This is a genomic window from Pedobacter kyonggii, assembly GCF_004310665.1.
Taxonomy (GTDB): domain Bacteria; phylum Bacteroidota; class Bacteroidia; order Sphingobacteriales; family Sphingobacteriaceae; genus Pedobacter; species Pedobacter kyonggii.
Window position 1 is genome coordinate 1 of sequence record NZ_SIXF01000010.1, and the last position, 182,058, is coordinate 182,058.

At 38.0% G+C, this 182,058-nt stretch carries 141 protein-coding genes and 2 pseudogenes; 50 read left to right on the forward strand and 93 right to left on the reverse strand.

The features are described from left to right. From EYS08_RS12080 to EYS08_RS12110, 7 genes and pseudogenes are all read right to left on the reverse strand, one after another. A pseudogene (locus EYS08_RS12080) lies at positions 1–190 on the reverse strand (IS5/IS1182 family transposase); the annotation flags it as partial. A 150-nt stretch (positions 191–340) separates the two neighbouring features. Next, positions 341–1,210, reverse strand: a complete 870-nt coding sequence (locus tag EYS08_RS12085) for an FKBP-type peptidyl-prolyl cis-trans isomerase (RefSeq protein WP_131030283.1) — start codon at positions 1,208–1,210, stop codon at positions 341–343. A gap of 161 nt (positions 1,211–1,371) precedes the next feature. Beyond that, the gene (locus tag EYS08_RS12090; protein WP_131030284.1) at positions 1,372–1,818 is read right to left on the reverse strand and encodes an FKBP-type peptidyl-prolyl cis-trans isomerase; all 447 of its coding nucleotides are present in this window, start codon (positions 1,816–1,818) and stop codon (positions 1,372–1,374) included. A 291-nt stretch (positions 1,819–2,109) separates the two neighbouring features. Beyond that, positions 2,110–3,903 carry an acyl-CoA dehydrogenase family protein gene (locus tag EYS08_RS12095; protein ID WP_131030285.1) on the reverse strand — a complete coding sequence of 598 codons (1,794 nt, stop codon included), beginning with the start codon at positions 3,901–3,903 and terminating at the stop codon, positions 2,110–2,112. A 206-nt stretch (positions 3,904–4,109) separates the two neighbouring features. Beyond that, positions 4,110–5,285, reverse strand: coding sequence for an acetyl-CoA C-acyltransferase (locus EYS08_RS12100; RefSeq protein ID WP_086547852.1), 1,176 nt, complete (start codon positions 5,283–5,285; stop codon positions 4,110–4,112). A 137-nt stretch (positions 5,286–5,422) separates the two neighbouring features. Further along, a complete protein-coding gene (locus EYS08_RS12105) occupies positions 5,423–7,828 on the reverse strand; it encodes a 3-hydroxyacyl-CoA dehydrogenase/enoyl-CoA hydratase family protein (RefSeq protein WP_208745849.1) in 2,406 nt (801 codons plus the stop codon). 76 nt (positions 7,829–7,904) lie between these two features. After that, on the reverse strand, positions 7,905–8,339 hold the full coding sequence (locus EYS08_RS12110) for a MarR family winged helix-turn-helix transcriptional regulator (protein WP_055903221.1): 435 nt from the start codon (positions 8,337–8,339) through the stop codon (positions 7,905–7,907). 110 nt (positions 8,340–8,449) lie between these two features. On the opposite strand from EYS08_RS12110, the gene EYS08_RS12115 reads away from it, so the two are divergent. Further along, on the forward strand, positions 8,450–9,427 hold the full coding sequence (locus EYS08_RS12115) for a hypothetical protein (protein ID WP_131030287.1): 978 nt from the start codon (positions 8,450–8,452) through the stop codon (positions 9,425–9,427). A gap of 380 nt (positions 9,428–9,807) precedes the next feature. On the opposite strand, the gene EYS08_RS12120 is transcribed toward EYS08_RS12115, so the two are convergent. From EYS08_RS12120 to EYS08_RS12145, 6 genes are all read right to left on the reverse strand, one after another. Further along, the gene (locus EYS08_RS12120; RefSeq protein WP_131030288.1) at positions 9,808–11,130 is read right to left on the reverse strand and encodes an OmpA family protein; all 1,323 of its coding nucleotides are present in this window, start codon (positions 11,128–11,130) and stop codon (positions 9,808–9,810) included. A 402-nt stretch (positions 11,131–11,532) separates the two neighbouring features. Next, a complete protein-coding gene (locus EYS08_RS12125; protein ID WP_131030289.1) occupies positions 11,533–13,242 on the reverse strand; it encodes a DUF885 family protein in 1,710 nt (569 codons plus the stop codon). Between the two features lie 115 nt (positions 13,243–13,357). Beyond that, a complete protein-coding gene (locus EYS08_RS12130) occupies positions 13,358–15,694 on the reverse strand; it encodes a GAF domain-containing protein (RefSeq protein ID WP_131030290.1) in 2,337 nt (778 codons plus the stop codon). Between the two features lie 83 nt (positions 15,695–15,777). After that, on the reverse strand, positions 15,778–17,499 hold the full coding sequence (gene ggt, locus EYS08_RS12135; RefSeq protein WP_131030291.1) for a gamma-glutamyltransferase: 1,722 nt from the start codon (positions 17,497–17,499) through the stop codon (positions 15,778–15,780). A 93-nt stretch (positions 17,500–17,592) separates the two neighbouring features. Further along, positions 17,593–19,014, reverse strand: coding sequence for a TlpA family protein disulfide reductase (locus EYS08_RS12140; RefSeq protein WP_131030292.1), 1,422 nt, complete (start codon positions 19,012–19,014; stop codon positions 17,593–17,595). Positions 19,015–19,067: 53 nt separating this feature from the next. Continuing rightward, complete coding sequence (locus tag EYS08_RS12145; RefSeq protein ID WP_131030293.1) at positions 19,068–20,837, reverse strand: AMP-dependent synthetase/ligase; 1,770 nt, start codon at positions 20,835–20,837, stop codon at positions 19,068–19,070. Positions 20,838–21,090: 253 nt separating this feature from the next. Between EYS08_RS12145 and EYS08_RS12150 the strand changes: the two genes are divergently transcribed. Beyond that, complete coding sequence (locus EYS08_RS12150) at positions 21,091–21,555, forward strand: hypothetical protein (protein ID WP_131030294.1); 465 nt, start codon at positions 21,091–21,093, stop codon at positions 21,553–21,555. Between the two features lie 136 nt (positions 21,556–21,691). On the opposite strand, the gene EYS08_RS12155 is transcribed toward EYS08_RS12150, so the two are convergent. Next, complete coding sequence (locus tag EYS08_RS12155; RefSeq protein ID WP_244215939.1) at positions 21,692–23,470, reverse strand: M61 family metallopeptidase; 1,779 nt, start codon at positions 23,468–23,470, stop codon at positions 21,692–21,694. Positions 23,471–23,886: 416 nt separating this feature from the next. Between EYS08_RS12155 and EYS08_RS12160 the strand changes: the two genes are divergently transcribed. The 8 genes from EYS08_RS12160 (at position 23,887) to htpG (ending at position 34,776) form a co-directional block, all read left to right on the forward strand. Further along, complete coding sequence (locus EYS08_RS12160; RefSeq protein WP_131030296.1) at positions 23,887–24,984, forward strand: efflux RND transporter periplasmic adaptor subunit; 1,098 nt, start codon at positions 23,887–23,889, stop codon at positions 24,982–24,984. Positions 24,985–24,986: 2 nt separating this feature from the next. Then, entirely contained in the window at positions 24,987–25,676 is a 690-nt protein-coding gene (locus EYS08_RS12165; protein ID WP_131030297.1) for an efflux RND transporter permease subunit, read from the forward strand. 3 nt (positions 25,677–25,679) lie between these two features. Further along, a complete protein-coding gene (locus EYS08_RS12170) occupies positions 25,680–28,790 on the forward strand; it encodes an efflux RND transporter permease subunit (RefSeq protein ID WP_131030298.1) in 3,111 nt (1,036 codons plus the stop codon). A gap of 1 nt (position 28,791) precedes the next feature. Further along, positions 28,792–30,102 (forward strand): TolC family protein, encoded by a 1,311-nt coding sequence (locus EYS08_RS12175; protein ID WP_131030299.1) that lies wholly within the window; start codon positions 28,792–28,794, stop codon positions 30,100–30,102. A gap of 17 nt (positions 30,103–30,119) precedes the next feature. Next, the gene (locus EYS08_RS12180; protein ID WP_244215940.1) at positions 30,120–30,983 is read left to right on the forward strand and encodes an N-acetylglucosamine kinase; all 864 of its coding nucleotides are present in this window, start codon (positions 30,120–30,122) and stop codon (positions 30,981–30,983) included. Between the two features lie 115 nt (positions 30,984–31,098). Continuing rightward, a complete protein-coding gene (locus EYS08_RS12185; protein WP_051691826.1) occupies positions 31,099–31,491 on the forward strand; it encodes a response regulator in 393 nt (130 codons plus the stop codon). Between the two features lie 104 nt (positions 31,492–31,595). After that, a complete protein-coding gene (locus EYS08_RS12190) occupies positions 31,596–32,333 on the forward strand; it encodes a DUF4241 domain-containing protein (protein ID WP_131030300.1) in 738 nt (245 codons plus the stop codon). A gap of 556 nt (positions 32,334–32,889) precedes the next feature. After that, entirely contained in the window at positions 32,890–34,776 is a 1,887-nt protein-coding gene (gene htpG / locus EYS08_RS12195; RefSeq protein ID WP_208745850.1) for a molecular chaperone HtpG, read from the forward strand. Between the two features lie 163 nt (positions 34,777–34,939). On the opposite strand, the gene EYS08_RS12200 is transcribed toward htpG, so the two are convergent. After that, a complete protein-coding gene (locus tag EYS08_RS12200; RefSeq protein ID WP_131030301.1) occupies positions 34,940–35,428 on the reverse strand; it encodes a type I restriction enzyme HsdR N-terminal domain-containing protein in 489 nt (162 codons plus the stop codon). A 21-nt stretch (positions 35,429–35,449) separates the two neighbouring features. Then, positions 35,450–35,824, reverse strand: a complete 375-nt coding sequence (locus EYS08_RS12205) for a hypothetical protein (RefSeq protein WP_131030302.1) — start codon at positions 35,822–35,824, stop codon at positions 35,450–35,452. Between the two features lie 373 nt (positions 35,825–36,197). Between EYS08_RS12205 and EYS08_RS12210 the strand changes: the two genes are divergently transcribed. Continuing rightward, positions 36,198–36,941, forward strand: coding sequence for a LytR/AlgR family response regulator transcription factor (locus tag EYS08_RS12210; protein ID WP_131030303.1), 744 nt, complete (start codon positions 36,198–36,200; stop codon positions 36,939–36,941). Positions 36,942–36,945: 4 nt separating this feature from the next. Here the strand turns inward: EYS08_RS12210 and EYS08_RS26460 are convergent, their stop codons facing one another. Both EYS08_RS26460 and EYS08_RS25730 read right to left on the reverse strand, forming a co-directional pair. After that, complete coding sequence (locus tag EYS08_RS26460) at positions 36,946–37,077, reverse strand: hypothetical protein (RefSeq protein WP_262711730.1); 132 nt, start codon at positions 37,075–37,077, stop codon at positions 36,946–36,948. Positions 37,078–37,111: 34 nt separating this feature from the next. Further along, entirely contained in the window at positions 37,112–37,261 is a 150-nt protein-coding gene (locus EYS08_RS25730; protein ID WP_165456445.1) for a hypothetical protein, read from the reverse strand. A gap of 393 nt (positions 37,262–37,654) precedes the next feature. Between EYS08_RS25730 and EYS08_RS12215 the strand changes: the two genes are divergently transcribed. Next, on the forward strand, positions 37,655–38,518 hold the full coding sequence (locus EYS08_RS12215) for a sensor histidine kinase (RefSeq protein WP_165456446.1): 864 nt from the start codon (positions 37,655–37,657) through the stop codon (positions 38,516–38,518). On the opposite strand, the gene EYS08_RS12220 is transcribed toward EYS08_RS12215, so the two are convergent. The 4 genes from EYS08_RS12220 to EYS08_RS12235 form a co-directional block, all read right to left on the reverse strand. Further along, a complete protein-coding gene (locus EYS08_RS12220) occupies positions 38,515–41,313 on the reverse strand; it encodes a lantibiotic dehydratase (protein WP_131030305.1) in 2,799 nt (932 codons plus the stop codon). The two genes, EYS08_RS12215 and EYS08_RS12220, sit on opposite strands and share 4 nt — an antisense overlap. Positions 41,314–41,567: 254 nt before the next feature. After that, the gene (locus EYS08_RS12225) at positions 41,568–43,568 is read right to left on the reverse strand and encodes an OmpA family protein (protein WP_131030306.1); all 2,001 of its coding nucleotides are present in this window, start codon (positions 43,566–43,568) and stop codon (positions 41,568–41,570) included. 8 nt (positions 43,569–43,576) lie between these two features. Beyond that, complete coding sequence (locus EYS08_RS12230) at positions 43,577–44,578, reverse strand: PorP/SprF family type IX secretion system membrane protein (protein ID WP_131030307.1); 1,002 nt, start codon at positions 44,576–44,578, stop codon at positions 43,577–43,579. 37 nt (positions 44,579–44,615) lie between these two features. Next, complete coding sequence (locus EYS08_RS12235) at positions 44,616–58,082, reverse strand: Ig-like domain-containing protein (RefSeq protein ID WP_131030308.1); 13,467 nt, start codon at positions 58,080–58,082, stop codon at positions 44,616–44,618. A gap of 240 nt (positions 58,083–58,322) precedes the next feature. Between EYS08_RS12235 and EYS08_RS12240 the strand changes: the two genes are divergently transcribed. Continuing rightward, positions 58,323–60,914: a hypothetical protein gene (locus tag EYS08_RS12240; protein ID WP_131030309.1), complete on the forward strand. Its 2,592-nt coding sequence runs from the start codon at positions 58,323–58,325 to the stop codon at positions 60,912–60,914. A 223-nt stretch (positions 60,915–61,137) separates the two neighbouring features. Then, on the forward strand, positions 61,138–61,326 hold the full coding sequence (locus EYS08_RS12245; protein WP_131030310.1) for a hypothetical protein: 189 nt from the start codon (positions 61,138–61,140) through the stop codon (positions 61,324–61,326). Here the strand turns inward: EYS08_RS12245 and EYS08_RS12250 are convergent. From EYS08_RS12250 to EYS08_RS12375, 26 genes are all read right to left on the reverse strand, one after another. After that, the gene (locus tag EYS08_RS12250) at positions 61,319–62,158 is read right to left on the reverse strand and encodes an OmpA/MotB family protein (RefSeq protein WP_131030311.1); all 840 of its coding nucleotides are present in this window, start codon (positions 62,156–62,158) and stop codon (positions 61,319–61,321) included. The two genes, EYS08_RS12245 and EYS08_RS12250, sit on opposite strands and share 8 nt — an antisense overlap. Before the next feature lie 69 nt (positions 62,159–62,227). Then, positions 62,228–62,887 carry a DUF2461 domain-containing protein gene (locus EYS08_RS12255; protein WP_131030312.1) on the reverse strand — a complete coding sequence of 220 codons (660 nt, stop codon included), beginning with the start codon at positions 62,885–62,887 and terminating at the stop codon, positions 62,228–62,230. 75 nt (positions 62,888–62,962) lie between these two features. Further along, a complete protein-coding gene (locus EYS08_RS12260) occupies positions 62,963–63,358 on the reverse strand; it encodes a DUF983 domain-containing protein (RefSeq protein ID WP_131030313.1) in 396 nt (131 codons plus the stop codon). A 3-nt stretch (positions 63,359–63,361) separates the two neighbouring features. Continuing rightward, entirely contained in the window at positions 63,362–63,637 is a 276-nt protein-coding gene (locus EYS08_RS12265; protein WP_244215941.1) for a hypothetical protein, read from the reverse strand. Positions 63,638–63,731: 94 nt separating this feature from the next. Next, positions 63,732–65,087, reverse strand: a complete 1,356-nt coding sequence (locus EYS08_RS12270) for a DUF4302 domain-containing protein (RefSeq protein ID WP_131030314.1) — start codon at positions 65,085–65,087, stop codon at positions 63,732–63,734. A 2-nt stretch (positions 65,088–65,089) separates the two neighbouring features. Continuing rightward, positions 65,090–66,469, reverse strand: coding sequence for a substrate import-associated zinc metallohydrolase lipoprotein (locus EYS08_RS12275; protein WP_131030315.1), 1,380 nt, complete (start codon positions 66,467–66,469; stop codon positions 65,090–65,092). 9 nt (positions 66,470–66,478) lie between these two features. Next, positions 66,479–67,951, reverse strand: a complete 1,473-nt coding sequence (locus tag EYS08_RS12280; protein ID WP_131030316.1) for a RagB/SusD family nutrient uptake outer membrane protein — start codon at positions 67,949–67,951, stop codon at positions 66,479–66,481. Between the two features lie 13 nt (positions 67,952–67,964). Further along, the gene (locus EYS08_RS12285) at positions 67,965–71,594 is read right to left on the reverse strand and encodes a SusC/RagA family TonB-linked outer membrane protein (RefSeq protein WP_244215942.1); all 3,630 of its coding nucleotides are present in this window, start codon (positions 71,592–71,594) and stop codon (positions 67,965–67,967) included. A 348-nt stretch (positions 71,595–71,942) separates the two neighbouring features. Further along, on the reverse strand, positions 71,943–73,103 hold the full coding sequence (locus EYS08_RS12290; RefSeq protein ID WP_131030317.1) for a FecR family protein: 1,161 nt from the start codon (positions 73,101–73,103) through the stop codon (positions 71,943–71,945). A gap of 61 nt (positions 73,104–73,164) precedes the next feature. Next, positions 73,165–73,764, reverse strand: a complete 600-nt coding sequence (locus EYS08_RS12295) for an RNA polymerase sigma-70 factor (RefSeq protein ID WP_131030318.1) — start codon at positions 73,762–73,764, stop codon at positions 73,165–73,167. A 224-nt stretch (positions 73,765–73,988) separates the two neighbouring features. Beyond that, positions 73,989–74,531: a DUF420 domain-containing protein gene (locus tag EYS08_RS12300; protein WP_131030319.1), complete on the reverse strand. Its 543-nt coding sequence runs from the start codon at positions 74,529–74,531 to the stop codon at positions 73,989–73,991. 98 nt (positions 74,532–74,629) lie between these two features. Next, positions 74,630–75,325 carry an SCO family protein gene (locus EYS08_RS12305; RefSeq protein ID WP_131030320.1) on the reverse strand — a complete coding sequence of 232 codons (696 nt, stop codon included), beginning with the start codon at positions 75,323–75,325 and terminating at the stop codon, positions 74,630–74,632. Then, a complete protein-coding gene (locus EYS08_RS12310) occupies positions 75,325–75,678 on the reverse strand; it encodes a cytochrome C oxidase subunit IV family protein (protein ID WP_131030321.1) in 354 nt (117 codons plus the stop codon). Before EYS08_RS12310 ends, EYS08_RS12305 begins: the two co-directional genes overlap by 1 nt. A gap of 25 nt (positions 75,679–75,703) precedes the next feature. After that, positions 75,704–76,417 (reverse strand): cytochrome c oxidase subunit 3, encoded by a 714-nt coding sequence (locus EYS08_RS12315; RefSeq protein ID WP_131030322.1) that lies wholly within the window; start codon positions 76,415–76,417, stop codon positions 75,704–75,706. A 31-nt stretch (positions 76,418–76,448) separates the two neighbouring features. Beyond that, complete coding sequence (locus tag EYS08_RS12320) at positions 76,449–77,015, reverse strand: cytochrome c oxidase subunit 3 (protein WP_131030323.1); 567 nt, start codon at positions 77,013–77,015, stop codon at positions 76,449–76,451. 15 nt (positions 77,016–77,030) lie between these two features. Beyond that, positions 77,031–77,939: a heme o synthase gene (gene cyoE / locus EYS08_RS12325; RefSeq protein WP_029275893.1), complete on the reverse strand. Its 909-nt coding sequence runs from the start codon at positions 77,937–77,939 to the stop codon at positions 77,031–77,033. Between the two features lie 12 nt (positions 77,940–77,951). Beyond that, positions 77,952–79,010 (reverse strand): COX15/CtaA family protein, encoded by a 1,059-nt coding sequence (locus tag EYS08_RS12330; protein ID WP_131030324.1) that lies wholly within the window; start codon positions 79,008–79,010, stop codon positions 77,952–77,954. Positions 79,011–79,091: 81 nt separating this feature from the next. Continuing rightward, positions 79,092–80,972, reverse strand: a complete 1,881-nt coding sequence (locus EYS08_RS12335) for a cytochrome c oxidase subunit I (protein WP_208745851.1) — start codon at positions 80,970–80,972, stop codon at positions 79,092–79,094. Positions 80,973–80,995: 23 nt separating this feature from the next. After that, entirely contained in the window at positions 80,996–82,222 is a 1,227-nt protein-coding gene (locus tag EYS08_RS12340; protein ID WP_131030325.1) for a cytochrome c oxidase subunit II, read from the reverse strand. Between the two features lie 69 nt (positions 82,223–82,291). Next, on the reverse strand, positions 82,292–83,515 hold the full coding sequence (locus EYS08_RS12345; protein WP_131030326.1) for a quinol:cytochrome C oxidoreductase: 1,224 nt from the start codon (positions 83,513–83,515) through the stop codon (positions 82,292–82,294). A 14-nt stretch (positions 83,516–83,529) separates the two neighbouring features. Continuing rightward, positions 83,530–84,135, reverse strand: a complete 606-nt coding sequence (locus EYS08_RS12350; RefSeq protein WP_131030327.1) for a c-type cytochrome — start codon at positions 84,133–84,135, stop codon at positions 83,530–83,532. Further along, on the reverse strand, positions 84,107–84,643 hold the full coding sequence (locus EYS08_RS12355; protein WP_131030328.1) for a DUF3341 domain-containing protein: 537 nt from the start codon (positions 84,641–84,643) through the stop codon (positions 84,107–84,109). Before EYS08_RS12355 ends, EYS08_RS12350 begins: the two co-directional genes overlap by 29 nt. A 2-nt stretch (positions 84,644–84,645) precedes the next feature. Next, a complete protein-coding gene (gene nrfD / locus EYS08_RS12360; RefSeq protein WP_057931705.1) occupies positions 84,646–86,118 on the reverse strand; it encodes an NrfD/PsrC family molybdoenzyme membrane anchor subunit in 1,473 nt (490 codons plus the stop codon). Between the two features lie 26 nt (positions 86,119–86,144). Further along, positions 86,145–89,177: a TAT-variant-translocated molybdopterin oxidoreductase gene (locus EYS08_RS12365; RefSeq protein ID WP_131030329.1), complete on the reverse strand. Its 3,033-nt coding sequence runs from the start codon at positions 89,175–89,177 to the stop codon at positions 86,145–86,147. 48 nt (positions 89,178–89,225) lie between these two features. Next, on the reverse strand, positions 89,226–90,521 hold the full coding sequence (locus EYS08_RS12370; RefSeq protein ID WP_131030330.1) for a c-type cytochrome: 1,296 nt from the start codon (positions 90,519–90,521) through the stop codon (positions 89,226–89,228). 255 nt (positions 90,522–90,776) lie between these two features. Further along, positions 90,777–91,757: a deoxyhypusine synthase family protein gene (locus tag EYS08_RS12375; RefSeq protein WP_057931708.1), complete on the reverse strand. Its 981-nt coding sequence runs from the start codon at positions 91,755–91,757 to the stop codon at positions 90,777–90,779. A gap of 347 nt (positions 91,758–92,104) precedes the next feature. On the opposite strand from EYS08_RS12375, the gene EYS08_RS12380 reads away from it, so the two are divergent. Next, entirely contained in the window at positions 92,105–93,235 is a 1,131-nt protein-coding gene (locus tag EYS08_RS12380) for a BamA/TamA family outer membrane protein (RefSeq protein ID WP_131030331.1), read from the forward strand. A 509-nt stretch (positions 93,236–93,744) separates the two neighbouring features. Here EYS08_RS12380 and EYS08_RS12385 read toward each other — a convergent pair. The 4 genes from EYS08_RS12385 to EYS08_RS12400 all read right to left on the reverse strand — a co-directional run bounded on the left by EYS08_RS12385 (position 93,745) and on the right by EYS08_RS12400 (position 97,646). Continuing rightward, positions 93,745–95,298: an N-acetylmuramoyl-L-alanine amidase gene (locus tag EYS08_RS12385; protein ID WP_131030332.1), complete on the reverse strand. Its 1,554-nt coding sequence runs from the start codon at positions 95,296–95,298 to the stop codon at positions 93,745–93,747. Beyond that, positions 95,295–95,663 (reverse strand): BlaI/MecI/CopY family transcriptional regulator, encoded by a 369-nt coding sequence (locus EYS08_RS12390; protein ID WP_131030333.1) that lies wholly within the window; start codon positions 95,661–95,663, stop codon positions 95,295–95,297. Before EYS08_RS12390 ends, EYS08_RS12385 begins: the two co-directional genes overlap by 4 nt. Before the next feature lie 524 nt (positions 95,664–96,187). Next, positions 96,188–96,859 carry a DUF1345 domain-containing protein gene (locus EYS08_RS12395; protein WP_131030334.1) on the reverse strand — a complete coding sequence of 224 codons (672 nt, stop codon included), beginning with the start codon at positions 96,857–96,859 and terminating at the stop codon, positions 96,188–96,190. 4 nt (positions 96,860–96,863) lie between these two features. Beyond that, positions 96,864–97,646: an O-methyltransferase gene (locus EYS08_RS12400; RefSeq protein WP_131030335.1), complete on the reverse strand. Its 783-nt coding sequence runs from the start codon at positions 97,644–97,646 to the stop codon at positions 96,864–96,866. Positions 97,647–97,690: 44 nt separating this feature from the next. Here EYS08_RS12400 and EYS08_RS12405 point away from each other — a divergent pair, with 44 nt between their 5' ends. Together EYS08_RS12405 and EYS08_RS12410 are read left to right on the forward strand one after the other, a co-directional pair. Beyond that, positions 97,691–98,554 (forward strand): transglutaminase-like domain-containing protein, encoded by an 864-nt coding sequence (locus EYS08_RS12405; RefSeq protein WP_131030336.1) that lies wholly within the window; start codon positions 97,691–97,693, stop codon positions 98,552–98,554. 14 nt (positions 98,555–98,568) lie between these two features. After that, positions 98,569–99,690, forward strand: coding sequence for a glycoside hydrolase family 18 protein (locus EYS08_RS12410; protein WP_131030337.1), 1,122 nt, complete (start codon positions 98,569–98,571; stop codon positions 99,688–99,690). Here EYS08_RS12410 and EYS08_RS12415 read toward each other — a convergent pair. From EYS08_RS12415 to prfB, 5 genes are all read right to left on the reverse strand, one after another. Beyond that, positions 99,685–100,149 (reverse strand): CAP domain-containing protein, encoded by a 465-nt coding sequence (locus EYS08_RS12415; RefSeq protein ID WP_131030338.1) that lies wholly within the window; start codon positions 100,147–100,149, stop codon positions 99,685–99,687. The genes EYS08_RS12410 and EYS08_RS12415 overlap by 6 nt on opposite strands. Before the next feature lie 92 nt (positions 100,150–100,241). Continuing rightward, complete coding sequence (locus tag EYS08_RS12420; protein WP_131030339.1) at positions 100,242–101,069, reverse strand: LamG domain-containing protein; 828 nt, start codon at positions 101,067–101,069, stop codon at positions 100,242–100,244. Positions 101,070–101,469: 400 nt separating this feature from the next. After that, the gene (locus EYS08_RS12425; RefSeq protein ID WP_131030340.1) at positions 101,470–102,117 is read right to left on the reverse strand and encodes a DUF4595 domain-containing protein; all 648 of its coding nucleotides are present in this window, start codon (positions 102,115–102,117) and stop codon (positions 101,470–101,472) included. Between the two features lie 231 nt (positions 102,118–102,348). Beyond that, positions 102,349–103,263 (reverse strand): alpha/beta hydrolase, encoded by a 915-nt coding sequence (locus EYS08_RS12430; RefSeq protein ID WP_131030341.1) that lies wholly within the window; start codon positions 103,261–103,263, stop codon positions 102,349–102,351. A gap of 10 nt (positions 103,264–103,273) precedes the next feature. Beyond that, positions 103,274–104,348 (reverse strand): peptide chain release factor 2 gene (prfB, locus tag EYS08_RS12435; RefSeq protein WP_131030342.1). Its coding sequence is split into 2 segments (ribosomal slippage): positions 103,274–104,287 and positions 104,289–104,348, totalling 1,074 coding nucleotides; the frame shifts between segments, so codons are not numbered across the junction. Positions 104,349–104,886: 538 nt separating this feature from the next. On the opposite strand from prfB, the gene EYS08_RS12440 reads away from it, so the two are divergent. Together EYS08_RS12440 and EYS08_RS12445 are read left to right on the forward strand one after the other, a co-directional pair. Then, a complete protein-coding gene (locus EYS08_RS12440; protein WP_131030343.1) occupies positions 104,887–106,143 on the forward strand; it encodes a 6-bladed beta-propeller in 1,257 nt (418 codons plus the stop codon). 13 nt (positions 106,144–106,156) lie between these two features. Further along, a complete protein-coding gene (locus EYS08_RS12445) occupies positions 106,157–108,982 on the forward strand; it encodes an outer membrane beta-barrel protein (RefSeq protein WP_131030344.1) in 2,826 nt (941 codons plus the stop codon). A gap of 18 nt (positions 108,983–109,000) precedes the next feature. On the opposite strand, the gene EYS08_RS12450 is transcribed toward EYS08_RS12445, so the two are convergent. The 3 genes from EYS08_RS12450 to EYS08_RS12460 form a co-directional block, all read right to left on the reverse strand. Beyond that, positions 109,001–110,305: an amidohydrolase gene (locus EYS08_RS12450; protein ID WP_131030345.1), complete on the reverse strand. Its 1,305-nt coding sequence runs from the start codon at positions 110,303–110,305 to the stop codon at positions 109,001–109,003. A 109-nt stretch (positions 110,306–110,414) separates the two neighbouring features. Beyond that, positions 110,415–111,017 (reverse strand): DUF5034 domain-containing protein, encoded by a 603-nt coding sequence (locus EYS08_RS12455; protein ID WP_131030346.1) that lies wholly within the window; start codon positions 111,015–111,017, stop codon positions 110,415–110,417. Positions 111,018–111,090: 73 nt separating this feature from the next. Further along, the gene (locus EYS08_RS12460; protein ID WP_131030347.1) at positions 111,091–111,600 is read right to left on the reverse strand and encodes a hypothetical protein; all 510 of its coding nucleotides are present in this window, start codon (positions 111,598–111,600) and stop codon (positions 111,091–111,093) included. Positions 111,601–111,756: 156 nt separating this feature from the next. Between EYS08_RS12460 and pgi the strand changes: the two genes are divergently transcribed. The 7 genes from pgi (at position 111,757) to EYS08_RS12495 (ending at position 119,892) form a co-directional block, all read left to right on the forward strand. Then, positions 111,757–113,403: a glucose-6-phosphate isomerase gene (gene pgi, locus EYS08_RS12465; protein WP_131030348.1), complete on the forward strand. Its 1,647-nt coding sequence runs from the start codon at positions 111,757–111,759 to the stop codon at positions 113,401–113,403. A 255-nt stretch (positions 113,404–113,658) separates the two neighbouring features. Next, positions 113,659–114,972 (forward strand): M16 family metallopeptidase, encoded by a 1,314-nt coding sequence (locus EYS08_RS12470; RefSeq protein ID WP_131030349.1) that lies wholly within the window; start codon positions 113,659–113,661, stop codon positions 114,970–114,972. A 32-nt stretch (positions 114,973–115,004) separates the two neighbouring features. Next, positions 115,005–117,083, forward strand: coding sequence for a M16 family metallopeptidase (locus tag EYS08_RS12475; protein WP_131030350.1), 2,079 nt, complete (start codon positions 115,005–115,007; stop codon positions 117,081–117,083). Between the two features lie 389 nt (positions 117,084–117,472). Beyond that, a complete protein-coding gene (locus EYS08_RS12480) occupies positions 117,473–117,841 on the forward strand; it encodes a cytochrome c family protein (RefSeq protein ID WP_131030351.1) in 369 nt (122 codons plus the stop codon). Positions 117,842–117,907: 66 nt separating this feature from the next. Further along, the gene (locus tag EYS08_RS12485; RefSeq protein WP_131030352.1) at positions 117,908–118,450 is read left to right on the forward strand and encodes a YceI family protein; all 543 of its coding nucleotides are present in this window, start codon (positions 117,908–117,910) and stop codon (positions 118,448–118,450) included. A gap of 6 nt (positions 118,451–118,456) precedes the next feature. Next, positions 118,457–119,404, forward strand: a complete 948-nt coding sequence (locus tag EYS08_RS12490) for a DUF5777 family beta-barrel protein (RefSeq protein WP_131030353.1) — start codon at positions 118,457–118,459, stop codon at positions 119,402–119,404. Between the two features lie 35 nt (positions 119,405–119,439). Next, positions 119,440–119,892: a QcrA and Rieske domain-containing protein gene (locus EYS08_RS12495; protein WP_131030354.1), complete on the forward strand. Its 453-nt coding sequence runs from the start codon at positions 119,440–119,442 to the stop codon at positions 119,890–119,892. 59 nt (positions 119,893–119,951) lie between these two features. Here EYS08_RS12495 and EYS08_RS12500 read toward each other — a convergent pair whose 3' ends face one another. From EYS08_RS12500 to EYS08_RS12510, 3 genes are read right to left on the reverse strand one after another with little or no spacing between them, the layout of a single operon-like run. Continuing rightward, complete coding sequence (locus EYS08_RS12500) at positions 119,952–121,094, reverse strand: ABC transporter permease (RefSeq protein ID WP_131030355.1); 1,143 nt, start codon at positions 121,092–121,094, stop codon at positions 119,952–119,954. Continuing rightward, complete coding sequence (locus EYS08_RS12505; RefSeq protein ID WP_131030356.1) at positions 121,094–122,230, reverse strand: glycosyltransferase family 2 protein; 1,137 nt, start codon at positions 122,228–122,230, stop codon at positions 121,094–121,096. Before EYS08_RS12505 ends, EYS08_RS12500 begins: the two co-directional genes overlap by 1 nt. Continuing rightward, positions 122,208–123,185, reverse strand: coding sequence for a lysylphosphatidylglycerol synthase domain-containing protein (locus EYS08_RS12510; protein WP_131030357.1), 978 nt, complete (start codon positions 123,183–123,185; stop codon positions 122,208–122,210). The genes EYS08_RS12505 and EYS08_RS12510 overlap by 23 nt, the downstream gene beginning before the upstream one ends. Before the next feature lie 41 nt (positions 123,186–123,226). Here EYS08_RS12510 and ruvC point away from each other — a divergent pair, with 41 nt between their 5' ends. Beyond that, positions 123,227–123,814, forward strand: coding sequence for a crossover junction endodeoxyribonuclease RuvC (gene ruvC / locus EYS08_RS12515; RefSeq protein ID WP_131030358.1), 588 nt, complete (start codon positions 123,227–123,229; stop codon positions 123,812–123,814). A gap of 151 nt (positions 123,815–123,965) precedes the next feature. Here ruvC and EYS08_RS12520 read toward each other — a convergent pair whose 3' ends face one another. The 3 genes from EYS08_RS12520 to EYS08_RS12530 form a co-directional block, all read right to left on the reverse strand. Then, on the reverse strand, positions 123,966–124,856 hold the full coding sequence (locus EYS08_RS12520; RefSeq protein ID WP_131030359.1) for a DUF4349 domain-containing protein: 891 nt from the start codon (positions 124,854–124,856) through the stop codon (positions 123,966–123,968). Positions 124,857–125,413: 557 nt separating this feature from the next. Further along, positions 125,414–125,632: a hypothetical protein gene (locus EYS08_RS12525; RefSeq protein WP_029278686.1), complete on the reverse strand. Its 219-nt coding sequence runs from the start codon at positions 125,630–125,632 to the stop codon at positions 125,414–125,416. 57 nt (positions 125,633–125,689) lie between these two features. Then, entirely contained in the window at positions 125,690–126,454 is a 765-nt protein-coding gene (locus tag EYS08_RS12530) for a 5'-nucleotidase, lipoprotein e(P4) family (RefSeq protein WP_131030360.1), read from the reverse strand. A gap of 225 nt (positions 126,455–126,679) precedes the next feature. Here EYS08_RS12530 and EYS08_RS12535 point away from each other — a divergent pair, with 225 nt between their 5' ends. Next, a complete protein-coding gene (locus tag EYS08_RS12535; protein ID WP_131030361.1) occupies positions 126,680–127,387 on the forward strand; it encodes a hypothetical protein in 708 nt (235 codons plus the stop codon). Between the two features lie 58 nt (positions 127,388–127,445). On the opposite strand, the gene EYS08_RS12540 is transcribed toward EYS08_RS12535, so the two are convergent. From EYS08_RS12540 to EYS08_RS12580, 9 genes are all read right to left on the reverse strand, one after another. Beyond that, the gene (locus tag EYS08_RS12540) at positions 127,446–128,573 is read right to left on the reverse strand and encodes an ATP-binding protein (protein WP_131030362.1); all 1,128 of its coding nucleotides are present in this window, start codon (positions 128,571–128,573) and stop codon (positions 127,446–127,448) included. A 202-nt stretch (positions 128,574–128,775) separates the two neighbouring features. Beyond that, complete coding sequence (gene atpG / locus EYS08_RS12545; RefSeq protein ID WP_131030363.1) at positions 128,776–129,660, reverse strand: ATP synthase F1 subunit gamma; 885 nt, start codon at positions 129,658–129,660, stop codon at positions 128,776–128,778. Positions 129,661–129,747: 87 nt separating this feature from the next. Beyond that, positions 129,748–131,322 carry a F0F1 ATP synthase subunit alpha gene (atpA, locus tag EYS08_RS12550; protein WP_131030364.1) on the reverse strand — a complete coding sequence of 525 codons (1,575 nt, stop codon included), beginning with the start codon at positions 131,320–131,322 and terminating at the stop codon, positions 129,748–129,750. 201 nt (positions 131,323–131,523) lie between these two features. Continuing rightward, on the reverse strand, positions 131,524–132,063 hold the full coding sequence (gene atpH / locus EYS08_RS12555) for an ATP synthase F1 subunit delta (protein ID WP_131030365.1): 540 nt from the start codon (positions 132,061–132,063) through the stop codon (positions 131,524–131,526). A 61-nt stretch (positions 132,064–132,124) separates the two neighbouring features. Next, on the reverse strand, positions 132,125–132,619 hold the full coding sequence (locus EYS08_RS12560; protein ID WP_131030366.1) for a F0F1 ATP synthase subunit B: 495 nt from the start codon (positions 132,617–132,619) through the stop codon (positions 132,125–132,127). 87 nt (positions 132,620–132,706) lie between these two features. Beyond that, positions 132,707–132,919 carry an ATP synthase F0 subunit C gene (gene atpE, locus EYS08_RS12565; RefSeq protein ID WP_025144011.1) on the reverse strand — a complete coding sequence of 71 codons (213 nt, stop codon included), beginning with the start codon at positions 132,917–132,919 and terminating at the stop codon, positions 132,707–132,709. 42 nt (positions 132,920–132,961) lie between these two features. Then, positions 132,962–134,092 (reverse strand): F0F1 ATP synthase subunit A, encoded by a 1,131-nt coding sequence (gene atpB, locus EYS08_RS12570; RefSeq protein ID WP_131030367.1) that lies wholly within the window; start codon positions 134,090–134,092, stop codon positions 132,962–132,964. A 14-nt stretch (positions 134,093–134,106) separates the two neighbouring features. Beyond that, on the reverse strand, positions 134,107–134,496 hold the full coding sequence (locus EYS08_RS12575; RefSeq protein ID WP_244215943.1) for a hypothetical protein: 390 nt from the start codon (positions 134,494–134,496) through the stop codon (positions 134,107–134,109). A gap of 188 nt (positions 134,497–134,684) precedes the next feature. After that, positions 134,685–134,909 (reverse strand): AtpZ/AtpI family protein, encoded by a 225-nt coding sequence (locus EYS08_RS12580; RefSeq protein ID WP_131030368.1) that lies wholly within the window; start codon positions 134,907–134,909, stop codon positions 134,685–134,687. Positions 134,910–135,019: 110 nt separating this feature from the next. Between EYS08_RS12580 and porW the strand changes: the two genes are divergently transcribed. The 3 genes from porW to uvrC all read left to right on the forward strand — a co-directional run bounded on the left by porW (position 135,020) and on the right by uvrC (position 142,108). Further along, on the forward strand, positions 135,020–137,785 hold the full coding sequence (gene porW / locus EYS08_RS12585; protein WP_131030369.1) for a type IX secretion system periplasmic lipoprotein PorW/SprE: 2,766 nt from the start codon (positions 135,020–135,022) through the stop codon (positions 137,783–137,785). A gap of 105 nt (positions 137,786–137,890) precedes the next feature. Further along, positions 137,891–140,110 carry a transglycosylase domain-containing protein gene (locus EYS08_RS12590; protein WP_131030370.1) on the forward strand — a complete coding sequence of 740 codons (2,220 nt, stop codon included), beginning with the start codon at positions 137,891–137,893 and terminating at the stop codon, positions 140,108–140,110. A gap of 195 nt (positions 140,111–140,305) precedes the next feature. Next, entirely contained in the window at positions 140,306–142,108 is a 1,803-nt protein-coding gene (gene uvrC, locus EYS08_RS12595) for an excinuclease ABC subunit UvrC (RefSeq protein WP_131030371.1), read from the forward strand. Between the two features lie 103 nt (positions 142,109–142,211). Here the strand turns inward: uvrC and porN are convergent, their stop codons facing one another. The 6 genes from porN to EYS08_RS12625 form a co-directional block, all read right to left on the reverse strand. Continuing rightward, positions 142,212–143,126, reverse strand: coding sequence for a type IX secretion system ring subunit PorN/GldN (gene porN / locus EYS08_RS12600; protein ID WP_131030372.1), 915 nt, complete (start codon positions 143,124–143,126; stop codon positions 142,212–142,214). 7 nt (positions 143,127–143,133) lie between these two features. Continuing rightward, complete coding sequence (gene porM, locus EYS08_RS12605; RefSeq protein ID WP_131030373.1) at positions 143,134–144,666, reverse strand: type IX secretion system motor protein PorM/GldM; 1,533 nt, start codon at positions 144,664–144,666, stop codon at positions 143,134–143,136. Positions 144,667–144,708: 42 nt separating this feature from the next. Then, positions 144,709–145,512: a type IX secretion system motor protein PorL/GldL gene (porL, locus tag EYS08_RS12610; protein ID WP_131030374.1), complete on the reverse strand. Its 804-nt coding sequence runs from the start codon at positions 145,510–145,512 to the stop codon at positions 144,709–144,711. A gap of 39 nt (positions 145,513–145,551) precedes the next feature. Continuing rightward, positions 145,552–146,877, reverse strand: coding sequence for a T9SS ring complex lipoprotein PorK/GldK (gene porK, locus EYS08_RS12615; RefSeq protein ID WP_131030375.1), 1,326 nt, complete (start codon positions 146,875–146,877; stop codon positions 145,552–145,554). A 225-nt stretch (positions 146,878–147,102) separates the two neighbouring features. Then, a complete protein-coding gene (locus EYS08_RS12620) occupies positions 147,103–147,873 on the reverse strand; it encodes a uroporphyrinogen-III synthase (RefSeq protein ID WP_131030376.1) in 771 nt (256 codons plus the stop codon). A gap of 14 nt (positions 147,874–147,887) precedes the next feature. After that, a complete protein-coding gene (locus EYS08_RS12625) occupies positions 147,888–148,865 on the reverse strand; it encodes a DUF4271 domain-containing protein (protein ID WP_131030377.1) in 978 nt (325 codons plus the stop codon). 513 nt (positions 148,866–149,378) lie between these two features. Here EYS08_RS12625 and hemW point away from each other — a divergent pair. The 7 genes from hemW (at position 149,379) to EYS08_RS12665 (ending at position 156,064) form a co-directional block, all read left to right on the forward strand. Next, entirely contained in the window at positions 149,379–150,512 is a 1,134-nt protein-coding gene (gene hemW / locus EYS08_RS12635) for a radical SAM family heme chaperone HemW (RefSeq protein WP_131030379.1), read from the forward strand. A gap of 95 nt (positions 150,513–150,607) precedes the next feature. After that, the gene (locus EYS08_RS12640) at positions 150,608–151,390 is read left to right on the forward strand and encodes an SDR family oxidoreductase (RefSeq protein ID WP_131030380.1); all 783 of its coding nucleotides are present in this window, start codon (positions 150,608–150,610) and stop codon (positions 151,388–151,390) included. Between the two features lie 325 nt (positions 151,391–151,715). Then, the gene (locus EYS08_RS12645) at positions 151,716–152,267 is read left to right on the forward strand and encodes a fasciclin domain-containing protein (protein ID WP_131030381.1); all 552 of its coding nucleotides are present in this window, start codon (positions 151,716–151,718) and stop codon (positions 152,265–152,267) included. Between the two features lie 321 nt (positions 152,268–152,588). Then, positions 152,589–153,470, forward strand: coding sequence for a cupin-like domain-containing protein (locus EYS08_RS12650; RefSeq protein ID WP_131030382.1), 882 nt, complete (start codon positions 152,589–152,591; stop codon positions 153,468–153,470). Between the two features lie 81 nt (positions 153,471–153,551). Beyond that, positions 153,552–154,337 carry a DUF3050 domain-containing protein gene (locus EYS08_RS12655; protein ID WP_131030383.1) on the forward strand — a complete coding sequence of 262 codons (786 nt, stop codon included), beginning with the start codon at positions 153,552–153,554 and terminating at the stop codon, positions 154,335–154,337. A gap of 128 nt (positions 154,338–154,465) precedes the next feature. Continuing rightward, positions 154,466–155,344 carry a cupin-like domain-containing protein gene (locus EYS08_RS12660; RefSeq protein ID WP_029274179.1) on the forward strand — a complete coding sequence of 293 codons (879 nt, stop codon included), beginning with the start codon at positions 154,466–154,468 and terminating at the stop codon, positions 155,342–155,344. Between the two features lie 105 nt (positions 155,345–155,449). Then, positions 155,450–156,064 (forward strand): sugar O-acetyltransferase, encoded by a 615-nt coding sequence (locus EYS08_RS12665; protein ID WP_244215944.1) that lies wholly within the window; start codon positions 155,450–155,452, stop codon positions 156,062–156,064. A gap of 243 nt (positions 156,065–156,307) precedes the next feature. Here the strand turns inward: EYS08_RS12665 and EYS08_RS12670 are convergent, their stop codons facing one another. Beyond that, positions 156,308–156,733, reverse strand: a complete 426-nt coding sequence (locus tag EYS08_RS12670) for a YybH family protein (protein ID WP_131030384.1) — start codon at positions 156,731–156,733, stop codon at positions 156,308–156,310. 93 nt (positions 156,734–156,826) lie between these two features. Between EYS08_RS12670 and EYS08_RS12675 the strand changes: the two genes are divergently transcribed. The 5 genes from EYS08_RS12675 to EYS08_RS12695 all read left to right on the forward strand — a co-directional run bounded on the left by EYS08_RS12675 (position 156,827) and on the right by EYS08_RS12695 (position 162,833). Beyond that, entirely contained in the window at positions 156,827–157,708 is an 882-nt protein-coding gene (locus EYS08_RS12675) for a carbohydrate kinase family protein (RefSeq protein WP_131030385.1), read from the forward strand. Between the two features lie 315 nt (positions 157,709–158,023). Next, positions 158,024–159,121, forward strand: coding sequence for a vWA domain-containing protein (locus EYS08_RS12680; RefSeq protein WP_131030386.1), 1,098 nt, complete (start codon positions 158,024–158,026; stop codon positions 159,119–159,121). 159 nt (positions 159,122–159,280) lie between these two features. Next, positions 159,281–160,768, forward strand: a complete 1,488-nt coding sequence (locus EYS08_RS12685) for a sigma 54-interacting transcriptional regulator (RefSeq protein ID WP_131030387.1) — start codon at positions 159,281–159,283, stop codon at positions 160,766–160,768. Between the two features lie 5 nt (positions 160,769–160,773). Beyond that, positions 160,774–161,523 (forward strand): AAA family ATPase, encoded by a 750-nt coding sequence (locus tag EYS08_RS12690; protein ID WP_131030388.1) that lies wholly within the window; start codon positions 160,774–160,776, stop codon positions 161,521–161,523. Between the two features lie 59 nt (positions 161,524–161,582). Continuing rightward, the gene (locus EYS08_RS12695; protein ID WP_131030389.1) at positions 161,583–162,833 is read left to right on the forward strand and encodes a metallophosphoesterase; all 1,251 of its coding nucleotides are present in this window, start codon (positions 161,583–161,585) and stop codon (positions 162,831–162,833) included. Positions 162,834–163,020: 187 nt separating this feature from the next. On the opposite strand, the gene EYS08_RS12700 is transcribed toward EYS08_RS12695, so the two are convergent. The 3 genes from EYS08_RS12700 to EYS08_RS12710 all read right to left on the reverse strand — a co-directional run bounded on the left by EYS08_RS12700 (position 163,021) and on the right by EYS08_RS12710 (position 167,378). Further along, a complete protein-coding gene (locus EYS08_RS12700) occupies positions 163,021–163,710 on the reverse strand; it encodes a response regulator transcription factor (protein ID WP_029274172.1) in 690 nt (229 codons plus the stop codon). Between the two features lie 107 nt (positions 163,711–163,817). Next, positions 163,818–165,491, reverse strand: coding sequence for a sensor histidine kinase (locus EYS08_RS12705; protein WP_131030390.1), 1,674 nt, complete (start codon positions 165,489–165,491; stop codon positions 163,818–163,820). A gap of 3 nt (positions 165,492–165,494) precedes the next feature. Continuing rightward, positions 165,495–167,378 carry a S9 family peptidase gene (locus tag EYS08_RS12710; protein ID WP_131030391.1) on the reverse strand — a complete coding sequence of 628 codons (1,884 nt, stop codon included), beginning with the start codon at positions 167,376–167,378 and terminating at the stop codon, positions 165,495–165,497. Positions 167,379–167,606: 228 nt separating this feature from the next. Between EYS08_RS12710 and EYS08_RS12715 the strand changes: the two genes are divergently transcribed. Beyond that, positions 167,607–169,430 carry a tetratricopeptide repeat protein gene (locus EYS08_RS12715; RefSeq protein WP_131030392.1) on the forward strand — a complete coding sequence of 608 codons (1,824 nt, stop codon included), beginning with the start codon at positions 167,607–167,609 and terminating at the stop codon, positions 169,428–169,430. Positions 169,431–169,513: 83 nt separating this feature from the next. Here the strand turns inward: EYS08_RS12715 and EYS08_RS12720 are convergent, their stop codons facing one another. Together EYS08_RS12720 and EYS08_RS12725 are read right to left on the reverse strand one after the other, a co-directional pair. Beyond that, positions 169,514–170,086 carry a GNAT family N-acetyltransferase gene (locus tag EYS08_RS12720; RefSeq protein WP_131030393.1) on the reverse strand — a complete coding sequence of 191 codons (573 nt, stop codon included), beginning with the start codon at positions 170,084–170,086 and terminating at the stop codon, positions 169,514–169,516. A gap of 18 nt (positions 170,087–170,104) precedes the next feature. Further along, the gene (locus tag EYS08_RS12725; RefSeq protein ID WP_131030394.1) at positions 170,105–170,368 is read right to left on the reverse strand and encodes a hypothetical protein; all 264 of its coding nucleotides are present in this window, start codon (positions 170,366–170,368) and stop codon (positions 170,105–170,107) included. A gap of 108 nt (positions 170,369–170,476) precedes the next feature. Here EYS08_RS12725 and EYS08_RS12730 point away from each other — a divergent pair, with 108 nt between their 5' ends. Beyond that, the gene (locus EYS08_RS12730) at positions 170,477–170,779 is read left to right on the forward strand and encodes a DUF4286 family protein (protein WP_131030395.1); all 303 of its coding nucleotides are present in this window, start codon (positions 170,477–170,479) and stop codon (positions 170,777–170,779) included. Positions 170,780–170,802: 23 nt separating this feature from the next. Here EYS08_RS12730 and EYS08_RS12735 read toward each other — a convergent pair whose 3' ends face one another. The 3 genes from EYS08_RS12735 to dtd form a co-directional block, all read right to left on the reverse strand. Beyond that, complete coding sequence (locus tag EYS08_RS12735; protein WP_131030396.1) at positions 170,803–171,129, reverse strand: nucleotide pyrophosphohydrolase; 327 nt, start codon at positions 171,127–171,129, stop codon at positions 170,803–170,805. Next, on the reverse strand, positions 171,119–172,660 hold the full coding sequence (locus EYS08_RS12740) for a glycosyltransferase family 39 protein (protein WP_131030397.1): 1,542 nt from the start codon (positions 172,658–172,660) through the stop codon (positions 171,119–171,121). Before EYS08_RS12740 ends, EYS08_RS12735 begins: the two co-directional genes overlap by 11 nt. A 91-nt stretch (positions 172,661–172,751) precedes the next feature. After that, positions 172,752–173,204: a D-aminoacyl-tRNA deacylase gene (dtd, locus tag EYS08_RS12745; RefSeq protein ID WP_029274163.1), complete on the reverse strand. Its 453-nt coding sequence runs from the start codon at positions 173,202–173,204 to the stop codon at positions 172,752–172,754. Between the two features lie 30 nt (positions 173,205–173,234). On the opposite strand from dtd, the gene EYS08_RS12750 reads away from it, so the two are divergent. Beyond that, complete coding sequence (locus EYS08_RS12750) at positions 173,235–174,260, forward strand: hypothetical protein (protein WP_244215945.1); 1,026 nt, start codon at positions 173,235–173,237, stop codon at positions 174,258–174,260. Further along, positions 174,226–176,679 (forward strand): hypothetical protein, encoded by a 2,454-nt coding sequence (locus EYS08_RS12755; protein WP_131030399.1) that lies wholly within the window; start codon positions 174,226–174,228, stop codon positions 176,677–176,679. Before EYS08_RS12750 ends, EYS08_RS12755 begins: the two co-directional genes overlap by 35 nt. A 260-nt stretch (positions 176,680–176,939) precedes the next feature. On the opposite strand, the gene EYS08_RS12760 is transcribed toward EYS08_RS12755, so the two are convergent. Continuing rightward, positions 176,940–177,986, reverse strand: coding sequence for a 3-oxoacyl-ACP synthase III family protein (locus EYS08_RS12760; RefSeq protein WP_131030400.1), 1,047 nt, complete (start codon positions 177,984–177,986; stop codon positions 176,940–176,942). Positions 177,987–178,110: 124 nt separating this feature from the next. Here EYS08_RS12760 and EYS08_RS12765 point away from each other — a divergent pair, with 124 nt between their 5' ends. Then, positions 178,111–178,392: an ATP-dependent Clp protease adaptor ClpS gene (locus EYS08_RS12765; protein WP_029274160.1), complete on the forward strand. Its 282-nt coding sequence runs from the start codon at positions 178,111–178,113 to the stop codon at positions 178,390–178,392. Positions 178,393–178,505: 113 nt separating this feature from the next. Here EYS08_RS12765 and EYS08_RS12770 read toward each other — a convergent pair whose 3' ends face one another. After that, positions 178,506–179,105, reverse strand: a complete 600-nt coding sequence (locus EYS08_RS12770; RefSeq protein ID WP_131030401.1) for a thioredoxin family protein — start codon at positions 179,103–179,105, stop codon at positions 178,506–178,508. A gap of 402 nt (positions 179,106–179,507) precedes the next feature. Then, entirely contained in the window at positions 179,508–180,293 is a 786-nt protein-coding gene (rsmA, locus tag EYS08_RS12775) for a 16S rRNA (adenine(1518)-N(6)/adenine(1519)-N(6))-dimethyltransferase RsmA (RefSeq protein WP_131030402.1), read from the reverse strand. Positions 180,294–180,449: 156 nt separating this feature from the next. Between rsmA and pdxA the strand changes: the two genes are divergently transcribed. Further along, positions 180,450–181,529, forward strand: a complete 1,080-nt coding sequence (pdxA, locus tag EYS08_RS12780; protein ID WP_131030403.1) for a 4-hydroxythreonine-4-phosphate dehydrogenase PdxA — start codon at positions 180,450–180,452, stop codon at positions 181,527–181,529. 323 nt (positions 181,530–181,852) lie between these two features. Beyond that, positions 181,853–182,058, forward strand: a pseudogene (locus EYS08_RS26040) (IS110 family transposase); the annotation flags it as partial.

A 182,058-nucleotide genomic window follows, 5' to 3' on the forward strand; every position in this document is an offset into this window, starting at 1 on the left:
ATTTGAACATACGCACAGGGCTCTCTGCCGCACGCCCATTGTCCTGACAGTATTTATCCAAAAGCTCGTTATATATAAAACTAAAATCTATAAGCTCGTTAATCTTGCGCAGCAGATTCTCCTTAGGGACAATCAGATCGTAGAGCCTGGAAAATTCGCTAAACTGGATTTTTTGTTGTTGAAGAAGCATTTTAAAGGCCGTTCTGGTACACCTTTAAAATACAAAAAAAGGAGCAGAAATTATTAATTTCTACTCCTTTTTTCTGACCCAATCTTGAAGGGACTTTTTCAGTGCCCTCCTGATTGTTGAGCATTTTTTGAAAGAATCAAATATGATTGTCTAGTTTGTAACTTTTACTATTTCTATATCGAAATCGAGAGGAGAAGAACCATACCCTAAATCTGACGGGAGAATTAAACGTATTTTACCTCCAGCTGTTATTTTCCCAGGCAAAATCAACTGCCATCCCTTAACCAGATCACCTAAAACGCCAGTAAAATTTCCATCAGTGCTTGTTTGAGCCACTACTCCATCCAAGGTTCTTAACGTATAATTTGCAACTATTGTAGAATTTAAATTAATAGCATCAGTTCCCGTACCAGGTGTAATAATACTATAACGTGCCCGTGATGGATCCTTAATCATTGTTAAATTATTATTGGCAATTAATTTATTGATTTCAAATTCATCTATTTCATGTCTCTTAGATTCGGCATAAATTCCTAGATCAACTATAATGTTTTCATTAGAAGCAATATTAAGAGTACTTAAACCATTTTTGCCAAAAACCATATTAGATGGCATAATTAACGTTGCTTTGCCGCCTCTTTTTAATTTTGTTAAAACTTCTCTAATTGGGGTGAGAAGATACTGCCGTTGTTCAAATTCAAACCGATCCGTATAACCTAAAAAATTACCTGGGATCATTAAATCAGTTGATTGAAAAAAAACTTGTCCTGGTAAAGTTTTAAAACTATAAGAATAATAAACCGAATCCTGATTTGCGACAGCTGCACCAGAACCTAGGTCGGTGAGTTTATAATAATAGCCTTTTGTATCTTTGGTGAAGGTAAGATTGTTCTTTTTAAGATAAGCCTGGATAGCGGCATCATCTACACTTTCAATAGACTCATATTCTTTTTTACATGAGCTGAAGATTGTAGTAGCCAGTAAAAGTGCGAATAGGCTAAGTTTAGTAAATTTGTTCATTTATTATTGTACGTCTGTAAGTGTTATAGTTAAATATAGCATATCAATAGAATAATACGTTTAAACTTAACCATCAATCGCAAAAATAAGCTTTTAATACTGATGCTACAATTTTTAACCTATTTTAACAAATAAGCCTATTGTTAACACTGAATGATAACCTATTGTGTGTTCGAAAGCTGAATTGTAAAATCCAATACCGAATTACCTGGAATAGAACCTACAGCTCCACTTCCATACCCTAAACTTGGAGGAACGATTAATCTAATTTCGCCGCCTTTTTGAATTTTAGGAATGCCTATTCTCCAGCCCTGTATTAATTCTGCCAGATTAAAGGTCTGCTCTTTGCCACCACCATTATCAAACACATTACCATTTAACAACCTGCCCTCATATTTGATGGTGATTTTAGTATTGCTGGGATAAGCAAAAGAACCCGAACCTGGTTTAATGATCTGATAATATAAGCCAGAGTTATCTCTAACTGCATTAATATTATTTTGTTTGATGAAATCGGTAATCTGTTTTTCAGGGTCTTCATCCTTTTTACAAGATGAAACTGCAGCTACACATAAAAAGAGTATGGTAAGGAATCTAAATTTAATCATACGCGAAAATAGGATTTTAATAGTACAACTCTAAAAACTAAGCTAATTTTTCAAATGTGATGAAGCACATAGCCGTGCTTTCATCGGTTTCAGATGCTTCGTGCCTCAGCATGACAGCATATTGTGAATTCTGCAAGAAAAAGGATAACGTTTCAATCGGGCTAATTATTCAGGTTTTGCGGTCCTGTTAACCCGAATCTCCGAACCTTAATTTCACAAACCAAAAAAGGTTTAGCGCCTGAGTTAATACACCCAGACCCTAAACCTTAAGCCCTACACCCTAAACCTACCTTAAAAGATATATTTATTTGCTTCGATCAATTGTTGCGCAACTCTTTGACGGGCATCTTTAACATTAAATGGCTCCACCTTTGTAAAGCGGCGTAAACCAACCAACATCATACGTTGCTCATCACCTTCGGCGAACGCCCAAAGTGCTTCTTTACCTGCTTTGGCAATACCGTCAACCGCTTCTACTAAATAAATTCTTAATAGATCTAATTGACCTGCAATGGCTTCTTCGCCGCGGGTACTTGCTAATTTTTCTGTTCTCAACAGAGCAGATTCGAGCACATAAACATAACTGGCCATGTCGGCAATGTTCATTAGAATTTCCTGCTCTTTGCTTAAGGTCATCATCAACTTTTGTACCGCAGCACCAGCTACCATTAAAGTTGCTTTTTTCAAATTCGAGAGTACCTTTTTCTCTGCAGCAAATAAGGTGGTATCTTCTTCACCAAAATCAGGAATGCTCATCAATTCGGCTGCAACTGCTGTAGCTGGTGTCATTAAATCCAATTCACCTTTCATGGCGCGTTTCAGCATCATATCAACGGTTAACAAACGGTTAATTTCATTTGTACCTTCGAAAATCCGGTTAATACGTGCATCACGGTAGGCCCTATCCATTGGTGCATCGGCACTAAAGCCCATACCACCGTAAATCTGCACACCTTCATCCACAGTATAATCTAAAGCTTCAGAACCCCATACTTTTAAAATGGCACACTCTACCGCAAATTGCTCAACAGATTTTAACCTCGCTTTACCAGATTCCATTCCACCTGCAACCAGTTGATCGTAAGTATCATCAATATTCTGACCTGCACGGTAGTTCGCCGCATCAACAGCGTAAAGTTTGGCGGCAATTTCTGCAATTTTAAAACGGATAGCGCCATATTTAGAAATCGGGCGACCAAACTGGATCCGTTCGTTCGAATAATTAATCGCTGTATTTAAAGTAGCTTTTGAAGCCCCAATAGCTGCCGCCGATAATTTGATACGGCCAATATTTAAAATGTTAACCGCGATTTTGAACCCGTTTTCTCTATCGCTCAACATATTCTCAACAGGTACCTGGCAATCGTTAAAGAAAACCTGACGGGTTGAAGAACCTTTAATACCCATTTTGTGCTCTTCGGGATTCATAGTGATGCCACCAAAATCTTTCTCCACAATAAATGCAGTTAAGTTTTTATCATCATCAATTTTAGCGAAAACAATAAAAATATCGGCAAAACCACCATTGGTGATCCACATTTTCTGTCCTGTGATGATGTAGTGTTTACCATCATTGCTCAGCGTGGCTTTGGTTTTTCCAGAGTTTGCATCCGAACCTGAGTTTGGCTCGGTTAAGCAATAAGCAGCCTTCCATTCGCCCGAACCGAGTTTAGGAATATACTTTGCTTTTTGTGCTTCATTACCATAATATAAAATTGGTAAGGTACCAATTCCTGTATGAGCAGAAAGTGCAACCGCGAAAGAGTGGCCTGCACCTACCACGTCTGCAACCAGCATGGAAGTATTAAAGTTTTTACCGAAACCTCCATACTCTTCTGGTACCGAAACGCCTAAAATACCCAATTCGCCAGCTTTGGTTAAAAGTGTCGGCATGAGTTCAGGATCTTCCTGTTTATCAATTTTATCTAAATTGGGATAAACCTCCGCGGCCAAAAAATCGCGACAGGTTTGCGCAATCATCTGCTGCTCTTCATCAAATTCTTCAGGAATAAATATTTCCTGATATGTGGTATCCTTAATTAAGAATTCACCGCCTTTAATTGTCTTTTTTTCAGTTGTTTCCATTGTTATGAGATTTGAGAAATGAGATTTGAGATTTGAGACCTGCCCAAATCCAAACCCAAATCATTAATGTTATTTTTTAAAATCCGTCATGCTGAACTTGTTTCAGCATCTATCTTGCTTAAAGACCCTGAAATGAATTCAGGGTGACGATCGCCTTAAATATGGACTTTAAACATCTGTATCTATTGTACTTGCAAATTAGCCCATTACAAAAGTTCAAAAATACCTGCGGCACCCTGCCCTGTTCCTACACACATGGTTACCATTCCGTATTTCTTGTTCTGTCTTTTTAATTCGTTCATAATCTGTACGGTCAATTTTGCTCCGGTACAACCCAGTGGATGACCAAGGGCAATCGCACCTCCGTTTACGTTAATTACATCAGGATTTAAATCCAGTGTTCTGATTACGGCTAAAGATTGAGAAGCAAAAGCTTCGTTCAGTTCGATTAAATCGATATCTTCTTTTTTCAAACCGGCTTGTTTCAACGCTTTTGGAATCGCCTCGATTGGGCCAATCCCCATAATGCGTGGCGGAACTCCTGCGATACCGTAACTTACCAACCTGGCAATCGGTTCTGCATTTAATTCTTTCATTTTCTTTTCAGAAACCACCAAAACAAAAGCTGCTCCATCAGATGTTTGCGATGAATTACCCGCAGTTACACTTCCAACCGCATCGAATACGGGTTTCAATTTCGCCAACTTATCTAATGTGGTATCTGCACGTGGACCTTCATCGGTATCAACCACGTAAGAACGGGTTTTCTTTTTAAGGTTTGCATCAAGGTAATTTTCGTTTACGGTGATTGGCAGAATACCATCTTTTAAATGACCGTTTTTTATAGCATGAATAGCTTTCTCATGAGATTTTAACGAAAAAGCATCCTGATCTTCACGGCTCACATTATATTCTTTAGCTACTGCCTCGGCGGTTAAACCCATCCCCCAATACCAGTCTGGATTGTTTTTTGCAACTTCTGCATTTGGTACAAGCTTCCACCCACCAAAAGGCATTCCGCTCATAACCTCTACCCCACCGGCAATAATACAATCTGCCATGCCAGCCTTAATTTTGGCAACTGCCGTAGCAATGGTATCTAAACCCGATGCACAGTAGCGGTTCACCGTAACACCAGGAACTTTATCGGTATCCAAACCCATTAGCGAAATCATACGGCCAATATTTAAGCCTTGCTCTGCTTCCGGCGTAGCGTTACCTACTATTACATCATCAATCTGTTCGTTATCTAAATTCGGAACTGAGGCCACTAAAGCCCTGATTACTTCTGCGGCTAAATCATCAGCTCTTGTAAAACGGAATACGCCACGGGGTGCTTTGCCCACTGCTGTACGATATCCGGCTATAATATATGCTTCCATTGTTTAAGTATCTAGTAGCTAGAATCAAGTATCAAGACTTAATCCTCGCAATATTTTATTTGTTAATTAATGTAAGTAAAGCTTTATTCGACAATCGCATCTTGATACTTGATACTCATATCTCAATATTTAACTCACTAATTCCTCAACGGTTTCCCCTTCGTAATAATTGATTGGATCCGCTCTAGCGATTTCCTTTCGCCAGCAAGTGATAAAAATGCTTCTCTTTCCAGATCCAATAAATATTGCTCGGTTACTTCTGTTGGAGCAGATAAATCGCCGCCACACATTACATAACCTAATTTTTCAGAGATTTTTTTATCGTGTTCGGAAATGAAATGCCCGGCATACATACTATTTGCACCAGCATAAACAATTCCTAAACCTTGCTTTCCTAATACTTTAATATCGTTCCGTTGCACGGGCTTCGTATAACCGGCATCAGCAAGTTCTATTGCTTTAGCTTTTGCATCGGCCAATAAGCGGTTCCGGTTCATCGAGATCGAGAATTTATCTTTTTGCAGATAACCCAATTCGTAAGCCTCGTAACCTGAAGTAGAAACTTTCGCCATTCCGATGGTTAAGAAACGGTCTTTCAAAGCATTTTGCACAATCTGATCGTCTTTATATTCATCAGAAGCACGTAAAGCAAATTCTTTTGTGCCGCCTCCACCAGGGATAACGCCTACACCAAACTCAACCAAGCCCATATAGGTTTCGGCCGAAAGCTGAACATGATCGGCATGTAAACTGAATTCGCAGCCACCGCCCAAGGTTAAATTATGCGGAGCAACCACCACCGGAATAGAAGAATAACGAATACGCATCGAAGTGTTTTGGAACATGCGGATTGCCATGTTCAATTCGTCCCACTCCTGCTCTACCGCCATCATAAAAATCATACCCACATTTGCTCCGGCAGAAAAATTTGCACCATCATTACCGATTACCAAACCGCGGTAATCTTTCTCGGCCATATCAATCGCTTTGTTTATTCCAGAAATCACATCACCGCCAATGGTATTCATCTTGGTGTGGAATTCTACATTCAGAATGCCATCGCCCAGATCGATAATCGAAACACCTGAGTTTTTCCACAGCGTTTTATTTTCGCGGAGGTTATCCAAGATGATAAACTCATCGGTTCCCGGTAAAATTTTATAACTTTTAGAAGGGATATCGTAATATTTTTTAACGCCATTTTCTACTTTATAGAATGAAGTATTACCGGCACCGAGCATTTCGTGTACCCAAGCCGCAGCTTTATTGCCATATTGCTCCATTCCTTCGATGGCTTCTTTTACACCAACTGCATCCCATAGCTCAAAAGGGCCCAACTCCCATCCAAAACCTGCACGCATGGCATCATCGATACGGTACAGTTCATCAGAAATTTCAGGGATTCTGTCAGATACATATTCGAATAAACCAAAAGAAGAATGGCGGAACAACTCGCCTGCTTTATCTTTTCCTTTTGCAAAAATCTTCATACGCTCACGAAGGTTTTCAACCGGCTTGGTCATTTCTAAGGTAGCTGATTTTACTTTTTGCTGTGGTTTGTATTCTAAAGTTTTTAAATCAAGCGCAAGGATTTCGGTTTTACCATCAGCAGTTTTTATCTTTTTATAGAAACCCTGTTTGGTTTTATCACCAAGCCATTTGTTCTCTTCCATTTTTTGCACGTATGCTGGAAGTTTAAACAAATCGTGTGCTTTATCATCCGGACAATTATCATAAAGTCCTTTTGCCACTTTAATCATGGTATCTAGACCTACCACATCCGAAGTGCGGAAAGTAGCCGATTTTGGTCGACCCAAGGCTGGTCCGGTAAATTTATCAACCTCTTCCACTGTCAGATCCAGTTTTTCAACCAAATGCAAAAGTGCCATGATGGAATAAACACCTACACGATTGGCGATAAAAGCTGGTGTATCTTTACATAAAACAGTTGTTTTTCCTAAAAATTTATCGCCATAATGCATCAGAAAATCAACAATTTCAGGCTGTGTGTGTAGCGTAGGGATAACTTCCAGCAATTTTAAATAGCGGGGCGGATTAAAAAAGTGTGTGCCGCAGAAATGCGATTTAAAATCATCGCTCCTTCCTTCAGCCATTAAGTGGATTGGAATACCAGAAGTATTCGAAGTAATTAATGTGCCGGGTTTACGGAACTGCTCTACCTGCTCAAAAACTTTTTTCTTGATATCAAGATTTTCGACCACGACTTCAATTACCCAATCGTAGCCGGCAATTTTCGACATATCATCGTCGAAATTCCCAGTTTTGATCTTATTTAATGCTTTTTTGGTATAAACTGGCGATGGATTTGTTTTTACAGCCGTTTGCAAAGCTGTATTAACAATCCTGTTTTTTACGGCTGGATTATCCAGTGTTAATCCTTTTGCCTGCTCTTCGGGACTTAGCTCTTTGGGGGCAATATCTAACAGCAAAACCTCTACGCCAATATTGGCGAAGTGGCATGCAATACGCGACCCCATAATACCCGAACCTAAAACTGCAACTTTATTAATGCTTCGTTTCATTATCTATTTGCTTTTCATAAGTCTGGTAGAGCCATTTATGTAGCAACCTACCAAACAGGTTTGATTGTTATATTTATTAATCAACAGTATAGGCTACCGTGATATCATTTAGTTTTATCAATAAATTAATAAAAGTCTCTTTCTCCTTTTTAGAGAAATGCTCATCGAGATATTCATTAAATTTCCGGACAACACCTTTGGCCAATTGTTTTTTCTCTTTGCCGAAATCAGTTAGAAAAACCTTAACGGATCGTTTATCGCCTGCAGATGTTTCACGGTAAATGAGGTTGGCCTCTTCCATATTATTTAACATACGGGATAAACTGGTAGCTTTAACCCCAAGCAAGCCAGCTAAATTTGAAACCGCAGTTCCCTCGGCATCATCTATATTAATAAGCATGTAACCAATGGCTTGGGTAATCCCAAAACTAGATGCCATTTGATTGTACTTATTAAACATATTTTGCCAGGCAAACTTAACGTGGTAATCTATGGTTTGTTGTTGTTTCATTTTTGCTAATTTATTATGCTTGCATAACAAAGCTAATGAATGTATTTTGTTAATGCAATAGAAAAATTCAAAATATTTGTCAAATTTTTCTTATTATAGTCAAACACAAAATGAAAACACTTAATATGTTAAAAGCTAGAGGAATTCTCCTATTTAGCCTGTTTATTTTATGGGCTACAATTTGTAAAAGTCAGGTATCTTATTTTGGAGCTGCTCTTTTAAACAGTCAAAAATTAGAGACATTTAAAAAAACAACAACCCTGTTTACTTTACAGTATGCTGATTATACCGAACTGGAAAAATTTGATCGGGCCATAAAAAAAAACTGGACCATCACACCTTATAAAATTATTAAACCCGAAGAGCTTGCCCGTTACGATACGCTTTCAAATTATTCATTCTTTTATTTCGATGGTTATGCCAATAAGCTGGATAGCACCAAAAATGTAAACGTAGTTTATGCATTAAAGCTGGTTAGTCCATCCAAAAAACCTAAAAAAAAGGAAGAAAGTATACTTGCAACGATTACGCTTTTTGCTGATCGGAACACCAATCTTCAAATAGAAATTCAGGACGTCACTACTGGCTCAAAAAGAGCGATAAGAAATAACCTTATATCAACCCTTTACAACAAGTCGAATTTTCTCAATTGGTCGCCAGGATTTTTAACGGGTTATTTAAAACAGATCAATGATGGATTGCTCGCAAACGAGAATTGTAATTTAGATTACCAATTTTACAATAAGGTACGTTTACCAGAATTAGCAAGGGAAACCTTGTACGTGCCTGAGTATATCAAGGAGGTATTCTCATCCAAACTGGCACTTTTGCCTCAATCGGGGGTAGTTTTAGAACCTTATAACTACAAACTCAAATTTGTATCGTACAAGGGATTAGATAGTTTAATTTTTAATACCGGAACGAATATTAAGTATGTAGTTTACACTCAACGTTCTAATGATAAAATAATCAGTGTTTATGATAGCAAAGATGATAAAATCATTTATCAACGGTTTTATCCACAATCTCCGAATTTTGAAATGAATGATTTGAGCGAAATCAAAAAGGTAATTGTTTCGCTTAAATAAAATGTCTTTGACGATCCGCATAGATGTATTAATGTCTCACCAAGACATTAGAAATGCGAAACTTAACATTACAGAATTACCTTATGTCGTAGAAGACGCAACGACTAGAGTCATGCAATGACGCCCTATTAACCTGTCATTCTGAACGCAGTGAAGAATCCTTAACAGAAGAACCATTGGCCTTGCAATCTCACAAAGCCATTTCACCAAAGTATGCATAAAAGATCCTTCACTGCGTTCAGGAGGGCAAATTTGCTTTTATAACCATAACCAGAAAGCAGCTAGTTAAAATTAATTAGATTTTAGAAAAAAGGTGATTTTGGTATATAAAAAAAGCGCCCCAATAAATCGAGGCGCTCTAATATGTGTGTTAAAACAGACTAGTAAAGGGTAAACTCTACACGACGGTTTTGTTGACGACCAGCCGCTGTTTTGTTAGTAGCAATTGGTTGGCCCATACCATAACCTGTAGCCTCAATACGTGATGCATTTGCACCTTGAGAAACTAAATAAGCTTTTACAGATTCTGCTCTATCTTTCGATAAACGTAGGTTTAATTCTTTTGAACCTGTATTATCTGTGTGACCAGCTAATTTTAAACTGAAGTTTTTCTGAATTAACAGTGCTGCAACTCTATTTAATGAAGTATAAGATTTAGAACGAATGGTTGCTTTACCTAAATCGAACTCTAAATTTTTAATCGCTTCATTAACAACTTTACGATCTTCTTCTGTTACGATTACTTTCTCTACAACTTTTTCTGGTGTTTTTAACGGACAACCAGAACCATCAACAACAGTACCTGCTGGTGTATCCGGACATTTATCCAATTTATCTGCAACACCATCACCATCTGTATCTTTCAAGATGTCATTCATTTCCGAACGTAGTTTTGCATTTTCAGCTTTTTGAGCATTTAAATCAGATTTTAAACCTTCTGCAGTTTGTTTTGCTTTTAAAGCTTCATCATAAGTTAAAGCTACCGGGTTGTGGAAAGCCAATTGTTTTCCGCTACCTAAAGCAAATTCTAAACCAGCATAAGCATAGTTATATTTATCGTTTCCGCCTCTGTAGTAACCATCTAGGTTATCACCATCAACAAAGTTGATTGTCCAACCTAAATCTAAGTTAACTGCATCAGAAATTTTAAATTTAGCACCTAAACCCACTGGAATAATTAATTCGTTAATGTTATCTCCACCACCAAATTCTGAAGTTCCAGCTGCGGTAGTAATTGTAGGTTTGTAAGCTGCAATACCAGCACCAGCTGAAGCATAAAGTTGTAAAGTGTTCTCTTTTTTAAACATATCGATATTGAACATGTTTACTACAGCATTTAAACTTCCAGAGTATGATAACTGGGTGTCAAAAGCCCTAACTGGAGAGTTATTTACCACTCCGCTTTCATAAGGCTCGGTATTATTGCCTTTTAATTTACCACGAACTCCATCTAAACGAAGAGAGAAATATGGCGTAAATTGTTTTTTAATGTAAAGGCCATAACCTAAACTTGATTTGTTGTTACTGAAATCATTTTTTCCACCTAATGGTGATAATGGCGTAAGTACACCAGCGTTTACACCGATAGACCATGTTCTGAATGTTGTTGTGGAAGTTGCAGGGCTTTCCTGAGCTGAAGCAACCGACCCGATTAATAAACCAGCGAGGGCAACCGGTAGTGTTTTAAATAGTTGTAGTTTCATAAATTTTCTTTTAACGTTGAATAAGCGTTGGCACAACTATTACAATAGCCATACCAAAAATACAAGCATGTAAAAATACTTATCAACTTTTCAACACTAATCGACGATGCGATACACAAGCAAAACTAAAAAATAAGTTATAAATAGTAAACGCATGGCTTTTAATCCGCTTAAACCTTATTGGTCTTCCAAAATCAAAATCTTCATTTTCGTTCTTAACATCCCATATTTCTTGTAGTTATTTTACGGATAGGGAATCGGCAGTATCCTCCTGTTAAAATAGATCAATGCCAATTTATCAGGTTGGCAAGTCACTCCTGAGAATTATGGGTTAATATTTTCACTCCTTTTTTTGATCATACATTGCCTCATGCTGTAAGCACATCGCCAAAATATTGTACACTATTTGATATCGCCGGCAAATTTCCATCGGGTACTGAAATTTTCAGGTAATTGCTGGTTGATCAATAAGGCTCTTACCATTTCTACAGGCATATTATTTTCGCAGAGTATGCGATTATGAAACTCGATATTGGTCATTTTACCACTTTGCACCAGTTCTTTATGCAATGCCCTAAACTGTAATCCACCTAACATATACCCTATTTGGTATAACGGTCCGTAGCCCCCAGTAAATGATCTACGCACCTCGGCTTCGGCATTGGCACGCTCAAAACCCACACGATCTACCAAAAAGTCGATACACTGCTGAGGTGTCCATTTGCCTAAATGGTAGTTCATTGAAAAAATGATACGCGCACAACGGTGCATGCGCCAAAAAAGCATCCCAATTTTATCTTCCGGAGATTTTGCAAAGTTCTGGTCCCACAGCAACATCTCCCAGTACAGCGACCAGCCTTCCGTCCAGAAAGGCGTGCCAAATACTTTGCGATAAGGTTTGTAGCGGCTCTGCATATAATACTGAAGGTTATGCCCAGGAATAAGCTCATGAAAAACTACAGCTCTGGAAAAATGCCTGTTATTGCCTCGCAAGGTCATCATTTTGGCATCCTCGCTCATGTCTTCTGTTGGATAAGCAATTAATACGGATTCGCCACCTAGAAAAAACGGTGCAAACAATTGTTCCTTCGGACTTAACATGCGCATGCGCCAGCCTTCTTTGGCCAGGGCCGGAATGGCGATGAGTTTATTTTTCTCTACAAAGTCTATGGCTTCATTGGCCAGTTCATAAACCAGTTCGGGCTGTTTTCCCAATTCAGGATAATCTGTTTTTACTTTTTCAAGTGCTTTTTTCCAGTCGTTACCAAAGCCCATTTGTTGCGAGGCTTTAAGCATTTCGGCATCACACCAGGCAAATTCCCTCATGGCAACGGCCTCAATCTCCTCAGGTGTATAAGCAATCATCTCATCTTTTAAGCTGCTTAATAAAGCTGTTCTTCCTATCGGATTGCCAATAATGCCACTTCCATCGTCTTTGGCATTTGACGGTTTAGCTATTTTACCCAGTGCAGCAGCATAATCCTTTGCGGCATCTACTACTTCAGGATAAACTGCTTTGGTAGCTTTGGTAAATTGCGGATCGTAACCATCATAAAATTTATAGGCTTCGGTAAATACAGCCAGGTATTGGTTAACGGTTTCCTGCGCCCAAGAAGCCTGTACTGGCGTAACTGCCAAGTCTTTGCTTTCTACAGCTTTTGTGGTTTTCTGAATAGCCTCTTTCAGTTCTTCGAATTGTTCTTTGGTAATTTTGCCATCTTGCTGCTGACCAATTCTTCGCTTTGCTTCAAAAGCTAATAGTATTTTGGCAAAAGGCAAAGCAAAAATGCTGCTTTTAAATTCGGCGTAGTGCTGTTGTAAACTTGCCGAATCTGATCGGATATCGCGTTTAAGCAAAATATAATCTACCCTTTCATTTACCGTTAGCTTATTAAAAGGCAATGCCCTTAATTGTTTTTGCCATTCAGCATAAAAGCGTTCCATCCGCTTAAAGTATTCTTCCGATCGCTTGAGCGTATATTTACGGTTTAGCATGGTCTTGTCTGATTGGTATTGATTAATCAGTGGACTTACCAGGCTGGCTTCATTAGTTTGAGCGTGTATTTGTACTGTAACGGTTAGAAATAAAAACAGTGGAAATAGTTTGCGCATAGTGATTGGGGGTATTTTTGATTAGCTGGCGCAATATAGCTAAACTGCGAAGTATTTGCCACAGGGTGCCTGTGTAACTTATTGAATATTAGATAAAGGCAGCTCAATTAAATGTTTAAAAAATAGTTAAGCGCAATGCCTTTAATCCGCTTAGTCCCTGTAAATCTTCCAAATCAAGATCTTCGGTTTCAGATTTCAGTACGCCAGTTTCCTGCAGGTATTTTACAAACGGCAGGTAATCTTCAATATCTCTTTTATTGAAATAGATCAGTGCCAGTTTATCGGGCTGGGTAAGGCGCTCCTGCGAATTGCGAATGAGTATTTTATCAATCCTTTTTTTGATCATCTGATACCTGATGTTGTAAGCGCCTTCTACATCGAACTTTCGCTCATCTATCCTAAAACTAATATCTATTGGATGGTTGTGAATAAAGATAAGTTGCGTAATGGCCAGCTTAACGGCCAAATCGGGCTGGAGCTGCTGCACCATTTTGGCAATCTCAGCCATTGATGACAGTTGCCATAACCGTAGATTTTTAAGGTGGAAGTGATTAAAAATCCGATCAGGTGCAATAGACTGCCCGATATAGATGTCGTATTCAACACCATCTGTTCTGAATTTTTCGAAATAACAGGGATAAGAATCTTGAAGTTTTTCGCGTTCACTTTCAAAATAATTGTTAATAGCCGTATTGATCAGCTGCATGGATGTTTCCAAAGCCTGACGGTGTTTATGCACTTCGCCATGAGGCATCGAAATGCGGTCAAGGTATTTACCGATTACCTTTTGAGTATTAGGATGCGATTGGGAAATGAGCTTTAGGTAATCGCTTGTTTCTTCTTTAAGGAAAATATTGAGGCTGTTTTCATCAGTTGTATTCAACTCATCACCCTGTAAAATATCACTCCACTTGTTGCAGTTAAAAATGATCTCCACCAGCAAAGCATCGCTATAAGTTTTGCTCAGCTCTTCCAGCGTTTCACGAAACAGACTCAGGTGCAGGCTCAGATCGGCCTTACTGGCTACATTACGTTCTGTGGTAGAATTTCTAATATCTATTGCGCCATAAAAAGGGTAAACGTCTGCAAAACTAATGTCGTCATAACGCTGTGGCAAATTCCTTTTCTTATTGTAAAGATGATGCCAGGCAGCTTCATTAAACTTCCACTGTACAGCAGGTTGGATAGAGGTATATTTTTCTTTGATGATGTTTTCAATCTCGAGGTTAAATTCGTCGATATAGACCTGTAAGAGCTGAGCAATAGGTGCTAAGACGGGCTCCAATAAAGTAATTTTCTTTTCATCGAAAGTTTCACCAACCCAGGTATGCATCCCCAGTACACCTACCAAAATCTGGTTGTGAAATACAGGTATGAGCGCCATCGATTTTACATTCAATTCCCTAAACCTGTCTAACCAGGGAAACATCTCTTTGCTTTCGGCCCAGATATCGGGCGAGTAAAACGAATTCGGGTTTGCAGCATAACCTTCGGCAATCTGCCGAAAAGCTTCAGGACTTAAAGTTTCTTCACCCCAGACCGAAAACAACAGACCACTTCCTCCTTTTACATACCCGTAAACCATTTTGTTGTTTACCCTTACGAAAGGGAAAAGATCGAATTGGATATTGGCATTTTGCACCATCACTTTAAGCGATTGTATCACTTCTCCATAAGCGACACCCTCACCGCCAGGCACGCGGCTCAACCTAACGCTTTTAATATTTTCTACAGCCTGTTTGGCGGTAACATCGGTAATGGTAAGTACCGAAATACCTCTAAGCTCAAAAAGCGTTAGTGGCAGCACCTGCTGTAGCTTATCCAATCCAGATTCTTCACTCAAATATTGCTGCAGCTCGCGATAACTTAGCTTGGGCAATGCTTGTTTAGCCCTTACTTCGATAAAACTGGCATTAATACCAATATGAAAATAACCTGGCAAACCAGTATCAGCATTGATGCCCGAATGGTATTTTTCTTTTAAAGGTGCGTGGAATGCGTATAATTCGTTAAGAATGAAGGAGTAGATAAAGTGCAGGCGATCATGCTCATGTTGCTCAAGCGTTTTTGAACCGACAAAACTGTTTTGATCTTTCTCTTCATGTTCGAGTAATTCGTACATCAGTTCTGTTCCATAAAAAGTAATGGGCTGCATTGGCGCACAAAGCCCCCAAGCCTGATGATCTTCTGTTAAAAGTGCTGGCGAAAGACAGGCATACATATGCTCTAACAGTAATTCGTGCTGATAAATATCGTCGATAGCAATAACCTGATTGTCAATCCCCTGTTTTTTAAATTCTTTTAAGGCATTGCTATAAAGGGTAGATTTTACGGTCCGTTCTTCTTTAATTTTTCGTTGCAGGTATTTGATAAAAGGGCCAAAAGAGATGGCCGAATCTACCTGGGGTAAATCTGGGTAATTTCGGGCATGATTAAATATGCGCTTTTTCATCTCTTTTAACTTTAAATCAGAACAACTAATTGAATTGCAAAAAATTGACTAATGCTAAGATAAAAAATAGATGTGAGAAATTGCTACCAGCCAATAGCCTTATCATCTCCCCTCGGGTCGGCGCCCCCTTGATAATTGCCCCATTTAGTTTTTAAGATGGCATCTACCCTGCCAATCGCACCTCTTGGTACAATTTTATAGCCTTTTGCTTTTAATTTTTCTATTGATAGGCTATCGATAGCATCTTTTTCTATATACACCTCATCTGGTAACCATTGGTGGTGAAACTTTTTAGCAGCTACAGCCGACTGCATCGACATGTCGAAATCGATTACATTTATAATGGTTTGAAATACAGATGTTATAATGGTTGAACCACCTGGAGTACCCACTACCATAAATAATTTTCCATCTTTCTCTACAATACTCGGTGTCATAGAGCTTAACATTCGTTTATTGGGTGCAATTGCATTGGCTTCGCCACCAACTAAACCATACATATTAGGTGCGCCAGGTTTAACAGAAAAGTCGTCCATTTCATTATTCAACAGAAATCCTGCTCCTTTTACGGCAACTAACGATCCGTAAGAACCATTTAAGGTGGTGGTAATCGAAACGGCATTTCCCTCGCGATCTACAATAGAGAAATGAGTGGTCTCTTCGTGTTCTGCCCCTTTTATTTCGCCTGCCAAAACAGCGCTGCTTGGGGTTGCTGCCGCCCAGTTAAAGTTTGCCATGCGTTTTTTATTATAATCGGCACTCAACATTTGCTGTTGTGGAACAGCATAAAAATCGGGGTCGCCTAAATGTGTTGCCCGATCGGCATATACTCTTCTTTCTGCTTCTACAATTACCTGAACTGTAGAGTCTGCATTATGCCCCCACTTTTTTAATGGAAAATTTTCTACACTTTGCAGCAATTGGATCAGGGCAATACCTCCGCTCGAAGTTGGCGGCATGGTAATAATTTTATAGCCTCTATAGTTGCCCGTTATGGGTTTACGCCAGGTAGCGTGATAATTTCTTAAATCTTCTTTTGTAATAAGTCCATGGCCTCGTTGCATTTCTGCCACAAGCGAATCGGCCACAGCGCCTTCATAAAAACCTGCCCTACCTTTTTCCTGGATCAGTTTTAGCGTATTGCCAAGCTCTTTTTGAACCAGAAGATCATTTTCCTGCCAGGTACTTTCTAAATTTACTAAGGCCGTTCCATCGGGATTAAAATCCATAAACTTTCTATGCAAACCATTCAATTCACTCGCTTGCCGCTTAGTAATTTTAAAACCATTTTGCGCCAAATTTATTGCCGGTTGCAATACCTGTGTCCAAGAAAGCTTTCCATATTTTTTGTGTGCCTCTACCATGCCGTCTACTGATCCTGGTACGCCAGCGGCTAAATGTCCATATAAACTTTTATCTACAATTGGATTACCGGCCGAATCGAGATACATATCTCTGCTGGCTGCAACAGCTGCTTTTTCTCTAAAATCTAAGGCATTTATTTCGCCGTTGGCACCGCGGTACACCATAAAACCACCTCCACCAATATTCCCCGCATTTGGATAAACCACAGCAAGTGCAAACTGAACAGCAACAGCTGCATCAACCGCATTCCCACCCTTTTTTAAAATATCTATACCAACCTGCGATGCTTCCGGATGGGCAGAAACCACCATCCCATTTTTATATTCACCACTGTTGTTTTTACCCAATTGGCCGGTTACACAACCAGCCAATAACAGTACAACACTTAGGTATATTAACGATTTTTTAAAGTTATTGAGGGGCTTTATAGTATTCAGCATCTTTATATATTTTCCGATTACCTCTTTATTTTTTCTCAGTAATCACTTTTTTTAATCTTAATTTTCAGACAGACAAACACGTCTTTCTAGCGGCTATAAATAATTACTAATTTGTGCATATAATTTTTCTTTATCACTTGGTCTTAAAGCATTGTCAACTACTAATTTCCCATTTTTAATAATTAAGTAACGAGGTATTCCGTAGCTCCCGTTTTTTCCTAATTTATCGCTCAAATCTTTTCTCAGGGCTTGATTAGTTCGAACATGATTACCAGAAAGTTTAAAATATTTTATCATCTCTTTCCATTGCTGCGCCGCATCATCTTTATCTATAGAGATAAAAAGCATGTCAACCTGCTTTGCTTTGAGAAATTTCGTCAGATCCTTACTGTATTCAAATTCTTCTTTACATGGCCCACACCAGGTTGCCCAAATATCAACAAATACAGTTTTGCCTTTAAATTGGCCGATTAAACTATCCAAGCTATTAACTTTATCGTAGTTGGACAATATTTTTTGCTCAGGTTCAAAATCCTTTTTTACTTCGTTATGGTAGGTTATAATTTTACTGGCCATTGGTTGCAAATATGGCGTAAAATTACTTTTAGGATAACTGGCGTTATACGAATCGAACAAATCGACCAATACTTTCTGATATCTATTTTGTAACATCTCATCATATAGAAAAGTTGCCAGCAAAAACTCTTTCATTTTGCCTGTAAAATTATTTTCGAAGGTTTTATATATAACTTTTAAGCCAGTATTCTCATCTTTTTTGGACAATTCAGTTCCTTTTTTTAGCGGAATGTAGTAATTGAGATAAGTATTTACGTAATATCTGGTATGGTAATAAAAATCTGGATAAAAAGCGTCATGAAGATTGTTCATTGAATGCTTTTCATAGGCATCTGCCCACATTTTATCCAAATCGTTATTTATTTTTTGCTTTGTACTTAAAACTATCATTGGGATAGCAGCTTGCAAAATTATCTGTTCGGTTGAAAAATACCTTTTTATTTCGTTATAAAAGTTTGCCGAAATCTTTTGTTTCGAAAATAGCTCAACGTAAGGCTTTAATGCTTCATTCTTATCATTTTCGAGCAATTGATACAAACCAGCTATAGTGCTATCTTTCTTATAATAATCTTGGGCTCTATATTGATAAAACTCGGCATTCCTCTTGCTAAAAAGCAACATTCCTTCCTTATTTTTATCGCTCTGTACCAAAATACCTTTATCGAAAACTAAATGTGTAGTACCTGGCTCTATTAACACTGTATTATCGTTAATTCTTAACCAAGCAAGTTTATTAATCTTTAAAGAATAGTTTACTGTACTATCATCGCCAAATTTAATCTCTTTTTGGGCCGGATAAAACCATGTATCATCTACAGGAATTTGGATAATTACCTTATTATTTTTAGCATTTAAACTTTTGATATTAAGTTTTGCTTCCTGCGCAAAAGAGTTTATTGCACCCGTAATTAGTAAAATAAATAAAATTATCCTTTTCATAATTTTGGCTGTATTAAGGCTATTTTTTCACCAATCCTTATTTGGAAATCTTTTTATGGTTTATAACCTTCCGCATCTTTATATATTTTTTCGATTACCTCGTTGTTTTTCTCGGTAATTACTTTTCTTTTCAAACTTAATTTTGGGGTAAGCTCTCCTCCATCTATGCTCCACTCTTTAGGCAACAGCGCAAACCTTTTTACTTGTTCCCATTTACCAAAACCTACATTTGCCGCTTCGATAACCTCGTTATACTTAGTGAGCACCTGTTCGTTTTTAATTATCTCTTCGTTCGAGTTAAAAGTAATGCCTTTTCTTCCTGCCCATGTTTTTAAGGTTTCGAAATTTGGAACAATCAATGCAGAAGGGAATTTTCTATTTTCGCCTAAAACCATAATTTGCCCGATAAAAATCGATTCTTTATATTTATTCTCCAGCATTTGTGGGGCAACGTATTTACCGCCTGCTGTTTTAAACATTTCTTTTTTACGGTCGGTAATTTTTAAAAAGCGGTCATCAACCAGTTCTCCAATATCTCCGGTATGGAACCATCCCTCTTTATCTACCGCCTCATCGGTTAAATCAGGTCGGTTATAATAACCTTTCATTACCTGGTGCCCTCTGGTTAAAACTTCGCCATCTGATGCAATTTTAACTTCCACACCTTTAATTACCTCACCAACAGTACCGAACATGGTTCCACCGAAATGGTTAACGGTAATTACAGGCGAGGTTTCGGTTAATCCATATCCTTCAAAAACAGGCATACCAGCAGCCCAGAAAATCCTGGACAAACGCGGATTTAACGCTGCTCCACCCGATACAATCACTACGATTTCACCGCCCAGCGCTTCCTGCCATTTTTTGAAAACCAGTTTACGGGCAATCCCTAGTTTAAATTTATACCAGGCACCTGCATCAAGGGTATATTTTTCGGCCAAAGCTACCGACCAGAAGAAAATTCCTTTTTTAACCCCCGTTAATGCTTTCCCTTTCTCCATTATCTTATCATAAACTTTTTCGAGAAGCCTTGGAACGGTAGAGAACACATTGGGTTTTACATGCTGAATATCGGCAACAATGGTTTCCATACTTTCGGCGTAATAAACCGAGGTATAGTTAAACAGGTATAAATAGATAATCATTCGCTCAAAGATGTGCGATAAAGGCAGAAAACTTAAGCCTTTTTTAACCCCTTCGGGTATCACCACAGCCGAGTTAACAAAATTTGCCACCAAGTTATTATGCGTTAGCATTACACCTTTTGGCGTACCCGTAGTTCCAGATGTATAAATTAGGGTTAAAATATCTTCTGGTGCAACTTTAGCGCGGTACTCATCTAAATCAATGTCTGTGCTTGCCTTGCCCAATTCAATTAGTGTATTCCAGCTTTCGACTGCTGCAATTTCATTAAAACTATAAATCTTAATGGCTGGGTTTATTGCATCGGCACAAGGTTTAATTTTCTTATATAAATCTTCATCAGCTACAAAAACAATGGCAATATCTGCATCCTTTAAGATAAACTGGATATCGTGCTCGGCCAGGGTTGGATATAATGGAATCTGATAGGCGCCGATCTGGTTGGCTGCAAAATCGGCGATATTCCATTCAGGCCGATTATGCGACATTACAGCAACCCTTCCTCCTTTGTTTATACCTTGTTTAATCAATCCGCGACTTAGATTATCTACAGCAGTACAAAAATCGGCTGTACTATAATTTATCCATTTCCCATTAATTTTTCCGCTGATGAATTCTTGCTGAGGTTTTTCGAGGCTATATTTCAAAAGATCAAAAACCCGTTTAATTTCTGCCGCCATATGAATTGTATATTATTTGGTTAAGTTAAAAAATCAAACATAAAGATTAACATCTATATGCCTTTTTAATGAAAATAATACCTCGCCGTTAATAAAACGCTGTATTTACATTTTCGTAAAAAATTTTAAATAAACTTAGTGATTACAAAATTACTATGCAAGCATTGTTTTTTATCCTTGTCGATTTTTACGATAAAAACAGAAACGGCATTAAAGTTGTTAGGCTGATAATTATTTACAAAACATTTAAATTATGAAAAAGTTATTTACAATTTTAGGATGCATTGCATTGTTTGCCCTTACTACAACAAACGTTAAAGCCCAAAACTATAAAACCGGACTAGGTTTGGGTATTGACTTTGGAGATGGCGCTACTTTGGTTGGTCCATCAATCAGGCATCATTTTAGCCCTAAAGCTGCTCTTCAAGGTGAAGTTTTATTTGGTGGGAACTCTACTATTATCCAGGGATTTCTTCAATACAACTCATCTATCCCTGGAGCTAAAGGCTTAGATTGGTATTTAGGTGGTGGTCCGTCTATTCAATTGTATGATGGTGGTTCTAACTTCTTTTTAGTTCCTATGGTTGGTTTAGATTACAAATTTAGCGGTGCACCATTGGCATTGGCTTTAGATTGGAGACCAAGAATTTACCTGGGTGATAACGATAGCGACTTTAATGCTGGAAGATTCGGCTTAGGTTTTAGATATACTTTCTAAGCGGAAGGCGTTTGGCGCTGAGCGCGAAGTGTAAACTTAAAAACATGAAAAATCCCGTAGGAACTTAATCTTACGGGATTTTTTTATGGTATTTTGAGAGTTAACTGTAAATTGAAAACTTAAAACTGCAAACTAACTAAACGCCTGTCCATTTTTTTAACACTGCTTTTTGAGCTGGCGTTGCATTTTCGTTTACGGTTGCTTTTAAGCGCACACTTGGATTTTCTTTCAAGCTTAAAGAAATTTCTTTTTCAAGCCCATCGCGAATTACTTTAACCGTTAGCTGATCGTCAATTTTTTTATCCGTAATGGCAGGTAAAATATCTAGTGAAAATTTTGGTTCTTTTAATTTCACATTTTTCAGTGCATCACTTAATGATAAGCCATCAATCAGTACAATTACATCGTTAACATTTAAGCCACTAACCCAAGCTGCTGAATTTCTGGTAACCGAAGTTACTTCTAAACCTTTAGTAGCCAATTGAACTGCTGCACCACTAACAGGTTTACCAGGGGTTGCATTTTCAGTAGATACATCAACACCCGCATATGCGAAATATTTTACATAGTCTACATCATCTACACCATTAACGTATTTTGCCCAAAAGTTAGTAAAGCTAATTCCTGATATCTTTTCAACCATTGCTTTAAATTCTGCATCGGTATAACCACGTTTTAAGGTTTTGCACTGCAAATACATGGCTTTCATTACATCATCTAAACTTTTTGCACCTTTTGTGGCATTGATGATTTCGAGATCCATCAAAATACCGATCACTTCTCCTTTATTGTAGTAAGAGATGGAATTATTTTTTGAATTTTCATTCGGGCGGTAGCCGATAATCCATGCATCATAGCTAGATGAAGCTGCTGACTGATATTTAGCTCCAGGGGTATTTAACACTGTACCAACACCGCTAGCCAGATCTTTCAAAAATTCGTTTACATCAGTAAAACCTGCTCGGTGTAAGTATTTATTTTCGTAATACGATGTAAATCCTTCAGCTACCCAAAGGTTGGTCGTGTAGTTTTCGTTGTCATAATCAAAAGGGCCTAATGCTATCGGGCGTAGACGCTTAACATTCCAAAGGTGGTGATATTCGTGAGCAACCAGGCCTAAAAAACCTTTATAACCTTCTGCAGTATTGTAAGCGTTTCTTGTAGCGCCTAAAGTTGTAGAGTTTAAGTGCTCCAAACCACCGCCACCTTTTAAGAAATTATGAACAATAAAGAGGTAATATTTATTAGGGTTTTCGCCGTAAACTGCAGTTTCTTTTTCTACAATTTTAGCCATATCTATTTTTAGTTTTTCTTTATCGTAATTGCCACCGCCATACATGGCTACTTCGTGGCGAACGCCTGCAGCTGTAAATTCGAAAATATCCTGATTACCAACTTCAATAGGGCTATCGTAAAGAATATCAAAATCGGTAGCCTTATAGGTAAACTGCTCACCGGCAACAGGTGTTAAACCAGTAGAAACTTTACTCCAGGCATTGAAAGGAATAATTTTCACAGTGCTTGGTGATTTGATCATGCCATCAGGATGCATAAAAATCCCTGTTGGAGACAAGAATGCATGAGATTCGTCGATAAAAGGCGTACGCACCGAAATTTCGAATGCATAAACACGGTAATTAATCTGGATATTTGCAGCTTTTGCCGAGAAAATTCTCCAGGTGTTTTTTCTTACTTTTTCAACTTTTACGGCTTTACCTGCTGCAGTAGCCTTAAATTCTTCTACACTTTTTTCAAACTCGCGAACCAAATAAGAACCTGGTGTCCAAACAGGCATTTTTACATCTACATAATCTTTTGCCAAGCCAGAAATATTCATCTGAACTTCAGCATAGTGTGCCTGTGGTTCTTTAAAAGAAACCTCAAAGCCTATTTTTACCTGCGCTTTCGCTGCCATAATACACGTTAGTAGTAAAACTAAACTTAAAATTGATTTTTTGTTAAACATATTGATATTGACTGTGTTTTGTTGCAAATTTAGATTTATTGGCGAGGTTTTGAAAGAAAAAGCCTGTTGCGATGTAAAATAGTTGTTTCGCTTCGCCTGGCGTATAGCGTTTGGCGATTTGCGGAATGCAAAGAAAACTTTGGCACTGAAAGCCTATTAGGCACCAATTTCTTGGTTACTGCATTGTGATAGACATATTATTTTACGCCAAAACTGTGGACTTCGGACTTCTGACTTCAAACTAAAATCAGTAACATCCTTAATACAACAAATTTAGGACTAAACTATTTGAATATTTTTACGCTCTAATTCTGGAATATTAATCTTATTTTAATATTCGGAATACGCACGACACAAAAAGAAACATGAAGAAAAGGTATATTATCTATGCTGTTTTAGCTATAGGCTTGGCTTATTTGGTCTATTACAGAATTAACGCAAATAAAAAACTCGAAGGGAAAGGCGGAGCATCTGCCGGGGCAAGAAAAGGCAAAACTGGTGGTAAAGGCGGCACTTCTGCACCATTGGTAGTTGACGGAATCATAGTAAAACCGGTATCGTTTGATAATGATTTAGAGGTAACTGGCGCTATTGATGCAAACGAATCGGTTGTATTGAAAAGTGAAGTATCGGGCTTGGTTACCGGAATTTATTTTCAAGAAGGTACAACAGTATCGAAAGGAAGTGTATTGGTTAAAGTAAACGACAGAGACATACAGGCACAATTGCAGGATGCCCTAACCAAACAAAAGCTTTCCGGAACAAACGAAAACCGGGCAAAACAGCTTTTGGCCAAAGGTGCAATCAGTCAGGAAGAATATGATACAGCGCTAGCCGATTTAAAATCGTTACAGGCGCAGGCGCAATTAATCAGGGCACAACTGGCAAAAACCACTATCCGCGCACCTTTTACTGGCAGAGTGGGCTTACGTAGTATTTCTGCAGGAACCTATTTAACCCCCGCAACTGTAATTGCCAACCTAGTAAGTACCAATCCGGTTAAAGTTACTTTTTCTGTTCCAGAGAAATATGCAGGACAGATTAAAATGAATTCAGAAATCATATTCACTACTGATGGCTCTTCTAAAGAAAACAAAGGAAAAGTTTATGCTATAGAGCCGGGAATTAATGCCGCTACCCGAACATTACAGATCAGGGCTCTGGCTCCAAATGCCGATAATCTTTTATTGCCTGGCTCGTTCGCCAAAATTAAACTGGCTTTAAACACCCTTCAAAATGCTATTCTTATCCCTAATGAAGCAGTTATTCCTGTTTTAAAAGGTAAGATTGTTTATATCCAAAAAGATGGAAAAGTGCAAGAGGTTAAAGTAGAGGCTGGTACACGTACCGATGAAAATATTGTAATTACCTCAGGATTAAAAGTTGGCGATACAGTTTTGACAACCGGATCGATGGCACTGAAGAAAGATGCCCCGGTAAAAGTTCATTTGGTTAAACAATAATTATGACGGTTTTAAAAATAAAACTATCAAAACCAAGCCTCATAATAACTGGCTTATTAATAATAATTATAGGTTTGAGCTGTAAGCAAAAAACTCAAGCGCAATACGCTGTAGAAATAACAATTAATTCAAAAACTACAGATTCTGATTTGATGAAATCGGAAGTAATTGCTCCACTAGAAAAAGAAATATTAAAAATTGAGCATGTTAGTAAAATTGCATCATTAAGTAAAAAGAGTTATGGATTAATTAAAGTTGACTTTAAGCCTAATATTAACATAGATGAAACCATACTTAATTTACAAAATAGGATTCAAATGGTTACAATGAACTTGCCTAAAGATGCAGAGGTAATTATTTCGAAAATAGTAGAAAATCCAAAGGTTGTCGAATTAAAAATTTCTTTAAATAATGCCGATTCAAGTAGTATAGATTCAACTACCATGAAAACAAATATTATTAACCCTTTAGTAAAACAAACACTTGAAATCAAAGGTGTTCATCAGGCTTTAACATTCAGTAAAAATGGCGTTGGAATCGTTAGACTTAAATTCTACCCCGAGATAAGTGAATATGAAATTAGTTCTCGCGTCCAACAAAAATTATCAGAAATTAAGACATATCTACCAAAAAAATTTAAAATAGAAGCCTCTAAGGTTTGGGATGAATCTAAAAAAAATAAAAACAATTAAGCAATGAGCATCTCAACCACGAGCATAAAAAGGCCGGTTCTGGCCATTGTGATGAACTTATTGATTGTCCTTTTCGGGATAATCGGTTATACCTTTTTGGGTGTTCGCGAATACCCATCGATTGACCCTACTGTAGTTTCAGTAAGAACCTCCTATCCTGGGGCCAACTCAGATATTATTGAGTCGCAGATTACCGAACCTTTAGAAAAATCGATCAATTCGATTGATGGCATCCGAAATATTTCTTCATCAAGTAACCAGGGAGCGAGTAATATTACCATAGAGTTTAACCTCGATAAAAATATCGAAGAGGCCGCAAACGATGTGCGTGATAAAGTATCGCAAGCCTCCAGAAACTTACCTAAAGATATTGATGGTTTACCAGTGGTAAGTAAAGCTGATGCCAACTCTGATCCAATTTTATCGATGACGATCCAGAGCGATAAACGCAATACACTGGAGTTAAGTGATTTTGCTGAAAACGTAATTGCCGACCGTATCCAAACCATTCCGGGGGTAAGTAGTGTACAAATCCAGGGTCAAAGAAAATACGCCATGCGTATCTGGATGGATCCGAATAAACTGAGTGCTTATGGTTTAACTTCTCAGGATATTGTTACCGCCTTAGATAACGAAAACGTAGAGCTTCCTTCAGGAAAAATTACGGGAGCTACCACCGAACTAACAGTTAAAACCTTAGGAAAGCTGACCAACGAAAGTCAGTTTAACAACTTAATCTTAAAAGCGGATAGCAATCAGGTCGTTAAATTAAAAGATATAGGTTATGCAGTTTTAGGGCCAGAAAACGAAGAAACCATTCTCCGTGAATCGGGCAGACCGATGGTGGCCATAGCCATTATCCCTCAGCCAGGGGCCAATTACCTCGATATCAGTAAAGAGTTTTACAAGCGTTTTGATAAGTTAAAAGCTGATATGCCTAAAGACATTAAACTGCAGGTTGCATTAGATAATACCCTTTTCATCAAACGTTCGGTAACCGAGGTGGCAGAAACCATTGGTTTATCGCTGGTACTGGTAATTTTGATCATTTACCTTTTCTTTAGAGATTGGGCCATTGCCTTCAGACCATTAATCGATATCCCGGTATCGTTGGTTTTCACTTTCTTCATTATGTACGCCTTTGGCTTTTCAATAAATGTATTGAGTTTATTGGCTATTGTACTGGCTACAGGATTGGTGGTGGATGATGGTATTGTGGTTACCGAAAATATCTTTAAAAAGGTTGAAGAGGGCATGTCGCCTTTCGAGGCAGCCATTAAAGGATCTAATGAAATCTTTTTTGCTGTAATTTCGATTTCCGTTACCCTAGCAGCCGTATTTTTACCGGTAATATTCTTACAGGGATTTGTTGGCCGCTTATTTAGAGAGTTCGGTGTGGTAATCGGTGCAGCAGTACTGGTCTCTGCTTTTGTATCGCTAACCTTAACACCGATGTTAAATGCCTACCTGATGAAAAAAGGTGGACATAAACCATCCAGGTTTTACAATTGGACAGAGCCCTATTTTGTGAAATTAAATGATGCCTACGAATCGAATCTGAATAAATTTTTGGATAAAAAATGGCTTTCCGTTCCGATTATTCTGGTTTGTATGGGCTTAATTTTCTTATTCTGGAAGATTCTGCCAAAAGAAACTGCCCCTTATGATGATAGAAGTGCAATAAACATCAGCGCAACTACCCCAGAGGGCGCATCATTTGCCTATACCGATCAGTTTATTATGAAACTGAACCAATTGGTTCTCGATTCTGTTCCCGAGAAAAAAGTAAATATTACGATTACTTCACCAAGTTTCGGCGGTTCGGGTGCTGTAAACTCGGGTTTTGTAAGAATGGGGTTGGTTGATCCTGAAGATCGTGAGCGCTCGCAAAAAGAGATTGCCGATATGCTTACCCGCATCACAAAGGAATACACTGAGGGCAAAACCATTGTGAACCAACAGCCAACCATCTCCGTTGGCCGTCGCGGCGGCTTGCCAATTAGCTACATCATCCAGGCACAAAATTTCGAAAAATTAAGGGAGAAAATTCCTTTGTTTATGGATGCGGTATCGAAAGACCCAACATTCACCGTTTCGGATGTGAACCTGAAATTTAACAAGCCCGAAATTAACTTAACTATCGACAGGGATAAAGCCAAAAACTTAGGCGTTTCTATATCGGCTATTGCCCAAACCTTAAATTTAGGTTTAAGCGGTCAAAGGTTTTCGTATTTCTTCATGAATGGAAAACAATACCAGGTAATTGGCCAGTTTGATCGTGGAGACCGGAAAGATCCATTAGATCTGAGCTCGGTTTATGTACGTAATGATAAAGGCGAATTGGTTCAGCTCGACAATGTGGTTACCGCAAAAGAAGAAAGTAGTCCTCCACAATTGTACAGGAACAACCGTTTTATCGCAGCAACTGTTTCGGCAGGGTTAGCACCTGGAAAAAGTATTGGTGAAGGTATTGATGCCATGGACGCCATTTCTAAAAAAGTATTAGATGAAACTTTCTCTACTGATTTAAGTGGAGAATCGCGGGATTTTAAAGAAAGTTCTTCAAATACCTTCTTTGCATTTGGTTTGGCGCTCCTGCTCGTTTATTTAATTCTTTCAGCGCAGTTTGAGAGCTTCAAAGATCCGATTATTATCATTTTAACTGTACCTATGGCGGTTGCCGGTGCATTTTTATCGCTATGGTTATGTGGTCAAAGCTGGAATATCTTCAGCCAGATCGGTACCATTATGCTTATTGGCCTGGTAACTAAAAATGGTATTTTAATAGTGGAATTTGCCAACCAGTTAAAAGAAAAAGGCATTCCAATCCCCGAAGCCATACGTGAAGCTGCTGTTTCGCGTTTGCGCCCAATTTTAATGACCAGTTTGGCGATTGCCATTGGTGCACTACCTATTGCATTGGCTTTAGGAGCTGCCGCAAAAAGTAGAATGAGTATGGGAACCGTAATTGTTGGTGGTACGTTATTCTCTTTGGTTTTAACCTTATTTGTAATCCCTGCCATTTACTCTTACTGGGCTAAACCATACAAACCGAATAAAGAATTGAAAGAAGCCCATCGTTTTGAACAAGAAGCTTTACATATAGAAGAATAAGATGAGCAAGAAATTAAAAATATTTATCCTACTGCTAAGCTCATCCATTTCGGGCTTTGCACAAGAACAGCTGAGCTTGCAGGAAGCCATTACCATTGCTTTACAGAATAATTACGACATTAAAATCAGTAAAAACCAGGTCGATATGGCAAAGAACAATGCCAATATCGGCAATGCTGGTATATTACCTAACTTAACAGGAAGTTACACGAATGGTGGAAGTATCCAAAACACCCGACAAACCCCTGCAACTGGCCCTGATCGGGTAATTACAGGAGCAAAAAGTACCAATAACAGTTATGGGGCCGATTTAAACTGGACCATTTTTGATGGTTTTAGTATGTTCGCCAATTACGACCGTTTAAAAGAACTGCAAAAACAAGGTGAATTAAACGCCCGTTTAACCATTTTAACAACTGTAGCCGATGTAATTACAGCCTATTATGATATTGTAAGACAGCAGCAATTGGTTATCGCTGCCGATAGCGCAATGGACGTTTCGGTATTACGCACCAGTATTGCCAAAACAAAATTGCAGCTTGGCCGTGGTTCTAAATTGGATGTGTTAACTGCACAGGTTGATTACAATACCGATACCTCAAACTACCTGCAAACCAAAAATGCCTTACAGGTGGCTAAAGTTCGATTAAACCAGTTGATGGTGAGAGATATTGGTACTTCGTTTTCTGTAAATAATAGCATTGATGTAGATAAAGGTATCCTGTTTAGCAAAATGGCCGAAATGGCCGAGCAACAGAATCCGAATGTGCAGAATGCTTTTATCAATCAACGCATTGCTTCGTTAAATCTAAAATCTATCCGTGGAGCGCGGTATCCATCTGTTAGCCTAAACTCTGGTTATAGCAGGGCAAACAGTACCAGCCCTACGGGCTTTAACCAAAAGTTTGCTGCAAACGGATTCACTTATGGTGTTACGGCAAGCCTTAATTTATTTAACGGCTTTTTACAGCGCCAACAAGAACGCAATGCAAAGATCGAGATCAACAATTCTACCCTGAATTTAAACAAAACCAAACTTGATGTAAACGCGCAGTTGCTTACCGCCTATCAAAATTACAGCACCTACCTTGATCTGATTAAATTAGAGCAACGAAATGTAGATATTGCAAAAGAAAACCTAGATATTACTTTAGCAAAATATCGTTTGGGCAGCATAGCCCCTTTGGAGCTAAGAGAAGCACAACGAAATGCGATAGATGCAAAGAACCGTTTCATCGAAATGCAATATCAGGCCAAAATTGCCGAAACAACACTGAAAGAAATCAGTGGAAATATAAATTTATCTAATTAATTTTTATATTTAGTCCCATGATACTTGTTGCAGATAGTGGCTCATCAAAAACCGATTGGATGGGCTATCATAATGGCGAAACCATTAAATTTAGCACTCCTGGAATAAACCCTTATTTCTTAAGTGAGCAAGAAATTACCAAACTGATTTCTAAAAATGAACCTTTATTACAATATGCTAGTGAGGTAAAAGAAATCTACTTTTTTGGAGCAGGTTGTTCTTCACCAGACAAACATGAAGTAGTCTCAAATGGTCTGTCAGCTGTTTTTGGTAATGCTTTTATTTCAGTAGATCACGATCTTCTGGGTTCGGTATATGCTACTTGCGGAAATGCCGAAGGCTTAAACTGTATTTTAGGCACCGGATCGAATATCTGTTATTTCGATGGAAAGAAAATCCACGATGGCCACCATGGCTTAGGTTATGTACTTGGCGATGAAGGTTCTGGTACTTTTTTTGGAAAAAAAGTGCTATTAAGCTATATGTACAATAAAATGCCATCCAACTTAGCGGCAGAGTTTAAAAAATCTTTCCCAGCAGAAAAAGAACAGATTATTACCAATGTATATCAAAAACCTTTCCCTAATATCTATTTAGCAGGTTTTAGCCGTTTCATGGCCAGCCACACAGACCATCCCTTTATTCAGGATATTTTAAGAGCTGGCTTTCAGGAATTTGTAGATACGAATGTTAAAGATTATCCTAAACATAAAAACGTTCCATGCCATTTTGTAGGCTCTATAGCTTACTATTACCAGGAAACATTAATTTCAGTGTTATTAGAAAACGGTATTGAGCCTGGGAAAATACTACAGAAACCTATAGAAGAGTTATTTAATTTTATCTTAAATAAAGAGGGCATCGTACAACAAGCGAGTTAAAATCGAAGTCAAATTTTTAGCTACTATAAATTTATTGTTAAAATATCCTTAAGATTGTAAACATAACAACATAAACTTTTGTTATATTTTTAGCGGCATATAAATGCTAACACATATGAAGAGAATACTGGTAGTAGACGATGATATTGAGGTTTTAGAAACCATACAATTAATACTGGAAATCGGAGGATTTAAAGTTTCGGCACTGAATGATGGCGAAGAAATTTTTAACAGAATCGAAAAATTTAGCCCTGATTTAATCTTATTGGATATTTCTCTTGGGCATATAGATGGGCGTGTGCTATGCGAACAGTTAAAATCAATTGAAAGTACCTCTAAAATTCCAATATTACTGATTTCTGGTTTATACGATCCAAAAGATTTTACCACCTTAAACTACGGTCAGGACGATTTCTTATCAAAACCATTCCAAATGGATGTATTGCTTAAAAAGATCACTAAAATTCTTTCACTGGAAGAAGATAAACCAAGTTTTCTTTTAAATTAAGTTAATCCAAAATTAAAATATTTAGCCAAGAGGATTTTTAAATCTGCTTGGCTTTTTTATTTAAAAAAATAAAATTTATCTTCCTATCGGACAAATTACTTACCATGATACCAAGCAATGAATGGTTAAAAACCTGGAACGAGAAGCGTATTTTATTAGCCTGCCCCAATAACCTGAATGATTATTTTGAGGAAACCTCGGTAGCTGGTAAACAAATAGATCACCTAGAACTGGGAAGTGTTTCTATTCCAACAGGAGAAATACTGGTCAGAGATCCACTTGTATATGTTCAAAAAGATGCTGAACCGTATTTAATTAAAGTCCCCAGAGGCGAATTTCCGGTAACTACAGCCGTAGTTGTTCCCCATGGTGAAGATTGTGCCAGATATGCTGCCGTTAAAGTGCAATTTACAGCTTATGATGCGATACGCTTTGAGGAGGCACTAATAGGCACAGAAGACCTTGTTGATTTTAACGAAGGAGAATTTTTTGGTTTTAATGTAGATGCAGGCTTAGCGTGTATATTGGATAAAGAAACGTTAAACCATTTCTGCGCATTTCAAGACACGTTTAATAAGGAGAATCCCGGCAAGAATCTGTATGATGATTACTTCGCTGCACTTTTCGCAAGTAATTATGCTGAAAACCCTGATTACCAACGTGAAGGTGGCGATTGGATCAACTGGACAATCCCCGGAACTAAATATCATATCCCATTTTTTCAAAGTGGCTTTGGTGATGGTACCTACCCTGTTTACTATGGTTTTGACATCGATGACAATATTTGCGCACTAATTATTCAGTTTATTGATATTGAGCTGGCTTACGGAGAAGAGGAGTAAATTTCAATTCAACAATAATGAGGCGGTATCAAAAAGTTAAATTCGATCCGAATTGTCTCGTTGTCAAAAGGACTCCTACGGAGAGCTTATCGAAACGCTCTACTAAGGCTATTTAATGTAGTCCTTCAACAGGCTCAAGATGACGACAATCTATATTAGGAGACAGCCACACGGAATCATATACGAATCGTGGAATAGGCGCTATGAGTGGAACCCCCTCCTAGGGGCACAGCACTATCTAATCTAAACCCGATGGCACGAATGCCCCCGATTAAGCACTTCTTTTTATTATGCTATCATGTGCTTGCTTGTTTCACAGGTTTTCATCGGGGCAGAAGGTACAGCGGGACTAACACCAATAGAAATACTGGCTTTGCTTTCCAGATCATTATTTAACTGTGTAATAATAAAAATAACCAGTGGACTGTGAAACACAGACCATGGAATCAGAAATTGGCTTCGCAAATGACGACTCTCGCGACTGTCATTTTGGCAAACAAATTCTTTTGGAACAACCCTTGTTATGCAGGATATAGATTAAACAATTTATTTACATATGAGCATACAGGAAAAAGGAAATATCTCTATACATACCGAGAATATTTTCCCGATAATTAAGAAGTTTTTATACTCTGATAACGAAATTTTTCTTCGTGAGTTGGTTTCTAACGCAGTAGATGCAGTCCAGAAAATTAAAAGACTAGGTTCATTAGGTCAGTTTAATGGCGAAGTTGGTCAACCATTGGTGCAAGTTGCAGTTGATAAGGATGCAAAAACCATTACCATTAGCGATAATGGCTTGGGGATGACTGCCGAAGAGATAAAAAAATACATTAACCAGGTTGCATTTTCTGGCGCAAGTGAGTTTGTAGAGAAATTTAAAGATGCTAAAGATGCCAATGAAATCATCGGTAAATTCGGTTTAGGTTTCTACTCGGCCTTTATGGTTGCAGATTTAGTTGAGATTCAAACATTATCATACCAGGATGGCGCTGAACCTGCACGTTGGGTTTGCGATGGCAGTACAGAATTTGAAATTACTGAAGGCACTAAAGCTACACGTGGTACTGATATTATTCTCCATGTAAACAAAGATTCTGAAGAGTTTTTAGAAGAAAGTAAACTGCAGGAAATTCTTGATAAATACGCTAAATTTTTACCGGTTCCAATTAAGTTTGGTACAAAAACAGAATCGGTTGAAGATGGTGTTGATGAAGAAGGTAAAGCAAAGTATAACGATTTTGAGGTTGATAACATTATCAATACCACTAACCCGATCTGGACAAAAGCTCCTGCAGATTTGTCAGACGAGGATTATTTAAACTTTTACCGCGAATTATATCCATTTAGTGAAGAACCATTATTCTGGATCCACCTAAATGTTGATTATCCTTTTAATTTAACAGGCGTACTGTATTTCCCTAAGTTGAAAAACGATTTCGAAATGCAGCGCAACAAAATCAAATTGTACTCTCGTCAGGTATTTATTACCGATGAGGTTAAAGATATTGTTCCTGAATTTTTGATGTTATTACACGGTGTAATCGATTCTCCTGATATTCCGTTAAATGTATCGCGTAGTTTCTTACAGGCCGACAGCAACGTTAAAAAGATCAATAACTACATTACTAAAAAGGTTGCTGATAAACTAGGTGAGTTATTTGCTAAAGACCGTAAAGCTTACGAAGATAAATGGAAAGACATTGGTCTTTTTGTAAAATACGGTATGATCAGTGAAGAGAAGTTTTACGATAAAGCTAAAGACTTTGCTTTAGTAGGCAATACCAAAAATGAGCTTTTCACACTTCCAGAGTATAAGGAGAAGGTAACAGCATTACAAACCGATAAAAACGGCACCGTGGTTTATTTATATACCAATGATGCTGCTAAACAAGATGCATTTATCCAATCGGCCAATAAAAAAGATTACGATGTTTTAGTATTGGATTCGCCAATCGACAATCACTTTATTAATCAATTGGAGCAAAAATTAGAAAAAACATCAATCAAACGTGTTGACTCTAGTGTTGCGGATAAATTAATTGAGAAAGACGAACAAAATGAGCATGTTTTAACTGAAGATCAGGTAAAAGAAGTTACTGCTATTTTTGAAAAAGCCATTACCAAACCAGGTATGCATGTAGAAATTGTGGCTTTACATCCTGAAGAATTACCAGTTACCATTACGATGGATGAGTTTATGCGCCGGATGAAAGATATGGCTGCAATGGGTGGCGGAATGGGCTTCTATGGCCAAATGCCAGACAACTATAAGGTTGCCATTAATGGAAACCATAAATTGGTAAGTAAAATTTTAAAAGCTGAAGGGGAAGAGCAGCGCAACCTGGCGAAACAAGCGGTAGATTTAGCACTTTTAGCACAAGGTATGTTAACTGGTGCAGAATTAACAGCTTTTGTAAGCAGAAGTGTAGAATTAATTTAATCAGGAAATCCTGCTATAGTTTAAAGGGAGAAATCGAATTGGTTTCTCCTTTTTTCTTTTGCGAGCGGTCATAAAAAAAGTCTTGATCAGATCAAGACTTTTGGGTAAGAATTTTCGGGAACTCTTAGATTAAAATTAATATTGTTTAGCTTGTAGCTTGCTACTATATTACATTAGTTTTATGATCTACATTGAAATAATCTTTATGATCCTCGATCATTTTAGCAATGATAGCAGCTTTAGTATCGGTTATTTTAAATTCGAATAATGGTTCTTGGTTTTTCTTTGATCTCACCATTTTCTCTGTGTAAAAGCGGTATACTAAGCCGTTGGTTAATAAACCATATTTAGCTTTTGTTTTACGGAAGTATTTAGACAGGCGTGAATCGTGAATATCTAAATTATCGTTGTGGTGTTTACATTCAACAAGTATTGTTGGTTCGCCATCTTTCATAATGGTGTAATCAACTTTTTTACTTTTTTTAACCCCAAAGTCTAGAACAGCTTCAGATTGAACCTCAGAAGGATCAAATCCTAAGATTTGGATAAAAGGCATAACCAACGCATTCCTTGTTAAATCCTCAGATTGAACTTGTGGAAGCATTTTCTTAATTCTTACGGCAAACTGCCCGATTTCGTCTTTCAATTCCATGTTGTTATCTATTATAGGTAGTTAGTTTTTTAAATTGTATTGGTTAAATACCGAATTTGCAGTGATAATAATTTGATCTAAACTTTGTTTATCAAAAAAATTTCTGTTCAACATATCAACCATATAAGTTAATTTATTGATATCAGTTGCTCGCATGGTAAACTGAAAACTTTTCATGCCATCTTTTATCGCCTGCTGAACGTAGTTACGTACAACCAGGAAAGATTTTCTGAATGCATATTCACCATCTAATTGCCCCTTAACTGGGTTTTGTCCATCAAGATTGCTATATTCATTTTGCATTCTTTGGTACATATCTGCGTTGATTCCTTGATTTTTAAGAACCCCCTTATAGTAGATCTTATTAAGTAAATATTCGTATTCGTTGTGTTTCATGTGGAGGCTTGGTAGATGTAGGGGAATGTTTCTTTTGCTTTCGTTATTTTTTGGTTTTTAATAAATCTTTAACCCAGTATTGTATGGCCTGTTTATAATTATATTATCTACAGGCTACACAAGATTGGGCAGGCAGATGTTTTTCACAATTAGTAGTTTTCACTGCTAATTATTTTGTTTTTGGCAAACAGTTTAAAGATTATAAAAAGAAGGGGTCTGGATAATTTTTTTACATCAACTACCCAGAATATTACACGAAACCTAGGTTTTTTTTAGATGAAACCTGGGATAAGTTTTTTTAGTGCATTTGTTAATTCAATTCATTTTTATTTAACTTGCATTCAAATCAAATAAAACAAACATATTTATACTCATGAATCTAAAATGCGTTGTTATAGACGACGAGCAACATGCAATCGAAGTATTAACTGACCACATTGCAGAAATGCCTGGTTTAACAGTTTTTAAAACTTTTACCAGCCCTGTCCAAGCACTTACTGAGATCAGTATTGAGGACGAAATTGATTTATTGTTTATGGATATTGATATGCCAGGAATCAATGGATTGGAACTGGCTAAAAATATCAGAGAAAAAGCAAAATATTTGATTTTCACTACTGCTCATCCTGATTATGCCCTGCAGGCATTTGATGTACAATCAGATCAGTACTTATTAAAACCTATTTCCTTTGCGAAATTTGCACTGGGTATTGACAGGATTTTAAAAAAGGAAGCAAATAATCCCAAGGTTAGCACGAAAGAAGCTGATCAGGTAGCGGCCCTTTATATTAAAGGCGACCATAAATATGCTTTTTCTAACATCGCTATTGACGAAATACTTTACATCAAAGCGCTACAGAATTATATACAGATTATTACTAAATCTGAAACCCACACTACCTATCTTACACTTAAGGAAATTGAAAAGGCCTTAGAAAACCACGCATTTATCCGTGTTAATAAATCGAACATTGTTGCTAAAGCGGCAATTAAAAAAGTAGATGGAAATATAATCCGTTTGGTAAATAACGAGATGATCCAAATTGGCGAAGGTTATAAAGAAGCTTTCTTCGCCTATGTACAGAGCAGTTTGTTAAAATCTAATCGAAATCAATAGTGTATTAAATTACAACTAACCAACTGGTAGTTACTACCGATTGGCCCATATCAGTTGGGTTAGTAGAAAAATTATTTCTTGCTGCTATATTTTTATAAATGAAAACAGTTTTTTTGGTGAGTTTAATGGTTTTCATAAAATATTAAGTTAAAGGTATAAATTATTGTTAATTAGATCACATTAATCCAGCTAGTAGTTACTACTGATTGCCCCATGTCTGTTGGATTAGTAGAAAAATTATTCTGACCTTTAATGTTTTTATATACAAAAACAGTTTTTTTAGCAAGTTTAGCAGTAGTTGTTGTGTGTTGAACTTTCATGGTGTATGTCTTTTATTGTTGTTAATTATTATTGTTATTAATTTCAGTAAAGGTGCAACAGAAAAACAGACAGCACTACTTTTTTACACAAACCCTAGCTTTTAGGAGATAAAAACCCCATTTTAATAGATTTAAGAATAAAAAATGACTCTTTTAAACATCAAAGCATTCTTTAATAAGTACAGATTACACTTCATCATTTGGGGCTTTTATATTATTTATGAGATCTTAAGTCTAGGTTTTTCGACAAAATTTCAGCCTCTAGGAATCTACTTACTGGTGTATATCGCCAATGTAAGTATCTTCTATTCTCAAGCATTTTTACTACAGAAAATTGCAAGCGAGAAAAATGACTATCTCAAATTTGTCAAGATTCCGCTTCTAATTATAATAATGCTTCTGGCGTATATTACTTTAAGTTATATTCTTGTATTAATATTTGGCAACATCGGCTTAATACCCCACGAATCGTGGAATTTTATTAGTGTCAGATTCATATTATCTTGTCTGTACCGGGCAATTTCGTACATAGTATTGGCTACCGGTTATGTTTATATTATCAAATCATTTCAGGATCAGAAGAAAGTAGAAGCATTAGAACGAGAAAACCTAGTTACCCAAATAGAAAAACAGGCATTGGAGAACGACCTTGTGCAATCGCAGAATAATTATCTGCGGAGTCAGATCAATCCACACTTTCTATTTAATACTTTAAACTTTATTTATAACGACGCCCGCAAAAAGGCACCTATGGCAGCAGATGCAATTATGAATCTGGCCGAAATGATGCGTTATGCCTTAAAACGTCCTGAAGCATCAGAGATGGTTCCACTAAGTGAAGAAATTGAGCAAATTGAACACCTGATCAATCTCCATAAACTCCGAACGGCTAACACAATTAATCTGGAACTTGAGGTAACGGGCGATATGTTCGGATTAAGATTTCCACCGCTTATCTTATTAACTTTGGTTGAGAACATATTTAAGCATGGAAATGTTTCTCACTCTACTCAACCGGCCCTTATTAAAATTGCTTACGAAAAGGATAACCTTAATATCAGTACCATAAACATGATTAATGATAATAAGGGCAAACAGACCGAAAGCCATCATGTAGGAATTGAAAATATAGGCAAGCGTCTTAGTAGTTTCTATGGCAATGATTATATATTCAGGTATTACAAAGACCCGCTTAACCGGTATATTACTGAAATAAGTGTAGCTGTTGTTAACCCCTTGGCCAAGTTAAACCGTTAAGCTTTCATTGCATTTTGACGCTGAATATCTTTTAGCAGAAAATAGTACATTATCATTTCATGTGTCCGCTGATCTCTGCTGAAAAGTCTGTTTACGTGCATATGGATTAAATCGGTTAATAGCTTTAGTGCGTTTTCGGGAGCACATTGTTTAAGAACTTTGATAAACGAATCCGAAAACTCATCGAAGCCCTGCGCCTGCGCTGTTGTTAATACCGTCCATTCTGTTTTACGAAACTCCTGATAATAGTTGTTTAATTGTTTAAAATCGGCAGCATCTAATCGATGTTCCTCATTAAAACTATCAGACATTAATTTCACGATCTTATTGATAGCCAGCTTATCTATAATGTTAGAGTCGATAATATTAGAAATTAAAAGGCTACACAATTTATATTTGTTGAAATCATCGGTCTGAGTTTCTAAAAGCGATAATACAAATTCGCTATCTACGGCAAAATGCTGCTCAACATCTTCAATCATGTTGCTGCCATAACGCTCTAACTCACGCTTATAGGTTTTAATCTGTACATCAGACACCAAACCTGAATTTAAAAACAATTCCAGATCATCCATGAGTTTTGATGTTAACAGCTGCCCATCCCTTGGATTGTTTAGTTGAACTCTAAACCTGATGTGGTTTCCAATTTCATTGTAGCGAATAAAAAACCACGATTTAACCTGATCAGTATGATTGGAGATGAAGGGCGCAATTATTTCTGCCAAAATCTGATCACCGCGTTGCTGGTGGCAATAAATTTCGAAATACAGCCATTCTTTACCTGGTAGGAAAAATCGTGTTACTTGAGCATTTGCCGATGTTTTAGCCAAACCGCGATAAATTTGTTCGCCATGACCTATACTTAAAACAAACTGAGCTAAATAGGGTTTAGTTGCTTCATCAACCACGATGCTGTTTTGGGGCAGTAACATTTCTTCTATGTAAGTACTTCCATGTTTTTGCAGGTATTGCAGAAAAGCATTTATATCATCGTCCTTTTGTAGTGCAAAGCATAATGTTTGATCGGATATACCTGCTTTAAAATATTCGCTAACACCTAAATTGCTCAGGTATGACCTACAGTTGTCGACGGATAGCGACTTTTGATCGGCACCTAAAAGGGCTTCTTTCTTAACCCTCCATTTATTACTGCTTAAAACAATATTTTGATATTGTAACCTTGGATAATAATCCAAATCAGGGAAAACAGTATCAAGTGGAAAGGAAAGATTTGTTTGTAAGCCTTGATGTTGCAAATCGCACAGTAACCTAAATACAGAAAGATCTGAACGGATGTAGTTGTACGCAGAAGCCATTCTTGGTACGAGCCGTTTATTTAAATGCTTGGAGCGAAGAATAATCTCTGTACCATGAATTGAAATCTGTATATCATTTAAGGCAAGTGGCGATGATGAGGTATCAAAATTTAAGATTGATAATTGATGTCCATAAATCAGTTTTCGCCTGTTTACATTATCTACATTGGCCTCCACCATATAGGCCACATCAAAAAATAGCACCTCGGGGTTTGCTTGTTGTTCTGCGCCCGCAATCTCTTTAGCATACTGTGTTACATCATCGGCTGCCATTGTAAATCTTCCGCTTAATGCATTTGATGTTGCTCCACCTATCTGTTCGATAAAAATCAAATCGTCATGAACAGACATTACCATGCTGAATGAATTTGGTAAAGCTGCTAACTTCTGATTCGGCGTCAAGGTAAGTTTGTTCAGATAAACAGTTTTACCTTTTTCAAAGTTTTGTTCTGTCAGATAAGTTTTTAAAGCTGTTTTAATATTTTCTGTCTCTGGTTTTTTCGGCGGCTTAGTATTGAAGCGTGTGATAAACTCGCTATTTTGACCAGCTTGCTCCAGCTCATGGTAGCCTACACCCATTTCGGGATCTAGTGCCAATAAAAGTGGTACTTCCTGATCTTCAAATTTCTTTTTAAACCTGATCTGAAACTGGCTAAGGGCATCTCGATCTTTTGCGGGCATCACACCATGGAGCATATTGATCAAACCCGGAATAGCCTGAAACAAACGTTCACTAATACTACCCGATAAAACTTTACGTTCGGCGATAAGATATTTTGGCAACTCAGCCGTAGCAGTAATCCCTAAACGTTCAAAATAATCATCACCTATAATATTGGGGTCGTAGTTGGTAAAAACAAGCTGTAAATCGTGCATATCCTGTAGTAAACCAAAAAGGTTTTCAGTTTCAGCATCATTTAAATTTAATTGTTTTGCCAGATCGTTAAGCCTAATCGGTGTTAAGCAAGCAGCCAATATTTGCTTTACAAAGTCGTCTTGATCTAACTCAGCAAGTTCAAAAACACCATCGGTACAGGCTATATAACGGATACTGTTGGGTGTTAAATAATAACTGCTGTTACTAAATATGAGGCAGTTCTTTCGCAGCACTTCTGCCAATGGCAATTGAATATTATTTTTATAAGGCCAATCTACCAGTTCGCGTACGTTTTGGGTTTCTTCAACTACTATTCGGCTTTCTGATTGCTTAATCGCGTTACTTAACAAACTAAAACCAGCAAAAGTTCCGTAAGGGGTTGACCGGAATTTTGCACGGTTAAAATATTTCCAGATGGTAAAATAAACTTTAGGTGGAAGATCTTTTAGTTCGTTTGCCTTTACTTCTTTTATCGTTTCGTAAAAAGCTTTGGAAGATATTGAAATGGCCAATTTTAATTCCTCCCAACAATCTACCAGTTCAGATTGATATGAAAATTTAGGTGTTCTAAAAATTATTGTTGGTTGGATATTAAGCTGCATTGAATTTAAATGATAGGCGAAAAATACAAAGATTAATTTAAAAAGTTATCAATTGACAGTTTTCAGTTTGCAGTTCCATACGCACAATCCTACAATTGTGGATTAAAAATTCAGTGGTACATAGGTCTGCGGTTAGTCGGGATTTGCAATCCCTTCTATAAGGATTTCACATTTAGTGGACTATAAATCCAGACCAGCGCACAAAAAAGCCATCTTCTTTTCAGGAAGATGGCTCACCGGGATGTTAATTGTATTTATTTTTTGGTTACTTTAAATTCTGTTCTTCTATTTTTAGCTCTTCCTGTGGGATTATCCTTTTTCTTGCGTTTCACTACGATTTCGTTTGGTGCAATTGGCATTGATTCTCCATAACCTTTAGAAGTCATTCTAGCAGCCGCAATTCCTTTACTTTCTAAATAATCGGTACAAGATTTAGCCCTCCTGTTGGATAGATCTAAGTTGTACTCATCGGTTCCGATATTGTCGGTATGAGAACCCAACTCAATTTCCATTTCGGGATTATCTTCCATAATCGGAATTAGGAAGTCTAATACTTTTTTAGAAGGCTCGGTAAGTTCGGCACTGTTAAATTCGTAATAAACATTATCCAAAGCCATTGGGATACCTAACTTGAAAGGACTTAAGCAATAATCTTTATAAATTAAGGTATCTGCTTTTGCCAATTCTTCGTAAGGATAGTTTTTAGTAATTGCGAAATAATTATCTTTCGCAAAAAGCAATTTGATTGGTCTTTTCGAATCTACTTTAAATTTGTATACGCCATCGGTGCCTGTTGTAATTTTCTGAGCACCTTCTGCATTGGTAAGTGTAACATTTGCACCTGCTAATGGCAATTTAGTTTTACAGTCAGTTAAAATACCTGCAATTGAGAAGTATCCTTTTTCCACTTCAAATACCTCTAAACAGCATGATGATTCGCGATCAGAACTGATATATCCTTTTGTTCCCTTATCATCTGTTGCAGTAAAGTAAAGATCATCTTTTGATGAGTTAAATGGATAACCTGCATTTTTTGGCTTGGTCCAATCTACAAGATCGCCTTCTGATTCAAAGAAATCGAGACCACCAAAACCTATTCTACCATCGGTACTGAACAATAACTTTTTCGTTAATGGGTTGTAATATGGTGCACGTTCATCATCTTCAGTATTAATGGTTGGACCAAAGTTTACTGCCTGCCCTAAAGATCCATCTTCGCGAACGGTACAATACCAAAGATCGTACTTACCATAACCACCGCTTCTATCAGATGAGAAAAGCAGGAATTTACCATCGCTGGTTACAAATGGTTGAGTTGAATTAAAATCTTTACTGTTTACCTGTAAACCAACTGGCAGTGGGTCTGCCCATTTATCACCTGTTTTTTTAGAAGAGTAAATGGCATATTTTTCTTTATCCTTCCAAGCTGTAAAGTACACTGTACTTCCATCAGGAGTAAAAGCAGCAGCAGCAACTTCCATGTTTTTAGGGAAACTGATATCGATTTTTCTTACTGCAATATCAGCCGAAGATAATTCGCCCTTAGCTGCATAAATATTATTTAGGAATGGATTGGTTTTAGTTGATACCTGAACTTCTCCAGCATCTGTTTTAACCATGTCTTTTTTACTACCTACAGCAACCGGACGGGATGAAGTAAAATACAACTCATTGTTGATTTTAACTGGAGCATAATTAGAGCCTAAACCATTTACATTACCAGGTACTTTTTTAACTTGTACCATGCGTGGAAAACGCATTTCTTCAATCGCAAATTTGCACGATTCGATTTCTTTTTGAGCGTCTTTTACTAAAGCATCACCAGGATTTTTTTGGATAAACTGCTGAAAAGCATCGATAGCCAGGTTAAATTTTTTATTTGCCCTTAAGCTTTCTGCATAATAATATAGCGCCTTTCTAAAACGTGTATTGGTGAAGGTGATCGCTATGGCATAATATTTTTCAGCCTCGTTAAATTCCCTATACAACCTACTAGATTCTGCAAGGTTATAAATCGATCCTTCATAATCGTCTATCACTTTATCATCAGTAGCTGATTTCCTTTCCATACCGTACGGTAAAATGGCCTGGGTACTGTCTCCAGTAATTTTTAAGGCTTTTTTATAAAAAGTAGATGCTGCATAGTAATCCTTATTTTCGAAATAAGTATCTGCAACCTTTTTATAATTCACCACATACTGTGCGTTTGCAAAACCGCCAAATGCCACTAACAAAAAGAGTAATATTTTTTTCATTTGATTAATTATAAACGTGGACAAAAGAAGTTTGGACCAATAAGACCGTTACGGCCAATTAAGGAAATCGAAAGCTCTAAACCACCGTTACTGTTAGAAGCGCGGTTGAAAGTAGAGGTATTAATATCGTAACTTAACCCGAAAACCATATTCTTTAACTGTAGGCCAACAAAGGCAATAGCAGCATCTTTATTACGATAGTTACCACCAAACAAAATGTTTGCTGATGGATTAACGTTAAGCTGTGCATAAGCACCTAACGATACCTCGTTTGTGTTACCCTGGTACATAAACAATGCATTGGGTACAATATCCAATAATTCTGAAGCCTTGATCCTCGCACCGCCATGTGCAGTAAAACGAACAGGGATACGTGAATTTGAACCAGAGAAACGATCCATAGGGCGGGTTAAGTGTGCTGCACTTGCGCCTAAGAAAACGTTTACACTTTTGTTGGGGTTACCATCAAAAAACATGATACCTGCATTTACATCAGGAACCAAAGAGGATTGAGATGAAAGAGTTTCGCCGCTCATCATACCACCATCATAACCTGAAATTGGATTAAACTGGTTACCAAACCTGGCCTGAGAGAAATCGAAACTGCGGTTAATTATACCTGCTTGTAATCCAAAGCTCACCATCTGTAAACCTTCGGCACCAAACCTTAAACGGTACGAACCCGATACCAGGGCAGACAGGTAGTTAAAATCTAACTCCCCAGCCCTTTGGTTTAAAATTGTTGCACCAAATGCGAAGTTCTTTTTCGGCGCCATATCAAAAGATGCACCGCCGGTTAAAAAAGAGCTATTTAGTGCGCTCCATTGTTGTTTAAAATTTACAGTTGCACGGTAATCGCCGTCTATTACCCCAGTTAAGGCCGGGTTAAGATATAACGGGTTTGCATAATATTGTGAAAAATGCGGATCAGTTTGTGCATAGGACTTAGCTGTGCACAGCAGCAATCCTAGCACTGCAACATATATTTTTAAAGCCGATAGTATTTTCATGGTCTTTGATTTTATCTGTTTATTATTAATCCTCTTCTTATCTAATCAGCGTTACTGTACCTTTTCTTAATGATGTTGTTCCATTGGTGAATGTAATATCAACCATGTACACATAAACTCCAACCGGTTGATTTACTCCTTTGAAAGTTCCATCCCATCCGTTTGCTACATTATCTGATTGGAATATCAATTGACCCCATTGTGTGAAAATACTCATTTTGGCGCTTGATATGGTATTTCCATAGATTAAGAAGGTATCATTCTTACCGTCGTTATTCGGTGTAAATGCATTTGGTATGTAAACCTGATCTCCAAAAGGATTAGCTGCTTTACCAGTTACCGGAGTAGAATTTGCACTGGTTTGGCACTCAATCTGACCTCTGGCCCGTACAATAATGGTTACACTTTGATCTGGTTTTAAGCCTGCTACTAAGTAAGTTGTTCCGGTTGATCCGCTTGTTGGGTTTACCCATGTTAAGCCATTATCTTGAGAAACTTCGTAAGCGGTAGCACCTGCAACCGCAGCCCATGCAAAGGTTACACTGTTTGGCGTTGTGCTTTGCACCACAACTACTGGTTTTTCTAATACCGGCAGTACATTAACCGTAACGCCTGTTCTTGTTGGGCTTGCACAACCACCCACAGCTATTGCTTCTACGTAGTAGATTGTGGTAGCAGTTAAGTTTGGTGTAGTAAAGGTTATGCCTTCTGCTAGTACAGTACCTCCAGAGCTTGCAGCGTACCATCTGTAAACTAATCCTGTTACCGGATTATTAACCGTTAATATGGTTGAGCTACCTGCACAAAGTGTTCCATTTGCTGCTGTTACCGATGCTGGTGCAACTGGTACTGGTAGTGCAATTACATTTACCGGTGTTCTAGATGATGAGATACAAGTTCCGTTTGCTCCTTCAACATAATATGTAATGTTTGCATTAACCGCAGGAGTAGTAAAGTTTACGCCTGTTCCAGCTAATGTTCCGCCCACAGCTGCAGTGTACCAATTGTATGTTACTCCTGTTTGAGGACTTGTTACCGTTAATACAGCTGGGCTTCCGGTACAAACATTAACCGATGTTGAAGCTACCGTTGGTACTGTTGGTTTTGCGTTAACAGTAACTGTTACTTTAACCCGACCACCATTGTTATTACAACCACCTGTTGCGATTGCTAAAATATAGTAATCTGTTGTTGCAGCTAAGGCTGTTACATTGAATGTTGTGCCAGTGAATAATAAATTACCACCAACCGCTGCACTGTACCATTCGTAAGTAACACCTGCCTCTGCATTCGTTACTGTTAGGGTGGCTCCATCACCTGCGCATATGCCTCCATTTGGAGCAGATACCACTGGGTTGCTTGGTAATGCATTTACTGTGATGGCTACTGCTCTTGCTGTTGCAGTCGTATTCTCACATTTATTATCGCCTTTAACCGTTACATAATAAGTTGCACTTGCAGTTAATACTGGTGTAGTAAACACTGGACCAGTAAATACTACTGTATTTAAGGCAGCATCACTATACCAGGTAAATATTGGGTTGGTAACCGTTGTGCTTGTTGCTGCTAATGTTGCGGCTGTACTTGCACAAACTGAAGTTGATCCATTTACTGTGATATCTGTTGCCACAGCACCTGGATTAACAGTTACGGTTACTGTTTTCACATTAGCTGCAGTGTTTTCACATTTATTGGCACCTTTAACGGTTACATAATAAGTAGTGGTTGCAGTTAGTACCGGTGTGGTGAAGATTGGTCCGGTAAACGCCACACTTGTTAATGAGGCATCATTGTACCAGGTAAATACTGGGTTGGTAACCGTTGCAGAACTTGCATTGATAACTGCCGTTCCAGAACCGCATATATTAGCTGGGGTTGATAATGTAATATCAGCTGCTGTTGCTCCGTCATTTACATTAACAGTAACCTCTTTCGCATTAGCAGCAGAACTTTCACATCTGTTATCGCCTTTTACAGTTAGGTAATATCTAGTTGTTGCAGTTAATGCTGGTGTATTAAAGGTTGCTCCTGTAAATACCGGTGTTGTTAAAGCAGCATCGCTGTACCAGGTAAATATTGGATTGGTTACTGTTGTAGTGCTGGCCACTAAGCTGGCTGACGATCCTGCACAAACAGTTGCATCTGTTGCAGTAACATCAGTTGCTGAAGCTACCGAGTTCACCACAATATTAACAGATTTAGCTGTAGCAGCACTGCTTTCGCATTTGTTGTTGCCTTTTACAGTTACGTAATAAGTAGTGTTTGCTGTTAAAGTTGGTGTGGTAAATACTGCACCTACAAAAGCTACATCAGTTAACGTTGCATTGGTATACCAGGTAAATACCGGGTTAGTAACTGTTGTGCTACTTGCCGTTAATACTGCTGCAGATCCTCCGCAAATATTTGTTGATCCATTTACAACGATATCACTTGCAACTGCTATCGGGTTAACATTAATGGTTACCGCTGCCGCATCTGCTGCAGTGTTTTCACATTTGTTAGCGCCTTTTACAGTTACATAATAAGTAGTAGTGGTTGTTAATACCGGTGTGGTAAATATTGGTCCGGTAAAGGCAACACTTGTTAATGAAGCATCGTTGTACCATGTAAATATTGGACTGGTTACTGTTGTTGAGCTTGCATTAATTACTGCTGTACCTGATCCGCATACCAATGTTGGTGTTGATAAGGTAATATCTGCAGCTGTTGCACCCTGATTAACATTTACAGTTACCACTTTTGCAGTAATACCTGAGTTTTCACATTTGTTATCTCCCTTAACTGTAACATAGTATTTAGTTGTTGCCGTTAATACCGGGGTAACGAATGATGTACCTACATAAGCTACTGAAGTTAAAGCAGCATCGTTGTACCAGGTAAATGTTGGGTTGGTTACGGTTGTTGTACTTGCTACCAAGGTAGTACCAGATCCTGAGCAGATTGTTGCATCAGTAGCTGTTATATCGGCAGCGGTAGAAACCGGACTAACAGTTATTGTAATTACCCTGGCAGTACCAGGTGCATTCTCACATTTATTATCGCCTTTAACAGTTACATAATAAGTAGTAGTGCTGGTTAAGGCTGGTGTAGTGTATGTTGCACCGATGAAACTTACATTAGTTAAAGCAGCATCGCTGTACCAGGTAAATACTGGGTTGGTTATGGTTGGAGATGTTGCAGTTAATACTGCCGATGATCCTGCACAAGCCACCGTGCTTCCGCTAAGAATAATATCGGTAGTGGTAGCTAAAGGATTAACAGTTATTGTTACCGCTTTAGCATCTGCAGCACTGTTTTCACATTTGTTTGCACCTTTAACACTTACATAATAAGTAGTAGTGGCAGTTAAACCAGTTACTGTGAAAGTTGGACCGGTAAATACCACACTTGTTAATGATACATCGCTATACCAGGTAAATACCGGTTGAGTAACCGTAGTACTCGAAGCCATTAACATTACGGTAGAACCTGAACAGATTTGAGCATTGCTTACTGCAATATCTGCAGAAGTTGCAAACTCTTTAACTGTTACGGTAACAACCTTAGTATTTGCAGCTAAATTCTCACACTTATTATCACCTTTTACAGTTACATAATAAGTAGTAGTTGCATTAAGTGCAGGTGTAGTAAAGCTAGCACCTACATGAGCCACTGTAGTTAAAGTCGCATCGCTGTACCAAGTAAATACAGGATTGATTACTGTTGTTGTTGAAGCAGACAGTGCAGCTGTAGATCCTTTACAGATTGATGCAATTCCGTTAATTGCCATGTCTGAATCAGTAGCTGCAGGATTAACCGTAATAGTAATTGATTTTGCAGTAGCTGCTGTATTCTCACATTTATTATCGCCTTTAACCGTTACATAATAAGTGGTGGTTGCAGTAAGTACCGGCGTAACGAAGTTAGCACCAGTAAATGCTACTGTAGTTAAAGCCGCATCACTGTACCAGGTAAATACCGGGTTAGTTACGGTTGTGCTCGTTGCATTTAAAGTAACTGAAGAGCCACCGCAAATGGTACTCGTTCCAGCTAGGTTAATATCAGCTGGCGTAGCAACAGGATTTACCGTTACGGTAACTTCTTGTGCATTACCAGTTGTGTTTGCACATTTATTTGTTCCGCTAACGGTAACGTAATATTTGGTAGTTACGGTAATGGCTGGTGTATTAAATACTGCACCAACAAAAGCAACCTGTGCTAAAGCGGCATCAGTGTACCAGGTAAATACCGGACTGGTTACTGTTGTACTCGCTGCTGTAAGTACTGCTGTACCAGAAGTACATAATGATGTTGTTCCGGTTACTGTTAAATCGGCAGCAACAGCTGATGGATTAACAGTGATAGAAACCTTAGTACGTGTTGAGTTTGAACAACCTGTTCCACTTACCGCTTCAACATAATAATCGTATGTTCCTGCTGCAAGTGATGCAGATGTAGTAAAGCTACTGTTGCTGGTTACCAACATGTTTCCGGCTGTAGCTGCATCGTACCAGTTATAAGTTACTCCTGCAACGGCCTGTACACTTAAGGTAGCAGGTGAGCCGATACAAGTTGTAGCCGGGTTGGTAGTTGATGGAATCGGTGCTACTGGTGGAACTAAAATAGTTACCACTACATTGGTTCCTACAGTCTCACAACCGTTAGCCGTAGCTGTTACCGAATAAGTATAAGTTCCAGCAGTTAAAGTTGGATCTGTTGTGAAAGTTGCTCCATCTTTTCCTGCTTGATAAGTTGCGCCTGAGTACCATTTGTACACTACACCTGCTTGTGGGTTCTGAACACTTAAGGTTGCAGATGATCCTTGACAAGCACTTGCTGTAGCTGCTGTAACTGTTGGTGTAGTGATTACCCTTTGTGCATAATCTAAATTAACAGATGTTAATGCCCCAAGGAGACCTGAGCTTAATCTCAATTCTGCTCCATCAAATTTACTGGTTGGCACAAAAGTTAATATAGCAGATGTATTGCCTGTTAATAATTTTAAGCTGATTAGTGGGTTAGAGATAGAAACCGCGTCGTTATTGCTGGTTGTACCCTGAAAAGTAGTTACCGTTAAGTTGTTTAATACCCCTACCGAAAGCAGTACACCTGGAGTGGTAATTTTCACTCTTAAAGTATCGCCTACATTTGATAAACCTGTAAAACCAACATGGTGATAAACAGATGCACCAAGTAATCCCACAGGGATAACCAAGCTAGATCCAGTGTTGATATCGTTATCAACCGCAAATGTTGGGTTGTAAACTCCAGCCAATACAGCTACTCCTGTTACACCGCTTGCAACTGTTGTTGTAGCCGCTCCACAAGGTGTAGTTACCGGATTACCGTTAGGAATTACAGTAACGGTTACAGTTGCTCTGCTTGTTGCAGTACAGCCACCAGGAATAGTAGCTTCTACATAATATGTAGTGGTTGCACTTAATTGCGGTGTTACATAAGTTTCGCCAGTAAATACCGGAACTACACCATTTGCAGTAGTGTACCAGTTAATGGTTGCCCCTGCTGTACTCGAAGTTGCTTTTAATACCGCAACCGATCCTTCGCTAATGGTAATTGATGGTGGTGTAATTACCGGAACATCAATGGTTCCTAATATAATTTGACCTTCTGTTCTGGTTGATGACGAACCACAGCCATTAACAGCCTCGACGAAATAACTGGTATTTGCAGTAATTAAAGGCGTTGTAAAGTTATCACCTGTGAATACTAAGTTCCCTCCTGTTGCAGCATCGTACCAGTTATAGGTTGTGCCTGCAATTGGGTTTTTAACCTGGAAAGTAACTGATGTATTAGGACAGGTATTTACAGATGCTGAAAGTAGATCGGGTGTTACCGGAGCTGGGTTTGTAGTTACATTTACTACTGTTTTATAACTCACACAACCAGTTGCAGAAACTGCTGCAACGTAGAATTTAGTGTCGCCTGTTAAAACTGGTGTAGTAAATATGATACCGTCTTTACCGGTTAAGTATGTACCTGTAGCATCGTACCATCTGTAGGTTAAGCTTGCCGATGGGTTGCTTACTTCAAGCTGTGCAGTTTGGCCCACACAAGCCGTAACATTTGCTGATGCTACTGTAGGCGCAACCAAAATGCGTTGTGCGTAATTTAAATTGATTGATGTTAAAGCACCTAATAAACCTGAGTTTAACCTAACCTCTACCCCGTCGAAAACATTCGTTGGAACAAAAGTGATTAACGCCTGGGTATTACCGCTCAACAATTGAATATTGATTAAGTTATCATTTAACAATTTCGAATCACCATTACTGTTGGTTCCAACATAAGTAGTAATTGCAGCGTTTCCTAATAACGAAAGTGATAATAGTTTTCCTGGAGATGATACTAAAACACGTACTGTATCACCTACTTTAGATAATGAACCAAAACCAACTCTTTGATAAACTGATGCACCAAGCGCTCCTACTGGCATTACCAATGAAGATGCGGTTTGGGTATCGTTATCAATCGCCAATGCTGGGTTAAACACGCCAGATAATAAAGCTACACCGTTAACGCCATTAACCTGTGTGGTTGCAGCCTCGCAAGGAACAGGATTTGGAGATCCATTGCCATCAACTGTAATGGTAACCTGAACACGGCTTGCTGAAGTACAACCATTTGTAGAAACAGATTCTACATAATAAGTTGTAGTTGCCAACAATGGCGGTGTAACATAAGTTGCACCTACGTACAGTGGTGTTGTTGAAGTATTAGAAGTGTACCAGTTGAAAGTATTGGTTGCATCTGCAGAACTAGCTGTTAAAATTGCAGTCTGACCTGCGCTAACTGTTGATGAACTTGCAGTTACTACTGGTAAAGCCGGACGCGGATTTACTGATACTGCTGCTGCAGCTCGTGTAGTGCTTGTACAGTTTCCTTGAGATGCTTCTACATAATAAGTAGTTGCTGCTGTTAATGCCGGAGTTGGGAATACCGCGCCAGTAAATACTAAGTTCCCACCAGTTGCAGCATCGTACCATTTATAAGTTACAGCAGCATCTGGATTGGCAACCGATAAAGTTGCCGATGATCCTTCACAAACATTAGCTATTGTTGCCAATACTGGTGTTGGTAATGCTGGTGTAACCGTTACAGTTACCGGAACTCTGGTCACATTTGCACAGGTTCCTTTGCTTACTTGAATGTAATAAGTTGTGGTAGCAGTTAAAGCTGGTGTAGTAAATGTTTCGCCAGTGGCCAACTCTGTACCACCAGTTGCGGCATCGTACCAGGCTAATGTTGTACCACCATTTGCTGTTGCAGTTAAAGTTGCAGTACTTCCGGCACAGATGGTTTGCGCACCTGCGGTTACCGTAGGGTTAGGATAAATCACCGTTGCACCATAAACATCTAAACTGGTTAAAGCCGTAACTAATGCGCCGAAGCTAACTTGTACCCTATCGTAAGCGCCACCTGCTAGTATAGTTGCAGTGAAACGGTTACCTGATAAAAGGCGAAGATTTAATAGTCCGCCGTTTAATTGTACTGCTTTTACAACTGTAGTGCCATTTAATACGGTAACAGTTACATTGTTTAATAGACCACCATCTGCTAAACCAGTTGGTAATGCCAAGTCTAAACGAAGACTATCTGTAGCTGTTCCAACTGTTGGGAAAATTAATTGTTGGTAACCAGACCCACCTACACCTACTGCAAGAGATATTCTGGTAAAGTTAGAAGGATCAGCATCAGTAGAATTTCCTGCACCAGTTATACCGCACAATAAACAAATTCCGTTTATACCAGAATTTTGCGAATTAGCAGCGTTACATGCAGTACCACCACCGTTATTCAATACAGTAACAGTTACTGGTACGCGGCTTGCACTTTTACAACCGCTGGCATTTGTAGTTTCTACATAATAAGTAGTAGTTGCCGATAATGTTGGCGTAGTAAATGAAGTACCTGTACCTACCTGTGTTCCGGCTGTAGCAGCGTCGTACCATTGAATGGTATTTCCAGCATCAGCTGTTGCCAATAAAGTAGTAGACTGTCCGGCGTTAATCACCTGGCTGTTCGTGGTTACCGTTGCCACAGTTGCTGGTGGGTTAACTGAAACATTAACCGCAGTTCTGGAACTTACTGCAGTTCCTGATACCGCTTCCACATAAAATACTGTTGGAGCAGTTACTGCTGGTGTTACAAAAATACCTGTGTTATTGGTAACCAATGGTGTACTTCCGGTAGAAGCATACCAGTTGTAGGTTACACCAGCCTGCAAATTGCTCACACTTAATGTAGCTGGGCTTCCAGAGCACACTGTAGCAGCAGCAACCACTGGTGCATCAACCGTTACAGTTAAGCTATAGGCTGTTGTTGCTTTGTTTCCGTTTGCATCTGTTGCAGTTAAAGAAATCGTAAAGGTTCCGCCTAAAGTTGGTGTTCCTGTAATTTCTCTTGTTGCTGTATTAAAACTTAATCCTGGAGGAAGGTTTGTGGCTAAATAAGTATATGGTGCTGTTCCACCTGTTACCGCTGGCAAAGTTTGTGTTGGGTAAGGTGTACCTACAATACCGTTTGGTAAAGTTGCACCTGGTAATGATAAAACACCAATTACTTTAAGTGCATAAGCATTACTTGCGGTTCTGCCTTCACTATCTGTAGCGGTAACACTGATCGAATAATTTCCGGCCTGTGTAGGTGTTCCCGAAACTTCTCTTGTTGCTGGATTAAAAGTTAATCCAGCCGGAAGGTTGCTTGCTACATAAGTATATGGGCCAACACCACCCGTTGCCGATGGTAGGGTTTGGGTAGCGTAAACTGTTCCTTCTGTTCCGTCAGGCAAGGTTGCTGCTGGTAACAATAAAGGATCAACCACAACGATTGTATAATTATTGGTTGCTGTTTTTCCATCAGCATCGGTAACCGTTACCGGTACTGTGAAAGTTCCAGATTGTGTAGGTGTTCCTGTAATTTCCCTTGTAGCCGGATCAAAGGTTAATCCCGGAGGAAGACCAGTTGCCGCATAAGTATAAGGTGTTGATCCGCCTGTTGCAGATGGAATAGTTTGGGTAGGATAAACTGTCCCTGTGGTTCCGTTAGCTAAAGTTGCCGCTGGTAAAACCAAAGGATCAGTTACTTTAAGTGTATAGTTAGACGTAATGGTATTGCCATTAGCATCTGTTACGGTTACTGGAATAGTAAATGTTCCGATTTGAGTTGGCGTACCTGTAATCTCTCTCGTTGCCGGATCAAAAGTCAATCCTGGAGGAAGAGCAGTAGCTGAGTAAGTATATGGTCCGGTTCCACCTGTTGCAGCTGGAATTCCGTTCGTAGTATAGGCTGTACCCGTTACACCGTTAGGCAATGCTCCTGGAGCCAAAGCCAATGCTGGTGTTACGGTTAAAGTAAACGTTGCAGTTGTGCTACAACCTTTTGTATCAGTTGCTACAACATCGAATGTTGGGTTGCCTGTTGCTGTTGGTGTTCCGCTTACCAAACCACTAGGCGATAAAGTTAAACCAGCTGGCAAAGTGCTACCTGCAGCTAATGCATAAGTGTAACCTGGTGTACCACCAGTAGCTACCGGAAGTTGTTTACTGTAAGGAGATGAAATTGTTGCATTGGTTAAAGTTGTGCCTGCAAATACAATTGCAGGGTTAACGGTAATAACCACCGGAACTCTTGTTGTATTTGAACAAGTTCCTTTGCTTACCTGAATATAATAAGTAGTTGTTGCAGTTAAGGCCGGAGTTGTAAAGTTTGCACCCGTACCTACTTGGGTTCCGCCTGTTGGCGCATCGAACCAAGCTAAGGTTGTGCCACCATTTGCAGTTGCACTTAATGTTGCAGTGCTGCCTGAACAGATGGATTGTGCACCGGTAATAAATGTTGGGTTAGGATAAACTACGGTTGCACCATAAATATCTAAGCTGGTTAAAGCCGTAACTAATGCACCAAAACTAACTTGAACCCTATCGTAAATGCCTCCTGCTAAAACAGTTGCTGCAAAACGATTTCCAGATAAAAGTTGAAGATTTAATAATCCACCGTTTAATTGCACTGTTCTTACAACCGTAGAACCATTTAATACGGTTACCGTTACATTATTTAAAAGACCAACATCAGCTAAACCGGTCGGTAAAGCTAAATCTAAACGGATACTATCTGTAGCAACACCTGTGGATGGGAAAATTAATTGTTGGTAACCAGTTGCAGCAACACCTACAGCTAGAGAAATCCTGGTGAAGTTGTTGGCATCGGCATCTGTTGAGTTACCTGCACCATTTATACCACATAATAAGCAGATACCATTAATACCTGTATTCTGGCCATTAGCTGCATTACAAGCTGTTGCACCGCCGCCGTTAATTACGGTTACAGTTACCGGAACACGGCTTGCACTTTTACAGCCATTGCTGCTTGTAGTTTCGATGTAATAAATTTTGGTTGCTGTTAAAGCCGGTGTAGTAAATGATGTTCCTGTTCCAACTTGTGTTCCTGCTGTTGCGGCATCAAACCAAGCGATGGTATTTCCAGCATCAGCAGTTGCAGTTAATGTTGTGGTTTGTCCGGAGTTGATTACCTGGTTATTGGTAGTAACTGTTGCTAAAGTTGCAGGTGGGTTAACCGAAACTGTAACCGATGTTTTCGAACTGATTGCTGTTCCAGAAACGGCCTCTACATAAAACACAGTTGCTGAGCTTATTGCAGGTGTTACAAAGGTACCGTTATTGCCGGTTACTAATGGCGTGCTTCCTGTTGATGCATACCAGTTATAAGTTACGCCAGCCTGAAGGTTGCTTACTGTTAAAGTAGCAGTACTTCCGGTACATACTGTAGCAGACGCCGCAACTGGAGCATTAACTGTTACAGTTATTGCGTAGGTGGTAGTTGCTTTATTATTGTTGGCATCTGTAGCGGTTACAGAAACATTATAGGTACCACCTTGTGTTGGTGTTCCCGTAATTTCTCTTGTGGTTGGGTTGAAAGATAATCCCGGAGGAAGGTTCGTAGCTACATAAGTATATGGCGAAGTACCACCTGTTACCGCAGGTAACGTTTGTGGTAAGTATGAAGTACCAACAATTCCGTTCGGTAAAGTTTTTGTTGGCAAGGTTAACATACCAATTACTTTAATTGGGTAAGTGTTGCTTGCTGTTTTACCCTGACTATCGGTAACCGTAACACTTATTGCATAATTACCTGCCTGAGTTGGTGTACCAGTAACTTCTCTTGTTGTTGGATTAAATGTTAATCCTGCAGGAAGATCAGTGGCTACATAAGTATAAGGACCAACACCGCCTGTAGCAGCCGGTAAAGTTTGCGTTGCGTAAACCGCACCCTCTGTTCCATCTGGCAAAGTTGCAGCCGGTAACAACAACGGGTCGTTTATGTTAATGCTATAATTTGTAGTTGCCTTTTTTCCATCAGCATCGGTTACCGTAACTGGTACGGTATAGGTTCCTGGTGTTGTTGGTGTACCAGTAATCGCCCTGGTTGATGGGTCAAATGTTAAGCCAGGAGGAAGACCTGTTGCCGAATAAGTATAAGGTGTTGTTCCACCAGTTGCACTTGGAATAATCTGCGCAGGATAAACTGTTCCTGTAGTCCCATCGGCTAAAGTTGCTGTAGGCAATAATAAAGGATCAGTAATTTTTACAGTATAATTCGAAGTAATGGTATTACCGTTCGCATCAACAACCGTAACTGGTATAGTATATATTCCAGGTTGAGTTGGTGTCCCGGTAATTTCCCTTGTTGTTGGATCAAAAGTTAAACCTGGGGGAACACCGGTTGCAGTATAAGTATACGGCCCTGTTCCACCGGTTGCAGCCGGTATAGTTTGCGTTGGATAAACCGTTCCTGTTAAACCATCAGGCAATGCGCCTGGAGTAAGTACCAAGGCTGCCGTTACCGTTAAATTATAAGTTGCAGTTGCTTCACAGCCTTTCGTATCAGTTGCAACAACTGAAAAAGTGTAAGCATTCGCTACAGTTGGTGTCCCAGTAATTGCACCTGTTGATGATAAAGTTAAACCGGCTGGTAATGTACTCCCTGCTGCTAAAGCATAAGTATAACCAGCTGTTCCGCCTGTAGCTACATCCAGTTGTTTAGAATAAGCAAAACCTGGAGTAGCGTTGGCTAATGTTGCTCCATTAAAAATAATTTCTGGGTTAACTGTAATTACAACAGGAACCCTCGCCGATTCTGCTGTACAGCCTAATCTTCTAGCAGAAACATAATAAGTTTTAGTTGCGGTTAATGCAGGCGTGGTATAGGCACCATTGTAGGCAACCGTTTGCAATGCTGTACCACCTTCTACTGCATCGTACCAAATGAGCTCGTTGGTATTTGGAGTAGTAGCATTTAAAGCTACAGTACTATTATAACAAGCGGCAATTGCATTGCTTGCTGGCGAAGTGAAAGTTGGCCTGCCTGCTGAGCGGGTTACGCCATAAACATTAATGGTTTGTGTCAGGTTTAGGGTAAGTAACGAACCGAGCGTAACCTTAACCCGATCGAAAGGTACACCTGGAGAAAATGGTATCGATGCGGCTTGTCCGCTATTTAACAAACCGAGTAAATCTAAATTTAATAAGTCTGATACCGATGAGGTGTAAACTTGGGTATTGCCATTATAAGCCGTTACCGAAATATTTTGCAAAACACCAGCGGTTAATAATGCTGGACTAGAGCTTAATCTTAGGTTAAAATCATCACCGGCATTTGATGGTGTTGTAAAATAAAAATTTTGACTAATGGACGAAGTCACGCCGAGAACGCCTAAACTTAGTTGAGAATAATTGTTTGGATCTGCATCAATAGCCCTTTCACTATTGGTTACACCCGAACTGCCCAACTGCAAGGCATCAAGTGTAATACCTGTGCCTTCATATCCTGTAGTAAATGCTTGCGCACAAGGATCAGTCCCTGAAGTATAAAATGAATAATAAACCTTTGTACTATTAGAAACTGAAAGCAAAAGCGCATTGGTTACATCTTTTATAAACACCCTATCGTAAGCCTGTGTAGGGGTTATTGCAATGTAAAAGAAACCATTTGCATCTTTTACCAGTCGTAAATTATCTGCCGAAAACCCGTCTACACTATTCCCACCTGTTGGGGGTACTGCTGTAGCACCGTTTCTGGCACCTACCTGGAACGAATGGTTTCCAAGAATTACTGTCCCACCTACATTAGCCAACAAAGTACCTAAACTACCGCCTAGTAACCTGTTCAGGATATCACCGTCAAAATCTATTCTGATATAGGATGTTACTCCCGCAGCAACCGAAGCCGGATACTTTAATTCCAGCTCGCCACTATACGACCCTATACCAACAGCAATTCCGCCATACGAATTAACGGATGCAAAAGTATTGTTGTTTAACGTTGCATTTGTTGCACTGGTTACGTGATCCGACTTTGTAACGGTATTGGCAAATATTTTAGTTTGCGCATACGATTTAGCGGAGAAGAGCGTTAATAGAATGATGATTGCAATTAAGGTATTGCTAATTATCCCTATCCGGGACGAGTAAGTATGAGTTTTCATCATGTCAGGCGTTATTTTAGGAGACTTACTAGGTTACTAATGCTTGTTTGGTAAATGTTTTTTAGGGCATTATATAATTATGACAAATCTAAATCTAGAATGTCATCCTATCCTATCCATTGCTATTCATTTTTATGCAACCCATTTCATTCATTTTATTCATACAGGGCATTCTTGGTGAATAGATTTCCTCAATTGTGAAATTATGATGACATTAGCGCTAGTCATCCCATCTGTTAATTAATGAATGCTAACGATCTCCTTATCGAACTCAGGAAGTTTGTCCTTATAAAATCTGGTTTGAGAAATATCGACCCAGCTCATTGTAAGATTATTTCCGAGTATGTATTTCAAGAAACCAAAAACTACGTAAGTGAAACAACCATAAAACGATTCTTTGGCTTTGCGAACACCTTACATAAATTCTCCTTGTTTACTTTAAATAGCTTATCACAATATATAGGCTATAACGATTGGGACTCATTTTGTAAAGACAAGGAAAACCAAACTAGCTCTGTTCAAAGTATCTGGCAAGATTTAAAGCTAAAAGCACATGCCATTACAGAGATATCGTTAATTGCAAATAAAAATAATTCAGGCATTCCATTTAATGCTACCGCCAACAGAAGTTTTTTTTATCCCGATTTTGATTATTTCTTAAAAAACAACTACCAGTTTACCACCATAAGTGCTCAACCCGGTCAGGGAAAATCGATAATGCTCGCACACATGGTAGAGTATTTTTTCTTATCAGAAAATGCCCTCTACAAGAACGATATCGTTTTATTGGTTAACTCTAGCAGCATTAATACCATCATCCAAAACGGAGACACTTTAAAAGACTGGTTTTTAAAAGAATTTAAATTCGGGAGTCTTACCGAGTTAATCAGTTTTTTCAAAAAAAATCCCGAAAAGAGAGAAGGCCGTTTTATTATTATTGTTGACGGTATTGATGAACATTTAGCAAGAAGTAATTATTTTAAAACGTTTATCGACTTTTTATATAGCATTGAAGAAAACAACTTTGTTAAACTCGCATTTGGCCTGCGAACGAATAGTTGGATTAATCTTCAGCCTGCTATTTACGGTTCTGCATCTTTAACTAAAGCCTGGTATACGGGCTTATTTTATGATGAGGAAACCCTAAGTAATGTACCATCGCTAAATGTTGATGAGGTACTCTACACCTTAAGCAATATAGAAAACAAAATTATCAACCGGGCAGATGTAAGCCTGCCCCTATTAACTCAGTTTAAAACACCATTCTGGTTACAGGTTTATTTCAAGCTCAAAGATGAGAACCACCACCTTGAGCTGAATAATCCTTTATTACGTTATGAATTAATCAGCTATTTCTTAGAGAAACGCGTATTTCTGGCAAAAAAAAGCACCGAAAAAGTATTTCTCCTTAAAAAAATAAGTGATAGCATTTCAGAAGGAAATAAAAAATTAAGGGTTTCTAAAGAAAAAATCCTAAGTTATATCAACTGTTATCCCGATGCATACGAAGAACTTTTACATGCAGGGATTATCATCGAAGAAAAAAGATTAAGTACAGCCATCCCTACAGAAATTGTCCGCTTTTTAAACGACGATATTTATACCTATTTCCTATTTATACAGATCACTGATAAGTTTGAATACAGGCCTTGTAAATCATTTTTCGAGCATATATTAATCAGTTTCCCTGGCCAAACCTCACTGAGAGACTATATACTTAATTGGGCAATTAGGTTCTGCATCACCAGAAATGAGATTGCAGCATTAAAAAACATTTTCAGGCTGCCATTTACCAACAGTGAAAAAAACAGTGCTTTCGATTTTATCTGTTATGTATCTAAATACGAACTTGGCAAACCCAATTCTAATTTCAATAAGTTAAGCATTGGTGTCGATTTTATCGATATTATGGCCACAGGGCGAACCATGAGCAACCTGTATAAGGAAACCATCAAAACCATTTCAGAGAACGTACTCAACGAAGACATTCAGATTATGCTGCATGTAATAGAATGCAACGTTAATCTTATTGATGTGGATAAAGTAGCTTTAGCCAATACCATGCAGCTGTTAAAGCGGAACTACAAAAGATTAAACGAACTGTTCCCAATTAATCCATATGATTTAATTCTTTATTTCTACAATAACCTGGTTAATAAACCTAACGAGAGTAAAACCCTAGAAGATAAAATAATAAAACTTTGCCAGGAGATAGATCAGAGCAAACCGCAGAAAAACGAAGAAATTACTTCTGCCGAAATACTCTCTTACCGCTTGGTATTGATTACCTTATTTTCTCAAAAAAGCTATGCAGAATGCCACCGCTTTATCATGGCTATTTTGAGTAAGTACCCCAATATTTTTTATGTAAGATATTCCGTTTTCTCTTCTTTTTTATTGCTCCATTTAGGTCAAACCTATATCAAGCTCAACTATTTTAAAAAAGCGCAGCGCATTATACAATTTGTTGATAAAATCATCAGCAGCGATTACACCTATTATACCAATTTTATATTGGCCAGCTTTAGTGTGTTTAAAGCCAATTTTTACAATGCTACACACAATTACGAACAAGCACTTATAGAAACTAATATCGGCTTGGGTATTACGAAAAAGAATGATTTTAAGGTATTTGAGATTGCCCTGTTATTAAGTAAGATAGATACCCTAAAACATACCGAAGAATCAGAAGAAGTATCGAACGTAATTAAAGAACTGCTAAACTTTTTAACGGTACATAAACTCTCTATGCCCGATTATTCTAACCTAAGCAGTCACGAGTTCGAGCATACCTTTAAGATTTTAAAATCTTACCGCCGGCACCAAAGCCTATAAAAAGCCCTACAATCGTTGCAATGTTTTTTCCAAACGCAGGTTATTCATTTCCTAAGTCTAAAATGCTTTTTTTTATGGAGCGCAAGGCCTGTATAAAACACTAAGTTTCTTCCCGTTTTACACTTTTACGCTTCGCTGCCTCGTTGCTGCAGGGTAACGCTGCAACAGGGGCTAGGTGGCCAAAAGAGTATTTCATTTTCGGGTTCGCAGAGTGCACAAGCCTTTGTTCCTAAACCCGATTGGAACGGATGCCGATTTTCCTTCAAAATTGGCAGGAGGGAAAGCGGGACTGAAACTGCCAAGAACTGCTGCACTTTCATTTTCTAACCACAAAGAAATTATGCTTAAAATGTCTTATATTTCGGTTGGTGAGACACCAACCGATAGCGTATTATATTTATATCTTATTTAATCAGGTTATAAAGTTCATCCAGCTTAGGAGAAAGTACAATCTCTATCCTTCTGTTTTTGCTTCTTCCATCTGCATTTGCGTTGCTACCCAACGGTTGGAATTCGCCCTTACCTGTAGCCGTCATCCTTACACTTTCTACCTTCTCATTTTCTGTTAAATAACGTACTACAGAGGTAGCCCTCAATACACTTAAATCCCAGTTGTCTTTAATCTGTCCAAGGTTATTTATTTTCTGGTTATCGGTATGGCCTTCTACAGCAATATTTATTTCTGGTTGTTGTTTTAATACTTTTGCCAGCTGTGTTAAGGCCTGTTTACCTTTTTCATCAATAATAATACTTCCGGAAGGGAACAATAGTTTATCCGTTAGCGAAACATAAACTTTACCATTTTTAATCTCTACGGTTAAACCACTTTTGGTAAAACCCAATAAAGCCTGCTGAAGTTTTTCTTTTAATGCATTGGTTGCCTCATCACGTTTACGCAAAACTTCTTCTACTTCTTTTAAACGTTTTTCGCGGGCAGCTAAGTCTCCAGATAGTTTGGTAATTTCTGATGACGAATTATTTTTAAGCTTTTTATAGCTTGCATCCATTTCATTGTAATTGTTCTGCAGATCGCGAAGTTCTTCGGCCATTAAGGTTGTATCTTTTTTAAGCTTATTTACTTCTTTTTCTAAGTTTTCGATCTTAATTAAGCCCTCATTAAAAGCAGTATACAGTGAATCTTTAGTACCCAATAAGGCTTTGTACTTTTTAGGCGATAAAACAACACATGAGCTTAGGGAAGAAATAAACAGGAGAACGGCAAATGCAAGAAAGGTATTTTTCATATTTTTATTATCAAGATTTGAGTATCAGGTATCTAGACCTTTTATAGTTTGAACATTGATTATTGCTGGTTATTGATCAATGGCGTTCCGTAAAAATGCAACTAATGGTTGTACTGTTATAAAAGAACTTATTAACTTATTAACGAGGTTTGGTTTTAAAAATTCTTCGTCATTGATTTTTGTGGTGGCCTCGAAGCTTTTCAACTTTAAAAATTCGATGTTCGGATCTGCTGGATCATAACCTTTGGGTGCATTTTTAAGTGCATTATCAACGCCTAGTTTAAAGTTTTTCTTAAAGACTGCGTTGTTAATAATTTCCTTAAAATCGCCAATATTATAATCAATCTCTTGTCTGATCAATTTTAAATGAGGCGCATCTGGCATCCAGTATCCACCGGCAATAAAGCTTTTCCCTGGCTGGATATGCAGATAATAACCGGGCTCATTCCCCCCTTTTTTGGTAGAGAACCATATGCCGAAGTTATTTTTATAAGGATCTTTATTTTTGCTGAAGCGCACATCACGATAAATGCGTAAAAGGCACTTCTTTGGATCCATCTCTGCCGGAAGCATTGGATCTACTTTGGCCAACTCTGGGATAATGTTTGCTACAAGTTCGAGTACATCAGCCTTTGCATTTTCATAAACTTCTTTGTTGGCGGCAAACCATTCGCGGTTATTATTCTCCGCTACGTCTTTTATAAAACTAAGGGTTTCTTTTTTTAACATACGGCACTGGGTTAATTGGTTAATCGCTTAATTTAACAATTAATCAATTTATACGATTTAAACGATTAACCAATACTACTTATCGTAATAAGGTTTATACTTAATGTTCGGCGATAAAATATGGAGCAGTATAATTCTCGAATAGCGATAATTAAACGGATACAGGATAAAACAGCCTGCAAAAATAACAATCAGATAATGCCAGAAGGTCTCATCGGTTAGCGGACCGAAAATTAAATAGGTGATAAAACTGGCAAAAAGCATTTCGATTACATTCATCGCATAACTTACATACATAGCAGCATAGAAATAACCAGGTTCAATCTCTATCCGCTGGGCACAATAACTGCAAATTTCTTTGGTGTGCTGAATATTCCAGCCATACATACTGCCTGTAAATATATCACCTCTACGGCAGTGTGGGCATTTGCAATGAACAATTGCCGAAAGTTTTGAGGTTTTACCCGACATGTGCTAATTTAAATGAAAGGGCTCTTTTTTCATGTTTAATTCCACATTTTTCTTACGGAATTTTTTATACCACACTACGCCAACAATCATTGCCATTAGGTAAGGAATAGCCAATAAATACAAAACCCCGGTATTTAAACCTGCTGAAACCGTATTACCATTTTTCACGCCCTGCTCTGCATTAATGCTGCACATGGCACATTGCGCTTGTACATTTGCAGAGAACAGCAATACACAAGCAATTGAAAATAAGATAAAAGTGAATGTCTTCTTCATCATTGCAAATATAAGATTAAACGAGCGGAGGGTGGCAAAAATTATGTCATAAAAAAACCCCGCTGATAAGGCGGGGTTTTAATGAAAGCGTATTGAATTACTTTAATAAAAAGGTCATCACAATTGCAGGATTTTCCACACTTGTCATTCTACCATATAAAACTCCCCCACTTGAGAAATAATCGAAAGCTACGCGATTATTTAAAATGAAAGTATAAAATCTAGATAGCGGACCTGAAACATATCCACCCGATGGAGCCGAAAATTGCGTAAATTTGTATACTCCATTAGCATCTACAGTATAGGTGTATGAAGAAGTAGTTACCCAGCCGCCCGTTTCTGTCGGTCCACTCTGACTGCTCCTGCCATTGATCAAAAACCTTTTGTTTACAATATTCCAATCCAAATCAATTCTACCATAATTAAAAGCAAAACCACCTGTAATAGCAGGTATTAAACCGTTATGGAAATAATTTAAAATGTCAGCACCCGCTGTGGAAGTTCCCGGATAAATTGTTTTGTATTCAGATCTTAAACCTGAGTACTTCGATCCAAATAATAAATGTAATGGAACCAATGGTACAGTAGAGTTGTTAACAATATATTCTTTACCAGTGCTATCATAAATCGCTAACGTATTGGCATCTTTCCATGCCATGCTTACAAATTTAATCCCATTCCAAATCAAGCCGTCACCAAGAATAGACACGCCATTGATGGTGTAAGCAAATTTCATATTTGCCGAAGCGATCGTTGTTCCATCAGCTAAAACTCCAGTTAAATCAATTCTCTTTCCTGAATTCAGAGAGTTTGTAGAGTTTAAGGTTAACGTTACTTTCAACGTAGTTGTGCCAGAAACCACTTCGATAAAAGGGTTTGCATTATTAACAAAAAACGCCTTGAATTTATCGATAAGCGTTTTATATTGAGCGCTTTCATATGCCGTTTTTTGTGCAGCAGTGGCTTTAACCATTTTAAGTACCTGACGGTATTTTTTACCTGTTAAAATCAAGCTATCTGCGGTAGATCTTTCAAATAAAAACTCTACATCACTCCTTAATCCTGTTCCGGTTACCCCACCAAATGAACTAGGATTTGGATCACTCAATAAAGAGATGTAGTTGTAAGTATCGAAAATTAATTCAGCACCTGCATTGGCTTTAACACGATAAGTGGAAGGGGCAATTTTAGTTGCAGATTCATCAGTTAAATCTCCCGCCATTTGAACAACCTGATTCGCACGATCAAAAGTCATGTAAAAACCGTAACCACCACCACCTGCAGTAGGTAAGGTAGCAATCCAGCCGTTTGGAGAAGAGGCCAAAATAGTATTCACCTCTTCAATTGATTGGTTCATGCGTACCTCAGGGCGATCATCGAAATTTAATTCTTCTTCTTTTTTACAGCCTGCAAATGTCAGCAAGGCCATAAATAAATATAATATCCTTTTCATGTTTATAATGTTTGGCCTAAAAGTCCATAAAAATTATTAGTTGGCGTGCCTTGAAGATAGAAGCCTCCATATGAATTATAGTTGGCAGAGGTTATTGTTGGCGGCAACCAATCAGCAATAAATGTTTTACCAGTAAGATAAGCCTGAAGGGTATTGGTAAACGAAGTTGCAAATAGCGCCCCATTATTAAAAGTAGTACCTGTAGCATTAGCAACTTTTGTAAACGTTACCGCACCAGTAGTCGCATTTATTGTATAATTAAACGAATAATCGCCAAAATACTGTGTTGTTGCATTTGAAAAGGCGCCTCTAACAGTTAACACAGTCGCAGATTCAAATCTAAGTTGAATATAATCCAGATGATATCTTTGGGTAGCGCTATAGGCTAATATAGCTGCTTTGAAATCATTATATGCCGTTGCAAATTCAGTAGAAATTCCGTTAGTAGCATAAATTCCATCCTCTAGATTGACGGTAATTGTTTTATATAAATTCTGTCCCATCCAGTAACGGAAGCTGGCTTGTTGGTACTTATACTGATTGCGAACGATATTCTGAATTTCCATTTGCAGCGCTCTGAAATCAATACCCATATTGGTAAAATATTGCACCACGCTCGCTTCCTTCGCTTTCAATGCTGCTTTACCAACAACTGTTGATTTATTTGCACGGGCATCAAACCAAGCCTGACCAAATACCAGTAGGTGTGATACTGTTTCCGCAAAATCTTCACCTGGCTGACTTGAAGCATAAGGGGTTACATACCCATTATTTCTTGCGATAGTATCATGTGTACTTGTCCAGGTTGCCAAATAAGTAGACTTGGTAATGTTCTGAAAATCATCTGGCATAGGTACAATTTGATTCAATGTATGCGTAAACTCATGATGAATGGTTTTTAATTTTCCAACCACATCGCCCGGAACATTTACATTAAAATCATTTACCGCGTAAATGGTAATGTTTCTACCAGCAGCAGCAGTAGCCAATGTATATGAATTATCAGGATTGTAAGATCCCGAGCCAAACAACACAAATTGTTTAGGCACCATCTTTTTAATAAAGGCAGTACCCGCAATTTTTCGGTAAGGCAATATAAAACCTTCTAAAACAGTTTGCATCTGAGACTGAACTTTATCAACTTTTACGGCCGCTACATCACGGTCATCTCCGTGATAGAAGCGGTTGTAGCGGTAAATAACATCAATATTATATTCATCTAAAAATGTCGTGGTTAACCATTTATCAAGTGGCGTATTCGCTACTGGATTATCGATGTTGTATTGGCTAAAATCGACATTTAAAGGGTCCTCTTTTTTACAAGAGTTTGCTAAAGCTACAATTAGCAGTAAAGCAAATAATTTAAATATGTTCTTTTTCATGAGTAGAAATTATCTTGGATTTAGTGGAACATTTGATAATAATGCCTCTTGAGGAATTTGAAAAACTCTGCGAAGATCGGTTGGGCCTAACTCATCAAAAGTTTCTAAGCCAGCTGTATCATACTTGTTGTGTTTAACAGTTAGTCCGTGGCGGATGATATCCAACCATCTTAAACCCTCTTGTAAAAATTCTGCCTTTTTGCTTTCTAAAATTAATTTAATGATCACCTCTTTCGGATCAGAAATACTGTAGAATGCAGTGATTTTTGGCAGTGTCGCCGCATCAGAACTTGCACTATAATTGCTGATCTTCGTACTTAAGAATATATTCATATCTCTTAATGCATTGTCAAACTGACCTAATTGTGCGTATGCTTCTGCCCTATTCAACAAAGATTCGTCAACCGTAAGTAATGGTGCAATTAAGTAAGGGAAACCGATATCAGCACCAGGGCTCGTACGATGGAAATATTCTTTGAATTTATAGGTGGTATAATGAGGAACTCCATAAGATAAAATCTTATCTGCTCTGGTTTTACCTGTAAAGTTACCACCTAGCTGGAACATTTTTACCATGTTGATGCCATAACCATAACGAGGTGAGGTTTGTCTTTGCCAGCCAGAATATTGCTGGGTTAACAACAACGTAGATTTTTGATCTGACCTGGTAAACATGGTTCTGAAATCTTCTGTTCCAGCAGCTCTATAAGTGCTGTTAACAGGCCTTAAGTTGTTGAAGAAATCGCCGCCTGATACGGTTGCTGATGATTCATCAATTACCTTTTGCCACTCACCTTTAAATAAATAGAAACGCGATGCAAAAGCATGTGCAGCTGCCGGTGTAAAGTGATATTTTGGAACGGTGTAAGCTGTTGCAGATAATAAGGCCATTCCTTCCACTAAATCCTTTTCAATTTTCTCGTAAGTAGATTTTACAGTACCTCTGTCATATTGAGCAATAACCTTTGTTTCCGGCACCGTTACATAAGGAATGCCAGGAGAGTCATTCGAACCACCAATTGCATAAACTTTCGAAAAAAGTGTAACCAACATAAAGTGCGCATAAGCACGTGCTACCAAAGCTTCACCTTTGTAAGGTAAAACCGCGTTGCCCAGGTTGTTTTTTTCTATGGCTTCTAAGGCCTGGTTAGCGGCTGCAATGGCTCCATAACAACTGTTCCAATAAGCAGTGGTAGAGCCGGTTCCATCACCAATCACATCTTGCCAGTTGTATGGCCTGCTAATTACATCATCCAAACCGCCAACGCCATTACCTTTATCTTCAGCATTATCTGATGCAGCTTCTGTAAAGTAGTAATAGTCTCGGCCAGGGTAAGCTGTTGTTACCAATTGTGCAACTTTTTCAACTGAATTAATTTGTGTTCTATTATCTGGTTCAGTATCTAAATATTTATTACACGATTGTGTAGAAAACATAACACCCAAACCGAATAATAAGATATGTATCTTATTTAATTTCATAATTTTAGTTTTTTTAGAATCCAACCTTTAGTGATAATGTGTATTGTTTTGGAATTGGTAAAGCCACCCCTCCCGATCCGAAGAACTCAGGGTCTTGACCATTTAATCTTTTATCTGAATACAATAGCGCAATATTATTTCCAATTAATGAAATTGATGCATTTGACATGCCCAGTTTTGCAGCCCATTGTTTTGGAACCTCATAACCGATTGAGATCTGCTTAAATCTGATGAAATCGCCTTTTGCTACACGCTCTGTTGAATAATTGTAAAGGTTATAAGGGTATACAGCCCAAACCGTTGATCCATCAGCATCTTTAACCGTCTGATTCACATCGTATGGATCGAGCAAAGCAGGAATGTTGGTAAACGCTTCATCGCCAGGCTTAATCCATCTGTTCAACATATCTTTCGACATTGAATAGATATCTGAATAAGATGCCTGATAAGTTGGATCTAGACGTACATAGTTACCAGCTTGAAATGTAAATAAAGCCGAAACCGTGAAGTTTTTGTACCTGAATTGGTTATAAAAACCACCAGTTAACTTTGGATCAACCGGACCTTCGTATTTTAAATGTTGGGTATTTGTACTTTGCAAATTGATGTAAGTGTTGCGTCTTCCATCTTCGTCAATGTAATATGGAAATCCTCTATTATGATCTAAACCATCAAATTGAATTGAGAACAATCCACGCTGAGAATATCCTTTTAAAACACCACCATCAGCATCTACTAAGCTGAAAATATTTGGACTAACTTCAAGGTTTGTGATTTCATTGGTATTGTAACCGAAGTTTAAATTAGTTCTCCAATTGAAATCTCCAACTTTAACTGGTGTTCCGCCGATGGTTAATTCCAAACCTTTACTTTTCATGGAAGCATAGTTGGCTGTTTTTTGAAATTGACCACCAATACCTGATGTTCGGATGGTACCAATCAAATCGAAAATATTTCTTTTGTAAACATCAACAGTTACGTTTACCCTATTTTGGAAGAATGCCAAATCAGCACCAATGTTCAATTCTTTATTTTTCTCCCAGGTAAGTTCAGAATTTTCTAAACCAGAGATGAAAGTTGCCGTTTCTTTCTCATTGTCATACGGTCTTCTCGTTATCTGGTTATAATATACTGCTGATGAATTTGTAGCGTTACCAATATTTGCAGTTAAACCATAAGTTGCACGTAAAGCAGCTGCAGTGAAGATTTTGCTATCTTGAGGCCAGAATGCTTCCTGATTAATAAACCATTTACCAGATACGTTCCAGGTTGGTAACCATCTTCCGGTTCTGCTACTTCCCATTTTATTCGATCCATCTATACGGCCAGAAGCATTAATAGTATAGCGCTCTTTATATGAATATGCACCGTTCAATAAGAAGCCAGTGAATCTATCATAAGTATTACTCATTCCAAAATAAGGGAAACCCGATTCTTGAGCCCATTTGAAATATTTATATGCAGAGTTTACGATACCCCCATTTTCATATTGATAACCAACACCATCAAAGTTTTCAGCTTGTCTGTCAGTGTAACGTACCTCCATCAAACCCATTCCATACACATGGTGATCCTGTCCGAAAATTTTATCGTAAGTTAATTTTTGGTTGAAGTAGTAGTTTTTCAGATTATCGGTTTTTGTATTGTAGAAACCGCCTTCAGGTAAAACACTTACTGGTAACCTGGTTGGATCTTCCGGATCGGTATACAAGTATTTGTTTGAGCCGATAGTTGTTGCATCAGATGTATTACGATAAGCCAGCACCATATTTGCATTCTCTAATATATAGTGCTGACGTTCTGTTTTAGCAAAACGATAAGCAGCATCGAAAGAGTAATTTAAAGAAGGAATAATCTGGTATCTTAAACCACCCTGAACTTTGAAATCGATTTGTCCGAGTTTAAGATAGTTGTTATCGATTTCGTGAAGGATATTGAATGGAGAAAAGTTTCTGGTAAAAAATTCACGATTGCCATTTTCATCAAAAGCAGTCATCGTTCTACTCGTATTTAAAGCATACGAATATGGGTTGATATCAAAATCTCTTGAGAACTTACCATAAACAGGGTCAGAAGTTCTTTCTAAAGTACCTGGAGCACGCTGATCACGTACGGATCCGTTCGCTAATAATTCAAAACTTAACTTATCACTCATTTTTCCGTTAATCCTGAAATTACCAGTAAAACGATCTACACTGTTTCCAATAGTTTGTCCATTATCATGCAAGTAAGAAGTTGAAGCATATGTTTGAAACTTCTCTGTACCTGAATTAACACTCATTGAGTGTTCTTGTAAAAGCGAGTTTTTGAACAATACATCGAACCAATCGGTGTTGGCATTTGCATAACGTTGTAAAAAATTACTTCTGCTTTGAATGTCATTACGCAATGCGAACGAATCAGTTGAAGGGTTATAGTCATATAACGAATTATACATTTTATAGAAAACACCACCTTCAGAACCTCTTGATGCGCTGGTATGCTGAAAAAAGCCTTTGTTTTCCAATTCCAATAAAACAGACATTTGATCTGCCGAATTTAGAATATCGAAATTATCATAAGTAGGCTTTAAATACGTGGTGAAGTTTCCAGTGTAACTAATTTTAGGTGCTCCATCGGTAACTCTACCTTTTTTTGTGGTTACAACAACAACACCATTCATTGCACGGGCACCATATAAAGCAGTTGCAGCCGCATCCTTCAAAATGGTAAAACTTTCAATATCATCCGGATTAAGGCCAGCAACAGAAGAACCGATAAGTGTATTGGCATCACCGGTTGAAAGTGCCTCATTGGAGATATTTACCACGTCTTCCAAAATGATACCATCCACTACCCAAAGTGGTTTGTTATCGCCAGAAAGTGAAGTAGCACCACGAACACGGATTTTAGGTGCTGCACCAAATGTACCTGAAACGTTTTGAACAGAAACACCGGCAACCTGACCTTCTAACATTCTAGAAACATCAGGAATACCATTACGTTGTGCATCTGATGCTTTTACTAACGTTGCTGAACCTGTAAATAACTTTCTATCAATGTTCTGATAACCATTGGAAACCACATTCACTTCTTTAAGTTGAGCAGCGTCTTCTTCCAGCGTAACATTAATAACCGTTTTACTGCCAATAGGTACCTCGAGTGTTTTGTAACCTATAAAGCTAAAGGTTAAAACGCCACCCTCTGTTACTGAAATAGCATAATCACCTGACCCATTGGTTGATACCGCATTAGCAACTCCTTTTTCTCTTACACTTACTCCTGGAAGTATTGCACCACTTTTATCTCTTACCTTACCAGTTATTTTTACCGCAACAAAATAACCAACTACTTTATCGAAAATACTCTTTTCTTTAGGTTTAATTAAGATCGTTTTATCTTCAATAGTATAGGCTAAATTCCGTCCTGAAATAATTTTAGCCATTACCTCTTCTATTGTCGCATTATTAAAATTGGCGTTTAAAGTAGTAGTACTTTTAATGGTATTGGTCGATAACAATACATCGTAACCAGATTGCTGTCTGATTTCCCTAAACATTTTCTCTAATGTTACATTTTTCTCCTTTAATGTAACCAGCTGGCCAAATGAAGCTGCGCTTACCTGCATTAAAGAGGCAAGCAATATGACCGTAACTAACTTCATAATTAATAGCAATTTAGGTATGTAGCGCCGATGCGTACATAAAATTCTAATATAAATTTTGTACATTTAATAGTCTGTTTTTGTGCGAAGCGCAATAAAGTTTAGACGCCAAAAAGCGTTTCGCGGTTATCCAAGAAATAATTGATTTTAATCGATTCCGGTTTACGGAATAGCTAAACAGATAATAAAGGGGGTGTTGCAAGCACTCCTTTTTTATTTATTTAACGTCGAATCGTCAGGAGTTTTGTCGAAGTATATTCATTAGTTGTTAGTGGTTTTTAGGTTATTGTTGATTAATTAGTTTTATTTTTAGAGATAAAGGTTAGTTACGCCTTCATCTTTTCTCGTTTATTCTTTGTAAACAATTACTTTATTGCCTTTAATATCGAAACGCACCTCTCCGGTCTGCTCAAATTTTCTTAATACTTTTGAAATTTTTTCAAAACGACTTACCGTGCCATAGTACATCACCTCTTTAGCATCTTGATCGGCATATTCTATCTCAACATTGTACCAACGCGCAATTTTGCGTAAAATACTTTCCTGCCTTTCATTATTAAACATAAAATAGCCGTTTTTCCATGCTATTGCTTCATCAACAGCTACTTCTTTTACAGTTATACCTGCAACAGAAACTAAAGATTGTTCTCCGGGTTTAAGCACCTCGCTCTCATTGGTAGTATTATGTGAAACACGTACACTTCCTTCCAGCAGAGTGGTTTTTGTTACCTTTTCATCTTTATAGCTATTAATGTTAAAGTGCGTACCCAATACCTCAACAGCTTGTTTGTCGGTTTCAACAATAAAAGGATGTACTGCATTTTTAGCTACTTCAAAATAAGCTTCGCCATCTAGTTTCACCAAGCGCTGTTTAGCTGTTCCAATATTTAAAGAATACTGAATTGAAGATGCTGCATTTAGCCAGACAGTAGAACCATCGGGCAACTGGATTTGCCACTCACCACCATTTGGGGTCGAAATGGTATTTAATCTGGTATCATTTGCATTTTCTGATCCAACCACAGTATACACCAACTGGCCGTCAGCAGTCTTGGTGATAGAAATCCCGGCTTCTTTAGCTATATTACCTGCTATCGCATCTGAAAGTGAAATTTTCCTTCCATCAGCCAGGGTAAGAATGGCCTTATTTTTTCCAGGTGCCACATCAGAAGCAAAAACATGTTCTTTCTTTTTATGTAAAGAAATATAAGCTGTAAAGGAGAGTACTATAAAAACAATAGCTGCAGCGGCCCATTTTAAGCTGTTCATTAAAATCCGTTTAGGCGATCGGGTTGGTTTGTCTACCGCTAGAATTTTATTCAGTACCGGATTCCATTTCCCCACAACAACTTCAACCGCATGTTCCTCTTCAGCGATAATCATTTTAATGATTTCGCCTGTTAGTAATGAAGAGCCATCCTCAGCCAAAGTTAAAAGTTCTTCCCTTTCGGCCTCATTTAAGGTTTTAGCTGTAAACTGTTGTAAGAGATAATGTACACGTTCTTCCATAAAGATTCTGATACTAAGAAGCAGCAAAAGAAAATTAGGACTATCGGAATACTAATTTTTTCTATTTTATTTTCAAAAAGAAAAAAACAATCGGAAAAAAGAACACAATCCCATGTTGATCGAGGTGTATGCGTATCGATTTTAAGGCAATTACAAGGGCGTTTTTAACTGTATTAGGGGATATATTAAGTATTTCTGCAATTTCGGGAATGGTTTTACCATCACGTCTACTCAATTGGTATATATTTTTGCGTTGTTCAGGTAATTTTTCAACAGCAATGGCAATAATTTTCGTTACCTCGTTTAAATTAATAGTTTCTACAGTATTGTTATGGCTATTTTGTTGTTTCGCAGTAAATGCATCAACAACTCTATCATCTTTAAGTTTCTTGCGCAAATAGCTTAAACATTCGTTAGAAACATATTTATATAGATAGGCTTTCACATTATCCACCTCTGCTAATTTATCACGATTTAGCCAAACCCTTAAAAATGAATCTTGAATAATTTCTTCTGCAGCATCATCAGACTTAGTAAACTTAGCGGCAAAAACCTGGAGTACAGGAAGGTATTTGAAAAAAAGAACAGAAAAAGCCTGCTCATCTCCTCCTACGATTTTATCAATTAGCACATGCTCTTTATCTGCGTTGCTTAGCCCCATAAAATTAGTTCATCACAATTTGCTATGTTTTCCATTATTCTGAGGCGTAATAATAAATAGATTTATCATTAAAAGAGAAGAAAGATTTAAACTAAAACATTTTAGTATGATAATAAGCTTCTTTACCAAATATACTGATTAAGAAATTTTAGCAAGTAAAAAATTAATAAAATAAAAACCCCACTTTTTAGGGTAGGGGTTCAAAAGTTAAGGTAGGGACGACCTTAGTATTGATAATACGGCGAAATCATCAGATAAACGACCACACCAGTTATTGCTACATAAAGCCATAACGGAAAAGTAATCCTGGCAATTTTTCTATGGCGATCGAAACGCTCCGCCAATGCCCTTACATAAGTAACCAATACCAATGGAATAATAGCTATTGACAATAAGATATGCGTTAACAAAATAAAGAAGTAAGCATATTTAATGGCGCCGTCACCTCCGAATTTGGTAGATGGGGTAGTCATATGATAGGCGATGTACATGACCAAAAACAATAGCGAACAGCCAATAGCGGTTTTCATCAGGTTTTGATGTAATTGTATTTTGCCATTTTTTATGGCCCATACTGCAACCACCAGCAGTATCGCTGTAATTCCGTTAATGGTAGCGTATATTGGTGGCAAAAAAGGTAAGGTTGGTGCATCAATTCCCAGATCCTTTAACTTTACTACAAATAAAAAGGCTACAGCTACCGGTATTAAAATGGAAAGAATAATGATCCACTTGCTATATTTTTTCTCGATCGGACTATTTTCCATGCGTATTATTTAATCTCTTTATATTTTTATTATTTCTTAGACTTTGGAAGACCTTCGGGCTCCAAACTTTACCCGCTAAACACTAACCGCTAAGCAATCTACCTACCGTCTTTAAGGTTCCTTAAATATTCGGCGATAAGTACCTTTATTTCATCTTCTAACCTCGTGTTTGCTTCAGCATTATCGGCCTCATAAATGCCGCGTATGCGATGTAAATTATCGATCAGGACTATCTTATTGCTAAAGATGAAGTTGGTCCTTTCTTTTGTATCATCTGCTATTGCATCAAGCAATAAACCTTTTTTAATAAGCGGGTAGGTTTGCACGGTATCGCCAGCTAAAAAGTCCCATTTACCTTCTTTTGCTTTAAACTTAGCCGCAAAATCTTTAATCTTATCCCGATCAGCCGGATCAACAGATAAGCTTAAAAATTTAACTAGTGGCTTTTGTTCATAACCATCAGATAATTTCTTGATGTATTTACTTGTTTCCTGGTTATTAGCACCAGTATAAAATAAATTTAGCACAACAATCTTGTTCTCTAATGCTTTCCACGTGATGGTATCATTTTGCTGATTTACGAGTTTAAAATCAGGAACCTTATGGTAAATGGTATCTGGAATTTTCTTTCCTTTTACGCTATGGAAAGTTGATGCAACTACTTTCTCTCCAAAAATGGGTAAACTCTTGTACCTGTTCTTTGCAAAGTGTGGCAATAAGTAAAAAAACAAAAATCCCGGTATAGCTAAAATGCTTACCAGGATTATTACCTTTTTTATAGGACTTCTTTTCATTAATGGTTCATCATGTGGATGTTTAAAAACCCACCTTCTATCAGCATTAAAACAATAAAGTAAATAATGAAAACGAATGAAACTGTTAATGCAAGCTGTAAACCTAGCTTTTCATATTTTAAGTGCATAAAATAAGCTACAATATAAAATGCTTTTAACAGCGTTAATGCGATATAAATATAATTACCAACATGCTGGGTCATGTATCCTTTCGGAATAAAAACCAACGCGATAATAAACTCTATAACTGTAATTAATAAAAGGATACCAAAAACTTTCCAGATTTTACCTTTTGATAAACCAGCATGGTCATCGTGGCCGTGGCCTTCTGTGCTATGTGAGTGCTCTGACATAAAAATATTTTTATAATATGATAAATTAAACCAAATAGAAGAATGTAAATACGAACACCCAAACTAAATCAACAAAGTGCCAGTATAAACCCACTTTCTCTACCATTAGATAATGTCCTCTCTTCTCGAAAGTTCCATTAATCGTCATAATTAAGATAATAATGTTAATGATTACCCCACTAAATACGTGGAAACCGTGGAAACCTGTAATGGTAAAAAATAAGTTTGCAAATTGTTGCGCAGCAATTAACGATACATCTTCCGGTTTAAGGAAGAAGTGTTTTAATTCTTCTGCAGAAGGAATTTGTCCCCACCAGAAACCGTCGTGGTGTAAGTGGGTCCACTCAATTGCCTGACAGCCCAAGAACATGAAACCACCGATAATGGTTGCGATCATCCAGCCGATAACTTCTTTTTTAGAACGTCTGTGACCTGCCTCTACTGCTAAAACCATGGTTACCGAACTCATGATTAAGATAAAGGTCATGATACCTACGAAAACTAATGGAGCGCCATGTTCTGCAATACCTGGAATAGATTGGAAAACCTTATCTGGAGCTGGCCATGTTAATTTAGAAAAACGCTGAGCGCCGTAGTAGATCAATAAAGATGAAAAGGTAAAAGCATCTGACAAAAGGAAAAACCACATCATGATTTTACCATATTCTACCGACCACGGAGAACGACCACCATTCCATGGTCCGGTTTTAACTTGATCTAATTGTGATACTGCATTCATTTGGAAATAGTATAATAGTTTGTTAACAAATTTAACGGTTCAAAAGTAAAAAAACATACAGATATATCCATAATATATCTATAAAATGCCAAAAAATAGAAGCAATCTCCATTCTGTACTGAACTTTGGCAACAGGAAGGCTTTTATAGCTACCTGCTAAAGCATTAATAATAAGGCCAACACCACCAATAATGTGCAAAAGGTGCATGCCAGATACCACGTAAATAAATGATATGGCTGCGTTGTTTCCTACAAGGGTTGCTCCGGTTCTAACCATACTTCCCCATGCATTAAACTGCATTACACCAAAAGCGATAGCTAATATTACGGTAATCCACAGCATATTACGCTGTAAGCTAAGGTTCAGTTTCTTTAAAGCCTTTGATGCCAGCACTAAGGCAATGCTACTGGCAATAATTACCAAACTAGAGTAAATAAAAGCATCAGGTAAAATTAAACCATGCCCCTTTCCCTTCGAAGCGGCAAATACCAGATAATAACTGGTAAAACCACCAAACATAATTGTTGATGATACGACAAATAACCAAACAATAAATTTCCTTGGTTTAGGGTCAAACGTATCCTGCATCTTTTCCATTGTTAGCACCATAAATTATTTTGCTATAAAATTTAATAATAAGCCCAACTGTACTGCCGGGATGTAAAAAAACGAACAGAACATTACTTTCTTGGCATCAGCCAGTTCTCTGCTCATTAAAAGTTTAAAAGCCAGCCAGCTAAAAATAAGCCCTGCTATTAATGATAAACCTGCGATGTAATATCCACCAAAACCATATAGCGTTGGCAGTAAACTTACCGGAATTAAAATTAATGTACTTAAAAAGGTAAGCAAAGCAGAGGTTTTATCTCTTTTCTTGGTAGGTAACAACCTAAAACCTGCTTTCTTATAATCATCATCCAAAACCCAGGCAATTGCCCAGAAATGTGGAAACTGCCATACAAACTGAATTAAAAACAGAATGCCCGCAATGTAATAATCAATTTCGTGGAACATTTCGGCTTTTAAACTGCCAAATGCTGCTAAATACCCAATAAGCGGTGGTAAAGCACCTGGAATAGCACCTACAAAAACAGCTATTGGCGATTTCCTTTTCAATGGCGTATAAGCAAAAGCATATAACAGGATTGAAAATACAGAAAGCAAACCTGTTTCGAGATTTAATTTCCCCAATAACCAGGTACCCAAAAATGCCATAAAAACCCCCAAGATCAATCCTTGTCCGGTAGTCATTCTACCAGCGGGCATAGGGCGATCTTTAGTTCGAGACATTAGTTTATCTAAGTCCTTCTCAATAATTTCGTTAAAACAGTTTGCAGCAGCGGTTACTAAAAAACCACCGGCAATCAATATTAGCCAGTTTCCCCAATCGATACTAGGGATATGGCCTCTACCTACTTGCATTTTCTGTCCGATCAAAAAAGAGATCGATGCCGAAAATACCACCGTAAACGATAGCCTGAATTTGATAAGTTTAGAAAAATCTGAAAGATATTGCTTCAATTTTCTTAAATATTATTGTTTATAGGTACTTGTTCGGTAAACCAACAGGTACAGATAAAACTGTAAACTAAATAACAGCGTAGAGAATAAAATGTGCAATGCCTGCGCTGCCGGTGGAAAAGCTATATATGCTAAAGCAAAACCACTTAATAACTGTATGAGGAGCGTTATTAACATAAACCTTGCGGTTAACAACGGTGCAGCCTTACCACTAAAACGGTCAATAACCATTTTATATACTACTGCATTGGCAATTACGACCAGTATAGCTAAATCACGATGATAAGAGAATACTTCTCCTACTTTCGAAATCCATGTATTCTTGCTTCCATAAGAAAGTGATTTTGCAATCACATCTACCGCTTCTCTAACTTCAGTCCCTAAAACAATCTGAACGATACTGATTACGAGGGTAAAAAACAAAAATCCCTTCAACCACGCTATTCGGTACATAATTACAGAAGGCGCTTTATTTAATTGCTTTGCGTAATTGTATGTATAAATAGATATCGCTAAAATAACCAGCGCTAACAGCATGTGTACGGTTACCACCCACTGCGCCAGGTTTGTAGAAACCACTATCGAACCTAACCAGCCTTGGTATCCCACCACAAAAAGATTCAGGATGCTGAATACAATAATTCGTTTAGCTGTTTTGCGGTAAGCAAATGAATACACAACTGTTAAAAACAGGAATATCCCCGCTGCTACCCCAGCCAATCTGTTCAGGTATTCGGTCCAGGTTTTAGTTGGATTAAATTCCTCAGGTATGGTGATGCTCTTATCATGCCTAATGCTATCAGCTAAGGCTACTTTACCCATGCTTTCCAGATATTTGGCAAACTTTTCATTCTTCTTTAACCTACCCGCCACATATTTTTCTTTATAATTGGCAGGCAGTTGCGATACATCAGTTGGCGGAATGTAACGATCGAAACATTTAGGCCAATCCGGACATCCCATGCCCGATCCGGTACTGCGCACAATACCACCGGCAAGTATAACCAATAGCGTAACTATGATGGTTATAAGATTAATTCTAATGAAACGTTGCTCTGATCTGCTGACCATATATCTATTAAGATGAAAAGGGTATCCGGATAAGCAGAAACTTAATCAGATACCCCTTTTAAAATTTTATTTTAAGCTTAACTAGCCCTTGTTTTCTGCAACAGGATTAGCCAATTCCCAATCTTGCTGTATTTTTTCTGCTTCTGCATTTCCTTCAAAATCGTGAGGCAAGTTAGAACTCATGGTTTGAGAGAAAGGAACAGTTTGAGGAATAAAGTCGACATCATGTCCTGGTTTACTATAGTCATATGGCCATCTGTAAACCGTAGGAATTTCACCTGGCCAGTTACCGTGTAGGTGTTCTACAGGAGCAGTCCACTCTAATGTATTCGATTCCCAAGGGTTTTGAGGAGATACTTTTCCTTTAAAGATTGAGTAAAAGAAGTTAAACAAGAACGCTACCTGAGCCAGTGCTGCCATAATAGCTGCCCATGTTACAAATACGTTAACAGTTAACCATTTCTTCATAAATTCAAACTCGGTAAATGCGTAGTAACGACGAGGTACACCATCTAAACCTAAGAAGTGAAGCGGGAAGAATACCAGGTAAGCTGCAATGAAAGTTAACCAGAAGTGTAAATATCCCAATTTAGCGTTCATCATTCTACCGAACATTTTAGGGAACCAGTGATACACACCTGCAAGCATACCAAAGATTGCTGCAGATCCCATTACCAGGTGGAAGTGAGCAACAACAAAATAGGTATCGTGTAAGTTAATATCTAATGAAGCATTTCCTAAGAAGATACCAGTTAGACCACCAGAGATAAAGAATGAAACTAAACCGATAGCAAATAACATTGCTGGAGTGAAACGGATGTTACCACGCCATAATGTAGCTAAGTAGTTAAAGGTTTTTACTGCTGATGGTACAGCAATAATTAATGTGGTAATCATAAACACACCACCCAACAATGGATTCATACCAGTTACAAACATGTGGTGACCCCATACGATGAATGATAATACAGTAATACCAATTAACGAGTAAACCATTGCATGGTAACCAAAGATTGGTTTACGTGAGTTTACAGAGATTACCTCAGATGAAATACCTAAAGCTGGCATAATTACGATGTATACCTCAGGGTGACCTAAGAACCAGAATAAGTGTTGCCATAAAATTGGAGAACCACCTTCATTTGGTAAAATATCGGTACCCAATACAATATCTGATAAGTAGAAACTTGTTCCAAAACTACGATCGAATACCATTAACACTACCCCAGCTACAAGAACAGGGAAAGATAAGATACCTAAAATAGCGGTTAAGAAGAAAGCCCAGATGGTTAATGGCATTTTCCAAAGATCCATACCTTTAGTACGCATGTTTAAAATTGTACTTACATAGTTAATACCACCCATTAAAGATGATGCTACGAAAAGTACCATACTTACTAACCATAACGTCATACCTAAACCAGAACCCGGCATTGCTTTGGCAACAACAGATAGCGGTGGATAAACCGTCCAACCACCAGACGCTGGCCCTGTTTGGATAAAGAATGAAGACATCATGATCACACAGGCCATAAAGAAGAACCAGTATGAAAGCATGTTCAAGAATGGCGAGGCCATATCTCTTGCTCCAATTTGAAGCGGAATAAGTAAGTTACTAAATGTACCACTCAACCCGGCCGTTAGTACAAAGAATACCATAATGGTACCATGAATGGTTACCAAAGCCAAGTAGAAATCGGGTTTAATACGACCGCCTTCAGCCCATTTACCTAAAAATGTTTCTAAGAAAGGGAAATTTTGATCTGGCCATGCCAATTGAATACGGAATAAAATTGATAAGCCCATTGCTATTACCGCCATAATAATACCGGTAATCAAAAATTGCTTAGCAATCATTTTATGATCCATACTAAAGATGTACTTTGAAATCAAAGTCTCTTTATGATGTCCATGATCAGCGTGATCGTGATTGTGTTCGTCGTGTAATGCTATTGTTGACATAATTCGTTCGCTCCTGCTTAATATTATTTATTTAAAGCCATTTGGTTAGTTTTCACAGCTACTGAATCTGCAGCTGCTGAATCTGCTACTGATTTTACAGGCGCCACTGGCAAATTAAATTGTTTTCTTAAATCGTCGTTTAAGTATGTTTTCTGTTCAGCTATCCAAGTTTTGTATTCGGCCTCAGAAACTACGCGCACCACTTTTTGCATGTTGTAGTGACCGGCACCGCAAATTTTTGCACATAAGAAAAGGTACTTAAAGTTAGGATCGTTAGTTTCTTGCTGCATTTCTGCAGTAGTTTTTGTAGGCGTAAACTCAAATATAGTCCTCATACCTGGCACGGTATTTAACTGTACTCTGAAGTGTGGCATATAAAAACTGTGAATTACATCTTTACTGGTTAAGATCAATTTAACTGGTTTACCAACAGGAAGAACCATTTCATCAGCCATCTCATCATCGCGAGAGTTGATATCTTTGAAATCGATACCCAATGTATTGGTAGCTGTAGTTAACTTGTAATTTTTGTTACCAACTATTCCATCAGCTCCAGGATAACGGATAGACCATTTAAACTGCTCAGAAGTAACTTCTATCTGTAATGGTTTGTTGTTTGGATCTTCAACTTTGAAGAAAATAGATCTCCAGGTTAAGAAACCCATTAATACCAAAACAGTTAATACTAAAGCCGGAACGATAGTCCAGATTTTTTCGATGGTATTATTGTGTGGGTAGTAGTAAGCTTTTCTCTTAGCTGAATATTTATAGATGTAAGAAAATCCGAATAATAAGATATGCGTAACTACAAATACAATAGTGGTAATGATTAATGTTAAATTAAACATCTCATCAATTTTCTTTCCGTGCTCAGATGCTGCATCGGGAAGTAACATTGCTCCATGTACTGTATATTCCCAATATACACCATATAAACCGATCACTAAAAACAGCGCAAATAAGCTTGCGTGTACCCTGTTCCAGTTAATACCAACAGGTTTACCTTGTGCCTCGCGGCTTAATTCATATACTTTTATTGCTTTACCAATAATTGCAATGAATAAGCATACGGCAAGGAAAACCAGAATATAAAATATTACCGATTTATAAACCTCGCCCATATCAACTTTCGGTGCCGCGGCAGCACCTGCTGCTGCATCTTGCGCAAATACGCTAGTGTTTGCAAAAACAGTAATCAATACTGCTAAAGCTGCGGTCGTTTTATTCGTTATAAACTTTCTTAAACTCATTTTCTTAAAAGTAGTACGCTGTACTGCTAATTATAATAATAATTAAATATTTGCTTTATCTTATCACCACTACAGTTGATGATGCAAACTTTCTTGTAATAATGGGTGATTCTTTGCAATTAACGGTTTTTTGCTTAATGATGTTAAAACCGTAAAGGTAAACAATCCTACGAAACCTATTGCAGTACCAATTTCAATGATCCCAAAACCATTATGTCCCTCTTCTACCGCTCCTGGCATAATCATTTGGTAGTAATCTACCCAGTGACCTAAAAGTACCACAATAGAAACGAACAATAATTTCGCATCTGTTCTTTTGTTGTCTCTATCCATTAATAATAATACTGGCGCTAAGAAGTTCATGGCCAGGTTTAAGAAAAACCAGAACTTGTAATACTCGAAGCGTTTGTAGAAATATACAGTCTCTTCAGGCATGTTTGCATAGTAGATCAATAAGAATTGTGCAAACCATACATATGTCCAAAAGATAGAGAAACCGAAGATAAACTGACCTAAATTGTGTAAGTGGCTATTATTAACCCATTGCATATAACCAGCTCTTCTTAATAAGATAAGAATAATCGCGATAGTAGCTAAACTGCTTACCCACATAGCGGCGAAGTTATACCAACCGAACATGGTTGAGAACCAGTGTGCCTCTAATGACATTACCGTATCGAAAGCAAAAATCGGCGTTGTAAAACCGTAAATTACCAAAAAGATACAAGCATTTTTAAAGCTTTTTCTGTAAGAATTTAAACCGCCTGCTAAATCTTCGTTGTAAGAAAACTTAACAAACATGATCGAAAATATACTATAGATACCCAAGAACACCACTTGGCGGCCTAAGAAAAAAGGTACATTTAAGAACACCGACTTACCAGCGATTAATGAATCGTAGTTAGGGCTGTTTGGATCAGTTAATCCATCAGCATGCCAGTGGTGGTATAAGTTATGTGTGTATAAACCTGCCGAAATTACAACAACAAGTATTACAGCTGCAATAGGCAATGTTTTTGCCATAGCCTGTGGTACACGTAAAATTGATGCAGACCAACCTGCTTGAGCTACATATTGAACAGCCAGGAAAAATGTACCCGACATACAAACGCATGCAAAGTAATATGCCATAAGCAACAGGTTAGCAAAAGTACGCTCGTGCATTATTTTATCACCAGCGAAAAAGCCATAACCAACAGCAGCAACACCTAAAATGATACCAACGATGCTTAAAGTTTTTACCTTACCTGTAAACTCAAACTGTTCACTAAAATTAATATTGTGAGTTCCCATTTATATTTGCTTTACTATTGTCCTTTTTGTAATTGTTGAACATACATCACCACTTTCCAACGATCTGTTGGTGAGATTTGCGAAGCATGTGAGCCCATGTTATTTACACCGTATGTAATGGTGTGGTAAATTTTACCTGCGGTAAGATCAACCATGTTACCACCTCTAGATGATGCACCTGTTTGATAAGCAGGTACACCACTAAATTTCTCAATTTTAACTAAGTGTCCTTGTCCGTCGCCTTTTTCGCCGTGGCAAGGGCTACAGAAAACATCAAATAAGTGTTTACCCTGAGCTAAATTAACAGTATCTACTGGCAAAGGGTTAACCATGCTCACACCTGCTGCTTCATATCCTTCTGTTGTATTAGGATACTCATCATATTCAGTAAAACCTACTGGTTTAGTATGTGCAGGTGGCAACTGTGCAGTTTTACCATCTTTAAAATTTTTGTTTGGCTGATCCGGATTGTAAGCAATCGGATCATACATGTTTCTGGCATATTCTAAACCAGTACTGCGTTTATCTTTACAAGCAGAAAAGGTAGCTGCAAAAGCGATAGCTAAAAACGCCGTGTAAACAAATTTATTCTTATTCATAGCTAATGTACTTCCTTTCATTATACTTTATTTCTAAAGCACCTGCATCTTTTAATAATCCATCAATTACACTATGTTCTACATTGTCTTTTGCATCAACTGCAATAACAAAACGATCATCAGTAGCACGTAAATCCATCACCCTTGGTGCTCTTCCCGGAAATAAGTGAGTAGATGCATAATAAGTTAACACCATACCGAAAGCACAGAATAATACTGTAAGCTCGAACATTATCGGAATAAAATCCGGCAATGCGAATGATGGTTTACCACCTATGTTTACTCTCCAATCGATTACTGCGCAGAAATAAATCAAAGCGAATGCACAGCAAGTACCGGTAATACCAAAGCAAAAAGCTGCGATATCGATTCTAGATCTTTTAATTCCTAATTTGGCTTCTATTCCGTGTATAGGCATCGGTGTATATACATCATGAATGCTGATGTTATTTTCCTGAAGCTTTTCGATGCCGTGCATCATTTCGTCAGGGTCGCCAAAGCTGCCTAAAATATATTTGATATCACTCATTGTTATATTTTTGCGTAATCTTCTTGTTTAACACTATCAAATTTTTCTAAAGACTCTACGTATTCAGCAACGTATTCTTTATTTTCATGCCCTTCTTTAATCTGTTTCATTTTGGCTTGCTCACTTGCAGTTTTCAATAATAATTTAACCTCTGCTATAGCGATTGATGGCAATACTCTTAAGAATAATAAGAATAAAGTAAAAAACAAACCAATTGAACCTACGAATACACTGATATCAACCCATGTTGGATAGAACATTGCCCAGCTCGATGGAATATAATCGCGGTGTAGTGAAGTAACAATAATTACGAAACGCTCGAACCACATACCCACGTTTACTACGATTGATAAAATCCAGGTAGCTTTAATGCTTAAACGGATCTTTTTGAACCATAACAACTGTGGAGAGATTACGTTACAGGTCATCATCATCCAGTACGACCACCAGTAAGGACCGGTAGATCTGTTGATAAATGCATACTGCTCATACTCAGAACCTGAATACCAGGCGATGAAGAACTCAGTTAAATAAGCCACACCTACGATTGATCCGGTTAAGATGATGATTTTATTCATCGACTCGATGTGGAACATGGTGATGTAGTTTTCTAAGCCCAATACTTTACGTGCAACCAATAATAAGGTTAATACCATCGCAAATCCGGAGAAGATCGCCCCTGCCACAAAGTACGGAGGGAAGATGGTGGTGTGCCATCCCGGAATTACCGATGTTGCAAAGTCCATTGATACAATGGTGTGTACGGAAAGTACAAGTGGTGTAGAGATACCTGCTAAGATTAATGACACCGCTTCGAAACGTTGCCATGTTTTAACGCTGCCACTCCATCCAAAAGAGAAGATAGAATAGATTTTTCTACGTGTACCTACTGCACGGTCGCGGATGGTAGCGATATCTGGCAATAAACCTGTGTACCAGAATAATAATGATACAGAGAAGTAAGTAGAGATCGCAAACATATCCCACACCAATGGTGAGTTAAAGTTTACCCAAAGTGATCCGAATTGGTTTGGTAAAGGTAAAACCCAATATGCTAACCAAGGACGGCCCATGTGTGATACAACGTAAGTTGCGGCACAGATTACGGCGAAAATAGTCATCGCCTCTGCCGAACGGTTGATGGAGTTACGCCAGTTCTGACGGAAGAGTAATAGTACAGCTGAAATTAGTGTTCCAGCGTGACCGATACCTACCCACCATACGAAACCGGTGATATCCCAAGCCCAACCAACTGTTTTATTTAAACCCCATGCACCGATACCGTTCCAGAAAGTATAGCTTACTGCTACTACCCAAAGTAAAGCACCTAATGAGGCAACGATGAAACCAATCCACCAAGCCTTGTTCGGCTTGTTCTCTACCGGGCTTAAAATATCATCCGTAATTTTTGCATACGTGATGTTATCTCCGGTAATTAATGGTTCTCTAAGTATTGATTCGTTATGTCCTGACATAATTTGTATTTTCTTTATACTAAAGCTTACGCTTGTACTGTTGTATCTGTATTTCTAATTTTTGTCATGTAGCCGATACCCGGTTTCACATTGATCTCTTCTAATACGTAGTAGATACGCTCAGAACGTAATGCTTTTGAAACCTCTGAATTTGGATCGTTTGCATCACCAAATACAATCGCATTTGCTGAACAAGCTTCCTGACAAGCCATTTTAATATCGCCATCTTTTAATGGACGTTTCTCCAGTTTAGCTTGTAATTTGCCACCTTGTATACGTTGAATACACATAGAGCATTTTTCCATTACCCCTCTCGAACGTGTAGTTACATCAGGGTTTAAAACTAATTGGGTAAACTCGTTATTTAAATAGTTATCGAAACGTGAATCGTTCCAGTAGTTAAACCAGTTGAAACGACGTACTTTATACGGACAGTTATTTGCACAATAACGTGTACCTACGCAACGGTTATAAGCCATGTGATTTAAACCATCACTTGAGTGTACAGTTGCCAAAACCGGACAAACTGTTTCGCAAGGTGCATGATCACAGTGTTGGCACAACATTGGTTGGTGAACCACAGAAACGTGATCTAAGTCTTCTAACTTAGCAATTTCTTTCTCTCTGGTTACATCCCCGTCTTTAGTTTCATAGCTATAATAACGATCGATACGGATCCAGTGCATTTCACGACGACGGCGAACCTCATCACGGCCTACAACAGGAATATTGTTTTCTACGTTACAAGCAACAATACAAGAACCACAACCCGTACAAGCATTCAAATCGATTGCCATTACCCAGTTGTTACCTGGTTTTTCCCATTGATCCCAAAGATCGTAATCTTTATGCTCGCCTTTTTCGTTACCAGCCCCAGGATTTTTTAAGTACTCTTTAAAAGTAGCTTCTTTAATCACTGCACGGCCCTCGAAAGAGTGGTGAGTTTGTGTTTGAGCCAATTCGTAATAACCGCCTGTTGGAGTAATGGTTACCGAACTAGCATATTGGAAAGTTCCATTTACAAAAGAAACAAAAGGGAAAGCATTTTTACCCACATCGTTACCAGCTTTACCAGTTTTGGTACGGCCATAACCTAATGCGATTGATGCAGTTCCTTGTGCTTGCCCTGGCTGGATTAATACCGGAAGATCTACTGAATATCCGTTGCTGGCTTTAACCGTTACAACATCAAATTCTTTAACCTTTAATTTCTCAGCAAATTTTGGTGCAAGTGCAACATAATTATCCCAGGTTACTTTAGAAACCGGATCAGGTAACTCTTGTAAGAATGCGTTGTTTGCATTTTTACCATCGCGCATTGGGATGCTTTCGTAAACCTGTAATTCTACCTCTTTAGCTAAAGCTTTGCTGCTATTCGCAATTGAAGTAGCAACTTGTGCTAAAGACTGTGTGAATGAATACGCTCCCGCACTTTTGGCTGTTGCAGTAACCACTCCTTTTTCTAAAACTTCCTCCCATTTCAAACCAACAGCTGGTAACATTTTAGCTTCCCAGTTGCTGCGTACAAACTGATAGTAATCTTTAACAGGAGCATCGGCCCAGGTTAATAAACTCTCTTCAGCCTGGCGGCTATTGAAAACAGGGTTGATCGTTGGCTGAACGATAGAATAATATCCTTCGTAAGCGTTTGCGTCACCCCAAGATTCTAAATAGTTATGGTTAATTGCAATAGCATCACAAGCGCTTGCAGTTTCATCAGCACGATCAGAGAATGAAATTTTAGCAGGAACCTTAACCAATGCATCAGTAAATGCTTTTGCATTTGCAGCATCGTAAACTGGATTACTGTTTAAAAATAAAACAGCACCAACTTCGCCACGGTTCATTTCAGCCACTAAGCCATTAAATTCGGCATCGTTACCTGCATATAAATAACAAGGGTTATCTAAATCGATAGTAGTACCATAACTTCCGATAGCGGCGTTAATGGCATTTACTAAAATCTGGGTAGAAACATCGTTCGAACCGCAAACTACAAGGCCTTTACCTTTAGCCTGTACCAATTCTTTAGCTACCAATTTAATTACTTTATCGGCAGTGGTGTTGTTACCTAACGTTCCGCCTGGTAAAGCACTACCGGTAATTGCATTATATAAAGCAATTAAAGCAGGTCCTTCTTCCGATAATTTAACCGGCACACGGGTATCTGCATTGGTACCTGTTAAGCTCATTCCACTTTCGAACTGAATGTGGCGGCTCATTTTTTTATTTTCTAACGATTTGTAGTTACGGTTAGCAGTATACTGAGCAGTAAACTCTTCTCCGCTAATCCAGGTACCTAAGAAATCGGCACTGAAACTTACAATTAAATCGGCCTTATCAAAGTTGTATTTAGGTAAAACTGCTTTACCGAAACTGTTTTGGTTAGCCTGGATAATACCAGTATAAGAAACCGCATCGTACTGAACCAATTTAGCAGCAGGATATTTTGCAATAAACTGTGCAATAACCGCATTAGTTGATGGGCTGTTTACGGTTGATGATACAATACGGATTTTCTTTCCACCCGCCTGTGCTTTTGCCAACTCGCCTTTTACAAAGCTGTCGATTTTTGCCCAGGTAGTTTCTTCAACTTTTCCGTCTTTTACTAAAGCTGGTGCTTTTAGTTTAGATACATCATATAAATCTAAAACCGAAGCTTGCGCTCTCGCATCTGTACCGCAGTTAAATTGACCCGCATTCGGATTTGGTTCAATTTTAATCGGGCGTCCCTCTCTTGTTTTAACTAAAATACTCTGGCCATTAAAGCTCGAAGTATAATAGTTAGGAATACCTGGAGTAACCTCTTCAGGTTTTACCAGGTAAGGAATAGATTTATGAACAGGGGCAGTTTGACAGGCTGCCAAAGTTACTGCACCTAAACCAAACCCTAACGCCTTTAAAAAGTCGCGGCGTGGGGTAACGGTACTTAACCCTGCTTCATTTAAAACATCTTCTATTGGAAGTGGCTCGGCGAATTCGTTTTTGTTATTCTTAACAAAATCGGGTGTATTGTTATACTCCTCTAAGCCTTTCCAGTATTTTTTGTTGCTTTCCATTTAAGCTATATTACTGTTTATTCGAACGTTCTTACTAAACTCTATCTATTAATAGTGGCATTTACCACACTCTAAACCACCCAATAACGCTGGTGTAATTTTCTCGCCTTTTTTAATCTTCTCGTGCGCTTCGATAACCTTAGCGTAGAAAGCATTATTTTTCTGACCAGAAATATCTGTTTCCTTATGGCAGTTAATACACCATTTCATGGTTAATGGAGAATATTGGTAAATTTCTTCCATGGTATTAACCGGACCGTGACAAGCGAAACACACAGGTTCTGTTGGCTGTAATCCTTTTGCTTTGCGGATTGCATCTTCTGCAACAACAACGTGTTGAGAGTGATTGAAGTAAGCAAAATCAGGAAGGTTGTGTACACGCACCCACTCCATTGGTTTTGATTTACTTTCATCGTACTTCTGAGTTTCAGGATCGTAACCCAAAGCATTATAGATTTTTTTGATCTCAGGAGAAATCTCACCATCATATTTATCTCTTGCCTGAACAGCTTTATGGCAGTTCATACAAACGTTTAATGATGGAATAGTTGCATTTTTAGATTTAAATGCTCCATTATGACAATACTGACAATCGATCTGATTGATACCAGCGTGCAACTCGTGAGAGAATTTAATTGGCTGAACTGGCTGGTAACCGGTATGAACACCAGTGTTCCACATGCCCATCCAACCGAATGAACCTAAACAGATGATTAAACACAAGATAAAGAACATTACAAATTTCTTGTTTTTGAACATCTTGCGTACACCAACCTTTAATGGCACTTCTTCTTCAATCTCGATACCTTGTTTTTGTAAAATCAGGCGCTCTAACAATTTAGAAGCACGACCTAAAATTACCAGGATAACAATCGCCAATACAACAATAGCTATGATACCTACAATTGATAAGCCTGAAGTGGTATCATCTTTTGGAGCAGCTGAAAGAGCAGCATCACCAGCTGGTTTTGGCTCACCTTCTTTAATGTATTGTAAGATGTCTTTAACTTTTGTTTCATCCAATTCAGGAAAAGAAGTCATTGGTACTTTTCCATTGTCATTGAATAATTTAACAGCCTCTGGATTTCCAGATGCGACCATCCCTTGAGAATTAGGAATCCACTTTAAAAGGAATTCTTCTGAATGGCGATCGCTTACACCGGTTAAGGCTGGACCAACCAATTTAGCATCTAACGCGTGGCACGAAGAACATTTTGCTTTGAAAAGCGTTCTTCCTTCTTTAGCATCCTGCGCATTTACGGTAGAAACCGCTATTACGGAAATTGCTGAAAATACGAATAACGACTTCCAAACGCTTTTTAAAATCATCGAGATATCTCTCATAATGAACACTTTATACTTATTTAATTTACTTTTTGTTGTGAAATTGATGCTGAACTAGGGGTAGCCCCACCAAAACTTGAACAAAAGTATAACTTATTAATAAATCCCATGACATAATAGTGACTGGAAATACAATTTATAATCATTCTAAACAAATGTCGTTTCAAGCCATTCAGGCAATAAAAATGCCCATTTTTGATATGTTATCTCCAATGGGCATACTAGAAACCAATTTGGTTTATTTATTTTTAATGATTATTGTTTTAATATCCAGGCAAACATTAACGGTGCAACAATTGTTGCATCACTTTCTACAATAAACTTAGGAGTATGAATATCTAATTTACCCCAGGTAATCTTTTCGTTCGGCACAGCACCAGAATATGAGCCATATGAAGTGGTCGAATCTGAAATCTGGCAGAAATAACTCCAGAAAGGAATATTTTCCATTTCCATATCCTGATAAAGCATTGGCACCACACAGATCGGGAAATCGCCGGCAATACCACCACCAATCTGGAAGAAGCCGATTCCTTTACCACCACTGTTTGCAATATACCAGTCGGCCAACCAGCCCATGTATTCAATACCGCCTTTTACAGTAGTTGCGGTAAGTTCTTTTTTCATTACATACGATGCAAAAATGTTTCCCATGGTAGAATCTTCCCATCCCGGAACCACAATTGGCAAATTCTTTTCAGCCGCAGCAAGCATCCATGAGTTTTTAGGATCTATTTCATAGTATTGTTCTAAATCGCCACTTAAAAGCATTTTATACATAAATTCATGCGGAAAATAACGCTCACCTGCAGCTTCGGCATCCATCCAGATTTTTTGGATGTGTTTCTGCAAACGGCGAAAAGCCTCTTCTTCAGGGATACAGGTATCGGTAACACGGTTGTAATGGTTCTCTAAAAGGTCCCATTCATCCTGCGGACTTAAATCGCGATAGTTTGGTACACGTTTATAATGTGAATGTGCTACCAGGTTCATAATATCTTCTTCAAGGTTTGCACCGGTACAAGAAATAATAGCCACTTTATCCTGGCGGATCATTTCTGCAAGTGAAATTCCCAATTCTGCAGTACTCATTGCACCAGCAAGTGTGATCATCATTTTACCACCTTCATCTAAATGCGTTTCGTATCCTTTAGCCGCATCCATCATTGCCGCAGCATTAAAATGGAGGTAATTACGCTCCATAAACTGAGATATTGGTCCTCTTGTATTGCTCATTTCGTTTTGTATTGTTTGCCGCAAAAATAGGTATTTAGGCCGAAAGGTAAAAGCGTTTTACGCTTGGGGCATGGCGTTTAGCGTTAAATTAGTCCCAGGTCCATTGTTTTCAGTCTAAAGTCGATTAAAATCATAAAGCGCATTTCCCTCGCGATTGTCATCCTGAGCGTAGTCGAAGGATTTTTTTTTGAAAAGCACTTGAAGTAACATTCATTACAAGATATCCGTGACCAGTTAACCGTTTTAAACAATTAACCTATTAACCAATAATTGGCACTTTGCAGTACCAATGAACAAATGACCAATGAACGAATGAACTATAACTAAATTTCCTTTTCTTTGTGACAATGAAAAAATATTATCTAATTATTTTACTTGCGCTCATTTCAGGAAGTTCGTTTGGACAGATGAAACTGATCAAAAAGATGCTCTCAAACGAAAAAGATACTACCCGTAAAGCAAGCTTTTTACCTTTACCAGCTTTTGGCTATAGTCAGGAAACAGGGTTTGAATTTGGCGTTGGAGCCATTTATTCATTTTACATAGACCGTAAAGACACGCTGAACCGCAGTTCCAACTTCGCCTTGAACACAACCTATTCTACCAAAAAGACAGCTAATTTTATGCTTAAAGGCGATGCCTGGACGAAAGGGAATAAATACCATTTTATCGGTGATATCCGTTTCAAAAACCAGCCATTTAATTTTTATGGCATTGGTAACAATGCTAAAAGGGTTGATGAGGATAAATTAGACCAGAGGATTTTTAGAACACTTTTCGATGCGGAAATGAACACCTTACCAAAGGCCTATACGGGTATTTCGCTAGGTTTTGAGAATTACCATTTTATCGACAAGGAAACTGGGGGGATTTTCACCACCAATCCACAGATTTTGGATAAAGAGGGTGGCTCGGTAGCCTGGATCGGTGCATCGCAAAGTTACGATACACGGAACAGCAATAATTATCCAACAAAAGGCTTTTTTGGTAGGGCGACTTATCAATATGCACCTGATTTTTTTGGCGGAGAAAGTTTTAATGGCTCACAGATTAAGCTAGATCTCCGTGGTTTCTTTAGTCTGGCACCAAAAGTAGTTTTAGGAGTACAGGGTATTTTTTATACCATCCAGAGCAAAAGCACCCCATTTTACTTATTACAACAGTTAGGCAACGACCAGATGATGCGCGGTTACTACAGTGGCCGCTACCGCGACGAAAACCTGATGGCCGCTCAGGCCGAAATCCGTTACCGTTTTATGAACCGTTTTGGCATTGTCGCTTTTGCCGGCACTGGTAAAGTATTCGCAAACGGTCAGTTTAACGGAGATGGACTAAAACCAAACTTTGGTGTTGGTGGCCGCTACTTTTTCGATCCGGCAAAAGGTTTGAGTGTTCGGGTAGATTATGGTATAGGCGAAAAACTACCAAACGAAAAAAGACAGGCTGGGTTTTATATCAGTTTAGCAGAAGCGTTTTAGAGGTAGGGAAAGGGATTGTAGGAGGCTTTGGATTATCATTCTGTTTGTTAGTTGATCTACTCGCTTTGCCATCCTGAGCGTAGTCGAAGGATTTTTAACCACAGATTCATACAGATCAACACAGATAAGATTATTGCCACGGAAACACAGAAAGCACGGAGAATACTTTGCCAATCATCATCCAGCAAGGTTTGTCATTCTGAACGCAGTGAAGAATCTATCTAATTTTTTACCATGGAAAACCAGCGTGTTTTACTAATCATCTTCTTCAATGTATCATCCTGAGGGATAATTTGTTTTATAAAAGCCAATATAAATGGCCAGAAGATTTTTAATGAATTGTAGGCTGCAAGGCATCGTCATTGCGAGAAGGCTTTTCTGCCGACGAAGCAATCTTACAACGATCGCTACCAGCGTGCGCATTAAGATTGCTTCGTGCCTCGCAATGATTACACCTTACAGGTGCTAACTTTAAGCAGATAGGTTAACCATTCCATAACTATAATTAATTAACAACCACGTTTCGAAAAAGCTACAAATCCATCTAAAATCAAATTACTGATTCTTCGGATATTTTTTTCCTGATTGATATAGTCAAGCGTCTTACGGTCTGAAATATTCCCAAGCTCGATCAAAATAGCAGGTACTTTAGATTCGCGAAGCAGTAACAGATTGCCATTTTTCAAAGAATCTCTTACTTCCAACCCATTTTGCTGTTTTAACTTGCTTAAAATTCCGGCTCCGAGATCCTCCGATATCTTAATATTGCTGTTCAGTTTCGAAACATAAATTTCAATGCCACCGAAAGGTACAGCTGCATTTGCGAGTGTTGCATTATGATGGATGGAAATAAAAGCCGTAGCCTCCTGTTTTGGTAAACGATCGCGAAGTGAAATAAACTGGTCAGAATTTCTTGTTAATATTACTTTAATCCCTCTTTTTGCGGCTTCTTCTTTAAGGATTTTTACCGCCCTTAAGTTCAGGTCTTTTTCCTTTTGTCCATCCAGGGCACTTACAGCTCCATCTTTTCCGCCATGGCCGGCATCAATAACTAATGTAGGTTCTACTTCATTAAAAGCAGTATTCGGATTAACCTTAATATTGCTGTTTAAATAGTTCATAGCATAAACATTTGGCTTTGTCGGCACATCCGCAGAAGCCTGGTTCCCTACTGACGTTTTCTCAACAATAATTTCTTTGCGGTTTATAAATGCCATACAGCAGATCATTAAAACCGGAACAATGGCTAAATAGGCAAGCTTTTGCAGCTTTGCGTTTGGTTCTTTATACAACATCATGATTCTATTTTTTAGTGGAAGTTTACTAAAACTATTAATGGCTAAATTTTTAGCTGGCATAGCCAGATTTAAAAGTAAAGAAGCATAAACCTTCTTATCTGCAACTTTAGAAGTTTCACGGTCGGCCAGAAATTCGTGGTTATGATCGATGGCATTCCGCCAGAAATAAATAATGGGGTTAAACCAAAGGATTGCAGTAACGAAATTGACTAAAAGTTTGTCGACAGCATGCAGCTGTTTCACATGAATGTATTCGTGTTTAATTACCAGGTTCTTTTCTTCGTGTTGCAAAGAGGAGTCGACAATAATCTGGTTAAAAAAAGAACAATTTTTTATGGTCGATTTCGCATCGACCAGGATAACGGCTCCGTTTCTGTCTATGGCATGTTTACGCAACTGAGCCTGGATGCGTATCATCATAAAAAGCATTCTAAAAACAAGAGCTGCCAAAACCAAGCAATAACCATACATGAGTACTTGATCCCAGTTTATGTTAGTGTTAGCAGCATTACCTTCATCTACAAAATCCTGCTCAACAAAACCATCGTTGCTGTAAGCTATTTTTGACGGAATCTCCTGACTGGCTACCATTACTTCCAGACGGTTTTCGATGGTAACTGCCGGAATACTAAAACTCAACACCAGCATCATTGATAAGTAAGCACGGTTCAGGTTGAAAAACGTAAGTTTAGCCAGTAAGAATTGATAGGCTGCAAAGAAAATTACGGTACAGGCTGATACCTTTAATAAGTAAATTAAAATCATGACTTTGGATCTTGGTTAATGATTTTTTTAATTTCTTCTATATCCTTTTCACTTAGTTTTTCTTCTTTTACCATAAACGATAAAAGGCTGGTTGGAGAATTATCAAAATAACCTGAAAACAATTTCGAAAAGGTAGTTTTAGCATATTCATCTTTTGTAATCGCCGGAAAGTATTCATAAGTTTTTCCATAGGCCTTATAATTAACATAGCCTTTCCTCTCCAAAAGCCTAACAATTGAGGAAATGGTATTGTAAGGTGGCTTAGGTTCTTCTTCCAGTTCATCGATAATATCTTTCACAAATGCCTTTTGCAGTTTCCATAAAACCTGCATAATGCGCTCTTCTGCTTTGGTTAATTCTTCCATACCCAAACTTACAACTTATTTTTCAGTTTTACAACTAAAAAACAAGTTATATTACTGAAAAACCAGTTTAAAACATCAAAATACTGATTTACAGACGATTAAATTACTATAAATTTTAATTTGAAAACGAACGGCTTGTGGTTCTAGGCAAGTGAAGCCCTGCCATCCGCTTTACTCCGTTACACTTGGTGCTCGCTGCTGTCAGGTTTATGACCGAATGGCTTGCCCCTAGCATGGAGCATAAAGGCATCTATCCTTGGTATCTAAACCTGATCGAAGTGGTTTCGGTTCTTCACCAGAAGGAACGGAGAGCAGGACTGAAGCCAGCCAAAAGAACTGGACTGCTCATTTCCAAAAAACTGTTGTAATTGTTAGGAATAAATCCTTCCGCAAGCACCGCTCCTGCTAAAATGATGAATTTTAAGGATCCTTCACTACGTTCAGGATGACATAAAATTTGGGTGACAGATCTCTCCACTTCGCGATGCTTCATCCGATAGCTATTGGATCGAGATACGATGACACTATTTGCTTAACCCTGCCAATGCATTAATGGTTAATGCCACAATTACAGTATTAAAGATAAAAGCGATTAAACTGTGTAAAAGAGAAAGCCGTCTGATCTTCCGATCTGAAATTTCTACATCAGAAACCTGGAAAGTCATGCCGAGTACGAAAGAAAAATAGGCGAAATCAATAAAATCTGGTTCATCATCTCCAGGAAATTCAAGTCCTGCTCCTTTTTTATTTGAATGCCCTTTCTTATTATCTCCGTAATAAAGATGTGCATAGCGCATGCTAAAAGTAGTATGCACCAAAAACCATGATAAAAACATACCTGTTATGGCTACCACCAAATCGAGTGGCTCAATATCTTTATTAATCAGCAACAAAATTACGGCAAGCAGACCAGCAAAGGTAGAAACCACCACAATGGCAAAAATTTCGCCACGGGTTTCATCCTGCATTTTCGCTTTAAGATGTGTTTCGGCAGCGGAAGTATGAAAAAACATATACCAATGGAGGGTAATCAGCATCAAACAAAATGCATCCCAGCCCAGCATAATGTGTGTAAGCACACTCATTTTAATAAAAAGTGAAACCAAATAAAAAGCAATTCCTAAAAAAAGACTAATCAACAAAATAAACAACGCTGACCGTTTTTGGATGCCTTCTAATTTCGGTTCGATTTCCATTATCTTAAAATTTAAGCTTAAAGTGTTCTTTTGCCTGTCCTTTTTTAAAGTAAACCAAGCCGATCCAGAACAAATCTACTGTTAGGGTAACATCAGGATGGTTTTTAATTTCTGTCCAGGCTTCTTTCATGCCTTCACTCCAATAAATATCGTCAAAAATTAGTAGTGAATCCTCGTTAACTTTAGGCAAACACCAGTTAAAATAATTCAGGGTAGCATCCTTGCGGTGGTTACCGTCAATGTAAACGAAATCTAAACTTGGCTGTTTGGCAATAATATCGGGTAAGATCAAATCAAAATTGCCCACATGAAGTTCGATATTCTTTAAATTTAGAGCCTCGAAATTTTTCTTCGCCACCTCTGCCGTTTGAGGACAGCCTTCTATGGTAATTACTTCTGTATCAGGATTTGTTATGGCCAGATAAGCCGTTGTAATACCAAGGCAAGTACCCAATTCTATAACACTTTTAGGATTTGTATTTTTTGCCAACCTATAAATTAGTTTTGCCAAGCGTGGACTTTTCAACGCATTCTTCGCAATCTGGCTCACCTTCTTTGTACGGTTTTTATTGAGGTGAGAACCAGCCCCAAGGTCTGTAACAGTGATTATCGAATCGTCATTAAAAAGTTTTTTTCGTTGTTCTTCTATATTTTTGTATTCAGATTTGTCGGTAAAATCGTAAATTACATCATCAGCGAGCTTGTACACGAATGGCGAGTGCGTTCCATGTCGGCTTTTTGCTGTTAAACGGTGTTTAAGGTAATCTGTAATAAATTGAAATAGCATAATATTGCAAAAGTAATTAAACACTGCAAACGTTGGTATGTTTTATGGAAAATAACGCAGAGATAGGTGCTTTAGTAAAATTGTTGGATGATCCTGACGAGGAAGTGTTCCATCATGTAGAAAAGAAACTGCTTGAATATGGCGGCGAAGTAGTACATTTTTTAGAAAATGCCTGGGAGCAGTCTTTCGATGGCTTGTTGCAGGAGCGAATTGAAAATATCGTTCATCAGATCCAGTTTAAAACGGTTAAAGAAGATTTAAACTTATGGTATTTAAGCGGTGCTTTTGATTTATTGCAGGGTGCATTAATTATTAACCGGTATCAATACCCCGATTTAGATGAGCAAAAGGTAATTAACCAGCTGGAAGAAATTAAAAGAGATATCTGGTTGGGCCTTCAGTATGAAATGAGTTCGGTTGAAAAAGTTAAACTGATCAATCACGTTTTGTATCAACAATATGGTTTTGGTGGCAATACCAAAAACCACCACGACCCACAAAATTCATATTTAAACCAGGTTCTTGAAAGCAAAAAAGGCAACCAGATTTCGCTGGCTATTATCTACTCTACCCTTGCACAGAAGTTAGATCTGCCTGTTTATGGAATCAATTTGCCACAGCACTTTATTTTGGGTTATATAGACGATAGCAAACAGGAGGGAACAGAATATGGTGTGCTTTTCTACATCAATGCTTTTAACCGTGGTAATATCTTTGGCAAACATGATGTTGATCAGTTTCTGCGTCAGCTTAATTTAGAGGCCCTGCCCGAATATTATAGACCTTGCAGCAATACCGATATTATCCGCCGGGTAATCAGAAACCTGATATCGGCTTATGAAAATGCAGGAGCTACCGATAAAGTTGCCGAATTGAACGAACTTCAAGATATTATTGCCGAAAAATAGTTTACCTAGATCCCATGCACAAAAGAAAGCTTATCGCCCCCGCTGTACTGTTCTGCATTACAGCCATCGTCTACTTATCATTTTTGAGTATCCAATCAAAAGCTCAAAAAACAGTTAAACCAAACGTTATTGCCTATTACACCGGACAAAATTCAGTTATAGATAGCTTTCCCATCGAAAAATTAAGTCATTTGATTTATAGTTTCGGTCATTTGAAGGGTGATAGTTTAAACATCAGCTCGGCTAAAGATTCTGTACTGATTACAAAGATGGTTGACTTAAAGAAACGTAATCCCGATTTAAAGGTGATGATTGCAATGGGTGGCTGGAGTGCCTGCAAAGATTGTTCTGAAGTTTTCAGCAGGGCTGACGGACGAAAAACATTTGCCAAAACCACTAAAGAAATACTCGATTTTTTTCATGCCGACGGGATAGACATTGATTGGGAATACCCTGCAGTAGTTGGTTTTCCTGGACATAGATATACGGCTGACGATAAACATAATTTCACATTACTGATTGAAGAGCTCCGTCAAAAACTAGGCGAAAAGGCCGAAATTAGCTTTGCTGCAGGTGGCACAAAAAACTGCATCGATTCTTGTTTCGAATGGGATAAGGTAATGCCTTTGGTAAACCGGGTTAATGTTATGAGCTACGATCTGGTAGGCGGATATGCGACACAAAGCGGCCACCATACCCCCTTGTATGCTACCGCTCAACAATCTTTATCAGGCGATTACGCTGTAAAAACTTTAATAGATTTAGGTGTACCCGCACAAAAAATTGCATTAGGAGCAGCATTTTACGCCCGTATTTTTGAAAACACTATCGATGCCAACCAGGGATTATACCAGCCTACCAAATTTTTAAGCGGTGTTTCTTTTAAGGATTTTAAGAAGCAGTTCACGGCAGAAAATGGCTATACTTATTACTGGGATGAGACAGCCAAAGCACCTTATTATTATAATCCTAAAACAAAATACTTTGCCACTTTTGATGATCCTAAATCAATTTCATTAAAAACCAAATATGTAATTGATCAAAAATTAAATGGCATCATGTTCTGGGAACTTACTGATGATGCTTATAGCAATGGATTAGTGGATGTAATTGATAAAACGATAAAAGAATTATAAGGGATTACCAAAGGTTACCACCCAGTAATTGCGTGACATCCCTATGCCCGCTTCTTTACTTTTAGCATCCATCATGGCTTTACAATGGCTCACGCTATTTTTCCATGCTGTAATTATCTGATCTGCCTGACTATATCCTTTAGCTAAATTTTCTCCCCTAAAATCACCCGTATAACCTGCATTTAATGCTCGCTCTGCAGGGGTGCCGCCTTCAGGAGATAAATGATCGAAGTAATTTCGCTGTGCCATATCTTTGGCATGAGTTATTGCGGCTTTTTGCAGTTGGTTATTTAATGATAGGGCAGATACTGGGGGCATGTATGCTGTGCCACAATTACACCCAGTTTGCCTTAAGAGATTAATTTTAGCAATTACCAAATTAACATCATTCTCCGGCACAGCCACTTCATCCTTTTTACATTGTGCAAATAATATACAGAGCAGTATGCAGGCAAACATGCTTAAGCATTTTTTCACATTTATTTTATGCTATAAAAGGAGGCAACTATAAAGCTACCTCCGAAAGTGAATGTTTATTTTTTATTTATAAATTAAAAAGCTCTTTCTCTACCCATATAAACATTTTTACCTGTGTAGAAAGTATTGCCAGAGGGGCCTGGAGAGCCGCTATCGCCTTCCATTTGCATATTGATAATTAGCCACATGGGTTTATTTACCGAATTACTCATGGTATGCTTGGCTACCCAAACGTTATCAATATAATAATGGCAATCTACATCTGTTGCACTTACTTTATTGTACCAGCATTTGTAATTATGGTATGAGCCTGCATTAGAAACTGTTGTAAGTTTATTCTCCCAGCCACCATCATAGGTATTCTGCCAATTGGTGTTATTGCCTTTAAACTCCATAATATCGCTTTCTGGTGGCCACGAATTTACACCTGTAATCCAGAATGCGGGCCAGGTTCCTCTACTCGTCGGCACGGCAAAATCACCCGAAATGGTATAACTGGGAAACTGATCGTTAATTACAACCTGTTGTTTAGCATAACAAGCACCTGAATTGTACCAAATAGCAATATTGGTAAAACCATTGGCGGTACTGTTCCCTGGCGATGAGGCCAGGCGGGTAGCTTTAATGGTAAGGACACCTCCGCTTAACGAAAGCTGGTTATGATTTGAGGAACTCCCTACCATGCGGGCAGAACCATTATGATCGGCACCCCAGGGATAATTATAATTCCATTGTGCCTCAAAATTAGTATAGTTGGCAAGCGAATTACCATCTATTAATGTTTCCCAGGCTTTAACCTGTCCGCTTTCTTGTTTAACTTCTTCTTTCTCTTTTTTACAAGATAAAAGCGCCACAAACATGCATGTAAATAACATACACCATTTCATTTTTTCATTTCTCATTTTTTTTGAATTAGGTAAATATTTGGTTAATTGTAAGGCATTAGAACGTAATCAATCAGCTGTAAATCAACAACTAATAAACACAATAGACTTCAGCGACCACTGTAGGAAAGACAAGGTTGGTTGGTATTTTTTCATAAGATTTGGTTAGGCTACAAACATAATTTCAATTTTAAAATCGACATGCTTGTAAGCAAAGATATACACAACCTCATCAAAAAATGAGGGGCTAAATCGTAAAAAAAGAGTGGTAAAATGAGCGTTTTTACATCATTTTTCTTAATACGGGTTATTCTCTGTTTCTGAATGTTTTGGTATTAAATTTTTATTGACGGCTAAAAACCCCACAAAAAAGCCTGGTCATGGTTTATGATCAGGCTTTCAATGATATTTTTTATATCTATTTACAAGTATAATTTAAGCTATATTTTACATTATAAGTATCCGTTTGAACTAGTCCACTGCCTGGATAAAAAGTAGAAAGCACCGAAAACGATACCGATGTAGCGTTTCCTTTTCCATCGTATTGATAACCGAAGGTATAAACAGCATCAGTAAAAGGATCACCATTACCGTCTACCGTTTTTGCTGTACCTTTAAGTAATACATTTTTAGATTGTTTCCCAAAATATCCACCAGGGAAATAATCAACATGGTAAGAAAGTGGATCCGCAATCTCGTATGTGTTTACCGCATTTTCTGTTGAATATACATAGGTAGTGGTCTCTGTGTAGCCAAGATGAGCATCAACTGAAACTGCTTTTACTAAGTTGCCGTTGGCATAAGTTAAGTTATCAGTTGTATTTAATTCTCCGTTTAAATAATTTTTCACCTGAATTAAATAGCCATCTGCATTGTAGGAGTATTTTCTGGTATAACTATAACTAACCCCACCTCCACTAATAACACCATCACTCCCACTCGATATTGCCCTTCCATTTTCCAAAACGATTTCAGACACATTCCCATCCCCATCGGTAGCGGTAATTTTATTTGCCGTATAAACATAATTACTCGTCTGACCATCGGTAGTGGTTGCTTTCGAAATCCTACCAGAAGCGTCGTAAGTAAAGGTAAGTGTGTAAGTGCTAAAATATCAAGATCGGCTTTTAAACTGGCTAGCTTGCAGCCATTTCCATTAGGATCGAGCTTGGCATTCCAATTAATTTCTTTTTTACAACTTGCTATTGATATGATAGCAACAAAAGCTACCATAATATATTTAATTGTTTTTTGCATTAAAATTTCCGGTTAAGAGGTTAAAATATCAGTAAAGATATTAAAATTTCCCTTTTTTCATCCAGTCAGCCAACAAGTTAAACCAATCTACATCCGAAGTCCTGTTAATCAAACCAAAACCGTGACCACCTTTCTCGTACAGATAAATATCGGTATCGACCTTATTCAGTTTTAACGTTTCATTCATTAAAACACTATTTTCGAAAGGAACAGTTTTATCATCCTTAGCATGCACAAAAAAAGTTGGAGGTGTTTTCCTTGTTACATTTTTATTGGCTGAGAAATAATGTTTTAAACTATCAGCAGGATTTGGACCCAATAAATTCTTCATCGTACCAGTGTGTACAGATTCTTCAAAACTGATTACAGGATAAATCAATGCGGCGAAATTTGGCCTAAGATCTATCTTTTCCGGATCGGCAATTTTAAGGTCGTTATAATGGGCAACCAAAGTAGAGGCAAAATGCCCCCCTGCAGAAAAACCCATAATCCCGATCTTGTTGGCTTTAATCCCATATTTTTTTGCATTTTTCCTAATCAGGTAAATGGCCTGCTGTGCATCCTGCAATGGGCCATAAGTTTTATCAACCATAATCTGATCGCTCGGTAACCGGTATTTCAATACAAAAGCGGTAACCCCAATCGCATTAAATCTTTTGGCTACATCTGTTCCTTCATGGCTAAATGCCAAAGCACCGTAACCTCCGCCCGGGCAAATGATTACTGCCGTTCCTTTGGCAATATTTTTAGGTGCTTCGAAAACCGTAAACGTAGGTACCGATACTTTGGTAACACTCAAGGTACCATTTGCACGTACTTCAGTATTTTCTACATAATCAGCAGGTGTTGGTTTGGCGCCTGGAATTTCTCCCTGGTATAAGGGCACAATTTCCTGGGCATTCGAATAGTTAACTGCCATAAACAATAACATGATAAGGATGGATGATTTTGCCATTTCTTTTAGATTAAAATTCCATTAAATATGCTTTTAAAAACCCGTTAATATCGCCATTTAAAACTGCATCAGGGTTTGATGTCTGATAATTGGTCCGGTGATCTTTTACCCTTCTATCATCCAGCACGTAACTTCTAATCTGCGAGCCCCATTCTATTTTCTTTTTCGATCCCTCTACCGCAGCAATTGCTTCATTACGTTTCCGTTCCTCAATTTCATATAATTGAGATTTTAATAAACGGATAGCATTCTCTTTATTCTGCAACTGCGATCGCGACTCCTGGTTTTTAATAATAATGCCCGAAGGTTTGTGGTATAAACGTACAGCTGTTTCAACTTTGTTTACATTTTGTCCGCCTGCTCCGCCAGCCCTAAATGTTTCAAATTCTATATCAGCAGGATTAATATCAATCTGTATGGTATCGTCAACCAAGGGATAAACATAAACAGAAGCGAAAGATGTATGCCTACGGGCATTAGAATCGAATGGAGAAATCCGAACTAAACGGTGCACGCCATTTTCGCCTTTCAGATAACCATATGAGAAATCGCCATCAAACTGAAGCGTTACCGATTTTATACCGGCAACCTCCCCTTCCTGGCTGTCCTGTTCGGTAATTTTATAACCGTTCTTTTCTCCCCACATCATATACATGCGCATCAGCATATAAGCCCAATCACAGCTTTCAGTTCCACCGGCTCCGGCAGTAATCTGTAAAACGGCAGAAAGCTGGTCTTCCTTGCTACGGAGCATGTTTTTAAGTTCCAGTTCTTCTACAGCAGTTTTACTGATCTCGAACTGATCTTGCAGCTCGGCTTCTGAAGCATCGCCAGATTGAAAAAATTCAAACATTACCGCAGCATCTTCAACCGCATTATTGGTTTGGTTAAAGCCATCCGTCCATTTTTTCTTTGAACTGATTTCGGCAAGAATTTTTTCTGCTTTTTTAGGGTCGTCCCAGAAATCGGGGGCCATTGTTAATTTTTCCTCTTCGCGGATGGCATAAAGTAGCTCATCAACGTCAAAGATACCTCCTCAGCGACGTTACTCTGTCCCTTAAATCCTGAATATTTTCTTTGGTCATGAAACAAATATAGTAATAATGAGATACTATCAAGCGGGACGTTAACCAAAACCTTAGCTGCCTTCATTTCTTAAGGGTAAGAAATAACACTAATCTTTTTATCATTAAGAAATTAAGGTCATTAAGAGGCCTGCAATCAAAATCTTAATGATCTTCGCTTCCTATTGGTTTAGAAATAATCTAGCTCCTTTTACCATTGAGGAATTAAGAACATTAAGAAAATGCTAATCAAAGCCTTAACTGTCTTCACTTCTTAATGGTTTAGAAATAACTAGGTCCTCTACTATTGGATCAGGCAAAAACTAAATTACTCGCATTTTAACCATAGACACTCATAAATTAACTTATCTTGTTATTTAGCTGTTAAAACATGTTAAAATCAAAAAACGAACGATCAACTAAGTATTTAATTGATTAATTTCCGAAAATATTTACAGATCAATGGGTATTCGTACAAGCTGCTTTTCCATTTTAGTGGTATAACTTTCTATTGATCAGTCCATATTTTAAACTAATATTAACCTCTAACCAGCATCAAATGAAAATGCGCTCTATTATTTTAGGGTATTTGTTTTTCTGTTCTGTGGCATCAGCACAAACCGGAAAAATAGATAGTTCTGAAATTGTTACCTTACGTATCGACCCTCAAACTGCGCGTGGCGCAGCTGTTTCTCAGGTTTTTAGCGAAGTAGAATTTATCCCCCTCGAAACTACTAAAGAAAGTCTTTTTGGTAATATACATCAACTAAAAATTGTAGACGATAATTACGTGATTTTTGACTATGACACCAAGGCAATCTTAATTTTTTCGAAAGATGGCAAGTTTAAATCCAAAATCAACGCAAGCAATATACAACCAGAAAAAAACGATAAGAACAAAACAGAGTTCAATAGCTTTACAGTCGAAAAAGAAAACAATATCAATTATATAGTAGTTTTTGCCCACCCTCGTGCATTCTATTTTGATTTGACTGGAAAACAGATAAAAAAAGTAATGATTAAAGATTATTATAAGCAAAATACAAGTCGGGATTTTAAAATCGCAAATGATAGCACATCCATACGGCCAGATTTTAAAGTAAAAAAAGGAAAGGATAGCACGTTTTACGAACTTGGGGTAATTAACAAAACCGATTCTGTTGGATATTTCCCATATAATATAAAAAGATATGAAACCGATGAATTTTGGGGATCGGGTGAGCGTTTCTATAAATACGGAGTTGAAAATGAAATGTTTTATCTCAACTACTATTCTTATAATATCTATAAAGTCAGTCCTTCCAAACTTTTGCTGGCCTACCATATTATATTCCCAGCTGCTAATTCCTTACCGAATGACTTCACAACCAATCCGGTTTATGTTAAAAAACGGGGAGAATATTTTAGAAACAATCCGAAGATTTTTTATGGCTTAAGTAACACTTATTTAGTTGGTAATAATCTTTACCTCAAAATGCACAATTATGGCTGGGACACAGGAATGAAAAAGGCCCTTATTTACAACTTAAAAACCAGTGAGCTAACCTCTGTGCAGGATCTGGAACCCGATTCTTTATCGTTTTTTTTACCCGTTACTGATGCCAGTGGCAATTTCTATGATTTTATAAATAATGGCTTTCATATGTATGAAAATGGTTATTTCTACACCAATTATTCATCATTGGCCATGTTTACTTTTAAAGAGCAGAGCGAGGGTAAAACTACAAAATACCCGCCCAGTTTAGAAACTTATTTTAAAACCCAGAATAAAAAGAGTAACCCCATTATCATTAAGCTTAAACCTAAACAAAACTAATCTATCCATCTAAATGCACCATCTTCAACGCTACCTCACCGTATTTTTAATTTTATTCTGTTTTTACAATTCGGGCGCCCAACAAGCTAATCCTACACAAGTTGGGGCAGTAAAAGGGGTAATTAGGGATACCACGCATAATTACAACTTAAAATCGGCAACAGTATCGTTATTTAAAGGCGACAGTACCTTAATGAGTTATCAGTTAAGTAATAACTATGGCGAATTTAGTTTTAAGAGCCTGCCCCTCAATGTTAAAATGCATATAGAAATAAGCCATGTGGGCTACCGGATACTTCGAAAAAGTTTCACCATAATGGATGGAAAAACTGCGCTGGATTTAAAAACATTAATTATTGCAACAAAAGAGAACAATTTACAGGATGTAGAAGTTAGGGTGGCGCCTATTACCATGAATGGCGATACCCTTGAATTTAATGCAGCAGCTTTTAAGTTAGATAGTAATGCTGTAGTAGAGGATCTTTTACGTAAAATACCCAATGTAACCCTTTGGGGCGATGGGCAGATTACTGTTAATGGCCGTGAGGTAAAGAGTTTGCTGGTAAACGGAAAACAGTTTTTTGGTGGTGATTTTAAAATGGCTACCCAAAACATTGCAAAAAATGCTTTAGAGAAGGTACAGGTTTACCGGGAGCGGAACGAAAGCAACCCGCTCGATAGTACCTTAACCGTTAATTTAAAGCTCAAGAAAGGTAAAGACATTGGTTATTTCGGCAAAATCGGTGCAGGATACGGCACCACAAAAAAATACGAAACCGATGCAAGTTTTAACATGTTTTCGCCAAAAATGCAGCTGGGTATTATAGGTGCGAGCAACAATATTAATAAAACAGCCAATAGCATTAGAACACTAACTGCCAACAGCACTTTTAAAGGCTTAAATACCAATGTAGAGTACCAGCCCGATTTCAGACAATCAGGCATTAACCAGCCAAATATTGGTGGCATAACCTTTACTTATAATTTTATTGAAAAACCTGTATACGACAAAAAAAGCACCTTAAATGCCAACTATTTTGTGCAGAACAAAAACAATGAAAATATATCCAATGCGCAAACAACCACATCTATTAATGCTACAGACAAAATATACGACACCAATACCAGCAGCGGAAATACAGCATCAACCAATCAAACCTTTGATTCGAACCTCGAATTTGTTAAAAAGAACCACCGTTTAAATATTAACCAGTCGATGTCGTTAAATAACGGTACATCAAATAATGATACACAAAGAAGTGCTTTCGATGGCCAGAATGTGTTAACGAGTACCAATAATACAAAAGCACAAAATAATTTTAACAATAAAGGCTTTAATCTTGGTATACGGTATGGCCTGTCTCCCAATTATATGACCAGAAGAGCGCATCGTTTTAGTGGGTTAAATGCAAACTATCAATTATCAATAAATGATAACGATAACCAACGATCAAATTTAACTACTTTCAGATCGTTTGTAAATGCAGCTGCGAATACAGATTATGATAGAAGATACAATACACAGCGGGAGTCTTTTAACCAAACCTTATTACTGGAGCTTCCTAATTTAAAATCGTTTTTGTTTGGCCGTAAAAACCTTGCTGACTTCGATTTATCTTTAAAAAACAATTTAGAACTAAACAATAATACCGATCATAATTTGGTAGAAGATTTAAAGGGAAGTGTTTATGCAACAAATACTTATTTAAGCAACAATACCAAAACCAATATTGTTGATGAAACACCAGAACTAACCTTAAGTAAATCTTTCCGCAAAAGTTTATCAAACAGATTTGACAAAAATTTAAGGATTGAAGCTTCTGCAAAACAGCGTTTTATTTTTCAGGATAACAGATCGGATAAAGCCTTGCAAAACATAAACCGAACTTATAATAAATTTGTACCGGAAGTGAGTATCAATTATAGCAATTACCAATATGGCGAATTTTATAGGTCAATGTCGTTAAGCTATAAAACCAATATTATTATTCCCAATTTACAACAGTTAGCACCTTTAACGGATAGTACGAACTTATATAACCTTCAGATGGGAAATATCAAACTAAGGGAAGCTACTGATAAATCTGTTAACTTTAACCTCAACCATTCCGATCAGACGAGCAAAAACACCTTAAATTATAACTTTTATGCTTCTGCAGGTATAATTGATAATGGCATTGTAGATAGTATTTTTATCGATAATCAGAATAAACGCACCATCTATTTAACCAATGCAAACGGCAATAAATATTTAAATGCGAATGGTTTTCTAAGAAAAACATTTAAGCTGAAAACCACAGAGTTACAACTCAGTTTAAACGGGGGAATAAATATTGCTAAAAATGCCAGTTATTTAAATGATGTATTTAGTTTTTCCAATATCTTAAATACGAATGCCAAACTAAGCTTAAACTATACTTATAAAGATAAATTTGCAGCTGAAGCCGGCCAGGGCTTTAACACCTACCGAACGGAACAGGAAGCATTTAACACAAAATATAGCGGATTAAATTTAACAAGTTCTTTAAGCTCCATTTATAACATTACCAAAAAGTTTACTTTAAGCAGCAACATTAGCTTTAACTCGAGCAAATCGAACAGTGCCGCCAATATAAATTTTGCCATCTGGAATGCCAGTGCCGTTTATCGTTTTCTAAAAGGAAATAATGCAGAGTTTAAATTTTCTGCCATGGATCTGCTACATCAGAACACCAACATCATTAATTACGGGGGTGCCAATAGTTTTACGTTAGGTAGTCAAAATGTACTGCAGCAATATTTTATGACTACTTTTTCATATTACCCAAGGCAGTTTGGTAAAAAGCCAGTAAAGAAATAAGATGATTATTAAATCATCTTATTTCTTTATCGACATATAATCTAAAGTAAGATTAGAGAGTAATTTAACCCCTAAAACAAAACCGCTTTCATCAAGATAAAAATCTGGTGTGTGGTGCGATGCTGCTTTTAAAGGGTCTTTACCTTTTGGCATCCCTCCTAAAAACACAAATAAACCTGGCACTTTTTCCTGAAAGAAGGAGAAATCTTCTGCGCCTGTAACTGGCGGTTTTAATTTCACGTGATCCTTACCTGCCGTAGATTCCATACTTGGCAACATCTTTTCGGTTAGTGCAATGTTATTAAAAGTAACCGGATAATGATTGCTGTAAGGGATTTTAACTTCAGCCGTTGCACCGCCTGCTTCGGCCGTTTTGGTTACTATGGTTTTAATCCTTTCGATAAACATGGCCTCATCTTCCTTACTAAAGTTGCGCACTGTACCTAACATTTCTACCTTTTCGGGAATAATATTCGACCGTACACCACCATTAATAGCACCAATGGTAACTACACCTGGGTTTTCGGTCACATTTAAATTCCTACTTACTATGGTTTGCAGGTTATTGATAATCTGGGCCGAAACCACCACCGGATCGATACTGCTCCATGGATAAGCCCCATGTGCCTGGCGGCCGGTAACCGTAATCTTCATATCGTTTACTGCTGCCATTGTACCACCCGGGCGATAAGTTACATCGCCTACTTCGGTTTGAGAATTGATGTGTAAACCGAAAATTACATCAACTTTAGGGTTTTCTAGTACGCCCTCCTTAATCATTAAAGCTGCCCCGCCTTCATCTCCAGCAGGCACACCTTCCTCAGCGGGCTGAAATATAAATTTCACCGTCCCCTGAATATCTTTTTGCATAGAAGCCAGCACTTCTGCTACACCCATTAAAATAGCCACATGACTATCATGTCCACAGGCATGCATTACACCTACCTCTTGTCCGTTATACTGCGTTTTCACCTTCGAGGCAAATGGAACATCTACCCGCTCGGTAACCGGCAAACCATCCATATCGGCACGCAAAGCAACTACCGGCCCGGGTTTACCTCCTTTTAGCACACCAACTACACCTGTTTTGGCTACACCAGTTTTTACTTGAATACCTAGAGATTCTAAATGTTTTGCAATAATGCCAGCTGTTCTTACTTCAGTATTTCCCAATTCGGGATGTTCGTGAAAATCGCGCCTCCAGGTAATTACTTTTTGTTCGATGGCATCAGCTTTTTTTGAAACCAATGGCTTTAAATCTGATTTTTGGGCGAAAGAATGGATGGAAATTAGCGAAAAAACGATCAGGTATATCTTTTTCATGAAGCGGTTTATTTAAGTGTAAGGATTTACTAATCTAATCAATTGCGGAAGATAATCATTCTTAAAAGCCATGTAAGCAAAACTTTTCCGAAATATTTTTATTGTAATTTCAAACCAATTCAACTTCTGTTGTTTCAGCTTCTAAAATTCTTCCATCTGATAGCGTAATTATAAGCTTAAATGTATGTTTTTTAGCAATACTTGGTTTTACTTGCAAAAAAAGGCCTTCATTAAAAGCATACCTGGTATTATAACTTAGATCTTTAGAAGATTTGACATAATCATCTATTGAAATCAGTGTAACACCTTTTTTGACCTTGAAATATGAACTAAGATCGGCATCTTTTGGATGATTGACATCAAAATCGTTATTTGAAAATACTTTTAAGGATAAAATATCTTCCTTTGCAATAAAGTTATCATCACTACAACTGCAAGCGTAGGCAGATTGCATTAATCCCCATGTTATTGCAGGCTTAATCAAAGAAAGTTGTGCTGTTAGCAACTGCACCTGAATGCCATAATTGGCACTGGAAATTATTCCAGAATTGGCAATCATAGGCTGCGGCAAGGCAGAATCCATATTTTTAAGAGAAGCTCCTTTATTGGTAAAATAAATTGTTTTAACCGGCGGACAATCGCAAATTACACATGCCACAATAAGTTGGGCCATGAGGGCTAATCCAAAAACGAACAATATCTTCTTAATCATATGGAACGAAAATTATTAATTTCAAATTAAATAAAAAAGCCATCCCTTCGGATGGCGCTTGAATGTGGATGGCTTAATTAAACATGCCCTTCAACTTATCCATAATGCCGCCGCCTCCTGCCTGGCCGGGATGCTGCGCCTGCCCACCGCCATTAAACATTCCAATTACATCACTTACATCAAATTTACCATCGTCACCCCCCAAACTTCCCAAAACATCTTTAATATTAAAAGAGCTATCGTTCGGGTCGTTTGTTTTTTGGGTAAACTTGGCAATTAAGCCCGGAATAATGCTTGCTGCTAAAGATTTCGCGGTATCGGCGTTAATGCCCAAGCCACTTAATTTATCCATAAAATTCCCCGAAGCCTGCTCAGCAACCTCGGTACCTTCTGCTTTATTACCGTTGAATATATCGGTTAATGCACCAATATTTCCTGATGATACCTGGTCTTTCAGCGTATCGAAGATAGAACCCGATGCAGCCTGGATTACTGCTTCATTTTGTTCGTTCGGAATGGCAGTGTTGTTTACAACACTTTCCTGCACGTTTTCACGCACCATTTCATTTAAATTTTCTAACATAACGTAGAATTAAAGGTTAAAATAATTGATGAACTAACAGGGACGGTGTATTAAAGTTAATGTGTTTAATCGACATTAAAAATTCTTATTCATTTAGAACATTAAAAAGACCATTTTAAATTTTTGCTTTATTACTTTTACAAAAAAACAAAGATTATGTTACCTAAAGTAAATTTCACAGAAACTGAGGCCTACAAGTATTTAGCCGATCATTTTATAGATATTAATCAAAAAAGCATTAAAGATCTTTTTGCTGAAGATGCAGATCGTTTCAATAAGTTTTCTGTTTTTTTTGAAGATATTCTGCTAGATTATAGCAAGAACCGTATTAGCGATGAAACATTAGCACTATTGATTCAATTGGCACGCGAGTGTAAATTGGATGAAGCTATAAAATCGATGTATAATGGTGATAAAATTAATGAAACGGAAGACCGTTCGGTGCTTCATATTGCCTTACGTAATTTAAGCAATACGCCAATTTTAGTTGATGGTAAAGATGTGATGCCCGAAGTAAATGCAGTACTGGCTAAAATGGAGAAATTCAGCAATAGCATCATTAGCGGCGAATGGAAAGGATATACCGGCAAAGCCATTACCGATGTGGTTAACATTGGTATCGGTGGGTCAGACTTAGGTCCGGTAATGGTTACCGAAGCTTTAAAACACTATAAAAACCACTTAAATATCCACTTTGTTTCTAATATTGATGGCACACACATTGCCGAAACATTAGCAGGATTGAATGCTGAAACTACCTTATTCTTAGTCGCATCAAAAACTTTTACTACACAAGAAACCATGACGAATGCGCACTCTGCCCGTTCTTGGTTTTTGGATAAGAGCGGAAAAGAAAGCGATATTGCCAAACACTTTGCCGCATTATCGACCAATGCTAAAGATGTTTCTGCTTTTGGTATCGATACCGAAAATATGTTTGAGTTTTGGGATTGGGTTGGTGGTCGTTACTCATTATGGAGCGCTATCGGTTTATCCATCTCATTAAGTATAGGCTTCGATAATTTTAAACAATTGTTAGCTGGTGCCCACGCAACTGATAACCACTTTAAAACCGCTGAGTTTGAAAGCAACCTACCTGTTATTTTAGGTTTGTTAGGCGTTTGGTATATCAATTTCTACAATGCAGAAACACAGGTTATTTTACCTTACGACCAATATATGCACCGTTTTGCTGCCTATTTCCAGCAGGGAGATATGGAAAGCAATGGTAAACATGTTGATAGAAACGGTAATGAGGTTGATTATGAAACCGGACCTATTATCTGGGGTGAGCCCGGAACAAATGGCCAGCATGCCTTTTATCAGTTAATTCATCAGGGTACCAGAATTATCCCTGCTGATTTTATTGCTCCGGCACAGAGTTTAAATCCACTGGGCGATCATCACCCTATCTTACTGTCAAACTTCTTTGCACAAACGGAAGCTTTAATGAACGGTAAAACCGAAGAAGAAGTAACAGCCGAGTTAAAGAAAGAAGGCAAATCAGATTCAGAAATTGAAAAAATTGCGCCGTTTAAGGTATTTGAAGGCAATCGCCCAACAAACTCTATTTTATTAAAAAAAGTAACACCATATACTTTGGGCAGTTTAGTAGCCATGTACGAACATAAAATATTTGTTCAGGGCATTATCTGGAACATCTTTAGCTTCGATCAATGGGGAGTAGAACTTGGCAAGCAACTGGCCAAAAAAATTCTTCCAGAGCTCGAGGGCAACGAAAAAGTTTCGAGCCACGATAGTTCTACCAACGGCTTAATTAATCAATACAAGGCCTGGAGATAAAAATCTTTCAAAAAAAGCGAGTTTAACACTCGCTTTTTTTGTTTAAAACCCATAATTTAGGCTCACCTTATTATTGTTTCACGCTAGTGAAAAATCCAAATTAACTTATTAATGAAATAGTTGCTCGCTTTCGCTTTTGATTATTTCTAATCATTAAAACAAATTATCAATGAAACCATCATAAGTATGTTATTCATAATGACAAAAAATATGCTAATGATAGCTTCATAACCATTAAAAAACAATTATAAACTTATGAAAAAAAGAATTCTTTTTGCTTTGGCCATTTCCGGTCTGTGCTTAAGTGCTTCTGCCCAAAAAGTACAGTTTACGGAATTCGACCTTGACAATGGCCTCCATGTCATTCTACACCAAGACAAAACCGCTCCAGTAGTTGCCGTTTCGGTAATGTATCATGTTGGTTCTAAAGATGAAGAAACCCAACGTACAGGTTTTGCTCACTTTTTCGAACACTTATTATTCGAAGGTTCTAAAAACATTAAAAAAGGTGAATTTATGAAATTAGTGAGTAGTAATGGCGGCCAAAACAATGCCAATACTTCTCAAGACCGTACTTTTTATTATGAACTTTTTCCATCAAACCAATTGGAACTGGGTTTATGGCTGGAAAGTGAAAGAATGTTACACCCAGTAATTAATGAAGGTGGAGTAAAAACACAAAATGAAGTAGTAAAGGAAGAGAAACGTTTACGCATAGACAACTCACCTTACGGAAAATTTACAGAGAAAATTTTCGGTCATTTGTTTGATGGCCATCCTTACCGTTGGCAGCCAATTGGTTCAATGGAGCACTTAGATGCTGCAAAACTGAGTGAGTTTATTGCTTTCTTTAAAAAGTATTATGTGCCCAACAATGCGGTTTTAACTATTGCCGGCGATTTAGATGTAGACAAAACTAAAGCTTTAGTAAAATCATACTTTGCCGAAGTACCTAAAGGTGCACCAATTGTTCGTGAAGAATACAAATTACCAGAAATCACCAAAGAAATGATCGATACTGCTTACGATGCAAATATCCAGATCCCGGCCATCTTCGCAGCTTACCGCGTACCTGGTATGAAGAGCAGAGAGAGCAAAGTTTTAGGTATGATCAGCTCCATCTTATCAGAAGGCGGAAGCTCAAGATTAAGCACTAAAATGGTCGATCAAAAGAAAACAGCCTTACAGGTGGCTGCTTTTAACTATTCGCTTGAAGATTATGGCGCTTATATCACCTTAGCTTTACCCAATAAGAATACACCGCTTAACGATTTATTAAAAGATATTGATGAAGAAGTTTTACGTCTTCAAACCGATTTGATTAGCGAAAGTGATTATAAAAAACTGCAGAATAAATTCGAAAACAACTATGTAAGTGCAAACAGTAAAATGCTAGGTGTTGCCGAAAACCTGGCCGATGGTTATACTTTCCATGATAAGGATACAAACGATATCAACAAGGAATTAGAGGTAATCAGATCAATCACCCGCGAGGAGATCAGAGACGTTGCTAAAAAATACCTGAATAAAAACCAAAGAGTTGTATTGTATTACTTACCTAAGAAATAGCTGATCGCTTTTTCATTTTAATTATTAAAAACATGAAGAAATTATTCATTATAGCTGCAGTTTCCTTATTGGCTCAAGGTATTTCAGCACAAACAATAGATCGAAGCCACAAACCAAAACCAGGCCCCGCACCCGTTATTACCGTTGGCGATCCTGTTATTTACAAATTAGCAAATGGCATAACTGTTTTGGTGGTAGAAAACCATAAACTACCTAAAGTAGCAGCAAGTTATAGTATCGATGCAGGTCCTATTACTGAAGGTGCTAAAGCAGGTGTAGTAGGCTTGATGGGCAGTATGCTAAACGAAGGAACTACAACTAAAACAAAGGCACAATTTGACGAAGCGGTTGATCAGCTTGGTGCTGATGTAAGTGCAGGGGCATATGGGGGCTCTACTTCTGCTTTAACCCGTTATTTCTCTCAAGCATTTGCGTTAATGGCCGAGAGTATCCGTAAACCTGCTTTCCCTGCAGAATCTTTCGAAAAACTAAAATCGCAAACCATTACGGGATTAAAATCTAACGAGAAAAGTGCAAAAGCCATTTCAGCACGTGTAGTAAATGCATTGGCTTATGGCAAAAACCATCCATACGGGGAGTTTGAAACTGAGGCTTCTATCACAGGCATTACTTTAGATGATGTTAAAGCAGCTTATAAGAAATACATTACCCCATCTAGAGGTTACTTAACCTTTGTAGGCGACATTAAACCAGAAGCAGCAAAAGCTTTGGCAGAGAAAGCCTTTGGCGATTGGAAAGGAACTGCTTTAACCTTGCCTGTACTTGCTAAAGTTGCCAATCCTGCCAAAACAGAAGTTGACATCATTAATGTGAACAATGCTGTTCAATCTGAAATTACAGTTGTGAACTTAATCGACTTACCGATGAGCAGTCCTGATTATTTCCCAATATTATTGGCGAACCAAATTTTAGGTGGTGGTGGTGAATCAAGATTATTCGATAACCTGCGCGAGAAACATGGCTTTACATATGGTGCGTATTCTAGCACAGGTTCTGGTCGTTTCCAATCTAAATTTTCGGCCAATGCAGCCGTTAGAAATGAGAAAGTTGATAGTGCAGTGGTAGAATTTTTAAGAGAAATTAACACGATCCGCACCACAAAGGTAACTGCTGATGAATTACAGAATGCGAAAAATCTTTTCAACGGATCGTTTGCACTGGGATTAGAAAACCCGGCGCGTACTGCAGGTTTTGCGAGCAATATCTTAATTAATAACTTACCTAAAGATTTTTACCGCACTTATTTACAAAAGATTAATGCCGTAACAACCGACGATATTTTAAGAATAACCAAAAAATACTTTAACCACGATAATACACGTATTGTTATTGTAGGGAAAACGGATGCATTTGCAGCAGGTTTAACCAAAGCAGGTTTTAAAACACAGGTTTATGATAACTATGCCAATGCGGTTAAAGCAACCGAAACTGCTGCAGTACCAACAGTTGCACCTGCAGAAATTATCAAAAACTACATTAAAGCCATTGGCGGTGAAGAAGCCATCAAAAAAATCACTTCATTACAGCAAAATGGCGAAATGGAAATGCAAGGCCAAAAGCTTACGGTTACCATTAAAAACATGGCACCTAACTTAAGCAGTATGGAAATTTCTATGGGCGGCCAAACGGCGATGAAACAGGTTTACAATGGTAAAACAGGTTATGCGATGCAAATGGGGCAAAAAGCTGAATTAACTGGCGATGACCTGGCTGAAAAGAAAGATGATAAAGGTTATGGCGGTCAACTATACTATGCAACTGATGGAACTAAAATTGAATCTGCAGGTACGGCAAAAGTAGGTACTGCTGATGCTTTTAAATTAAATATCACTTCTCCTTCAGGCAAAAAGAAAACTGAATATTATGACACCAAATCGGGTTTACTTTTAAAAGACGAAAGTACCACTACCAAAGGTGGAGTTGAAATTAGTCAATCTACAGAATATTCAAACTACACGAAAGTTGGCGATGTGTTATTTCCGTTTACTTTAACTCAATCGGTGGCAACCCCACAAGGCGCTCAGGAGTTTTCAGTTGTAATTAAAGACATTAAAGTTAATCCTCCGTTAAAGGCTGAAGATTTTAACTAGTTTTTAGATAGATTTATCTCGAAAGCCGTTACGATGTAAAATCGTAACGGCTTTTTTTATGTTTTTTTTTATTGCAGGCAACCAATTGTAAAAAGCGTACGTAACGATTAAGATTTCAATAGAAATCATTAAAAAAGCCATAGTTATGGCAAAAACAGCAGTGATTTTTAACTAAACAGAACATAAACCTTAAACTACTGAGGCATGATAGCAAAAAAACAAGTTATCGCAATTCTATTTGCTGCATTTCTGATCATGTTATGCCTATCGGTAAAAGCAAAAAACAATTCGACTATAGCCGAAAAAAATTTCCATTGCCCTGCACAACAATCAAATATGAGAATAATAGAAATGAATCTACCACCAGTTTTAATCTTAACTAAATACCTATGAAAAAACAAAATTCAATCTTTTTATTAGCCGCAATTACGGCCTTGCTTTTTGCCTGCTCTAAAAAACAAGCAGAAGAATTAAAGCCCGAGACACCAACCCCCAATGGCCCAACACCTGTAACCACTGCGAATGTAACCTACACAAATTTTGCCGGAGCACTGTTTCAAACTAAATGTAATAGCTGTCATGGACCTAATGGAGGAATGAAAGGGGTATGGGCATTAAATGGTTTAGCCTCTATAAAAAATGATGCACGCGTAGCTAATTCGGTTTTGGTTACTAAAACAATGCCTAGAGGCGGGTCTTTAACCGCAAGCGAAAGGGAGCTATTACAAGCCTGGGTTGATAAAGGTATGCCAGAATAATAAATATAGATTAAACCTAAGTCAAGAGTCAAGATGGTTTCATTAAAAATTTAAATAAATACACCGATGCAAAAACTACTTTTCACTTTAATAGCCCTGTTATTATGCACAGGCATAAAAGCGCAGATATGGGTAAGTAAAAACGTCACTTCTTCATTTTTCTCTTCAACACCCATTGAAGATATTGATGCGCTAAGCAAAACAGGCGCTTCGGCCCTCAATATCAAAACCAACGAAATCATTTTCAAAATCAACAATACTTCTTTTCAATTTAAGAAAAAGTTGATGCAGGAACATTTTAACGAAAACTATATTGAAAGCGACAAATACCCAACTTCTGATTTTAAAGGAAAAATTATAGAACAAATTGATTTTTCGAAACCAGGCACTTATCCAATCACCGTTAAAGGGAACCTTCAAATCCATGGAGTCACCAAAGAATATCAGGTTAAAGGTTCGCTGGTTATTACAGCTGATGAGGTAAAGGCTACTTCAGCTTTTAATGTAAAAGTTGCCGATCATGGGATCAAAATCCCAACAATAGTTTTCAAACAAATCGCAGAAATAGTGCTGGTAAAAATGACCGCAACCTATCAACCTAAAAAATAAAATCTCATGAAATATCATCTAAAATCACTTTTATACTTGTTTGTCCTTTGTTTACCAATAGTTGCTTCTGCTCAGGATTCGCTTGAAAATGCATTGCAGATGCCTGTAGAAAAAAAGAATGTAAAGGCCACATTTAAAGCAACCAAACTCATTAACATACAAACCAATGAAACCATTTACAAAAATGAGATGGATTTCAGGGTGGACCACCGGTTTGGAGATATTGCCGGATCTGGAGGCGGGATTAAAAACTTTTTTGGTCTGGATCAATCTACCGATATCCGCATCGGTTTCGATTATGGGATCAGTGATAAACTTTCTGTAGGCATAGCTAGGGCAAAAGGCGCCGGAGTAGTTACACAATTGTACGAAGGAAACTTAAAATATCGGCTACTGGAACAAACAGATGATGAAAAAGTACCCGTAGCGGTAACATTGTTTGGCAGTACAACCATTGCAGCCGTAAAAGCTTCAACTGATCCGACAGCGGTGAATGCTTACAGCAAATTCCAGGATCGTTTGACCTATGTAGTGCAAGCTGTAATTGCCCGTAAATTTAATTCGAATTTCTCAATGCTGGTCATGCCATCGTACGTACACCGCAACTTTACTGTTTTTGGGGATGAAAATGACCTGTTAGCATTATCCGTTGGTGGGCGGATCAAACTGACCAAACGCATGGCTTTTGTTGCTGATTATACCATTCCATTTAGAAATAAAGATAAAAAGGCTTACCTCGAATCTACCTCCGGAAATCAATTATATAATACGCTTGGTGCCGGACTGGAGTTTGAAACTGGCGGACACATTTTCCACCTTAATTTCACCAATGCCACGGCCATACAGGAATCGCAATTTATTACCGATACCAATACTTCCTGGCTTAAGGGACAATACCGTTGGGGCTTTAGTATTGCCCGAAGGTTCTCTTTCGATAAGAAGAAAGCAAAGTAGATCAAATTCAACCAAAAATAAAAACCGAAACAATTATGGAACGTAACGAATTTATCAAATCATTGGGACTGGGTGTTGCCATGGTTTGCACCGGAGCTTGCTTTTCTGCCTGCGGTAAAAAAAGCGATGCACCAGAACCTGGCAAACCAAATGGTGGTGGTGTTCCTTCTGGTACCACCGCAAGTGTAGATCTAGCTACGCAATTACTAAGCGTTGGTGCATCTATCACTGTAAACAGCATATTGTTTATCCGTACTGCAGCGGGGAATACCAGCACCTCATTTGCGGCTACACAAGCAATTTGCCCACATCAAGGCGGTGCATTAAGTTTTATCCAGGCCAGCAATTACATTCAATGTGGCTTACATAGTTCGAGATACACCACTTCGGGCAGCATTTTGGCCCAACCTAATGATGGTGGCACTACCAGTGCATTAAAAGTTTATCCGCTTACTGTTTCAGGAAATACACTGACTGCCACAGCTTAAGCTTTGTTTTTAAGGGTAAAGCAGTATCGTAATTGGTACTGCTTTTTTTATGGTAATGATTAAACAGTTACATTCTGCCCTTTTACATCAAATGCATCGCGTAAGCCTATGGCCAACACATTAAAGGCATAAACAGTGAACATAATGGCTAAGCCGGGCAAAACAGCTAAGTAGGCTGCATCCATAATGATATAACCATAATGTTCTTTAATCATACTCCCCCAACTGGGCATAGGTGGTTGAGCGCCAAAGCCTAAAAAGCTTAATCCTGTTTCCAGCAATATGGCTGATGCAAAATTAGATGAAGCAACAACTAAAATTGGCCCCGCGATGTTCGGTAATATATGTTTAATAATGGTTCTGCCCGTGCTAAAACCCAAGGCTCTTGCGGCCTCCACAAATTCGACTTCTTTTAAAGCCATTACCTGTCCGCGCACCAACCGGGCTACATCTACCCAGGTTGATAAGCCTACTGCAATAAAGATCTGCCAAAAGCCTTTACCCAAAGCGAAAGATATCGCAATAACGAGCAGTAACGATGGTAGTGACCAAACAACATTCATAAACCAGCTGATTGCTGCATCTACACGGCCACCAAAATAACCCGCTATGGCACCTAAGCTTACCCCAATAAAAAGAGAGATGAGAACAGCCATTAAACCTACCGATAGTGAAACACGGATGCCTAAAATCAATCGGCTTAATAAATCACGTCCGTAAATATCAGTTCCTAAAATATAAGTCTGTTTGTAGATATTGTTTTTCTCGAAAAGCAATTGTGGGGTACCTATTTTTGAGGGCAATACGCAAGAAGGGCACAAATCCTTCAGTTCATATTTCGTTTCTTTTGCTTTTTCATCGTTACCAATATATTCCTGCACAAAAACTGACTGGTCTTTGATCTTGTACGAGGTAATCGGGATACTTTTAAAAGTTGGTGTTTGCCCATTGAGCATCCGCTCAAAAAAGTTAAGTTTTTCTACTTTAGGGTTATTGCTAACAATTAAAAACGTAAATGTACTTCCGGGTTTCTTTTTGTTTAACTGGAGAATCTGAACGTTCGCATTCGGAGAATCATCAGGCATAATTAAATAACCCAAAATACCTATAACCATCAAAAGCAATATAAAGACCAACCCGCCGAAGGCAAATTTATTCCGCTTAAACTTTAACCATACTTTTTTTGATGGGCTATTATCCATTATCTAACCATTCTGCCTTTCCAATTGTATTTCCCACTGTTTCCTGCAATGCCGATGTACACCATATAAAGTACGTGCAGCACATTTAAAACAGGGATTAAAATGAGTAAACTGCGCCTTTTGGCGAAGCCGGTTACATCCCATAAAAATAAGGTTTCTAAAACCATTTTAACCAATAGTTGATAAAATGTGATCACCAAAAAACCCGGAATAAAAAGCCCGGTGATAAAATTTGCGAGAATAGAAAGGTTGAAGATCCAAATTAGTACCCCCAACACAATAATAGCCTTGTTTTTATAACGGGTACTTTTCGAAGCCCAGCGTTTGCGCTGCTGTATAAATGCACTTAAGGTTTCTTTTGCATGGGTGTACACAATGGCTTCTCTATTTTTAAGGAAACCGATCTGATCCGGATATTTGGCTGCAATTTTATGCAACAACAGCTCATCGTCGCCTGATGCCAGGTCATCTATTCCCTGGAAGCCACCAACTTCATAAAAAGTTACTTTTTCGTAGGCCAGATTTGCACCGTTACAGGTTGATGGCTCCTTGTTTCCAATGGTAGAAGCTCCTAAGCCAATAAGATATAGAAACTCTAAGGATTGTAATCTTTCAAAGAAACTTTTCTCCTGAAAATAAGCTACTGGAGAGGAGATCATTTTATACTTTTTATCTTCGTACAGATTTACAATGGTAGCCAGCCAATCGGGCCCCATCCTGCAATCGGCATCGGTGGTGATAATAAGATCGCCAGAACAAGTTCCTATTGCAGTTTGTATCGCCTTTTTTTTATATGAATTCAGCGCCCTATCTTCATTCAGCTTAATCAGTTTCACATTCCGGTCTGCATAGCTTAACACAATTTCTGCCGTACGATCGGTAGAATGGTCATCGATAATAATAATTTCGGTTAAAACCTTAGGATATCGCTGTGCAACCAGGTCATCAATGGCTTTGGCGATATTAGCTTCCTCATCCCTTGCGGCAACAATGATAGAAACTTTGGTTTGAGGATCGGAATCTTGTGGAGTAAAATAAACCAGGTTATGCCATCCTCTGATAAAATTAAGGACTAAAAAACCATAGATTAAGGTTAATGCAGCAGATAAAAGACTAATTAGATTTAAGATTTCCAAAAAAATTGAGTTTAAAAACGAAATAAGTGCCTAAGATAGCAGGAATTATAATATTTATGAGCCAAATACTTGCAGTACATGCAATAACAGCCACATGTTGATCAGTTACGTGTTTAAATAATTCAACAGCGGTAACACTCCTGATACCCACATCAAAAAGATCTAAAGATGGTAATGCCGATTGTACCAAAAAGAGCAAACAGGTCATCATAATGATATCTGCATAATGCAAACCTGGTATCAACCAGATAAACAGAATGAAATATTGTGAGCTAAATACCAGATAACGGGCAAAACAATAAGTGATGATTTTGAATAACTCTCTTTTTCGGTATCGGCCTAAAATGCTGTAAAATTTCTTGTACTTCCTGGTGAATTTAATGGAGAGCAGAATCCCATTTAACCACCGGATGTTAAAGTAAAAGACCAGAAAAAACAGACAGAAAAACACCGCCAGAATTACCACTGCAATAAACAGCACATGATCGACCGGGATAAAACGATAAACAAAAAAACAGGCCGCAATGGCTCCAAAAACATTCGTTAATACCAGTTGACCAATGCTGCCCACACTCATGGCTACTATGCCCACAACCCTTCTTTTAGGCGACAGGAAAAACACCCTTCCTCCATACTCTCCTAGCCTGTTAGGCGTAAAAATAGCCAGTGTTAATCCGCAAAATACCGATTCGATAGCGCGATAAAAACCAATGGGCTCAATGTGGCTCATGAGGTATTTCCATTTCCCGGCCTCTAAAAACCAATTCACAAACATCAGTAACACCACGATACCAATTACGGTGATAATTTCTATCTGACGGATATCTTTTAACAATGTACTAAAATCGCGAAGATTTCTGTTCGCAACAAGCTTATGGTAAATGAACCAAAAGGCAAATACTACAATTGCAGCTTTAATAAGAAATGATAATATTTTTTTGTTCTTGCCTGTCAAGATTATCTTTTTAGTTTGCAAATATGCTTAATATTGCTGTAATGTTGAACGAAAAAAAGGAACGGGTTATTATGGGCATTGATCCAGGCACGGCGGTGATGGGTTATGGCGTAATTTTAGAGAAGGGAAATAAAACAGAACTGATCAGTTTAGGGGTAGTTAAAATGACCCATTTAGATGATCCATTCCTTAAACTTCAACGTATATTCGAAAAAACAGTGGTTTTGATCGATCAGTACAAGCCAGATGTTCTGGCCATCGAAGCACCGTTTTATGGAAAAAATATTCAGGTTTTATTAAAACTTGGCCGTGCACAGGGTATCGCAATTGCAGCCGCGCTGTCGAGAAATATCTCGGTTACTGAATATTCTCCGCGTAAGATCAAACAATCCATTACAGGCAGCGGAAATGCCACGAAAGAGCAAGTAGCGGCTATGCTGCAACGTTTGTTAAACTTTAAAGAAACACCAGAGTTTTTAGATGCTACTGATGGATTGGCAGTAGCAGTTTGCCATTCTTTTCAAAAAATTACCACAGGGGGGAAATCTAAAACCTATTCGGGCTGGGAATCTTTTGTAAGCGATAACAAAACCAAGGTTAAAGGTTTAGCGGTTAAGGCGAAGAAATAAATATCGGTTGATGACTCACCAACCGATAGAAAGCGAATGACGATGACAGGTTACGAGGTATCGTCATTCCCAGCTTGATTGAGAATCCTAATGCTATAAGCTTTAAGATTTCCTCCTGCGCGGGAATGACGCCCGATGGAATAGATTCTTATTACCTAGCCTGATCTATCATGTTTTTAGTCGCTTCAGCCATTGCCAGTTTATTCTTCCGGATAAAATATTTTATAGTGAAGAATACCACGATACCTACTAATATAAGCATCCATAAATTGGAAATTGCAATGATGATTTCTTTAAAGATCGTCCAGCCATTTACAATACCCAACCAAAGCCTGTTTATAAATGCCGGGCGGTAGTCGTACAGATTGTCATTGGCAACAATCATCGTTTTAATGGTGTTATCCTGATAAAAATTAAGGGTAATGGTACTGAATTTTACACGGCTATCGATTTGCATATTCTCGATTTTCTTATCCACATAATCATCTTTGATATAGAGAGAGGATTCTACATTGGCACTTTTTTTTGAGGCTACTTTATTGATTTTTTCAATCGCATCGACTCTATTCTGAGCTTTTAGTTTATTGGCTAAATAAGCGATGCTTTGATCATCCATTTTCATCGATTGGTGATCTACAAAGACAGCCATTTTTGCAATGGTATTGGTAAATTCGTCTAGTTTCTCAGATGGAACCTTGGCCACCAGATAACCTTGTGTACGGTAGGAAGTAATTTCTTTTAGCGAATCGGTAGATTGTTTAACCTTATCAGTTTCCTGGATGGAGCTTTCGATAGAAAACTCCGCCACCGTTCCGCCTTCGGCTTTGATGGTTTTACTGAGCTGTTCTTTGGTGTTTTGAACGTCTTTCACCCTAAAACGCATATCTGCAGTTTTAATGATTTTTTCAGCTGCTGTAGTATCTGCAGATTCTTTGTTTAATTCCTGTGTGTCGACGGCATCGGCACTTGCATATTTTTTATTTTCATTTTGGCAGCCAAAAATTGTTAAAATTATGGCTATAGCAATAATATTCCTTTTCATGATTGTGTGGTTCTAAATAAATAATCATTTTAAATATTTGCTTCAAATGGCCATAAGAAGTTCAGCGTTTTGGTTAGCTTTTAACGCTGTGTTTTCCCTTAATACCATAATCGTATTTAGGTAACCCAATATTGAGCTTGGAGTAGGGAGAAGGGAGTTTGGAGGGGTTTTTCGTTTATTTACCTGGAGTCTTTAATTGTGTCTTTTTTGAAAAGCAGGTTACTGTATACATCGGTTCCGAAAGCTCTGCCATTCGCTTTACCTCCCTGCGTTCTGTGCCCGCTTCTGTCCCTTAGGTTTAAATTACTTAGGCAGACCTTTCTATCCTAAACCCGACAGCCGCGATAGCCCCTGATTCTTCATCAGGGCTAAAGCAAATGGCGGGACTGCTGTAACCTAAATGCTTCTGAATTTGCTTTTCAAAAAAAGAAAGTAATATTATTTTTTAATGGCCTCAATAAAGGCTGCAAGATTTAAAATCTGATGGATTTGTGCTTAAAAACAAAAAAGCCGATCATGAATAAACATGATCGGCTTTATATTTTATAGTAGAACGCTTATGCGTCTAATATTTTGAATACACCTTTAATGGCAATAATTGCACCGATGAACAAAACAATCCAGGATGCTAAAGATACTTGCCACGAATCGTAAGCGAAACGTGCGTAAGTACCCACCATGCAAACCAGTACACCAAAAATCATTAATTTATAAATTCCTGGCTGGTTAGCCGTTTTCATACTTTCTGTATTGTGCTTTAATTCGTTGTTCTCCATAATGTTTATTTTTATGATGCTGCAAAAGTAATACTTATTGCTGAATAATTATAAAACTTAGTAACTTTTTAATCGTTCTAATCTTTGTTTCGCTTTATCTTTATCACTAAGTTTTTCTCCCTGATACAAAGGCTTTTCCCAATCGCCATACATTGGGTTTGGTAACACGATATACTTTGTTCCAAATAGGTTCTGATTTGCGTTTACCTGCTCAAAGGTATTTTTGTTTTCGCGATAAAAAACATTGCTGAAATCGCTTAAATTATCGCCACATAACAGGAGAATATTATGCGTTTCATTTATTTTTTGGCGGCGCGGTTCTTTATTTGATGTTCCTTTCGATACCACTAAATGTGCATCATCTGCATATGGAAAGCCGAAATGTTGAAGATTTTTCAATGTTGCGGTATAATCCTTTTCATCTCGGTTGCTCACATAAAATGTTTCGATATGCTTTGATGCTGCAAACTTAAAAAAAGCCAACGCCCCCGGAACAGTATCAGCCCGGGCCAGATTTGTCCATTCGGTCCAGTCAGCAGGCACATAACTCAGTCCTTTTTTTATTTCGTGCCCTTGAAAGGCTGAATTATCTAAAACAGTTTCGTCAATATCAACAATCACGCAATTTGGCTTTTTGCTGGTATCGGCCCATAATGCTTCTTTTAGTGATAAACGGGCAAAGTTATAAGCCTGAAAACATAACGCCCTGTACTCGCCCGAAGTTTGCTGCCAAAGCACTGCATTGGTATAATCACGGGCAGGATTTTGAGCCTTTGTAAAAAACGGAAAAGCAGATAAGATGATAAAGATGTATTTTTTCATTATTGATATTATACCGCAAAGATATTAAAAGACTATCATTAACCAGGCCTGAAAAAACTTGCAAAGCGGCTCTTATGTAATTTGTATGGAAATACTTTAAATACAATATATGCAAGTAAAAGGTAGACTACGGAGCAACTACAATAATCAGAATAATTTTCTATCAATTAAGGTTTAGTTATAAAAATAACTATTTTTGAGCACACACAAATAAAATCAATTACTATGAAATTTAAACACTTACTAGGGGTAGCTATTGCCCTATTTTTCTTTGCGGCCTGCAAGAAAGATGCCCCGATTATTGAACCTCCGGTAGTTATCGAAAAAGAAGACCCTTTAGAATATGCTCATGACAGTATATCTTACAGTATCGACGGGATCACTTATAAACTATCTAAATATTCCAGTTTCTACAGTGCCAGTAATAGACAACCGTATTCAAAAGTAGATTCAATTGTCGGCAACGGTTATTATATATCTGGTATTAAAGATTCTGTTTTATACTCAAGGAAATATGGAATGTATAATGATGAGCAAAAAGTGGACATAATATTTATTAAAACTTATAATAAAGCATCGATGTTGCAATCACTGATTTTGAGGCCAAAAGATATTATGGATTTATTTACAGTGGGGCAGAGAAATTACGCGCTGGATTATGGTAGAGATAATATCCAAAACGGTGTTGCTATAAGCATCTCTAATGGATTTAAAACATATGGTTCAGAATCATTTAGAACACCACCACAATTAAGCGCTGATGCTCAAAATAATTCAAAATTTGAAATCACAAGTTTAAAGAAATTAAAGTCTGGCACATATATTTTAGAAGCTAAATTTAATGCAACGGTTTACAACGAAAAGAACGTGAGCAAAAAATTAGAAAATGGATATTTGAGATTAGTTATGAGTAAATATGACTCAATCTTATAAATAAGTAAGATGCCCATTCCAATTTAAGAATGGGTATCTTAGTTTTATCAACAAACGATTAACCATTCAAAAAACTTCCTCTTTCGGTTTTTGATAATATTAAAGTTTCTGCTTCTGGATAAGCTTTTGTAAAAGTTGTAGGGATTTTATTTTTACTTCTTTCGCTCCATTTAAACTCAACAGCTAAAAATTTTTCTTTTGTTTTTTCTATATAATCAATTTCCTGTTGTTGCGTGGTACGCCAGAAAAAGCATTCCGCTTCTACCTGGTTCTGGTGCAAAAACTTCATCCGTTCAGCAATCATATAATTTTCAAACAATGCACCCACATCATTTCTATTAGCTATTGAATTAAAATTCCGCGTAATGGCATTCACAATGCCCGTATCATAAAAATAGATTTTCTTATTTTTTTTAATTTCGTTGCGCACATTACCCGAAAATGCCGGCAGCGTAAAAACCACGAAAGATTTTTCGAGTAGACCAATGTATTTATCGACGGTTTTCTGATCGGCCTTTACCAGTTGCGCCAGTTCAGAAAAGTTAACTTCGCTCCCAATCTGTAAAGCCAAAGCCTTTACAATTTTCTCGAACAGCAGTGGCTTCTTCACCTCCCCGAGTGCAAATAAATCCTTATACAGGTAGCTATCGGAAAGTAATTTTAAATGCTCTTCGGCATGCTGTGGATCGTTAATAATTTCAGGATAAGAGCCATATATTAAACGTTGCTCCAGCGATCTTTCTTCGGTAATGAAATCGGTATCGTTTACCAGTTCGGCATAAGAGAAAGGGAGAAGCATCATTTCATACTTACGACCAGTTAAAGGCTCGTTAATCTTACCTGATAGTTCAAAGGCTGAAGAGCCTGTAGCAATTACCTGAACATTTTTAAATCGATCTACAATGATTTTAATCAATAATCCTACATCACTTATCCGTTGAGCTTCATCTATAAATAAAACTTCGTAATTACCAAGCATTTGGCCAATCTGTATAGCATTCGGTTTAGCTAATGTTTCTCTTACATCAGCATCATCTCCGTTGAGGTATAAAGTCTTTTTATCCACTCTAGCCAACAATTGTTCAACAAAAGTCGTTTTCCCTGTTTGCCTAGGTCCAAATATGATAAAAGCTTTTCCTTTAAAAAGCCTTGCAAAAGCATAATCCAGCTGTTTTCTTATAATCATGGCCAATTATCATAATACAAAAGTATAATAATTTTGGATTACAATCCGTAAAAAACATAATAATTTTGGATTACAATCCACAAAAAACATAATAATTTCAGATTTAGAATAGTATAGATCACAAAAAACCCATTTCAATTAAGAAATGGGTTTTTTATTTTTCAAGACTTGGGACTAAAAACTCCCAACACCAAACTAAATGTTATCCATTTAATGCTGCGGCACCACTTACAATCTCAGTTAACTCAGTTGTAATTGCAGCCTGGCGTGCCTGGTTGTATGAAAGTTTTAAGGCTTTCAATAATTCGCCAGCATTTTCTGTTGCTTTATCCATTGATGTCATACGTGCACCGTGCTCAGAAGCGTGAGAATCTAAAACGGCTTTGTATAACTGAATTTTAACTGATTTAGGGATCAACTGTCCTACAATCTCTTCTTGCGAAGGCTCTAGAATGTAATCAACATTGGTCGTTTTACTTTCAATCTTGGTTTCTTCTGCTTTTGGTAAAGGCAACAACTGCTCAGTTGTAATAAACTGAACCGCTGCATTTTTAAAACGATTGTAAACAACCTCCACTTTATCAAACTCACCTTTAATAAAACCGGCCATAATGGTATCGGTAATTTTGGTTACGTTTTCGAAAGTTAAAGCAGCATACACTTCATTATTATTACCAATTACATTATAATTACGTTTTTCGTAAAAATCCTGAGTTTTCTTACCGATAGAAATAATGCTTACATTACCGTTTTTCAACTGTTCGCTATATTTCTCAGCAATTAAATTGTTGGCCGCTTTAATCACGTTCATGTTAAAAGCACCTGCCAAACCACGGTTTGATGATACTGTTACAATTAAAACCTTATTAGGTTCACGCTCTTGTATAAAAGGCGATGAAGACCCTTCTAAACTTGCTGATAGATTACCTAAAATCTCTTTCAGTTTAGTTGCATAAGGACGTAAAGCGATAATTGCATTGGTAGCACGTTTCAACTTAGCTGCCGAAACCATTTTCATAGCCTTGGTAATCTGCTGCGTTGATTGTACCGATGCAATCCGGTTTCTTACTTCTTTTAAATTAGCCATTTTTTAAGTATCGAGTATTAAGTGTCAAGTATCAAGAATGGATTCGTTTATCTATCTTGATACTTGATACTCATTACTTGTATCTAATTAGTATTTACTTGAAATCTCTTTTGCTACTGTATCTAAAACGCCAGTAATGGTATCATCAAATTTACCAGCTTTTAATGCCGCTAAAGTTTCTGGATGACGCATTTCCAATTGAGTTAAATACTCAGTTTCGAATTCTTTCACTTTATCAACCGGTACGCTACGCATTAAGTTTTTAGTACCCGCATAAACAATAGCGACCTGTTTTTCAACTGTAAAAGGTGTAAACTGAGCTTGCTTTAACATTTGTACGTTACGTGCACCTTTATCTAAAACCGATTTTGTTGCAGCATCTAAATCAGAACCGAATTTAGAGAAAGCCTCTAACTCGCGGTATTGAGCCTGATCTAATTTTAAAGTACCTGCTACTTTTTTCATCGATTTGATCTGCGCATTACCACCTACACGTGATACCGAGATACCTACGTTAATTGCCGGACGGATACCTGAGTTGAACAAATTCGACTCCAAGAAGATCTGACCATCAGTAATCGAAATTACGTTAGTTGGAATGTATGCTGATACGTCACCTGCCTGAGTTTCGATAATTGGTAATGCAGTTAATGAACCGCCACCTTTAACGATATGTTTGATAGATTCAGGTAGATCGTTCATTGCTTTTGCGATATCATCGTTAGAGTTGATTTTCGCAGCTCTTTCTAACAAACGACTGTGTAAGTAGAAAACGTCACCTGGATAAGCTTCACGGCCCGGTGGACGACGAAGTAATAAAGATACCTCACGGTAAGCAACAGCTTGTTTAGATAAATCATCATAAACAATTAAAGCTGGCCTACCAGTATCACGGAAAAATTCACCAATTGCAGCACCTGCAAACGGAGCATAAAACTGCATTGGAGCAGGATCTGCAGCCGACGCGGCAACAACAACTGTATATGGTAAAGCGCCGTTTTCTTCCAATGTACGTACAATGTTAGCTACAGTAGAGTTTTTCTGACCAATAGCAACATAAATACAGAACACAGGCTGGCCTGCTTCATAAAATTCTTTTTGGTTGATAATGGTATCGATACAAACCGCAGTTTTACCAATCTGACGGTCGCCAATAACCAACTCACGTTGACCACGACCGATTGGAATCATTGCATCAATTGCTTTAATACCAGTTTGTAAAGGCTCATTTACCGGTTGACGATAAATTACACCTGGTGCTTTACGCTCTAAAGGCATTTCGTAAGTTTCACCTAAGATTGGACCTTTACCATCTAAAGGCTCACCTAAAGTGTTCACTACGCGGCCAAGCATACCTTCACCAACTTTAATAGAGGCAATTTTTTTGGTACGTTTAATCGTATCACCTTCTTTGATCTCGTCTGAAGCACCCAAAAGTACCACACCAACGTTATCTTCTTCAAGGTTTAATACAATACCTTGTAGGCCGTTTGCAAATTCAACTAATTCTCCCGATTGAACTTTAGTTAAACCGTAAACACGGGCAATACCGTCGCCCACTTGCAACACGGTACCAACTTCTTCCAGTTCGGTTTCTGATTTGAAGCCCGCCAATTGCTGTCTGATAATTGCCGATACTTCGTCTGGTCTTACCTCTACCATAATTTTACTTTATATCTTTTTGTAAATGTTTAGTGCTTAGCGCATGGCGCTTGGCATTTATTCGCCATCCGCTTATCGCAATACTTTTTTGTTTAGCGGTTAGTGTTTGGCGTTTATTTTCCGTACACCTATGCTATATTATTTTCAAATTTGGCTCCCTTGTGAATCAACGCTTAGCGCCCCACGCAAAACGCCACGCGCTTACTGCGCAAATTCTTTTCTTAGTTTACTTAAACCGCTGGCAATACTTGCATCAAATTGCTTATCACCAACTTTTAATATAAAACCACCAATTAATTTTTCGTTAATTTTTTCGTTAACAATAACCTGGTTGGCGTTTAATTCTCTTTTTACAATCGCAATAATCTGCTCTTTAGCCGCAGGGCTTAAAGTACTTGCAGTAGTTACATCAGCAGTAACAATACCCTTAATTAAGTTATATTGTTGAACGAACTGTTTAGCAGTGGCAAATAAAATCGCCGAACGGCCTTTGTTTACCACAATCTTGAAAAACGAGATGGTTAGTTTACTTACTTTATCAGCAAAAATACCGTTCAAAATACCTGTCTTTTTATCTAAAGGTACAATCGGGTTTTTTAATATCGCTTCTAGTTCAGGGGTTTCATCAACCACTTTCTCAAACAAAACCATATCATTATAAGAAGCTTCCAGCGCATTGTTTTCAACGGCTAGGTCTATTAATGATTTGGCGTATCTGCTTGCAACTTTAATTTCTGACATATCTTTTGGGTTGGCGTTTAGCGGTTAGCGTTTAGCACGCCCGTCGCTTTACGCAATACGCTTAGTTTAATTCAACGTCTTTTAACAAGTTAGCTACTAAAGTTTCTTGTTTTGCTTTATCATCTAACTGTGTACGTAAAACGCGTTCAGCAATTTCTAATGATAAAGAAGAAACCTGGTCTTTAACTTCAGCCAAAGCTGCTTTCTTTTGGTTCTCGATTTCGATTTTAGCTTTCTCGATCAATTTAGCACCTTCAACCTGAGCTTGTTTTTTAGCTTCGTTTAAGATACCATCTTTTAAGGTTTTAGCTTCCTTTAAAATCTCATCGCGTTCTGCACGAGCTTGTTGCATCAAATCCTGATTTTGGCTGGTTAAACGAGCCATTTCTTGTTTGGCCAATTCAGCTTTGTTAAGGGCCTCATCAATACTTTGCTCACGTTCGTGAATAGCACCTAAAATAGGTTTCCATGCAAATTTTCTAAGTAATATCAATAAGCAGATGAATGCTATCGAGGTCCAAAAAACCAATCCTATGCTTGGGGTTACTAATTCCATTTTATCTAATTTTTAAAAACAATCTTTTTAATAGGGCTGGGTAAATAACCAATCGTTAAATACCCAACCAAATTTCTTCAGTGATTATTAACCGTTTAAGCCTAATAATGCAACTACTACACCGAATAAAGCAGCACCCTCAATAAGGGCAGCAGCGATAATCATTGCAGTCTGAATTTTTGATGCAGCTTCTGGTTGACGAGCAATACCTTCCATTGCTTTACCACCTACTTGACCGATACCGATACCTGCACCGATTACTGCTAAACCGGCACCAATTGCCGCGATTGAACCTACCATAACTAATTTAATTTATATTAATTTGTAAAAAATAGTTTTCTATTAATGATGCTCTTCTACTGCCATACCAATAAACAAGGCAGTTAATAATGTAAAAATAAAGGCCTGTAAAAACGCCACCAACAATTCTAACACATCCATAAATAAAACGAATGCAACAGAAACCGGAGCAATAGCCAATGTTTCGAAAATAAAAATTAAGGAGATTAAACTTAATACGATAATGTGGCCAGCTGTAATGTTTGCAAATAAACGAACCATTAAAGCGAATGGCTTAGAAATGATACCAATTAATTCAACAGGAATCATAATCGGATACAACCAAAAAGGAACATCTGGTTTAAAAATGTGTTTCCAGTAGTATTTGTTACCATTAATATTTACGATGATTAAAGTTCCAAGCGCCATTACAAAAGTCAAGGCAATGTTACCTGTAACGTTAGCACCACCTGGGAAGATTGGAATCAAACCAAATAAGTTATTGAATAAGATAAAGAAAAACGTAGTCAACAAATAAGGCATAAACTTAGCATATTTATGACCGATGTTCGGTTTAGCAATATCATCTCTAACAAAAACAATAATTGGTTCTACAAAAGATTGCAAACCTTTTGGCGCTTTACCTACACGTTTACGATAAGAAGCTGCCACTGAAATAAATATTACAAGTATTACAAAAATCGCAACGAACATTGCTGCAACGTTTTTAGTAATAGAGAAATCCAAAACAGATTTACTCGCTTCCTCATCGATTTTTCCATCAGCACCAACCACTTTAATATGATCTTCCTCTAAACGATAATTATTGTATTTACCATTGTAATCATGCTCTCCATGATGGAAATGACCAGAAGAGAAAACCTCTAAACCGTTAGCAGTATATAAAATTACTGGAAGAGGCAATGAAGTATGTCCCCAAAGATGCCACATATGCGAATCGGCAATGTGCTCCATGATCACTTTAGTGGGCTCGAATTTTTCTTCACCATGTTTAGCAGCGCCATGCTCACCAGAAACTGCTTCGGCAGATCCGGCTACAACACTATCAATAGGGACAACAGCGCTATCAACCTGGGCGAAAGTATCAATTTTGATAGATAAAAACGCGATTAAAAGCGTAAAAACAACAATTAGTCTTTTAACTTTCGACACAAAAACTTGGTTACAATCCATTTATTGGCAGTTTTTTACTTTAAATTTTGGTGGCGCAAGTTACGTAACAAACAGTAAATTTCAAAGGCCGTAAACAATAAATATAAAGAAAAAAAATTAAGCAGAAATACAAGCCCAATTCCCTTCGCTTTTATACTGTAAATCAACACAAAAGCCATACAAAAAATCATCTTCACTGCAATTGATCCCATAATTGCCATAATGCCTACTTCAGGATCGCGTTTTATACCAATATCAACAAGCATATAAGCCACGTAAGTTATGCCGGCCAAAAAGCCAAACATCACCCAAAAGTTATTTACGAACAATTGTTGATCAGGAAATACGACAGGTAAAACGGCAATTACACCTATTAAGAGGCCTACGAAAATGAAATAGATACTGGTAAATTTGGCTAGAGTCAATGTATAATTTCTTAGCAGATAAAAACTTCGGCAAAGATAAGGTTTTTAGTATCAAGTAAGTAGTAAGGGAGAGAAATATTGTAAGGATGGTTTATTGGTTAACTGTTTAAACTGGTTAATCGGTTAATTGAAGAATTGTTTCATTGTTAGTTTGGTTAACCGAAAACCGAAAATTGCTAACTGAAAACTTACGGCTTAGTCGCCTGCCTGATGGCTTGATAAAGAGCGATCCCTACCCCTGCCAAAGCAAATGCCGCGGTAATCAAGTTGGTTTTGCTGTTTCTATGCTCATCAATTTTGTAACCAATAAAAGTAAGCAAGCCAATGGTAGCAATCATCTGGAAGCCAATAGCCGAATATTTGGCGGCGGCATTTACCTTTTTCTTTGTATCCCCTTCTTTCGGATTTTCCATTTTTTAATGCAATAATTAAATTAACTTTGAATAATTAAAATTTGTTACCAAATAAAATATTTTTCTACATATATTGTTTATTGTATATCCACCTAAGAGATTTATCATACTTGAAAAATTACGCTAACAAACACTTAAATCCCTTCTTCATCTTTTTTAGTGTCCTCCTTATATATGGCTGTGTCGCAAATAAAGATACGGCAGTAGATCGCAGGTTTCAAAACTTAACGGCAAGGTATAACTATATCTACAACTCCAATGTTTTACTAACTGAGTACAATGAGAGCCTATTACAAAGTTATGCCGATAATTATGAAAAAACACTGCCTGTTTATCTCGATCCAGAGCCACAGGTAAATCTGGTGCTTACACCAGGGATAGCCAATAAACAGCTCGATGACGTTATTACTAAAGGACAAACTGTTATAAACGATAAAAGTTTTAGTAATTATATTGATGATGCCTATATGCTTTTGGGCAAGGCTAATTACTTAAAAGGAAACTATTTTATTGCATCAGAATACTTTGACTATACGGCTAAAACCTATAATAACGATTTAAAAACATTCATTATGGCCATGAACTGGAAAGCACGTAGCCAAATGCAATTGAACAATATGGTACTGGCCGATAAAATTCTTGATACCATGTTGCGTGCTTCTGACGAGCTGAAGAAAGATCTGGCAGAGCCATTGGCAACTGCTGCTCAAATGCGCATTTATCAGAACCGAAATAAAGAAGCCATCCTGTTTTTAGAATCAGCAATTGCACTTCCAGCAGAAAAACAGCTTCGTATACGCTGGCGTTTTATCCTTGCGCAGTTGCAAGAAAAAGAAAAGAATCTTCAGGATGCCTATGCCAATTTCACCAAAGTAGAAAAAAGCAACGCCCCTTTTGAAATGTATTTTCATGCCAATTTAAACCGCATTAAACTACGTGCACTGTTAAGCGGCGTAAAACTGAACAAGGAAGAACAGCTTTTAGCATTACTTAAAGACGATAAAAACTTCGACTATACCGATCAGATTTATTATCAGGTTGGAGAGCTCTTTTCTGCTGAAGGAAACTTTGTAAAAGCTGAAGAAAATTACCACAAATCAGTTGCAAAAAGTACAAGGAACCAGAACCAAAAGGCACTCTCCTATTTAAGAATAGCAGATTTAAACTTTAAAGAGTTTAACAACTACATTAAAGCAAAGTTGTATTACGATAGTACAGTAATGATTTTGCCCAAAAACTTTCCTGATTATGATAATATTGTTAAAAAAGCCGATAACCTGAAATATTTGACCGATAGGTACACCATTATTTCAAAGGAAGATACTGCCCAGGCCATAGCTAAAATTCCTGCTGGCGAGCGTGAGGCTAAGGTTAAAGCTTATTTAACACCGAAGATTGAGGTGAGCAATACCGGAGGGGTAATTAGTAACCAGTATTTAAACGACCCAGATTTTCCCAATCAATCGTTAAATGCTTCGAATAAAATTGCCGGAAATACCTTTTATTTTAACAATAATGCAGCAATAAGCAATGGCTTTGGCGATTTCAAAAAACGTTGGGGCAACCGGCAATTGGAAGATAACTGGAGACAAAGCACCAAGTCTTCTGCTCAGGAAACCAATCAGGTTTTGGCAGGTGGGAATGTAGCTACCGGAATCACACCTGCAAATGGAGAAACGAACCAAGCGGCTGTAGACCAAACCACATTAGAAAAACAGTTTTTGGACGGTTTGCCAACCACTCCGGCTCTATTGGCTACCTCCGATCAAAAAATCATTGATGCTTATTTCGAAATCGCCAGCTTTTATCAACAAGAGCTGAACGATAAACCTGAAGCAAACAAGATCTATCTGGAACTGATTAAAAGGTATCCAGATAACAATCATTTAGCTGCCATTTACTACAGTTTATACCTTAATTATAAAGGTACCGATGAGGTAAAATCAGATCAGTATAAACAGTTGGTGCTTACTAAATTCCCGGAATCTAATTTTGCCAAGAACATTTTAGATCCATCCTATTCGGCTAAACAAACTGAAATGGAGAACATCGCCATCAACAATTACAATGTCGCCTTTGATGCCTATGCGAAAAAAGATTATGCAAATGTGGTAAAGCAAGCTGACGATAACATCACTGCTTTCCCCAATAATGATCTGGCACCCCAATATGCCTATTTAAAAGCAATTGCTATTGGCCGTACAGCAAAGGTTGATCCCCTGCTTACCGAATTTAACCAGATTACCACACTTTATCCAAACGATAAAATTATTACACCATTGGTACGCGATCATTTAAAATACATTGAAGCAAACCTCGAGGAATTTAAACAAAGGCCAGTTGCTCTTGTCGATTTTGATGCCAATGCGCCGCGTTTTATGAGCCAGGCTACGCCAATTGCTGTTCCAACAAAACCTTTGGTAACAGATAATGCCACTTTAAAAACAGCAGAACCTGCTTCTGTAGCTAAACCTGTTGAGGTTAAGCCTGCCGATCCTACCAAACCGGCCAGCATTTTCAGCGCAGCTAAATCAGAAGAATACTATTATGTAATAGATGTTGCCGATGTAACCTTAACATTAAGTTCATCGCGTTTTGGGATAGGGCAATTTAACCGCGGTAATTATCCTGATAATGATTTGGAACATAAATTGGTAGAGTTAGATAATGATCAGCTAATTTACATTACAAGTTTTATCGATCTTGAAGATGCGAAAATTTATGAATCGAGCATTATAGGCCAGTTAAAGAACATTATGAAGGTTCCGACCAACTTATATAAAGGTTTTATCATCAGTAAAGAAAACTTCGAAAAGCTAACAGACCGTTCGCGTATCAACGAATATCTGGAGTTTTTAAAAGACAATTACAAATAAGGAACATGGTTTAAGCGAGTAGCGAAAAACCTATTCTATAAAAAATTAATAAATTTGCATCCAAAATCTTCTATGCTGGAGATTGATGGAAAATAACAATACAAAATGAATAAGTCTCTTTCTGCACAAGAAACAAAAAGATATAGTTTAGTCATCTGGAAAATACTGATCGGGGGAATAGCCCTTTTTGCGATTTTCATTTCGATGATCGGTTTGGGCCTTTTTGGTGCCCTACCATCTTTCAGGGATATCGAACACCCAAAAAGTAATCAGGCTTCAGAAATTATTGCTGAGGATGGTCGTCCCTTAGGTACTTATTTTGTTCAGAACAGATCGAATGTGACTTATAAAGAAATTTCTGAAAATGTAATTAACGGGCTAATTGCAACAGAAGATACCCGCTTTAAAGAACACTCAGGCATAGATTTTAAGCGTACCTTCACCATTATCGGTTACAATTTAATCGGCAAAAAACAAGGTGCAAGTACCATTACACAACAATTAGCTAAAAATCTTTTCCCAAGAGAATCGAACCTAAATTTTTTCTCCCTGGTGTTAACCAAGTTTAAAGAGTGGATTGTTGCCGTTAAATTAGAGCGCAACTATACCAAAGAGGAAATTATTACCATGTATTTAAATACGGTCGATTTTGGTAACCAGGCTTATGGTATTAAATCAGCAGCCAGGGTTTATTTCAATACCACTCCTGATAAATTAACCTTAACACAGGCAGCAACCTTAGTAGGCATGCAAAAAGGGATAACTATGTATTCGCCAACGCGTCATCCTGAGCGCTCGAGAGACCGTAGAAATACCGTAATGGCTATGATGCTTAAATCTGAGCTGCTAACCCAACAGGAATTTGATGAGCAAAAAGAGAAACCCTTAAACCTACATTTTAATGCAGCAACCGTTAACGACGGTATTGCACCATATTTCCGCTCGGTATTGAAAAATGATATTAAAAATATTTTTCAGGAGCAATCGATTACCAAACCTGATGGGACACCTTACGATTTAGACCGCGATGGTTTGAAAATTTATACCACATTGAATTATGATATGCAGGTATATGCCGAAGAAGCGCAAAAAGAATATATGAAAGTGCTACAGGCGCAGTTTATCGCCAGCTGGAAAGGCAGAAACCCATTTAAGGATAAAACTTTACAGATTGAACAGGGTATTAAACGCTCTGACCGTTATAAATCGTTAAAACTGGAAGGTAAATCGGATGATGAGATTAAGGCTGATTTCAACACCAAAACAGAAATGAGCATTTTTACCTGGAAGGGTAATATTGATACGGTGATGAAACCAATTGACTCTGTACGTTATTACAAAATGTTGTTGCGCAATGCCATGATGACGATGGACCCGACTAACGGACATGTAAAAGCGTGGGTTGGCGGAATTAACTACGAGCATTTTAAATACGACCAGGTTAAAATGGGAACCAGGCAGGTAGGCTCAACTGCTAAGCCGTTTACCTATGCTGTTGCGATCGAAAATGGTTATTCTCCATGTTACACTGTACCAAACGTTCCGGTAACCATTGACGGTTATGGAGAGCCATGGACACCAAGAAATTCAGGGAAACCACTACCGGGCAGCATTACTTTACAAAAAGCACTGGCTTACTCGCAAAACTTTGTTACCGCTTATTTAATGAAACAGGTTGGTCCTGTGGCGGTATCTACATTAGCCACGAAAATGGGGATTCCTAATGTTCCGGCATTTCCATCGATTTGTTTAGGGACATTCGATTCGTCAATTTATAATATGGTTGGGGCTTATGGCGCTTTTGCAAATAAAGGAACCTATACCAAGCCGATTTATTTGTTAAGAATTGAAGATAAAAATGGTGTGGTATTATTTTCTCAAAAGGAAATACCAAAGCCGATTATGAGCGAGGAGGTTGCTTATGTAATGACCCGAATGCTTAAAGGTGTAGTAACCAACGGAACTGGGTCGAGGTTGAATTATAAATACAAAGTAAATGCACCCATAGGGGCTAAAACAGGTACTACTCAAAATAACTCTGACGGTTGGTTTATGGCCATTACCCCGCAATTGGTAACCGGTATCTGGACAGGTTGCGAAGATAGGGCATTCCACTTTATCAGTACCAACCAGGGTGAAGGTGCCAATACCGCTTTGCCTATTTTTGCAGGTTTTATCAAAAGAGTATATGCCAATCCGGCCTTAAAAATTAGTCATGCTGATTTTGAAGCGCCAAAATCTGGTGTTTCGATTACCTACGATTGCAACCAATACCAGCAGCAGGAAGAAGGTGCAACCGAATTAGATGAAAAGTTGGGTTTCTAATGCTTTATGGGTTGCGTGAAGGATAGCAGTGGAAATCCTTTTGTGTCGCCTTTAGCGCAGCCAAAAGGCAACAAAAGATTGTAACGGATAGCCTGACCCTTTGCGCAGCTTAGGGACACGTCCAAATTATAAATTACACTAAATCGACGTCCACTTAATCAAAATTATCCCTCTCGAATCCTATTTTTGTAAATAATGAGCAGTTTCGACCATAAAACAGCATTAACAGCTATTCCACATAAACCCGGTGTTTACCAATATTGGGATGCTGATGGAAAGCTCATGTATATTGGAAAGGCGAAAGACCTGCGCAACCGTGTGGGCTCATATTTTAATAGCGACAGAAACCAGTTTAATGGCAAAACAAGGGTGCTGGTATCCAAGATCCGTAAAATTACTTTCACTATTGTTGATACGGAAATTGATGCCTGGTTGCTCGAAAATAGCTTAATTAAAAAACATCAGCCAAAATTTAACATCAACCTAAAGGACGACAAAACCTATCCCTGGATTATTGTTAAAAACGAGAATTATCCCCGGATCTATTGGACAAGGAAGGTGATTAAAGATGGTTCTACCTATTTCGGTCCTTATGGCTCGATAGGCATGATGCATACTATTTTGGATCTGATTAAAGAAACCTATCCCCTTCGTACCTGTAGTTTACCCTTAACGGAGAAAAATATAGCTGAAGGGAAATTTAAAGTTTGCCTGGAATATCAAATTGGCAACTGTAAAGGTCCTTGTCAGAATTACCAGACCGAAACGGACTACGATAAAAATATAGGTGAGATTAAAGAAATCCTGAATGGCAAAATCGGAAATGTAATCCGGGATGTTAAAGGAATTATTAAATCGGCATCAGAAAACCTGAACTTCGAACTGGCGCATCAATATGCAAGGAGATTAGAAGTACTGGAAAAATACCAAAGCAAATCTACTGTGGTAAATAGCGCCATTACCAATGTTGATGTAGTCAGCATTGCATCAGATGAACGCTATGCGTTTGTTAATTACCTGAAGGTGATGAACGGAACGATTATCCAGACGCAGACCATCGAAGTTAAAAAGCAATTAGATGAGAGTGATGATGAGATTTTAACATTGGCGATGTTAGAGTTCAGAACGAAGTTCAGCAGCACCTCCAAAGAGATTATTGTTCCTTTTGAGCCGTCGTTAGAAGATGAAAGTTTAAAGTTCACTGTGCCTAAGCTTGGCGAGAAGAAAAAACTCCTGGAACTTTCGCAAAAGAATGTTTTGTTCTTCAAAAAAGAGAAACTTAATCAATACGAAAAATTAAATCCCGATTTGCGCACTGATCGTATTTTAACGACCATGCAGAAAGATCTGCGTTTAACCCAGCTTCCCAAACACATAGAATGTTTTGATAACTCTAACTTTCAGGGAAAATATCCAGTTTCGGCGATAGTTGTTTTTAAAGATGCAAAACCATCGAAAAAAGACTACCGCCATTTTAATGTGAAAACGGTCGAGGGTCCAAACGATTTCGCTACTATGGAAGAAGCCGTTTTCCGCCGTTACAGGAGGATGTTGGATGAAAACCAGACATTACCCCAACTTATCATCATTGATGGTGGTAAAGGGCAGCTTTCGTCGGCTGTGAAGAGTTTAAAGTTATTGGGCATAGAGAATAAAGTTACTGTAATTGGTATTGCTAAACGTTTGGAAGAACTCTTCTATCCTGGCGATTCCTATCCACTGTATCTGGATAAAAAATCGGAAACCTTAAAAGTGATCCAACAGCTACGTGATGAAGCCCACCGCTTTGGGATTACCTTCCACCGCAAGAAACGCGATCAAGGGACGCTTAAAACTGAACTTGAACAGATTGAAGGTATCGGCAAAACTACCGCAGATAAACTGCTAACCCATTTTAAATCGGTTAAAAAAATTAAAGAGGCTACCGAAAAAGAACTGGCAGAAGTGCTGAATAAAAAACAGATGATTACCCTTCAGGCTTATTTTAACCAGGAATAACACTTTTAAGAGGAATCAAAGAAGGAGTTCCTTGAAACACCACGGCCAAAATGACGATATAGCAAAAAAGGCTCCGATTTATTATCGAAGCCTTTTAATAAGGTTAGTATTCCCAAAGACCTTGTTCGTAATCAAGAACAGATTTTTTAATCCTTTCTGATTCGTACAACCTTTCTCTAGGATTGGCAATAATATCTCTGATTTTATTGTCTCCAGGATTTGACTCTTTAACAATATAGCTATTGAATAAGCGACGGATAAAGAAATCATCGAAACTCAGTGAAGAAGCATCATTATTGGTATTAATCAAACGTTTCTTCGTTAAAATCTCCCTAGCCTCCGGATAGTACACCCAAAATACTGGCTGCCATTGTTTAGAAACCTCATTGTATTTTAATGGTGCAATACCTACAATACGCGGTTCGAAAACAGAACGCTTGGTATCGAAAATCCAGTCTTCTTTAATTCTGAATTTCAGAAATAGCTCCGGGTTAAAATCATTAACTACAGTAGTAACCGTTCCGGTTTTGTTATTCGAAACCTCTGCTGTTCCTAAAGCCGATTTGGAAGCAGAATCTGCCGACATTGGGTTGAGAAAAGCATCATCTTCGTTCAACGCACTATCAATTGGTGAATACGCTGTTAGTTCATCTTTCTTAATTGCGGCAATCAATACATCAATTAGACGAGATTTTGGCGATTTTAAGGCTGAATTAACCGTATCACGTAAGTCAATTTCTCTCCAGATCCGTTTTGCATAAAAAACATCCTCTTCTCTTACATCTGCCAAAGGAACCATTTCAGTACTATCAATGTCCTTACGGGCATAGAAACCATCTTTAGGTGGTACCTTAAGTTTCTTTTTAGCTGTTTTAACAGGGGCTTTAACCGTATCTGCCACAGTGGGTGCGGCAACTACTGGTGCAGCTTTCTTTGGTGCTAACTTGGTTGGTTTTTTTTGTGCAAAAGCAAACGAGGTTAACAAAACTAAAATAGCAATACTTAAAATCCTTTTCATCTTCTTTTTATTTTACGCTAAACGCTAATGAAGGCAAAATTCTTTGACGACCATCTGGCCCTACAGAAACAATATCTTCAAAAAACACCCTTGTACCAGGCGTAATTGAGTTTATTGCACCCTTAACCGCACCTGCGAAACTTCCACCACTACCAGAAATGGTAACTGCATCAGAACGCGGTTTTATAATTGTTAACTTATAACGTTGTATTTTAAACTTAACATCGAAAGGAAAATCATCCAGATCTGCTTCAATTTCAGTTTCGCTTTTTAGCTGTACTGAAGCTACATCACCTCCAGCGCGGCCGCCAACCTTAGCTACCGGAGCAGGAATAGCTTTAACCCTGAATTTTTGTGAGCCTAAGCTAACCGTTTTACCAGCGTTATTTGCGGATACATTAATAGATACTTCCTGACCAACCATGCTTCCCGGAACGTTAACATTATAGTTTCCGTTACCACCAGACATTGAACCTCCTGAAATGGATGCACGAACACTTTCTAGTGGGAAACCTGCAGCCGATACCGTAAATGGATTAGCAATACCTGCATAAATTACATTCAGTTTTGTTGAAGAAACAGATGCAGATGGTTTCGCTACCTGATAAGTTTGTGGTTGGGTTTTGTATTCTTTTACCTGACCATCGGTTTGGCGAACACGAACCGTACCAACCCATGTAAACTGGCCAACACTACTTGTACCACCGCTATAAGTTCCCTTACCATCTTTAACAGATAATTTACTTCCATTAACGGTAATATCAGGAGTTGACCGCGAATCGCTGGCTGTTAAAAATACTTCAGCAGTATAAGGTTGTCCCTGGATTACATAAGAAGTTGGCGCTACCGCAACTGCCGCAAACTGATCCAAATTAACTTGTGCTTTATCCATATTCCCGAACAATTTCTTAACTACTTCTGCTTCAGCGTTTTTGGTGTCTGTCTGCAGTTTGGTTAAAATCGTCATTGCAGCAGTTAATGGTGTTCCCTCACCAAAATATGTTTCCTGCCAGTTTCCTTTTCTTTTTCTTGCAGGATCTTTAGCTTCGAGAGAGAATGAAACATTCGCTCTGTCAGCCGGGTCTAACAAAGAGATTAATTTTTCGCGCGTGGCATTAATTCTCTTTTTCAACTCATCTGCTTTCTTTTGATTGATCATGATATCCTGTGCAATATCCTGATTTGATCTATTTACCAAATCGTCAGTTTCCGGATCAATTCCATCACCTGCCTGGGTAAATTCTTTCTTAATGCTTTCAATATAATTATTCAAATCATCAGCGGCCTTCTGTGCCTGTTTTGCCTTATCGTAAATTGGCTGTGCACGGGCTGGCTCTTCTTTCAACTTCGAGTTTTCGAAGGCAGAAAATAACTGATTAATACTTGTATTTACATTGTTTTTAGAAGTATCCAAACTATCGTTGATATTTTTGAATGCATCTAAAATGGTATCTGATACGTTTAAGGCGAGCATAGCCAACAATACCAAATACATGATATTGATCATCCGCTGCCTTGTTGTTTCTTTTCCGCCTGCCATGTTTGATGTAGCTTTTCCTTTAAAAATTAAAAACTAAACAAATTATACACGTGGACCATTCATAGCCGATAACATATTGCCATAAATTGCATTAAGCGATGATAGGTTTTTAGCCAACTTATTCACCTCTTCTTTAAACTGTTTCGAATCTTCCATCGATTCGTTAAAGTTCTGCATGGTTAATGATAAGTTTGAATAGAATTTATTCATCGATTTTAGGTGCGCGCTAGAATCTTGCAATTCTAATTCATACACTGCATTTAAAGCTGATAAATTTTTAGCCAAATTGTTAACCTGATCGTGGTAAGCCTGAGAATCTACTGTGCTCTCGCCCATTGCTTTCAAATTAGCGGTGGCTTTATCGAAAGATGCACTTAAATTATCGAAACCAGCTGAAGCTGTTTTAATTTTACCGGTAAATTCGTTGGTTGCGGTAGATGCATCTGCAACATTAGAAATAGTTGCCACTTTATCACCAAAAGTACGTAAACCAGAACCTAGGCTTTCAATCAATTCAGGACCGATTTTAGCATCTGATAACATTTTATCTAAAGCTGCGGTGTTCGACGCTGTTGCTGCAACTGGCCTGGCTGATGCCGTTGGTAATTCTCCTTTAAAATCTGCTTTTAATTCAGGGTAAACTCTTTCCCAAGCTGGTTCTGGCTCTGGTGGAAAGAATCCTGTTAAAAAGAATAAAAATGCCTCTACACCAAGACCAAGACCGATCATGTAGTTACCCATAATTCCACCAATGTGTAGAATTTTAAATAACGCTCCGATAATTACAATACTTGCTCCCCATGAAATCGCTACGTGTAACCAGCCTGGTTGTTTCTTTGCTGCCATAAAATTTTGATGTTTTTCTTTAGTTTTTAGTTTGTTTGGTTAATGTCTTAAGTCGGTACCAGGATAAGATGAAACGCATCTGAAACCAATATACGATCTTTGTGTATCCTGATATTCGTATGTTGCTACAGCATTTTGTAGAAAATAGCCCGTGTCTTTCCAAGAACCGCCTTTTACTACTTTACGCTTTTTGTATTTACTGTCCGTTGCACCAGCATCATAAGTAAAATTCGGGTTTAAATCGTGCAATAATGGACTTGCGCCTTTATTGTACGCAGTTAATGTCCATTCAGAAACATTCCCTGACATGTTGTATAAACCATAATCATTAGGGAAATACGATCTAACACCTACGGTATAAATCCCCCCATCGCTCGAATAATCGCCACGGCCTGGTTTAAAGTTAGCCTGTAAACATCCTTTTGTATTTCTAATGTAAGGACCGCCCCATGGATATTTGGTTTTGGTGTTGCCTCCTCTTGCCGCATATTCAAATTCAGTTTCGGCTGGCAATCTATAATCTGATCTAGATCCTGCGGGCAATTTTCTTGCTGTAGCAACTCCATCATATAATCTTGTTCTCCAATGAGAGAATGCTTTTGCCTGCTCCCAGCTTACACCAACTACCGGATAGTCATCGTAAGAAGGGTGGTTGTAGTAACCACGCACCATAGGATCGTTTTGTGAATAAGAATAATCTGTTTTCCATACCATGGTATCAGGATAAATAGCAACAGTATAACGATCGATGTAATCCTGGCGTTTGCTGTTTGGGTCTTTATGCCCCAGAGCAGCTTTCTCCATATTTAATTCGGCATAAGAATATTCGAATTTACGAACATCCAGTTCTTTTTTTCCTGGAAGTGCGTCCAATCCTGAGTAATACATGCCATCTAACTGGCTAACTTGAGCGGCAGCTGCACCCCTACCTTTATTGCGCCAGATGTTGGCACCGTTTGGTCCAACTTTCTTCCAGTCGATGTATTTATCCCCACCAACAGCATTTGCGGCATTTCCTTTAGGAGTAACCATAAATTGTTGAGGGTTGCCCATCATCACAATTGCAATCGAATCGCGTACCCAGTTGGTAAACTGGCGGTATTCTGCATTTGAAATCTCGGTCTGGTCCATAAAGAACGCGCTAATGGTAACCATTTTACTTGGCCCGTTCTGAGAGAAAGTAATATCTTCATCCGATCCTCCCAGTGGAGTATGCCCTGGCGGCACATAAACCATTCCTAGCGGGATTCTATCGTTTTTGAATTTTCGGTTATAAGCACCAACCAGCTCGCCTTGGCCGCCATGACCACAGCTTGCTAGCATTACAGTTATACCTACAATAGCTAGAAGGTAGATTTTCTTCATATTTTTTATAGTGTGCACAGCACGATTAGGAGCAATTTTATCAAAAATCACTGAAATTATCAACAAAAGCAAATATTTTACGTTAAATCATCACCCAAAGGCAATTAAAGTTAGGTTAACATTTCTCCAACAGCCTTATATCTTGTGCAACAACATGCGTAACTCTCTTATCAACAGTAAAGTTACGCATTTATTGTATTGACTTAAAATAAATTATTTATCGTATTATTTGTTAGATATTTTGATGTAATTTTCAATAGCCATCGTCATAGATGGAACGCCAGGGGTTGGTGCAGCAATATCCACTATCAGGTCCATATCCGAACAAGCCTTACTCGTGTTGGTTCCAAAAGCAGCAATCCGGGTATTATTCTGTTTAAAATCAGGGAAATTTTTAAATAACGACTGGATACTTGAGGGACTAAAAAATGCAATAACATCGTAGAATACTTCAGCTAAATCAGATAGATCGCTCACTACCGTTCTAAATAAAACTGCGGGGGTAAAATTATATCCACTTTTTTCCAAGAACTTCATCGTGTCTTCGGTAGCCATATCAGAGCAAGGATATAAAAACTTCTCGTTTGCATGTTTCTTTAGCACCTCTGCTAAATCTGCTGCAGTTTGTTTACCAAAAAAGATTTTACGCTTCCTATACTGAATATACTTCTGCAGATACAATGCAATAGTTTCAGACAGACAAAAATATTTCAGTTCTGCCGGCACTTCATAACGCATTTCTTCGCAGATTCTAAAAAAATGATCTGCTGCATTACGGCTGGTAAAAATTACTGCCGTAAAATCGGCCAGGTTAATCTTATCCTTTCTAAAGTCTCTTGCGGGCACACCTTCAACATGAATAAAGGACCTAAAATCAACTTTTAAGTTGTGTTTTTTGGCCAAATCGTAGTAAGGAGATTTTTCTGTTTCAGGTTTTGGTAAAGTAACCAAAATACTTTTTACTTTGCGGATTCTAGAGTCGTTCTTTTCTTGCATTTTCCTTTTTCCTGCTACAGTCCTATCGTTTTAATTAGTATTAGGATAGGACATATTTCGAGGGCGCAAAAGTACAAAAATAAATGCATTCTAGAAAACTTATTATTAGAAAGTATTGTTATACCTGCCCTCAGTAGCTGAAAAGCAAAAATAATGCCTAACAGTAAGAATGCCAACACGATATAAACCCCACCGTATTTAAGTGGCGATAAGGCGAAAGCAACTACTAAAGGAATAAATAGTAGGGATGCATTGAAGTAACTGAGGTACAAAATTGAGATATATTCGCCTACCGGTTTCTGCACATTGAACAGATAACCCAAAAAGCGTAAAAGAACCAGTTTAAGGGCATAAAAAACAATTATGGTAATCGATATACTAAAAAAGAACTTAAACCCATCTTTAGCCTGATACATATCATTCCACTGCGCTACCAGAAAAAAGAACATTCCAAAAACGAAACCAAACTGCACAAAAAGCAACAAAAATGGCCACGAACTAAACAGGTTATCTTCTTTGTTAATATTGTTCAAAATCCTGTTGCTGAAAAACGACTGAACGATTGCCGATAATTGTTTCGAAAAAGCATTTTTTAGAATGGCAAAGATGATAAGCATACCAAAAATAAATCCAAGCAAACCAACATTGCCTTTTGGGATTTTTGTCCCTAGTTGATAGGGATTTGCTTTTTTCTTTAAATGCTGGTATTTCTTTTGCCAAGCCAGTAGATCGAGTTTAGGAAAAAGATATTCCTTTTCGATGGTATCGAGCAAAGCCCCCTTATTAATTAAACTATCGGGAAGCACCCAAGTATGGTGAACAAGCGAATCGGTCGAAAATTTCTGTCTGGCAAGTGTTGCCGAATCGGGCCGGTATCTTCGATATCGATATTGATTCACCGCTACGCTATCTGTTTGAACAGGAATTTCTTGTGCTGCTGCAAAATTAGCAGACCATACAAACGTGAACAAAAAGAAAATAAATTTCGGCATGCTGTAAATCAAAACTTAAGATGCAAAAGTAGTCGAATAATCATTGTTTACCTAAAGAAAATAAATGGATTAATTAATAACTTTAGCAATAATGCAAAAATAGCATGCATTCAACAATGTCCAATTCAAAAAAGAAAACGCCAATATTCGGAATAACAACTGCAACTTCAGAAAAGCTAGATAAAAGGCGATGGAACAAAATCTTTAGGAGGATCGCAAAAATCCAGATTGTTAAACAGAAAGAACTTCCACATAAAATTTCAGCCGTCACAAACGTTTGGGATGGTAATAAAGATGGGAAAAGATACTTAAAAAACTACAGTAGCAAAGAAATGCGGAAGTAGTGTCATTCATTCAACTAGTAGCGGGAGTAAAGCTATTGCTTTACAAAAACAATAAAAAGTAAATATATAGCTTTACTTTCTTGTTATCCTAAAATTTATGCAACCTTTCAAACTACCTAACTAAATATTATGACAATAAAGAAAACCTAACTTCACTATCTTTGCGGCAATGTCTGGTATCTATATTCATATCCCTTTCTGTAAAAAGGCTTGTCACTATTGCGATTTTCATTTCAGCACTTCTTTAAAATATGCTGATGAAATGGTTGATGCGATCTGTAGGGAGATCAACATGAAGAAAGACAGGATTAGCGGACAGGTTGGAAGCATTTATTTTGGTGGCGGAACACCCTCTATTTTATCGCAGGCAGCTTTACAAAAGATTTTCGATGCCATTAATCACACTTTTTCGGTTGATGCAAATGCTGAAATTACCATCGAAACTAATCCCGATGATTTAACCGCCCAGAAATTAAAAGAGCTAAAACAGTTACCTGTTAACCGCTTTAGCGTTGGTATTCAATCTTTTTATGATGAAGATCTGATCTGGATGAACCGGGCACACCAGGCCCAGGAAGCAGAAGATTGCATCAGAAGAAGTCAGGACGCCGGTTTTGAAAATTTAACCCTCGATTTAATTTATGGTTATCCTTTACTTACCGATCAAAAATGGCTGAATAATATCCAAAAAGCAATTGAGCTCGAGGTTCCACATATTTCGGCCTATGCGCTCACGGTAGAACCCCGAACAGCTTTAGCTAATGCCATAAAAAGCAAAAAACAAACGCCCGTAAGCGATAACCAAAGTGCAGCTCAGTTTGTAATTTTAATGGATAAACTGATTAACGCCGGATTTGAACACTACGAAATTTCGAATTTTGCCAGGCCAAACCACTATGCCGTGCACAACACCAATTATTGGAAAGGCGTAGATTATATCGGCATTGGCCCATCGGCACATGGTTTTAATGGCCAAAACAGATACATGAACCCAGCGAATAATGCTTTGTATATAGAAACTTTAGGGCATAACAAACTCCCTGAAATTGTTGAGGAGTTAAATTTAAACGACAGATTTAACGAATACATCATGACTTCGCTCAGAACCATGTGGGGAACTGATTTACAAAAAATAAATACCGATTTCGGGAAAGACTTTTTAGCAGAAACAAAACACAACCTTAAAAATTTCGAGGATAAAGATTGGCTAGTAATTGACGGAGATAAAATCTGTTTAAGTCAAAACGGAAAATTATTTGCTGATCATATTGCTTCGGAATTATTTATTGTAGGAGATGAATGAGTGAATTGAGAAGGATTGAATTAGAGAATGACTGATTTAGCGATCAAAACATTCACTCATTCAAAACTCAATCATTCAATAATTAATTAAAATATATGTCAAAAATTGTATGGATTACAGGTGCATCGTCAGGTATTGGTGAGGCCTTGGTATATGAATATTTTAAAGCAGGCAATAAACTGATTATCTCGGGAAGAAACCGTGATGAGCTGTTCAGGGTAAAAGGAAACTGCCAAAACTCTTTTAATGTACATGTTTTACCATTCGATTTGAGTGAAACAACTACACTGGAAAACAAAGCTGCCGATGCCATCCGTATTTTTGGAAAAATAGATTTACTGATCAATAGCGGCGGCGTAAGTCAGCGAAGTTTAGCGCTCGAAACCAACCTGCAAACAGAACAACAAATTATGGACACCAATTTTTGGGGAACAGTTGTACTGAGCAAAGCGGTTGTGCCTTTGATGATCGCCAATGGTGGTGGACAGATAGCTGTAATTAGTAGCCTCGTTGGAAAATTCGGCACGAAATTCCGCTCTACTTATGCGGCATCAAAACATGCGCTACATGGTTACTTCGATTCAATCCGATCGGAAGTTTACGATAAAAACATCGATATTACCATAATCTGCCCAGGTTTTATCAAAACAAATGTAACCTACAATGCACTTACCGCCGATGGTAAGCCCTTAAATAAAATGGGTGATGCACACGAAAATGCCATGACTCCTGTCGAATGTGCAAAACAAATTATACAAGCTATTAGCAACAAAAAAGAAGAGGTTTATATTGGCGGAAAAGAAACCAGAGCAGTATTATTGAAACGCTTTTTCCCAAAGCTTTTTTCTAAAAAGGTAAGAACGGCGAAGGTGAACTAGCACTGCGTTTTGAGGTTGGCGCTAAGCGTGACCAGCGAAGTTTGTAAAGACCTGTAGTTAGGCCAGATCCTTGGTTAAATAAACCCGGTTAAAGCGATATCCATTTGGCGTTATTCTGAGCGTAGTCGAAGAATAGCCAAAAGATTAAGCGAAAAACGGGACTAGCCGACCCGAAGAACCGCTATCGTATCTTTACAAATCAAAAAAATAAAAATTAAAACACTAACAATCAACACATTAAAAATTATTTTTTATTTCTAAAAACCAAGTATCTGTAAGCCATCGTAAATGGAATCAAATAACAGAAACTTAAAAATTAGAAATAATGAAAAATTTAATCTTATCCGCATTTGCCGTAATTACCATGGCATTCACCACTCAAGTTTACGCTCAAAAAAACCCAATGGTTGGTGGCGCAGCCATGTATGTAACTAAAGATATTGTAGACAATGCAGTAAATTCAAAAGACCACACTACTTTGGTGGCAGCAGTTAAAGCTGCAGGTTTAGTTGAAACTTTAAAAAGTACTGGTCCTTTTACTGTTTTTGCACCAACAAACGCTGCGTTTGATAAACTTCCTGCCGGTACGGTAGACAATCTTGTTAAACCAGAAAACAAAGCCACCCTAACTACCATTTTAACTTACCATGTTGTGGCCGGAAAAATGGATAGCAAAGCAATTGCAAAAGCGATTAAAGCTGGCGGCGGCAAAGCTGAACTTACAACGGTACAAGGTGGTAAACTTTGGGCCTGGATGGAAGGCAAAAAATTAGTGCTAAAAGACGAAAAAGGTGGAATGAGCACTGTAACTATTGCAGATGTTTACCAAAAAAATGGTGTAATCCACGTTATTGATACTGTTTTAATGCCGAAGTAAATTTTAGATATCCTTATAATCAGTGTAAAACGTTCTGACTTTTGTTGGAACGTTTTTGCTTTTATAAAAATCACCTTAAGAACCATCTCATTCTTTTCATAAACGCGGATAAAACATGAAAAGATTTCCTCAGAAAACATATCTCAGCTACTTTGCGATTTTACATTTGCATTCTTACCTCATCACACTGGCGTTTTCTATTTAACCACACCATACTTTCTGACTTTTTTTGATGAATTGTCAGTTTTTTTTCAAGTTTTTGCATTTGTAATGTTTAGTGTTTTTAACTATTTAATTTTGCTGTATTAATAGTTTTTTAACATGAAATTCAATTTATCTCCAATAGATGTAGTTGAAGACATATCTAAATCAGATTTCGAGCGGAACTACCTTAAACCACGTAAACCACTGGTAATAAAAAATATGGCCAAAAATTGGCCTGCTTACCAAAAATGGACGATGGAATACATGAAAGAAGTAGTTGGTAATAAAACTGTACCACTTTACGACAGTTCTAAAGCCGATCCTTCTAAACCTATAAATGCCTCTGCTGCCGAAATGAAATTTAGTGATTATATTGATCTGATTAAAAAAACACCTACCGACCTGCGCATCTTTTTGTTCGATCCGATCAAATTTGCACCAAAGCTACTCGAAGATTATATCGCTCCGAAAGACTTAATGAGTGGTTTTTTAGATAGCTACCCTAATATGTTTTTTGGCGGTAAGGGATCAGTAACATTTTTACACTATGACATTGATTTAGCACACATTTTCCATACTCACTTTAATGGCCGTAAGCATGTAATCTTATTCGATTACAAATGGAAAGAACGCTTGTATCAAATCCCGTATGCCACTTATGCTTTAGAAGATTATGATGTAGAGAATCCCGATTTTGATAAATTTCCGGCTTTAAAGGGCGTTCAGGGCGTTGAAGCCTTTTTAGAACATGGCGATACCTTATTTATGCCAACCGGATATTGGCACTGGATGAAATACCTTGATGGTTCTTTCTCAATTAGTTTAAGGGCATGGGATAAAAGCTGGGCCGTGAAAGCAAAAAGCTTGTATAACTTAACTTTACAGCGTAAATTTGACGACTTTATGAAAGCAAATTACCGCGAAAAGTACATGCAATGGAAAGAAAACCTTGCAGTTAAAAGAGCAAGTCGAGCACTAGAAAAGAATTTACCAAAATAAGCGAAAAGAATAAAGACAACTATTAAATAGGATGATGAGGTTTGGACGCCAAACGCTTAACTCCCTACACAAAACTCAAACATGCATCCTAATATTATAAAAATCCAGGAAAGAATAGAGCCGCTTAGGCAAAAAATTATTAACCATAAAGTTTATTCGGCCATTAGTGAAATAGAAGATCTCCGGGTTTTTATGGAACACCACATTTTCGCTGTTTGGGATTTTATGTCGCTGCTTAAAGCCCTACAAACTAATTTAACCTGTACTACTTTGCCCTGGTTCCCGGTAGGTAATCCCGTTACCCGGCAATTGATCAATGAAATTGTAACAGGTGAAGAATCGGATGTGGATACCAATGGAGCCATAAAGAGCCATTTCGAGTTATATTTAGATGCCATGCATCAATGCGGTGCTAATACCAAACCCATCAATATCTTCTTACAGGAGCTAAAAAACGGGAGAAGTTTTAATGAAGCTTTCACGAAAGCTGATGTTCCTGCAGCGGCAAAGGATTTTGTAAATGCGACTTTCGAAACCATCAACAGTGGAAAAACACATTTACAGGCCGCAAGTTTTACTTTTGGCCGTGAGGATTTAATTCCAAACATGTTTTTTAGCATGATAAATGACCTGAACAGTACCCAGGCTGATAAAGTTTCGATCTTTAAATATTACCTAGAGCGCCATATCGAAGTAGATGGTGATCACCACAGCCATTTGGCACTCGCTATGACAGAGAAGCTTTGTGAACAAAATGAAGCCTTTTGGGCCGAAGCAGAAGAAACCACAATACAAGCCTTGCAGAAAAGGATCGACCTTTGGGACGCTGCCTATACCGAAATTGTCAAAAATAAAGTTGAGGCGTAATTATTAAATTGTTAAGTATTTACTAATTTTAGATTACGTGATTTTAGTCACATTTAACTGTTAACATCAATTTTGTAAAATAAAATTTACACATTTGTTGTTCGGCACAAATAACCGATTTTAAGCGCATGAGTTTCATTTTAAAACCTGTTGATATCGTTGAGAGCATCACTCCCGAAGATTTTAAGAAAAATTATCTGAAAACTAAACGTCCGTTAGTAATCAGGGGCCTAACTAAAGACTGGCCTGCCAGAGAAAAATGGACAACTGAATATTTAAAGGAAATTGGTGGCGAGCTTGAAGTTCCACTTTACGACAACTCAAAAGCCGATCCATCTAAACCAATCAATGCAGCTACGGCGCATATGAAATTTGGCGATTACCTTGACCTAATCAAACGTGAGCCAACTGAACTGCGTATATTCTTTTTTAACCTGTTTAAAAAAGTGCCTAGTTTAATTAATGATGTAAAAATCCCAAAAGATTTAATGGGTGGTTTTATCGAAAGTATGCCTGCTATGTTTTTTGGCGGTTCTAACTCGGTAACCTTCTTACATTATGATATCGATTTACCGCATATTTTCCATACTCACTTTGGTGGCAGAAAGCACATCGTTCTTTTCGACAACAAATGGAAAGACAGATTGTATTGCCTGCCAAATGCAACTTATGCTTTAGAAGATTATGATGTGGCCAACCCCGATTTCGAAAAATTCCCGGCACTAAATGGTGTCGAAGGTTATGAAGTTTTCTTAGAGCATGGCGATACTTTGTTTATGCCAACCGGCATGTGGCACTGGATGAAATATCTGGATGGCTCATTCTCTTTAAGCTTAAGAGCCTGGGATCAATCAATTACACGCAAAGTAGCCAGTGTTTGGAGTTTATTTACCCACGGCGCTATAGACAGTTTAATCAAAATGACTTTCAAAGAAAAATACGCTCATTGGAGAGAGAAAAAAGCAGTTAAAATTGCCGAAAGGGCTTTAGCCAAAGGCAGACCATAGAAAAGTATTGAAAAAGTAAAATACAACGGGGCATCAGATACGATAGCCCCGTTTTTTATTATTATTGCGTTTAAACACGGAGAATTAAAAAATCAGACACCTAAAATGGAAAATAATATCCTTAGCGAAAAAGAAAAAATGCTGGCTGGCAAAGCTTATCAGGCTGGTGGCAAAGAACTATCAAAAGAAAGATTAAAAGCGCGTGAAATTGTTTTCGAGTTTAATAACCTCGCACCGAAATTTATCAAACAACGCAAAGAGTTATTAAAAAGGTTATTCGGAAAAACAGAAAGAATGTTTTATGTAGAACCTCCATTTAGATGCGATTATGGCTACAACATCGAAATCGGCGATAATTTTTACGCCAATTTTAACCTTGTTATTTTAGACTGCGCCAAGGTACGCATTGGCAATAGCGTTTTCATTGCACCAAACGTAGCTATTTATACCGCAGGCCATCCTATCCATGCGCATTTACGCGATCAGGAATATGAATGGGCACAGGAAGTGACCATTGGCAATAGTGTTTGGATCGGCGGCAATGTAGTGATTAATCCAGGGGTAAAAATCGGATCTAATGTGGTAGTCGGATCAGGTAGTGTTGTAACCAGGGATATTCCTGATAATGTTTTTGCCGCAGGGAACCCATGTAGGGTAATCCGCCAGTTAACAGATGCTGATAAGGATTATTATTATAAAGATTTTAAGTTGGGGGAGTAAGAAATCCATCTTCCCCGTTTTTAACCAGGATGCACGAAAAAGCGATTTTATCGCCATTAATTTATTCTAGAGGCTGTATTATAAATCTAGTTTCATTAGAATTTGTCACGTTGAGCCTTTCGAAACGCCTTATACGGGTTATGGCAGGTCCTTCGACATGCTCAGTATGACAATTTTATAAGCTTATTGCATTACGATTCCCAATCAAGTTGAGAATTACGATTTGAGCAAAACCTTCCATCCTTAGCTACTATGATCGGCAACTACTTTCCATTCGCCCTTAATTTTTTTAATTAACAAGGTAAAATATCCTTTAAGTTCATCCTTTTCACGTTTAACATTCCAGCTGCCCAATACAAAAGCCAAATCGGGCTTTAAAAAATCGACCTTTTTAATTCCAAATATTAAAAAACCCATCGCCGATTTATCCGGATAGCCTTTTTTATAATTATCCAGGGTTTTTTGCCAGCCATAAGTTGGTCCGTTTTTACCTACAAAAAGTAAACTATCCGATTTTTCATAACCCTGCATAAAGGCTTCAACATCGCCTTTGTTCCAATCTGTACGTTGCTTTTCGAGTAAATTAAGTATGGCCTGTTTATCTTTCGCATTTTGAGCAAAAGCGCTAAAGGAAACTAAAAACAATGCAATTACAAGTATTCTTTTCATGGTTATTTAAGTTGAGGTAAAAATTAAAGATATGAAACAAATTATTTTGTTCCATGAGGAAAAATTCTTTATTTACATATCTATAAATCTTCTATGCAAAATAAAGTAATCACAATTGGCGAAATACTATGGGATGTTTTCCCAGAGGGTAAAAAAGCTGGCGGCTCGAGCATGAACGTTGCGCTTAATTTACACAAACAAAGTATAGATAGCAGTTTTATTAGCGCAATTGGTGATGATGAAAATGGAAAAGAGCTATTCGATTTTTTAGCCAGCAATCATTTTGCAACTGATTTAATTCAAGTAAATGCCGAATTACCAACCAGTACGGTTGTGGTGCAGCTGGATGAAAACCATCAGGCCACGTATACGATTAAACAACCGGCAGCATGGGATGACATCAAAATCAGCGATAAAAACATAGCCGCTGTAAAACAGGCCGATGCCTTAGTATATTGCAGCTTAACCTGCAGAGCGGAAGAATCTAAAAAAACCATTCTTACACTTTTAGAAAATGCCAAGACTAAAATATTCGACATAAACCTTCGCGCTCCTTTTTATACCATAGAATTAATTGAAACACTTTTGGCAAAAGCTGATATCCTTAAAATAAATGAAGATGAAATTTTATGGGTAAAAAAATCTTTTGGCTTAAGCGGTAATACAGATGAGCAACTTTTAAAACAACTTTCGGGTCAGTTTAATATCGAAATCATCTGCCTTACACTTGGTGATAAAGGTGCCTGTGTTTTAAAAGATGGCAAATTGTTTAAACACCCTGGCTATAAGGTGCAGGTGGCCGATACAGTTGGTGCGGGCGATGCTTTTTTGGCTACATTTATTGCTTGTTACCTACAGGGTTACCCTATGGAAACCACATTAGATAACGCCTGCAAAGTTGGGGCATTTGTAGCCTCTCAGCCTGGCGCAAACCCCAATTACAACAAAAAGATTTATCATATGGCATTGGGATAAGCTGCGGGTTTCGCGTTAGGGATTGTAAGGGTTCAGTACCGATTAAGCAGCTGTTTTTATTTAATTACGGTATGCTTGCTTGTTTCACAGGTCTTCATCGGTACCGGAGCGAAGCGCAGCCCTGAAAAAGCCCGCTCCTTTCCCATTTTTCACGGGATTGGGGAACGCCCAGATCAGTTTGACAGTTTTCAGTTGGCAATTCAATCTGCTTTGTTCTTTCAGCTTTTACCTTCCTGCTTGTCTCCAAATATGACACCACGCTTAAATTAATGCAAAGCGAAACTTTTATCTTCGATAAATCGTTAATACAAGCACATGAGAGGTTTTCGTTTTTCTGATTATAAGCCGGGCGATACGCCAAAGGGTGGGTTCGATGAGTTGCTGAAATTATTTAGCGAACTGCTGAATTATACAGCTGGAGATGCAGCAGAGGCTTTAAGCTGGCTGAATGAGCTCGACAAGCAATATAAACTAACCAATAATGATTATGGCATTGGTAATTTTATCGACGACCTGAAGGACAAAGGTTATCTTACGGAAGACAATCAATCTGGGGAATTTAAAATAACAGCCAAAACCGAACAGACCATCCGCAAATCGGCCCTTGATGAAATTTTTGGGAAACTAAAAAAATCAGGACGGGGAAACCACAACAGTAACCAATCGGGTGTTGGCGAAGAGAAAAATGCCGATAGACGCGAATATAGTTTTGGGGATAGTTTAGATCAGATTGATATGACTGCTTCTATCCACAATGCGCAGATCAACCACGGTATTGGCGATTTCACCTTAACCGATCGCGATCTGGAAGTAGAGGAAAAGGATTTTAAAACCTTAACATCTACCGTATTGATGATCGATATTTCGCACTCGATGATCCTATATGGTGAAGACCGGATTACCCCTGCAAAAAAAGTTGCGATGGCTTTGGCCGAGCTGATTAAAACGAAATACCCTAAAGATACTTTAGACATTGTGGTTTTCGGTAATGACGCCTGGCCAATTAGCGTGAAAGACCTACCTTATTTACAGGTTGGCCCTTACCATACCAATACCTATGCGGGATTAGAATTGGCTGCTGATTTACTACGTCGAAGAAAAACGCATAATAAGCAGATTTTCATGATTACCGACGGAAAACCAACCTGCTTAAAAGAAAATGGCAAGTACTATAAAAACAGCATGGGTTTGGATAGAAAGGTAATTAATAAAACCTTAAACATGGCTGCCCAATGTAAGCGCCTAAAGATTCCGATTACTACATTTATGATTGCCAAAGACCCTTACCTGCAACAGTTTGTGCGCCAGTTTACCGAAATTAATGGCGGCAGGGCTTTTTATAGCTCGCTAAATGGCTTGGGAGAATACATTTTTGAAGATTACATTAAAAACAGACGTAAGACAGTTAAATAAGGTAGAGGGTAAAAGGTGGAAGGTTAAGGTAAAACCCAAAGCCGAAAAGACCTATCTAACAAGTCTTAGAAAACATTTAAACCAGGGAAGATTTAGCGATTGATGTTGCGTGCCGCAAACTTAAACCCTAAACCCTAAACGTTAAACCTATTTTAAAAGATGCAAAACACCACATTAGGCGAATTAAAAACCACAGGATATAAATCGAGATCTGTAAAAGAAGAGCTTAGGGAAAATCTGATTAAAGTTCTCCGCGATAAAAAAACTGAATTTGAGGGCATTATCGGCTACGATGAAACCGTTATTCCGGAGTTACAGACCGCAATCTTATCACGCCACAATATTTTACTTTTAGGTTTACGTGGGCAGGCAAAAACACGGATTGCCCGTTTAATGGTAAACCTACTGGATGAATATGTGCCATATGTTGCCGGAAGTGAGATTTTTGATGACCCTTTGAACCCGATTTCATGGTACGCGAAAAACGAAATTGCCATAAAAGGAGATGATACTGAAATTGCCTGGTTGCACCGTAGCGAAAGGTATACCGAAAAACTGGCCACGCCCGACGTTACTGTTGCCGATTTAATTGGCGATGTTGACCCCATTAAAGCCGCAACATTGAAATTAACCTATAATGATGAGCGTGTAATCCACTTTGGTTTAATTCCGCGTGCACACCGCAGCATATTCGTGATTAACGAACTTCCGGATTTACAGGCCCGTATTCAGGTGGCATTATTTAACATGCTACAGGAGAAAGATATTCAGATCCGCGGTTTTAAACTGCGTTTACCCCTGGATATCCAGTTTGTATTTACCGCAAACCCAGAAGATTATACCAACCGTGGAAGCATTGTTACACCGTTGAAAGATAGGATTGAAAGTCAGATTTTGACACACTACCCTAAAACCATCGAAATTTCGCGCAAAATTACTTTTCAGGAGGCAAAATTAACCCCCGATCAAAAAGCCAATATTGAGGCCGATGGATTGGTAAAGGATTTAATCGAGCAGATTGCTTTTGAGGCACGTAAAAGTGAATATATCGATCAAAAGTCAGGTGTTTCAGCCAGGTTAACCATTTCTGCTTATGAAAATTTAATCAGCACGGCTGAAAGAAGAATGCTGATTGCAGGCGAGAAAAATACTTTTGTACGTTTATCTGACCTTGCGGGAATTATCCCGGCAATAACCGGCAAAATAGAACTGGTTTACGAAGGCGAACTGGAAGGGCCAGCACATGTAGCCACAACCTTAATCGGGAAAGCAGTTAAAACGTTGTTTGCGCGTTACTTCCCAGATCCAGAAAAGGCAAAGAAAAGCAAAACGGCAAATCCTTATACTGAAGTAACTGAATGGTTTACAGAAGGCAACAATGTAGATGTTACTGATACTTTAACCAATGCACAGTATAAAAAAGCGCTGATGCTGGTGCCAAGTTTATACGATCTGGTAAAGAAGTTTCATCCTAAATTAAGCGAAAATCAAACTTTATTGTTAATGGAATTCGTACTGCATGGTTTAGCTGAATATTCGCAATTGAGCAAAAATTATTTAAACGGTGGCTTTGGTTTCGCTGATATGTTTGGCAGTTTATTTAACGCCGAATTTGACGAAGAAGAGGATGAAGACGATTTCAGATAAAATTAATGGAGTTTAACGGATATCTTTTATCGCTAAAGTTAAAACAAGAGCACCTTCCTAATGGATATCCGTTTAATATTCCATGCTTAAAATCTTTTGAAAAGTTAGACTTCCATCCTAATGTTACATTTTTTACCGGCGAAAACGGGGTTGGAAAATCAACTTTGATTGAAGCTATTGCAGTTTATCTTGGTTTCAATGCAGAGGGTGGAGGTAAAAATTTCAATTTTAAAAGCACAGCAACACATTCTGCATTGCATAACTTCCTCAGTATAACCAAAGGATTTAAACAAATTAAAGATGGTTATTTTTTAAGGGGGGAGAGTTTTTACAATGTTGCCAGCGAGATTGACAAACTTGATGAAGAACCCTTCTCTTCACCTAAAATAATAGATTCTTATGGAGGCATTTCTTTACATGAACAATCGCACGGAGAATCTTTTTGGTCGCTATTTATGAATCGTTTTAGTGGCCATGGTGTTTATATACTGGATGAACCTGAATCGGCCCTTTCGGCTACAAAACAAATTGCCATGTTATCCAAAATCAATAATTTGGTAAATAAAAATGCCCAATTCATCATCGCCACCCACTCTCCGATATTATTGTCCTATCCCAATGCCTGGATATACGAAATGTCGGAAAATAAGATAGCTAAGGTTAAATACGAGGAATCGGAAGTTTATCGAGTTTATAAAGCTTTTTTAGATCACCCTCAACGAATATTAGATAATTTATTTACTTCAAATACTTAATTTAGACAGGTCAAACAAACCTGTCTAAATTTTTAATTTAACTCGAATAACCCGATTGTATGGGAAGACTACCTTTCATCATTGCTGCCTGCATATTTATCATTGCTTTTGACATTTATTGTTACAAAGCCATTATTGCTGTTTTTAAAAAATGGAAACCGACTACTAAAAAAGTATTTGCCATTGCGTATTGGAGTTATAACCTGCTTTTGATTTTCGGCGTTTTCTGTGGAATATACCTCAACCTTTTCCTTACGTTAAGGGCCATTATTTTGGTTGCCTTCTTTTTAACCGTTGCCTGTAAAATGGCTATGCTCCCATTTTTGATCTTGGATGATTTACGAAGGTTATTCATTAAAATTTTCAGGAGGAACAAAAAAAGTGAAGGCTCAACGGCACAAAATACAACAGCAGAACCCATTTCACGCTCTGAGTTTCTGGTTAAAGCCGGATTGGTGGCAGCAGCAGTACCCTTAACTTCATTAAGCTGGGGCATTATTTCTGGCGCATACGATTATCAGGTGCGACGGGTAAATTTAATCCTCCCTAACCTACCCAAAGCTTTTGACGGCATTACCATGGGGCAGATTTCTGATATCCACTCTGGAAGCTTTTACAACAAAACAGCCGTAAAGGGCGGTGTAGAAATGCTATTGGGCGAGAAACCCGATTTCGTTTTTTTTACCGGCGATTTAGTGAATAACCTTACCAACGAGGTAAGAGATTATCAGGATATATTTTCGAAAGTAAAAGCACCTCTAGGTGTATATTCAACATTGGGAAACCACGATTATGGTGATTATTTTTTTGGCAAAGAATCTTCTCCTGCCAAGGTAAAAAACCTGAAAGATATGGTTGATGTGCATAAAGTAATGGGTTACAATTTACTAATGAACGAAAACAGGAGATTAAAAGTAGATGGAGAAGAAATCGGAATTTTAGGTATCGAAAACTGGGGAATGGGCCGTTTCCCTAAATATGGAAAAATGGAGCTTGCAGTTCAGCATACAGACGATTTACCAGTTAAACTTTTGCTTAGTCACGATCCTTCGCATTGGCGTGGAGAGGTTCTAAAGAAATACCCGCAAATAGATGCGATGTTCAGTGGCCATACACATGGAATGCAGTTTGGCGTTCGTTTCAAAGAGGTTCAATGGAGCCCGGTACAATACATTTATAAAGAATGGGCGGGTTTATACCAGGAGCAAAAACAACAGCTTTATGTTAATGTAGGCTATGGCTTTTTAGGTTATCCGGGTAGGGTTGGTATTTTACCTGAGATTACAATATTTACTTTAAAAAGAGCATAGTAAATAAAACTCGTCATTTCGATCCGATAGCTATCGGATGAAGTGCAACGAAATGGAGAAATCTATAAAAATATGTAAGTAAATCACCCATAGATTTCTCCGCTACAGTCGAAATTCCAGTGCCGTCAGATGTTACCATCTGACATGTTATATAACCGTCAGATGGTAACATCTGACGGCATAATAATTATCCCGCATTAAAGCGATAACCTACCCCCCTAACTGTCTGTAACAACTGCGGATTATCAGGATTCAATTCTATCTTCTTACGTAAGCGCACAATATGCATATCAAGCGTTCTGGTGTTCACATCAGAGTTGTAACCCCACACCACCAGCATCAATTCATCACGGTTGATTACTTTACCCGGGTTGCGCAAGAAATAAAGGAGGATACGGTTTTCCAATATCGTTAACTCGATTTTCTTTCCATCTCTAAACAACGTGTGGATGTTTGGATGGTGTTCCATATTGCCAAAACGGTGAATTTCGGCAGTATCTTTATTCACGATGAATTTCACCTTGCTCTCCAACATTGCAACCAAAACATCCATATTAAATGGTTTGGTGATATAATCAGATGCACCAAAGTTATAGGCATCAATTTTATCAACATCCTGCGCTTTAGCAGTCATCATAATGATCAGGTTTTCGAATCCTTGCTTACGCACATTCTCGCAAACTTCAGCGCCCTGTTTACCTGGCATCATCCAATCCAATAAAACAATATCGGGCTGATCGGCAACAATCATTCTTTCACCAGCTTCGCCATCATTTGCTTCAAGCACAGTATAACCTTCAGCCTTTAAACGGTGGGCCACAAGAAAGCGAAGATTTTCATCATCTTCTACAATTAATATTTTTACTTCTTTTGACATTTGTATGTGTATTTTATTTGCGGTTGTAATATTGAAACGCTGTACTGTTTAAAGGTTTAAACTCAACTTAAAATCTTCCAACCTGTAACCTTTCAACTCCTAAAAATTTAACTATTATAAGGCAGTACTATTTTAAATTCGGTACCATTTCCTACTTTACTTTTTACAGAGATTTCTCCATCCATAAAGTTAACCAGTTCTTTGCAGAATGCCAAACCCAGGCCTACACTGCCCATTTGGTTATACTCATTCTGAATCCTGAAAAACTTCTTAAATATATTATTTAATTCTGATGCTGCGATACCTATTCCCTTATCGGCAAACCGGAAAACCAGCAGCCCTTTAATCAACTTTGCACTAACGTGTAATTTTTTCTGTTCTGGCTTCGAATATTTGTAGGCATTTTCTGCCAGATTATCGAATAAACTCCCCAATAATACCGGATCAGTAATAAAGGTTTTAAAGCCCGCCACCTCATAGGTAATCTTAAAATCGGGATGTTTTAACGTATGCGATTCAATGGTACTTTCAATAAAATCTACAATATTAACTTCTTCCTGGTTCAGTTTAATCGCCTTATTTTCGATCTGCGTAAAGGCCAATAACTTATTCATTAAACCATTCAGCTTATCGGCTTCTTCATCCAGTATCTTGCCATAAAGTTGCTGTTCCCTTTGACTTAATGCGGGAGCACTCTTAATATTGTTTCCTGCAATCTTAATCACGCTGACGGGCGTTTTAAACTCATGCGTAAGGTTATTCACAAAATCGTACTGCAGCTTAAACATTTTGCTATTGATGTTCAGGTTACGGTAAATTAAAAAAGCAACCAATAAGAGCACACCGTATACCAATAAAAGCACCAGGGCAATCGGCATGAAGTAAATAAAAATTTCCTTCTTGATGTAAGATTTTGATGAAATGAGGTACAGCTTAAAATCAGAAAATGCACCCGGCAGGGCAATTTCGGTGTTAATATTTTCATCAGAAGTATCAATCGGATCGTAAGTCAACGGCTCAATTCTAATCGTTTGGTACAATAATGGTCTGGTATTGATGATCTTGATTTTATGCGCATCGAGATTAAAAACCAGTACATCCTGTTGATAAACAGGTGCTGGATCTAACTTCCGCCTGATCATATCTTTATAGGCCCTTAAATCCTCCCGGCGGGGAATATTTAAATAGGTGATTTTATTTTCATTCGAGTTAACGATAGAAAAATTAGTAAACAATTCCTCTTGTGTAGGCACCGATGCTGTATCCAGATCCTCAACAAAAGTGGCAAGTTTAATGGCTATTGCATTAAAATCGCTTCCCACGTTAAAAGATCTGGTATTATCTTCTGAATATAATTTTACCGAATCGGGCTTAACACCTTTACCAAACTGAAAAATAGATTTAGGGCCAATACCTAAGTGGTTTGCATTGATCCCATCCTTAACAGGAACATTCTTTACCTCTGTGTCGTAAAAAGTAACCTTCGAGATAAAAGGATACTTTAGCATCACGGTATCTACAAACTTTGCTGCCGTAGAAGAATCTAAAAAGCCACTATAATACGAAATCTCGGGCATTTTATTCTGAAAGAAATCGTTATAAGGCTTAATACTTTGCTCTAGCACGTTTACCTTCTCAGATACAAAATCGTTCTCGATCGATTTCTTGCTGTAGTTAAACGCTAAAAAAAGCGATAGGATAAAAAGAATGGAAATGAGTATAATGAAGGTTATACCGAGAGAGAAATTTTTACGATATCCACTTTTTTTATCTAAGGCCATACCCTATTTCTTACCTAGATTTTCCTGTAAAAATTCTTCTAATGCTTTGTACAAAGCCGTTCTGCTTTGTTGACGTACTATTGGGTTTGGGCCTTCTTCCTTTTCGATATAGGTAACCCGAATATTCCGTTTTTTCAGCTCTTTGATAAACTGAACACCTTCTGCTACATTAACACGTGGATCTTTAGGATTCTGTGCGATAAAAACAGGCGATTTAAACCGATCGGCATGGAAAACAGGCGATGCAAACCGCATATAATCGGTATCAGTTACCGGATTGCCAACAATTTCATAATACATCTGCAAATTCGCTTTTAAAAACGGCGGGATGGTTTTCAGGTAACTAAACAAATTGATTACTCCTGAATTTGATCCACCACATTTATAAAGATCGGGATTTTTATACAAACAATTTAATGCAATATAACCACCAAAACCATTGCCATAAATAGCGATTTTTTTAGGATTAGCAATGTTTTGCGCAATTAACCACCTTATCCCATCATTAACGTCTTCCTGGATTTTATCGCCCCACTGCTTAAAACCAGCGGCATAAAAAGATTTACCATAACCGGTAGACCCACGATAGTTTACCTGCAAAACAGCATAACCACGGTTAGCCAAGAATTGAACCTCTGCATTATAACCCCAGCTATTTCGCCCTGCAGGGCCATTATGCGGCAGCACCACTACAGGTAAATTAACAGCCTTTTTATTTTTGGGCAAGGTTAAATAACCGTTAATGGTTAAATTATCCGAGCTTTTAAAACAGATTGGTTTCATGGCACTCATATCGCCCTGTTTAATAGATGGGCTAATATCAGTTAGTTTTTTAAGTTTATTCTCGCTAACGGTATAGAGATAATAAGAACCTGGATTTTTATCGGTAAATGTTCTTACCACAAAAACCTTGTCCATTTTATCTTTATCCATAATCTTCCATTCAGTACCTGGCAAAAGCCTATCTATTTTCGAATAGGTAACCTTAGTACTTTCATCAAGATAATATTTTTCTTTTTTCCAGGTTTCGCAGGTTACAAAAAGCATTTTCTTTTGTGCCCTCGAATATTTTACATCTACCACGTTTAAGGTATCGTTTGCAAAAAGAACCTGTTTTTCTTTACCTGTTTTTAAATCGAGCGCCACTAGCGCATTCTTATCCCTATCTACATTTGAAATGACATAAAGTACATTGGGTTGGCTTTCGGAGAAGGCAACTGGCTGTAAAGTGGTTTCGAAATTATTGGTAATTACCGGAGCAAAGGCCTGGTTTTCGTTTTGCCGGTACATTAAAGTTTCGTTCACTCCATCACTCGCTACAGCAATTTTCAGCACCCCTCTGTTATCTGTCATCCATTCGGTAATATTGCCAGGATTTTTAGCTGCAATATCCATTTTACCATTCCGAACATTTAAACGGTAAACATCGAAAACTGTCGAATCGCGTTTATTGGATGCAACAATAATGTATTTATCATCAATCAACTGATCTTCTATTACCCTTAACCTGTTTTTCTCGTTTGCACTCAGTTGAACCTGCTTGCTTCCATCTTTATTGATGACGAAAATATCCGATTTACGCTCTTTAGATTCGTCTTCAGTATAATAAATCAACTCGTTATTGCTGGTCCAGAAATGAAAACTGATATTCTTCCCATTCAAATGGGTTAACTGAAGACTATTTCCGGTAGCAAGATCTTCAACAAAAAGATCAAGTTTTTTATCATGAAGCTTTAAGTAAGAAAGACTTTTCCCATCCGGAGAAATGCGATAATAGGCTTTATCCTGCGTTTTAAAAAAATCGTCCACAGGAATAGTATCATCGTTAGTGCCTTTACAGGCCCAGATCAATGCAACCATTAACAATAGAAAAATCTTTTTTAGCATAAATAAATCCTTTACGGGATGACAAAAATAAGTATCATAACAACTTAACCGCGATTTACACCAACAATGTTACTTATGCAATCAATAATAAGTCGTGGTTCAATTTAGTATTTATAAAATACCTACAAAATAAAATACAGGTAACATTTAAAATACGTTTAATATCAATTGGCACTTTAGCTAAAGATGTATTAAAATGTTACATTTAAAACTTATAATTTAGGGTTTATGAACCGCTTGCTTTTCATCATATTCTTATCGCTAACACTTGGGGCCAATGCACAGATTTTCCGCCCGAACCAACAGGTTGCACCCGATGAAAGTACTTTAGCCATTCAATATTACCAGGACGGCGATTATGAAAAAGCCGTTGTTCTGCTTGAGAAACTCTATGCCATACCGAATAACGAGGCTTATTTCGATATTTATTTCAATACACTGGTAAAATTGAAACGTTATGATGTTGCCGAAAAATTAGTTAAAAAGGAAATCAGGAAAAGTCCACAGAGTGATCTCTATCCAATAGCACTGGGCAAACTTTATCAGGAGAAGGGTGATGTATTAGCGGCAAACAAGATTTTTACAGATGTAATTAATAAACTTCCGAAAGATGAATTTAAGATCAGGAATTTAGCCAATAGTTTTTATCGTTTTGAAAATTATGAATTTGCGGTTCAAACTTTTAAGCAGGGCAGAAAACTGTTGGGCAACGATCAACTCTTTGTCTTTGAGCTATTGAACATCTACCGTTTTAAAAAGGATAAGCCCATGCTCATGCAAGAGTACCTTGATGCCATGGGCACCATGCCGCAGCTTTTACCGCAGGCTGAAGCCGTACTGGCCTCTATTTTTGAGGACAAAAACGATTACCAAACCTTTCAGGCAGCTATTTTAAGAAAAATACAGAAAGAGCCCGATGCCGAAATTTATATTCAGTTACTTACCTGGAATTATATCCAACAACAGGAATTTGATATGGCCCTGCGCCAGCTAATTGCATACGATAAACGCACCAAAGCTGATGGAGGCACCTTATTTAATGCCATTTATACATTTGTTGACAATGGCGCATACGAAACGGCGATTAAAGCCTACGATTACCTGTTAACTAAAGGAAAGGATAACCAGTATTATCTTCCTTCAAAAATAGAAATGCTGAATACCAAGTATAACCTGCGTACTAATGGGAAATATACGATAGCCGACCTTGACCTGTTAGCGAAAGATTATCAGGCCTTACTGGACGAAAACGGTAAGAACAGAAACACACTTTTCGCGATAAAAAAACTCGCAAACTTGCAGGCTTATTATTTAAACCAGCCCAGTAACGCGGAAAAAGAACTAGAAGAAGCAATAAAAATGCCTGGCATTAACGATCAGGACTTAGGCCAGTTAAAACTCGATTTAGGCGATATTTATATTTTAACCAACCAACCCTGGGAAGCTTTTTTAGTTTACGAGCAAGTGAGCAAACAATTTGAAGGACAGCCCATAGGAAATGAGGCACGTTTCAGGAGCGCTAAACTTTCCTTTTATCAGGGTAATTTCGAATACAGCAATGGCCAATGTCAGGTTTTAAAGGCCGCAACTTCACAACTCATTGCAAACGATGCCTTGAACCTGAGTTTACTGATTAACGATAATATTCAAACCCCTGCAGATAGCAACGCACTAAAAATGTATGCCGATGCAGAGATGCTTTTATTCAGAAACCTCCCTGAGCGTGCCGTTAAAAAAATGGATAGTATTGCGATAGCATTTCCACAAAATAGCCTAGCCGACGCGATAATGATGAGTAAAGCAAGAATTTTCATCAAAGTAAACGATTTCCAAAAAGCAGCCGATATCTTGAAAAAGGTAACTGAAGATTTTAAAGATGGAATTTGGACAGACGATGCGCTTTTTACCTTGGGCGATCTTTATGAAAAGAAATTGAACGACATTGCACAGGCCAAAATCTATTTCCAGAAACTGATTACGGATTACCCGGGGAGCATGTTCAGTGCCGAAGCAAGAAAAAGGTTTAGGAATTTACGCGGAGACGGGGTTTAATTAGCTCAATGGTTCATTAGTCATTAGTTCATTCGTAATGGTTAATCGGTTAATTGTTGTAACTGGTTAATTGCCCCATACGCTCAACGCCAAACGCTATAACGTTTCCAATCCCAAACCACCACATTCCATTCTACCGCGCTGTTATCTGTATAAGTATGAATAACCTCGAAACCAATACGTTTATGTGCATTCATCGATCGTAAATTGATGCTTGCAATTTCGGTGATTGCGAAATCGTATTTAGATTTAAAATAATCTTTATAAGCGTGATAACATTGATCGAATAAACCCTTACCCCGATAATTCTGACCAACACAAACCTGGCCTACAACAATATACGAATAAGAAGAAACAAATTTACCGTGATATTGGATGTGATCGAAACTTTCGTACATTTCAACCAATCTCGGGATAGCATTCTTAGACTGCTCGGTCATTGCTAACACATAAGCTACAACCAATTCTCCATCTCTTGCAATAATGTTGGGTTCATGCTGATGCATTTTTTCCAGATCATCAAGTGAATGCGAAACGGTGACGAAACCCTGTTCTTTTATTTGCTCAGAGGTTAAATCTTTTTTTAGGTTTTGTTTTTGAAGCTCAAGAATGCCTTCAAGTTCTTTGGTAGTAGAAGATTTGGTAATGATAATCATTTGTGGATATAGATGGCATTAGACATCTAGTGCAATAATAGTTAAGGTTAGCAACAAAATGAAGCAAATTCCTGCCAAGATTAAAATTCTGGCACCATGCTGCCTATCGGTTAAGGAATAAGAAAACACTTTTTCACCTGTACTTAGTGTTCTCTTTTTCTTCATAATATCCCAACCGATAACCAATCCTAAAATGCCGCCGAAAATTGCAGTTAGGTAACCAGTATAAATATAATTTCGAGTGGAATTGTCTATTTTTTGAGAGGCGTTATTTCGTATCATGCTTAAAAACAATGGGATTCGTCAAATTTAGCAGATTGACACCACTTTAAAGAATAAAAACCACTATCAGCAATTTTTTAACATTTATATATTATCTACCTTTGTGGCATGTTTTTATATAATGTTACGCTCATCATTGATGATGCAGCAGCCGAAGAGTGGTTACAGTGGATGCAAGATGTTCATATCCCTGAAGTGATGGCTACGGGTATGTTTATTTCCAACCGCTTATTAAAGGTTATAGACTCACCGAACGAAGGAGTAACCTATTGCGCACAGTATGTTGCCGAGACATTAGATCATTATAATAAATACCAGGAAGTATTTGCACCTGCTTTACAGGCTGAACTAAACGAAAGATACAAAAACCGCTTTGTGGCTTATCGTACCTTAATGGAATTTGTAGGTTAGACTTCCGACTAAGGACTCCGGACTTATTTCAGCTTCTCATTATTCTTATGCCTATCTGCGTCGCGGATACTCTTTTTCTCCAGGTTCTTTTCTAAGGCTTCGGTTAGGTTAATACCGGTTTGATTGGCCAGACAGATCAGCACAAACATTACATCAGCCATTTCATCGGCAAGGTTTACCTCTTCGTCACTTTTTTTAAACGATTGCTCGCCATATTTACGGGCCATAATACGGGCAACCTCCCCAACTTCTTCCATTAAAATAGCGGTGTTGGTTAATTCATTAAAATAACGGATGCCTGTGGTTTTAATCCAAAGGTCTACGGTTTCCTGTGCTTCGTTAATGGTCATTTTTTTCTTCTTCTATTTCTGATTTTATAATGCTGCTCACTTCAATATTGGCACCTTCGAGCAAAAACACACCTGCACCTTTTTCTCTCGCATAAGATGTTTTTATCTCTCCAATTTTGGTAATCCTGGCAAAATATGGTTGTTCTCGCTTACGTTGTGGATCTCTGTCGCTCGATTCAGTGATCATAATGAAATCTTTGATTGGTTTATCCATTTTAAACCAATACAGATAATCGGCATTGTATGATACGGCGTTTATATTTTTATATTTTGAATAATAGTTAATCGCACCAGCTTGTCCATAATTATCAGCACGTACCAATACAGTAGATTTATCTTTAACCTTTCTGTAGGCAACATCAACAAGTGTTGCCAATTCTTTCCAGCCCTGCATATCAGCATAGTCCTGTGGCAGCGCGTGATTTTTCCCATCTTCCCAACGCAATGCCCCTACCCGCTCGAACCTTTTATGGTGTGCAACAATTTCATCGGGACTATAAACAGGCATCAAAAGCGGTAACAGGTAAATAAATGTGCCTATATTAAAAGCAAACAACAAACCTGTTAGTATACGTTTCTTCGCTAAAACCCGACTTAAGTAAACAGCCCCAAAAGCCAATAAAACCGGATATAAACCTAAGGCATAATAATCTTTAGCTTTAAAATAGCTAAATACAATAAGTGTAAATAAATAGGAGAGTATAATCCATCTGTATTTGCTGAAATCCTTATAAAAAATCAGGCTGCAAATGCCTGCTAAAAGAATAAAGATCGAACTGATAAAAAAGAGGAACTGTCCGACAAAAAAATCAAACCGGTTTACATGAACCAACTGAGTTGCCTGTAAAAGTTTCATGTGGGCGAGCACCGGAAAGTGATTGTTAATCTGCCAGATTATATTGGGTGAAATGATTAAAAGCACCAGTAAAATGGCCAGATAAAGATGTTTATCGGTAAATATTTTTCGTTTTGAGGTAATGAGTATAGCTGGTAGTAAACCAATGATGAGAAAAAGGATATTGTATTTATTTAAAAAACCTAAAGCGACAAAAATGGCAAAGGCATACAGGTATCTGGCTTCGTTTTTATCGAAATATTTTAACAGATAATAGAATATAGCTGTCCACGCCAAAACATCGAAAGAATTGGGTTGGTAAAGGGTATTTAGCCTGAGCATAGCAGAACACAGGCAAGCTACAGCAACCAGGCATTTGGCCAGTAAGTTACCCTTTAAAAAACCGACAATTTTCCAGCAGTACAATATAGTGAAGGCACCTAATAATGCAGGAACTAGTTTTACCACGAAATATCCATTGCCAAAAGCTTTAATCAGCCATGAAAATAGCGAGGTTAAAGGCGGAACTGAGGTAAAACCTGCAGCCAGGTGGTTCGCCTGATCCAAATGCAGAAATTCATCACGGTGCAATTCGTAAACCGAATTAACCAATACAAAAGATAACACTAACTTTAAAATCAGAAAAAACGCAAGACAACTGTATTCCGCTAGCCGGTTCGGATTTTTATCCTTCATATTAGCTTAGGTTAAAAGTTTGGAATAAATTAATATTATTTTTTTGACAATTCAAGACTTAATAAGTTACGCCGCTATTATTTAATATTAATTATTCCTTATCTTTTGTATCAATCAAAATTGTAACTGGTCCATCGTTTAAAAGTGCGATTTTCATATCAGCACCAAAAATTCCGGTTTTTACTTTTTTACCCAATAAAGCCGATAACTTTTCAATCATTTTCTCGTAAAGTGGAATCGCCACATCTGGTCGTGCTGCCCTTGTAAAACCCGGACGGTTTCCTTTTTTGGTAGATGCAAATAAGGTAAATTGGCTGATCAATAAAATATCTCCGCCCACATCGGCAAGTGCTTTATTCATCATTCCGTTTTCATCTCCAAAAACACGCATACCGATAATTTTCTGTGCCAACCAATCCAAATCCTCTAAAGCATCGGCGTCTTCTATACCTAACAACACTAAAAATCCGGTATCAATCGCTCCCGTTACCTCGCCGTCCACTGTGCAACTGGCCTGTGTAACTCTTTGTAAAACTGCTCGCATTTTATACTACTTTTGCTCAATAAAATTGATATGCGCAAGATAAGTATTTTAGTGGTTTCCGTATTTCTCTTCTTTGGTTGCAAACAAAAATCAATTGTTCACCCTACTTTTTATTATTGGAAAACGGATTATCAGAACAAAAAGAAAGAAACCAGTTATCTTGATCAATTTAAATCAAAATCTTTGTACGTGCGGATTATGGATGTAGATTTCAATCCAGATCTGCAGCTACCTGTACCCATTTCGCCGATTAAATTTTCGGATCCCTTACCTAAACAGATCGACATTATCCCCGTTGTGTTTATCGTTAACGAGGTTTTTAACAAGATTGACACCATGCAAACAGCGGTTATGGCGGATCGCATTGTCAAATTTGTAGCCGCAAAGGTAAAACAGGCCGGAAAGCAAAATTATGTGGAATTACAGATTGATTGCGATTGGACCAAGGGTACCAGAAACAGGTATTTTAAATTCCTCGAACAATTAAACGCCAATCCGCTTTTAAAGGGAAAAAGCATTTCGGTAACCTTGCGGCTGCATCAGGTTAAAAACATCATATCAAGCGGCGTACCTCCTGTAGAAAAAGCCATTTTAATGTGTTACAACATGGGTAACCTGCGTAAATATGGCGAACAAAATTCGATATTGGATCAGCACGAAATGGATCTTTACCTAAAAGATTACCTTGAGCGATATCCCTTGCCACTTGATCTAGCCTTACCTATTTTCGAATGGGCAGTGGTATTCAGGAACGGGCAATATGCGGGTATCTCCAAACGGATCCGCAAAATCCAGATCGGGGATAAAAAACTTTTTAAACAGAGGGGAAATTCCATTCTCTACGATCTTTTGGTTGATTATCCTGCAGCAGGGTTAAAAAAAGGAGATGTGGTAAGATGGGAACAGATTTCCAATGAAGATTTGCTTTCGACCTCCAAATTTTTATCCCGATATTTAAGCCCTAGAGACCGGAACCTCGTTTTTTACCATTTAGACACCGACCTTTTAAAACATTTTACTAATGAAGACGTTCAAAAAGTTATCGCTAATTTTTAGTGTATTCCTAATTACTTTTTTCGGCGAAATTGCCGTAAATCTTGCCTGTGGCGGTGAGATAGATCCTTACGATTATTACATTTCTTATTTCCACAACAACATAGAAGGAGATGAATATTCGCCGTTCGCCTACAACCAGATGGTTTACCTCAACAGCGAAACGGATATAGAAAGCGAGCCAGATATCAATAGTCGTGAATGGGCGAAATACCTCAATGTTAAAAAAGAAGATGTGCTAAAAGTAATGTACAAAACAGATAGTGCAACTGACGTAAAACTCGTTAATTTTGATGGTAACTTATCACAATTACCCGATAGCTTACAACAGAATAGTTTTATCCAGGCATTAAGCAAACGCAAAGAATCACTAAAGTATTATCAATTTGCCAAAAGCTGTGAACCTTTGGCCAATGTGGATTTCAGTCTTTGGGATCCAAAGCCTCGCGATACGACCGCCATGGGTTCAAAAGCCCAAGAAGGCCTAAAACTAACCGGAGCAGAAAAAGACGATTTTCTTAAGCTGCGTTACGCTTACCAAGCTGAGCGGATGTTTCACTTTGCAGGTTCTCATGCTGAGAGTAAATCAACTTATGAGAAATATATCAAAACCAGTAAGGTAAACAGTGCGGTTAAGGGCTGGGCATTGGCATTGTACGCAGGGTCTACCCGTAGATTGGGGAATCCTGAAGAATCTGCCTTCCTATTCTCGAAAGTTTTTGCAAGTAATCCTGAACGAAGAGTACAGGCCTATAAAAATTATTATTATACTAGTTCGCCTGTTAATGGGGCGCTAAAATACGCCAAAACCAATAACGAGAAAGCTAATATCTGGGCGATAAACGGATTTGGAGATGCTGATTCGGGCATAGAAAGCCTGAATAAAGTTTATCAGTACGAACCAAAAAGCCAGCTTAACGGCACGCTCTTGGTACGCGAAGTAAATAAATTAGAGCAAGATCTTATCGAGGCGAACGATATTGCCAAAATTGGCTATAACTATTATTTTTCGGATAACGGCAATTCCAAATATAAAGACAGTCTAAAAGCCGTCAACCTTAAACAACTGAATGAAATCAGGAATTTTGCGGTAAAACTGGCCACAGAGAAGAAATACCCACAGCCTGAGCTAGGCACTTTAACAGCAGCTTATTTATCATGGATGGAGAACAAAGATTTTCTGGCCTCGAATTACCTTGCCATCTTAAAGCCTGATAAACTACCAGAAAGATTACGCGACCAATACCGCATTACCGATTTATTGATCAAGGCGAAAAACATCAAAAAAGGAAATCCTTTTAATGAGAACGATTTATTGCCGACCTTAAAATGGCTTGACGAAAAACGTTTTGCAGAAAACAGCGAGCAACCAAAAGGGCCATATTATTATGATACAGACCGTGCCAGCAAACGCTTTAGCAGAACCACCAGGAATTTTTATCAGCAGATATTGGCTCCAGCTTATTTGAGTATGGGCGATACTGCAAAAGCCGCATTAGCAATGGTTAAAGGCGACCTGGAATACAAAACGTTAAAAGAGAATTCACTTTTCCAGAATATGAGTTACCAAAGTATTGCTTTTTGGCAGAAAAACTTAAGTCCGAAAAGCATGCAGGGATTAGCGGTTTATAAAACCAAGGCAGCAGGCAATGATGTCACCGCTTTATTGGCTTCAGCCTTAAACCAGCTCAAAAACGATGATTTTTACGAACTCTTTGGCACAACTTACTTGCGAACGCATCAGTATGATAAGGCTGTACAGATGTTTGCCAAAGTATCGCCCAACTACAAATATTTTAATCCAGAGAACTGGTATGGCGATGAATCTAACGCAAAACTTTATGCTAATCCTTTCATCGAAACGATAAACGATTATCCAAAAAAATATGTAACAGCGAAAACATCAATTACTAAAAAAGCTTTTGCAGCTGAAATGCTCCGCTTGCAGAAATTAACCATCAGTGATAAAAAGAACGCAGCGCTTTACTATTATAAAATGGCCAATGCGGTTTATCAGACAGGTTATTTTGGTAACAGTTGGTTCCTGATCAGTTATGATTGGTCATCATACGACAATAGTAACCCGGCAAAATATGTATTCGATGGCGATTATAAAAAAGCGCAAACGGCAAAAGCCTGGTATTTAAAAGCCAGAGCATTAAGCACCAATGCCGATTTTAAGGCAAAATGCACCTTTATGTTGGCTAAATGTTTACAGAAACAGATTATCATGAATGCTAACCCACTTTCATTTTCATACTATGATAAAACAGATGTGAAATGGAAAAACTTTATCAAGGCAAATTACAACAACCCTTATCTTAAAGAATTAAGATTTAATTATGCCAAAACGCCTTTTTATGCCGTTGCGGCAGGCGAGTGTAGTTACTTAGGTGATTTTATTAAACCGAAAACGCAATAAGCACGTTTTACCATTGAGAAGTTAAGAACCATGCGATAAAACCTTAATGTCCTTAACTCCTTAATGGTATAAAACATAAAACAGTGAAACTTTGCAGTACAACACTTATCTATTTTAACAGATTTCTCGACTTCGTTGCACTTCGCTCGAAATGACGAATCTATATGAATGAGAAAACAGTCTTATTTTATATTAACTTGCCTGGCATTTTGACTAAACCCTAAACCCTAAACCCTAAACCCTAAACCCTAAACCCTAAACTACCACCTAATCAACGCACTGGCCCAGGTAAAGCCCGATCCGAATGCAGCAAGGCAAACCAGATCGCCATCTCTAATTTTGCCTGCTTCCCAAGCTTCGCATAAGGCAATTGGAACAGAAGCTGCTGTGGTATTGCCATATTTCTGGATGTTATTAAAAACCTGATCATCATTTAAACCCAACAACTGCTGTACATACTGGCTAATACGCAAATTTGCCTGATGCGGTACCAACATATCAATATCTTTCTCTGTTAAATTATTAGCAGCCAAAGCCTCTTTAATTACTTCTGGGAATTTTACCACTGCCTTTTTGAAAACCGATGGCCCATCCATGTAAGGCAAAGCGGCACCGCTATCCAAAATTTCCTGTGTCATAAATAATCCGCCCAGCTCCTGTTCAGGATAGGCAGGTTTATCTTTCAACCATTTATTCGCGTGAGAACCTGGATAATACATGGCCAAAATTTCAGCATCAGCACCATCACTATGCAAATGTGTACTTAAAATCCCTTTTCCAGGTTCATCTGTTGGCTGTAACACCACAGCGCCGGCACCATCGCCAAAAATCACCGATACATTGCGGCTGCGGGTTTCAAAATCCATTGCAAACGAATGTTTCTCGCTTCCCACTACCAGTACATTTTTATACATACCTGTTTTTACAAACTGATCGGCCACAGAAAGTGCATAAACAAAGCCCGAACATTGGTTACGGATATCTAAAGCACCAATTTCACCCATGCCCATTTCGCGTTGCAATAGTACGCCACAACCTGGAAAATAATAATCGGGGCTTAATGTCGCAAAAACGATAAAATCGACATCCTTAGCGGTAATCCCAGCCCTTTCGATCGCAATTTTGGCCGCCTCAATACCCATTGTAGTAGTGGTCTCCTCGTTACGATCGGCAAAACGGCGCTCTTTAATACCGGTACGCTCCTGGATCCACGCATCGTTGGTATCCATAAAACGGCTTAAATCATCGTTGGTATATACATTTTTCGGAACGTAGTAACCTATTCCCGCAATTTTAGACTGGTGCATGCTATTATTTATATTTTGGTTAAACAAAGTTAATCATTTATTGCCTAAGCTATTATTATTAACAAAGGAACAAAATCTTGTTACTCGATACTAAATACTTGATACTATTGTTTATTTTTGCGCCATGTCTACAGAAACCAAAGAAGAGACCTTTACGCTCGAAGAAATTTTAACTTCCCTAAAAACCGTACATCGCCTTATTTTGTGGAATGATGATATCAATACTTTCGATCATGTGATTTACTGCATGATGAAATATCTCGATTATAACGAATCGCAGGCTGAAAAAATTGCCTGGAAAGTGCATAACGATGGAAAATGCCCTGTTTTGGAAGGATCATTTACCGAGATGGAAGTTTACCGCAAAATTTTACAGCAAGAGGGATTAACTGTTTCTGTTGATTAAATTTACGAAGTAAGATTTTTTCTACGAATCGTCATGCTGAACTTGTTTCAGCATCTTTAGATAGACCCTGAAACAAGTTCAGGGTGACGACCGCCTAAAATGAAACTATAAGATTATAACTTTAGCCCCTTCAAAAGTTCATTTAATCCGGCTTGTGTCGTCTGCGTTTTATCTTTGGCGTACCAGCCGTGAAGTTTTTCTGCCAAAATCGGCATTTCAGTGCTTTCTTTTCTCCACTCTTTTAAAAGCTCCTGCAAAATTTGTGGTCTTGGACCCCATGTACCTAAAACTTGGTCAGCTGATTCATTTAACACAATTAAAACCGGAATAGCTCTTCCACCATTGGTTAAGTGTGCATCAATTAACGGGAGATTTTTATCGCGAAGAACAAATTTCAGATCAATTTTACCTAATGATGCAGTCGCGATTTTATTGAACACCGGAACAATCTGGGCAGCATCACCACACCAGCCTTCAGTAATCACTAAAAATTTATAATTTTCTTTAAGATGATCAATAGTTGAAGTCAACTCATCGATTAAGCTAACTGTTTTATCCACGCGACTCATCCTTTGCACATTCATTTTAGTATAATGCAAATCGTAAGTTACATCACCAGTAGCCTTTCCCTCTAACAGAAGTTGATCAATCAATGCACGATAGGTTTGATAATCCATTCCTTGTTCGCTGAAAATTTCGCTGTAATTAACCATGATGTTTAAAATTATGCCGCAAAGGAAAGGAGAAATTTAATGAAAATAATCACGGATTTGCAAGAATCGCTTCGCGAATGATTACACAGATTTTAGGATTACAGTGATTCCACAACAACAACAGACTTGTGTTTTTTTTACAATTAGCTATCTCAGTACTTGCAATATTTTGAGTTAAGTAAACCTGATTGAAATGGAAAGCCCGTAAGCGAGGTACGAGTGCGGACTTGGAATGAAAAGCAGGACTGCTGCAACCCAAGCCAACAGAAACTTGCTTTCCATGTCTATAAAATTACACTTCAAAAAAGATCCTGAAATAAATTACCTTCGGTGAGCTCGCTTAAGGCTCGGTTTACTTCGTAGCTTTTCGCTGCGCTACAGGTCAGGATGACGATTTCATCACTAAACCTCCATCAACTTACTCACATGCTGCGTTAAAGCCACAAAATCTGCTACGGTTAACTGCTCGGCACGTTTCTCGAAGTAAATATGATCGTCCATTTTATCTTTAGGCATCACCGCAGAAACAGCGTTACGCAAAGTTTTTCTCCGCTGGTTAAAACCTGCCTTAACCACCCGCCAGAATAATTTTTCATCACAGTCTAAAGTCTCCACTTCGTTTCTGGTTAAACGGATCACTGCAGAGTGTACTTTTGGAGGTGGATTAAATGTACCCGGCTTAACCGTGAACAGATATTCGATTTTATAATAGGCCTGAAGAAACACACTTAAAATCCCGTACTCTTTGTTACCTGCAGGTGCAGCGCAACGCTGGGCAACTTCCTTCTGAAACATCCCAACCATTTCTACAACCTTGTTGCGGTTATCTAAAATCTTAAATAAAATCTGTGATGAGATATTGTATGGAAAATTACCAATAATGGCAAACGGACCTGAAAAAATGGCGTCAAAATCGAGTTTCAAAAAATCACCGTTAATCAACCGATCGCCAAGCTGAGGGTATTTTTCATTTAAAAAGTGGAAAGATTCGGTATCGATATCGATAAGATAGGTTTCTAAGTCTTTGCGCTGCAGCAAAAAATCAGATAGAATTCCCATCCCTGGCCCGACCTCTAAAACCTGATCGTATTTATCGGTATTCACCAAAGCCTCTACAATGCGGTTGGCAATGCCTTTATCGGTTAAAAAATGTTGGCCTAAATGTTTTTTCGCTTTTACTAAACTCATACCCCAAACCCAAAAAAGGGCTTTTAAAAATTAAAATTGATTAACAAAGATAGGCTTATTATTTCTTTGCGAATCAATCTCTGTTCTTTGAGGTTTCATTTTTTTTAAAGTCTTTAAACGAAAATCAGTAATTTGCGCTAAAATTTTCCAGTAATTATGAGCGATAAACTTAAAATTGGCATCAGTATAGGCGACGTAAACGGCATAGGTTTAGAGGTAATCATTAAAACATTATCCAATCCTGCCATTTTAAATTATTGCACACCGATTGTTTATGGCCATACCAAGGTTTCATCTTTTCATAGAAAAGCAAATAACCTGGGCGATTTCAGTTTTAACGTAGTTAGCCACGCCAACCAGGCACAGCCAAAAAAGGCAAACATGATTAACTGCTGGGAAGAAGATGTAAAAATCGAATTGGGCCAGGTTACTGCAACGGGCGGGAAATATGCCCTTTTATCACTAGAGCGTGCCACAGCCGATCTGGTAAACGGTGATATCGATGCACTGGTTACTGCTCCGATCAACAAGCATAACATTCAATCAGAAACTTTTGCTTTTCCGGGCCACACCGAATACCTGCAGAAAAAAAGTGGGAGTAAAGATGTGCTGATGTTTTTGATCAGCGAAAATTTACGCGTGGGTGTGGTTACTGGCCACATTCCGGTGAAAGATGTTCCAACCTCGATTACAAAAGAGAAAATTATCAGTAAATTAAAGCTGATCAACGAAAGTCTGAAAAAAGACTTCTGGATCGAAAAACCAAAAATTGCCGTTTTAGGTTTAAACCCACATGCGAGCGATAATGGTTTATTGGGCACCGAAGAGGCTGAAATTATTACACCGGCCATTCAGGAGGCTTACGATAAAGGTATTGTTTGTTTTGGCCCATACCCTGCCGATGGCTTTTTCGGCAATGGTAGCTACAAACAGTTCGATGCAGTTTTGGCCATGTACCATGATCAGGGTTTAATTCCTTTCAAAACATTGGCTTTCGATAATGGCGTAAACTATACCGCTGGTTTAAACTTCGTGCGTACCTCTCCCGATCATGGAACGGGCTACGATATTGCGGGTAAAGATTTAGCTGATTCTACTTCTTTCACCGAAGCATTGTTTTCGGCCATCCATATTGTAAAAAACCGTAGGGAGCAAGAAGAAATGTTGGGCAATCAGCTGCGTACAGGTGGAAAAGTGGTTGAAACACAGTTTGACATTAAAGACGATGCTTCATAAGGTAGAAGGCTGAGGGTATTAAGGTTGAAGGTCTGTAAAAAGCGAAAACACTAAAGCTGAAAAACCAAAGCACTCTTGCCTCTGACTTCGGCCACCCGATCTCTGACTTACTAAAAGATTAAGATGACTTAGGTGGTAGATTGTTTATTTGTAAAGCAATTGCTGTGTTTCATCGGTTGTGGAAGTCCTGCTTTCCCTACAAGACCAATGAAGAATTAGGGCTTTTCGTCCAATCAGTATCTATGTAATAAAAGTGATCTTAGTTCAAGTGGTCTTTAGCAAGCCACAATTGTTAAATTTAAATAAACAATAGAACTAAGATCATGACAAATTTAGCAGAAAAATTAGATTTTAGCGGTCATACGATAAGCTGTGGCATCGATGTTCACCTTAAAAGCTGGACTGTTTCACTCTATCTAGGGAAACAGTATCTCAAAAGCTTCGTCCAGTCTCCCCCGTCAGTGGATGGACTTTGGAATTTTCTTTCAACCAATTATCCAGAAGCCCGTTATGAATGTGCTTATGAAAG

Bases quoted from the DNA above. Each gene is read 5' to 3' on its own strand.
- pgi (WP_131030348.1), top strand. From the start codon at position 111,757: ATGTTACCTAAAGTAAATTTCACAGAAACTGAGGCCTACAAGTATTTA.
- EYS08_RS12620 (WP_131030376.1), bottom strand. From the start codon at position 147,873: ATGCAAGAAAAGAACGACTCTAGAATCCGCAAAGTAAAAAGTATTTTG.
- EYS08_RS12530 (WP_131030360.1), bottom strand. From the start codon at position 126,454: ATGAAAAAATACATCTTTATCATCTTATCTGCTTTTCCGTTTTTTACA.
- EYS08_RS12125 (WP_131030289.1), bottom strand. From the start codon at position 13,242: ATGCGCAAACTATTTCCACTGTTTTTATTTCTAACCGTTACAGTACAA.
- EYS08_RS12660 (WP_029274179.1), top strand. From the start codon at position 154,466: ATGAGTTTCATTTTAAAACCTGTTGATATCGTTGAGAGCATCACTCCC.
- atpH (WP_131030365.1), bottom strand. From the start codon at position 132,063: ATGTCAGAAATTAAAGTTGCAAGCAGATACGCCAAATCATTAATAGAC.
- EYS08_RS12735 (WP_131030396.1), bottom strand. From the start codon at position 171,129: ATGACCATTAACGAAGCACAGGAAACCGTAGACCTTTGGATTAAAACC.
- EYS08_RS12380 (WP_131030331.1), top strand. From the start codon at position 92,105: ATGAAAAAATATTATCTAATTATTTTACTTGCGCTCATTTCAGGAAGT.
- EYS08_RS12480 (WP_131030351.1), top strand. From the start codon at position 117,473: ATGAAAAAACAAAATTCAATCTTTTTATTAGCCGCAATTACGGCCTTG.
- EYS08_RS12430 (WP_131030341.1), bottom strand. From the start codon at position 103,263: ATGGCAAAATCATCCATCCTTATCATGTTATTGTTTATGGCAGTTAAC.
- EYS08_RS12120 (WP_131030288.1), bottom strand. From the start codon at position 11,130: ATGAAACTACAACTATTTAAAACACTACCGGTTGCCCTCGCTGGTTTA.
- EYS08_RS12385 (WP_131030332.1), bottom strand. From the start codon at position 95,298: ATGATTTTAATTTACTTATTAAAGGTATCAGCCTGTACCGTAATTTTC.
- EYS08_RS12295 (WP_131030318.1), bottom strand. From the start codon at position 73,764: ATGGGGCTAAGCAACGCAGATAAAGAGCATGTGCTAATTGATAAAATC.
- EYS08_RS12405 (WP_131030336.1), top strand. From the start codon at position 97,691: ATGGAAAATAACGCAGAGATAGGTGCTTTAGTAAAATTGTTGGATGAT.
- EYS08_RS12140 (WP_131030292.1), bottom strand. From the start codon at position 19,014: ATGAAAAGGATAATTTTATTTATTTTACTAATTACGGGTGCAATAAAC.
- EYS08_RS12260 (WP_131030313.1), bottom strand. From the start codon at position 63,358: ATGTCGGGTAAAACCTCAAAACTTTCGGCAATTGTTCATTGCAAATGC.
- EYS08_RS12490 (WP_131030353.1), top strand. From the start codon at position 118,457: ATGAAATATCATCTAAAATCACTTTTATACTTGTTTGTCCTTTGTTTA.
- EYS08_RS12685 (WP_131030387.1), top strand. From the start codon at position 159,281: ATGCAAAACACCACATTAGGCGAATTAAAAACCACAGGATATAAATCG.
- EYS08_RS12520 (WP_131030359.1), bottom strand. From the start codon at position 124,856: ATGAAAAGGAATATTATTGCTATAGCCATAATTTTAACAATTTTTGGC.
- EYS08_RS12705 (WP_131030390.1), bottom strand. From the start codon at position 165,491: ATGGCCTTAGATAAAAAAAGTGGATATCGTAAAAATTTCTCTCTCGGT.
- pdxA (WP_131030403.1), top strand. From the start codon at position 180,450: ATGAGCGATAAACTTAAAATTGGCATCAGTATAGGCGACGTAAACGGC.
- EYS08_RS12715 (WP_131030392.1), top strand. From the start codon at position 167,607: ATGAACCGCTTGCTTTTCATCATATTCTTATCGCTAACACTTGGGGCC.
- EYS08_RS12470 (WP_131030349.1), top strand. From the start codon at position 113,659: ATGAAAAAAAGAATTCTTTTTGCTTTGGCCATTTCCGGTCTGTGCTTA.
- EYS08_RS12320 (WP_131030323.1), bottom strand. From the start codon at position 77,015: ATGGAAAAGATGCAGGATACGTTTGACCCTAAACCAAGGAAATTTATT.
- EYS08_RS12525 (WP_029278686.1), bottom strand. From the start codon at position 125,632: ATGGAGAACAACGAATTAAAGCACAATACAGAAAGTATGAAAACGGCT.
- atpG (WP_131030363.1), bottom strand. From the start codon at position 129,660: ATGGCTAATTTAAAAGAAGTAAGAAACCGGATTGCATCGGTACAATCA.
- EYS08_RS12590 (WP_131030370.1), top strand. From the start codon at position 137,891: ATGAATAAGTCTCTTTCTGCACAAGAAACAAAAAGATATAGTTTAGTC.
- EYS08_RS12340 (WP_131030325.1), bottom strand. From the start codon at position 82,222: ATGAGTTTAAGAAAGTTTATAACGAATAAAACGACCGCAGCTTTAGCA.
- EYS08_RS12240 (WP_131030309.1), top strand. From the start codon at position 58,323: ATGAATGCTAACGATCTCCTTATCGAACTCAGGAAGTTTGTCCTTATA.
- EYS08_RS12500 (WP_131030355.1), bottom strand. From the start codon at position 121,094: ATGGATAATAGCCCATCAAAAAAAGTATGGTTAAAGTTTAAGCGGAAT.
- EYS08_RS12310 (WP_131030321.1), bottom strand. From the start codon at position 75,678: ATGTCAGAGCACTCACATAGCACAGAAGGCCACGGCCACGATGACCAT.
- EYS08_RS12110 (WP_055903221.1), bottom strand. From the start codon at position 8,339: ATGAAACAACAACAAACCATAGATTACCACGTTAAGTTTGCCTGGCAA.
- hemW (WP_131030379.1), top strand. From the start codon at position 149,379: ATGTCTGGTATCTATATTCATATCCCTTTCTGTAAAAAGGCTTGTCAC.
- EYS08_RS12155 (WP_244215939.1), bottom strand. From the start codon at position 23,470: ATGGCAGCGAAAGCGCAGGTAAAAATAGGCTTTGAGGTTTCTTTTAAA.
- EYS08_RS12710 (WP_131030391.1), bottom strand. From the start codon at position 167,378: ATGCTAAAAAAGATTTTTCTATTGTTAATGGTTGCATTGATCTGGGCC.
- EYS08_RS12690 (WP_131030388.1), top strand. From the start codon at position 160,774: ATGGAGTTTAACGGATATCTTTTATCGCTAAAGTTAAAACAAGAGCAC.
- EYS08_RS12755 (WP_131030399.1), top strand. From the start codon at position 174,226: ATGAAGACGTTCAAAAAGTTATCGCTAATTTTTAGTGTATTCCTAATT.
- porK (WP_131030375.1), bottom strand. From the start codon at position 146,877: ATGAAGAAAATCTACCTTCTAGCTATTGTAGGTATAACTGTAATGCTA.
- EYS08_RS12300 (WP_131030319.1), bottom strand. From the start codon at position 74,531: ATGGAAAATAGTCCGATCGAGAAAAAATATAGCAAGTGGATCATTATT.
- EYS08_RS12225 (WP_131030306.1), bottom strand. From the start codon at position 43,568: ATGAAAAAAATATTACTCTTTTTGTTAGTGGCATTTGGCGGTTTTGCA.
- EYS08_RS12250 (WP_131030311.1), bottom strand. From the start codon at position 62,158: ATGAAAAATACCTTTCTTGCATTTGCCGTTCTCCTGTTTATTTCTTCC.
- EYS08_RS12145 (WP_131030293.1), bottom strand. From the start codon at position 20,837: ATGGCGGCAGAAATTAAACGGGTTTTTGATCTTTTGAAATATAGCCTC.
- EYS08_RS12375 (WP_057931708.1), bottom strand. From the start codon at position 91,757: ATGAGCAATACAAGAGGACCAATATCTCAGTTTATGGAGCGTAATTAC.
- EYS08_RS12095 (WP_131030285.1), bottom strand. From the start codon at position 3,903: ATGGAAACAACTGAAAAAAAGACAATTAAAGGCGGTGAATTCTTAATT.
- EYS08_RS12460 (WP_131030347.1), bottom strand. From the start codon at position 111,600: ATGTTAGAAAATTTAAATGAAATGGTGCGTGAAAACGTGCAGGAAAGT.
- EYS08_RS12650 (WP_131030382.1), top strand. From the start codon at position 152,589: ATGAAATTCAATTTATCTCCAATAGATGTAGTTGAAGACATATCTAAA.
- EYS08_RS26460 (WP_262711730.1), bottom strand. From the start codon at position 37,077: ATGAAAACCATTAAACTCACCAAAAAAACTGTTTTCATTTATAAAAAT.
- EYS08_RS12335 (WP_208745851.1), bottom strand. From the start codon at position 80,972: ATGTCAACAATAGCATTACACGACGAACACAATCACGATCACGCTGAT.
- EYS08_RS12290 (WP_131030317.1), bottom strand. From the start codon at position 73,103: ATGGAAGAACGTGTACATTATCTCTTACAACAGTTTACAGCTAAAACC.
- EYS08_RS12495 (WP_131030354.1), top strand. From the start codon at position 119,440: ATGGAACGTAACGAATTTATCAAATCATTGGGACTGGGTGTTGCCATG.
- EYS08_RS12170 (WP_131030298.1), top strand. From the start codon at position 25,680: ATGAGCATCTCAACCACGAGCATAAAAAGGCCGGTTCTGGCCATTGTG.
- EYS08_RS12215 (WP_165456446.1), top strand. From the start codon at position 37,655: ATGCTTCTGGCGTATATTACTTTAAGTTATATTCTTGTATTAATATTT.
- EYS08_RS12330 (WP_131030324.1), bottom strand. From the start codon at position 79,010: ATGGTCAGCAGATCAGAGCAACGTTTCATTAGAATTAATCTTATAACC.
- EYS08_RS12640 (WP_131030380.1), top strand. From the start codon at position 150,608: ATGTCAAAAATTGTATGGATTACAGGTGCATCGTCAGGTATTGGTGAG.
- EYS08_RS12560 (WP_131030366.1), bottom strand. From the start codon at position 132,619: ATGGAATTAGTAACCCCAAGCATAGGATTGGTTTTTTGGACCTCGATA.
- EYS08_RS12185 (WP_051691826.1), top strand. From the start codon at position 31,099: ATGAAGAGAATACTGGTAGTAGACGATGATATTGAGGTTTTAGAAACC.
- EYS08_RS12150 (WP_131030294.1), top strand. From the start codon at position 21,091: ATGAAAAAGTTATTTACAATTTTAGGATGCATTGCATTGTTTGCCCTT.
- EYS08_RS12165 (WP_131030297.1), top strand. From the start codon at position 24,987: ATGACGGTTTTAAAAATAAAACTATCAAAACCAAGCCTCATAATAACT.
- EYS08_RS12580 (WP_131030368.1), bottom strand. From the start codon at position 134,909: ATGGAAAATCCGAAAGAAGGGGATACAAAGAAAAAGGTAAATGCCGCC.
- EYS08_RS12770 (WP_131030401.1), bottom strand. From the start codon at position 179,105: ATGGTTAATTACAGCGAAATTTTCAGCGAACAAGGAATGGATTATCAA.
- EYS08_RS12350 (WP_131030327.1), bottom strand. From the start codon at position 84,135: ATGAAAGGAAGTACATTAGCTATGAATAAGAATAAATTTGTTTACACG.
- EYS08_RS12475 (WP_131030350.1), top strand. From the start codon at position 115,005: ATGAAGAAATTATTCATTATAGCTGCAGTTTCCTTATTGGCTCAAGGT.
- EYS08_RS12275 (WP_131030315.1), bottom strand. From the start codon at position 66,469: ATGAAAAAGAACATATTTAAATTATTTGCTTTACTGCTAATTGTAGCT.
- EYS08_RS12625 (WP_131030377.1), bottom strand. From the start codon at position 148,865: ATGCCGAAATTTATTTTCTTTTTGTTCACGTTTGTATGGTCTGCTAAT.
- EYS08_RS12400 (WP_131030335.1), bottom strand. From the start codon at position 97,646: ATGCTATTTCAATTTATTACAGATTACCTTAAACACCGTTTAACAGCA.
- EYS08_RS12285 (WP_244215942.1), bottom strand. From the start codon at position 71,594: ATGAAGTTAGTTACGGTCATATTGCTTGCCTCTTTAATGCAGGTAAGC.
- ruvC (WP_131030358.1), top strand. From the start codon at position 123,227: ATGTTGAACGAAAAAAAGGAACGGGTTATTATGGGCATTGATCCAGGC.
- atpB (WP_131030367.1), bottom strand. From the start codon at position 134,092: ATGGATTGTAACCAAGTTTTTGTGTCGAAAGTTAAAAGACTAATTGTT.
- EYS08_RS12100 (WP_086547852.1), bottom strand. From the start codon at position 5,285: ATGGAAGCATATATTATAGCCGGATATCGTACAGCAGTGGGCAAAGCA.
- EYS08_RS12485 (WP_131030352.1), top strand. From the start codon at position 117,908: ATGCAAAAACTACTTTTCACTTTAATAGCCCTGTTATTATGCACAGGC.
- porL (WP_131030374.1), bottom strand. From the start codon at position 145,512: ATGGCAGCAAAGAAACAACCAGGCTGGTTACACGTAGCGATTTCATGG.
- EYS08_RS12130 (WP_131030290.1), bottom strand. From the start codon at position 15,694: ATGAAAAAGCGCATATTTAATCATGCCCGAAATTACCCAGATTTACCC.
- EYS08_RS12265 (WP_244215941.1), bottom strand. From the start codon at position 63,637: ATGATGAAGAAGACATTCACTTTTATCTTATTTTCAATTGCTTGTGTA.
- EYS08_RS12445 (WP_131030344.1), top strand. From the start codon at position 106,157: ATGCACCATCTTCAACGCTACCTCACCGTATTTTTAATTTTATTCTGT.
- EYS08_RS12270 (WP_131030314.1), bottom strand. From the start codon at position 65,087: ATGAAAAGGATATTATATTTATTTATGGCCTTGCTGACATTTGCAGGC.
- EYS08_RS12440 (WP_131030343.1), top strand. From the start codon at position 104,887: ATGAAAATGCGCTCTATTATTTTAGGGTATTTGTTTTTCTGTTCTGTG.
- EYS08_RS12420 (WP_131030339.1), bottom strand. From the start codon at position 101,069: ATGAGAAATGAAAAAATGAAATGGTGTATGTTATTTACATGCATGTTT.
- EYS08_RS12315 (WP_131030322.1), bottom strand. From the start codon at position 76,417: ATGAATGCAGTATCACAATTAGATCAAGTTAAAACCGGACCATGGAAT.
- EYS08_RS12740 (WP_131030397.1), bottom strand. From the start codon at position 172,660: ATGAAGGATAAAAATCCGAACCGGCTAGCGGAATACAGTTGTCTTGCG.
- EYS08_RS12210 (WP_131030303.1), top strand. From the start codon at position 36,198: ATGAATCTAAAATGCGTTGTTATAGACGACGAGCAACATGCAATCGAA.
- EYS08_RS12085 (WP_131030283.1), bottom strand. From the start codon at position 1,210: ATGAACAAATTTACTAAACTTAGCCTATTCGCACTTTTACTGGCTACT.
- nrfD (WP_057931705.1), bottom strand. From the start codon at position 86,118: ATGTCAGGACATAACGAATCAATACTTAGAGAACCATTAATTACCGGA.
- EYS08_RS12540 (WP_131030362.1), bottom strand. From the start codon at position 128,573: ATGATTATAAGAAAACAGCTGGATTATGCTTTTGCAAGGCTTTTTAAA.
- porM (WP_131030373.1), bottom strand. From the start codon at position 144,666: ATGGCAGGCGGAAAAGAAACAACAAGGCAGCGGATGATCAATATCATG.
- uvrC (WP_131030371.1), top strand. From the start codon at position 140,306: ATGAGCAGTTTCGACCATAAAACAGCATTAACAGCTATTCCACATAAA.
- EYS08_RS12410 (WP_131030337.1), top strand. From the start codon at position 98,569: ATGCACAAAAGAAAGCTTATCGCCCCCGCTGTACTGTTCTGCATTACA.
- EYS08_RS12725 (WP_131030394.1), bottom strand. From the start codon at position 170,368: ATGATACGAAATAACGCCTCTCAAAAAATAGACAATTCCACTCGAAAT.
- EYS08_RS25730 (WP_165456445.1), bottom strand. From the start codon at position 37,261: ATGAAAGTTCAACACACAACAACTACTGCTAAACTTGCTAAAAAAACT.
- ggt (WP_131030291.1), bottom strand. From the start codon at position 17,499: ATGCTGAATACTATAAAGCCCCTCAATAACTTTAAAAAATCGTTAATA.
- EYS08_RS12160 (WP_131030296.1), top strand. From the start codon at position 23,887: ATGAAGAAAAGGTATATTATCTATGCTGTTTTAGCTATAGGCTTGGCT.
- atpA (WP_131030364.1), bottom strand. From the start codon at position 131,322: ATGGTAGAGGTAAGACCAGACGAAGTATCGGCAATTATCAGACAGCAA.
- EYS08_RS12655 (WP_131030383.1), top strand. From the start codon at position 153,552: ATGCATCCTAATATTATAAAAATCCAGGAAAGAATAGAGCCGCTTAGG.
- EYS08_RS12390 (WP_131030333.1), bottom strand. From the start codon at position 95,663: ATGGAAGAATTAACCAAAGCAGAAGAGCGCATTATGCAGGTTTTATGG.
- EYS08_RS12730 (WP_131030395.1), top strand. From the start codon at position 170,477: ATGTTTTTATATAATGTTACGCTCATCATTGATGATGCAGCAGCCGAA.
- EYS08_RS12645 (WP_131030381.1), top strand. From the start codon at position 151,716: ATGAAAAATTTAATCTTATCCGCATTTGCCGTAATTACCATGGCATTC.
- EYS08_RS12455 (WP_131030346.1), bottom strand. From the start codon at position 111,017: ATGATTAAGAAGATATTGTTCGTTTTTGGATTAGCCCTCATGGCCCAA.
- EYS08_RS12180 (WP_244215940.1), top strand. From the start codon at position 30,120: ATGATACTTGTTGCAGATAGTGGCTCATCAAAAACCGATTGGATGGGC.
- EYS08_RS12090 (WP_131030284.1), bottom strand. From the start codon at position 1,818: ATGATTAAATTTAGATTCCTTACCATACTCTTTTTATGTGTAGCTGCA.
- EYS08_RS12345 (WP_131030326.1), bottom strand. From the start codon at position 83,515: ATGGGAACTCACAATATTAATTTTAGTGAACAGTTTGAGTTTACAGGT.
- EYS08_RS12665 (WP_244215944.1), top strand. From the start codon at position 155,450: ATGGAAAATAATATCCTTAGCGAAAAAGAAAAAATGCTGGCTGGCAAA.
- atpE (WP_025144011.1), bottom strand. From the start codon at position 132,919: ATGGTAGGTTCAATCGCGGCAATTGGTGCCGGTTTAGCAGTAATCGGT.
- EYS08_RS12105 (WP_208745849.1), bottom strand. From the start codon at position 7,828: ATGAAACGAAGCATTAATAAAGTTGCAGTTTTAGGTTCGGGTATTATG.
- EYS08_RS12415 (WP_131030338.1), bottom strand. From the start codon at position 100,149: ATGTTTGCCTGCATACTGCTCTGTATATTATTTGCACAATGTAAAAAG.
- EYS08_RS12760 (WP_131030400.1), bottom strand. From the start codon at position 177,986: ATGCACCAGTCTAAAATTGCGGGAATAGGTTACTACGTTCCGAAAAAT.
- EYS08_RS12175 (WP_131030299.1), top strand. From the start codon at position 28,792: ATGAGCAAGAAATTAAAAATATTTATCCTACTGCTAAGCTCATCCATT.
- EYS08_RS12280 (WP_131030316.1), bottom strand. From the start codon at position 67,951: ATGAAATTAAATAAGATACATATCTTATTATTCGGTTTGGGTGTTATG.
- EYS08_RS12355 (WP_131030328.1), bottom strand. From the start codon at position 84,643: ATGAGTGATATCAAATATATTTTAGGCAGCTTTGGCGACCCTGACGAA.
- EYS08_RS12750 (WP_244215945.1), top strand. From the start codon at position 173,235: ATGCGCAAGATAAGTATTTTAGTGGTTTCCGTATTTCTCTTCTTTGGT.
- EYS08_RS12365 (WP_131030329.1), bottom strand. From the start codon at position 89,177: ATGGAAAGCAACAAAAAATACTGGAAAGGCTTAGAGGAGTATAACAAT.
- EYS08_RS12305 (WP_131030320.1), bottom strand. From the start codon at position 75,325: ATGAAAAGAAGTCCTATAAAAAAGGTAATAATCCTGGTAAGCATTTTA.
- EYS08_RS12255 (WP_131030312.1), bottom strand. From the start codon at position 62,887: ATGTTAAAAAAAGAAACCCTTAGTTTTATAAAAGACGTAGCGGAGAAT.
- EYS08_RS12220 (WP_131030305.1), bottom strand. From the start codon at position 41,313: ATGCAGCTTAATATCCAACCAACAATAATTTTTAGAACACCTAAATTT.
- EYS08_RS12450 (WP_131030345.1), bottom strand. From the start codon at position 110,305: ATGAAAAAGATATACCTGATCGTTTTTTCGCTAATTTCCATCCATTCT.
- EYS08_RS12680 (WP_131030386.1), top strand. From the start codon at position 158,024: ATGAGAGGTTTTCGTTTTTCTGATTATAAGCCGGGCGATACGCCAAAG.
- EYS08_RS12230 (WP_131030307.1), bottom strand. From the start codon at position 44,578: ATGAAAATACTATCGGCTTTAAAAATATATGTTGCAGTGCTAGGATTG.
- EYS08_RS12700 (WP_029274172.1), bottom strand. From the start codon at position 163,710: ATGTCAAAAGAAGTAAAAATATTAATTGTAGAAGATGATGAAAATCTT.
- EYS08_RS12205 (WP_131030302.1), bottom strand. From the start codon at position 35,824: ATGAAACACAACGAATACGAATATTTACTTAATAAGATCTACTATAAG.
- EYS08_RS12190 (WP_131030300.1), top strand. From the start codon at position 31,596: ATGATACCAAGCAATGAATGGTTAAAAACCTGGAACGAGAAGCGTATT.
- EYS08_RS12695 (WP_131030389.1), top strand. From the start codon at position 161,583: ATGGGAAGACTACCTTTCATCATTGCTGCCTGCATATTTATCATTGCT.
- EYS08_RS12115 (WP_131030287.1), top strand. From the start codon at position 8,450: ATGAAAACACTTAATATGTTAAAAGCTAGAGGAATTCTCCTATTTAGC.
- dtd (WP_029274163.1), bottom strand. From the start codon at position 173,204: ATGCGAGCAGTTTTACAAAGAGTTACACAGGCCAGTTGCACAGTGGAC.
- EYS08_RS12670 (WP_131030384.1), bottom strand. From the start codon at position 156,733: ATGAAAAGAATACTTGTAATTGCATTGTTTTTAGTTTCCTTTAGCGCT.
- EYS08_RS12765 (WP_029274160.1), top strand. From the start codon at position 178,111: ATGTCTACAGAAACCAAAGAAGAGACCTTTACGCTCGAAGAAATTTTA.
- EYS08_RS12370 (WP_131030330.1), bottom strand. From the start codon at position 90,521: ATGAGAGATATCTCGATGATTTTAAAAAGCGTTTGGAAGTCGTTATTC.
- EYS08_RS12395 (WP_131030334.1), bottom strand. From the start codon at position 96,859: ATGGAAATCGAACCGAAATTAGAAGGCATCCAAAAACGGTCAGCGTTG.
- EYS08_RS12720 (WP_131030393.1), bottom strand. From the start codon at position 170,086: ATGATTATCATTACCAAATCTTCTACTACCAAAGAACTTGAAGGCATT.
- EYS08_RS12235 (WP_131030308.1), bottom strand. From the start codon at position 58,082: ATGATGAAAACTCATACTTACTCGTCCCGGATAGGGATAATTAGCAAT.
- EYS08_RS12535 (WP_131030361.1), top strand. From the start codon at position 126,680: ATGAAATTTAAACACTTACTAGGGGTAGCTATTGCCCTATTTTTCTTT.
- EYS08_RS12675 (WP_131030385.1), top strand. From the start codon at position 156,827: ATGCAAAATAAAGTAATCACAATTGGCGAAATACTATGGGATGTTTTC.
- rsmA (WP_131030402.1), bottom strand. From the start codon at position 180,293: ATGAGTTTAGTAAAAGCGAAAAAACATTTAGGCCAACATTTTTTAACC.
- EYS08_RS12200 (WP_131030301.1), bottom strand. From the start codon at position 35,428: ATGGAATTGAAAGACGAAATCGGGCAGTTTGCCGTAAGAATTAAGAAA.
- htpG (WP_208745850.1), top strand. From the start codon at position 32,890: ATGAGCATACAGGAAAAAGGAAATATCTCTATACATACCGAGAATATT.
- porN (WP_131030372.1), bottom strand. From the start codon at position 143,126: ATGAAAAGGATTTTAAGTATTGCTATTTTAGTTTTGTTAACCTCGTTT.